Annotated in this window: 193 protein-coding genes (2 of these 193 cut by a window edge); 144 read left to right on the top strand and 49 right to left on the bottom strand. The window is 35.4% G+C overall.

What is annotated here, in order from left to right:
* A protein-coding gene (locus tag AC4BC4_RS14795) for a glucosamine-6-phosphate deaminase (RefSeq protein ID WP_490476215.1) crosses the window boundary here: on the top strand, window positions 1-8 show its 3' portion. 691 nt of this gene lie to the left of the window's left edge; only the last 8 of its 699 coding nucleotides appear in the window; its start codon lies off the left edge, out of view; the stop codon is at window positions 6-8.
* Between the two features lie 196 nt (window positions 9-204).
* Window positions 205-765: a DNA-3-methyladenine glycosylase I gene (locus tag AC4BC4_RS14790; protein ID WP_490476214.1), complete on the top strand. Its 561-nt coding sequence runs from the start codon at window positions 205-207 to the stop codon at window positions 763-765.
* Window positions 766-808: 43 nt separating this feature from the next.
* Here the strand turns inward: AC4BC4_RS14790 and AC4BC4_RS14785 are convergent, their stop codons facing one another.
* The gene (locus AC4BC4_RS14785) at window positions 809-1,366 is read right to left on the bottom strand and encodes a DUF4865 family protein (protein WP_490476213.1); all 558 of its coding nucleotides are present in this window, start codon (window positions 1,364-1,366) and stop codon (window positions 809-811) included.
* Window positions 1,367-1,481: 115 nt separating this feature from the next.
* On the opposite strand from AC4BC4_RS14785, the gene AC4BC4_RS14780 reads away from it, so the two are divergent.
* A complete protein-coding gene (locus tag AC4BC4_RS14780; protein ID WP_490476212.1) occupies window positions 1,482-2,258 on the top strand; it encodes a LysR family transcriptional regulator in 777 nt (258 codons plus the stop codon).
* A 15-nt stretch (window positions 2,259-2,273) separates the two neighbouring features.
* The gene (locus AC4BC4_RS14775) at window positions 2,274-3,053 is read left to right on the top strand and encodes a MurR/RpiR family transcriptional regulator (protein WP_490476211.1); all 780 of its coding nucleotides are present in this window, start codon (window positions 2,274-2,276) and stop codon (window positions 3,051-3,053) included.
* Window positions 3,054-3,256: 203 nt separating this feature from the next.
* Here AC4BC4_RS14775 and AC4BC4_RS14770 read toward each other — a convergent pair whose 3' ends face one another.
* The 6 genes from AC4BC4_RS14770 to AC4BC4_RS14745 all read right to left on the bottom strand — a co-directional run bounded on the left by AC4BC4_RS14770 (window position 3,257) and on the right by AC4BC4_RS14745 (window position 12,032).
* On the bottom strand, window positions 3,257-4,915 hold the full coding sequence (locus tag AC4BC4_RS14770; protein ID WP_490477345.1) for an IS1182 family transposase: 1,659 nt from the start codon (window positions 4,913-4,915) through the stop codon (window positions 3,257-3,259).
* A gap of 200 nt (window positions 4,916-5,115) precedes the next feature.
* Window positions 5,116-6,192 (bottom strand): hypothetical protein, encoded by a 1,077-nt coding sequence (locus AC4BC4_RS14765; protein WP_490476210.1) that lies wholly within the window; start codon window positions 6,190-6,192, stop codon window positions 5,116-5,118.
* A gap of 748 nt (window positions 6,193-6,940) precedes the next feature.
* Entirely contained in the window at window positions 6,941-7,378 is a 438-nt protein-coding gene (locus tag AC4BC4_RS14760) for a threonine/serine exporter family protein (protein ID WP_438757976.1), read from the bottom strand.
* Window positions 7,379-7,393: 15 nt separating this feature from the next.
* Window positions 7,394-8,182: a threonine/serine exporter family protein gene (locus tag AC4BC4_RS14755; protein WP_438757975.1), complete on the bottom strand. Its 789-nt coding sequence runs from the start codon at window positions 8,180-8,182 to the stop codon at window positions 7,394-7,396.
* Window positions 8,183-8,447: 265 nt separating this feature from the next.
* Window positions 8,448-9,461, bottom strand: a complete 1,014-nt coding sequence (locus tag AC4BC4_RS14750; RefSeq protein WP_438757974.1) for a LacI family DNA-binding transcriptional regulator — start codon at window positions 9,459-9,461, stop codon at window positions 8,448-8,450.
* Between the two features lie 231 nt (window positions 9,462-9,692).
* On the bottom strand, window positions 9,693-12,032 hold the full coding sequence (locus AC4BC4_RS14745; RefSeq protein WP_490476209.1) for a glycoside hydrolase family 65 protein: 2,340 nt from the start codon (window positions 12,030-12,032) through the stop codon (window positions 9,693-9,695).
* 181 nt (window positions 12,033-12,213) lie between these two features.
* Between AC4BC4_RS14745 and AC4BC4_RS14740 the strand changes: the two genes are divergently transcribed.
* The 3 genes from AC4BC4_RS14740 (at window position 12,214) to AC4BC4_RS14730 (ending at window position 16,057) form a co-directional block, all read left to right on the top strand.
* Window positions 12,214-14,388, top strand: a complete 2,175-nt coding sequence (locus tag AC4BC4_RS14740) for a PTS transporter subunit IIBC (RefSeq protein WP_490476208.1) — start codon at window positions 12,214-12,216, stop codon at window positions 14,386-14,388.
* A gap of 82 nt (window positions 14,389-14,470) precedes the next feature.
* Complete coding sequence (locus AC4BC4_RS14735; protein WP_490476207.1) at window positions 14,471-15,310, top strand: endonuclease/exonuclease/phosphatase family protein; 840 nt, start codon at window positions 14,471-14,473, stop codon at window positions 15,308-15,310.
* Between the two features lie 111 nt (window positions 15,311-15,421).
* The gene (locus AC4BC4_RS14730) at window positions 15,422-16,057 is read left to right on the top strand and encodes an NAD-dependent epimerase/dehydratase family protein (RefSeq protein WP_490476206.1); all 636 of its coding nucleotides are present in this window, start codon (window positions 15,422-15,424) and stop codon (window positions 16,055-16,057) included.
* Window positions 16,058-16,228: 171 nt separating this feature from the next.
* Here the strand turns inward: AC4BC4_RS14730 and AC4BC4_RS14725 are convergent, their stop codons facing one another.
* The 3 genes from AC4BC4_RS14725 to AC4BC4_RS14715 all read right to left on the bottom strand — a co-directional run bounded on the left by AC4BC4_RS14725 (window position 16,229) and on the right by AC4BC4_RS14715 (window position 19,766).
* Complete coding sequence (locus AC4BC4_RS14725) at window positions 16,229-17,068, bottom strand: sugar ABC transporter permease (protein WP_490476205.1); 840 nt, start codon at window positions 17,066-17,068, stop codon at window positions 16,229-16,231.
* Window positions 17,069-17,076: 8 nt separating this feature from the next.
* Window positions 17,077-18,432, bottom strand: coding sequence for a carbohydrate ABC transporter permease (locus tag AC4BC4_RS14720; RefSeq protein WP_490476204.1), 1,356 nt, complete (start codon window positions 18,430-18,432; stop codon window positions 17,077-17,079).
* A 98-nt stretch (window positions 18,433-18,530) separates the two neighbouring features.
* On the bottom strand, window positions 18,531-19,766 hold the full coding sequence (locus AC4BC4_RS14715; protein ID WP_490476203.1) for an extracellular solute-binding protein: 1,236 nt from the start codon (window positions 19,764-19,766) through the stop codon (window positions 18,531-18,533).
* Window positions 19,767-20,140: 374 nt separating this feature from the next.
* On the opposite strand from AC4BC4_RS14715, the gene AC4BC4_RS14710 reads away from it, so the two are divergent.
* The 17 genes from AC4BC4_RS14710 (at window position 20,141) to AC4BC4_RS14630 (ending at window position 43,930) form a co-directional block, all read left to right on the top strand.
* The gene (locus tag AC4BC4_RS14710; protein WP_490476202.1) at window positions 20,141-21,997 is read left to right on the top strand and encodes a glycoside hydrolase family 13 protein; all 1,857 of its coding nucleotides are present in this window, start codon (window positions 20,141-20,143) and stop codon (window positions 21,995-21,997) included.
* A gap of 226 nt (window positions 21,998-22,223) precedes the next feature.
* Complete coding sequence (locus AC4BC4_RS14705; RefSeq protein WP_490477385.1) at window positions 22,224-23,936, top strand: IS1182 family transposase; 1,713 nt, start codon at window positions 22,224-22,226, stop codon at window positions 23,934-23,936.
* A gap of 164 nt (window positions 23,937-24,100) precedes the next feature.
* Window positions 24,101-26,566, top strand: coding sequence for a heavy metal translocating P-type ATPase (locus tag AC4BC4_RS14700; protein WP_490476201.1), 2,466 nt, complete (start codon window positions 24,101-24,103; stop codon window positions 26,564-26,566).
* 645 nt (window positions 26,567-27,211) lie between these two features.
* A complete protein-coding gene (locus tag AC4BC4_RS14695; RefSeq protein ID WP_490476200.1) occupies window positions 27,212-28,336 on the top strand; it encodes a tyrosine-type recombinase/integrase in 1,125 nt (374 codons plus the stop codon).
* A 380-nt stretch (window positions 28,337-28,716) separates the two neighbouring features.
* Complete coding sequence (locus AC4BC4_RS14690; protein ID WP_490476199.1) at window positions 28,717-29,439, top strand: DNA-binding response regulator; 723 nt, start codon at window positions 28,717-28,719, stop codon at window positions 29,437-29,439.
* A 262-nt stretch (window positions 29,440-29,701) separates the two neighbouring features.
* Window positions 29,702-31,036, top strand: a complete 1,335-nt coding sequence (locus tag AC4BC4_RS14685) for a pectate lyase-like adhesive domain-containing protein (RefSeq protein WP_490476198.1) — start codon at window positions 29,702-29,704, stop codon at window positions 31,034-31,036.
* Window positions 31,037-31,099: 63 nt separating this feature from the next.
* Complete coding sequence (locus AC4BC4_RS14680) at window positions 31,100-34,180, top strand: hypothetical protein (protein ID WP_490476197.1); 3,081 nt, start codon at window positions 31,100-31,102, stop codon at window positions 34,178-34,180.
* 19 nt (window positions 34,181-34,199) lie between these two features.
* Window positions 34,200-34,508, top strand: coding sequence for an EF2685/EF0750 family sortase-dependent surface protein (locus AC4BC4_RS14675; RefSeq protein WP_438757983.1), 309 nt, complete (start codon window positions 34,200-34,202; stop codon window positions 34,506-34,508).
* Window positions 34,509-34,511: 3 nt separating this feature from the next.
* Entirely contained in the window at window positions 34,512-35,315 is an 804-nt protein-coding gene (locus AC4BC4_RS14670; RefSeq protein ID WP_490476196.1) for a WxL domain-containing protein, read from the top strand.
* Window positions 35,316-35,345: 30 nt separating this feature from the next.
* The gene (locus tag AC4BC4_RS14665) at window positions 35,346-36,149 is read left to right on the top strand and encodes a WxL domain-containing protein (protein ID WP_490476195.1); all 804 of its coding nucleotides are present in this window, start codon (window positions 35,346-35,348) and stop codon (window positions 36,147-36,149) included.
* Window positions 36,150-36,374: 225 nt separating this feature from the next.
* The gene (locus AC4BC4_RS14660) at window positions 36,375-37,427 is read left to right on the top strand and encodes a WxLIP family cell surface protein (RefSeq protein ID WP_438757986.1); all 1,053 of its coding nucleotides are present in this window, start codon (window positions 36,375-36,377) and stop codon (window positions 37,425-37,427) included.
* A 135-nt stretch (window positions 37,428-37,562) separates the two neighbouring features.
* Complete coding sequence (locus AC4BC4_RS14655) at window positions 37,563-38,117, top strand: hypothetical protein (protein WP_490476194.1); 555 nt, start codon at window positions 37,563-37,565, stop codon at window positions 38,115-38,117.
* Window positions 38,118-38,144: 27 nt separating this feature from the next.
* A complete protein-coding gene (gene lepB, locus AC4BC4_RS14650; protein ID WP_490476193.1) occupies window positions 38,145-38,846 on the top strand; it encodes a signal peptidase I in 702 nt (233 codons plus the stop codon).
* A gap of 21 nt (window positions 38,847-38,867) precedes the next feature.
* The gene (gene lepB, locus AC4BC4_RS14645; protein WP_490476192.1) at window positions 38,868-39,539 is read left to right on the top strand and encodes a signal peptidase I; all 672 of its coding nucleotides are present in this window, start codon (window positions 38,868-38,870) and stop codon (window positions 39,537-39,539) included.
* A 91-nt stretch (window positions 39,540-39,630) separates the two neighbouring features.
* Window positions 39,631-42,225 carry a YfhO family protein gene (locus AC4BC4_RS14640; protein ID WP_490476191.1) on the top strand — a complete coding sequence of 865 codons (2,595 nt, stop codon included), beginning with the start codon at window positions 39,631-39,633 and terminating at the stop codon, window positions 42,223-42,225.
* On the top strand, window positions 42,222-43,193 hold the full coding sequence (locus tag AC4BC4_RS14635; protein WP_490476190.1) for a DUF5067 domain-containing protein: 972 nt from the start codon (window positions 42,222-42,224) through the stop codon (window positions 43,191-43,193). The genes AC4BC4_RS14640 and AC4BC4_RS14635 overlap by 4 nt, the downstream gene beginning before the upstream one ends.
* The gene (locus tag AC4BC4_RS14630) at window positions 43,193-43,930 is read left to right on the top strand and encodes a hypothetical protein (protein ID WP_490476189.1); all 738 of its coding nucleotides are present in this window, start codon (window positions 43,193-43,195) and stop codon (window positions 43,928-43,930) included. The genes AC4BC4_RS14635 and AC4BC4_RS14630 overlap by 1 nt, the downstream gene beginning before the upstream one ends.
* 12 nt (window positions 43,931-43,942) lie before the next feature.
* Here AC4BC4_RS14630 and AC4BC4_RS14625 read toward each other — a convergent pair whose 3' ends face one another.
* Both AC4BC4_RS14625 and AC4BC4_RS14620 read right to left on the bottom strand, forming a co-directional pair.
* Window positions 43,943-45,259: a serine hydrolase domain-containing protein gene (locus AC4BC4_RS14625; RefSeq protein WP_490476188.1), complete on the bottom strand. Its 1,317-nt coding sequence runs from the start codon at window positions 45,257-45,259 to the stop codon at window positions 43,943-43,945.
* Between the two features lie 8 nt (window positions 45,260-45,267).
* Entirely contained in the window at window positions 45,268-46,275 is a 1,008-nt protein-coding gene (locus tag AC4BC4_RS14620) for a serine hydrolase domain-containing protein (RefSeq protein WP_490476187.1), read from the bottom strand.
* Between the two features lie 501 nt (window positions 46,276-46,776).
* Here AC4BC4_RS14620 and AC4BC4_RS14615 point away from each other — a divergent pair.
* Entirely contained in the window at window positions 46,777-47,973 is a 1,197-nt protein-coding gene (locus AC4BC4_RS14615; RefSeq protein ID WP_490476186.1) for a multidrug effflux MFS transporter, read from the top strand.
* A 233-nt stretch (window positions 47,974-48,206) separates the two neighbouring features.
* On the opposite strand, the gene AC4BC4_RS14610 is transcribed toward AC4BC4_RS14615, so the two are convergent.
* Together AC4BC4_RS14610 and AC4BC4_RS14605 are read right to left on the bottom strand one after the other, a co-directional pair.
* The gene (locus AC4BC4_RS14610; RefSeq protein ID WP_490477384.1) at window positions 48,207-49,913 is read right to left on the bottom strand and encodes an IS1182 family transposase; all 1,707 of its coding nucleotides are present in this window, start codon (window positions 49,911-49,913) and stop codon (window positions 48,207-48,209) included.
* 221 nt (window positions 49,914-50,134) lie between these two features.
* Window positions 50,135-50,479, bottom strand: coding sequence for a hypothetical protein (locus AC4BC4_RS14605; RefSeq protein WP_490476185.1), 345 nt, complete (start codon window positions 50,477-50,479; stop codon window positions 50,135-50,137).
* 122 nt (window positions 50,480-50,601) lie between these two features.
* Here AC4BC4_RS14605 and AC4BC4_RS14600 point away from each other — a divergent pair, with 122 nt between their 5' ends.
* From AC4BC4_RS14600 to AC4BC4_RS14590, 3 genes are all read left to right on the top strand, one after another.
* Complete coding sequence (locus AC4BC4_RS14600) at window positions 50,602-50,988, top strand: hypothetical protein (protein ID WP_490476184.1); 387 nt, start codon at window positions 50,602-50,604, stop codon at window positions 50,986-50,988.
* A gap of 197 nt (window positions 50,989-51,185) precedes the next feature.
* The gene (mazE, locus tag AC4BC4_RS14595) at window positions 51,186-51,419 is read left to right on the top strand and encodes a type II toxin-antitoxin system PemI/MazE family antitoxin (RefSeq protein ID WP_069640075.1); all 234 of its coding nucleotides are present in this window, start codon (window positions 51,186-51,188) and stop codon (window positions 51,417-51,419) included.
* On the top strand, window positions 51,412-51,759 hold the full coding sequence (locus AC4BC4_RS14590) for a type II toxin-antitoxin system PemK/MazF family toxin (RefSeq protein WP_069640074.1): 348 nt from the start codon (window positions 51,412-51,414) through the stop codon (window positions 51,757-51,759). Before mazE ends, AC4BC4_RS14590 begins: the two co-directional genes overlap by 8 nt.
* A gap of 451 nt (window positions 51,760-52,210) precedes the next feature.
* Here the strand turns inward: AC4BC4_RS14590 and AC4BC4_RS14585 are convergent, their stop codons facing one another.
* The gene (locus tag AC4BC4_RS14585) at window positions 52,211-52,471 is read right to left on the bottom strand and encodes a hypothetical protein (protein WP_490476183.1); all 261 of its coding nucleotides are present in this window, start codon (window positions 52,469-52,471) and stop codon (window positions 52,211-52,213) included.
* A gap of 454 nt (window positions 52,472-52,925) precedes the next feature.
* On the opposite strand from AC4BC4_RS14585, the gene AC4BC4_RS14580 reads away from it, so the two are divergent.
* Together AC4BC4_RS14580 and AC4BC4_RS14575 are read left to right on the top strand one after the other, a co-directional pair.
* The gene (locus AC4BC4_RS14580) at window positions 52,926-53,642 is read left to right on the top strand and encodes a hypothetical protein (protein ID WP_490476182.1); all 717 of its coding nucleotides are present in this window, start codon (window positions 52,926-52,928) and stop codon (window positions 53,640-53,642) included.
* Window positions 53,643-54,126: 484 nt separating this feature from the next.
* Entirely contained in the window at window positions 54,127-54,492 is a 366-nt protein-coding gene (locus AC4BC4_RS14575) for a hypothetical protein (RefSeq protein WP_490476181.1), read from the top strand.
* A 420-nt stretch (window positions 54,493-54,912) separates the two neighbouring features.
* Here the strand turns inward: AC4BC4_RS14575 and AC4BC4_RS14570 are convergent, their stop codons facing one another.
* Window positions 54,913-55,122, bottom strand: coding sequence for a hypothetical protein (locus AC4BC4_RS14570; RefSeq protein ID WP_490476180.1), 210 nt, complete (start codon window positions 55,120-55,122; stop codon window positions 54,913-54,915).
* Window positions 55,123-55,145: 23 nt separating this feature from the next.
* Complete coding sequence (locus AC4BC4_RS14565) at window positions 55,146-55,661, bottom strand: hypothetical protein (protein ID WP_490476179.1); 516 nt, start codon at window positions 55,659-55,661, stop codon at window positions 55,146-55,148.
* Between the two features lie 410 nt (window positions 55,662-56,071).
* Between AC4BC4_RS14565 and AC4BC4_RS14560 the strand changes: the two genes are divergently transcribed.
* Both AC4BC4_RS14560 and AC4BC4_RS14555 read left to right on the top strand, forming a co-directional pair.
* Window positions 56,072-56,281 (top strand): hypothetical protein, encoded by a 210-nt coding sequence (locus AC4BC4_RS14560; RefSeq protein ID WP_490476178.1) that lies wholly within the window; start codon window positions 56,072-56,074, stop codon window positions 56,279-56,281.
* 154 nt (window positions 56,282-56,435) lie between these two features.
* Window positions 56,436-57,344, top strand: a complete 909-nt coding sequence (locus tag AC4BC4_RS14555) for an AEC family transporter (RefSeq protein WP_490476177.1) — start codon at window positions 56,436-56,438, stop codon at window positions 57,342-57,344.
* Window positions 57,345-57,456: 112 nt separating this feature from the next.
* Here the strand turns inward: AC4BC4_RS14555 and AC4BC4_RS14550 are convergent, their stop codons facing one another.
* A complete protein-coding gene (locus AC4BC4_RS14550) occupies window positions 57,457-58,974 on the bottom strand; it encodes a UDP-N-acetylmuramoyl-L-alanyl-D-glutamate--L-lysine ligase (protein ID WP_490476176.1) in 1,518 nt (505 codons plus the stop codon).
* A 460-nt stretch (window positions 58,975-59,434) separates the two neighbouring features.
* Here AC4BC4_RS14550 and AC4BC4_RS14545 point away from each other — a divergent pair, with 460 nt between their 5' ends.
* The 8 genes from AC4BC4_RS14545 (at window position 59,435) to AC4BC4_RS14510 (ending at window position 69,240) form a co-directional block, all read left to right on the top strand.
* Window positions 59,435-61,084 carry a putative polysaccharide biosynthesis protein gene (locus AC4BC4_RS14545; protein WP_438758015.1) on the top strand — a complete coding sequence of 550 codons (1,650 nt, stop codon included), beginning with the start codon at window positions 59,435-59,437 and terminating at the stop codon, window positions 61,082-61,084.
* A gap of 293 nt (window positions 61,085-61,377) precedes the next feature.
* On the top strand, window positions 61,378-62,100 hold the full coding sequence (locus AC4BC4_RS14540; protein ID WP_490476175.1) for a pseudouridine synthase: 723 nt from the start codon (window positions 61,378-61,380) through the stop codon (window positions 62,098-62,100).
* Between the two features lie 124 nt (window positions 62,101-62,224).
* Window positions 62,225-63,112, top strand: coding sequence for an ABC transporter ATP-binding protein (locus AC4BC4_RS14535; RefSeq protein WP_490476174.1), 888 nt, complete (start codon window positions 62,225-62,227; stop codon window positions 63,110-63,112).
* Window positions 63,109-63,930, top strand: coding sequence for a DUF2705 family protein (locus AC4BC4_RS14530; RefSeq protein ID WP_490476173.1), 822 nt, complete (start codon window positions 63,109-63,111; stop codon window positions 63,928-63,930). Before AC4BC4_RS14535 ends, AC4BC4_RS14530 begins: the two co-directional genes overlap by 4 nt.
* A complete protein-coding gene (locus tag AC4BC4_RS14525) occupies window positions 63,930-64,568 on the top strand; it encodes a TetR/AcrR family transcriptional regulator (protein ID WP_490476172.1) in 639 nt (212 codons plus the stop codon). Before AC4BC4_RS14530 ends, AC4BC4_RS14525 begins: the two co-directional genes overlap by 1 nt.
* Before the next feature lie 353 nt (window positions 64,569-64,921).
* The gene (locus AC4BC4_RS14520; RefSeq protein ID WP_490476171.1) at window positions 64,922-66,355 is read left to right on the top strand and encodes a 6-phospho-beta-glucosidase; all 1,434 of its coding nucleotides are present in this window, start codon (window positions 64,922-64,924) and stop codon (window positions 66,353-66,355) included.
* Between the two features lie 34 nt (window positions 66,356-66,389).
* The gene (gene licT / locus AC4BC4_RS14515; protein WP_490476170.1) at window positions 66,390-67,226 is read left to right on the top strand and encodes a BglG family transcription antiterminator LicT; all 837 of its coding nucleotides are present in this window, start codon (window positions 66,390-66,392) and stop codon (window positions 67,224-67,226) included.
* Between the two features lie 94 nt (window positions 67,227-67,320).
* A complete protein-coding gene (locus AC4BC4_RS14510) occupies window positions 67,321-69,240 on the top strand; it encodes a beta-glucoside-specific PTS transporter subunit IIABC (RefSeq protein WP_490476169.1) in 1,920 nt (639 codons plus the stop codon).
* A 207-nt stretch (window positions 69,241-69,447) separates the two neighbouring features.
* Here AC4BC4_RS14510 and AC4BC4_RS14505 read toward each other — a convergent pair whose 3' ends face one another.
* The gene (locus AC4BC4_RS14505) at window positions 69,448-70,275 is read right to left on the bottom strand and encodes an NAD(P)H-hydrate dehydratase (protein ID WP_490476168.1); all 828 of its coding nucleotides are present in this window, start codon (window positions 70,273-70,275) and stop codon (window positions 69,448-69,450) included.
* Window positions 70,276-70,424: 149 nt separating this feature from the next.
* Between AC4BC4_RS14505 and pepV the strand changes: the two genes are divergently transcribed.
* From pepV to AC4BC4_RS14470, 7 genes are all read left to right on the top strand, one after another.
* On the top strand, window positions 70,425-71,846 hold the full coding sequence (gene pepV, locus AC4BC4_RS14500; protein ID WP_490476167.1) for a dipeptidase PepV: 1,422 nt from the start codon (window positions 70,425-70,427) through the stop codon (window positions 71,844-71,846).
* 231 nt (window positions 71,847-72,077) lie between these two features.
* Window positions 72,078-72,935, top strand: a complete 858-nt coding sequence (locus tag AC4BC4_RS14495; RefSeq protein WP_490476166.1) for a helix-turn-helix domain-containing protein — start codon at window positions 72,078-72,080, stop codon at window positions 72,933-72,935.
* Complete coding sequence (locus tag AC4BC4_RS14490) at window positions 72,925-73,407, top strand: GyrI-like domain-containing protein (RefSeq protein WP_490476165.1); 483 nt, start codon at window positions 72,925-72,927, stop codon at window positions 73,405-73,407. The genes AC4BC4_RS14495 and AC4BC4_RS14490 overlap by 11 nt, the downstream gene beginning before the upstream one ends.
* A gap of 47 nt (window positions 73,408-73,454) precedes the next feature.
* On the top strand, window positions 73,455-74,048 hold the full coding sequence (locus AC4BC4_RS14485) for a pentapeptide repeat-containing protein (protein WP_490476164.1): 594 nt from the start codon (window positions 73,455-73,457) through the stop codon (window positions 74,046-74,048).
* An 828-nt stretch (window positions 74,049-74,876) separates the two neighbouring features.
* Complete coding sequence (locus tag AC4BC4_RS14480) at window positions 74,877-76,592, top strand: ATP-dependent nuclease (RefSeq protein WP_490476163.1); 1,716 nt, start codon at window positions 74,877-74,879, stop codon at window positions 76,590-76,592.
* 203 nt (window positions 76,593-76,795) lie between these two features.
* Complete coding sequence (locus AC4BC4_RS14475) at window positions 76,796-77,746, top strand: ABC transporter ATP-binding protein (RefSeq protein ID WP_438758026.1); 951 nt, start codon at window positions 76,796-76,798, stop codon at window positions 77,744-77,746.
* A gap of 1 nt (window position 77,747) precedes the next feature.
* A complete protein-coding gene (locus AC4BC4_RS14470; protein WP_490476162.1) occupies window positions 77,748-79,265 on the top strand; it encodes an ABC transporter permease/substrate-binding protein in 1,518 nt (505 codons plus the stop codon).
* A gap of 613 nt (window positions 79,266-79,878) precedes the next feature.
* Here the strand turns inward: AC4BC4_RS14470 and AC4BC4_RS14465 are convergent.
* Window positions 79,879-80,862 (bottom strand): LacI family DNA-binding transcriptional regulator, encoded by a 984-nt coding sequence (locus AC4BC4_RS14465; protein ID WP_438758028.1) that lies wholly within the window; start codon window positions 80,860-80,862, stop codon window positions 79,879-79,881.
* A 13-nt stretch (window positions 80,863-80,875) separates the two neighbouring features.
* Entirely contained in the window at window positions 80,876-82,357 is a 1,482-nt protein-coding gene (locus AC4BC4_RS14460; protein ID WP_490476161.1) for a sucrose-6-phosphate hydrolase, read from the bottom strand.
* Window positions 82,358-82,606: 249 nt separating this feature from the next.
* Here AC4BC4_RS14460 and AC4BC4_RS14455 point away from each other — a divergent pair, with 249 nt between their 5' ends.
* Both AC4BC4_RS14455 and AC4BC4_RS14450 read left to right on the top strand, forming a co-directional pair.
* Window positions 82,607-84,568 carry a sucrose-specific PTS transporter subunit IIBC gene (locus AC4BC4_RS14455; protein WP_490476160.1) on the top strand — a complete coding sequence of 654 codons (1,962 nt, stop codon included), beginning with the start codon at window positions 82,607-82,609 and terminating at the stop codon, window positions 84,566-84,568.
* Complete coding sequence (locus tag AC4BC4_RS14450; protein ID WP_490476159.1) at window positions 84,558-86,171, top strand: glycoside hydrolase family 13 protein; 1,614 nt, start codon at window positions 84,558-84,560, stop codon at window positions 86,169-86,171. The genes AC4BC4_RS14455 and AC4BC4_RS14450 overlap by 11 nt, the downstream gene beginning before the upstream one ends.
* 123 nt (window positions 86,172-86,294) lie before the next feature.
* Here AC4BC4_RS14450 and AC4BC4_RS14445 read toward each other — a convergent pair whose 3' ends face one another.
* Window positions 86,295-88,481 (bottom strand): alpha-galactosidase, encoded by a 2,187-nt coding sequence (locus AC4BC4_RS14445; RefSeq protein ID WP_490476158.1) that lies wholly within the window; start codon window positions 88,479-88,481, stop codon window positions 86,295-86,297.
* 88 nt (window positions 88,482-88,569) lie between these two features.
* Here AC4BC4_RS14445 and AC4BC4_RS14440 point away from each other — a divergent pair, with 88 nt between their 5' ends.
* The 3 genes from AC4BC4_RS14440 (at window position 88,570) to AC4BC4_RS14430 (ending at window position 91,566) form a co-directional block, all read left to right on the top strand.
* Window positions 88,570-89,367 carry a helix-turn-helix domain-containing protein gene (locus AC4BC4_RS14440; protein WP_490476157.1) on the top strand — a complete coding sequence of 266 codons (798 nt, stop codon included), beginning with the start codon at window positions 88,570-88,572 and terminating at the stop codon, window positions 89,365-89,367.
* 185 nt (window positions 89,368-89,552) lie between these two features.
* Window positions 89,553-90,008, top strand: coding sequence for an arginine repressor (argR, locus tag AC4BC4_RS14435; protein WP_490476156.1), 456 nt, complete (start codon window positions 89,553-89,555; stop codon window positions 90,006-90,008).
* Window positions 90,009-90,045: 37 nt separating this feature from the next.
* A complete protein-coding gene (locus AC4BC4_RS14430) occupies window positions 90,046-91,566 on the top strand; it encodes a phosphohexomutase domain-containing protein (protein ID WP_490476155.1) in 1,521 nt (506 codons plus the stop codon).
* Between the two features lie 46 nt (window positions 91,567-91,612).
* On the opposite strand, the gene AC4BC4_RS14425 is transcribed toward AC4BC4_RS14430, so the two are convergent.
* Together AC4BC4_RS14425 and AC4BC4_RS14420 are read right to left on the bottom strand one after the other, a co-directional pair.
* Window positions 91,613-92,473, bottom strand: a complete 861-nt coding sequence (locus tag AC4BC4_RS14425; protein WP_490476154.1) for an RluA family pseudouridine synthase — start codon at window positions 92,471-92,473, stop codon at window positions 91,613-91,615.
* Window positions 92,474-92,891: 418 nt separating this feature from the next.
* Entirely contained in the window at window positions 92,892-93,845 is a 954-nt protein-coding gene (locus tag AC4BC4_RS14420) for an endo-beta-N-acetylglucosaminidase (RefSeq protein WP_490476153.1), read from the bottom strand.
* A 566-nt stretch (window positions 93,846-94,411) separates the two neighbouring features.
* On the opposite strand from AC4BC4_RS14420, the gene AC4BC4_RS14415 reads away from it, so the two are divergent.
* The 9 genes from AC4BC4_RS14415 to AC4BC4_RS14375 all read left to right on the top strand — a co-directional run bounded on the left by AC4BC4_RS14415 (window position 94,412) and on the right by AC4BC4_RS14375 (window position 105,329).
* Entirely contained in the window at window positions 94,412-96,574 is a 2,163-nt protein-coding gene (locus AC4BC4_RS14415; RefSeq protein ID WP_438758048.1) for a PBP1A family penicillin-binding protein, read from the top strand.
* A 68-nt stretch (window positions 96,575-96,642) separates the two neighbouring features.
* Window positions 96,643-96,984 carry a YlbF/YmcA family competence regulator gene (locus AC4BC4_RS14410; protein ID WP_438758049.1) on the top strand — a complete coding sequence of 114 codons (342 nt, stop codon included), beginning with the start codon at window positions 96,643-96,645 and terminating at the stop codon, window positions 96,982-96,984.
* 203 nt (window positions 96,985-97,187) lie between these two features.
* Complete coding sequence (locus AC4BC4_RS14405; RefSeq protein WP_490476152.1) at window positions 97,188-97,793, top strand: CDP-alcohol phosphatidyltransferase family protein; 606 nt, start codon at window positions 97,188-97,190, stop codon at window positions 97,791-97,793.
* A gap of 21 nt (window positions 97,794-97,814) precedes the next feature.
* A complete protein-coding gene (locus AC4BC4_RS14400; RefSeq protein WP_490476151.1) occupies window positions 97,815-98,684 on the top strand; it encodes a phosphatidylserine decarboxylase in 870 nt (289 codons plus the stop codon).
* Complete coding sequence (locus tag AC4BC4_RS14395; RefSeq protein ID WP_490476150.1) at window positions 98,677-99,807, top strand: metallophosphoesterase; 1,131 nt, start codon at window positions 98,677-98,679, stop codon at window positions 99,805-99,807. Before AC4BC4_RS14400 ends, AC4BC4_RS14395 begins: the two co-directional genes overlap by 8 nt.
* Before the next feature lie 169 nt (window positions 99,808-99,976).
* Entirely contained in the window at window positions 99,977-101,209 is a 1,233-nt protein-coding gene (locus AC4BC4_RS14390) for a metallophosphoesterase family protein (protein WP_490476149.1), read from the top strand.
* On the top strand, window positions 101,206-103,902 hold the full coding sequence (locus AC4BC4_RS14385) for an ATP-binding protein (RefSeq protein ID WP_490476148.1): 2,697 nt from the start codon (window positions 101,206-101,208) through the stop codon (window positions 103,900-103,902). The genes AC4BC4_RS14390 and AC4BC4_RS14385 overlap by 4 nt, the downstream gene beginning before the upstream one ends.
* Before the next feature lie 2 nt (window positions 103,903-103,904).
* Window positions 103,905-104,849, top strand: a complete 945-nt coding sequence (locus AC4BC4_RS14380) for a 3'-5' exoribonuclease YhaM family protein (protein WP_490476147.1) — start codon at window positions 103,905-103,907, stop codon at window positions 104,847-104,849.
* A gap of 18 nt (window positions 104,850-104,867) precedes the next feature.
* Window positions 104,868-105,329 (top strand): ASCH domain-containing protein, encoded by a 462-nt coding sequence (locus tag AC4BC4_RS14375; protein ID WP_490476146.1) that lies wholly within the window; start codon window positions 104,868-104,870, stop codon window positions 105,327-105,329.
* A gap of 43 nt (window positions 105,330-105,372) precedes the next feature.
* Here AC4BC4_RS14375 and AC4BC4_RS14370 read toward each other — a convergent pair whose 3' ends face one another.
* From AC4BC4_RS14370 to AC4BC4_RS14360, 3 genes are all read right to left on the bottom strand, one after another.
* A complete protein-coding gene (locus tag AC4BC4_RS14370) occupies window positions 105,373-106,404 on the bottom strand; it encodes a peptidylprolyl isomerase (RefSeq protein ID WP_490476145.1) in 1,032 nt (343 codons plus the stop codon).
* Window positions 106,405-106,869: 465 nt separating this feature from the next.
* Window positions 106,870-107,214 (bottom strand): YtxH domain-containing protein, encoded by a 345-nt coding sequence (locus AC4BC4_RS14365; RefSeq protein ID WP_490476144.1) that lies wholly within the window; start codon window positions 107,212-107,214, stop codon window positions 106,870-106,872.
* Window positions 107,214-107,642, bottom strand: coding sequence for an HIT family protein (locus AC4BC4_RS14360; RefSeq protein WP_490476143.1), 429 nt, complete (start codon window positions 107,640-107,642; stop codon window positions 107,214-107,216). The genes AC4BC4_RS14365 and AC4BC4_RS14360 overlap by 1 nt, the downstream gene beginning before the upstream one ends.
* Before the next feature lie 135 nt (window positions 107,643-107,777).
* Here AC4BC4_RS14360 and AC4BC4_RS14355 point away from each other — a divergent pair, with 135 nt between their 5' ends.
* The 5 genes from AC4BC4_RS14355 (at window position 107,778) to trmB (ending at window position 112,360) form a co-directional block, all read left to right on the top strand.
* Complete coding sequence (locus AC4BC4_RS14355; protein ID WP_438758067.1) at window positions 107,778-108,515, top strand: ABC transporter ATP-binding protein; 738 nt, start codon at window positions 107,778-107,780, stop codon at window positions 108,513-108,515.
* A gap of 1 nt (window position 108,516) precedes the next feature.
* Window positions 108,517-109,734 (top strand): ABC transporter permease, encoded by a 1,218-nt coding sequence (locus AC4BC4_RS14350; protein ID WP_490476142.1) that lies wholly within the window; start codon window positions 108,517-108,519, stop codon window positions 109,732-109,734.
* Window positions 109,735-109,736: 2 nt separating this feature from the next.
* The gene (gene dat, locus AC4BC4_RS14345; protein WP_490476141.1) at window positions 109,737-110,600 is read left to right on the top strand and encodes a D-amino-acid transaminase; all 864 of its coding nucleotides are present in this window, start codon (window positions 109,737-109,739) and stop codon (window positions 110,598-110,600) included.
* A gap of 110 nt (window positions 110,601-110,710) precedes the next feature.
* Window positions 110,711-111,490 (top strand): phosphotransferase family protein, encoded by a 780-nt coding sequence (locus tag AC4BC4_RS14340; protein WP_490476140.1) that lies wholly within the window; start codon window positions 110,711-110,713, stop codon window positions 111,488-111,490.
* A 213-nt stretch (window positions 111,491-111,703) separates the two neighbouring features.
* Entirely contained in the window at window positions 111,704-112,360 is a 657-nt protein-coding gene (trmB, locus tag AC4BC4_RS14335; RefSeq protein WP_490476139.1) for a tRNA (guanosine(46)-N7)-methyltransferase TrmB, read from the top strand.
* 139 nt (window positions 112,361-112,499) lie between these two features.
* On the opposite strand, the gene AC4BC4_RS14330 is transcribed toward trmB, so the two are convergent.
* Window positions 112,500-112,841 (bottom strand): peptidase, encoded by a 342-nt coding sequence (locus AC4BC4_RS14330; protein ID WP_490476138.1) that lies wholly within the window; start codon window positions 112,839-112,841, stop codon window positions 112,500-112,502.
* Between the two features lie 241 nt (window positions 112,842-113,082).
* Here AC4BC4_RS14330 and pepA point away from each other — a divergent pair, with 241 nt between their 5' ends.
* The 4 genes from pepA to ytpR all read left to right on the top strand — a co-directional run bounded on the left by pepA (window position 113,083) and on the right by ytpR (window position 115,794).
* Window positions 113,083-114,159 carry a glutamyl aminopeptidase gene (gene pepA, locus AC4BC4_RS14325; protein ID WP_438758073.1) on the top strand — a complete coding sequence of 359 codons (1,077 nt, stop codon included), beginning with the start codon at window positions 113,083-113,085 and terminating at the stop codon, window positions 114,157-114,159.
* Window positions 114,160-114,169: 10 nt separating this feature from the next.
* Complete coding sequence (locus AC4BC4_RS14320) at window positions 114,170-114,484, top strand: thioredoxin family protein (RefSeq protein ID WP_490476137.1); 315 nt, start codon at window positions 114,170-114,172, stop codon at window positions 114,482-114,484.
* 63 nt (window positions 114,485-114,547) lie between these two features.
* The gene (locus AC4BC4_RS14315) at window positions 114,548-115,009 is read left to right on the top strand and encodes a universal stress protein (protein ID WP_490476136.1); all 462 of its coding nucleotides are present in this window, start codon (window positions 114,548-114,550) and stop codon (window positions 115,007-115,009) included.
* Between the two features lie 167 nt (window positions 115,010-115,176).
* On the top strand, window positions 115,177-115,794 hold the full coding sequence (gene ytpR, locus AC4BC4_RS14310; RefSeq protein ID WP_438758076.1) for a YtpR family tRNA-binding protein: 618 nt from the start codon (window positions 115,177-115,179) through the stop codon (window positions 115,792-115,794).
* Between the two features lie 64 nt (window positions 115,795-115,858).
* On the opposite strand, the gene AC4BC4_RS14305 is transcribed toward ytpR, so the two are convergent.
* Window positions 115,859-116,143 carry a hypothetical protein gene (locus AC4BC4_RS14305; RefSeq protein ID WP_438758077.1) on the bottom strand — a complete coding sequence of 95 codons (285 nt, stop codon included), beginning with the start codon at window positions 116,141-116,143 and terminating at the stop codon, window positions 115,859-115,861.
* Window positions 116,144-116,293: 150 nt separating this feature from the next.
* Window positions 116,294-117,613, bottom strand: coding sequence for a S1C family serine protease (locus tag AC4BC4_RS14300; protein WP_490476135.1), 1,320 nt, complete (start codon window positions 117,611-117,613; stop codon window positions 116,294-116,296).
* A gap of 425 nt (window positions 117,614-118,038) precedes the next feature.
* Here AC4BC4_RS14300 and rlmH point away from each other — a divergent pair, with 425 nt between their 5' ends.
* A complete protein-coding gene (gene rlmH, locus AC4BC4_RS14295) occupies window positions 118,039-118,518 on the top strand; it encodes a 23S rRNA (pseudouridine(1915)-N(3))-methyltransferase RlmH (RefSeq protein ID WP_490476134.1) in 480 nt (159 codons plus the stop codon).
* Between the two features lie 183 nt (window positions 118,519-118,701).
* Here the strand turns inward: rlmH and AC4BC4_RS14290 are convergent, their stop codons facing one another.
* Together AC4BC4_RS14290 and AC4BC4_RS14285 are read right to left on the bottom strand one after the other, a co-directional pair.
* Entirely contained in the window at window positions 118,702-120,090 is a 1,389-nt protein-coding gene (locus tag AC4BC4_RS14290; RefSeq protein ID WP_490476133.1) for a PTS transporter subunit EIIC, read from the bottom strand.
* Window positions 120,091-120,102: 12 nt separating this feature from the next.
* Window positions 120,103-121,443, bottom strand: coding sequence for a glycoside hydrolase family 32 protein (locus AC4BC4_RS14285; RefSeq protein WP_490476132.1), 1,341 nt, complete (start codon window positions 121,441-121,443; stop codon window positions 120,103-120,105).
* Window positions 121,444-121,611: 168 nt separating this feature from the next.
* On the opposite strand from AC4BC4_RS14285, the gene AC4BC4_RS14280 reads away from it, so the two are divergent.
* The 11 genes from AC4BC4_RS14280 to AC4BC4_RS14230 all read left to right on the top strand — a co-directional run bounded on the left by AC4BC4_RS14280 (window position 121,612) and on the right by AC4BC4_RS14230 (window position 132,225).
* Window positions 121,612-122,451 carry an AraC family transcriptional regulator gene (locus AC4BC4_RS14280; RefSeq protein WP_490476131.1) on the top strand — a complete coding sequence of 280 codons (840 nt, stop codon included), beginning with the start codon at window positions 121,612-121,614 and terminating at the stop codon, window positions 122,449-122,451.
* Window positions 122,452-122,525: 74 nt separating this feature from the next.
* Complete coding sequence (locus AC4BC4_RS14275; protein ID WP_490476130.1) at window positions 122,526-124,637, top strand: alpha-galactosidase; 2,112 nt, start codon at window positions 122,526-122,528, stop codon at window positions 124,635-124,637.
* A gap of 763 nt (window positions 124,638-125,400) precedes the next feature.
* A complete protein-coding gene (locus AC4BC4_RS14270) occupies window positions 125,401-126,291 on the top strand; it encodes a helix-turn-helix domain-containing protein (RefSeq protein ID WP_490476129.1) in 891 nt (296 codons plus the stop codon).
* A gap of 479 nt (window positions 126,292-126,770) precedes the next feature.
* Window positions 126,771-127,277 (top strand): hypothetical protein, encoded by a 507-nt coding sequence (locus AC4BC4_RS14265; RefSeq protein WP_490476128.1) that lies wholly within the window; start codon window positions 126,771-126,773, stop codon window positions 127,275-127,277.
* Window positions 127,278-127,279: 2 nt separating this feature from the next.
* On the top strand, window positions 127,280-128,665 hold the full coding sequence (locus tag AC4BC4_RS14260; RefSeq protein ID WP_490476127.1) for a Tle-like phospholipase domain-containing protein: 1,386 nt from the start codon (window positions 127,280-127,282) through the stop codon (window positions 128,663-128,665).
* A 19-nt stretch (window positions 128,666-128,684) separates the two neighbouring features.
* Window positions 128,685-128,996 carry a hypothetical protein gene (locus AC4BC4_RS14255; RefSeq protein WP_438758141.1) on the top strand — a complete coding sequence of 104 codons (312 nt, stop codon included), beginning with the start codon at window positions 128,685-128,687 and terminating at the stop codon, window positions 128,994-128,996.
* Window positions 128,997-129,011: 15 nt separating this feature from the next.
* Window positions 129,012-129,275 (top strand): hypothetical protein, encoded by a 264-nt coding sequence (locus tag AC4BC4_RS14250; protein ID WP_490476126.1) that lies wholly within the window; start codon window positions 129,012-129,014, stop codon window positions 129,273-129,275.
* Window positions 129,276-129,641: 366 nt separating this feature from the next.
* On the top strand, window positions 129,642-129,872 hold the full coding sequence (locus AC4BC4_RS14245; protein ID WP_438758144.1) for a hypothetical protein: 231 nt from the start codon (window positions 129,642-129,644) through the stop codon (window positions 129,870-129,872).
* A gap of 305 nt (window positions 129,873-130,177) precedes the next feature.
* Window positions 130,178-130,711: a hypothetical protein gene (locus AC4BC4_RS14240; RefSeq protein ID WP_490476125.1), complete on the top strand. Its 534-nt coding sequence runs from the start codon at window positions 130,178-130,180 to the stop codon at window positions 130,709-130,711.
* 15 nt (window positions 130,712-130,726) lie between these two features.
* Complete coding sequence (locus AC4BC4_RS14235; protein ID WP_438758145.1) at window positions 130,727-130,933, top strand: helix-turn-helix domain-containing protein; 207 nt, start codon at window positions 130,727-130,729, stop codon at window positions 130,931-130,933.
* 29 nt (window positions 130,934-130,962) lie between these two features.
* Entirely contained in the window at window positions 130,963-132,225 is a 1,263-nt protein-coding gene (locus AC4BC4_RS14230) for an alpha/beta hydrolase (RefSeq protein ID WP_490476124.1), read from the top strand.
* Between the two features lie 632 nt (window positions 132,226-132,857).
* Here the strand turns inward: AC4BC4_RS14230 and AC4BC4_RS14225 are convergent.
* Complete coding sequence (locus AC4BC4_RS14225; RefSeq protein WP_490476123.1) at window positions 132,858-133,835, bottom strand: LPXTG cell wall anchor domain-containing protein; 978 nt, start codon at window positions 133,833-133,835, stop codon at window positions 132,858-132,860.
* 528 nt (window positions 133,836-134,363) lie between these two features.
* Between AC4BC4_RS14225 and AC4BC4_RS14220 the strand changes: the two genes are divergently transcribed.
* The 6 genes from AC4BC4_RS14220 to AC4BC4_RS14195 all read left to right on the top strand — a co-directional run bounded on the left by AC4BC4_RS14220 (window position 134,364) and on the right by AC4BC4_RS14195 (window position 142,025).
* On the top strand, window positions 134,364-135,506 hold the full coding sequence (locus AC4BC4_RS14220) for an LPXTG cell wall anchor domain-containing protein (RefSeq protein WP_490476122.1): 1,143 nt from the start codon (window positions 134,364-134,366) through the stop codon (window positions 135,504-135,506).
* A gap of 637 nt (window positions 135,507-136,143) precedes the next feature.
* Window positions 136,144-136,971, top strand: a complete 828-nt coding sequence (locus AC4BC4_RS14215) for a PRD domain-containing protein (RefSeq protein ID WP_438758149.1) — start codon at window positions 136,144-136,146, stop codon at window positions 136,969-136,971.
* Window positions 136,972-137,119: 148 nt separating this feature from the next.
* A complete protein-coding gene (locus AC4BC4_RS14210) occupies window positions 137,120-139,009 on the top strand; it encodes a beta-glucoside-specific PTS transporter subunit IIABC (RefSeq protein ID WP_490476121.1) in 1,890 nt (629 codons plus the stop codon).
* Window positions 139,010-139,045: 36 nt separating this feature from the next.
* Window positions 139,046-140,509: a glycoside hydrolase family 1 protein gene (locus AC4BC4_RS14205; protein ID WP_490476120.1), complete on the top strand. Its 1,464-nt coding sequence runs from the start codon at window positions 139,046-139,048 to the stop codon at window positions 140,507-140,509.
* 125 nt (window positions 140,510-140,634) lie between these two features.
* Entirely contained in the window at window positions 140,635-141,099 is a 465-nt protein-coding gene (locus AC4BC4_RS14200) for an RNA polymerase sigma factor (protein ID WP_490476119.1), read from the top strand.
* Window positions 141,100-141,101: 2 nt separating this feature from the next.
* A complete protein-coding gene (locus AC4BC4_RS14195) occupies window positions 141,102-142,025 on the top strand; it encodes an anti sigma factor C-terminal domain-containing protein (protein ID WP_490476118.1) in 924 nt (307 codons plus the stop codon).
* Between the two features lie 154 nt (window positions 142,026-142,179).
* Here the strand turns inward: AC4BC4_RS14195 and AC4BC4_RS14190 are convergent, their stop codons facing one another.
* Window positions 142,180-143,556 (bottom strand): MDR family MFS transporter, encoded by a 1,377-nt coding sequence (locus AC4BC4_RS14190; RefSeq protein ID WP_438758154.1) that lies wholly within the window; start codon window positions 143,554-143,556, stop codon window positions 142,180-142,182.
* Window positions 143,557-144,071: 515 nt separating this feature from the next.
* On the opposite strand from AC4BC4_RS14190, the gene AC4BC4_RS14185 reads away from it, so the two are divergent.
* The gene (locus AC4BC4_RS14185) at window positions 144,072-144,776 is read left to right on the top strand and encodes a UTRA domain-containing protein (RefSeq protein ID WP_490476117.1); all 705 of its coding nucleotides are present in this window, start codon (window positions 144,072-144,074) and stop codon (window positions 144,774-144,776) included.
* A gap of 184 nt (window positions 144,777-144,960) precedes the next feature.
* Here the strand turns inward: AC4BC4_RS14185 and treB are convergent, their stop codons facing one another.
* Window positions 144,961-146,382, bottom strand: coding sequence for a PTS trehalose transporter subunit IIBC (gene treB, locus AC4BC4_RS14180; RefSeq protein WP_490476116.1), 1,422 nt, complete (start codon window positions 146,380-146,382; stop codon window positions 144,961-144,963).
* Window positions 146,383-146,544: 162 nt separating this feature from the next.
* On the opposite strand from treB, the gene AC4BC4_RS14175 reads away from it, so the two are divergent.
* From AC4BC4_RS14175 to AC4BC4_RS14040, 28 genes are all read left to right on the top strand, one after another.
* Window positions 146,545-147,915 (top strand): sulfatase family protein, encoded by a 1,371-nt coding sequence (locus tag AC4BC4_RS14175; RefSeq protein WP_490476115.1) that lies wholly within the window; start codon window positions 146,545-146,547, stop codon window positions 147,913-147,915.
* Between the two features lie 23 nt (window positions 147,916-147,938).
* Window positions 147,939-149,051 carry an SPASM domain-containing protein gene (locus AC4BC4_RS14170; RefSeq protein WP_490476114.1) on the top strand — a complete coding sequence of 371 codons (1,113 nt, stop codon included), beginning with the start codon at window positions 147,939-147,941 and terminating at the stop codon, window positions 149,049-149,051.
* Between the two features lie 78 nt (window positions 149,052-149,129).
* Window positions 149,130-149,981 (top strand): formylglycine-generating enzyme family protein, encoded by an 852-nt coding sequence (locus tag AC4BC4_RS14165; protein WP_490476113.1) that lies wholly within the window; start codon window positions 149,130-149,132, stop codon window positions 149,979-149,981.
* 303 nt (window positions 149,982-150,284) lie between these two features.
* Window positions 150,285-151,742, top strand: coding sequence for a DUF4822 domain-containing protein (locus AC4BC4_RS14160; RefSeq protein WP_490476112.1), 1,458 nt, complete (start codon window positions 150,285-150,287; stop codon window positions 151,740-151,742).
* An 89-nt stretch (window positions 151,743-151,831) separates the two neighbouring features.
* A complete protein-coding gene (locus tag AC4BC4_RS14155) occupies window positions 151,832-152,821 on the top strand; it encodes a WxLIP family cell surface protein (RefSeq protein WP_490476111.1) in 990 nt (329 codons plus the stop codon).
* Entirely contained in the window at window positions 152,796-153,071 is a 276-nt protein-coding gene (locus tag AC4BC4_RS14150) for an LPXTG cell wall anchor domain-containing protein (RefSeq protein WP_438758158.1), read from the top strand. Before AC4BC4_RS14155 ends, AC4BC4_RS14150 begins: the two co-directional genes overlap by 26 nt.
* 1,423 nt (window positions 153,072-154,494) lie before the next feature.
* A complete protein-coding gene (locus tag AC4BC4_RS14145; protein ID WP_490476110.1) occupies window positions 154,495-158,724 on the top strand; it encodes a MucBP domain-containing protein in 4,230 nt (1,409 codons plus the stop codon).
* 17 nt (window positions 158,725-158,741) lie between these two features.
* Window positions 158,742-159,098 (top strand): LPXTG cell wall anchor domain-containing protein, encoded by a 357-nt coding sequence (locus AC4BC4_RS14140; RefSeq protein WP_490476109.1) that lies wholly within the window; start codon window positions 158,742-158,744, stop codon window positions 159,096-159,098.
* On the top strand, window positions 159,099-159,908 hold the full coding sequence (locus AC4BC4_RS14135; RefSeq protein ID WP_490476108.1) for a WxL domain-containing protein: 810 nt from the start codon (window positions 159,099-159,101) through the stop codon (window positions 159,906-159,908).
* A 146-nt stretch (window positions 159,909-160,054) separates the two neighbouring features.
* On the top strand, window positions 160,055-162,910 hold the full coding sequence (locus tag AC4BC4_RS14130; protein ID WP_490476107.1) for a hypothetical protein: 2,856 nt from the start codon (window positions 160,055-160,057) through the stop codon (window positions 162,908-162,910).
* Window positions 162,911-163,207: 297 nt separating this feature from the next.
* On the top strand, window positions 163,208-163,987 hold the full coding sequence (locus AC4BC4_RS14125; protein WP_438758163.1) for a WxL domain-containing protein: 780 nt from the start codon (window positions 163,208-163,210) through the stop codon (window positions 163,985-163,987).
* Window positions 163,988-164,081: 94 nt separating this feature from the next.
* Window positions 164,082-165,152: a WxLIP family cell surface protein gene (locus AC4BC4_RS14120; protein WP_490476106.1), complete on the top strand. Its 1,071-nt coding sequence runs from the start codon at window positions 164,082-164,084 to the stop codon at window positions 165,150-165,152.
* 16 nt (window positions 165,153-165,168) lie between these two features.
* Window positions 165,169-165,834, top strand: a complete 666-nt coding sequence (locus AC4BC4_RS14115) for a YccF domain-containing protein (RefSeq protein ID WP_490476105.1) — start codon at window positions 165,169-165,171, stop codon at window positions 165,832-165,834.
* A 22-nt stretch (window positions 165,835-165,856) separates the two neighbouring features.
* Entirely contained in the window at window positions 165,857-166,561 is a 705-nt protein-coding gene (lepB, locus tag AC4BC4_RS14110) for a signal peptidase I (RefSeq protein ID WP_490476104.1), read from the top strand.
* Window positions 166,562-166,585: 24 nt separating this feature from the next.
* A complete protein-coding gene (lepB, locus tag AC4BC4_RS14105; RefSeq protein WP_438758167.1) occupies window positions 166,586-167,230 on the top strand; it encodes a signal peptidase I in 645 nt (214 codons plus the stop codon).
* Window positions 167,231-167,248: 18 nt separating this feature from the next.
* Complete coding sequence (locus AC4BC4_RS14100) at window positions 167,249-169,864, top strand: YfhO family protein (protein ID WP_490476103.1); 2,616 nt, start codon at window positions 167,249-167,251, stop codon at window positions 169,862-169,864.
* Window positions 169,861-170,835, top strand: coding sequence for a DUF5067 domain-containing protein (locus AC4BC4_RS14095; protein ID WP_490476102.1), 975 nt, complete (start codon window positions 169,861-169,863; stop codon window positions 170,833-170,835). The genes AC4BC4_RS14100 and AC4BC4_RS14095 overlap by 4 nt, the downstream gene beginning before the upstream one ends.
* Entirely contained in the window at window positions 170,832-171,569 is a 738-nt protein-coding gene (locus tag AC4BC4_RS14090; RefSeq protein ID WP_490476101.1) for a hypothetical protein, read from the top strand. Before AC4BC4_RS14095 ends, AC4BC4_RS14090 begins: the two co-directional genes overlap by 4 nt.
* 1,747 nt (window positions 171,570-173,316) lie before the next feature.
* Window positions 173,317-174,852 carry an AcpB/EbpR/MafR family transcriptional regulator gene (locus AC4BC4_RS14085; protein ID WP_490476100.1) on the top strand — a complete coding sequence of 512 codons (1,536 nt, stop codon included), beginning with the start codon at window positions 173,317-173,319 and terminating at the stop codon, window positions 174,850-174,852.
* 305 nt (window positions 174,853-175,157) lie between these two features.
* Window positions 175,158-175,874: a winged helix-turn-helix domain-containing protein gene (locus AC4BC4_RS14080; protein WP_490476099.1), complete on the top strand. Its 717-nt coding sequence runs from the start codon at window positions 175,158-175,160 to the stop codon at window positions 175,872-175,874.
* A gap of 345 nt (window positions 175,875-176,219) precedes the next feature.
* Window positions 176,220-176,708 (top strand): PTS cellobiose transporter subunit IIC, encoded by a 489-nt coding sequence (locus AC4BC4_RS14075; protein ID WP_490476098.1) that lies wholly within the window; start codon window positions 176,220-176,222, stop codon window positions 176,706-176,708.
* A 14-nt stretch (window positions 176,709-176,722) separates the two neighbouring features.
* The gene (gene celB, locus AC4BC4_RS14070; RefSeq protein ID WP_438758174.1) at window positions 176,723-178,075 is read left to right on the top strand and encodes a PTS cellobiose transporter subunit IIC; all 1,353 of its coding nucleotides are present in this window, start codon (window positions 176,723-176,725) and stop codon (window positions 178,073-178,075) included.
* 117 nt (window positions 178,076-178,192) lie between these two features.
* Complete coding sequence (locus AC4BC4_RS14065; RefSeq protein ID WP_438758175.1) at window positions 178,193-178,927, top strand: GntR family transcriptional regulator; 735 nt, start codon at window positions 178,193-178,195, stop codon at window positions 178,925-178,927.
* A 319-nt stretch (window positions 178,928-179,246) separates the two neighbouring features.
* The gene (locus AC4BC4_RS14060) at window positions 179,247-180,176 is read left to right on the top strand and encodes an ROK family protein (RefSeq protein ID WP_490476097.1); all 930 of its coding nucleotides are present in this window, start codon (window positions 179,247-179,249) and stop codon (window positions 180,174-180,176) included.
* Between the two features lie 48 nt (window positions 180,177-180,224).
* Window positions 180,225-180,983, top strand: a complete 759-nt coding sequence (locus tag AC4BC4_RS14055; protein WP_438758177.1) for a MurR/RpiR family transcriptional regulator — start codon at window positions 180,225-180,227, stop codon at window positions 180,981-180,983.
* Window positions 180,984-181,207: 224 nt separating this feature from the next.
* The gene (locus tag AC4BC4_RS14050) at window positions 181,208-182,518 is read left to right on the top strand and encodes a PTS sugar transporter subunit IIC (RefSeq protein ID WP_490476096.1); all 1,311 of its coding nucleotides are present in this window, start codon (window positions 181,208-181,210) and stop codon (window positions 182,516-182,518) included.
* 31 nt (window positions 182,519-182,549) lie between these two features.
* On the top strand, window positions 182,550-183,989 hold the full coding sequence (locus AC4BC4_RS14045; RefSeq protein WP_490476095.1) for a 6-phospho-beta-glucosidase: 1,440 nt from the start codon (window positions 182,550-182,552) through the stop codon (window positions 183,987-183,989).
* A gap of 189 nt (window positions 183,990-184,178) precedes the next feature.
* Complete coding sequence (locus tag AC4BC4_RS14040) at window positions 184,179-184,688, top strand: DinB family protein (protein ID WP_490476094.1); 510 nt, start codon at window positions 184,179-184,181, stop codon at window positions 184,686-184,688.
* Between the two features lie 100 nt (window positions 184,689-184,788).
* On the opposite strand, the gene AC4BC4_RS14035 is transcribed toward AC4BC4_RS14040, so the two are convergent.
* A complete protein-coding gene (locus AC4BC4_RS14035) occupies window positions 184,789-185,799 on the bottom strand; it encodes a LacI family DNA-binding transcriptional regulator (protein WP_438758181.1) in 1,011 nt (336 codons plus the stop codon).
* Window positions 185,800-186,008: 209 nt separating this feature from the next.
* On the opposite strand from AC4BC4_RS14035, the gene rpe reads away from it, so the two are divergent.
* The 5 genes from rpe (at window position 186,009) to AC4BC4_RS14010 (ending at window position 190,468) form a co-directional block, all read left to right on the top strand.
* On the top strand, window positions 186,009-186,656 hold the full coding sequence (gene rpe / locus AC4BC4_RS14030; RefSeq protein WP_438758182.1) for a ribulose-phosphate 3-epimerase: 648 nt from the start codon (window positions 186,009-186,011) through the stop codon (window positions 186,654-186,656).
* Between the two features lie 36 nt (window positions 186,657-186,692).
* A complete protein-coding gene (rpiB, locus tag AC4BC4_RS14025) occupies window positions 186,693-187,130 on the top strand; it encodes a ribose 5-phosphate isomerase B (RefSeq protein WP_490476093.1) in 438 nt (145 codons plus the stop codon).
* Window positions 187,131-187,256: 126 nt separating this feature from the next.
* Window positions 187,257-188,183, top strand: coding sequence for a sugar phosphate isomerase/epimerase family protein (locus AC4BC4_RS14020; protein WP_490476092.1), 927 nt, complete (start codon window positions 187,257-187,259; stop codon window positions 188,181-188,183).
* A gap of 52 nt (window positions 188,184-188,235) precedes the next feature.
* Complete coding sequence (locus AC4BC4_RS14015; RefSeq protein WP_490476091.1) at window positions 188,236-189,609, top strand: PTS transporter subunit EIIC; 1,374 nt, start codon at window positions 188,236-188,238, stop codon at window positions 189,607-189,609.
* Between the two features lie 121 nt (window positions 189,610-189,730).
* Window positions 189,731-190,468, top strand: a complete 738-nt coding sequence (locus AC4BC4_RS14010; protein WP_490476090.1) for a DeoR/GlpR family DNA-binding transcription regulator — start codon at window positions 189,731-189,733, stop codon at window positions 190,466-190,468.
* 135 nt (window positions 190,469-190,603) lie between these two features.
* Here AC4BC4_RS14010 and AC4BC4_RS14005 read toward each other — a convergent pair whose 3' ends face one another.
* A complete protein-coding gene (locus AC4BC4_RS14005) occupies window positions 190,604-191,320 on the bottom strand; it encodes a GntR family transcriptional regulator (protein WP_438758188.1) in 717 nt (238 codons plus the stop codon).
* Window positions 191,321-191,538: 218 nt separating this feature from the next.
* On the opposite strand from AC4BC4_RS14005, the gene AC4BC4_RS14000 reads away from it, so the two are divergent.
* On the top strand, window positions 191,539-192,957 hold the full coding sequence (locus tag AC4BC4_RS14000; RefSeq protein WP_490476089.1) for a glycoside hydrolase family 1 protein: 1,419 nt from the start codon (window positions 191,539-191,541) through the stop codon (window positions 192,955-192,957).
* Between the two features lie 11 nt (window positions 192,958-192,968).
* Window positions 192,969-194,285, top strand: a complete 1,317-nt coding sequence (locus AC4BC4_RS13995; protein WP_490476088.1) for a PTS sugar transporter subunit IIC — start codon at window positions 192,969-192,971, stop codon at window positions 194,283-194,285.
* A 161-nt stretch (window positions 194,286-194,446) separates the two neighbouring features.
* Here AC4BC4_RS13995 and AC4BC4_RS13990 read toward each other — a convergent pair whose 3' ends face one another.
* The 3 genes from AC4BC4_RS13990 to AC4BC4_RS13980 form a co-directional block, all read right to left on the bottom strand.
* Complete coding sequence (locus AC4BC4_RS13990; protein WP_490476087.1) at window positions 194,447-195,217, bottom strand: ABC transporter permease; 771 nt, start codon at window positions 195,215-195,217, stop codon at window positions 194,447-194,449.
* An 83-nt stretch (window positions 195,218-195,300) separates the two neighbouring features.
* The gene (locus tag AC4BC4_RS13985; RefSeq protein WP_490476086.1) at window positions 195,301-196,245 is read right to left on the bottom strand and encodes an ABC transporter ATP-binding protein; all 945 of its coding nucleotides are present in this window, start codon (window positions 196,243-196,245) and stop codon (window positions 195,301-195,303) included.
* 15 nt (window positions 196,246-196,260) lie between these two features.
* Entirely contained in the window at window positions 196,261-196,587 is a 327-nt protein-coding gene (locus tag AC4BC4_RS13980) for an ArsR/SmtB family transcription factor (RefSeq protein ID WP_490476085.1), read from the bottom strand.
* A 180-nt stretch (window positions 196,588-196,767) separates the two neighbouring features.
* Here AC4BC4_RS13980 and truA point away from each other — a divergent pair, with 180 nt between their 5' ends.
* Window positions 196,768-197,529 (top strand): tRNA pseudouridine(38-40) synthase TruA, encoded by a 762-nt coding sequence (gene truA / locus AC4BC4_RS13975; RefSeq protein WP_490476084.1) that lies wholly within the window; start codon window positions 196,768-196,770, stop codon window positions 197,527-197,529.
* Window positions 197,530-197,566: 37 nt separating this feature from the next.
* On the opposite strand, the gene AC4BC4_RS13970 is transcribed toward truA, so the two are convergent.
* Both AC4BC4_RS13970 and AC4BC4_RS13965 read right to left on the bottom strand, forming a co-directional pair.
* Complete coding sequence (locus AC4BC4_RS13970; protein WP_490476083.1) at window positions 197,567-198,499, bottom strand: ROK family protein; 933 nt, start codon at window positions 198,497-198,499, stop codon at window positions 197,567-197,569.
* 44 nt (window positions 198,500-198,543) lie between these two features.
* Entirely contained in the window at window positions 198,544-199,416 is an 873-nt protein-coding gene (locus AC4BC4_RS13965) for an alpha/beta hydrolase (RefSeq protein WP_490476082.1), read from the bottom strand.
* Between the two features lie 218 nt (window positions 199,417-199,634).
* Between AC4BC4_RS13965 and AC4BC4_RS13960 the strand changes: the two genes are divergently transcribed.
* A complete protein-coding gene (locus AC4BC4_RS13960; protein ID WP_490476081.1) occupies window positions 199,635-200,288 on the top strand; it encodes a DUF998 domain-containing protein in 654 nt (217 codons plus the stop codon).
* 325 nt (window positions 200,289-200,613) lie between these two features.
* Here the strand turns inward: AC4BC4_RS13960 and AC4BC4_RS13955 are convergent, their stop codons facing one another.
* Window positions 200,614-201,483 carry a LysR family transcriptional regulator gene (locus AC4BC4_RS13955; protein ID WP_490476080.1) on the bottom strand — a complete coding sequence of 290 codons (870 nt, stop codon included), beginning with the start codon at window positions 201,481-201,483 and terminating at the stop codon, window positions 200,614-200,616.
* A gap of 123 nt (window positions 201,484-201,606) precedes the next feature.
* Between AC4BC4_RS13955 and AC4BC4_RS13950 the strand changes: the two genes are divergently transcribed.
* The 3 genes from AC4BC4_RS13950 (at window position 201,607) to AC4BC4_RS13940 (ending at window position 204,594) form a co-directional block, all read left to right on the top strand.
* Complete coding sequence (locus tag AC4BC4_RS13950; RefSeq protein WP_490476079.1) at window positions 201,607-202,191, top strand: DapH/DapD/GlmU-related protein; 585 nt, start codon at window positions 201,607-201,609, stop codon at window positions 202,189-202,191.
* 39 nt (window positions 202,192-202,230) lie between these two features.
* Window positions 202,231-202,977: an SDR family oxidoreductase gene (locus AC4BC4_RS13945; RefSeq protein WP_490476078.1), complete on the top strand. Its 747-nt coding sequence runs from the start codon at window positions 202,231-202,233 to the stop codon at window positions 202,975-202,977.
* A gap of 495 nt (window positions 202,978-203,472) precedes the next feature.
* Entirely contained in the window at window positions 203,473-204,594 is a 1,122-nt protein-coding gene (locus AC4BC4_RS13940) for an internalin N-terminal domain-containing protein (RefSeq protein WP_490476077.1), read from the top strand.
* 373 nt (window positions 204,595-204,967) lie between these two features.
* On the opposite strand, the gene AC4BC4_RS13935 is transcribed toward AC4BC4_RS13940, so the two are convergent.
* Window positions 204,968-205,234 carry a hypothetical protein gene (locus AC4BC4_RS13935; protein ID WP_490476076.1) on the bottom strand — a complete coding sequence of 89 codons (267 nt, stop codon included), beginning with the start codon at window positions 205,232-205,234 and terminating at the stop codon, window positions 204,968-204,970.
* Between the two features lie 312 nt (window positions 205,235-205,546).
* Here AC4BC4_RS13935 and AC4BC4_RS13930 point away from each other — a divergent pair, with 312 nt between their 5' ends.
* From AC4BC4_RS13930 to AC4BC4_RS13880, 11 genes are all read left to right on the top strand, one after another.
* Window positions 205,547-206,860 carry an NCS2 family permease gene (locus tag AC4BC4_RS13930; RefSeq protein WP_490476075.1) on the top strand — a complete coding sequence of 438 codons (1,314 nt, stop codon included), beginning with the start codon at window positions 205,547-205,549 and terminating at the stop codon, window positions 206,858-206,860.
* 141 nt (window positions 206,861-207,001) lie between these two features.
* Window positions 207,002-207,370: a MarR family winged helix-turn-helix transcriptional regulator gene (locus tag AC4BC4_RS13925; protein WP_490476074.1), complete on the top strand. Its 369-nt coding sequence runs from the start codon at window positions 207,002-207,004 to the stop codon at window positions 207,368-207,370.
* An 88-nt stretch (window positions 207,371-207,458) separates the two neighbouring features.
* Window positions 207,459-208,562, top strand: coding sequence for an NADH-dependent flavin oxidoreductase (locus tag AC4BC4_RS13920; protein ID WP_490476073.1), 1,104 nt, complete (start codon window positions 207,459-207,461; stop codon window positions 208,560-208,562).
* A 187-nt stretch (window positions 208,563-208,749) separates the two neighbouring features.
* Complete coding sequence (locus tag AC4BC4_RS13915) at window positions 208,750-209,244, top strand: GNAT family N-acetyltransferase (protein ID WP_490476072.1); 495 nt, start codon at window positions 208,750-208,752, stop codon at window positions 209,242-209,244.
* A 199-nt stretch (window positions 209,245-209,443) separates the two neighbouring features.
* Window positions 209,444-210,640, top strand: a complete 1,197-nt coding sequence (locus AC4BC4_RS13910) for an AbrB/MazE/SpoVT family DNA-binding domain-containing protein (protein WP_490476071.1) — start codon at window positions 209,444-209,446, stop codon at window positions 210,638-210,640.
* A gap of 249 nt (window positions 210,641-210,889) precedes the next feature.
* A complete protein-coding gene (locus AC4BC4_RS13905; protein ID WP_438758216.1) occupies window positions 210,890-211,408 on the top strand; it encodes an HdeD family acid-resistance protein in 519 nt (172 codons plus the stop codon).
* A 95-nt stretch (window positions 211,409-211,503) separates the two neighbouring features.
* The gene (locus tag AC4BC4_RS13900; protein ID WP_490476070.1) at window positions 211,504-212,940 is read left to right on the top strand and encodes an amino acid permease; all 1,437 of its coding nucleotides are present in this window, start codon (window positions 211,504-211,506) and stop codon (window positions 212,938-212,940) included.
* Between the two features lie 3 nt (window positions 212,941-212,943).
* Complete coding sequence (locus AC4BC4_RS13895) at window positions 212,944-215,367, top strand: YhgE/Pip family protein (protein WP_490476069.1); 2,424 nt, start codon at window positions 212,944-212,946, stop codon at window positions 215,365-215,367.
* A 143-nt stretch (window positions 215,368-215,510) separates the two neighbouring features.
* On the top strand, window positions 215,511-216,500 hold the full coding sequence (locus AC4BC4_RS13890) for a choloylglycine hydrolase family protein (protein WP_490476068.1): 990 nt from the start codon (window positions 215,511-215,513) through the stop codon (window positions 216,498-216,500).
* Between the two features lie 53 nt (window positions 216,501-216,553).
* Window positions 216,554-217,936 (top strand): glutamate decarboxylase, encoded by a 1,383-nt coding sequence (gene gad / locus AC4BC4_RS13885; protein ID WP_490476067.1) that lies wholly within the window; start codon window positions 216,554-216,556, stop codon window positions 217,934-217,936.
* A 216-nt stretch (window positions 217,937-218,152) separates the two neighbouring features.
* On the top strand, window positions 218,153-219,352 hold the full coding sequence (locus AC4BC4_RS13880) for a glucosaminidase domain-containing protein (RefSeq protein WP_490476066.1): 1,200 nt from the start codon (window positions 218,153-218,155) through the stop codon (window positions 219,350-219,352).
* Window positions 219,353-219,407: 55 nt separating this feature from the next.
* Here AC4BC4_RS13880 and AC4BC4_RS13875 read toward each other — a convergent pair whose 3' ends face one another.
* Together AC4BC4_RS13875 and AC4BC4_RS13870 are read right to left on the bottom strand one after the other, a co-directional pair.
* Window positions 219,408-220,280: a sce7725 family protein gene (locus tag AC4BC4_RS13875; RefSeq protein WP_490476065.1), complete on the bottom strand. Its 873-nt coding sequence runs from the start codon at window positions 220,278-220,280 to the stop codon at window positions 219,408-219,410.
* On the bottom strand, window positions 220,280-220,951 hold the full coding sequence (locus AC4BC4_RS13870; RefSeq protein WP_490476064.1) for a hypothetical protein: 672 nt from the start codon (window positions 220,949-220,951) through the stop codon (window positions 220,280-220,282). Before AC4BC4_RS13870 ends, AC4BC4_RS13875 begins: the two co-directional genes overlap by 1 nt.
* A gap of 255 nt (window positions 220,952-221,206) precedes the next feature.
* Here AC4BC4_RS13870 and AC4BC4_RS13865 point away from each other — a divergent pair, with 255 nt between their 5' ends.
* Window positions 221,207-225,208 (top strand): bacterial Ig-like domain-containing protein, encoded by a 4,002-nt coding sequence (locus tag AC4BC4_RS13865; RefSeq protein ID WP_490476063.1) that lies wholly within the window; start codon window positions 221,207-221,209, stop codon window positions 225,206-225,208.
* Window positions 225,209-225,495: 287 nt separating this feature from the next.
* On the opposite strand, the gene AC4BC4_RS13860 is transcribed toward AC4BC4_RS13865, so the two are convergent.
* Window positions 225,496-226,083: a DNA-binding protein gene (locus tag AC4BC4_RS13860; protein ID WP_490476062.1), complete on the bottom strand. Its 588-nt coding sequence runs from the start codon at window positions 226,081-226,083 to the stop codon at window positions 225,496-225,498.
* Between the two features lie 313 nt (window positions 226,084-226,396).
* Here AC4BC4_RS13860 and AC4BC4_RS13855 point away from each other — a divergent pair, with 313 nt between their 5' ends.
* Window positions 226,397-227,056 carry a hypothetical protein gene (locus tag AC4BC4_RS13855; RefSeq protein WP_490476061.1) on the top strand — a complete coding sequence of 220 codons (660 nt, stop codon included), beginning with the start codon at window positions 226,397-226,399 and terminating at the stop codon, window positions 227,054-227,056.
* A 555-nt stretch (window positions 227,057-227,611) separates the two neighbouring features.
* On the opposite strand, the gene fabI is transcribed toward AC4BC4_RS13855, so the two are convergent.
* Window positions 227,612-228,364 carry an enoyl-ACP reductase FabI gene (fabI, locus tag AC4BC4_RS13850; RefSeq protein ID WP_490476060.1) on the bottom strand — a complete coding sequence of 251 codons (753 nt, stop codon included), beginning with the start codon at window positions 228,362-228,364 and terminating at the stop codon, window positions 227,612-227,614.
* A gap of 303 nt (window positions 228,365-228,667) precedes the next feature.
* Between fabI and fabF the strand changes: the two genes are divergently transcribed.
* Window positions 228,668-229,906: a beta-ketoacyl-ACP synthase II gene (gene fabF / locus AC4BC4_RS13845; RefSeq protein WP_490476059.1), complete on the top strand. Its 1,239-nt coding sequence runs from the start codon at window positions 228,668-228,670 to the stop codon at window positions 229,904-229,906.
* Between the two features lie 2 nt (window positions 229,907-229,908).
* On the top strand, window positions 229,909-230,343 hold the full coding sequence (gene fabZ, locus AC4BC4_RS13840) for a 3-hydroxyacyl-ACP dehydratase FabZ (protein ID WP_010762460.1): 435 nt from the start codon (window positions 229,909-229,911) through the stop codon (window positions 230,341-230,343).
* Window positions 230,344-230,439: 96 nt separating this feature from the next.
* On the opposite strand, the gene AC4BC4_RS13835 is transcribed toward fabZ, so the two are convergent.
* Window positions 230,440-230,686 carry the 3' portion of a PucR family transcriptional regulator gene (locus AC4BC4_RS13835; protein WP_490476058.1) on the bottom strand. Its footprint extends 1,430 nt past the window's final position, so the window shows 247 of its 1,677 coding nt (coding positions 1,431-1,677); its start codon lies beyond the right edge, outside the window — the gene reads right to left on this strand; it ends in the stop codon at window positions 230,440-230,442.

Below are 230,686 nucleotides of genomic sequence, written 5' to 3'. Positions count from 1 at the left end.
ACAAGTAAACCGCAAATTAAAAAAAACGAGATAAAAGCATTTAGCTCCGAGAAATAAGCTGCTTTTTTCTCACTGTGTATTCGGATTTAGAGCTTGAAACAACACTGATTTTTAGTGATGTTCCGGGTTCTTTTTTTTACCTTATTTACAAACATACGTTCTCATGTTATTCTTAGATAAAAGAAGCTAAGATAGGAGTCGAATATGGAAAAAATCAGATGTGATTGGGCAAATGGAACTGAATTAGAAGAAAGATACCATGATGAAGAATGGGGAACAGCAGAACATGAAGATCAAAAACTTTTTGAAATGCTAACCTTAGAGAGTATGCAGGCAGGGTTAAGTTGGTCGACAATCCTTAAAAAAAGAGAGACACTAACTAGTGCTTATGATCAATTTGACTATGTGAAAATTGCTGAGTATAACCAAGAGAAGATTGATGCTTTACTAGTAGATCCAGGAATTATTAGAAATAAGTTGAAAATCAATGCTACAATCAATAATGCACAAGCTTTCATGAAAATCCAAGCAGAATATGGCAGCTTTGATCGATTTATTTGGGCCTATGTGGATAGAGAACCTATTAAGAATCGTTGGAATAATATCAAAGAAGTTCCCTCATCAACAGAATTATCGGATAAAATAAGTAAAGACTTAAAGAAAAAAGGTTTTAAGTTCTTAGGGACAACAACTGTCTATGCTTTTATGCAAGCAACAGGGATGGTAGATGATCATTTAGCGCATTGTTTTAAAGCACTAAAGTAAGATGATCGATCTATAGTGTCCTCGATATATAAAGATCGATCATCTAGAAGTAAGCATATCTTTCATTTACAGAAATATGAAGTATTTCATAAAGAGTTGCTTCATTGTGAATTGGTTTTTCAGCATAAAATCCAAGTATGACCGCTTGCCATTTGTCTGGATTATAGATGATAAGTTTTCCTAGACTTTTTTTGGGAAAAGTTTTTTGGATGTCCACTAGTTGCTTCGGGGTATTAGTCAACGTTTGCTGTTCCGTGATTGTAATCGTTTGTTCTAACAGGTAAGTCGCATCTTTAAAATTATCCTCTAGATTTATGGTGAAAGGAACACCAATTTGAATGGCTTGCCAACCAAAATCGCGAATAATAGCGTCGTAAAATCCTGTAAAGATAAATTGATTCATTCCTTCAGCATTTTCCCATACATATAAAGGAGCATAGGAATTAGAAATTGCCCCTTGTACTTTTTCTGAAATAAGATAAGCTTTAAAGAGTAGACCTTGGAAGTTATCTGTTTTGTGCCCATTTTCTTTTACTCGTTGTCTAATCAGTGACATGTCATAATTATCCGGTAAAATTATTTTATATTGTATAGCGTTCATCTAAATCAGCTCCTATTCTTGATGTATTCAGTATATTCTTTAAAAAAAGTATTGCATAATACAAAAAAATGATATACGGTATCAGTATTAGTGATAGCAAGAAATGGGTGGGAAGATGGAGCTGAATGATTTAAGAATCTTTCATTGTGTAACAGCTGCAGGTTCGATGTCAGAAGCTGCCCGAATAATGGGGTATGCGCAATCCAATATAACTGAACGGATTAAATTGTTAGAACAAGAATTGACAGTGAGGTTATTTGAGCGGACGAATCGCGGCATTAAGCTACTTCCGGAGGGTGAAAAATTATTAGGATATACAACTATCATTTTAGCTCAAATCGATGAAATTGAAATGCATTATAAGAAATTACCAATAAAAATTGGTTGCACACAAACAATCGCATCTAATTACTTTGAATTGACAGATGTCATCAATTATCAGCCGGCAATCGAATTGTTTATCGACACAACCGATCAATTAGAAAAACTATATCAAAAAAAAGAATTGGATGTGTTGATCACAAATAAGAGGACTGCCTTTGATAACGATGTGTTATTTAGCGAAAAGATTGGCTGGCTATCTGCAATAGCTGCGCAAGATGTATATTTGATGAGTCGTGATAAGGAATGTCCATATAGAAAGATGATGCTATCTTTAATCAATCCGCAGACGTGTAAAATTGTTGAAGTTGACTCTATTTACTCGATGATCGACCTTATAAAAAAAGGAGCAGGTCGATCGATTTTACCTAATCGTTTCTTTCTGGAGGAACAGAATCAATCGTTGCATTTCAGCAAAATAGAACAGGAAGTTCCTATTTATATCGTTGGGAATGAAAGGAACAATCACTATGTTCGTTTATTTTTAAAGGATAGCAACGGTTTGAGATGAGAGGATTTGATTTGTGTGAGTGATATTTATAAAGATATCAATTCAAACTATGAGAGATTATCGGAAGCTGAACGGGAAGTCATTGAGTTTATTCTAAGATTTGAGGACATTGAAGGGCTAAAATTAAAAGATATTAAAGATGCGCTGTATATATCTAATTCTACGGTCATCAGAGCGGGGAAAAAATTAAATTACCCAACATTTAAGGAATTGAAATTTGGATTCGTTCAAGCTAGAGAACAGAAGAAAAGAAGCTCTCCAGTAAAATCTGATTTTTTATATGAAGTAAATAGTATCAAAAAAGATACGTTGACAACCTTGGAATTAGTAGATGAAAAAAATATCGACAAAATATGTAATTGCCTAATTAATGCAAGGAGAATTTTTTGTATTGGAACCGGTTCAAGCTCTCAAGTGGCGTCTGAATTTAATTATAAGCTTAAATCAATTGATCTTTGGACAAATAATTTTTCAGATCCCTTTTTGGTTGAACGTATTCCTCAAATCAGCACGTTTCAAGACGTGATTGTTGTTTTTTCATTAAGTGGTCAAGTAGATGAAATCAATGAGATCATGATTAAAGCTAAGTGTAACAGAACGACAATTATTGTGATTACGAATATGGCAGAGACCAAACTAAGATCAATCAGTACATACTCTATAGTGACAAGCAACCCTAGTAATAAAAAAAAGCTTTGTTCAAGATTAATGCTGTATATGATGAGTAGTCTGATTTATGAAAAATTGCTGACGAAAAAAGAGCCTGAGACAAAAGCGTTCAGCTTCGAGAAATAAGAAGGAATCCACAGGACCTATAGTTCAATTTTTTGTGACTAAGTAAGTATCATGAACGGTCAGTTCCTCACGATCACTGAATGTTGTGACAATTTCAACGTATTTCAGAATCCGTTGAATCTTTGTACTTTAGCACTCGATTTATTCTCAACGCAAAGGTATTCTTATTTTGTACAAAAAATCAAGAGCTTGGGACATAAGTCTTAAGACAAATAAAACAGAAGACCGAAAATCATAAAAATGTTTTTCAGTCTTTTATTTTTTAGATTATTGGGAGAATCCTTCATGTTTTCTAGCTTACTTAGCCTATATTTCCTTAAATTTACTGCGATTAACGCGAATCCAATTTCATTGTGTGCCTGTTGTTTCCCTCGAACAGAGAACCGAGTGAACCCTAAACAAGCCTTCAAATGTCCGAAAGCTGGTTCGACGTCAATTTTTCGTTGACGATAGAGTTTACCTGTTTCTTCTTCTGAAAGCAGCTGTTGAATTCTTGCTTTAAAGTATTCCCAATTCATGTTCTTTTGAATCTCACGATTCTTGTCACTCTTCGCTTTTGTACACTGGCTTCGAAGAGGACAATTCGAGCAGTCTTCACATTCATACCGTTTTAAATAACGTTTAAAGCCATATTTATCTGTACGAATAGAATAGTTTCGAAAATTCATTTTTCGTCCGTTTGGACAAAGAAACGTATCATCTAATTCCTGATACGACCAGTTTGCTGGAAGGAACGGATTTTGTTTAAACTTTTTCTTCTGTTCTTTATGGTACATGGCATAAGTGATGAGTGGTGTTCGCTCGTGATCCTCTAAAACCGCTTGATAGTTTTCTTCTCCTCCATAGCCGGCATCTGCGACAATATAGTTTGGCAGATCAAAGAAACGCTCTTTTAAAGTGGTTAAAAAAGGGCGCAATGTTCGTGTATCTGTTGGATTTGAGAAAAGATCATAGCCTAAAATATACTGACTGTTCGTGGCGATTTGAAGATTATAACCTGCTTTCAACTGACCATTTTTCATATGATCGTCTTTCATGCGCATAAAAGTGGCATCTAGATCAGTTCTAGAGTAACTGTTTCGTTGCCCTAAAATCTGTCTATGTTTTTGATAAGCGAGTTTTCGCTCTTTAAAGTCCTTGAAAAGTGTCCTTAATTTTTTAGGAATTTTTCGTTTAGAACGGATTGATTTGCGCGTAATTCCATCCTCTGCTTGTTCGATTTTTTCTGTAAACTTTTCGACAACATGCGCGAGATTTTCTTCAATCTTACCTAATTCAGTGACAGATAATTCTTTTGAGGACTCTCGCTCAATTTCAGGAATAATTTGATTCTTTAACAATTCATCGTAGAGAAAATTTGATTTTTCAGTAAGCTTTTTATCAAAGTTATCAATGGATTTTCTCCAAACAAAGGTGTATTTATTGGCGTTGGCTTCAATCTTTGTACCATCGATAAAAATGGCTTCTTCATCGATTAATTGTTCCTTGACTAATTGGCTACGGAACTGGACGAAGCACTCCCGAAGGAGTGCATTCACTAAAGGATTCACTCGAAAACGATTGATGGTTCGATAACTAGGTTGATAACTTTGAGTAAGCCACATCATGCGAATACTGTCTTTCGTCAAGGCTTCAATCTTGCGACCAGAAAATACAGATTGTGTGTAGGCACATAAAATCATCTTCATCATCATTTTCGGATGATAAGAAGAAGGCCCCATTTGATGATGAAAAGGAAGAAAGCGTTCCTCCGGAATACTTTCAACTAATTGATCAATGACAAACGCAATATCGTTTTTTTCTAACTGAAAACTAAAATCTAGAGGAAGAACGACTTGATTTGTGGTATAATTTTTAAACATAAGAACACCTCGCTGACTTATTTGTTTAGTCACTTTTATTTTAGCAAAGGTGTTCTTATTTTTGTACAAAAAAACAATCCAGATGCCAATCAATTTGACTGGTATCTGGATTTTTCGTTAGGACTTATGTCCCAAGCTCTTTTTTTACTTTGCAGCTTATGTCTAAAATTTGTTAAATAATTTATAGCGTTCCTAAATGTTTAAAATCCGCCTAATGAAACATTACTTAGTTGAATAATATGAGAACCTTGTGTCTTCAATTGCGTTGGTTCACTTTTCACAGCAGTAGAACGTACGCCTTGCACAGTAGCTCGAGCCATAGGAGGTGTAAATTGCAGTCCTCCAGGAACCGCTACTACTTGCCCAGTTCCATTCGTACTCCAAACGTAATTTTGTACGTTGCTCATATTACGTTTTATTGAAGTGTAATCAGTAATAGCAATTGTTTGTCTAGGTCTCCATTGAATAGTATCTTGTCTGGTCAAGACATATTCTTCAATAACTTTAGCACTGCTATACGCACGAGGCATTTGTTTTTGAGCGTGTAATGCACTTAACGGACTGTTGATATTTCTAGAAACACCTTTTATAGTACTTCCATTCTCTGCCTGGATGTGTGCGATTTCTGTATAAGCACCGCTAGCGCCTCCTTCTCCATAGACATTAGCCCCTTTCCAAGCATAAATATCTCTATACGCCCAGATACCCACACCATTTTCTGAAGAAGCAACTGCTTTTAGATTCGCACTGTAATAAGGTTTTATGTCGTTATATGTCCAAATGCCATAATTTACTCCATACCCTTCCAGTGTTCCTCCTTCCATTTGGATTTCGTTGTATGCGCGGATACCTGACTCCGTTCCTTTTCCTACAACTTTTCCTACACCATTTTTAGTATATTTAAATGCTTTTAGATAACCACCAACATTTATACCAAATTGGCCATCTGTATCTGCTGTTAATTCACCACTACCTCTGAATTCCAAGTCATGTTTTGAATAAATTGAATTGATGTTTACAGGTTCTGTATTATTCAAATAAATTTTTAGGTTTTTTGAACTAAATATTTGTGTATTTTCGTCAAGATCCCAAGTACCTTTTCTTGTACTCAATACATTTTTACCATTTTCTGTTTTGATGGTCGCGTCATATCCCTTTAAATCTTCGTTAAACGTTAGCGATGCTGCGTCGACTTTTGATTGTCCTACTAAGAACGCACCTACTAATAATCCAGTAGTGATCAATAACTTTGTCATTCCCTTTTTCTTCATAATCATTTTTTTCTCTCCTTCTTATGATTTTCCAATCGTATTACCACCCCATATTATCACAGGAAAAATATAAATCAACCTGAAAATTTTATTTATATAACGATATTATACTAAAAAACATATATTTTAATTGTAATCGATAGGAAAAATAAAAAAACTTTTTCAAGCTAATTGTGCATTGAACTATCCGTACTTTTTTTGGCGAATCACTCGCTCCATTAATCAACTATATATCAGTTAGTCAAAATTTAAAGTCATTGAATACCTTATTATTGTTGATATTCCGAAAAATTTTATAAGTTCATCCAGAAATAAGTTATTAAAAACTCTCCCCATAATTCCACTCTCAAAATCAACGTACTAGACTTTTTGAAGCGAACAAGACACCATCGAAAGTTTTTTCGATCCCAATTTCTGGAGAAAACACTCTAACTTATTTTATAATCAAATAATCTAATATAAACAAAAAACAAAAAAATAAAATATATTTACACTTCTTATTTTTCTTTCGTGATTAAGCCTGCTTCAACATTTCAGATTGTTCCCTATGAATTTATATAGTACAATAAGTAAATTTACGAAACGAAAGATAAACGATCCTTCCTCCATCGAAAAAATACAAAGGCAATGACATTTTCTATTTTTAAATACGACGATAAGGTTCTATAAACAAAATATATCTTCTACGCTGAGATACTAGAAATAAAGAAGACAACTAACGTCAAAATCAAAATTTACATACTAAAAAACGCAGTTAAATTTTTTTAACTGCGTTTTTTAAATTCAATAGAACAGAAGAGAGGACTTCGTTAATTAAAAACCCAATGGCAATTGAAAAACCAACTAAAATTGCTTGTGTCCCAAAATTAATAGCTTGATTGTAATTATTTTCAGCAAGCGAATTGAATGCTTTGAACAGCAAGCTTCCAGGAACGATCGGCATAATACCAGAAATCGTAAAAACCATACTAGGAATTTTTGTCATTTGGGCAAAGAATTGACTGCAAATCGATAGGATCACACAAGAGATTAAAGAAGAAATAGCCGCATTGTTATGCGCAATAAAATAATTATAAGCAAGTGCCGCAATAACACCCGAGATTCCGCAAAGTACAAAATATTTTTTTTGAACATTATTTAAAATGGACGTACTGCCACTAACTAAAAAACTAAAAATGATTTGTGTAAGCATTGCTATGCCTCCTTATTAAAAGTTTGTCAATATGAACGCGACTGGTAGCCCCAACATCAATGCGGTATTGATTGCTTCAGAGGCTTGCGAGATACCGGATAAATAGTCACCATCAATGCTATCTCTTATTGCATTGACTAAGGTAGCCCCAGGCAATAGCGGCATCATACAACTGAGGGTCAAAGAAAAAGAATCTTGTGTGATATTATTTTTCACCAGCAACACCGCCAAAGTCGAGACAATCGTTGAGTATAAGAATATTGAGAAAATTTTAATATTGATGTACTTTTCTAAAATAATATAGCAAAAATAGCCGACCACACCGACTAGAAAGGCTAAAAAAGCAGCCATAGATAATTTATTGATCAAAATGTACATAGATCCGCAAATAATACCTGCTACAAAAATTTGAACATGTCGCGGAAACGCATAATCGTGTTTATCTATCTGCTTAAATTCTTTGTATAATTCATCTGTTGTGATTTTTTTTGTTAAAAATGCATCGACTTTTGTCTTTATATGGCTCATTTTTTCAAAATTATACGAATACTTTTGTATGCTTAACATTTTCACATCATTTGTTTGCTGATTGATCAACATTAAGTTTGTAGGTGTAATATAGAAAGAAAAAGAATTGATCCCCATAAATAACATCATTTGAATGAGATTACTTCGCACTTCAGATACACCATAATTACTTTCTAACATCAATTTCCCATATATAATAAGGACTTTTATATTTAAATCATTACTGGCTTCGTCAATGCCTTCGGTCGTCTCGATTTTTGTTGAATTCTCTACCATAATCTTCCCTCCAACGCGTACTTCTTTGCTTTTGTTAAGTATACTACAAACCATTGAAAAACATCGTTTCAGCCTTTTATTTTTTATTAAAATATAATAGATTTTTTTTGATAAAACACTTATCCATGAAAGATAAATAAAACAACCGATTCAATAGAACTAGGTAAAAATGAGCGTAAAAAGAGTGAGACAAAAGTAGAAAATACTTTTATCACACTCTTCTTTGGAAATACATCTTTATTCCTTCTTCGCATTAAATAACGAACTACTTTCTCAATTTGAGTACCGTCTCGCGCTTAATCAATTTATGCGGAATCACCATTCGAACGCCCGTTGCTTCTTTTTCTTGTAATGATTCAATCAGTTTTTGCATACCTGTTCTGCCTAGTTCTGCAATATCAATATCGATACTTGTCAGATAAGGATGGACTAATGTCGCATAAATAGAATTATTAAAGCTAATCACCGAAAAATCATCCGGTACTCGATAACCATACATTTGCGCTAATTGAATCATCCGCATCGCAAAAATATCGTCGATCACGACAGCGGCCGTTGCATTTGTCTCTTTTAAACGTTCCTCAAATGCGACATAATCTTCCGGCTTTTCCATATCAACTGAAGGCAATACCTTTAAATTCGCTAGCATCATAGCCTTTTGATACCCAAAATAGCGTTCATAATAAACATTTTCATGCGTTGTATTTGTAATAAATAAAATATTTTTGTGTCCATTTTCAATCAAATAATCAGTTGCATGTTTTCCTAATAGCTGATTATCATTATCTACATAAATAACTTTGTCTTCATTTGTATAAGGTTGACCAATCAAGGAGAAAGGAACTTGATTTTTGAATAAGTAATCGATAACTGGATCCTCTTTATCTGAATACAACAGAATAAAGCCGTCGACTTGTTTTTGTCGGTGCATTAGTTGAACGTTTTCCAGTAAAGTTTCAAAGGATTGTGCCGTTGCAATTGCCGTTGTCATGCTATGTTTACGTGCTTCATCATTGATCGACTCAATAATCTCTAAGTAAAACGGATTTCCCATTCGCTCACGAGAATCTAGCGGCGGCAAGATCACACCCACAGCTCCTGAAGAACGTTTTCCAAGATTTCTGGCTGCAATGTTTGGAACATACCCCATTTCTTCCATTACTTTATAGACTTTCTTCTTCGTAGCGTCTGAAATACTGGAGTGATCATTGATTACTCTGGACACTGTAGAAGTCGCAACGCCAGCCTTTTTAGCAACATCTTTCACTGTAATCGTCATCTTTTCCACTCCTTTCGCGGTTCATTATAAATCCATCAATAAATCATTCTATCGTAGAAAATAATACCACAGATTGATACCTTGTTGCTATCGACATTTTGATTCCTTGTTTTTTAAATGTCTTAACAAGTCTGGAGCTACCTGAATAAACATCGACTGTAGTAACTTTTTGAAGCCTCTCTAAATAATAATCATTTAATTAGCATACCATCTAAATCAGCTAAAATACCTTTAAACATGTTTATTCTTCGTTTCCATCACACTCACTAATTCATCTACTAAAACCACTTTGTTTTCATATAATGAGAGAGGCAATTCTGCTCCGGAAATAAGTTGCAAACGAACATTTTCTTTATCCACCGTTACATATAACAAGCGGTCACGATAATTCACATGAAAAGCGTAGCTCGTCCATGTACTTGGTAAAAACGGTGCAAAACTTAATTTCTCATCAGCAGTCTTCATTTGGGCAAACCCTTGCACGATGGCAAGCCAGCTGCCAGTCATAGAGGTGATGTGCAACCCGTCTTCCGTATCGTTATTGTAATTATCTAAATCTAAACGAGCGGTCCGTTGATACATTTCTACCGCTTTTTCTTCCATTCCGAGTTCAGCTGCTAAAATCGCATGAACACTTGGCGATAAAGAGGATTCATGGACGGTCATTGGCTCATAAAACAAGAAATTCCGCTCTTTCTCTGCTCGTGAAAAACGTTCACCAAAGAAATAAATTCCTTGTAGCACATCCGCTTGTTTGATAAAGCAAGAGCGTAAAATACGGTCCCAAGACCAATGCTGATTCAATGGTAAGTCGGCTTGTGTTAAAGCGGTTCTCGGCATCAAATCCTTATCTAAGAAAGTATCATGCTGCACAAAAATATCTAACTCTTCATCAAATGGATAATACATATTTTTGATAATTTCTTGCCAATGTTCTCGTTCTTCTTTTGTAATTTCAACGGGGGTTTCAGTTTTGTACTTAGCATAATTATCTAAGGTATATTGCAATACCCAGGCTGCGATTGTATTTGTGTACCAATTATTGTTGACATTATTTTCATATTCATTTGGCCCGGTGACACCATGGATCATATATTTTTGAGCCCGTTTAGAAAAATGAACACGATCTGCCCAAAAACGTGCGATTTCAGTCAAAACTTGTAACCCTTCGTTTTTTAAGTACTCGTTGTCGCCTGTATAATTCACATAATTATAGATAGCGTAGGCAATCGCACCATTTCGATGGATCTCTTCAAACGTGATTTCCCACTCATTATGACACTCGATACCGGTAAATGTAACCATCGGATACAAGGCGCCTGCTAAGCCTTGTTGACGTGCATTGTACTTAGCTTGTTCCAATTGGTTATAACGATATTTCAATAAATTTTTTGTCACTTCAGGTTTAGCCAAAGCTAAATAAAGAGGAACAGCATACGCTTCGGTATCCCAATAAGTAGCACCACCGTATTTTTCACCCGTAAAGCCTTTAGGCCCAATATTCAAGCGTTCATCATCACCATAATATGTGGTAAATAATTGGAATAAATTGAACCGAATGCCTTGTTGCGCCGCATCGTCACCCTCGATCACAACATCGGAAAGTGCCCAACGTGCCGCCCAAGCTTCATTTTGTTCATTTAACAGTTCATCAAAAGTCTTGGTATTCTCTTTCAATAATTGAATCGCTTTTTCTTGCTGCTCTGTTTCTGGAACATCACGGCTTGTCAAAACAATCACTTGTTTTTCTACTGTCATGCTCTCGTTTTTTTGCAAAGTTTCACGAAATACTTGTTGTACTTTTAATGGTTCTGTTTCAGCTAAACCTGCTTTAGCTTCGGTTACATGTTTCATTGCCGCAGTTACACTGAATTGTTCGATTCCAAATGGATTAGGGATCGTAGACGTCGTTAAAAACCCGATGGCTTCTTCAAAACCTGACTGCTGTGCTTCCCAGAACATTTCATCATAATTACTATCTTCATTGCGAACATCTCCGTCGATTTTTGATACAATCTCAATATCTGAGGTTCCTTCAAGAACTTCTACTGTTACTCGAATCATAGCCAATTCTTGTTGCACAATACTCAAGAAACGCTCAAAACGGAATTTAATACTCGTATCCTCATGTTCAAGGATAAATGTACGCGTCAACAGACCATTGCGCATATCTAATTCTAAATAAAAGTCTTTCGGGTCTTGAATGCCTAAATCAATTACTTTCCCATTCACGAAAATATCCATTGCGATAAAATCCACTGCATTGATGACTTTGCCAAAATACTCTGGATAGCCATTCTTCCACCAGCCAACTCTAGTCTTATCTGGATACCAAATACCTGCTAAATAGGTTCCTTTATGATGATCTCCTGTATACTGTTCTTCAAAATTCCCTCTCATTCCCATATAACCGTTTCCCATTGAAGTCAGCGATTCCTGTAATCGACGTTCATTCCGCTCTAACTGATGTGTAGCGATCTTCCATGGGTCTATTTCAAATAAATGATTCATTCTCTCTCCTCCTGTAAACGTTCCGCATCTTAACACCATAATAAACGCAACCGTTTGCATTGTCAAATATTTATTTTACCAAACAGCTTATTTATTAGAATAACTATGTCTATAATGATACTATTGATTTATAGACATAAAAAGGGAATTGATTTTTTTAAGGGTTTACAAAAATAAAGAAGTGATTTATACTACATTCAACGAAAACGTTTGCGCTATTATTGCAAAGGAGAGAAAAAAGATGAAAAAGTTATTTAGTTTTGAGTTTTGGCAAAAATTTGGTAAAGCACTGATGGTCGTGATCGCCGTGATGCCCGCTGCGGGATTAATGATCAGTATCGGTAAGACTATTCCTTTGATCAACCCAGATTGGGCCGCACTTGCTACAACAGGCGGCGTCATTGAAAACATTGGTTGGGGTGTCATCAGTAACTTGCATATCTTGTTCGCCCTTGCGATTGGTGGTAGTTGGGCGAAAGAACGAGCAGGTGGTGCATTCGCTGCAGGACTTTCTTTTATTTTGATCAACCGAATCACAGGTTCAATTTTCGGCGTAACAAGTGAAATGTTAGCAGATGATAAAGCGTTTACTCACACATTGTTCGGTACAAAAATCATGGTCAAAGGATTTTTCACCAGCGTTTTAGAGGCGCCAGCTTTAAATATGGGGGTTTTTGTGGGAATCATCGCAGGTTTTGTCGGCGCGATGGCCTTCAATAAATATTATAATTATCGCAAATTACCTGATGCACTTTCTTTTTTCAATGGTAAACGTTTCGTCCCATTCGTTGTGATTCTTTGGTCGACGATCGTTTCTATTCTTTTAGCCATTATTTGGCCATACATTCAAGCCGGTATCAATAATTTTGGTCTTTGGATCGCTCAATCACAAGATACAGCGCCAATTTTAGCTCCCTTTTTATACGGAACATTAGAACGTTTGCTATTGCCGTTTGGTTTACACCATATGTTGACGATTCCTATCAACTATACTCAACTAGGTGGAACATACGAAATTTTGTCTGGGGCACAGGCCGGAACGCAAGTTTTTGGACAAGATCCATTGTGGCTTGCTTGGGCTACTGATTTAGTTAATTTAAAAGGGACCGGTGACACATCCCAATACAATTATGTCTTGGCAAATTGGACTCCAGCTCGTTTTAAAGTCGGACAAATGATCGGTGCATCCGGTATTTTAATGGGAATGACTCTAGCCATGTACCGCAATGTCGATCCCGACAAACGCGCAAGTTATAAATCAATGTACCTTTCAGCTGCTTTAGCTGTATTTCTAACGGGTGTTACTGAACCTTTGGAATTCATGTTTATGTTTGCGGCCGTCCCATTATATGTTGTTTACGCCATAATCCAAGGTGCAGCATTTGCCATGGCAGATATCATTGCATTGCGTGTTCACTCTTTCGGAAATATTGAGCTTTTGACTCGAACACCTTTAGCCATAAAAGCTGGGCTAGGCGGTGATTTACTGAATTTCATTCTTTGCACTATTGCATTCGGTGTTCTCACTTATTTTATCGCTAACTTTATGATCAAAAAATTTAATTTTGCTACTCCTGGCAGAAATGGAAACTACGATAATAATGAAACGAACGATTCAACGCAAGTAAATACTCAAAATACAGACGGAATCGATCCACAAATCATTGAAATCGTTCATTTATTAGGCGGAAAAGAAAACATTACAGATGTTGATGCCTGTATGACTCGTCTACGAGTCAGTGTTACAGATAAGAATAAAGTCGGAGCGGAAGATGCTTGGAAAAAAGCTGGTGCTATGGGATTGATCATTAAAGATAACGGGGTTCAAGCAGTTTACGGACCAAAAGCAGATGTGCTAAAATCAGATATCCAAGATTTATTGGATTCTGGCATTACGATCCCAGCACCTAAACAAACAGAAATAACCGATCCATCCTTTAAGTCAATTGAGTATCTAGGTATCACCAAAATAATCGTACCTGTTGCAAATGGCGAAGTGATTGCCATCGATCAAGTTGACGATCCAGTCTTTTCACAAAAAATGATGGGAGATGGCTATGCTGTTATCCCCGTTGATACGACGATTTACGCACCGATCGATGGTGTGATCAGCAGTATTTTCCCATCAAAACATGCGCTAGGTATTACAACTTCTGAAGGAATCGAAGTGTTGATCCATATGGGGCTTGATACGATCGAAATGACAGAATCTGCTTTTACAATTCTTGTAACTGAAGGACAAAAGATTACTGCAGGTGAAAAAATCGCTACCGCTGATATAGAAAAAATAAAAGCTTCAGGCAAACAAACAACCATGATCGTCGTCTTTACAAATGGCGAAAAAATCAATGGTTTCCATTTAGATAAAACAGGTAAACAAGAACCTGGAACTCCTATTGGTCGTTTAGATATTTAATATAAGAAAACTTAAACGGGTTGGCATAAACCTCTATGGGCTTCATGCCACTCCTTTTTCTTTTACTGGAGGAGAAATAAACATGAATGTACTTACACTGAACACCCACAGCTGGCTAGAAAGTCATCCTATAGAAAAATTACAACAGTTGGCCGAGAAAATCATTCAAGAAGATTACGCACTGATCGCTCTACAAGAAGTCAATCAACGCATTGATAGCTTACCTGTTATTTCAACGCATAACTTCCATCCAACAGAAACTCAGCTACCGATCCATGAAGACAATTTCGCTTATCTTTTAGTTCAGTTTTTGAAAGAACGCGGACAAGACTATCACTGGAGCTGGACATATAACCATATTGGCTATTCGATCTACCATGAAGGTGTTGCTCTTCTTTCAAAACAACCGATCCAACCGCAAGCAGTCGTCATTTCCACAGAAAAAGAGCCCAGTGATTACCGCAGAAGAGTCTTACTGATAGGACAAACAAAATTAGACGAGAAAAACATCACTGTTTTAAGCTGCCATTACTCTTGGTGGTCTGAAGCTGACGGTTTTTCAGATGAATGGCGAAAAACCGAATTAGCCTTACAAAATCATATTTCTCCTTTACTGATCATGGGTGACTTTAACAATCCAGCATCAAAAAAACAAATGGGGTATGATCTTGTTCTAAACAGTTCATTACAATTGCAAGACAGTTTTTTGACAGCTAGTGAAAAAATCGGTGAACACACCGTGGAAAAAGCAATCGATGGTTGGGGAGAAAATCAGGAAAAACTGAGGATCGACTATATTTTCACTTCAAAAAATTTAACGATTTCTAGCTACGAAATCGTTTTTGATGGAAAAAACGCCCCTGTTATCAGCGATCATTTCGGTGTTTCAGCACTCATTCAACAAAATAAAAACATACGTTAAAGAGAAAACCTTCTCTTTTTCGTACGTTTTTTTGTTTCATTTCGAAGGATAATGATACACTAGTTATAAACTAGATTTATCCTATTAAGTTTAAAAAGGTGGGTAGAGAAAATGCAGATAACTATTTTTGGCGGCAGCGGTTTTATTGGAAAAAAACTCTCAGAAGAATTGATAATGCGTGGTCACAGCGTAACTTGTGTCTCTAGAAGTGGCAAACCAATTGACCTAACAACTGCTTGGGCACAAAAAGTTCATTGGCTTCGTTCTGATATTTTAACAGATAAAAACTGGCATCCTGCTGCAAAAGAAGCCGACTGGATCATCGATGCGATTGGAATACTTAAAGAAATCCCTTCTAAAAACATCACGTACGAACGATTTATTTTGAAACCTGTTCAAATCATATTAACCTATTTAGATACACAAGAGAATCCAGCTAAATTTCTATTTTTATCTGCTAACAGTGCTCCCTTTCCGTTAAAAAAATATATGGATGCTAAACTTCAAGCAGAACAATCAATCAAAGCACAAACCGAGCAAAACGTCATTTTTTATCCTAGTTTAGTTATGGACAAAAAACGTTATTCTTCTATTATTGGTGGTCAATTGATCCAAGGATTTAAAAAAATTCCAGGCCTCAGAAAACTCGTTAAAGGATACGACCCCCTCTCAAGAGAACAGCTGGCAATAGAAATCGCCAACGTCATTGAAGGACAATCCTCTCGTTTCACGAAAAGAAGAACATAATAAAGAAATTGGAACAGCGTTTAACTCCGAGAAATAAGAGAGAATTCACGAAAACGGCTCTTCAAATTCTTGTGAATGCAAACTTATTTCTCGGAGTTACTTCTGTTCCACCGTTTATTCGTAAATTTCTTGTTATTTCTAAGAGCTATATACTTTTGACAAAACTTCCTCTTACCCTTTCACCGAACCACTCGTAATTCCTTCTACATAATATTTCTGCATAAAGATAAACAACAATGTGATCGGAACGGCTATCAACACACAACCTGCTGTAAACGCCATAAAGTACTGATCGATTTTATCTTTCGTCTGCATTGTAAACAACCCAATCGCAACCGTATATTTGTTCACGTTATCGCCTAAAATGATTTTCGCAAAAATAAAATCCATCCACGGTGCCATAAACGCCATCAATGCGGTATAAACAATGATCGGTTTACTCAACGGCAATGTAATTTTCGTGAAAATCTCAAACTTGCTCGCTCCATCGATCATCGCAGATTCATCCAACGCCATCGGAATTATATCGAAAAATCCCTTCGCAATATAAAAACCTAGTGCTGCTCCAGATGAATAAACTAAAATCAATGCCAATAAACTTCCTGTCAAATTCATTGCTTTTAAAATATAATAAACAGCGATCATGCTCATAAAGCCTGGAAACATATTCAATACTAATGCTAATTTCAAAAACGGTTTTCTCGCTCTAAAGCGTAAGCGACTCAGTGAATAGGCCATTGCAATCGTGATCAGCGTCGATAAAATACAACTACATATTGCTACAAATAGCGTATTTAAAAACCATTGCACAAAAGGATACGTCGAACTTGTCAGCAACATTTTATAATTCTCAAAAGTAAACTGCTTAGGGATAAAGTACGTCACAAAAGCTCCGCCTTCACTTCTAAAACTAGTCAAAACAATCCAAACGATTGGGAAAATCCAGACAATCGATAAAATCGTCAATAGGATATAATAAAAAACTAAATTTTTTCTTTTTTTTGATTTCATAAGCTTATTTACGCCCCTTCCGTTTTAAATGAACTGCTTCGTGTATAGGCGAATAACGAGAAGACTGCCGAAAGAACAAAGATGATGATCCCAATCACGGATGCAAGATTATAGTCCGCAGCGGTAACTGTCAATTTATACAACCACGTGACCAAAAGATCTGTCTCACCAGCCGAGTGAAAATTACTGTTCGCTGGTTGTCCGCCAGTCAATAAGAAAATCACATTAAAGTTATTGATATTTCCAATAAACTGCTGAATCAAACTAGGAGCCATAACAAACAAAATCTGCGGAAACGTAATGTTTCTAAAAATTTGAAATTTGTTCGCTCCATCGATTTCTGCTGCTTCTATTTGATCCGTTGGTAAATTCGTAATAATTCCAGTGGCAACTAACATTGTTACTGGAATTCCAACCCACATATTCACAAAAATAACGGTGACCTTCGCTAGTAAAGCATCAGTTAAAAATGGTATTGGCTGATCGATCAATCCCCAGTTTTGCAGGATTGCATTGACTGGACCCGAACCATTAAATAAGTTTGCCATCAACAACAAGCTAACAAATTGCGGGACCGCCATCGTGATCACAAAAATCGTCCGCCAAACTTTTTTCCCTTTTACTCCTTTAGCATTGATCAATAAAGCTAGTAAAATGCCAAAGAAAAAAGTCGTCGCCGTCGCCGAAACTGCCCAAATCAATGTCCAAGTAAGCACCGGGAAAAAGGTTCCAGCAATATCACCTGTGAGTACATTCCCAAAATTAGCAAAACCTACCCAATGAAATAAATTTTTTGGTGGCAAATGATTATGATCATAGTTAGTAAAGGCAATAGAAATCATATAAAGCAACGGTAAAATGGTAAATGCCAACACACCTAATAACGGAATGCTCATCAACGTCACATAAAATTTTTCATTCAGCAAACTATTTAAATCTTCTTTTAATGTCGGCAAAGATTGCCCTGTTTGTTTCAACGTGTAAATTTTACGGGCGCTTCGTAGATTTATCATGTACAGAAAAATAAAAAGTAAAATAAGAATAATTGCAGCGATCCCAAACAATAATAGTAACATCGAATTATCACCTGGTTGTTGCACCTCGATCCCAAGTGACTCATCCATGACCCATCCTTGAGATTTCGTCCCTAACGTTTGCAACATCGACAATGCATGAAATCCATTAATGATCAACCATGCTACAAATCCAATCTGCAACGCTAAAAATGCCAGACCTTTGACGATTTGCCCATTCATGATATTCGCTGTCCCCATAAATAAATAAGAAAGCTTGATTGATTTATCGCCATTTTTGAATAACTCTCTAAAAGAAATCGACCCCTCAGTTTTTGCCTTTTGCTTCATAGCATTTCACTTCCTGTTCTTTAAATAAGAAATAAGGCTGAGACAAAGCTCATAGAGTTTCGTTCCAGCCTCAAGGTCACCTTGAAAATGGTGAAGAATTATTTTCCTGTTTTACTAGTATCTTTGACTAATTTATCTAATTTTGGTAAGTATTGATCTTCAGCAATTTTGCCATTATACGTATCATTGATTACCGCATCAGCAGGACCCCAGAATGAAACCATCTCTGGAAGTTTTGGCATCACCACTGAATGATCTGCATCACTCATTGTCATTACAGCTTCTGCTACCTTGTCAGAGGTCACTTTACCATCTGTTTGCGCCTCTTTGTTTGCAGGTACTGTCCCATTTTTCTCAAAAACGGTTAATTGATTTTCTTTATTTGTTAAAAAGTCAGCTAGTGCCATTGCCGCAACTGGACTTTTCGTTGATGCATTCACTCCAAATAATTTCACGCCCAAGAATGCTTTTTGTTGAACAGGACCATTGCCCAAATCAACAGTCGGATACGGCGCTACCGCAAAGTTGTCTCCCAATGCTTTTTCTACATCTAATTTAGACCACGGACCAGATAAGAAAGCATCGATTTTACCATTTCCTAAATTAGAAAGCGCATCAGCATTTGATTGAACGACACCAGAATTATCCTTTTGTGCGTGAATCCATTTTAAAACCTGGACACCTTTGTCATTATTAAAGTTCGTTCCGTTGATATCTTCACCATTTTCACCATATAATTCATCGCCATTTGACATGAATAATGGCGTAAAGATATAGTTTGCACCCGCTTCTCCAAAGTTTGCGCCTAATTTGCCTTTAGCTGTTAAACTGTCCCAGCTTTTCACATCTTCTTCAGTCAATTTTTCTTTGTTATAATATAAAAATTGTGATTCCACGCCATATGGATAGCCATATAATTTACCATCATACGTAGCCGCTTCAACGGCACTTTCAGTACTATTGTCTTTCACACTATCTTCATATTTTGTATTGGCATAAATAATTCCAGCATCCACCATCTGACCTAGTTGATCGTGAGGCATCATGAAAACATCTGCTGCGGCACTAGGATCTTTTTTCAGATTTTCCTGTGCTGTTGCAGATTCACTTGGCTTAATAGTCACTTTCCAATCTTTATGTTCTTTTTCAAATTCTTCTACTAATGGTTTGTACGTGTCAACAAAAGCTACATCCACCCACAACTTTATAGAAGCGTTTTCATTTCCGTCAGAAGTTTTTTTTTCCGATGCTCCACCACCACAAGCTGCAAGTAAGAACGCCGCTGCTGTCATTGTTACCCCTAATGTCAAAAGTTTTTTCATCTTTCTTTTCATCTTTTGTTCCTCCTAGGAATTTTTTACTTTTCTATTCTCTTATATTGTGCAATCGTTTGCATTAATTGTCAAGAGATATATAAATAAATTTATATTTTTTTCTTTATTCCCAATAAAAAAGGGGTTAAAGTTCTTACTTCCAAAATAGAAAAATACTGATAAAACAACGATTATCAATTAAAAAAAGCTAAAATAGAACTTTTTTACGATGATTTCCTTTATTTATCAAGTAAAATATCAAATCAAGAAAACAAAGCGCAATCGATTGCGAAAAAATATATTGAAAACGTTTTTCTTATATGTCATAATATGAGTGGTTTTTAGAAAAGTATGACTAAATAAAATACGAAGTCGATTACAGAGGGAGAAATTAGATGAATACTGCAGCGATCCATCATCAACCAGAAAGTGAATATGCTTATTTATACACATCAGACAAAATGCACATCCGGCTAAAAACAGGTAGAGGAGATATTAAACGTGCGGAACTATTAAATGGTGACCCCTATCAATTTGAACACAGCGAGTGGTTCAGATCAACGATCCCCATGGAAAAATATTTATCTACTACGACACATGATTATTGGATAATCGAGACTTCTGCACCATTTAGACGCCTAAGTTACGCTTTCAAAATAGAAGGTATGGATGGAACTGTCTTATTTTACGGCGAACACGGATTCTTTCCTTACCAAGATTCTACATTAAAATCAGCCAGCAATTATTTTAAACTACCTTACTTTCATGAAACAGACCGTTTCAAAGCACCTCAATGGGCAAAAGAAACGATTTGGTATCAAATTTTTCCTGAACGTTTTGCTAATGGTGACACAACTAATGACCCGAAAGGTACTTTACCTTGGGGCAGCAAAGAACATCCCGGACGTGAAGACTTTTTCGGTGGGGATTTGCAGGGAGTTTTAGATCATTTAGACCATTTTGTAGATCTTGGCATCAAGGGCATTTATTTCTGTCCAATTTTTCAAGCTACCAGTAATCACAAATACGACACGATCGATTATTTCGAGATCGATTCAGCTTTCGGAGATAAAAAGCTCTTTAAGAAAGTCGTAGACGAATGTCATAAACGAGGTATCCGTGTCATGTTAGACGCTGTTTTCAATCATATGGGTGATTTTTCACCTCAGTGGCAAGATATCGTCAAAAATGGTGAGAATTCACCGTATGCAAAGTGGTTCCACATCCATAAATTCCCAGTTACTTACACACCGACTGCTGATTTTGAATTCTCTGATGCTATTACGTACGATACTTTCGCCTTCACGCCACATATGCCGAAATTAAATACGGCAAACAAAGAAGTACAGGATTTTTTATTAGAAATTGCCCGCTATTGGATTATGGAGTTTGATATCGATGCTTGGCGTTTAGATGTGGCAAACGAAGTAGATCATCGTTTTTGGCGTAAATTCCACGACGTTTGTACAGAAGTAAAACCGGATATTTATATTTTAGGCGAAATTTGGCACTCTTCTCAAGCTTGGCTTCAAGGGGATGAGTTTCATGGGGTCATGAATTATGCTTTTACAGATGCCATTCTTTCTTATTTTATCTATCAAACAATTTCATTAAGCCAGCTAGTTTCTGAGCTAAATCACCAATTAATGCTTTATCGTGAACAAACCAATCAAATTATGTTTAATGTGCTGGATTCTCATGATACACCACGTTTATTGACACTCGCTCAAAATAATAAAGAACTGATGAAGCAAGTTTTGGCCTTTACCTACTTACAAAAAGGTGTGCCTTGTCTTTATTATGGAGACGAATATGCAATGGATGGTGCAGACGATCCAGATTGCCGCAAATGTATGATTTGGGAATCTGATAAACAAGATTTAGATATGTACGAGTTCTTAAAAACATTGATTGCGTTTAGAAAAAAACATCAAACACTTCTATCGGAAGGCAAACTGCGCTGGCACGAAATCGATGAGGAAACAGGAATTCTCGACTTTGCTTACGAACATGAAGGAAAAATGATCCGCAGTATTTTTAACACAGGTCAATCTCCTGTTTATATCAAAAAAGAGCGCGTTTTATTTTCAACCCAAATGCATTCACTCGACAAAGAGATCATTGAGCTTACACCCTATGGATTTGCCGTGTCCGTAGATGCAACAGAAAAAAATGGCTCAGCTAAAAACGAAAAACCTTTGGTAGTAGGAAGCCATCGTTCAGCAAGTTTACCCACGGGGTTTTCAAGATAGCAGTTGAATCGGTGCTATAGATCATATGAAAAGTCTGATCCAAAAAACGAAAAAAAAGGAGCTTAAGACATAGATCTTAACGAAAAAGAGCTTGGGACATAAGTCCTAACGAAAAATCCAGATACCAGTCAAATTGATTGGCATCTGGATTGTTTTTTTGTACAAAAATAAGAACACCTTTGCTAAAATAAAAGTGACTAAACAAATAAGTCAGCGAGGTGTTCTTATGTTTAAAAATTATACCACAAATCAAGTCGTTCTTCCTCTAGATTTTAGTTTTCAGTTAGAAAAAAACGATATTGCGTTTGTCATTGATCAATTAGTTGAAAGTATTCCGGAGGAACGCTTTCTTCCTTTTCATCATCAAATGGGGCCTTCTTCTTATCATCCGAAAATGATGATGAAGATGATTTTATGTGCCTACACACAATCTGTATTTTCTGGTCGCAAGATTGAAGCCTTGACGAAAGACAGTATTCGCATGATGTGGCTTACTCAAAGTTATCAACCTAGTTATCGAACCATCAATCGTTTTCGAGTGAATCCTTTAGTGAATGCACTCCTTCGGGAGTGCTTCGTCCAGTTCCGTAGCCAATTAGTCAAGGAACAATTAATCGATGAAGAAGCCATTTTTATCGATGGTACAAAGATTGAAGCCAACGCCAATAAATACACCTTTGTTTGGAGAAAATCCATTGATAACTTTGATAAAAAGCTTACTGAAAAATCAAATTTTCTCTACGATGAATTGTTAAAGAATCAAATTATTCCTGAAATTGAGCGAGAGTCCTCAAAAGAATTATCTGTCACTGAATTAGGTAAGATTGAAGAAAATCTCGCGCATGTTGTCGAAAAGTTTACAGAAAAAATCGAACAAGCAGAGGATGGAATTACGCGCAAATCAATCCGTTCTAAACGAAAAATTCCTAAAAAATTAAGGACACTTTTCAAGGACTTTAAAGAGCGAAAACTCGCTTATCAAAAACATAGACAGATTTTAGGGCAACGAAACAGTTACTCTAGAACTGATCTAGATGCCACTTTTATGCGCATGAAAGACGATCATATGAAAAATGGTCAGTTGAAAGCAGGTTATAATCTTCAAATCGCCACGAACAGTCAGTATATTTTAGGCTATGATCTTTTCTCAAATCCAACAGATACACGAACATTGCGCCCTTTTTTAACCACTTTAAAAGAGCGTTTCTTTGATCTGCCAAACTATATTGTCGCAGATGCCGGCTATGGAGGAGAAGAAAACTATCAAGCGGTTTTAGAGGATCACGAGCGAACACCACTCATCACTTATGCCATGTACCATAAAGAACAGAAGAAAAAGTTTAAACAAAATCCGTTCCTTCCAGCAAACTGGTCGTATCAGGAATTAGATGATACGTTTCTTTGTCCAAACGGACGAAAAATGAATTTTCGAAACTATTCTATTCGTACAGATAAATATGGCTTTAAACGTTATTTAAAACGGTATGAATGTGAAGACTGCTCGAATTGTCCTCTTCGAAGCCAGTGTACAAAAGCGAAGAGTGACAAGAATCGTGAGATTCAAAAGAACATGAATTGGGAATACTTTAAAGCAAGAATTCAACAGCTGCTTTCAGAAGAAGAAACAGGTAAACTCTATCGTCAACGAAAAATTGACGTCGAACCAGCTTTCGGACATTTGAAGGCTTGTTTAGGGTTCACTCGGTTCTCTGTTCGAGGGAAACAACAGGCACACAATGAAATTGGATTCGCGTTAATCGCAGTAAATTTAAGGAAATATAGGCTAAGTAAGCTAGAAAACATGAAGGATTCTCCCAATAATCTAAAAAATAAAAGACTGAAAATCATTTTTTACGATTTTCGGTCTTTTATTTTAAGGTTTTTGGGACTTACGTCCCAAGCTCTTTTTTTGGTTTCTCAAGTACAAGTAATAGAGTAAAGAAATATCAGTTTTCATTAGTTCTCTTTTTTTATCGACTGGATTTTTATATTGACAAATAGGATATTCTATCTTAATATAAAGAAGAGATATAACGACTACAAATATAGTCGTATCTGTTATGAGCATAAAAAAGAAACACTCAAACAAAGGAGAGGGACTAAATGGAAGCAAAAACATTTGATATAGAAGGAATGACGTGTGCTTCATGTGCGCAAACCGTAGAAAAAGCCACTACGAAACTTACTGGTGTGTCAAAAGCAACAGTCAATTTAGCAACAGAAAAGCTAAATATTGAATACGATGAAACCAAACTTTCAGAAAGCGATATTCAAAAAGCAGTTGCAGATGCTGGGTATGAAGCGCTAAGTAACAATCAACAACGAACATTTGATATAGAGGGCATGACATGTGCCTCATGTGCCCAAACAATCGAAAAAGCAACAAGTAAATTAGCAGGTGTCGAAAAAGCCTCTATAAATTTAGCAACAGAAAAAATGGTCGTTGTTTTTGATCCGTCAGTACTAAATGTCTCTGATATTACCAAGGCAGTATCAAATGCAGGCTACGAGGCTGTGGAGCAAATCGATTCAACGGATACAGTAGATCAAGACCGAGAGAAAAAACAAAAACACATCAAAGACATGTGGCAACGTTTCTGGCTATCAGCAGTCTTTACTGTTCCTTTATTATATGTAGCGATGGGGCATATGATTGGGTTGCCGTTGCCGACATTCTTAGATCCGATGATGCATGCTGAAACATTTGCTATGGTTCAATTGATTTTAACGATTCCTGTCCTGTATTTAGGTAGAAGTTTTTTTATAGTCGGTTTCAAAGCACTATTTAAAGGGCATCCAAATATGGATTCTTTAGTTGCGCTGGGAACAAGTGCTGCTGTTGCCTATAGTTTATACGGAACAGCGATGATTTTTGCTGGAGATCCACAATTTACGATGGCACTGTATTATGAATCTGCAGGTGTAATTTTAACATTGATCACATTAGGAAAATACTTTGAAGCTGTTTCAAAAGGAAAAACCTCAGAAGCAATCAAAAAATTGATGGGTTTAGCACCGAAAAATGCCCGTGTTTTCCGAAATGATCAAGAATTCGAAATTCCAATTGATAGTGTGCAAGTGGAAGATATCATTGTTGTACGTCCAGGTGAAAAAATTCCAGTAGATGGCGTTGTGATTGAAGGTTCTTCTGCAATTGATGAATCCATGCTGACAGGTGAAAGTATGCCCGTTGAGAAAAAAATTGGAGACAATGTAATCGGTGCAAGCATTAATAAAAATGGTAGCTTCCGCTTTAAAGCAACAAAAGTCGGCAAAGATACAGCGCTATCTCAAATTATCAAATTAGTAGAAGATGCCCAAGGTTCAAAAGCACCAATCGCTAAAATGGCGGATAAAATCTCTGGTGTGTTTGTCCCGATTGTAATGATTTTAGCTATTTTATCTGGTTTCGCTTGGTATTTTTTAGGACAAGAATCATGGGTCTTTGCTTTAACGATCACCATTTCAGTTTTAGTTATTGCTTGTCCCTGTGCTTTAGGTTTGGCAACACCAACAGCAATCATGGTCGGAACTGGAAAGGGTGCTGAAAACGGTGTACTAATCAAAAGCGGGGATGCACTGGAAACGACCCATAAAATCCAAACGATCGTTTTCGATAAAACAGGAACAATCACAGAAGGGAAACCGAAAGTGACCGATATTATTACAGCAAATGGGATGGATCAAGATGAGTTACTGCGAATAGCTGCATCTGCTGAGAAGGGCTCTGAACATCCGCTTGGTGAGGCAATTGTCAACGGAGCGCAGGCAAGAAACATGACCTTTGCGCCGATAAAAGACTTTGCTGCTATTCCAGGTCTTGGAATCGAAGTAGAAATTGAAGGAAGTCGTTTATTACTAGGAAATAGAAAATTGATGGATGATCGTAATATTTCTTTAGCAAATCTACTCAATACATCAGATCAATTAGCTGAACAAGGGAAAACACCAATGTATATCGCAAAAAATGGCAGTATTGCTGGAATTATCGCAGTAGCTGATACGATTAAAGCAAACAGTATTCCAGCAATTAAAAAGCTGCAACAAATGGGTATTGAAGTTGCGATGATCACAGGTGATAACAAGCGAACAGCGCAAGCTATCGCCAAACAAGTAGGGATCGATCGTGTGTTAAGTGAAGTTTTACCAGAAGACAAAGCAAATGAAGTCATGAAACTACAAAAAGAGAACAAAAAAGTTGCGATGGTCGGGGATGGAATCAATGATGCACCAGCTTTAGCACAAGCAGATATCGGAATTGCTATTGGTTCTGGAACAGACGTTGCGATGGAATCTGCAGACATTGTATTGATGCGAAGTGACTTGATGGATGTACCAACAGCTGTTGAATTGAGTAAAGCGACAATCAAAAATATCAAAGAAAACCTATTTTGGGCATTTGCTTATAACACATTAGGAATCCCTGTTGCCATGGGTATTTTATATCTATTCGGTGGTCCGCTATTGAATCCGATGATTGCAGGAGCTGCGATGAGTTTTAGCTCGGTGTCTGTATTATTGAATGCATTGAGATTAAAAAGATTTAAGCCTTCTGTATTGAAAAAGTAAAGAGATAAGCTGTCAGGACGGGTGAGCTAAATAAGAAAGAGGCTGGAACCGAAGCATTTAAGCTCGAAAGAGTTGCTTGTGTTCCATCCGTTTATAAGCATTTAGGGTGTGAAACAAAAGTGAATGTTACTTTTGTCCCACACCCTTTTTTACTGCGTTCTCTTTTTTTGTAAAAGAAAAAATCAAGTTATTTTATAAAATATCTTCAAAATACGAAATATATTGATATTTATATGCAAAAAATAAAAATATTATAACGAAAAGGTGGAATTTTAATAGTATATTGTTATAATCAGATTAAATAGATGTGCTAAGAAATTTCTTGAACGTATCAAGTATAAGAAAACAGTGAATCTACTTACTCTGAAACTGCATTATCAATCCAACTATAACTTCATTCTATCTTAAAAATAGAGAGTAGTCTATAATGAAAAGTTCGTTTTTTTATCATTTTTTTGATAATTTTGATAAAAAAATGAGAATACTTGTATATTATTTTTATTTATAGGTGAATTTAGTGGTGTAATATCTTGTTTTTATTTTATTTTGTCTAGTAAATAATCATACGGATATATTGAGAAAATAGATTCATATTTTTTAGCCGTCAAATAAGCCGTCATTTTTTTTCGGAAAGGGTGTTAGAGGTTGAGTAGAAAAGGTGAGAATATTTATAAAAGAAAGGATGGTCGATGGGAAGGACGGTATATGAAAGCAAGAAATGAAGAGGGAAAAATTATTTATGGGTACATCTATGGAAAACGCTATACTCATGTAAAAGAAAGATTAGCTGAATTGAAAGTTCGCTATTCTCTTACCCGGAGTAGTATTGATTTATACGAAGGAACTGTTCAAGATTGGCTAAACCATTGGTTGAATGTATTTATGCGCAAAAAAATCAAGTTATCAACCTATTCAAGTTATCGTTTGCGTATGGATAGATACATCATTCCTTTTTTAGGCAAAAAGCAATTGACATTACTGAAAAACCGCGATATAGAAGCGTTTGTTAATTATTTAATGAACTTAAATTTATCTCCTTCGACAATTCATTCTATTGTGACCGTTTTAAAAAGCGCGATGAATAGAGCTTTATTGGAAAACTATATTCTGTCAAATCCTTGTCAAAATCTATTGTTATCAACAGTACCAATGAATGAAATTTCAGCACTAAGTTTGAAGGAACAAGAACAGCTGGAACAAGTTGTTTTGAAAGAAAAAAACTGTTCTGCTGTAATTTTGGCTTTGTATACAGGATTAAGGATCGGTGAGATCAGTGGATTAAAATGGAGTGATATTGATTTTGAAAAAGATATTATTTATGTGAAAAGAACGCTTTATAGAATTCCTAATACTATAAATGATAAAAAAACTGAGATCATTATGGCCGAACCAAAGACGAAAAATTCTAAACGATCCATACCTTTAGCAAAAAATCTAAAAGAATATCTATTGGAAAAACAACAAATCACTGTTTCTGAATATGTGATTTCATGTAAAAATAGTTTTGCTGAACCAAGGGTCATCAGCTATCGGTTTGGAAAAAGTCTTGAACAAGCAGGAGTCAGGGCCGTTCATTTTCATATTTTGCGTCATACCTTTGCGACAAGATGTGTTGAACAGGGAATTAATATCGCTGCACTTAGCAAATTATTAGGTCATGCTTCTATAAAATTGACTTTGGATACGTACACTGACTCTCTTTGGGAAAATAGGAAAGAAGCTGTTTCGATCATTGATACTAAACTTGATATTACTACTGTTAGATCTTAGAAAAAGAGTAGTTCCATATAAAAAGAAAACACGCCCGATTTTGACAATTAATATCAAAATCGGGCGTGTTTTTGCTATCTTCATTTTTTTTTAGCCGTCATAAAATGGTCAAAGAGGAATTTAAACATAGATGAATAAACACGAAAATCATCTTTTTCTTATACTTGATACGTTCAAGAAAAAAACAGGCCAACTATCTGATTCCCAGATAGACCGTTATCGTCTATTTATTTAGTCCTTAGCTCGATAAATAGACGTATAAATATTATAGTCGGAAATCATGAATTTCTAAACTCTAACGACTTCAAAAGTGTAAAAACTTTACAAAAAACCTAAATAAAATAAAGAATCAAAAAAGCAGTGATGGGAGGGAATCACGAATGTACAGGATTGGGTACATCTCATTTGATAATGAATTAAGTGAACAATATCAAGAAGTTTTCAAAGCACTTCAATGTACAGTCCAGATTATAAAAAAAGAAAAAGTCAATCGATTGCTGGAAACAGAGAACAACACATTACAATTATTGGATGCATTGATTATTGACGATACAGAGTTGAACAATATAAATTGGGTTTGTGAGTTCATTATAAAAATACGTACGCAAACAACGTTACCTCTTTGGATCTTAGTTTCCTCCGAAAGTATAAATCGAACGAACCGAATTGTCTATTTACAATTAGGAGTAGATGGGATTATTGATCAAGGTCACGAGTTAGATGAATCCGTATTAATGATGAGAAACCAACTAAAACGAGTTAAAGAACAGGAAGTATCTTTAGAAGTCTCGAAAATATCAGAAATCAGAAAACCTACTGAATTTAAATTGATACCGCAAAATCTAAGTGTGTGTGTAGACGAAGGCTTAGAAGTTAATTTAACAAAATTAGAATTTTTAGCTATTGAATATTTACATAAAAATGTACGTCAAACAATGACTTATGAGGATATCTATAAAAATGTTTGGAATGATACTTGCCGAAACAGAAAATACCGAGTGTCTAATTTAATCTTTCATTTGAGACAAAAACTTGAAATAGATATCGATAAACCAAAATACATCAAAACGATTCGCTCTAAAGGGTATATGTTGAATATTTAGTCCTAACGGTCGTTAAAAACATCATGTAGAAAATACTGAGAATCGGCTGATGTAAAGCATACTCAGTATACATAAAAAAACATATGTTTTTTATGAAGATAGGAGGAAAAGGTATGCGTACACTTTTGATGTCAGTCAAAAAAATAATTTGCGAAACTGGTTAGAAATAACGAGTGCGGCAAGTAGTTGCTCGTTTTTCTGGAAAGGAGGAGGAGTAAGAAGCGTTTCGTTAAAACATACATTTAGTTTAGGAGGAAGAAAATTGAAAAACACACAAGTATTAAAAAGAAGCTTATTCACTCTAGCTGCAACCGTAGCATTAGGAGCAGTCGTTTTAACAGTTCCAGCACCATTTTCAGGTCAGTCAGTTGTTGCTTATGCAGCGGAAGGAACAGCAGAAGTAGCAACAATTGGAGAATTTGAAGCGGCCTTGAAAAACCCAACGATCACGGTGATCAATGTGAATCAAAGTATCCAATTTAATAAGAACATCACGAATATTCCAAACCGCGATCTGACGATTAACGGGAATGCTGATCAGGGAGTCGTGATCAATTCAGCACACAACTCAATTTATGGTAAACAAAATACAAAAGGGACTAACCTTATCACAATTACGAATGCAAACATCGTTGGTGCTGATGGCGACGGTCGCTTTTTTACAGGTGGAGCAGGTAACGGACCTTCAAGCTATGGTTGGAATGTTTTAGCACAAGACGTAACATACACAGGTGCCCGTTTTGTTCACTTGAGTGAAGGTAAATTAACTTTTGGCGGAACAAATACGATTACGACCCGTGCTGAAAATGCTTGGGTCCATGACTTAGAATTCTTGCCAGGAACAGTTTATAACGGAATTGCTGCCAACAAAGACCACGGTCAATTTAGTGCGTTTTACTTTAATGGTGCGTTGATCAAAGGAAAAGCAACTGGCGAAGTGAAAATTGGAAGCCAAGCGAATGTCAATGTCAAAATTGGCCCACAAAGTAATGTAAATCATTACTATCCAGTATTTTATGACAAAGTACAAAAAGTTGATATTGATTCAGGGGCAACTCTTGATGTAGATGCTGCAGGTGTAGCGTTTGAATTTATTCCACGTGCTGATTACGTAAATAAATTTCCTTCACTAAACTTGGCAACAGGTGCCAAAGCATACTTTAATGGCCGCGGTGGTGGAGACTATCCAGCAATGTATCTTCAATACTACGGTACGCAAGTAAACTTAAGTAGAGGTTCTGAACTTGTAGTCACTGGTAATAGTAAAAAAGGTGCTGTAAGAAGTGAATACAAAGGGGCACAAATCAATCTTGATTCCCCAAGAAACTTTGAAATTACAAATAAGAAACCCGGTGCACAACTATTCTACAGTACAAATACAACGATTAATGCTAAAAATGTAGGACGCTTGTCAACATGGGGAAGAACAGGTGGAGAGTATTTAGATCCTGCTGAGACAATTTTCACAACACGTGATTTCTCTGTAAACTTTGGCAAAATCATTAATAGTAAAACCTTATCCGTCACGGGTGTAACATCAGGTGACTTCCGTATGGAAAATTACGGAAAGATTTCATTACGTAGTGGTGGATTTTAAAAATTTTTTACTGCAAAGTGAAAGATTAAGTACGAAATATTCCAAGAAAGGAGGTGTCTTTTATTGGAAAATAAAAGAAAAAAATATTTATTAGGGTTGATAAGTGTTTTTTGTTTAAGCGTAGTACTGGGAATATATTTTATGAATCCCTCACAAGCAAAAATTTCGGCGGCAACACCATTACCTGGTTATACAATGATGAATCAGGCGCCAGGAATTAATCTGGTCTCTACTGGTCCAGCTAAAAATGAAATCTCAGGAGATTATGGATTTTCACTCAAGCTCACTGATGCAGTTTCGTATGCTCCTATTGGAGGGCCAAAAGTAGTCGACGGTTATCCTGGCAGTCCTACTAAAGTTTACAAATTTAACAAAGAAGATGCTGCAAAAGCAGACGAATACGGCGTATGGATACGAAACGCCGGATTGTATAATGGTCGTAGTGTTGACGTGAAATTTTTGGTGGATTCTATGGATGTTAAGCCAAATGCAGATAATAAAGGGGCAAATCCGGAATTTCAATTTTTTGCCGTTGATGCAAAGGACAGAGATAAAAAGACAGATGCGACTGTAAGTCCTGATGGTAGTCAAGGGACATGGTCTATGGCTTATTTTCAGACGGGATCTGGTTATATTGATCATTACGTGTACTACAGTTTTGGAGACAAAATTAATTTCCACTATGAATTTTATTACAATGACACGAATGAGAAATTACCACTTAAGGGATCGTGGAATTACAATAATTTAAATGGTCTCAAAACAACGACAACCACATTTGCTGAACCTGATTTTAAAAACTATTTTGTAATGGATAATACAAAAATTTCATATAAAGTAGAAAATGGTCTTCTTGAAATGTCAAGTTCTGATGACTATGCTCTAAATGTTCCTGAAATACAGCTGACTCAATTGTTTGAAAAAGAACAAATACCTATCTCAATGGCGTACAATCCTGCTGACTATAATGGTGCAATGGCTATACTGTATTCTACCGAATCATTAACACGAATTGCTCCAGCTACTCCAATTGTCTATGGACAAAGGAATTCTATCGATCATACTGATTCAGCATACAAAGAGTTAAAATACTCTATCTTGCAAGGTGTGGCGGATAACAGAAAAGAAAATAGAAATGACAAAGTAATTATCGACACTGAAGTACCTGACTTCTATGATATTACAGATGTAAAAATAGTAGAATATGGCACTACAATCGATAAAACTAATCTATTTACACCAAGTATAACTGGCTCAAAACTAACATTGACATCAAAAGATTCAACATCAGATGCGTTTAACGGTAGCTTGTTTGATATTCAAATTACAGCAAAACCAAATAGCAAATTTAAATTTAATCGTACTGATTATGGTTATGTAAATGATGCAGCAAATCTTGATGACAATGGGTTTATGCTTTTCGAGTTAGGTGGTTCAAAGACTAAAACAACGTATACCTATAATAATTTAGCCAAACCTACCAATGAGTTACAATCTCAGGTAGTAAAAGACCAATCTGTGTCTCAAGTTCTTTATGAAGGAATACCTTATGGAACGGCTAAAACAGATGTGACCATTCCGATGGGTGGAAATATTGCAACAGCATATCCAAATCCTAAAGATCTACTTGAGTCATATGATGTAGATACGGATAACGATATTGATCGTCCAGTTACTGTTTCGTATAAAAATGGAACACCGCCAAGTATCAATGCAGCGCAACCAGGCGATGTAATACCAGTAGAACTGATCATGACTTCTGCAAAAGGGATTGAAATGCCTATTACAGTAAATATCACAGTAACTCAAGTAATGTTTGAGTTGGATATTGAGCATTTAGATGCGGAAACAGGTGCGGTGATCGGTACGACGAATCCATTACCAAGTGGGGAAAAAGACGTAGAATACACAGCGACATCACAGCCGATTGCAGGCTATATTCCTACGGCGGTATTGGTAGATGGTGTGGATAAAACACCTTCAGTTTTAACAGATCCGTTGACGGTTACAGCGAAATTTGTAACAAACAAAAAAGTAACGTTTAAGTACACGAAATTAAGAACACCAGTGATTACAGCTGATTTCGAAGTAAGTCCTACGGCGGCGTCATTAGGTGGTCAAGTGGAATATACGGCTAAGCTTCAAAATACAGCCGAAACACCTTCGAAGTGGCGTAACGTTTCTTATAAGGTGGATACCGCTTTTCCAGAAAAAATCACACCTGATGTCACAAGTGTTACAGTGAATGGTGTAGCTGTAGCAGCAGGTAAAGCTGTATTTAACGAAACAACTAGAGAGTTTAGCATTGATCTGGGTGATTTAGACCAAACGCAAGTGACCATTAAATACAAGGTTATTATTGCACCAGATGCTGCTTTACAAGTTTTGAAACAAACGTATACGGTATCTGGCGATGAAGGGTCAAAACAATCAAATGAAACGTCTCTAAATGTTATTGCTGGTGAAAGCCAGCTGACGGTCAAGTATATGAAAAAAGATGGAAATAATAATGATGTGAAAATGGATCCGGATTATGATAATACGACAACAGAAAAAGATGGTACAGCGTTCGATATAGAACTAAAGACCTTTGATGGTTATGTGCTGGATAAAATTGTTGTAGATGGTACGCCGATAACTGGCACTTTACCAAGTTCAATTAAAGGAAAATATGGTGAGGTTTCCGTGATCGAATTCCATTATAAAGGAACATTACTAATTACCTCTTCACCAGATTTACTTGATTTTGAGATGCAAGAAGCAAGTGCTAAAAAACTACGTGTAGAAAGTGCTAAAACGGATAAAGATTTAGTGGTTACAGATACACGTTCAACTAAACAAAGATGGTATTTATATGCCAAAGTAACAGAAGATTTTAAAACAACCGATGGATCAAATAAAACTCTTTCAGGAATTCTGCGCTATAACGATGGCGGAATAAATGAGAAGAAGTTCCCAGTAAATCAAAATCAACTATTGACTTCGCCTGATAATTTTTCAGAGACACAATATAACATTAGCCAGTCGTGGACTGCAGGTGGTAAAGGATTTAAAGTTGAAGTTCCAGGCGATTATGTTAAACAGCTTGGAGAATATCGAGCAAAAATTGTGTATACATTAAGTGAAGTGCCTGATCTTCCTTAAAGCGAAGGAGAGAAAGTCAATGATGAAGAAAATGAAACATGCGTATGTTGGCCTAATTTTACTCGCATTAATAGGAGGATTCTTGGGTATATTCACTACTGCCTATGGAGAAGAAGCTGCTGTACAAACAAATGGTGAGATTGTTTTTTCTACTGAAACGACAAGTACATCAAGTAGCGAACCTGTCGAAAAACCAAGAGGGAAATTTCCTTCAACTGGTGAACTTGTTGTGAAAAGTTTTGTTATCAGCGGAATAGTCTTAGCAGCATTTGTAATACTCTTTTATCTGATTAAAAGGAAAAAAGACATGAGTGAAAAGGAGGGGTAGATAATGAAAAAAAAGACATGTATCAAAGCTGCTTTTCTTTTAGCCCTTCTTTTTGCAACTGCTCAAGCGAAGACTTCTTATGCGAAAGAATCGTCATTACCTGGGGATGCGACTATCGATTTAAAAGGATATAAGGAAGAAAATCCAATTATTCGAGATCCGGAAAATCCAGAAGTGGAAGTGGATCCAGGAGAGACGCCACAAACTGATGGCGAGCTACGGATTGATTTTGTGCCGAAGCTGAATTTTAGTACAGTAATGATCTCAAAGGAAAATACCGTTTTTCCTGTAAATGCCCAACTCTTTCATGGCAATACATCTGCTCGTGGGAATTTTGTTCAAGTATCAGATTATCGAGACGATCCCACAGGATGGACGTTGCAAGTTAGACAAGAGAATCAATTTAAGCATGCCACTAAAGCTGGTGCACAGTTGAAAGGCGCGGTCATCTCCTTTGATCAAACTTGGGCTAATTCTACAAGAGATTTGGCGAAAGCACCGACGGTATCTAAAGAAGTTATCCGCATGAGTAATGTAGGTGAAACGTATAACTTAGCTGAAGCACAGCTAGGTAAAGGTACAGGAACGTGGAGCATTGTGTTTGGAGCATCAGAGGAAAATCATAACGAACGTCCAAATACATTACAAATTAGAAAAGACGGTTCTGGTAAAGAAATGATAGATCCGATTTTCAAAAAGCCTGTGTACACCAATCGAGCGGTTACGCTCTTTGTACCAGGAGCGACTGAGAAAGAGGCAGGAGCATATTCAACGGTGCTAACTTGGGTATTAGCCGAGTTACCATAAATAGAACAAAAAACTTAGGGGGAAATACAAATGAAATTAATACACAAATTATGTGGTGCAGCATTATTAACTGTACTTGGGGTAGGCCTGGCAGCACCAGGAGCAACAAAAGCAGCAGAAGACAATTCAAAAGCTGGAGATGCAGATATCCAGTTCACTAAACCTACGTATGGTTCTTATGATTCAACAGGTGGTGTAATTCCGCCGGATACTGATAAACAATCAACTACAGATACAGATCCTACTAAATTAGTAGATGGTGAATTTGTTGTTCAAGGGATGTCAAAATTAGTATTTAACGAGCAAGCTGCGACAACGGGTGCTATTAAATCTTTTGCAAAACCAACGACTGCGAATGATCCAGCTGCAGCAGATTATGTTAGCCAACGTGCAAACTGGGTTCAGTTTAAAGATGACCGTCTTGTAGATGATCGTACGTATGAATTGACAGCTAAACTTGTAGATACAGATGGTAAAGGTGCATTTAAATTTGATGATAATGGAAAAATAAGAAATATCGCGGGAACAACAATCGATTATAAAAATACAAAAATTGTAGCCCATGAAGACAACGTTAGTCTTTTACCTAGTACTTCAGGATTAAAAACGTCAATTCATTTAGCTGAAAATGTACCTGCTAAATTATTTACAGCAACTGAAAATAATACGGGTAAAGGCCGTGGTAAATATGCGGTTTACTTTGGTGATACACTAACGAATACAGATACTGAATCAGTTGAACTAAGCATACCAGCAAATCAAGCAGATGATATTCGTGATGGGAACTATTCAGCAAAAGTTCTTTGGACATTATCAGAAACACCAATGCAATAAGAAAAAATAGAGTTAAACAACGATTAAATTGAGGCAGAGTCAAAAACACTTAGCTTTGAGAAATAAGAAGGAATTCACAAAAATTGTTCATAAAATTTTTGTGAATTTCGCCTTATTTCCGAATGAGTTGCTTTTTTCTCGTCATTTATTTAGATTTTGAGCTGGAAATAAAGCAGATTTTTTGCTTCGTTCCGGTTTTATAATGAGAGAGAGGATAACAAATACATGAAAAAAAGAATTTTATTAGGTCTCTTTTTATGTTTATACATAGTTTCAATTTTTGGTTTTTCAAACAAGGCTTATGCTGAATTGCAATTTGCATATGAAACTGTACTTCCTGAAAATCAAAAAGGAGACGGACGCTATTTTGACTTACGTATGACTCCTGGGCAGGAACAAAAGGTTCAAATAATGCTCACGAATCGTGCAGACCAGGAACAAACGATAGAAGTTTCTTTAAATGGAACAAAAACAAATTCTAATGGTGTCTTAGAATATGGTCCTAGTGCCTTAAAAAATGATGCATCTTTAAAATATGATTTTAAGGATATCGTTAAAGGTCCATCGGAAGTAACCTTGGGACCCAATGAGACAAAGCCTTTAGAACTGACCATTAAGATGCCGGCGACAAGCTATGATGGCAAGATTGTTGGTGGTATTTATTTGAAATCAAAACCGACAAAAGAAGAAGAAGAAGCAAATGAGAAAGCCAAAGGTGTAATCAATGAGTATGCTTTTTTGGTTGGAATGATGTTGCAGGAAACAGATGAGCCTGTAACCGTTGATTTAAAATTAAATAAGGTCTATGCAGGACTGTCAAATTATCGAAATAGTGTATTTGCTAATTTTTCAAATATAAAAGCTGAATATTTAAATAATATGACGGTAGAAATGGAAGTAATGGCTAAAGGATCAGATGCTGTTTTATACGATACAAAAAAAGCAGATATGAAAATGGCGCCTAATTCAATGATTGAATTCCCTTTAGAACTAAACGGGGACGAGATGGTAGCTGGTGATTATAAAGCGCACATTTTAGTTACAAGTGGCAAACAGAAATGGGAATGGACGAAAGACTTCAAGATCACCAATGAAGAGGCAGATAAATATAATGCGCAAGATGTTTCTTTGATCCAAGAAGCTGGAATTAATTGGAAGCTCGTTGCTTTGATTGCTGTAGGGATTTTTGTAGCATTTTTACTTGTTTTCTTTATCGTTCGGACCGTCAACAAGAATAAGAAGAAAAAGAAGGGAAATAGGAAAAAAAAGAAAAAATAAGTTGAAGGAGGTTACCGTAATATGGGTCTATTAGACTGGCTTTTCATTGGATTACTTTCCTTGGCGACCCTTTGCTTTTTATTTGTCTTCTTTTTCTTTTTCTATTCGTTCTCTACTCGAAAAGAACTAAAAAAAATGAAGTGGCGAAAACGACCTAAAAATAAAATGAAACGAAAACGTTGGATGAAAGTGCGAAAACAATTGGAAATGCGCCGGAAACGTTCTGACAGAACAATCATCATTTTAGTTTTGCTCGCTGTTGTAGCATCAGGAAGTGCGTTTTATTCTCGTTATTATCAGATGACCCATTTAACAGCTGAAGATGCTAAAGGAGTCGTTCAAGGTTATTTTATGACAGAAGAAATCGAAAATAAATTAATCACAATGAGAGACGGCGGTAGTATCGAAAAAGAATATCCCACCTATCAGGAAATTAGTTCTTTGATCGTAACTTACAGTAATAGATCTATCTCTGATGGACTATCTGAAGAAGGTAAGAGAGTATTGACCCGTTATAATGTCGGCATGAAAAACTTAGGATCAAATCTGCATAGTTTAACAGAACAACAGTTAGAAGATAAAGAAAAGATTGAGAGTTATTTGAAAGATATTCAAAAAATGAAGAACCAACAGAAAGAAGTCTTCAAGTATTTTAGGGTCAATGAATCAGCATTGAAACAAAAAAGTTAAAGCCAACTGATTTTTGAGGGAAACCACATGAAGCAAAAAGAGAAAATAACTAAAAAAAAACGCGCACAAAAAGAGTTATCAAATAAAAAAATGGAACAATCAAAGAAACGAAAAAAAACGATCAATAAAACCAAAAAACGATCGAAAAACAAAAAGCTAGCTAAAAAGAAACGCAATCGAAAAAAAGAAAAACGTCAGCAGTTTATAAAAGAAATTAGTATTAGTTTGTCAGTATTGCTGGGATTGTTATTTTTAATTCAAGTCTTCTTTTTTTCTTTTCCAAGCGTTGAAGGATACGGCATGACCCCCTTTTTGAATGATGGAGAACGAGTGATCGTTGTAAAAAAAAGAACAGTTAAACGATTTGATTTAGTTTATATTCGACAACCCGGGACACAAAGAATGTTGATACGGCGCGTGATAGGCTTGCCTGAAGAAGAAATTGACTACCGAGAGGATCAATTGTTCATAAATCAGCAACCTGTCGTAGAACGCTTTTTAAAAAATGAACAAAGTGAAGCAAAAGCTGAAAATCGATTATTGACCGATAATTTTAGTCTAGGAACGGTGACAAATGAACATCGATTGCCTAAAAATGGCTATTTTGTGTTAGGCGATAACCGTCATTATGCGGCGGATAGTCGAAATTTTGGCTGGGTTGAAAAAAAAGATGTTCTAGGTGTTGTAAAAGTAAGAGTCTTTCCTCTTCACCAAATGACACAATTTTAAGGAATCAGTAGGAGGGCAGATATGGCAAAAGCACCTCATTTTTCTATGCGAAAAAAGCAGACAAAAACGTCTTTAAGTCCAAATAAAGTTAGAGCGCAAAGGCTGAGTGACCCAAAAAAGAAAATGAAAAAGGAAATAAAGCGTAGGAAAAATTGGCTATCGGAAAGCCTGTTTTTCTTGTTGATTGCTGTAATTATTCTCTTTTTCTGGGGATTTAAAACGCATCGAGTTTCTGGAGAATCAATGAAACCAACATTTGAAACAAATGATCGAATTATCGTGAAAAAGAATACACTCCCTAAACGATATGAAATCGTAACATTCGATCCAGAAATTCCAAGTGACCCAAGTTATGTGAAACGAGTAATTGGCGTTCCAGGTGATCAAATTTGGACGGACTCACATGCAATTTATATCCGTCCATCAAACGCTACGACGTGGAAACAAGAGGAAGTATCAGAAATGGTTACGAGCATGTTACCAGATAGTACGCTCAAAATAATGACCAGCGATGAAGTAGCATTGAATCTAAAAGGTATTGCAACAATTCCAAAGGGCAATTACTTTGTACTAGGAGATAATCGAGCTGCGTCAAAAGACAGTAGAAAATTAGGACTAATCAAAGAAAATCAGGTTGAAGGTATTGTCGTATTTCGTTATTTTCCGTTCAATAAGATGGGTTTTGTTCATTGAGAGTATTAATTGAAGATGTAGTATTTAATAAGTATCGGTACACAACGATCGATCAAAAGATTAGAAGGTTGCAAGTAGGAGGAAGTAGGGCATGAAGATAAAAAACTGGCTTGAAAGAAAAGGTTGGGCATTTCTTTTAAGTGTACTTATACCCATTGGAATAATGGTAGCTGTTTATTTAACGATGGGCATTTATCCTACAAGCGAGAGAACTGTTTTGGCTAGTGATGCGTTGTCTCAAACATCTAATTTTTTTGCTAGTTTCAACAACGTTTTGCATGGTGAACAGAGCCTTTTTTATACATGGTATGGCTCTTTGGGATTAAATTACTGGTCGTTTATGGCTTATTACATAAATGGAATTTTTAGTTTCTTAGTTGTTTTTTTTGATAATCAACATATTCCAGATGCCCTTTATTTTATTTTATTACTTAAATTTGGGGCGATCGGTGGTACGTTTTGGATCATGAGTGATCGTTTATTTAAATTACCGCAAATAGCAAAAATCATGTTGAGTATTAGTTTTGCTTTATGTGGTTTCAGCATTGCGTATTCTCCGCAACAAATGTGGTTGGATGGGCTAATTTATTTACCGTTAGTTATATTAGGGATACACCTTTTAATGGATGAACGCAAACCAAAGCTTTTGTTTATTAGTTACCTGCTATTATTTTTATCTAATTTTTATATGGCGTTTATGGTTGGTGTGTTTTCATTTTTATATGTATTTTGTCGATTTTTGACAGAGCCTAAACGTTATAAAACGACGTTGATTCCTTATTTGCTTACTTCTTTGTTGGCCGGTGGCGCTTCAATGGTCACGATTTTACCGACTTTGCTAGATTTGAAAAATAATGGAGAAGGGCTGACACCAATCTATAGCTTTCTAACAAAAGATACTGATATTTGGGACATACCTGCTAAAACGATGGTCGGTTCATATGATACTAGTAAATATGGGAGTGCTCCTTTTATTTATTTTGGTTTAATAGGATTGGTCTTTTGTCTCTTTTATTTTGTGAGCCGTAAAATCCGGTTACGAAATAAATTGATTTATGGTGGTTTGTTTTTGTTGTTGATCGCTAGTGTGTATATTGAACCAATAAATCTTTTCTGGCACGGCATGCATTCACCGTATATGTTTTTATTTCGTTTTAGTTTTCTACTTTCTTTTTTAGGACTTTTATTAGCTGGATTTGGATTAGAAAAAGTGACAAGAGAAGACGTTAATCAATTAATAAATTGTATGTTGGGTTTAGTTTTACTTTATGTCTTGATCAGCTTTGTTGCTAATCGAAAAAGATATGAGTATTTAGATCAGAAAACAGTACTGTTTACATTGTCTTTAGCACTGATATATCTCCTATTGGGTGTATTTATTCAAAAGTGGCCTAGACGTATGATGCTTATCAGTGGTTTATTTTGTGTGATTTTTATAGGAGAACAATTTATAAATGCACAACGAATTGTGAGCGGAATTGCAGCAGAATGGAACTATCCAGATCGTAAGGCTTATGATGATCATTTTTCAGATATTCAAACATTGATTGATGTCACAAAAGAAGAAAATACAAGCTTGTATCGAGTGGGAAATGTTGACCCCACTTCTCGAAATGAAAGTTTTATTCATGGTTATAGTGGTGTTACGATGTTTTCTTCTATCCGAAATCGTCATTCATCCCAGTATCTAGATCAGTTAGGGTTCCGCTCGACTGGAACCAATTTGACGATCCAATATGAAAACAACACATTGATCATGGATTCATTATTAGGAATTAAATACAATCTTGCGAAAGAAGACTTGATGAAATATGGTTTTACAGCGAAGAAAAAAGCAGGGGCGTACACACTTTATGAAAATCAATTTGCACTGCCTTTGGGTATTCTAACAGATAAAGGGATTTACAAGAAAAATGCCGTGCAAAACCAAACAGAACTACTTCAATATCTTTCAGGCGATAAGTCAAGTATATTCACTTTTGCTGAAGTCGAAACGATCAAGGAGAATAATGTCAACGTAGAAGAACAAGAAGGGGGCGTCTACTATTCAAGAACTTCTATATCGAATAGAGAATTGACCTATTCGGTAGATGTTCCCGCCGACTCACAAGCGTATCTCAGTTTATATGGAAAAGGATCAGGTGTAGATGTAATAACCAAAGTTAATGGGATCCAACATTTAGGAAGCTTGGATTCTAGTGGTCAATACTACAATTTGGGCTATTATAAAGAAGCGACAACGATTGATGTTCAAGTCGTATTTGCGGGTGAAAAAGTTGTTCAGCTCGTTCAGCCAAAAGCCATGTTTCTTAACAGCAATCGTTTTGAAAAAATGATGAAAACAATACAAAAGCAAGGAGTTCCTTTTGAAACAACGGGCCGAACTGCGGAAGCAAAAGTGAATTTGTCTAAAGAACAAGTAGTTTTAACAACAATTCCTTATGACAAAGGGTGGAGAGCATACATCGACGGTAAATGTGTAGAAATCCCTACCTTTAAGGATGCCTTTTTAGCCCTACCAGTTCCTAAAGGGAAGCATACAGTGAAACTTGTGTTTTTACCGGAAGGATTTAGAGTAGGACTGTCACTATTTATTAGCTGTATCCTTCTTTTTATAATTTACAATTGGTGGGAAGTAAAAAGATTGAAACGACAGACACTTTTAAAGAAGGAGAAAGAACGATGAGAAAAGCAACATGGTATTTTCCGATTTTAATGTCCATTTTTATTATAATAAGTGGCTGTTCTGCTAAACTATCCGATAAAAAAGAACCCTTTGAAGCAGACGGCGTTGCTTATCAATTTCAGCTCCCAAGTACTTGGGAACCAACTAAAGACTACAAAACCACGTACAATAAATCAGCGGTACTTGGAGCAAAAGATAAAAAGAGTAACTCTTCTTTGTTTATTTTAGCCTCTCGCAAAGAAGAGGTTGACTTAAATGATTTTGGTAAACGAACACGTAAAGAATTAGCCAAATTATATAACTATAAACCAGAAGACATTTATCTGAAAGAATCTAAGGTTGGGGGCTATAAGGCCTATAAATATACACTTTATACTACCTTTGAGGACCGTTCTTATTGGCTTCATCTCTATTATATAGAAACTGAACATGGATTTATTCAACTGGATTTTTATTCTGCAGATGACGGGAATTATAAAAAACGTACGGCTGTCATCGATTCTTCCGCATACTCGATCAAAGAAGTAAAAGATAACGGACCAGAAAAAGAAGCAGACGAAATTGCCTTTGATTCACCTATGTACAATTTAAAAGTAACGGGTGTAATGGATTTAGCTGGTGACAAAGAAACTTCTGTTTATGCAATACGTTATGCGTTTACGAACAAAGGGGATAATGGAGATGTTACACCAGAAAAATGGAACGAGCTGATTCAAGTGACACAAAACGATCAAGTATTAGTAGAAGGAAAAGTAAAAGAGGACGAGCAAGTAGTTGATATTTCAAAGCTATTGAAACAAAGAGCCGAAAAAATTCCGACTGGAACAACACTCGAGGCAGTCATGGTATACACATTGAAAGATAAGAAAAGCAACATCGAGCTAACCCCATCGAAAGAGATATTTAAAGATGCTGAATCTGTACAGCTAACACTTTCAACTACTGGTGGAAAGGAAGACGAAAAGTGATGAGAATAAAGAAAGATACGTTATTTTGTCTAGCAACTATTGTTTTACTTGGATTAAGTGCCTGCTCTGACAACCAGAAGGATATTTCGATAGAGCAGGAACAATTTATTTGGCATGAAACAAGAGAAAAACCATTCGGACAATTCGATTATCCAAAAATTTCAAAAAATGAGGGCCTTTCGTTATTAAAAGACAAATTTAAGTTAAAGGTACCTACTCTAATCGCTCAATCAGAGGCATTAATGGAAAAAGAGTTGGTCACAGATGAAGTGAAAGCTGATACGCCTGAATATACACTTTATGCAGAAGGGGATGAACTAAGGATAAAGGGATACTATCCTTTGGTAAAAGGAGATCAGTTAGAAGCGATTGTAGCAATAGAATTCAGCTATCAGTTTAATCAAAAAGAAAAAGAAGTTCGATTAAAAAATCAGAGCTTCACCGTTGTTAATGCAGGAGCAAGTGCTGAATTTCCTCAAGAAAAGTTTATTGAACTACTAAAGCGTACAGTAGATTTGATTGACGTACCTAAAACAACTTCAGAGCGTTCTATTAAAAATTTTGAAAAGGAATACGAGCAGCCAGACAATCGTCCAGAGGGACAACGTGTAAAAGTCTACAGTAATAATGAAGAGATGGAAGAGAAAAAAGGAATTTCCCAGACTATCATCGTAGAATTTAATGGAAAAAAAGGAATGAGAGGAATTCAGGCATTGATTGTGGATAATACAGAATAAGTGAGTAATCTGCTAAATACCGAAATCATTGACGCTATTTTTTTTTAAAACTCTCGTTACACCATAATAATCTGTATAAATAATCTCTTTAAAACCATCTTTACCTTTATAAATAAAGACAAGTGTTTCATTGATTTTTTCTGTTTTAAACACAATACTGTTAGAATCAGCGTAAACTTGTTTCAGTCTTAGTTTGTAGTGAACGTCATATAACTTAGGGACAATCAGAAATAGATCTTTTTGTGCAACGATTTCAAAAGAAGTAGAATCTGCTGCTTCATATAGCCCGATAAATTGTTCAAAAGAAATAGCTGATGTTGTTTTTATGGGATAGGATGTTAGTTTGAATGTGTTATCAAATTTCAAGTGTGCAATTTCTTTTGTGATCGCACTTACTGGGATGATATCAAGGTTGCTCAGAAAAATGATGGTTAATTCGTCTGTTTTAAATTGCTTTATAGAACTAACAAACCCACTGATATCTCCAAAATGCTGTTGGCATACTTGACCGTTGATCTTAGCAATATCCCAGCCACAAGCATAACTTCCTTGATTAGGTGTAAACATCAATTTAGTCAGATTTTCTGGAATCAGTTGGTGCGTTCTAAGAGCTCTATCCCAAAGATACAAATCGTTTGTCGTCGAATAAAGGCCATACGCACCTAATGGGAATGAGTTGTTTGTCTGCGGTGTATAGACTTCTTTTTCCCAGTAACTATAATTCGCAGCTAAATTTAGAATAATATCTATTTCATTCATACAGCCAGTATCTGACATGTTTAGCGGTGTAAAAATATGCTCTTTTAAATACTGAGCGTAAGTCTGTCCGGAGATCACTTCAATAATTTTTGTTAAAACTAGATAGCCAGAGCTAGAGTAGGCATACGCAGTACCAGGGTCGAATTCTAAGGGCAAATCTTTGAATAGCGCCAACAGATCATCTAATGTCCAACTAAGCCGCATCGTAGTTTCCCAAAAATGGTTGAATGAAGCGAAATCAGGAATGCCAGAGGTGCACGTCATACAGTGATAAATAGTTATATTATCTCCATTAGGAAAATCAGTTAGATAGGTATTGATAGAGTCATTAACAGATAAAGAACCATGATGTTGTAATAGTAATAACGCCATAGAGGTAAAAGCTTTTGTTAATGACCCTATTTGATATTTCGTATCATCCCTGTTAGCAATTTCGAATTCAACGGAGGCTAATCCGAAACTTTGCTTCAAAAGAATCCCCGTTTTATCCGCAACAAGTAAATTTCCATGAAGGTAGCCTTGTTGTTCATAGGTATTTACATAGTCTGTTAATTTCGTGTTAAAATCCATCTTCCCCCTCATTTCTCTACAAATTCATCATTTTCAAAAAACTGAGCAGAAAATGCTTGATGCATCGTCCAAACATCTTGCCCTAGATTGCTCATGATCGTAATAGCTAAAGTTGAAACTGGATCATAAGAGGCGATAAACGAAACACCAGGATTGTGCCCTTGCATATAAGGGAAAGAGTGCTCATTTTTCTTAGCGATCCAAAAACCGTAACCATAATAATCAGAAGCTTGTGTGGTTTGCATCAGATGGACTGCTTGTTTAGAGATAATCTTTCCCTGAGATAATTCCTGCCAAAAACGCTCCAGATCTTTTAACGTTGTAAAACAGCCACCAGCCCTAGTACCTTTGGCGTCTATACTATAAATATTACTGTAATATTCCTCTGGTTCCTCATCGTAGACATACGCATTCGTAACATTAGCCGGCAGTCGATCTAAAGAAAAGTAACCAGTTGAAGACATACTAGCGTGTTCAAAAATAAGTTTCTTTAAATAACTGTCAAACGGTTGTTGAGTCAGTTCTTCAATGATCGCAGCTAAAAGGACATAGCCCGTATTATTATACTGAAATTTTTCCCCAGGAGCAGCTGTCATCTTTTTATCAATAAAAAGAGGGAGCAAATCACTATTTTTGCGTATTTTATAATTAGGGAAATCCTCCCATAATTCAGCATAATCCGTTAGTTCGTCTTCATCGTAATAATCTCCAATACCTGAGGTGTGATTCAGCAACTGATGAATAGTGACGCCAGGATCGATATTAGGCAAGGGATATGAGATGATTTGATTGATCGGCTGATCGATCCCAATTTTCTTTTCTTCAATCAGTTTCATGATGGCAACCGCAACAAATGTTTTGCTGCCAGAAGCTGTACCGAAAATCGTATCAGCAGTATTTTTTATTTGATTAGGAAGATCGCGATAGCCGAAAGCCTCGAATAATACCGGCTCATTATTTGAAGTGATTTGAATAAAACCACTGAAGTCTGGTGGGATAGATTGTTTCAAGTTCATGAGTACAGCTCCTTTAGTTAGAATGTTTATTTTTTTATGTATTATGATAAGTTTATCATTAATTGGTGGGGAAAGGGTCTATTTTTTTTTCTTTCTAGAAATAGTTTGAATTGACAAGGAATTTAAATGATTGGAGTCCTGTTTTTTTACAATTGAAATCAGATTAGGTTTTATGCTACCATGAGAAAGATGTGAAATGACCGTATAAATGAAAAGGAAGTGATTAGCAGATGGATACCTATAAATTAATATTGATCATGCTCCCGCCGCTTCCCGGAGATAGATGTTTTTTTTCGACCCTTTAATTTAATGAACTGGTGAAGTGGGCTAGCTTCGACTGAACGAGCCCGCTTCGCTTTTAATTTTATCTAGCTACGTGGGCTAGTCTCTCAGGAAAAAGATAAAAATCGAATGAGTCAAAAAAGCGACTCAGTCAATTTTTCCTATTTTCCAGACGAGACGGAACAAGCCCGCTTCGCTTTTAATTTAGGAGGAACTTTCTTGAAAAAAAGCATCAAAACTCGTGTGCCATCGTTACTGTTACTGATTGTTTTAGTTGGATTTCCACAAATCAGTGAAACGATTTTTACTCCGTCGCTGCCAAATATTGCCCATGATTTTCAAACGTCAATGGCAAAGGTTCAATTAACGTTGAGTATTTATTTTCTAGCTTTTGCGCTAGGTGTGTTCTTTTGGGGCTGGTTGTCTGATTTTGTTGGACGACGTAAGGCGATGCTTTATGGCTTGTTGTTTTATGGAATGGGTAGTTTTCTTTGTTTTCGTTCAGAGACGATTGAACTATTGTTAGTAGCTCGATTTGTTCAAGCATTTGGTGCTAGTACGGGCTCTGTCATCACTCAAACGATATTGCGAGAAAGTTATTCTGGCAATCAGCGTCATGCCTTATTTGCGCAAATTTCTGCAGCGCTTGCTTTTACCCCAGCGATAGGACCGCTGATTGGTGGTATCGTTGATCAATATTGGGGATTTAGAGCAGTTTTCCTTGTATTAGTATTAATGAGTGTGTTGATTTTTTGTTACGCTTTTTTACGTTTACCGGAAACGTTTGAAATAGATAAACGAGTACCAGTGAAATTAGTGCCTGTTATTAAACGGCTCTTAATGAATCCAAAAGTTTTGACTTATGGATTTTTGATAGGTGCAATCAATGGCGTATTATTTAGTTACTATGCAGAAGCACCATTTATCTTTATTGAACAATTTCATTTATCAACAGCAATGTATGGATTTTTAGGCATTGGTGTGGCAGTGGCTTCGATTCTAGGATCTTTATTGTCTAAACGATTATTGCCGATTTATCAGCCTGAAAAAATCATTCTGATCGGAATCAGATGTATGCTACTGGGAGCTATTTTCTTATTTTTTGTGAGTGCAACAACTATTTTGCCGGAAATGGTTCAGTTTTGGTTGATGTTGATGGGTATTTTTATTTTGTTGACTGGGACAGGAACGGCGTTACCTAATTGCCTTAGTTTGGCATTATCCGATTTTCAAGATGTGATTGGAACGGCTGGCGCTTTCTTTAGCTTAGGTTACTATCTATTGGTTAGTCTATTTACATTTGGCATGAGTAAACTCCATAACGGAACGCTACTTGTGATGCCATTGTATTTTTTGGCTATCGGCAGTCTAATGTTGCTTTTAGCAAAAAAATATCTATTGCCTAGAAATAAATAGTGAGACTAAGACTATTTTAAGCTTATGAAAATAAAAAACATCTGCGTAAGAAAAGTTTACGTGGATGTTTTTTGACTCTTTATTATTAATGATCTATATTTACTGTCCACTTTATTCAATACTATAACGAATTGTTTTGCTCTACTGAAGAAAAACCAATGTTAAGGACAAAAGGCTAAAGTATTAAGACAATTCAACATGGAAAGGATAGGCTGATTTTTTTATTTTATCCCTTATTTGTAAATTTTAAGTATAGTAAAAAGAGCTTGGGACGTAAGTCCCAAAAACCTTAAAATAAAAGACCGAAAATCGTAAAAAATGATTTTCAGTCTTTTATTTTTTAGATTATTGGGAGAATCCTTCATGTTTTCTAGCTTACTTAGCCTATATTTCCTTAAATTTACTGCCATTAACGCGAATCCAATTTCATTGTGTGCCTGTTGTTTCCCTCGAACAGAGAACCGAGTGAACCCTAAACAAGCCTTCAAATGTCCGAAAGCTGATTCGACGTCAATTTTTCGTTGACGATAGAGTTTACCTGTTTCTTCTTCTGAAAGCAGCTGTTGAATTCTTGCTTTAAAGTATTCCCAATTCATGTTCTTTTGAATCTCACGATTCTTGTCACTCTTCGCTTTTGTACACTGGCTTCGAAGAGGACAATTCGAGCAGTCTTCACATTCATACCGTTTTAAATAACGTTTAAAGCCATATTTATCTGTACGAATAGAATAGTTTCGAAAATTCATTTTTCGTCCGTTTGGACAAAGAAACGTATCCTCTAATTCTTGGTACGGCCAGTTTGCTGGAAGGAACGGATTTTGTTTAAACTTTTTCTTCTGTTCTTTATGGTACATGGCATAAGTGATGAGTGGTGTTCGCTCGTGATCCTCTAAAACCGCTTGATAGTTTTCTTCTCCTCCATAGCCGGCATCTGCGACAATATAGTTTGGCAGATCAAAGAAACACTCTTTTAAAGTGGTTAAAAAAGGGCGCAATGTTCGTGTATCTGTTGGATTTGAGAAAAGATCATAGCCTAAAATATACTGACTGTTCGTGGCGATTTGAAGATTATAACCTGCTTTCAACTGACCATTTTTCATATGATCATCTTTCATGCGCATAAAAGTGGCATCTGGATCTGTTCTAGAATAGCTGTTTCGTTGTCCTAAAATCTGTCTATGTTTTTGATAAGCGAGTTTTCGCTCTTTAAAGTCCTTGAAAAGTTTCCTTAATTTTTTTGGAACTTTTCGTTTAGAACGAATTGATTTGCGCGTAATTCCATCCTCTGCTTGTTCGATTTTTTCTGTAAACTGTTCGACAACATGCGCGAGATTTTCTTCAATCTTGCCTAATTCAGTGACAGATAATTCTTTTGCGGACTCGCGCTCAATTTCAGGAATAATTGTATTTTTCAATAGTTCATCATAAAGAAAGGTTGATTTTTCGGTGAGTTTTTTGTCAAAGTTATCAATGGATTTTCTCCAAACAAAGGTATATTTATTGGCATTGGCTTCAATCTTTGTGCCATCGATAAAAATAGCTTCTTCATCGATTAATTGTTCCTTGACTAATTGACTACGGAATTGGACGAAGCACTCCCGAAGGAGTGTGTTCACTAAGGGATTCACACGGAAACGATTGATTGTTCGATAGCTAGGTTGATAGCTTTGAGTGAGCCACATCATGCGAATACTGTCTTTCGTCAACGCTTCAATCTTGCGACCAGAAAATACAGATTGTGTGTAGGCGCATAAAATCATCTTCATCATCATTTTGGGATGATAAGAAGAAGGACCCATCTGATGGTGAAAAGGAAGAAAACGTGCCTCGGGAATACTTTCCACTAATTGATCAATAACAAATGCGATATCATTTTTTTCTAACTGAAAACTAAAATCTAGAGGAAGAATGACTTGATTTGTGGTATAATTTTTAAACATAAGAACACCTCGCTTGTTTATTTGTGTAGTTACTTTTATTCTAGCAAAGGTGTTCTTATTTTTATAGAAAAAAATAATCCAGATGCCAATCAAGTTGACTGGTATCTGGATTTTTCGTTAGTACTTATGTCCCAAGCTCTTTTTTGTTGTAAATTATACGTGCAAATAATCATAGGTAGATTATTTTAGATTTTTTCTTTTGTATGATTGAGCTGACTAAACTATTTGAGCCCAGATTGTAGAAGCATATGATCAAAAAACACTTCATAATCAGATTTGTAAAATCCATAACGATAAAGTTTATTATTTTGTGATTTAGTACGTAAATCTGGTAATTTCAGATGATCTAAGGGAGTAAATGGCTTTATAGAGTCAATCATTTTTTCTGGCAATGTTATTTTAGTGTAACCCTCATTGATCAATTCAGGGCTAGGAACATAACTATATTCAACATTGTTAATTATAACGCTACGGTTCATGGATAATTCAAGATCTTCTGCTCCTGCATTAACAGAAACTAAGGAAAATGATAGTACGAGTAGTATTCCGAATAATATTTTTTTCATGTGAACCCCTCCTAGTTATTATTTATAGTTTTACTATAACATAAAACAACTGAAAACTCACTTGAATTATATCATTCATTGTGATAGCATAAAATTATAAAAAGAAAGGAGATGGAATTTTAGTGAAAAAAATGGTTTGCTCTGTTGTTATGATGTTGGGATTTGTATTTTTAGGTACTATGAGTGTTCAAGCTCATGAAGATGAAGGTAGTTATACAATATCTTCTGGAGAAAAAGTAGAAATTAATGGGCAGGAGGTTCTGTTCCAGGCTGCTGACGAATCAGTAACAACTAATGTTACAGTTAGTCCAGATTTGATTGATCAAATCAGCAAGAGACCTCAGTTAAGATATGCCGGCGAACAAATAATTAATCGTCATCGCCACCCATTTTCTGGTCCATATTTAGAAAGGTATCATGGTATGATTATCGCAGGAGGAAACGCTGCACGTGTTTATGTTTGTGGTCAAAGTTCTCCGTGTGGATTCTTATCATATGTAAGAGTATAATTTTTGAAAGTATTATTTAAGAGTAGCCTTGTGTTACTCTTTTTTTATTATATATTTTTAAAGTATGTAAATCAAAACATAGTTAAGTGATTAATTAGAATATGACACAAGCACGTTGAGTCAGATTTATAGCATGAAAATCGTTGTAAATACATGTAATTACGTGGTATAATAAAGGGGACAAGGGGGGCGATAGCATGGAAACAGTAAAAGCAAGAAAACAAGGCAATGCAATCATGGTTACTTTAGCAAGCAAGTTAGCAGTGAAAGAAGGTCAAGAATTTTACTACTATAAAGATGAAGAAGGAATCATTTCATTAATTCCCAAAGCTGAAGACTTTTTTCAAAATGCGATTAAAGGCGAGTTCGTAGATAGTGAAGATAAATTAGCAATGAATTTTTCGCCAGAAGGTACTGAACTAGATGATTAGACAAGGCGATATTGTAACTATAAACTTTGATCCTTCTAGAGGTAGTGAAATAAAAAAAAGACGACCAGCAATAGTTATGAGTCGCAATGAATACAATCTTTCTTCTAATCTAATCATTGTCTGTCCAATAACTTCTACGACAAAGAAACGCCCTTACTTTCTACCAATAAGTAGTGAAGCTTTACAAAAGGACAGTAAGGTAAACACTAAACAAGTATATTCGTTAGATTGTACGTCTGAAGGAAATCGAAATGTTAAAGTTATTGGAAAAGTTGATATGAAGGAATTTTTGAATATTGCGCAGCATTTCATGTTAAATTTCAATTTTCCATTTTTCTAGATGAAAAAGATTTTTCTCTGTAAATCAGACACAAACGGATTGTGTCTGATATTTTTAAATGTACCTATACCAAAAACATTCATTTTTGACGTAATTTCAATGAGTAAATATTTTTTACTCATTTTTTCTTAAAAGAAGGCTATCAAAACTTAAAAGTATCGATCGAATAAAATCAAGCAATAGGAATCAGGATACTAAGCTATCAAAAGATACGATCATAATTTAAATAATAATAGGGCTGGCACAAAAAAAAGTATGTCAGTTTCTCTAAAATGTGCGCTTCCCAAAAACATTGGTTTTTCTTCAGTAGAGCAAAACAATTCGTTATAGTATTGAATAAAGTGGACAGTAAATATAGATCATTAATAATAAAGAGTCAAAAAACATCCACGTAAATTTTTCTTACGCAGATGTTTTTTATATTCATAAGCCTAAAATAGTCTTAGTCTCACTATTTATTTCTAGGCAATAGATATTTTTTTGCTAAAAGCAACATTAGACTGCCGATAACCAAAAAATACAATGGCATCACAAGTAGCGTTCCGTTATGGAGTTTACTCATGCCAAATGTAAATAGACTAACCAATAGATAGTAGCCTAAGCTAAGGAAAGCGCCAGCCGTTCCAACCACATCTTGAAAATCGGATAATGCCAAACTAAGGCAATTAGGTAACGCCGTTCCTGTCCCAGTCAACAAAATAAAAATACCCATCAACATCAACCAAAATTGAATGTTAAGGACAAAAGGCTAAAGTATTAAGACAATTCAACATGGAAAGGATAGGCTGATTTTTTTATTTTATCCCTTATTTGTAAATTTTAAGTATAGTCAAATTTTAATCGACCTGGAGCTTATACTAGTGTTTTTTTAGCGTTAATTTTGAATGTAAAAAAATTGTAGAGCACTAGACAAAGGACTGTTGTTCGATTTTAAAAGTATGAGAGGATACTGTAATAAAAATTAGAGTGCCTTTTTATATATCAAAAAAATTTGAATAACTAAATAATAGAGAACTACATTATGCAAATTAACATAATGTACATATTTATGTTTACAATTTATAATTCAAATGTTATTTTAATATTAATAAAACTCTTTATCAACAATAAGTAAAAAATTAAGTGCCAAAAAGGCTTTATTAAATACTTTTATGAGGGGTTATATTATGAAAAAATTTTTTTTGGGCTCTTTAATACTTTTGGTGTCAACAAGTGTTCTAATGCCACTTACTACTTTGGCAGAATCTAATACAATTGATGAATCAGTTGTGCAGACAGCAACAAATGATGTAGAAAAGAATGCTGAAATACAAAGATTTACTGATATGCAGAATGAAATTACTTCGGTTTTAACGATTAAAAATGGGAGATATATCTATGACGAGAAGGAAATCAAATCTATTGTAGATTCATTTGACTTTAATAAATTGGCTACAAAAACTGGAATAGAATTCACAAATGAATCATTCTTTCAAGATGCAATAACAAATATCAAAAATACAAAATTTGAATCTCAAATCCAAGGTAGGAATGCGAATAGATACAATAGAAATTACTATGAGGAAGGCTGGAATTATCAAAGAGTTTGGTGGGATGAATCTAATACTAATCGTAAAATCATCGAATTTGAAGATGTAGGTCAATATGCTGGATTAGCAGGAGGAATTGGAGGTCTGGCAGGATCAGCAATAGCTGGTATGATCACAGGCCCTATAGGGGTAGCAATCTCTGCTTCTATAGGTTTTGGTGTTTTTTATGATGGGTGGTATTTTAGTAATGTAGCTTTAAATCTAAATAGGATAAAAAATGGAACAGGTACCGTCTATGAAAGAAACACATGGACAACCGTTTATTCTCTATGGACGCAAGATAAATATAAATAAGATAACGCGGTCAGTATCATTTGGGAGATGATCAATATCAAATTTAAAAATAAAATATCTATCGTTTTGGGTATTGTGTTAATTATATTAACACAATACCTTTGTACTACAAATATTTATAATACGTCATTATCTAATGTTGAGATATTGACTCACATATTATTAATGAATATATGTATCTTGTTGATAGTATACAGTTTTATGTTACAAATTAAGTTAATAAAATTTGTATACATTTTTGTTTTATCACCACTCACTTTCTACTTACAATATCTGAATGAAAAAATGAGCTTTCAAACATTAGTACTATTGTTTTGTGTTATTTTGGTGTGTCTCATAAATTCATTACTTACAAGAAATATGCTTGACTAATTATATATTTTAGTAATTTTAAAAATTTTAGTTGTCAAAAATTAATTTGGAGGAAGCTTATGAAAAGAAAAAAATTAGTAATATCTTTATTCTTGATTGTAAGTTCATTTTTTTGAATATTAATATCCAACATGTAAATGCAGAATTTGTTCCACCAGAAGTCGAAATGGCTATAATCAGTGAGTATAGTAATTCGCCTAATAAAATATTTACTATGCAGCCAACACCTGTTTCAGTCATTAATGTATTGAATTTTGTAGAAAAATCAAAAAATAGACAACCCAAAGAATTGCTAAAATATGTTTATCCAACCTATAGTGATTCACGATTAAATTCTGTCACTGCAAATCTAGAGCAATCGAATAGCTTTCTACTTAACCAAGGGTATAAAACAAAAATTGTGAACGGCGTATTAGACAATAACTTAATTAAAGAAGAGCTATTAAATAATCGACCCGTCATTGCTTACTTGAAATAGAAGCAATTGAAATAAAACTTGTCAAAAAATAGAATTGACTAACTAAAAGTATGAAGGTGTAGGAATATTCTTGCACCTTTTTTGTTAGTTGGGAAGCTTCTTTTAATCTGTTCAATAGGGTATAGTCATAATTTACACTTGTTACTTTGTATAATATGCCCTTGTCATTTTTTGATTTAAGTGGCACAATTTCTTTCGACTTATTTGACACAATAGACGAGAGCACTTTATTAAATAGCTGTTCTTCTCAATATAATGTAAATTTGTGCCATTTATTGACATAAAATCTACGCTATTTAAAAAGAAAAATCATACCATAACTAAATCACTTTAGATTCTTTTTGAACAACTCCTTTAAACAATTTCATAAAAATATGCATGGACAATACAAAAATTTTTCTGTATAATCCATGCATATTTTTACTGTATTTTTTTATTCTTACTTTGCTTTTTTTTAGTTAGTATGAATTGACCTACAACAAGAATTAAAGTTACTCCAAAACCACCACCAATGAAATCTCGATTAATAATATACTCAATAGCTATTCCAATTACACTGGCGATTATAGCTACCAACAAAATACTTAGATAGGGACGTTTTTCAGTAAAATTTGTCCATTTTTTGTACAAAGTAGATCAACCTCACTCTCTTGCTATTCAGTTTTGTATTGTGTGGCTACAGCTCTTCCTGCACCATCATATCCTGTTCGTTTGTAAAACCCAATCCAACCATTTTTATTTTTATCCCATTTCTTTGCAACTGCATTCCCTGGAGAAGCCCCCATACTAGTCCAACTTGCACCAATTAGCAAACCGCCAATAACCCATCCTGGTATTCCAAACATCGATACTGAAGCGCCTAGCCCTGCATAAAAAGCTGCATTTATAGCATTAGCAGCAATTCCTGTTGAAACTGCTATATTTGTATAAGACCAACCACCCCACCTAGAAACATTTGCACGTACTCTAGATTCAGATTTGGTTACGGTCAGTGTTCCATCTACATCTTGTACTACAGAAACTCCCGGCTCTAAATTTTCTTTTGCTGCATTTGCTTCACTTATTTGTTTGACTGGTTCAGTTTCAGCAGCAAAAGCACTGACAGTTGGAATAACTCCTGATCCAAATAAAATACCCACACATACAAAACCCACAAAAACTTTTTTCATCTAATGCACCTCGTTTTCTGATTTTTTAATCAAATTATAATTTAATGGAATATTTATGTCAATGTTTTTTTACAATAAATCAAGTAAATGTATGTACTAGTAGTTTACATTCAAAATTAATAATGAAAAACTACTAATATCAGTAACTGTAACTTTTCTTTTTTAATGGCGTAGATTTTACATTAATAATTGGCATAAACTTACATTATATTGAGAAGAATAGCTATTTAATGAAATGCTTTCTTCTATATGTGGCAAATAAGTCGAAAGAAGTTGTGCCACTCAAATCAAAAAATGACACAGCTGCATAAGATCACTTTTAACTATACCTATAGTTTACAAATTAGAGGGTTAATTTAACGCTTTTTTCAATTAAAAGAATATATACCAAAAACATTCAATTTTGGTTGATGTTGATTGGTATTTTTATTTTGTTGACAGAGAAAGGAACGGCTGGCGCTTTCTTTAGCTTAGGGTACTATCTATTGGTTAGTCTATTTACATTTGGCATGAGTAAACTCCATAACGGAACTCTACTAGTGATGCCAATGTATTTTTTAGCTATCGGTAGTCTAATGTTGCTTTTAGCAAAAAAATATCTATTGCCTAGAAATAAATAGTGAAACTAAGACTATTTTAAGCTTATGAATATAAAAAACATCTGCGTAAGAAAAATTTACGTGGATGTTTTTTTATTGAAATCGGTGAGTAATAGAATTTATTTTGCTATACTTTATGTTACTGTTAGAACTAGATAAGTGAGGGGCGAGTTAGGTGAAAGAAATTTTAGTCCAAGCGATTGGATTTTGTTTTATGATATTTTTGGGGTATTTAATGAAACGGATTGGTTTATTAAGTAAAGCGGATGGTGGAATGTTATCTGTCATTATTGTAAATCTAACGTTGCCTGCAACAGTCATCGTTAGTTTAGCCAGCGTGGTTGTTTCGGGAACGTTGTTTTTCTTGTTGATAATGGGGATTATCTTGAATGTTTTGGTGATTTTGATTGGCGGGCGAGTGAGTAAAAAGCGTCCCGTTTTAGATCAAAAATTTCAAATGTATTCGATGTCTGGGTATAATATCGGCAATTTTAGTTTGCCGTTTATTCAAGGTTTTTATCCTTTAGCTGTCCCATTTCTGTTGATGTTTGATATTGGAAATAGCGTGATGTTGACAGGAGGAACTACCTTACTCATCGATAAAGTAGTGGGATCAAAAGAGGAGACAACGTTTAAAAAAATTCTATTGTCTTTGTTAAAATCTGCTCCGTTCACCGTTTATATGGTCATGTTGTTACTTAGGATTGTTCAAGTCGAATTGCCTATAGAATTGTTGGGTATCCTAGAAATGATTGCAAAAGCAAATGGTTTTTTATCGATGTTTATGATTGGTTTATATTTTGAATTGAGGTTACCCAAAAAAGCTCTTCATTTAGTGAAAGAAGTGCTGGCTTGGCGCTATTTATGCGGTGTAGTATTTGCGTTATTGTTTGCTTTTGTAATCCCCTTAGACCCACTATTACGAATCGTTCTAGTCGTGCTGAGTGTAGCACCGATGCCAACATTTTCGGTGATTAATAGCGTTAAGGCAGGCATGTCAGAAGAAACCGTTGGGTTTACCTCTTCAGCAAGTATTTTGATCAGTTTGGTACTGATGACGCTTATAATGATGTTGATGGGCTAAACTAAAAGGGGCTACAGCGGCTTATTTCCGAAAGAAGTGCTTCTGTTCTCATCGTTTAACCACATTTAGGGTGTGAAACAAAAGTGAATTGTACTTTTATTTCACACCCTTTTTAGTTTAGGATCAACTGTTCGGCAATCTGGAAATCACCTTCATAGAGGATATCTTTTCCACCGACTTTTTGATATAAGTCAGCCCCCTTACCGGCTAAAACAACTGCATCTTCGGGTAGGCTCAACGATAAGGCTTTTTTGATTGCTTCACCGCGATCAAGTACTGTTTCGATTTGAATATCTGTCGTGATATGGGCTGCAATCTCAGCACAGATATCAGCGGGATTTTCATCAGCGGGATCATCTGTAGTTAAAATTGCAATATCTGCTAATTCAGATAAAACAGCACCAAAATCTTTTCGTCTAGAAATCGCTTTGTTTCCTGTGCTACCAAGTAAAACAAGTAAACGGCCCTCAGGATGTTCTTCTTTGACAAATGTGAGAAGGTTCTTTAAACTATCATAATTGTGAGCATAATCCACATAGACTTTTGCACCATTTTTATTTGTTAATAACTCCATTCGACCAGGAACGGTTGTGTCATTGATTCCTTGTCGACAATCACTACCTGTGGCGCCGACTAGAGCACTTGCAATAGCTGCACTTAATGCATTACCTTTATTGAAATCACCGCCTAAACGGACGTGATATTCACCAGAAATGGCCAGTGCATCGTTTTTTGCTGTGACAGAAAACGCCAATGAATCATTTGGATTGCTTTGATAGCTATAATCTGTATCTGCTGAGGCTTGATTGCCATAAACGATATAAGGTACTTCATGAAGCTCGGCAGTTTCTTTCAATAATGGAAAATAATCAGAGTCATGGTTTAAAATCATCGTTTTTGAATGTTTGATCAACTGGCGTTTGCAATAAAAGTAATCATCGAATGTTGGATGTTCAATTGGGCTGATATGGTCAGGTGTGATATTTAGGAAAATTCCTACATCAAAAAATAATCCATACACTCGATTCGTTTTATAAGCTTGAGAGGATACCTCCATAATGAAATGAGTCATGTTATTAGTAACAGCTTCTGCCATCATTTGATAAAGATCAAGAGATTCAGGTGTTGTTAAATGTGATTTGAAAAACGTATGCCCATCCAAAGTAGAATTCATAGTAGACAGCATCGCTGTTTTTTTATTTGTGGCGTGATCTAAGATAAATTTAGAAAAGTAAGCAGCAGTTGTTTTTCCTTTCGTACCAGTAAAGCCGATCAGTTTTAATTTAGTTTGTGGATAATCAAAAAAAGCCATACTTAAGACAGCCATTGCTTTTTTGATATCGGTCACAATGATACCTAATGCTGCAGGTACCTCATAAGGTTGTTCTGCTACATAAACGTCAAGTCCAAAATGGACTGCTTTTCCTAAATACTCAGATTTGAAGTTCATTCCTTTACAGAAAAATAGTGTGTCAGCTGTTACTTTACGGGAATCATAGGAAAGAGTAGTAAACGTTTTAGTATTCAACGAGCTAGGCAAGTCCAAAGACCAGCCTTCTGCTGAAATAAATTCTTTTAATAGCTGTTCTTTTAGTAAACATTCACGGATTATTTCTAGAGAAATAGTCATCATTACGCCTCCAAGCAGTATCTAAATCAGAATGTAAGCTTTTTTCGAAAGAAAACTTTAGAAGTTCATCATACAATTTAAACGGCAAAAATTCAAGATGCTTGCAAGTAGCGAAAGAAAATATCAATAGAGTATTAAAATAAGATAGATCTGATTTTATATGTAATAACTTGATTAAAATAACAAATTAATAATAAACATATTATAGTGAATTGTTAAAAAATATGTAAATACAAACGGATATCTGGTATTTTTTATCCGAAATATAAATAAAAAAGAAATAGTTATAAATGAGGGTACTATTTGCTTTTTGGATATTTTGGAAAGGAATACGACCGTTTTTTTAAAAAATCTGTGAGGAAAATATAAATAAGTTAATTTATTCAAGAAAGTCGTTGCATATACTTGATTTAACAATTAAAATAAAGGAAGCATGTTCAAAGAAAGATGGAGGAGTTAAATGATAAATCAACCAAATCCTGCTGATCAACCGATCTTGACCAATCAAGAGAAAATGGTTAAAGGATCGGCTTGGATGACAGCTAGTAATATAATTTCTCGTTTGTTGGGTGCGGTATATATTATCCCATGGTATGCATGGATGGGAGAACACGCCAATGAAGCAAATAGCTTATCTTCAATGGGGTATACCGTATACGCTCTCTTTTTATTAATATCTACAGCAGGAATTCCTGCCGCTATCGCTAAACAGACCTCTTATTATAATTCATTGAATGAATATAAGCTCAGCCGACAGCTTTTTTACAAAGCTCTTCAATTGATGGCAGTCTTAGGAGCAATTTTTGCTATCGTGATGTATTTAGCTTCGCCGCTTTTGGCAAAATGGTCTGGCGGAGGAGAAGAACTGATTCCAACGATGAGGTCGCTGAGTTTAGCTGTTCTAATTTTCCCATGTATGAGTGTAGTTAGAGGGTATTTCCAAGGGAATCAAGATATGATGCCATATGCTTTGTCACAAATTGTTGAACAAGTTGCTCGTGTGTTCTATATGCTGTTGACAGCTTTTATCATCATGAAGGTGATTGATGGTAATTACGTCGATGCAGTAACACAATCAACATTGGCAGCATTTGTAGGAATGTTGGCGAGTCTTGTTGTTTTATTTTACTATTTCCATAAACAAAAACCAATGTTTGATTATCTTGCATCACATAGCGCTAATGAACATCAAGCATCAACGCGGGATTTATTGACCGAGACATTAAAAGAAGCCTTGCCATTCATCATTGTAGGTTCTGGTGTGACTGTCTTTAAATTAGTCGATCAATTTACATTTTCTAATTTTATGGGTACATTTACTACGTATTCAGGTAGTCAATTACGAACACTTTTTGCGATTTTTAATGCAAATCCAGATAAGCTAACAATGGTCGTGATTGCTTTAGCAACATCTATATCCGCTACGGGTTTACCGTTGATCACGGAAGCAATCACTTTGAAAAAATACCGAGATTTATCAAAATTAATCAGTAATAACTTGCAGTTATTTATGTTTGTGATGTTACCAGCAACATTTGGTATGATCGTTTTAGCAAAACCACTTTATACAATGTTTTACGCACCAGATGCTTTAGGTGTATCGCTCTTGATCCAAGCATGTTTGGCAGGCTTATTTATGGGACTCTATATGTTATCGTCAACCATGTTGATGGGAATGTATGAGAACAAAGCTGCAATTAAGTATTTTGGATTAGGATTGGTCTTGAAACTGGTCGTTCAGTATCCAAGCATACGACTTTTCGAAGTATATGGTCCAATGATTGCCACAATGATTGGATTTACCTTATCCTGTGTGCTGATCATGAGAAAAATCAAGAAAGTCAGTCATTTTAACTTTGGATTGACTTTCAGACGTGGCTTATTGATTTTCTTGATCACCTTAGTTATGGTGGTTGCAGCGATTGTTATGAGGCAATTCTTGTACCTATTCTTAGATCCAACCCGTAAATTCCAATCATTTATGATTATCATAATCGTAGCAGCATTTGGTGGAGCTGTTTACGGATATATCACATTAAAATTACGCTTAGTAGATAAGCTATTAGGAGCACGAGTAGGGAATATTCGTCGTAAGTTGAAAATAAAATAGAACAAATCAAGTAGCGGGACAGAATGTTCCGCTTTTACTATATCTAGCTTCACAGGCTTGTTCTTCGGAAAAAAGATGAATGAGGAAAGAGGTAAAAAACACCTCAGTCCTAATTCCCTATTTTTCATATAGAACAGGACGAGCCTGTTCCGCTTTTACTATATCTAGCTTCACAGGCTTGTTCTTCGGAAAAAGGTGAATGAGGAAAGAGGTAAAAAACACCTCAGTCCTAATTCCCTATTTTTCATACAGAACAGGACGAGCCTGTTCCGCTTTTAAATTGGGAGGATCATATGCGTTTAGATAAATTTCTTGCAGAAACAGGGGTCGGTAGTCGTAAAGAAGCAAAGCAATTGCTGAAAAAGGGCTTGGTAACGGTAAATGATCAAATCATCAAAGATGGTAAAACACAGATCGATGAAAAACAAGCGATCATTAAGTTTGCTGGAGAACAATTGATCTATCAAAAATATTATTATTATATGTTGCATAAACCGAATGGCGTGATTTCAGCAACAGAAGATAAATGGGATCAAACGGTCATCGACTTACTGAAAGATGAAGATTATCGTGAAGATTTATTTCCAGTTGGTCGATTAGATAAAGATACAGAAGGGTTACTGTTATTGACAAATGATGGTCAGCTTGCACATCAATTATTATCACCCAAAAAGCATGTTGATAAAGAATATTTTGCAAAAGTTCAAGGAATCGTGACGGAAGAAGACGTTCGTCATTTTGCAGCAGGATTTGCTCTAACAAATAAGGAACAAGTCAAACCAAGTCAGTTAATGATTGAATCTGCGGATGAAACAAATGAAATCTCAGAAATTCGCCTGATTATTCAAGAAGGAAAATTTCATCAAGTCAAACGCATGTTTGAAGCAGTCGGTAAAAAAGTTGTTTACCTGAAACGGTTGCGGATGGGAAATTTATGGTTAGATGAAGAACTAGCTTTAGGAGAATATCGAATTTTGACTGAAGAAGAGCTTGAAAAGTTGAAGAAAAATCAATAAGAAAATGGAATGGAAGCTATTGTTTTGTTTTAAACCAAGGTTTCCGTTACATTTTCTTTGACTCTTCAGTCAAGATAGATATATACTTTTATTGACTAACTAGTCAATGAGGAGGAAGCGTACAATGAATGCCATTGAACTTAAAGGATTGACCAAATTATATAAAAAACAGCCAGCCATCGATCAAGTAGATCTATCAGTAGAAAAAGGCGAAATCTACGGTTTTATCGGTCCAAATGGTGCTGGAAAATCAACAACGATCAAAGCGATGTTGAATTTCATTTATCCAGATCAAGGAACCGCTTCTTTACTTGGTTTGGATAGTATTAAAGACGCTAAAGAAATTCGCAAACGAACGGGTTATGTCTCAAGTGATGTCCGCTTTTATCCAAATATGACAACGGTTGAGGTGCTTAAATATGTGGCAGAATTTCATCAGTTAAAAGACAGTAAAAAACAAATCGATTATTTTATCGAATTATTCGATATCGATGCTCAGAAAAAAATGTCTGATTTGTCTTTAGGGAACAAAAAGAAAATCGCCATCACTGCAGGAATTTTACCAAATCCGGAGTTGTTGATCTTAGATGAACCGACGAATGGTTTGGACCCCCTAATGCAACATCGTTTATTTGAAGAGTTGGAAAAGTACAATAAAAAAGGCATGACGATCTTTTTGTCCAGTCATGATTTAAATGAGGTCCAACAACACGCACACCGAGCAGCGTTTATTCGTCAAGGAAAAATTATTACGGTTCAAGATATTACAAAAGAAAAATCATTAGGCAAAGTCATTACATTGATTGGCGATCATATCCCGCTTTCGATAGTTGAAAAAATGGGTGCGGCTATTTTAAAACATCAAGGAAACGAAACACGTTTATTGTATGAAGGAAACCTACGGGAGATATTACCGTTATTAGGAGATTCCTCAATTCAAGATTTTACAATCACAAATCCTGAATTGGAAGATCAGTTTATGGCATTGTATGAAGGGGGAGATGGAAAATGATTACAGCTAAAATTGAAAGTAAGTCTTTGGTAAAAGGATTGATCATTTGGACTATTTTATTTGCTGTTATTATTTTTGGCTTTAGTGCAGTATATCCTCAGATGCACAGTTCAGCGATGGAAGATCTTTTAGGTGCGAAACTAGATGGATTATCTCCGTCCTTATTAAAAACATTCAATATTAGCGTAAATGGACAAACAAGCTTTTTAGTCGCAACTGGTTTTTTCGGCTATTATTTTCAATATATGTTTTTGGCAGCATCGATTTATGCTATGATGCTCGGTAGTCAAGCGCTGATCAAAGAAGAGACAGATGGGACGATTGAGTTTTTATATGCGCAACCAGTAACACGTAGAGAAATCATTACGAGCAAATTTGCAGGAAATTTATTTATTTTAGCGATATTCTGGTTGATCTCATTGGGTGTTTCGGTGGGCTCCACATTACTTTATCGTCAGTCGACGGATTCAGCGGAGACGATCACTAGAGAAATTAGTAAGATCTTTATGCAAGAAAGTTTGATTTTACTATTTTTCCTAACGCTGGGCTTTTTTGTTTCAACCTTTTTAAAATCTAGTAAACAAAGTACCAGTATTTCTTTAGGTATTGTTTTTGGTTTTTATTTGATTGGGATTTTTTCCGATTTGAATGACTCGTTTAGCTGGGCCAAAAATATTTCTCCCACACATATGGGCATTCCAAGTAACTTGTTGGATAAGGGATTATCTGCTGGCAATGTTGTTTTATTAAGCATCCTGATTGTTTTATTCCTAGGCGGAACGTATATGGTTTATCAACGGAAGGATTTGAAGGTTTAGTGAAAGAAATCAACAGCGATCGACAAAAATACGAACGAATTTTACAGGCGGCACTAAAGCAATTCGCAACGTATGGTTACCAAAAGACAAATACAGACGATATAGCACGTGATGCAGAAGTTTCTAAAGGATTGATCTTCCATTATTTTGGTAAAAAACAAGTATTGTATGAGCGTACGATCAGTAGTGTGATTGATTTTCTAAATGAACGATCAAGCAATTTATTTACAAAGAAATATACGGACTTGGTAGAAGTCGTGGTCGTATCGACTCGTTATAAAATGAAATTAGAACAGCAATATCCTGATCATGTTCATTTACTAATTGCAGCGTATGCGCAAAAACATAGCTTACCTAAGGAAATTCAAGCAAAGTTAGCAAAATACATGGATGAGAATATGAAAATCGCACATCAGTTTTTGACTGATATTGTAATGAAGCTACCGATCAAAAAAGAGATTGCACACCAAGATGTTGTTCAGCTAGTGTTGGGTGTTTTTAATCAAATTTCTGTGGAGAGCGTACAGTTTTTGAAAGCTCATCCAGAAGTGACAGAGGTCAAACAGATGCAGTTTCTAGCAGAACGGGCAGAGATTTATATGAAGATTTTACAAACAGGATTTCTAAAAAATGAATGAGTAAGATAAGTCGACATCATCAAATAGAAAAAATAAACGTGTTTAACTTAAAAAGGAACCTAAAAGGATTATTATTTGTGGAGGTTTGCTATTTTACCGTGCACGGCTTATCGCCCAGCTTTTTTCCGATAGTGAATGAAAAACGATGCAATAAAACCAATGCCAAACTGCAATTGCCAGAAAGTTTATTTTATGATAAGATGTAAGTGCTTTAATAAGGGAATAAAATGGCATAGTGATTGTTTATATAAATAAAACAAGCTAGACCCATTTGTCAACGAACAACGTGAGAGAGACACGTTTGTTTAGTTGTACAAGTGAGTCTTTTTTCTATGCACTAAGGAGGCCGAATAATGGGATTATCAAAGGATTTTTTATGGGGCGGTGCTACAGCTGCAAATCAGGTGGAAGGAGGCTATAATGAAGGCAATCGTGGGTTAGCTAATGTAGATTTACTACCTTTTGGATCTGATCGCGATGCAGTAATGAGTGGGGAACACAAAAGTTTGTCCTTTGAAGATGGATATTATTATCCAGCGCAAAAAGGCATTGATATGTATCATCGTTTCAAAGAGGATATTGCGTTATTTGCTGAAATGGGCTTTAAAGTCTATCGTTTTTCGATTGCTTGGACACGGATTTTTCCAAAAGGAGATGAAGCTGTTCCAAATGAGGAAGGCTTGGCGTTTTATGAAGCGATGATTGATGAGTGCTTGAAGTATGGCATTCAGCCATTGGTGACAATCTGTCATTTTGACTGTCCTATTCATTTAGTAGAAAAATTTGGCGGATGGAAAAATCGAAAGATGATCGATTCTTATGTTCGCTATGCTGAGACGTTATTTACTCGTTTTAAAGGCAAGGTTCGTTATTGGATCACATTTAATGAAATAAATATGCTCTTGCATGCGCCTTTTATGGCAGCTGGATTAGTTTTTGAACCAAGAGAAGATCGCGAGCAAGTGAAATATACGGCAGCGCATTATGAGCTTGTGGCAAGTGCAAAAGCAACAGCTATAGCGAAACAAATAGATCCTGAGAACAAGATTGGCTGTATGTTAGCAGCAGGAGATAATTATCCTAATACGCCTAATCCAATTGACGTCTTAGCAGCCAAAATGGTTGATCGTGAAAGTTTCTTTTTCACAGATGTTCAAGTACGCGGTTATTATCCAGCTTATGCTTTAAAAACCTTGGCACAGCAGAATATCCAATTGGATCTGACAGAAGAAGATACGAAATGCTTAGCTGCACATACAGTGGACTACTTGGCATTTTCTTATTACTCTTCCTCTTTAGCCAGCGGTGATCCAAAAGTTAATGAATTACGGGAAGGAAACTTGTTTCCTACGTTAAAAAATCCTTATTTGGAAGCAAGCGAATGGGGATGGCAAATCGATCCAGTAGGACTCAGAGTTACGATGAATACTTTATACGACCGCTATCAATGTCCGCTGTTTATTGTAGAAAATGGGTTAGGTGCCATCGATGAGCCTAATGAACAAGGAATCGTGGCAGATAAGTATCGAATTGATTATCTATCGCAACATATTAAAGAGATGATGAAAGCAGTCGAATTAGATGGTGTTGAATTGTTAGGTTATACAACATGGGGATGCATTGATCTGATCAGCGCAAGCACGGGTGAAATGAAAAAACGATACGGTTTTATTTACGTGGATGCTAATAATCAAGGTCAAGGCTCGTTTGATCGTATTAAAAAGCAGTCTTTTGAGTGGTATCGTCAGGTCATTACTACCAATGGTGAGTGTCTAAAAAATAGCTAGTTAAAGGATAACAACTAAACGAGAGGAGAAAGCGGTGAAAATCAAACGATTATTTAATAATAATGCTGCATTGACTGTGGATCGATCAGGTTCAGAAATCATTGTTCTAGGCAAAGGGATTGCATTTCAAAAGAAACAAGGGGATGTGATCGAAGAGGAAAAAATCGAGAAAATTTTTCATTTATCCAATACGGACGCATTTCTAAAATTTCAGGAACTATTAACAGAAATCCCGCTTCCTTATATGGAATTAAGCGATGAGATTATCACGATGGCAAAATCCCAATTAGGAAAAAAATTAAATGATAGTATTTATGTTTCCCTAAGTGATCATTTGTATAATTCAATGAAACGTTTTAAAGAAGGTATCAGTATTAAAAACGCATTATTGTGGGATATTCGCCGTTTTTATCCAATCGAGTATAAAGTAGCTATTGAAGCATTGGGATTGATTCACGAACAATTTGATTTGCAACTGCCTGAAGATGAAGCTGGATTTATCGCGTTGCACTTTGTAAATGCAGAAGACTTGGAAGAAAATCAGGACTCCTATCAGGTAACAAAAATAATGCAGGAAATCAGTAATATTGTCCGTTATTATTTCCAGATAGAGTTTGATGAGGAATCAGTTTACTACTATCGATTCGTCTCACATCTCAAATTTTTTGCGCAACGTTTGACTAGCAATAAACTGCACAGTGACAAGTATGAAGAAGGATTACTGGACGTAGTGAAGATTCGTTTTCAAAGTGCTTTTCGATGTGTTGAAAAAATTAGTGAACACATCGAACGTAATTATCAGTATACGTTGACCGATGAAGAAAAATTGTATTTAACGATCCACATTCATCGTGTTGTTTATAAAGATTAATTTAACGAGAAGGAGGAGCAAGAAACACAGTTCTTTTGGATAGTGACATTCAGTTGGCTAGACCTTCATTTTATATAATAATGGAGGAAAAAACATGGGAAAATATCAACAATTAGCAGAAACAATCGTCACCGAAGTAGGTGGGAAAGAAAATATTATTAGTTTAACACATTGTGTGACACGTCTGCGTTTTAAATTGAATGACGAAAGCAAAGCAAACGATGAAACAATCAAACAATTGGAGGGTGTCGTCACAGTAATGAAAAGCGGCGGCCAATATCAAGTAGTGATAGGTAATCATGTATCGGACGTGTATGCAGATGTTATACCATTAATTGGAGAAGTGAACACTACGGCACAATCGGACACAGGAAAAAGAGAATCATTATTTGATCGTTTCATCAATGTTATTTCAGGAATCTTCCAACCTGTACTAGGACTGATGTCTGCGGCAGGTATGCTAAAGGGACTAAATATTTTGTTTAGCATTTTAGGTCTATATTCTGAAACGAGTGGGGTTTACATTTTTTTAGCAGGTATCTCAGACGCATTATTTATGTATTTACCAGTGATTTTAGGGTATACTGCTGCAAAAAAATTCAATTTGAAACCACTCATGGGTGTATTATTGGGCTTAGCATTATGCTATCCAGCTTTGCAATTATCGACATTATCTGAGGTCGGAAAACCGTTGTATACGTTATTTGAGGGGTCAATGTTTAGTTCGCCTGTGTATTTGGATATTTTTGGTATTCCATTGATTAGTGTCGACTATACATCAACAGTGATTCCTGTTATTTTGATCGTCTATTTTGCCTCTTTCTGCCAACGTCTATTTGATCGGGTGATCCCGGATGTTGTCAAATTCTTTATTGCACCTATGTTGACGATGGTCGTGGCTTTGACGATTGGTTTCTTGGTAATTGGCCCAATCGCTACATTTGGATCAAACTTGATTGCTGAAGGTGTACTAGCTGTACGTAATTTTAGTCCGATGCTCTCTGGCGCTTTGGTCGGTTTTTTCTGGCAAATACTTGTTATATTCGGGTTACACTGGGGGATCATCCCAATTTATGTGAACAATATTGCAACTTTAGGCTACGATAATGTAATGATGCCCTTTTTTGCAGCTACTTTTGCTCAGACGGCAGTCGTATTCGCTATGATGTTGAAGACCAAAGATAAACAATTAAAAAGAATGGCTTTTCCATCTGTAATTTCAGGGATTTTTGGTATTACTGAACCAGCAATTTATGGAATCACATTACCGCGAAAAACGCCTTTTATTATAAGCTGTATCGCATCAGGAGTTGCTGGAGCGTACTATGGTTTTGCTAACTTACGTGAATATATTTTTGGTGGAATGGGGATTTTTGAGTTTCCAGCAATGATCAATCCTGAAACACACGGTATGGGAGATATTGTGGTTGGGGTGATTGGCTTGGCCATTGCGATTCCAATTGCTTTGATTTTAACGTTTATTTTTTATAAAGATCCAGAAGAAGTACACGAAGTAACAGCGGTACAAGATAACGCTGGGGCTGTTGAAACAACAATCAAACAGACAACGGTCTTTAGTCCGTTGACTGGAAGCATTATTCCACAAGAAGAAATCAAAGATACTGCTTTCTCACAAGGATTACTTGGAAGTGGTATAGGTATTTATCCGACGATAGGAGAAGTGGTAGCGCCTTTTGATGGAACCATTGTAACACTATTTCCGACCAAACATGCGTTAGGGATTGTTTCAGAAGAAGGGCTAGAATTATTGATCCATGTGGGGTTGGATACCGTCCAATTAGAGGGGAAATATTTTACTAGTCATATAGAACAAGGTCAGACTGTTAAAAAAGGACAAAAATTAGTGTCCTTTGATATTGCTGAAATCGAAGCAGCGGGCTTTAGTGTGGAAGTTCCGATCATTGTTACTAATACAGCGGACTATGAAGATATTGTTCTAACCACAGAAAAAGACCTTCAGCAGCAAGACTTTCTCTTATCTGCTTTGACCTAGTAAGGATAAGTTGAAAAGATAAATTTTTAATCAGTCGCTAAAGTGATTGGGTTGACCATGGATGATTACACTAATAATAGTTTAATATGTTCGAGGTTGAGGCAAACAGTTCATTTCTAAAAAGAGAACAGATCCGGTTTTGATACGTCAGGTCAAAATCGGGTCCGTTTTTTCTATGAAACACCAGAAAAGCATTGTCCAAGCCTCTCATTGTTCAAATTTTTTCATGTAATAAGGCAAATTCTTGCTAATTTCAGTTGGTAATACGACATACTGTTCTTTACCCAATTCTTCTCCAATTAAACTATGAAGATAAACCGCTGCACAAAGAGCCGCTTCTTTATCTTGAAATTGAGCTAGAAAACCAGTAATCATTCCAGCTAATGTATCACCCATTCCTCCAGTTGCCATAGCTGGAGTTCCTAGTGGATTTCTATATTGAAAAGAAGGAGTATAAATTTCTGTTCGATGGCTTTTTAAAACAATCGTTGCACCTAACAGCTTTTGTGCATTTTGATTGTTTACAACCGTTTGGGCAGTGATTTTGAGTCCGCTTAGACGTTCCCACTCCATTTGATGCGGCGTGAATACAACTTGTTGTGGATACTTCAAAGAATAATGATTTTGAGCAAATAATGTGATGGCAGACCCATCGATCACGAGCCACTGTGATGATTTTTGCTTTTGTAAGACGTTGTCTAAAATTTGCTGACTATGCGTAGCTAACCCTAAACCTGGTCCAATCAAAATCACATCCGCTGTATCGAGCAAATCATTGCATTCTTTGGTGAGCGTCCAATCAAGTACCATCGCCTCAGGTAAACGAGCATGAAGCGCCGTATGATTTTTTTCCGCAGTCACGACCGAAACCAAACCACTGCCTGCTTTGACACAAGCTTCAGCACTCATGATGATTGCTCCGCCATACAGGTTATTTCCGCCAATCAAAACAGAACGCCCAAAAGTTCCTTTGTGAGAATTTTGTGGACGAGTCTTGATCACAGCGGTCAACTCTTCTTGTGATAGTTCTTTCATCTGAGTCCCCTCCTTTAATGATTTAACTTTAGTATAAATCTATTTTGAATGAAGAGCAAAATACTACGGAAGATAGTTTTCACCTTTTTCTTTTAAGCCAGTTAGTGGTATGATGGAAAGGTAGAATAATGAATAGGAGTGACTAAAAAATGACAATTGATTGGCAAAAAGAAGTAGACGCGCGGAAAGATGCGCTATTAGAAGATTTACAAAATTTATTACGCATCAACAGTGAGCGTGATGATTCAAAAGTAACCCCTGACGCACCATTTGGACCTGGTCCGGTAGCAGGCTTAAAACATATGTTAGCGTATGGCGAACGTGATGGTTTTGTTGTGAAAAACGTGGATAACTATGCTGGACATATCGAATATGGGCAAGGCGATGAAACATTAGGCATTTTTGGACACATGGACGTTGTTCCTGCTGGTGACGGTTGGGATACGGATCCTTACGAGCCTGTCATCAAAGACGGTAAAATCTTTGCGCGTGGTTCAAGTGATGATAAAGGCCCAAGTATGGCGGCTTATTATGCATTAAGAATTATCAAAGATTTAGGGTTGCCATTATCTAAAAAAGTTCGTTTTGTTGTTGGTAGTGACGAAGAAAGCGGCTGGGGCGATATGGATTACTACTTCAAACATGAAGAAAAACCAGATTTTGGTTTCTCTCCAGATGCCGAATTCCCAATCATCAATGGTGAAAAAGGGAACGTCTCTTTATACGCTCGTTTTGGCGGATCAAGCGCAGGCGAGTATGATTTAGAAAGCTTTAATGCTGGTTTACGTGAAAACATGGTTCCAGGTACAGCAACTGCTGTGATCTCAGTTCCGACTGCCGAAGCGGCAGAAAAAATGCAAGGTGCATTTAGTGTTTTTGTGGATGAAGAACCAATTTCTGGGACCTTAGAAGCGAATGGTACATCCGTTACGATTCAAGTTATTGGGAAAGGCGCACATGGCGCTAGTCCGCAATCTGGGATCAATGCGGCAACATTCTTAGCAGTCTTCTTAAACAGCTATGCATTTGCTGGTGCAGCGAAAGAATTTATCCAAGTTGCAGCAACACTTGTTCATGAAGATTTCTATGGTGAAAAATTAGGTGTAGCCTTTGAAGATCCTAAAATGGGTAAATTAACAATGAACGCTGGTTTATTCGTCTTCAAGAAAGATGCTGAAGAAGGCAACTTTATGAGTTTGAATTTCCGTTACCCTAAAGGAACAACGGCCGCTGATCTAGAAGCGGGTGTGAATGCTACAGCAGGTGCGATCGGTGCAGAAATCGTCCAAGGAGGACGCAATCAAGAACCGCATTACGTGCCAGCAGATGATCCATTGGTTGAAACATTATTACAAGTTTACGAAGATCACACTGGTCAAAAAGGCCATGAACAAATCATCGGCGGTGGAACTTACGGACGTTTACTAAAACGTGGTGTGGCGTATGGCGCAATGTTCCCAGGTTACACAGATACAATGCACCAAGCCAATGAATTTATGGCATTGGATGATTTATTCCGTGCGACAGCTATTTATGCAGATGCGATTTACCGTTTGGCAGGTAAAGCATAAATCGTATTACAAAAATGATCCCAAAATTATTTTAAGATTAAAAAATGCAACTACTTTATTCAGTGATTTTACTGATTCAGTAGTTGTATTTTTTTGTAAACATTTGTAAATTTGGACGAGAATTTACAACGAATGTATTGACTTTTTTTAGGTTAGTTAAGCGACTTTTTTCTATTTAAAAAGTTGCGTGTGGTTTTTGGAAATCTGTTATACTTTGCAAAGAGGTGAAATATGTTTGAAGAGAAAATGATGTGTTTTTTTGAGTATGTTGAACAAAATCTTACAGAAAATATAAACTTTGAGAAGTTTGAAAAAGATTTTTTGATTTCTATTGAAGATATTAAGACAATATTCCCACTTCTTTTTAATATTACTTTGTCTCAATATATAAGAAATCGTAGATTATCTGAAGCGGGAAAAGACTTCTTGTTGACGAACCAAAGAGTAATTGATGTTGCATTTAAATATTGTTATTCTTCTTCAACCAGTTTCGCAAGGTCTTTTGCAAGATATCATGGAATACTTCCGTCTAAAGTGAGTTCTGAAGGGATTCAATTGAAATACTTTCCCAAACTATCCTTTAGTTTCTCAGAGAAAAAATATGCAACAAAATATGAAATTATTGAACGTCAAACGATCAAAATTGTTGGAGTATTTGGAACTATTCAAAAGGAACAAGTGACGAAACAGATTGCAACACTAAAAAAACATCTATTTGAAAAATTAAAAAAAACTATTGAACCAGCTGACTTAGCAAACTACAAATTTTATCAGTGTTGCGAAAATTTTGCTAAAGATTCGTTTGATCTATATATTGGGATCGAGGCAGATACTATTTCAACTTTTAGTGATTTAACAAATTTATTAAGCTCATATACAATTAGAAAAGGAAGATATTTCAAGTTTTCATATTTGATTTCAGATATTTCAGTAATTCCAAATATTTGGGAATCTTTACTAAAAGAAAAGTTGCAAATTAGTGGTACAGAATATGAAACAATTCAACGCCAAACGGATGATTCTACAGAAAAGTTCATTTATAAGTTGTATATTCCTATAGATAGAGGAGGAAACATAGATGCAGATTAAAACAATTGAACCATTTGAAATAATTGGTTTTTCAACTAAAAGTACTTTTAGTGATGACGGCAGAAAAACTAGTTTGCTATGGCAAAAATTTCTTCCCTTAAAAATGACAAATAATTTATTAGCAAAAGAGAATGTGTATTCTGTTTCAAAACCATTGGATGCTAATTTTTCATTTGAAAATAAAAATAGTAAAGTTGAAAACATAATTGGCATCAATGCTTCTTCTGAAAAACTAACTATTTTCGATTCTTTTATGATTGATGGTGGTCAATATGGGATATTTTGTCATAGGGGTAGAGCAGATAGATTTTCAGAAACATTAAAAGCAATTATTACTAATGTACTGCCATCAGAAGGATATACTTATGATAGAATGAGAAATAGATTTGAAATTTTGACAGTTGATTACTGCCCGACAGATGAAAATGCAACGGAAACAATTTGGATACCTATTAAAAAGTTTAAATTCTAAGTTCAGTGACAGGTTATTAGTAAAAAATCAACAAGAAGAGGTTTGAAATGATTGAAAATAAAAAAATGTCTTTAGACGATATAGAAACTGGCGAGTATTATAGAAATTGTTATTTTAATTATTCATCTGATCGTATCCGTTTTTCAGAAGTTATTTTTGACAGTTGTGAGTTTCAACAAAATGATTTTAGAAACAGTGAATGGTTAGATTGTAAATTCATCCATCTGAATCTATCAAATTATTTATTTGCTAACAGTATTTTTTACAGATGTGAATTTGAGAAATGTCAGCTTACTGGAGCAGGCTTTAGTAAAAACAAGTGGAAAGCTAATCTTATCTCAGATTCAAAAGCGAATTATCTTAGTTTAGATAGTACTTCAATTGATAACTGTAAATTTCAAGACACAAAACTAAAAGATTCTTTTTTTCAGGCAGTTAAAATAAATAATGGGCTCGTATTTAAAAATTGCGAATTAGAAGATGCAGATTTTCTAGATACTAATTTAAATAGTGTGGATTTTTCGACAAGTTATTTTGATACATTAAATATCTCACCGAATTTAATCAAAGGGTGTATCATCAATTCATTGCAAGCTCCGTTATTGATTTCGTTATTAGGAATGAAAATAAAAGATAATTAATAGATAAATTTACAATCGAAGTTAGTCGAAAAAAATAGAAAAAGAAAATAAGATGGTTCTGTTTTTTTTAGATCGACTATTTAAATGATCCATGAAAAAAGAATAATAACTTAGTTTTTGATGATGAAAGCATAACATAAAAAATTCGCCCGAGCTTTAAAAGGTGGTGGGATTTTGACGGGATGTTTTGAAAATATCCATTTAAAACATTGACATAACAACGTTTGTAAAGTGATAAAATTTACCGTTTGGCGAAATAATAAAAAATCATATTTATTTGGACTCAATCATGGTTTTTTTACATCGCTTTGAGTAAACGGGAAAAAATGAATAAAATGATGTTAAGTAGGGAACTTGACGGGACATTTCCATTAAAAATAGGAAATATCTCGTCAATTTTTTTATTTGATTACTCGGTTCCTTGATATTAAATATGTTGGAGGTTATTTTGTGTGTAATTCTTTGTAATAATGATGCTTTTTTATTTGGAATGGGATTTCCAGAATCATTGTTTTAGTTGTAAAGTTGTGTGAAGTATCACCTACATAGTTGTTTCTTTTAAAAATTAAAAAATTCATGATTTGTTTGAAATATATTAAACAGATATTGAAGGGACGCTTATTGTGAAAATTAACTTGGTAACTAGTGAAATGGAATTGAAGAATATAATTTTAAAATTGATACATAAAGGTTAACAAATTTTTCGAGCTAATATAGTTAGTATAATCTTATTGGGTATTTATTTATAATTGATATTGTGTTGAAATTTAATTTCAATATGTATTTTTTAGTTTATTAATTATAATTAGGTAGAAGGAGAGTAATACAATGCGATTAAGAGAACTGAAGATTAAAAATTTTGGATGTATTGGCGAGAATGAACTTATTATTAAGATCGATACAATTGTTGTTTTAATAGGCTCTAACAATGTTGGTAAGACAACTGTACTTGAGGCTTATAAAGCTTTTGAAACAGGAGGGTCTTTAGCAATAGATTCATTTCATCAATATGATAAAAATAATAGTATAGAAATTACTGGGAAATTCTCTGACATTACTGAGGATGATAAAATATTGATTGGAGAAAAATGGATACATGATGACACTGAGTATGGGGATTGCATAAAATACAGGTATATTTGGTCGATTCCTAATGTCAAAGGACAGAAACAGTCTTATAATAAGGAAAATAATGAATGGACGGATGGTGGTATGGGAGGATGGGACTCTAAAATACAAAGCTGTATACCAACATCATTGATAATTAATCCTTTGGACAATCCTGAGACTTTAGAAAAAACTATTATAGAGATTTTATCTTCAGCAGTTAAAGAGAGCTCAAAAATCTCTGGTTCGAAAATTAACGCATTAACAGATAGTCTTAATAACATTGCTGAAGAAATTCAAACGGAGATAAAAGGCGAGCTAGATGAGGCTACAAGTGGGATTGAATTAAATATAAGGAGCATTTTTCCACATACTACTGTATCATTAAAACCACAAGCAGGAAATTTTGCTCCAGAAAAAATAATAGCTTCAGGAAGCCATTTAAGAATAGGTAATGAAGGTAGCTCAAAAGATTATCCGTTATCAACACAAGGGGCGGGTCTTCAAAGAGCTTTTTTATGGTCAGCTATACAAGCTTTAGCAGAAAAAGGCAGGTTGAAGAAAGGTAAGGGAATTGTCAACAATGAAAAACCAAAAATATTGTTAATTGAAGAACCCGAATCTTTTTTACATCCGCCAGCTATTAGGGAGGCAAGAGAGGCTTTGTATGATATAGCTAAGGCGGATGGTTGGCAAGTCATGATTACTACACATTCTCCAATATTTATTGATGTTTCTAAAGAACATACAACAATTATTAGAGTAGATAAAACAGAAACTGGTGAAACTAAAAAATTCTCTACAGAAATAGCTGAATTTAATGTAGAAGAACGTGAAAGACTAAAAATGATTAGAAATTGCAATCCAGAAGTTAATGAATTCTTTTTTGCTGATAAAATATTATTAGTTGAGGGTGAAACGGAACATTCTATTTTTAACGAATTAAAAAAAGATAATAGTGTCCACATAGTAAATTGCTTTGGTAAAGGTAATATTCCAACATTTCAAAAAATACTAAATCATTTTGGTGTAACTTATACAGCTCTACACGATACTGATTGTCCTAAAGCTAAAAGAGTAGTAGACAAAAAAACTAAATGGTATAAAAATAGCGTTTGGACAATAAATGAGAAGATACTAGAAGAATCTTTAAAAAATGAGGGGAATATTATTTTAGCTAGTGTTCCAGATTTAGAAATTAATTATTTTGGAAAACTACAAAAAGGAGATAAACCCTATCAAGCGATAAAAAAAATAAAAGATAAAGAATTTCAAAAAACGGATGCCTATTCTAAGTTAGTTCAAATCGCTAATGTAGAAGTGGAGTATTTCAAAAAAAACAAATTGAATATAGAGTCTAAAGAGCAGTACAAAGAACAAGTAGAGGAATATGTTGAAAAACATGGACTAACTGATGAAAAGTGGATATTTGATTAAAAAAATGTAATTCATATAAGTAGCTTTTAGCAAAATAAAACTAAACCTTGACAGACAGTTGTCAGGTTTTTTTCTGTACAATAGAAACAAGTCGTTAGAAACATCGGACATTTTCAAGTATACTTATAAACATACTTAAAGATAATGAAAGATTACCTAAAAATAAATAGCATATGCATATAAGAAAAAAATGAGGTGAGTAGATGATTAATTTTCAAAACGTATCAAAAAAATACAATGACCAATTAGTCTTAGAAGATTTCGACGTCTCGATTGAAGACGGTGAATTTTTTGTATTAGTCGGTCCAAGCGGCAGCGGGAAAACGACCACCTTAAAAATGATCAATCGTTTGATCGAACCAACAGATGGTGATATCTATTTTAACGAGCAAAGACTAATTGACTATAATCTAAAAGAGCTACGCTTAACGATCGGTTATGTCCTTCAACAAATTGCTCTTTTCCCAAATCTAACGGTTGCTGAAAACATTGAATTAATTCCAGAAATGAAACATTGGAGTAAAGCTAAAAGACGGGAAAGAACAGAAGAACTATTAAGAAAAGTCAGTTTATCACCCGAAGAATATCTACACCGAAAACCAGCTGAATTATCTGGGGGAGAGCAACAACGTATCGGAATTTTAAGAGCGATCGCAGCCAAACCAGATATCATTTTAATGGACGAACCATTCAGTGCATTAGATCCTATTTCTAAAGGTCAGCTGCAACAATTGATCAAAGAATTGCATAGAGAATTAGCTAGTACCGTCGTTTTCGTAACACATGACATGAATGAAGCGCTATTTTTGGGCGACAGAATTTGTGTTATGAAGGAGGGAAAAATTGTTCAAACGGACACACCCGAACAAATCAGAAGCAATCCAGTCAATGATTTTGTGGCACAATTTTTCCAACAAGATCATTCCAGTTTGGAAAATTATTGTGCAAAAGATTTGATAGAATCTGGTTTTGTTGAAGACGGTCAAGTAGACAGCGAAATAAAGATCACCCTAGAAACGCCATTGCCGGCAATCATTCGTCTCCTTGTAGCTGGGGAAAAGGTCGTATTAACAGACGGAACCGGTCCAATCGGTGAAATTACGGATCGAACGATTTTACGTTTCTTAGAGACAAAGATAGAAGGTGATCAATAATATGGGAAAACTGATAGAAACATTCGTTGCCCGCAAAGAAGACTTTATTCAAGCGGTCGTAGAGCATATTCAATTATCGTTGCTGTCTCTATTGATTGCGATTCTTATAGCGATTCCATTAGCGATTTTATTGACGAATTATAAGAAAGCCGCTGAATTTGTATTGCAAATCACAGGTATTTTCCAAACAATACCGTCGTTAGCGCTACTTGGTTTATTGATTCCAGTGATCGGTATCGGCAGTCCCCCAGCAATCGTTGCCTTGGTGATTTATGCACTATTTCCGATTTTGCAAAATACCTACACAGGGTTGACTGAAATCGATCCTTCCTTAGAAGAAGCAGCCGAAGCATTTGGGATGAATAAACGAGAAAAACTAATCAAATTTGAACTACAATTAGCTTTACCTTATATCATTTCAGGGATTCGTACGGCGACAGTTATGATCATCGGAACAGCTACGCTTGCAGCTTTGATCGGTGCAGGAGGCCTCGGAACGTTCATCTTACTGGGAATCGACCGAAACAATGTCTACCTGATCTTGATCGGTGCCATATCTTCTGCTGTCTTGGCGGTCTTGTTTAACTTTGGGATTCATTTACTCGAAAAAGCTACAGTGAAACGCATCGTAGCGGCATTTATGGTCTTACTTGCGTTATTAGTGGGATCGTTTGTCTACACCCACCAAGAAGCAGAACAAAAAGAAATCACTGTTGCAGGGAAACTAGGTGCGGAACCGGATATCTTGATCAACATGTATAAACATTTGATTGAAGCAAATAGTGATATCCATGTAAACTTAAAATCAAATTTTGGGAAAACCAGTTTTCTATTTAATGCACTAAAATCTGGTGAAGTCGATGTCTATCCTGAATTTACTGGAACGGTTCTTGAAACATTTTTAAAGGACAATAAGAACACGTCGAAAGACCCAAGAGAAGTGTACGAATATGCACGAGATCAAATCAAAAAGCAAGAAAATATGGATTATCTAGAACCAATGCGTTATCAAAATACCTATGCTGTTGCGGTTAAACGATCATTTGCAAAAGAAAATGATTTGAAAACAATCGAAGATTTGAAAAAAGTTGAAAGCCAGTTGAAAGCTGGTTTTACGCTAGAATTTATTGACCGTGAAGATGGCTATAAAGGGTTACAAAAATTATATAATCTGAATTTAGATGTGAAGTCGATGGAGCCTTCTTTACGTTACCAAGCAATCAACAATGATGATGTCAATGTGGTGGATGCTTATTCGACAGATAGTGAATTGAAGCAGTATGATTTGGTGATTTTAGAAGATAATAAACAACTATTTCCACCTTATCAAGGAGCGCCATTGCTGAAAGCTGAAACGCTTGAGAAATATCCAGAATTAAAAGAATTATTACAGCCTTTAGTTGGTAAGATCACGGAAGAAGAAATGAGTGAGATGAATTACCAAGTCAACGTTGAGCAAAAAGATCCAGCGACCGTTGCACATGATTATTTGGTGGAGCATAAGATGGTGGAAAAATAGTAGTTGATAAATGAACAGGTAAAACGAGGAAGATGAATCGCTATCTTCCTTGTTTTACCTGTTCGGACTATCATAAGTTGTTTTTTGTATGCTTTATAAGGTATAATAAAAAAGAAGGTAATCATTATCATTATGATTACAAAAAAAGCCAGTGCGGATACACTGACTCTTTAGTTGAGTTTTGACTAAAGCTCAATAGTTTGTTGCAACGCCACTATCTTACTTTAGCGGGTCAGATAGAGGTCTTTTTTTTACCTAAAAATCAAAGTGATAAAAAGTTTAATCCCTTCGACAATATAGTAAGCCAACAGTGTGACGACTATTTTCGAAGCGATATCTTTTAACAAATCTTTCAAGGACCGCTTTTCCTATAAAATAAAGCAGGACAAAAGCGATAAAGACATATCTTTATGGCATCAACTCCTTTTTCAGAGCCTCAGCCGTTATTCAACTAGTTATAGTATATCAAAGATTGTAGCGATAATGTATTAAATATTTCACAAAAACGCATAAAGAGCATCAAGTCTATTGAAAGAAAAATAGACTTGATGCTCTTTAATTTTTCAACCAGCCTTACCACAGCAGATAAACGAAACCCCTTCAATCCAAACGATTACGTTGTTTGCCCCTGAATTAATTTTACAGGCAACAGATAATTCTTCTCCAATTTTTTTTCAGGATTTTGTATCCTCTGCAATAACAGATCAACTAAAATATCCGCATAATCAGCCATCGGTTGAGCAATCGTCGATAATTGAGGAAAATAATTTTGAACGAATTTTGTCCCGTCATAGCCAATGATCTTGAGCTGTTCAGGTACGTTTATCTGTAATTGCTGGCATTGATTATAGGCAAGAATAGCGGTTAGATCATCTGTACAAAATAAACTGTCAATGTCTTCTGTCTCTAAAATATGCTTGATCTCTAAGTTTTTTAGCGTCGTTGATCGAGCCGTCGTTTGAATATGAAAAATTTTAGGTTCCAATTCATGTTCTTCTAAAAATTTTAAATACCCGTTTAAACGAAAATTTGTTGGGGAGTTCGATTCATGTGAACCTGTCAGGATCGCAATTTTTCTTGCTCCTCTAACGTATAAGGTCTCGGTCGCTAAATACCCACCTTGGAAATTGTCACTGCCGATAATGGGAATAGTATTCCCTAAAAATCGGTCAAAAGAAACAATCGGAAGTTCAACATCCTCATATTCAGTGATTCCTAAGTTGTGGGCACCAGCAATAATGCCATCAACTTTGTTTGCTGCAAGCATATTTATATAATGACGTTCTTTTTCCTTATTATTGGCACTATCACACAAAATGACCCGATACCCCAAATCAAAGAGTTTTTGCTCGATTCTTTCCACCAACTCACCAAAAAACGGGTTCGCAACAGTTGGGAAAATAAGCCCGATTAATTGTGTGTTTTTTCCTTGTAGTGAACGAGCTAAAGAGTTTGGTTGGTAATTAAGCTCTTTCATCGCACGATTTACCTTATCAATTGTCTTTTTGCTTAATGAGCCGTAATTATTAATAACACGGGAAACAGTCGTAGGAGAAACACCAGCTTTTTTTGCTACATCTGTTAATTTGACGACCATACAATTCCATCCTTTATCGGTTAGTTTTCCGCAGTTGCCAAAATTGTCCTTGATAGTCTCCGTCACACGTTAAATGAAATCCTGTGTGTCCTTTTTCTGGGAATACTCGCATGGTTGCCACTTTTTCACCATCGTTGATGAAAAGTTCAACAACGGAAGAATCGACAAAAATTTGTAAATTCAATGGTTTTTGCTCGATAGAAAATGATCGTATAACGCCATATTCTTCTCCAAAAGGAACACCAGCATGACTGCGGTCTATTGTCATTTTACCACGTTGGGAATCAAAATGAATCGTTAATCCTTGATTCTGTTCTTTATCTGCATATAAGGTAAGTGTTCCAGTGGATAGGGAATGAAAGGATAGTGCTAATTCATATTGATTTGTTGTCGTCTCATGAAAAGAATCCTTGCTGTTATCAAAATAAACCGCTTCGTCGATGCGTAGTTGCTTCATCTCTTCAACAGGACGTTGATATAATTTTTTATCCGTTACAATCAATTCCTTCACGATGCTTAAACAATGTGCCCATTCTTCTTGATCAGTGGGATAATCGATTTCAGGTAAACCAATCCAGCTGATCGATAATAAACGCTCGTCGGGTGCTTTAAATGCTTGTGTAGCGTAAACGTCAAAGCCTTCATCTAAGTTTTTCAAGCTAGAAGGATTTGTTAAACTGTTTGATTCAGACTGATAAGAGTCGCCAATGATATACATATTTGGATAGATATTTTGGTAAGGGCAAATATCAGGATCTAACCCTTGTGGACAAAAAATAAGTAGAGCAAATTCTTCCGTTAAAAGTAAATTGGGGCATTCGATCATAAACCCCATGTTCTGATCAGTAAACCCTAATTCACCTATACATTGCCAAGAAAGTAAGTCAGAACTTTGGTAGGTTAGAATTTTTCCTTTTTCTGATTCATTTTGCGCTCCGATGGTCATTAGATAGCCAGACTTATAACGAAAGACCTGAGGATCTCTGAACTCAGACGTATAGCCGACTGGCGGTGCAGTAATAAGCGGTTGTTCGATTTTTTTAATGCTACCTGATTTATCCATCCAGGCGCCTAATTGATAAGAATGACGAGTCCAATCATCATCACGAACGTTACCTGTATAAGCAAGAAATAACTGATCAGAAATCGGCAGAGCAGTTCCTGAATAAACGCCATGGCTATCGTATAGGCTATCTGGGAATACTTTTGTTCCCTCTTCCTTCCAATCAATCAAATTATCAGAGGTCATGTGGTACCAAGATTTTATCCCATGAACTGGGCCCATTGGATAAGATTGATAAAAAACGTGCCACTGATCATTGAAAAATGAAAAACCGTTTGGATCGTTTAGCAACCCTGTAGCAGGTTGAATATGATAGCCTAAACGCCAAGTTGAGATGTCGATCTTCTGTTTTAGTGAGGCAAGGTGTTCAGGTCCCCATTCTTGATAAGGCTGATAACGTTCTTCTTTAGACCAAACTTTTTTTACGGACATATATATTCTCCTCGTAAGCGTATTCTCAGATATAGTGTAACTATTTTTTATTTAAATGTCAAACGTATGACAATTCAGGTGTTTTAGTTTTATTTTCATTTGTTTGGTTATGATTAAAATTGATATACGTTTGACAATCGGTTGAAATCATGGCATACTTTGTAGGTGAAAAAGCGATTACATTTTTTGAAACACAGAATAGTTTCTTCTATTTCAGTAGCGCTTAAATGACAATTAGGGGGAAAGAAGATGGATTACAAAAAAGTAGCAAAGGAAATCAACGAAGCACTTGGTGAAGACAATATTCAAGCGGCCGCGCATTGTGCAACTCGTCTAAGGCTCGTTCTAAAGGATTCAAGTAAAGTGGATCAGAAAGCTTTAGATAATAATGAGGCTGTGAAAGGAACGTTTGAAGCCAATGACCAATTCCAAATTATCATCGGTGCTGGAGATGTAAATAATGTATACGATGAACTTATAAAAATCACCAATGTTAAAGAAGCATCTACAGCTGACCTAAAAGCAGTCGCATCGAATGGTAAAAAAAATAATCCCATTATGGCCTTTATTAAGGTATTATCTGATATTTTTGTTCCGATTGTCCCAGCATTAGTTGCGGGTGGATTATTAATGGCTTTAAACAATGTATTGACTGCTCAGGATTTATTTGGTCCTCAATCAGTCGTGGAACTATTTCCGAATGTAAAAGACTTTGCGAGTATCATCAATCTATTAGCGTCTGCTCCATTTGCTTTCCTACCGATCTTGGTCGGTTTTTCTGCTACTAAGCGCTTTGGTGGAAATCCTTATTTAGGGGCTGCAATGGCAATGGCGATGGTTATGCCTGATTTAGTTAATGGCTATGGTGTGGCAAATGCAATCGCAGATGGAAGTATGCCGTATTGGCATATTTTTGGAATGGATGTTGCACAAGCCGGCTATCAAGGTTCCGTATTGCCTGTATTAGCGGTTTCGTGGCTTTTAGCGTCTTTAGAAAAATTTTTCCACAAACGGATTCCCAATGCATTTGATTTTACATTTACACCTATGCTGGCGATCATTATTACTGGATTTTTAACATTTATTGTTGTGGGTCCAATGATGAGAATTGTATCAGATGGTCTGACGAATGGGCTTGTTTGGTTGTATGATACAACAGGAGCAGTCGGCTTAGGAGTGTTCGGTCTATTTTATTCACCCATTGTAATCACTGGATTGCATCAAAGCTTCCCAGCTATTGAAACGACTCTGTTAGCAGATGTCGCACGAACTGGCGGATCATTTATTTTCCCAGTCGCTTCTATGGCCAATGTGGGTCAAGGAGGAGCGACGCTTGCGATCATGTTATTAACAAAAAATAAAAAGCAAAAAAGCTTAGCAACATCAGCAAGTATTTCTGCTATGCTAGGCATTACTGAACCAGCGATTTTCGGGGTCAATTTAAAGCTTAAATTTCCATTTATTTGTGGAATGATTGCGTCAGCTGTAGCCTGTTTATTTATCGGTGCTTTCCATGTACTTTCAGTAGCGATGGGACCAGCAAGTGTCATCGGATTTATTTCGATTGCACCAAAATCGATTTCATATTTCATGATCGGTATTGTTATCAGTATCTGTGTAGGCTTCGTGACAACTTATGTATACGGAAAACGTCATATGGCCATTTTTGTAGACGAAGATGAAACAGCTGGAGAAGTTGCCGTTGAAATCAACGAAGATCCTGAAGTAGGTGTGACAGCTGTCCAAGATGAAGTATTGGTTTCGCCTGTAAGTGGTACACCTATTTCCTTGAAAAAAGTAAATGATCCTGTATTTGCACAAGAAATGATGGGAAAAGGGATTGCAGTGATTCCTGAAAAAGGTATTATTTATGCACCTGCTGATGGAGAATTGACTGTTGTTTATGATTCAAAGCATGCCTATGGACTTAGAACAACAAATGGCGCAGAGGTATTGATCCATATCGGAATCGATACAGTTCAATTAAAAGGCGAAGGTTTTGAAACAAATAGAAAATACGGTGAATTAGTAAAAAAAGGTGATATTTTAGGTACAGTTGATTTAGAGAAAATCAAAGAGGCTGGTTTAGATAGCACCGTAATGATGATTATTACAAATACGGATGACTACGCTGCTGTAGAAGCGATTGATCTACCAAAAGTGGATGGAGGCCAAGCTCTATTGGCAGTAAGTGCACATTATGAAAACTAATTGGTGGAAAAAAGCAACGATTTACCAAATCTATCCACGTAGCTTTCAAGATACAAATGCTGATGGTATCGGGGACTTAAAAGGGATCATTCAGCGTTTGGACTATCTGTCCCTTTTAGGGATAGAGGCCATTTGGCTGAGTCCTGTTTACCAATCGCCCAATGAAGATAATGGCTATGATATTAGTGATTATGAAGCAATTGGCTCAGAATATGGCACCATGGAAGATATGGATAATCTAATCGCTGAAGCACAGAAAAGAAAAATCAAGATTATTATGGATCTGGTCGTAAATCATACGTCATCAGAACATCCGTGGTTTCAGTCAGCACTTCAAAATCCTACGAGTGAGTATCATGATTTTTATATCTGGAGAAAAGGAAATGAAAGTGAAAAACCGAATGAACTTCAATCAAATTTTGGTGGTTCTGCGTGGACCTTTGTTCCAGCACTAGGGGAATATTATTTTCATTTACATGCAAAAGAACAGCCAGATTTAAATTGGGAAAACCCTGTGATGCGTCAAGAAATTTATCGTATGATGAATTATTGGATTGAAAAAGGGGTTGGCGGCTTTCGCTTAGATGTCATTGATTTGATTGGAAAAGAACCTGATCAGTTGATTACTAAAAACGGACCAAAGCTACATGAACTACTACAAGAAATGAATCGAAATACGTTTGGAGAATATGATTTAGTTACAGTCGGTGAAACCTGGGGGGCAACACCAGAAATCGCTCAGCTTTATTCCGATGAGAGCAGAGAAGAGCTATCAATGGTTTTTCAGTTTGAACATATCAATTTAGACAAGCAGGCAGGCAAAAGAAAATGGGATATCAAAAAATTAGATCCTAAAGAGTTGCATCAAGTGTTTTCTAAGTGGCAAACGGAATTAGCGGGGAAAGGGTGGAACTCACTGTTCTGGAATAATCATGATTTACCTCGAATCATCTCTCGTTGGGGAGAGGATCAGAAGTATCGAGTGATTAGTGGAAAAATGCTGGCTATCTATCTGTACTTCCTTCAAGGAACACCTTATATTTATCAGGGAGAAGAGATTGGCATGATCAACTACCCGATTAAAACAATTGATGAGGTTGATGATATCGAGAGTCGCAGAATGTATGATGAACGTATCAATTCGGGCTACACAGAAGAAGAAATTATAACATCGATCAATGCAAAAGGGCGGGATAACGCACGTCATCCGATGCAGTGGGATGATTCTGAACAAGCAGGTTTCACAAAGGGGATTCCATGGCTTCCAGTAGGGAACTCGAATGAAATCAATGTAGAAACGGCCTTAAATGATCCGAACTCTTTATTTTATACGTATCAAAAACTTATTCAGCTGCGTAAAGAAATGCCGATTATTATAGAAGGAACATTTGAAAGCATTCCAACTAATGATGCAACAGTTTTAGCCTATATTCGCGAGTATCAAGGTGAAAGAGTGTTCGTTGTCGTCAATTTCTCTGATCAACCAGCACATTTTGCTTTAGGAAAAATAGGAGTAATAAAAGAAATGATCATCCATAATGATGAAAAAGAGATCACAGATGAGCTACTTGCTTATGAAGCATATGCAGTCTATTTAAAGTAAGCAAAAGAGAAAAGCATATAGCCCAGAAAAATAGACGACCTCTACAAAGGGTAGAAAAACGATTTTTGTAGAGAATATCTTATTTTTCTGGGCTGTTTTGATTCTGAAAAATTAGTATAGAAACTAGTTAGCTAATGAATCAAGAACGGTCCAATGTTTATAAAAGCATTGGAAATCTCCTTTTATTCTTGGAACTAGTATTCCGGCATGATTTAATTCACTACCACTGAATATGTTTCCCGTTTCCGTGTCTTTATAATGTGCAGATTCGTCTAAATAGTTTGTTTTTAAGTATTGAATAGGTTGAGCGGGCTTGGCAAGACCATTGGAATAAACAAGCAAAGCGTCTGTTTCATTTTTAAATAACCATGCAGTAGCATACGTTGAATCAATTTCTTTGATACGGTAGAATTGCCCAAATTGCAATAATCTCCGATGTTTTTTATAAAATGTAATTTGGTCTTTTATTTCAGCTAATGCTTGTGGAGACTGTTTTTCTATTGCTAGTTCGTAGCCGAAATTTCCACTCATAGCAATTAGAAAGCGACTTTCTAAGGGTGTATTTCGGCCTAGTTGATGGTTTGGGGTATCTGAAACATGCGCGCCCATCATGATAGGTGGATAAAGATAGCTGTATCCGTATTGGATTTTCGTCCGACATAACGCATCGGTGTTGTCACTTGCCCATGTTTGAGGCATATAAGCGACCATCCCCGGATCGAATCGTCCTCCGCCGCTCGAACAATTTTCAAATAATACGTGTGGAAATTGTTTTGTGATCTCAGATAAAATATGATACAACCCTAAAACATACCGATGACTCACTTCTTTTTGTTGATCATCCGGTAAAATAAAGCTGCCAACTTCAGTTAAGTGTCGGTTCATGTCCCATTTTATATAATCGATTTTATTTGAAGAAAGATAATTGCTTAATACCTGAATAAGATACTCTTGGACTTCAGGTAAGCTTAAATTTAAGACAAGCTGTTGTCTTCCTTGAGTTTGAGGATAGTCAGGGACTTGTAAACTCCATTCAGGATGTGCTTCAAATAAACGACTTTTCACAGAAATCATTTCTGGTTCAAACCACAACCCAAATTTCATATTCTGTTGATGTAGAATATCTGCAAACTGTTCAATGCCATTAGGTAGTTTGGTTTTATTGACAACCCAATCCCCCAAAGAGGTGGTATCATCTTCTCGTTGCCCAAACCAGCCATCATCTAAAACAAACAACTCTATTCCTAAATCTCGTGCCTGTTTTGCTTGGCTAATTAAGTCCTCTTCTGTAAAATCAAAATAATTTCCTTCCCATGAATTAAGCAAAATTGGCCGTTCCTGTTCTTGCCAATATTCTGGTATTAAATATGATTGGTACAGTTTATGAAATGTTTGAGAAAGGGCGTTGAATCCCTGATTGCTAAAATTCAACACGACTTCAGGTGTTTGGAAACTAGACTCAGGCATCAATTTCCACTCAAAAGTTTCTGGGTTGATCCCTATCTGAATTCGTGTACTGCCGTATTGTTCTACTTCGGCTTGGGCAACGAAATTTCCACTGTAAATGAAATGAAATCCGTAAACCTGTCCTTGGTCTTCATTTGTATAGCGATCGGCAAGTCCTAAAAACGGATGATGTTGTGGACTGCTCGTCCCTCTGGTCGAACTTATTTTTTGGCTACCTGGATGAAGTGGCTGCCGATGAATCGTTGCTTCATTTGTGTGTGAACCATTAAGTGTTATTAGATCAAAATCAGACCGCGGCAAGTCTAATAACATGGAGCCAGCATTTTCTAAATAAATAGGCTGTAAGCCATTATTTCGATACTCAACACTGCGTGTTATGACTGGAAGATCATCATAAATGGTATAGCGAAGAACCATCTCAAGAGATTGGATCGGATCGATAAGGTAGATTTCTAACGTTTGCTGCGTTTCCCCACGTAATGAAGGTAATTCTTTCAACGGACATTTACTTTGCAAAATTTCAAAGCGATCATACACAAAATCTGTGATTCGAAAACCATCTAAATTTCGAAACTGATAATTACTTACCCGATAATCTAAACTTCCTTGTGTACTCGTTTCAAGAGGCAAAGCGTTTAAAGAAAATGTTCGTTCTTCACTGATCGGATTCGTGGCAAAACCACGATCGATATACTGCAATTGATTGACTTGATGGTAATTGTTTAAATAGGGGCCAAAATATCTATGGGTAAGATATTTTTCTTTTTCAATGCCGATGATATAGCTTATTTTATTATTGCTTAGGTGGAAAATGTTTTGTGAATCATCGAAATAAATCGTCATATCAATCATTCCTTTTCGTTTATTATGTACATAGTATCGAGTATAATAGGAAGAGACAAGACAAAATAATTTTAAGGAGGGTAATAAATTGCGGAATTTTGTTCGGCAATTCCATTATACAGATGATCAACATTTGCCGATCATTCGTGGAGTTGGGATAAGTGAGGGCAGTAGTACATATAATTGGGATGCTCGTGTTCGAAAAGAACAGCTGATTGTTTTACAGGTGACATTAGCCGGGGAAGGTTTCTTAGAAATAGGCGGAAGAAGAATTTCTCTAACGAAAAACAAAGCCTTTTTTGCAAAAATACCTGGGAATTATCGCTATTTTGGTGAGGAGTGGCGTTTTTTATTTATCGAATTTTCAGCGATAATGACGCAATGGCTAGATACCTCACTTTCTATTATCGAATTATCAACGGATTTGATTGAAAGACTTAGAAGTATAGTCATTGATTTAAAAGAGCGTGAGTTGAGTGCAATTCAAAATGCTAAAATGGCATTTGCTCTTTTTTTAGATATTAAAGAAGCAATCCAAAACGAAATTCAACAAAAAACGGAGGGGATCCAGGCAGTAAAAAAATACATTGATACTTATTATTTTGAAGACATAAGTTTAGATTTCCTATCTGAAAGATACATGATGTCAAAGTATACATTGATTCGTCAGTTTGAAGAAGCCTACAAATCATCACCCATAAACTATTTAAAACAAGTACGAATTATTCAATCTCTTTCTTTATTATGGGAAGAAGAGGAGATTGGCCAAGTGGCAAAAAAAGTTGGCTTTTCAACGGGAAATTATTTTAGTAAAGTCTTTAAAAAAGAGATGGGGATGTCTCCAAGTGAGTACAGAAATCAAAAAGAAATTTATTTTCCACGATAACCTACAAATCGAAAAGTGAATTCTGTAAAAGTAGAATATTGAGAAATATTTTTAGGTGAAAGTGGGGAATGATTGTCTGATAATCGCTGATTTTTTATGAATAAAGTAATTTTTACCAAAAAGAAATGCAAATTTCCTAAACTTTCGCTATAATAAAGAAAATAACCAAAACAGGAAGTGGAAACATGAAAAAAACAGACCGACAACGGTTGATCAAACAATTGATCACAGAAAATGAAATAGAAACCCAAGACGACCTGATTGCACTTCTTGAAGAATCTGGCGTCAAAGCAACCCAAGCAACTGTTTCAAGAGACGTTCGTGAGATGAGTATCGTTAAAACGCACGGCTCAGATGGTCGAGTGAAATATGCGTTATTCTCTCAACAACAAGCATCCAGCAGTGAAGAAAAACTAAAAGAATCCGTGAAAGATTCAGTGATTCGCATGGAACGCGTGCAATTTATGGTGATCGTCCGCACAGACATGGGTGCAGCAGATGTAGTAACGAATTTTTTAGATGAAGTCAGTTATGAAGAAATTGCGGGAACAGTCGCGGGAGTTGATACAATCATTATCATTGCTCGTTCAGAAGATGACGCAATAACGGTAGTTGAACGTTTTGAAGCGATGATGGATTAAGCATAACCAATCAAAAAATGAAGGGAGATTTGGTTACATGGATTTGAAAGCGTTACAAAATGGGTCAGACATAAGAGGAATAGCGGTAGAGCATGAAGAGAAAACAGCGAATTTAACACCAGCGCAAGTCGGGAAAATTGCAGTAGGAATGGTTCATTGGCTTCGGGATGAAAAGAATTTAGTGGAAAAACATCAATCGGGAAAATTAAAAATCGGTATCGGTCATGATAGCCGTATTTCAGCTGATAGCTTGAAACAAGCATTGATCGACAGTTTCGTGGAACAAAACGTTGAAGTTTTAGATTTTGGTTTAGCTACGACGCCCGCAATGTTTATGGCTACTCAATTTCCTCAATACGATTGTGATGCAACGATTATGATCACAGCGAGTCATTTGCCGTATTATTTTAATGGACTAAAATTATTCACTAAATCTGGTGGTGCAGAAAAAGCGGACATTGCGTATATCTTAGAACACTCTGAACGACCAGCAATTAAAGCAAAAGGATCAGTAACCAAAACCTCGATTTTAGAGGATTATTCCGCTGACTTAACGGATAAAATTCGTAAAGGTATGAAAACAACAGAAGAAAAGCCTCTAAAAGGGTTTCATATTATAGTAGATGCTGGTAATGGCGCAGGTGGTTTCTTTGCTGAAAAAGTCCTGGAAAAACTTGGAGTAGACATCACTGGTTCGCAATTTTTAGAACCTGACGGCATGTTCCCCAATCATATTCCAAATCCAGATAATAAAGAAGCCATGGCAAGTATTCAACAAGCTGTCTTAAAAAATAAAGCCGATCTCGGAGTGATTTTTGATACGGATGTGGATCGCTCGGCTGTAGTGGATGCATCTGGTGAAGTGATCAATCGAAATAATTTGATCGCTGTCCTGGCAACGATCGTTTTGGCGGAATATCCAGGTAGTAGCATCGTGACGAACTCACCAACGTCAAGCCACTTGAAAGAATTCATTGAGTCAAAAGGTGGCAAACAAGTGCGCTATATTTCTGGTTATCGTAATGTGATCAATAAAATGATCGAGCTCAATGAAGAAGATATCGACACCCAATTAGCAATTGAAACAAGCGGACATGCAGCCTTTAAAGAAAACTACTATTTAGATGACGGTGCCTATGTAATTGCCAAAATCCTAATGTTATTGCCTAAATTAAAAAAAGAAAACTCTACTCTAGGTGACTTGATAAGTTCATTAAAACAACCAACAGAAACTCAAGAGCTGCGCTTTGAAATTATAGCTGAAAAAGTCCGCGATTATGGTGAGCAAGTAATTCGAGATTTAAGTGGTTTTGTTTTGAGTCAAAGAGGGATGAAAGTTGATTCTGAAAATCATGAAGGAATTCGGGTGAATGTATACGAAGATTATGGAAGAGGTTGGTTTTTACTGCGGATGAGTTTACATGAGCCATTGTTAGTTTTACAAGTAGAAAATGATCGATCTGGCATGAATCAGAATGTTTTAGAAGTCTTATCTGATTTCTTTGAGGAGTATAAACAATTAGATTTAGCTAAATTAAATGAAGTAGTAAATAAATAATAAAAGCTAGGAAAGAACAGAAAAGTTCTCTCCTAGCTTTTTTAGCTTACCATAGACTTGGAGAAGCAATTGCCACAATCGTTTCTCCAGTAAATGGATGAGTCAGATGCAGTTCATAGGCATGAAGCATCAAACGCCCTACAGGCTTTGAATGGTACAACGGATCACCAACGATTGGATGGCCAATACTTGCTAAATGAACACGGATCTGATGGGTTCGCCCAGTTTCTAAAACGCAGTATATAGTTGTTTTATTGGTTTTTTTCAAATAATTCGCAACATCAACATGAGTAACAGCCACATCTCCGCGCTGTTCATCAATTACTCGTTTTCTGCGATCATGGCGATCACGTCCAATTTTTTTACGAATGGACAAAGACTCTTTTAAATGACCTGAAACCACCGCTTGATAGCGTCGATAGATTTCTTTACGCTCCAATAATCGACCTAAAATCGGCAATACAAAAGGATTTTTAGCAAATAAAATCGCACCACTTGTCTCTTTATCTAATCGATGAACCACATACGGAATTTGATCTTTAGCTGCTAGGTAAGCAGCTAAATGGTTAAGTAACGTATCATTTTCATCGGGTTGATTAGGGTGAGTTTTCATTCCAATTGGTTTATTCAAAATAATCAAGTGTTCGTCTTCAAATAATACATCAATAGTAGAAGCATCCCCTAAAAGAATCGCTGGTGTGGGATAATCTTCTGATTCAAACTGTAACGTAACAATATCGCCACTCTTCACAGGAAAATGAAATAAATTAGGCTCTCCATTGATCAAAACATTTTTTCGAGTTCTTAAAAAGTGACGTACTTTACGAGGAACTAACCATTCTTGTTCGAGTAATTCTCGGACGGTTTGTTCTTCAAAATTCTTAGGTAACTGGATGGATACTTCCATTTGTTTTCCACCTTTTCAATAGCATTCTATCTTAGTTTAACAAATGAAAGGATAAGTTCAAGTCGTTAGCTACAATTAAAGTGATAGAGGAGGAAGTTCGCTTGCTTTTTGAGATGTATGGTCACTTTGTACTGTAGCTTTCAGTTATTTGTGAAAAGGAAACGTCGCTCGCTATGTTGGCTAAATATTGTTCATCATTTGTTCTAACGGAGCTGCTACGGGTAGTGACAGGACACAAAGAACCCGTCCTTTGGGGAAGGACGGGAAAGGAGTTGAAAATGAAAAAGTGTTTTGTTAGGGTTGTTTGTTGGTATACATATATAATACAAATCAAATATGAATTTTTTGTGTACTAATTTATTCGAAACTGTAAAGCTTTTCTAAAGAAGTGTTTAAGTTTTACACGAAATTTCACTAACTAGTTGTTTTTCATTGAATTGATTAAACGGTTGGTCCAGCTAAAATCAGTTTTTGTGATCGTATCATCCCCGAATTGTTTGCCATCTCGATCGATCGCATAAACGAACATGCCGCCTTTTGGGCCATCTTTTGGATTCCATTTCGCATAAGAATATGCCCGACTTGTTTCATAAGGTTCTACAGTATCATTCCAACGATTACGATCTTGTTCTTCTGGGAAAGAGACTCCAGGAAGAATTTGTTGCGGTGTAATCGAAGTTTTATAAGTGTTCCATGTATTATCTAAAGAACTAGCTGACCGGCCGTATGCTTGGATAAATAGATAGTCAACATAAGAAGCAACTTTTTTAAATAAAGAATGATTATCTTTATTCGTATCATAAATCAACAACTTCCCAGTATTGGAATTTGGACCTAATTTTTTAGATAATGCTTTGAATGTACCAGCAGCGATTTCCTCTTGTTTAGCAGTTAAACTAGATTCCATATCAATATCCAGTCCGTCTAAGTTCCATGGAGTCAGATAAGTATCGATCAAGTGTTGTGCATATTTATCATATTCTGCAGCTGTTGGTGTTTGGCCGGTATGAGGGACAGCCCAAACTTCTCTAATATCAATCGTCCGAATGACACGAGTTCCTCTAGCATGTAATGTCGGAACATAAGTATCTTTTAATGTATCCCAAAATTTTTGTTGATTTGTCCCAGGATTGACATAATGGAAAACTGAGACAATATCTACGCCTTCAGGAATATCTGTCATCGCAGTAACATTTTGATCAGGTAATGTAGAATTTGCATTGTGAGGCATCGTAACGTCTCGCCATGTGCGATAATAAGCCATCATGATCGGATCTGGCGTTGTTTGCGCTGCATTTGACTGATCAGGTAGTAAACTAAAACTTAGTAAAAAGAAAACTGGAATAAGTAAAAGTGGAAGCTTTTTTAACATAAGAATTCTCCTTCTCTATTTTTTTGTAAAGCGGTTACATACCAAGAGAAGTGTACCATAAAAAAATCTATAATAGCAACTTGAAATGTTCTGACAGATGAGTTGAAAAGAAGTTTTATAACTAATTATAGCTGGAAATTTTCGCAGAACAAAAAGATGAGGCTAAACGGTGGGAGCAGAAGCAACTCCCTCTTATTTCTCGGAGTTAAGCACTTCTGTCCCAACCTCGAAAAGGAGTTAGAAAATGAAAAAGTGTTTTGTTAGGGTTGTTTGTTGGTATACTTGTATAATAAAGGGAAAATATGATTTTTTTTATGATCAAAGGATTGCTAAATCAGCATTTTTTTCAAGAAAAATAAGAATTTATCGTTCAAAACACGATTTTACTCTATACTACCATTGATTTCTTGAGGGATTCTTAAACTTTTCTACATAAAAATAAAAGAAAAGCATGGTAAAATAAGCAAAACAAAATTTATGTGCATTATTCATGCTAAAGCCGTATGAATAATAGTTACGATATATGTTAAAATGGCTTAGAAACTTTTATATAAAGAGGGAGCACTATGGACTTTAAAACAATTATGGGAAAAATAAAATCCGGTTTTCAGAGCTTTTGGGCTTGGATCAAACCGTATCTTGTTCGTTTTCATCACTGGAGAAAACGAATTTGGAAGAAATATCAAGTCAATAAAATCATTTTACTGCTAGGTATGGTCGTTATTTTAGTGACGAGTATCTATTTATTTACATTAGCTAAGTCAGCCAATGTGGGGTCATTGAAAAAAGGACTGGAAGAATCAACTGTTATCTATGATAAAAATGGAGAGGTAGCAGGCAAGCTGTTTGGGCAAAAAGGAACCTTTGTGACTATAGACCAAATTTCTCCATATGTTAAAGATGCATTGATTTCAACCGAGGATCGAAATTTTGAGACGCATCATGGATATGATATCAAAGGGCTTTTACGGGCAGTCGTTGGAAAAGTAAGTCTTGGTATGATTGGCGGAGGCGGTGGTGGTAGTACGATTACTCAACAACTAGCTAAAAATGCCTATCTTACACAAGAACAAACGATGACGCGTAAAGCAAGAGAGCTATTTCTAGCAATTGAAATCGAGAAAAAATATGACAAACAACAAATTCTTGAAATGTATTTGAATAATTCATACTTTGGAAATGGTGTTTGGGGGATTGAAGATGCATCTCATAAATACTTTGGAGTCAGTGCAAGTGAGTTATCGGTTGGTGAAGCAGCGACTTTAGTTGGTATGTTAAAAGGACCAGGTATCTACAATCCGCTCGATTATATCGAAAATTCGGTCAATCGCCGCAATACGGTCTTACAATTAATGGTAGATAATGGCAAATTATCTCAAGGAGAAGCAGATGCTCAAGCAGGTGTCGATATGGCAAGCATCTTGGCGGACAATTATTCGGATCAAAATTCAGATTACAGATATCCTTACTATTTTGATGCGGTCATTGATGAAGCCGTAAATAAATATGGACTAAAAGAAGAAGATCTACTAAACAAAGGGTATAAAATATACACAGCATTAGATCAAAACTATCAAAAAGCGATGGAAGAAACGTATGCTAATGACGCATTATTTCCACCAAATGCAGAAGATGGCGCAATGGTTCAAAGTGGTTCTGTTGCACTTGATCCAAAAACTGGTGGTGTACAAGGTGTAGTTGGCGGTCGTGGCGAACATGTGTATCGTGGTTTTAACTTTGCGACCCAAACCAAACGTTCACCAGGATCATCTTTAAAACCAATTTCAGTCTATACACCTGCCTTAGAATCAGGAATGAAACCAAATAGTATCTTAGAAGACAAACCGCAAGATTATTACCCTGCTGAAAACTACAGCCGTACGAATAGTGGGGAAGTGCCGATGTACCAAGCGTTAGGTGAAAGTTTGAATTTACCAGCTGTTTGGACGCTGCATAAAATTGGTCTAGATAAAGGGTTTGAAAAAACAGAAAAATTTGGTATTCCTTTAGACAAAGAAGATAAATATTATGGATTAGCTTTAGGTGGTTTGAAAACAGGCGTATCTCCTTTAACGATGGCGAATGCATACAGCCCATTTGCGACTGGCGGTTCTCAGTCAGAAGCTCATTTGATTACGAAAATCGTTGACTCTACAGGAGCGGTAATCGAAGATAATACCAAGGCTAAAACAAAGCAAATTATTACAAACGATACTGCAGAACAAATGACAAGTATGCTTTTAGGTGTATTTAGTTCAGGAACAGGGATCAACGCTGATCCAGCAGGATATGTGATGGCAGGTAAAACAGGAACCACAGAAACCAATTTTGATACAGATAAAACAAATGATCAATGGGTCGTTGGTTACACACCAGATGTTGTTGTCGCAACTTGGTTAGGATTTGAACAAACGAGCGAAAATCATTATTTGCAAGGTAGTAGTGCGACACATGCGTCTACCGTTTTCAGCAGCCAAACCCAAGGGATTTTACCGTATACTGCACAAACACCATTTACGGTAGCTGATGCGTATGCAACAGGGGGCGTAGTACAACCGGCTGGAGAGGTTCCATCTACTGAAACGAACGAAGCTTGGAAAGATAGTGTCAAAGATATCGGTGGTCAAGTCACAGAGGGAGCCAAAGATATCGGCGGTAAAATAAAAGAAGGTTGGGATAATACCAAAAATGGACTGAAAAACTTCTTTGGTGGTTTAACAGGCGAATAATCGGTTTGAAAACCAATCAAAGAATGGTACAATCAAAGAGAAGAATTTATAGAAACGAGGGAGATTGCATGAGTAATATTTATGATACAGCCAATCAAGTAGAGCGTGAAATTCGTGATTTAGAGGAATTTAAAGCATTAGAACAAGCTTACGATGAAGTAAAAGCAGACGAAGAAGCGTATAAATTATTCAAAGAATTTCAAACGTTCCAACAAGGATTACAAGAAAAACAAATGCGTGGAGAAGAATTCTCAGAAGAAGATGCTGAAAAAGCTCAAGCTTTAGCAACAGAAGTTCAAAAAGCAGAAGTGATCAATCAATTGATGCAAAAAGAACAAGCTTTTAGCATGATTGTGAATGATTTGAATCGTATTATTATGACACCGATTCGTGATTTGTATAACGATTAATAGGCCAATATATAAGCTTTTAGAGACAATTGATAGGAATATCATCAATTGTGTTTAAAGGCTTTTTTTATATACTTTAATCGTTAGAAAAAGGGATCTTCTATGACTGCAATCAAAAAAACAAAATCTAAAAAAATTTCCCAAATTATGTTACTTTAATGCTATAGTAATATTAAAAGAAAAAGGATTGGGGAACAAAAGGTATGATTGGTATTTATGATTACACAGTTATTTTAACTTATGGGAATGCAATGTTTTCTATTGTTGGTATGTATTTAGCCCTTACGCAGCATGTTGTCGAAGCTATTTTTTGTTTAATACTCTCGGGTATTTGTGATATGTTTGACGGATTTGTGGCTAACCTTAAAGAGCGTACAAAAAATGAAATGTGCTATGGTATTCAAATCGATTCATTAGCGGATTTGATTAGTTTTGGGGTTTTTCCAACTGTTATCGGTTACGCATCTGGACTCACACAAGGAATTTATTTGCCCTTATTTGTATTTTATATATTAGCCGCATTGATCCGTTTAGCTTACTATAACGTGACTGAGATGGAAAGAAAAGAATGCACGGAAGGGTGCCGTGAATATTATGAAGGACTGCCAGTAACTAGTAGTGCCGTGTTGATTCCACTGTTATTTTTTATTGCAGGTCGTTTCAACATCGCTATTACATTAGTCTATCCAGCAGTATTATTAATGATTGGACTTTTATTTATTTCAAAGGTAAAAATCAAAAAAGTTGACCCTAGAAAATTAGCTATTGGGGCATTTTTAGGAGCGGTTGTTGCTTTTTTTGTTCGCTAAATTTTTCAAAGGGGTAAATGCATGGAGAAGTATTTTAAAACAAAGCCTATCAGTGAAAAGGATAGTTGGTCGTTACATTTTTTATATAAAAATCCAATTGGCCGCATTATTTTAAAAGGAATCATTCAACCGCCACTCACAAAAGCTGCGGGTGTTTATTTAAATAGCTCGTTGTCAAAAGGCATGATCAAGCGTTTCATCAAGAAAAACAATCTTCAAATGGGCGAATATGAACCTGTGACATATACGTCATTCAATCATTTTTTTATGCGTGAAATCAAACCAGAAGCGCGTTTATTAACTCAAAATAAAGCATTTTTGAGTGCGCCTTGTGATGGAAAGGTCACAGCATATCCAATCGATGAAAATCAACTGTTTAAAGTAAAACATTCTGAATATAATCTTGCAGAATTACTTGGTAGTACAAGACTTGCGGAAGAGTGGCAAGCAGGTTGTGCGGTCATTTTTCGTTTAACGCCTGATGATTATCATCATTATTATTTTATCGACAAAGGAACGATTATTGAGCATCAGAAAATAGCTGGTATTTTTCATACAGTTCAACCGATCGCAATCCACAATGAGCCAGTCTTTTCCAGAAATGCAAGAGAAGTTACAGTGATTGAGACAGAGAATTTCGGAAAAATTGCGCAAATCGAAGTGGGTGCGTTAATGGTAGGAAAAATCAAAAATCTAAAAAATTTAGGTAGTTGTCAGCGATTTGAGAAAAAAGGCTGGTTTGAATTTGGTGGCTCTACCGTGATTTTATTATTTCAAAAAAACCAAGTAAAGATTGATTTAGAAATAGGGCGAAATACTGAAAATAATCTTGAAACGATTGTGAAATTTGGACAAATTATCGGTGAAAAACTGGAGGAAACTCATGAATAAGTTGGCATTTTTGATTATTGGAGTATTGTTTCTTTTAGGTAACTTTTACATTGGTAGAAAGCTTATATTTATAGTAGAACAGTTTTCCTTTTTTAAGAATCCATTGATTTTATGGGTGTTGATCAGTCTATTAGCGATCGCATCGATGTTGACAATGCTATTGTTTGATGCCAATGTGGGTAGTTTGGTTGGCAAAATTGGTAGTTACTGGTTATCATTCTGGTTTATATCTTTAGCCATTTTTGGGCTGACAGATTTGATCATGAAAATTGCAGGAAAAATCACAACGATCCACTCAAAAACAGAATTTGTGATGTGGTTGGGCGCAACCGTTTTAATTGTTGTTTTATTCTGTTATGGCACATGGCAAGCGCAACAAATTAGAACTGTTAATTATCAAGTAGTAATGGGGAATTTAGTAAATAATAAACAAAAAAAATTAAATGCTGTATTGATCAGTGATTTGCATTTAGGCTATGTGAATGACGTAAATAAGTTGAAAAAAATTGTAAGTAAAATCAATCAACTGAACCCAGATATTGTATGTATCTCAGGAGATTTGTTTGATGGGAATTATAATGCATTGCAGGATGTAGAAGGGATGAAAAAACAATTCAAACGACTTTCTTCTACTTATGGAACATATATGTGCTGGGGAAATCATGACGCTGGAGAAACATTTGAAAAGATGAAGGCACTAGTTGAAGCATCGGATATTACATTACTGGAAGATGAAATGACGATTGTTGGTGAAGAGATTTTAGTTGTTGGCAGAAAAGACAGTCGTCCAATTGGTTCACAAGATGGTACTAGAAAAAGTATGCAAGACCCATTCAAAAAGGTCGGGAATCAATTGCCGAAAATCATCTTAGATCATCAGCCATCAACAATTGATGAATATAAGCAAGCAAATGAACTGATTCTTTCGGGGCATACGCATCAAGGGCAAATTTTTCCGTTTAACTTAGTAACAAAAGCTTATTTTACTGTTGATTATGGCTATTATCGCAAAAATAAACATAGTCCTCAAGTAATTGTTTCTTCAGGTGTTGGAACGTGGGGACCACCGATGAGGATTGGTACTCAAAGTGAGATCGTTCAAATCGAGATCATAACTGAATAGATACAATGATTAGAAGCTAGAATGAAACTCACAGAGTCGAATAGTAGCTTCTTTTATTTTAGCACAATAAAAAAATGAAAAACGAACAAATTTTCGTATGTTTTTACTGACCGCTTCTGAATAAAATGATATGATTAAAGAAAACAATTAGGACGAATAGGAGGATCTAATGAAAGTATTGCATACAGCAGATTTACATCTGGATCGGTCTTTTGAAGGCTTAAAAAAGAGCCCAAAACAAATTATTGAAAAATTACAAGATGCAAACCATGAAGTAGTGACTTCGATTGTTGATATAGCGCTGGAAAATCAAGTGGATGCGGTTATTTTTGCTGGAGATACCTTTCACCAAAGTCGGACATCAATCAGAACACAAGCGTACTTTATCGAGGAAATGAAACGTTTAGATCAAGCGGGAATTCCTGTAATCATGACATTTGGGAATCATGATTATTATGTAGCTGAGCGTTACTGGTTCGATTTTCCCAAAAATATGTTTCTTTTTCAGCAAGAACAGGTTGAGACACATTATTTTATGACCAAGAATCAAGAAAAGGTAGCAGTCTCAGCCTTTAGTTATGAGCATTCTTGGATCAATGATAACAAACTATCTGCTTTTCCTACAAAAGATCCGGCGGCGGATATACATATCGGAATTTATCATGGAGATACGGTAAATAATGGTCAGCAAAATTATGCACCATTCTCCTTTAGTGAGATGAAAACTAAAGGCTATGATTATTGGGCTTTAGGCCATATTCATCAACCTCAGGTAGTAAGTGCAGAGCCTTTGATTGTATATCCAGGAACACCGCAAGGGCACACTAAAAAAGAACGAACAGTTCAAGGCGTGGCAATCGTTTCGATAGAATCAGGACACGCAACTGTTCGATTTGAGCCAGTAGCCAAAGTCACTTGGCAGGTGGAGAAGTATTCATTGAGCAATGCAAGAAGTTTGCAAGAGTCATTGAGTATACTTACTGAACTTCTTTTAAAAGAGAAAGCAAACAATAAACAAGTAGTCTTAAAGGAAATCCAATTGACAGATATAGAACAACTTGGCGAAGAATTCCAACTAGCATACGAAAATGGTGAATTACTTCAGTATTTACAAACAACCTTACTGCAACAAACAAATCAATCATTGTTTTTATTCAACGTACATATGATGACGGATGATCTTGATAAAAAGATGATGATCACAGCAGCACCGGAATTATTAACTCAATTAGAGAAAAACTTTTTACAGCCAGAAATATTTTCAAATACTTTACAAGAGCTCGTGCAAAACCCGCTATTTTCTTCAATCGTACAAATAAATGAAGAATGGCGCAAACGCAGTATTGACCATGCGGATCAAAAAATCAAAGAAGATTTTGTCATTCAGGAGGATCGATCATGAAACTCATTGCAATAGAACTTGTAGGATTTGGCAAATGGCAACAGCACAAAATTGAGTTTCTATCAAAAAATCAATTATTATTCGGTGTAAACGAAGCCGGTAAATCAACGATTTATCAGTTTATTCAAGCCATGTTTTTTGGATTTCCTGCTAAGGGCAAACGAAAAAAAGATTACCAGCCGAAAAATGGAGCAGCCTATGGCGGACGATTATGGTTTTCCCATCCTGTTTATGGAGAAGTGCAAGTTGAACGATTCAAAGGGCAAAATAAAGGCCGAGCGAAAGTTTATTTTAATGATCAAATAGGCGATGAAGCAACGTTAGAAAAGATGATTCATCCGCTGACGAAAGAACTATTTCAGTCAGTTTTTACCTTTCAGCAAGAGCAACTCAGCCAATTAGAAAAATTAAATGAAGAAGAACTGCAAACATCGTTACTTTCTTTGGGATTGTCTGGAAGCCAACAATTATTAGTGAGTAGAGAAGACTATTTTAAGAGCGCTCAGACAATTTATAAGGGAAAAGGTAGTCAGCCACTATTGAATCAAAAGTTGAGTGCATACCAAAGCATACAACAGCGTATCAACGAAAAAGAACAACAGGAACGCCCCTTCCAACAATTGGTTGTTGAACTTTCAAATACTGAGCAATTGATCGCTGAAAATCGTCAAAAAATGCAAGAAGTCAAGAAAAAATTAATGCTTGTAGAAAAGCAAGTGATGAATTTGCCTCTATACGAAGAGTTGCAATCTATCGAGCAATCGAAGACAACTATTGTACTAAAACCAGAAGAGCAAGAGCATTTACTTTCGATTTATCAGCAGTATCGTTTTTTGAGTGAAGAATTGACTCGTTTGAATCAAAGTATTGCTGAACAAAGTGAGACGGAAGAAGAGACGGATGACTATCAATTTTACTTAAAAGAAGAAGAACATATCCATCAGTTACTCAATCAACGGTATGATATTGATAAATTGCTATCTGAAATTAGTTGGATGAATCAATCATTACAGCAGAATCAACAAGAAATGTTGGTCTTAGAAAAGAAATGGGAATGGAACTCAGAGACACCACCACAATTATCCTTTGAAGAGCAAGAGATCAATGCAATGAGGGATGAAATCGTTTCTCGCTCGGTCAAATTGCAATCTACTCAGACCGACTTACAGCTGTTAGAAGAAGAAATTTTGACACGTGAAGAAAATTTAAGTACCTTTGAAGCGATCAATAAAGAAATGTTTCGAAAAAACGATAGACAAGACAGTAAAACGATTAATCTATTGTTTTGCGGATTTGCAGGAATTATTTTGTTATTGAGTTTCTTTTTACCCGTACCGCTTCGATATGGAATCTTAGTATTAAGTGTAGGTTTTCTGATTGCAGGTATATTGCCCCTTTTTTATAAACCAAAAGACACCTATGAAAATGAAAAACGGCAATGGCAGGAAAAGTTATCACAATTAGATTATTTAAATGATCAGCTACTCAAAATAAAAGCTGAAATCAAAAAAATCCGTGAGGAAGAAAAAGAAATGGCTCGATATATCGCTCAAAAGGTAAAAGAAAATCATTTGGGGCGTATGGATCAAGTCGAGATTTGGCTGACGCATCGGGCAGATATTACCCGTTATTTGATTTTATTAAATACGAATCAAGAACTTGAACACCAATTGAAAGCCGATCAAAACCGCGTGACTATTTTAATAGAACAGACAGAGCGCTATACTGCAAGATTACCAATTGCTGGAACTTCATTAGCCCAACGAATAGGCGCAATCAGTAGTTTTGCTGATAAAATGGAGAAAGTTCGTTTTGCAAAAGAATATCAGGCGGATGCCTATTCACGTCAAACGATTCGGGAAGTCAAAGAAAAACAGCAACATGTGATCGATCAAGCCAGTCCACTATTGCAGAGATTCCAGATGAATTCAATAAATGAAATTCCAGAAAAAATTCAGAGCTATCAAGAAGCTACGGCAAATCACAAACGAAAGCAAGAATTACAAACGATGTTGGTTGGACTATTTTCAGACTCGAGTGAGACAAAACAACTACCGTCCAAACAAGCTGAATTGGCACAACAACTTAATGAAATAGAACATACTATCCAACAATTGCAAGAAAAAGAACAAAAAGTCCTTTATCAGCGGCAGCAAATGATTTCAGACGGTACATTAGACGAACTGTATCAAGAACAAATGGAACTGAAGACGGAAATCGAAGAACTTGCTTTAGATTGGTCAGCGTACCAATTAGCTGGTCAGTTGTTAATGGATCTTTTAACCGAATTATCAGAAAAACAACTACCTAATTTATTGAAAAAAGCGACAGACTATTTTAAACTCTTGACCCAAAATGCATATCGCGGTATTCAATTAAATGGAGAGCAATTGATCGTTATTCGTGAAGATCAGCAACATTTTATGCTTCATGAGTTATCCACCGGTACAAGAGATCAAGTCATCATGGCAGTTCGTTTTGCATTTCTTTATTTACAAGAACAGCGTAGTTTATGTCCAGTTATAATCGATGATGGCTGGCTGCATTATGACAGTCAAAGAAAAGAGCAATTAGCACAATTATTTGCCGTTTTTTCTGAGCATCAGCAGGTCATTTGTTTTTCTTCTGACCAAGAAATGGTAAGCTATTATAAAGAGTTGAAACAACCGATCATTGAATTAGAAGGAGTGTAAGTATGAAAAAAATCCGTGAATTAGCTGTAGATGAAACATTTGAATTGTTTCTTTTGATCAAAAATGCTGATGTACGTATGGCAAAAAATGGCAAAAAATTTATCGCGTTTACTTTCCAAGATACATCGGGCACGATCGACGGGAAATATTGGGATGCTTCAGAAGAAGAAATCAGTCGCTTTACAGCAGGAAATGTTATTCTTTTAAACGGCAAAAGAGAAGTGTATCAAGGCAATCCTCAAGTGAAAATCATTCATATGCGTGTTGCTCGTCCAGATGAGCCTAGTCAGCCTACATTGTATATGGAGCGGGCGCCATTGAAACGAGAAGATATGGTAGAAGAAATCAACCAAACGGTCTTTGAAATCACAAATGCCCATTGGCAACGAATCGTTCGCTATTTATTGACACAATACCAAAAAGAATTTTTCGATTATCCAGCAGCAAAACGGAATCATCATGCATTTGCTAACGGTTTGGCGTATCATACGGTGTCTATGCTTCGTTTAGGAAAAGCTATCTGTAAAGAATATAGTGAATTGAATGCGGCTTTACTTTTTTCAGGGATCATTTTACATGATTTAGGGAAGGTAAAAGAACTCTCGGGCGCAATGACGACTGAATACACACTTTCAGGAAATTTGATTGGTCACTTAGTTCTTGTTGATGAAGAAATCACGAAAGCGTGCATTGCGCTAAAAATCGATGAAAATGATGAAGATGTGATTGTGTTGCGTCATATGGTTCTAGCGCATCATGGATTATTAGAATATGGTTCCCCTGTTCGACCACGAATCATGGAAGCTGAAGTACTACATCAAATCGACAACATAGATGCCTCGATCCAAATGATGTTAGGCTCTGTTCGCCAAACAGAACCAGGACAGTACACAGACCGAATTTTTGGGTTAGATAATCGTAGCTTTTATGTGCCGAAAGATATTTAAATGAATGAGGAGATAACAATGAATCAATCAGCAATAGAATTGTGGGAGAAATTCAAGGATTTACATGCAATCACACATGATGAGTACGAAACTTGGGCCTTTGGAAACTCGCCAAAAATGGCAGATGAGCTATTAGCTCATGTTCTTAAAGGAGAAAAGACAGGTACATCCTCATTGCATCTTTTGTATGAACAAGAGTTTGAAGATGAAAAATTGCCAAAAGTTGGCAATTATAGTGTACTTTTGAATGGCAATGATCAAGCACAAGCGATTATTTGTACAAAAGTCGTTGAGATTCTCCCATATACTCAACTATCAGAAGTACATGGCTATCTAGAAGGAGAAGGAGATCGCACATTACGCTATTGGCGTAGTGTCCACCAACCGTTTTTTGAGCAAGCATTAGAAAAGTATAACTTAACTTTTTCTGAAGATATGTTGATTGTTTATGAAGTATTTGAATTAGTTTTTCAAAAATAGTACACAAAAAAAGAGATGAATTTCATCTCTTTTTTTTGTGTACTTATTTAGAAGAGTCTTCCGTTTTGCTTGATGATGCTTCTGTCTTGCTTGAAGAATCTTTAGATTTTTCAGAATCGCTTGATTTAGACTCTTTTTCTCCTTTCTTAGAAGAATCACTTGAAGCAGCTGAATCTTTAGATTCAACTAAGCCAGCTAATACTTGATCAAATGCTTTGTCTTTGATTTTAACATTTGCTGCTGTTAAAACTTCAGAAGTTACTTTTTGAGTGAATTCTTGGTCCGTTAATTTTGCTTCTTCAGCAATTTTTGTTAACTCTTTTTTGTAAGGAGCCATATCATTGCCTTTGTCTTTGTTTTTAACCATTTTTACGATAGTGAATGTTGATTGGTAACCAGTAGCATCAGTTGCTTGGATTGGTTCAGAAACTTCACCGTCTTTTAATTTGAATGCTGCTTCTTTTACAGCTGGTGCAATTGTTTCTGTTTGAGAATCAAATTTCACTTTACCGCCATCATTTTTTGTTGCTGCATCAGTTGATTTTTCTTTAGCGATTTTTGCAAAGTCGCCACCATCATTTAATTGTTTTTTGATTTCTTTTGCTTCATCTTCAGTAGCAACTTGAATGACTTGTGCTTCTACTTCTGGGTGGAATGTTTCCCAAGCAGTTTTTAAGTCTTCATCTGTAATTTTGATGTGTGCTTTAAGTCCTGCTTGATAAGCTAAACTTTGTTTGATTTGTTCTTTGTAGCTTTTTTCTGTAAGACCAGCTTGTTTTAATTGATCTACAAAGTTTCCGCCTTGGTCTTCAATGCTTTTCTTCGATTCATCAAACTTAGCTTGAACGTCTTTTTCAGAAACGTCTTTGCCGTATTGTTGATCAAATACTTTAAAGATGATCATTTGTTGAACAAGTTGTTGACTTTGTTGACTTGTTTTTGTTTGATTGTAAAAATCGTCAACAGTGATTGTTCCACCTTTCATTGTTGCGATGTCTTGTGAACCGCCTGAACAAGCAGCTAATGCAAAAATACTGAATATGCCTGCTGCAGCTAAAATTAGTTTTTTCTTCATTTTCGTAAGCACTCCTAGGGTTATTTTATTTTTATTATGTAGAAATTAATTCTCACGGTTATAACTATACCACACTCTGTTTCATAAAAGAAACACGTAATTCATTCTTTCAAAGAATTTTCGAATTTAGGACACAATTTCCTCTATAAATTTAGTGAATTTAGCGTAAATGATGCAACTCATTGATGAATTAAATGAGTTGCATCCACTAAAAAATGTAATTAATTGAATTAAAAGAAAAAATACCTATCTATCAAATAGTAAAAGTTACGGTTACGTTACAGCAAAAATGCAAATGAATGATAGACGAAGCAACTTTTTTTGAAATAGGCTGGAGTTCACAATAATTTGCAGAATGCAGTTACTCATTCAACAGTGAAATTGAAAACTCCGTATTTCTTGCCAATTGTGCAAATTGCTTCTTATTTTTTCGAGATCAATTATTTTTACCACAGGTTCTAATAATCATTCGTTTTCTGAGGGCATCTCGGGTAGTTCAGTTTGTATCTTTTCAACTTGTTCTTGAATTTGTTCTATTCTTGGCTCTGCTTGAAACATAAAGTTTTCAACATCATGATTAACGCCATCAATAAAAGGCTCAATATACATGTCAGCCGCCGCTTGTAATGCGTGTGCGGATTCCTTGAACTGGTCTAATTTCTCAGTGAAATCTTCTTTTAAATCGGACCACTCTTCCAATTCATCTACAAATTTTTGACGAGTAGCTTTACCACTTCTTGGTGCAAAAAGTAAACCACCGGCAGCCCCTACGACAGCACCAAACAAAATTCCTTTAGAAAATTTTCCCATTATTGTTCCACCTGCTTCATGATTTTTTCAGCGATTTCTTGCATTTCCTCTGGCGAATAGACACCTTGATTATTACCAAAGTGAATGGAAAAGTCATCTGTTTTACCGTAACGAGGGATTAAATGGATATGAGAATGAAAAACAGATTGATATGCTAATTCTTTATTATTATTGATAATATTCAATCCCTGCATATCAGGAAATGCTTTTTCAAGAGCACGTGCTACTTTAGGTACACATGCAAAAACCTCTCCTGCAAGTGTTGGATCGTACTCAAAAATGTCGGTGACATGTTCTTTAGGCACAAGGAGTGTATGACCTTTCGTTACTTGAGTAATATCTAAAAAGGCATAAACCTTGTCATCCTCATAAACTTTATAACTTGGAATTTCTTGATCGATGATTTTACAAAAAATACAATCTGTCATGGTTTCCCCTCTTTCATTATGCTGTTTCTTCTACTTTACCATATCTTGAAATTTATTTGGTAAGAAAAGTTCATGAAACCTTCAAAAAGTTCGTGGTATAATAGATTTACGATAAAAATAGTTGGAGGTACATTAATGAGTTTAATAATTGAACATTTAACAGGAGGATATGGCCATATTCCTGTATTAAAAGATATTAATTTTGACGTAAAATCGGGTGAAATGGTTGGTTTGATCGGTTTAAATGGGGCTGGTAAGAGTACAACCATAAAAAATGTGATTGGCTTGCTAACGCCACAAAAAGGGAAAGTCTCTATTGATGGTGAGACATTAAAGCAACAGCCGGAAAGTTACCGCAAGAAAATCGGCTATATCCCTGAAACACCTTCTTTATATGAAGAATTAACTTTAAGAGAGCATATCGAAATTACAGCAATGGCATATGATATTCCGATTGAAGAAGCTTTTAAGCGCGCAGATGCATTGTTGAAGACATTCCGTTTAGAAAATAAATTGGATTGGTTTCCAGCTAATTTTTCAAAAGGAATGAAACAAAAAGTGATGGTTTTATGTGCCTTTTTAATTGAACCAAGTTTATATATTATCGATGAACCGTTTTTAGGATTAGATCCCTTGGCCATCCACGCGTTATTAGAATTGATGGATGATATGCGCAATCAAGGTGCGGCAATTTTAATGTCGACGCATATTTTAGCTACGGCTGAACGTTACTGTGATCGTTTTGTTGTTTTACATGATGGGGAAGTTCGAGCTGTAGGTTCGATGGAGGAGCTAAGGGAAGAATTTAGTTTACCAGGTTCTTCTCTAGATGATATTTATATCGCATTAACAAAAGAAGAAAAGGTGGGTTAGTATGTCTGGATTTTTTGGCATTCGTTTAGCACGCCATTTAAAAAAAATGATGAAGTATATGCGATATGTTTTTAACGATCATTTTATTTTGGTTTGTGTGTTTTTATTGGGTGGCTTAGGTTTTTACTATTCTCAGATATTAAAAACACTGCCTGCAAATTTTGTTTGGGGCAGACCAATCGTCATAGTTCTTTGGTTGGTGTTACTTCAAATCGGTCGTATTGCTACTTTGGCTGAAGAAGCAGATAAAGTTTTTATCTTACCCAAAGAACCTGAAATGAATAGTTACTTAAATCGTGCCATTCGTTATTCTATGTGGTTGCCACTAGTAGCATTGTTTTTAATGGGCGGTATGTCGATGCCGTTAGTAGTCGTTTCCACAGGTTGGGCTTTTTCAACATTTTTCTACTTTATTGTGATGTTGGGAATTTTAAAGGCGAGTCATTTGCGTTTACAAAAATATGAGTTATATCAAATTTCTTCAAAAGAGCATTATTTGTGGTTTACATTGTGGTTCGTGACAAGTTTTGCCGCAATCGCTCTTAGTTTATATGTTGCGCCTTTGGTAGGCCCTCTTGTTGCAGCAGTCCAAGCTGTCGTTTTCTATGTTAGTTTGAATAAAAAAGAACAACTAGTATCGTTAGACTGGGAAGGGATGGTTCAAAAAGAAAAAAATCGGATGCATCGGATTTATCAATTCATCCATTTATTTACAGATGTTCCAGAAATTTCTAGTAGTGTGAAACGTCGGAAATATCTTGATCCATTCCTGAGTAAAATCAAGAAAAAAAGCCAAAATACGTATTTATATTTGTACGCTCGTAGTTTTTTAAGAGGTTCTGAGTATAGCGGATTGTTTATTCGTTTAGTATTAGTTGGCGGAGTGATTTTGTTTTTCCTAAAAGAGTTTTGGATCTCAATGGGTGTGTCTGTATTATTTGTTTATCTGATCGGATTTCAGTTGATCCCAATCTATACACAGTTTGATTATATGGTGATGACGCATTTGTATCCTGTGTCAGATGGACAAAAGAAACAGGCTGTGAGTAAGCTTGTGACGGTTCTATTGTTTATTGCAGCGGTTTTGTTTAGTATATTTGTTTTGATCGCTCTACCTGATCTTAAAGAAGGATTGATGATCGTAGGGGCGTTGATTATTGAAGTATTATTGTTTGCTAAGTTTTATGTTCCGCATCGTTTGAAGAAAATGGAGGGGTAAGGATGCATATTTTATGGAATGATCAAATCGTTAAACGTGAAGAAGTAAAAATAGATATCGAAGATCGCGGCTATCAGTATGGTGACGGTCTGTATGAAGTGGTTCGGGTGTACAATGGCCATTTGTACATGGTGGAAGAACATTTGACTCGTTTGTGGAGTGGTGCTGAAAAAATCAGAATGCATTTACCGTTCACAAAAGAAGAATTGACAGCTAATTTAAAAAAATTAGTGAAACTAGAAGGAATCAATGAAGGTAAACTTTATTTTCAAATAACAAGAGGAATCGATTCACCAAGAAACCATGCACTGCCAGATCCAGATAAAGTAAAAGGTATTTTAACAGCCAATATCAGCTCCTATGAGCGACCTTTGAAAAAAATGGAAGAAGGGATTACAGTAGCTGTAGTACCTGATACACGTTGGTTGCATTGCGATATCAAGTCGTTGAGTTTAATGGGCAATATATTGTCATTGGATGAAGCTCGTCGTCAAGGGTTTGATGATGCAGTGCTTGTCAGAGACGGCAACGTGACAGAAGCATCCGCAGCGAATTTCTGGGTCGTTAAAGACGGTACTGTCTATACGCATCCAGATGGTAATTTGATTTTACCAGGAATCACTAAAATGAATATTATCGAATTAGCAAAAGAATTGAACATTCCAGTGAGAGAAGAAGCCGTTTGTGAAGAAGAATTATTTACAGCAGATGAATGTTTTGTATCGGGCTCTTTAACAGAAATCGTACCTGTCGTAAAAATAAATGAGCACATCGTTGGAACCGGAAAACCCGGCGAAATTACGAAACAGTTGCTAAATGCTTATATTAAAGGTGTTGATGCAGTATGCGGAACATCCAAACATTAGTTTAAATGTTAAAAGAATAAGAGAGATGCTTGACGTTGAACGCTATGGAAGCTAAAATGATACTTACTGTAATTAATTATTAGAAGTTGTTAGGATAGGAGATAATTTCCATGGCATTTCAGTTGGATAAGGAATGGCGCTTGCAGCCAATAAAAGGTGCAACTGGCCAAACTTTCATGGGTATACGTGCGACTGAAAGAGTATTTATTAAACGAAATACTTCTCCTCTTTTAGCTGCACTGTCTAAAGAAGGAATTGCCCCTAAGCTTGTTTGGACGAAACGAACGGTGACAGGCGATATTTTAACAGCACAAGAATGGCTAGATGGCCAAGTACTCAAGGCCCAAGAAATTGGTCAAAGAAATGACGTTGTGGATGTTCTTTATCATTTGCATCATTCACATATGCTGAAAAGTATGCTGGGAAAAATCGGCGGTCAGATCTATTCGCCTGCGATGATGCTTCAAGCATATGGCGAGCGATTGCCTAAGGAGCTTCAAAATAATTCATATCTTGCTAGAGTCTATCGCTATCTACAAAAAAATATACCAAATTATTCTGTCCATAATTATATGGTCGTTCATGGTGATGTGAATCATCGTAATTGGATCGTATCGAATAATTATCTCTATTTAGTTGACTGGGACTCAGTTATGATAGCCGATCCAGCATTAGATCTGGGCATGTTGCTCGGACATTATGTTCCACGTGCAAGCTGGAATAAGTGGCTGTTATCTTACGGGATGCGTCCTAGTGAAGAAGCACTGACGCGAATCAAGTGGTATGCATTATTCAATTTTCTGCAAGAAATTCTACGCCATCATCAATCAGGAGAAAAAAGAGACATGAATGCAGAAATTTTAAAATTAAAACAAGCATTTGGGTATTAGAAGATGTAGAACGATTGTTTACTAAAATAATAGAGGGCAGCGAGGTTGGGACAGAAGCGTTTAACTCCGAGAAATAAGAGGACATTCACGAAAATTGCACTTCAAATTTTTGTGAATGTCAACTTACTTTAAGAAGGATTCCTTAAGAGCTTGGGACGAGTCCTAAGAATCCTACCCTCTGAAACGTTGTTATAAAGAGAGGAAACATAAAACATGCGAATGAGAAAAAGACCTGGAGCAGCCGAGCTTTTGGCGAGTCATCCTGAATTAGTTGTTGATGAGCCAGCTAAATGGCAAGGACGTTGGGCGGAACGTTTTGGGAATGATCATCCTATTCATATCGAAATTGGCTCTGGTAAAGGACAATTTGTAGTAGGGATGGCAAAAGCCAATCCAGAAATAAATTATATTGGGATCGATATGCAATTAAGTGTTCTTTCGATCGCTTTAGAAAAAGCGTTGGAAGAAGGGTTGCCTAACTTACAGTTGCTTCATGTCAATGGGGAAGAATTGACACAATATTTTGCAGAAAATGAAGTAGATCAAATCTACTTGAACTTTTCTGATCCATGGCCGAAAACACGTCATGAAAAGCGTCGTTTAACCTTTAAAACATTTTTAGAGACGGATGAAAAAATTCTAAAACCAAATGGCGAAATTCATTTTAAAACCGATAATCGCGGTTTATTTGAATACTCATTAAGTAGTTTTTCAAAATATGGAATGGTTTTGGAACAAGTCTGGTTAGATTTGCATGCTAGTAATTATGAAGGCAATGTCATGACAGAGTATGAAGAAAAATTTTCTGCTAAAGGACAGCCAATTTATCGCGTTGAGGCGAGATTTCAGGCTGAGAAAATGGATAAGTAAGACTTGTTTCATTGAGAAGAATTTAGCAGTTCATGTATCCTTTAACGCGTGAGTTTTAATAAAGTATAGAAAAATAGATAGTTACAAAAAACAGTTGAAACCACTCTGTTACGATGTGGTTTCAACTGTTTTTTTTATCTTACTCTTTAATTCGCTTCACATCAATTACAGTTCCTGTAAAAGCATCGGCAATAAATGCATACTGAACCATAGTTCCATCTTCTAAACGTGAAATCCCACCATTATAAGTTTTAGAATGTACTGCGAATTTTCGTAATGGTTTTTTCTCAAACTCGATCCAAGACCCTTCGATCGGACCTTCTTTCAAAAAGGCTTCTTTCACACTTTCTAAAACCCAATCAGCATCTAACGTACGTTTTTTCTGATACCACAATGTTGAAGCGATACCGCTTAATATACCAAGACTGACACCAAGCGCTAAGCCGCCTTTAAAATAGCTTAATTCATTTTCTTCATTCATGGGGAATAACCTCCGCGTATTTTCAAATGTTTGCCAAAATTACTCAGCTTTAAGTATATTCTAACACAATGTGTGAAAATATCGAAAAACAAAAAACGTGGGCAATTAAAATAATTTGCGTTATAATGAATGTGAAATCATATGAAAGGAGTATCTGCTGTTTTTGCTTTAAAAGAGTGTTATTTTTTTAGCCAAAATGAACGGCTTGTTCTGATTAGAAGAGCTGGCAGATAATACAACGATGGAAGAAAAAACATTTCAACGCATCAAAGAACTAACTGAATTACAAGGAACAAGTGGATTTGAAGATGATATTCGTGCGTATATGAAAAAAAATATGGCCCCATTAGTAGACGAGATTCAATATGATGGTTTAGGTGGGATTTTTGGACTTAAAAGAGCTAAAGAGCAAGATGCACCGCGTGTTATGGTCGCAGCTCATATGGATGAAGTCGGGTTTATGCTAACACAAATCAAAGACAATGGATTATTCCAAGTTGTTCCTTTAGGTGGTTGGAACCCTTATGTTGTCTCTGCCCAACGTTTCACACTCAAAACAAGTAAAGGTAATTATCCATGTATCTCTTCTTCAGTTCCTCCACATTTATTACGTGGAACGGGCGGCCAAAAGCAATTAGAAGTGGCAGATGTACTATTCGATGCTGGTTTTGAATCAAAAGAAGAAGCGGAAAGCTTTGGCGTACGCCCAGGGGATTCAATCGTACCGCAAACTGAAACGATCAAAACGGCTAATGGTAAAAATATCATCAGTAAATCATGGGACAATCGTTATGGTTGTACGTTGGTGTTAGAAGCATTAGAGGCCTTTCAAAATGAACAATTAGGTCATACATTGATTGCTGGTGCTAATGTTCAAGAAGAAGTAGGATTACGTGGTTCTAAGCCTTCAGTGCATAAATTCAATCCGGATTTATTCTTTGCGGTAGATTGTTCAGCAGCAGATGATATCCAAACGAAAAAAGGAACGTATGGACATTTAGGTGAAGGAACATTATTACGCATTTACGATCCAGGTATGATCACATTACCTCGTGTACGCGAATACTTATTAGATATAGCTGCAACACATAACATTCCCTACCAATACTTTGTATCTAAAGGTGGGACTGATGCAGGTGCTGCACATACAACCAACAATGGTGTACCAAGTACCGTGATCGGTGTTTGCGGACGTTATATCCATACACATCAAACGATGTTCAATATCAAAGACTTTGAAGCAGCCCGTGAAATGTTGATCCAGGTGTTAAAAGGATTAGATAAAACAACAGTGAATACCATTATTTACGGAAAGTAGGGGGCAAATTATGATTATTCCAACATCTTATGAAGAGCTGGCTAGTTTCGTGTCTGAAGGGAAAAGTGTTTTCTTTTTCACTGCAGATTGGTGCGGGGATTGTCGTTTTATCAAACCCGTAATGCCTGAAATCGAAGCTGAATTTCCAGAATTTCGTTTTATAGAAGTTGACCGAGATAAGTTTATGGAACTGGCTTCTGAATGGAATATTTTCGGAATTCCAAGTTTTATTGTAACAAACCAAGGCAAAGAGTTAGGTCGTTTGGTCAATAAAGATCGCAAAACGAAAGAAGAAATTACTACATTTTTGAAAAGCATCAGTTGATGCATTAATTAAAAAAGTGAGTCTATTCAAGAAATAAAATAGATCAATCGGGAGATGAGTCTTATGTTGGCACAAACCTATAAAAATATTTTAGTTGGCGTAGATGGTAGTGATCAAGGGAATTTAGCGTATCACCAAGCAATTGAGGTAGCTAAAAGAAATAATGGCCGTGTAATTGTTACTCATGTAATCGAAAATGAAGTCTATACGATGATGGGCTATTCCTCGTTGAATGATAGTTTACTAGATCAAGAAACTGAAAGCGGGAAAGAAATACTAGCTGATTGTAAAGAATATGCCAAAAGTGTTTCATTTGATCAAGTAGAAACGGTTTTAACATATGGTTTGGCAAAAGAAGTGATGTGCCAAGATTTACCGAAGAAATATGATATTGATTTGATTATGGTAGGACAGTCTGGTTTAAACGCAGTGGAACGTTTGATGATCGGAAGCGTGAGTAGTTACATTATTCGTCATGCCCCTTGTGATGTCTTGACTGTTCATCCTGAGAAAACTAAAAAATAAATAGATCGTGTAAAATAGGTGAAGCAAGGCGTAACCGTTTTGTTTCACTTTTTTTTCTGAGATAATCAATCGATAAAAAAATAACATGCAGTTTATCTATTTATTTGTTAAGATAAGACAATGAATATAGTATCTTTTAAAATGATAAAAATGGAGTGAGAGAAATAATGATTTTTGCTTATAATAAAGAGCATGTGGGTGATGTCTTAATGGTCATCGCAGCAGATGATAAAGGACTAGAAAACCGTGTAGAACGTAAAGGAAATGTGGCACGCGTGACTGTAGCAGAAGATGGACAAGTCGTTGCGTGGAATATCTTTGATGCATCAACGATTTTAGGCGAAATAGCAGGAACGGGTCAAGTGGACTTGACTGAAGAACAATTAGCTAAAGTAAATGAGGCTTTGACTAAATCAGGATTCTCAGAAACACTCGTTAAAGTGAGTGCACCAAAAATCGTGGTGGGCTTTGTCAAATCATGTAAGAAACATCCTGATTCGGATCACTTATCGATCACTCAAACAGAAGTGGACAATGGTGAAGTCTTGCAAATCGTTTGTGGTGCACCAAATATCAAAGCCGGACAAAAAGTCGTTGTAGCAAAACCAGGTGCGATGATGCCGGACGGATTGATGATTTGGCCTGGTGTTTTACGCGGTGTAGAAAGTTTCGGCATGATTTGTTCAGCTGGAGAATTACGTTTGCCAAATGCACCAGCGAAAAAAGGGATTTTAGAATTACCTTTCGATGCTGTTATTGGTGAAGCATTTCCCGTTGGAAAATAAAAAGTTAAATTTAAAGCCCTAAACAAAACCATTTTTCAGTTTTGTTTAGGGCTTATTTTTGTGATTAGTCACCGTTATATTCAGCAAAACTTGGACCGTCAGATCGAACTTGATTTTGCTCTTCTTCTTCTAAGGCAGTAAATAGAGTACTATCATTTAAATAAGTATTCCAGTCAGCATACATCATTGCATTTAAAGAATCTACAGAACTATGCCCCAAAACATCAGTATTTACACCTTCATCTGTGACGAAATGTCCATTTTCATCGTGTTTCGCTTTTTTTAGTTCGTTCAAATCATGTGTCTTACCAAATAATTTATCCCATTCTTCACGTAATTTATGAGCCATAGTACATCCCTCTTTCTAAAGTTTTGTCTCTCTTTATTCTACAATAATACGTGATTTATAGCTCGTAAAAAGGTGTATAGATAAAGAAAAAAAACTAGGTCAACAGCTTCCTTGTAAGGAAGCGTAACCTAGCTTTTCGAGTGTATCTATTTAAGGATTTTGAGAATTTTCTGAGTTAGATGAATTTTGTTTAAGTGCAGATTGATCGATCGTCAAATCAATATCAACACTTTGTTCTTTTCCATCACGATAGAAAGTAACCTTCATTTTATCACCGACTTTTTTCTTGTATAGAGCGCTTTGTAAATCAGTAACAGAGCTGATATCTTCGCCATCGATTTTAGTGATGACGTCATATCTTTCAAGTCCTGCTTTATCAGCTGGAGTAGCTGTTTGAACACTACGAACAAGTACACCCATTTGGACTGATTCAGGAAGTTTTAAAATTTCTTTTCGTTGTTGTGTGGATACATTCGTTAATTCTTCCATCGTAATTCCTAAGGCTGGACGAGTGACTTTACCATCTTTTTCTAGTTGGTTAATGATATTTACAACGTCATTACTTGGAATCGCAAAGCCCATTCCTTCAACACTTACTTGGCTTTCAGATTGAACGATTTTAACAGAGTTGATCCCGATCACTTGTCCTTCGATATTTACTAATGGACCACCAGAGTTACCAGGATTGATTGCAGCGTCTGTTTGGATCGCATTGATATTGATTGCTTGTCCATTATTTTCATTTTGGATATTTCTATTTAATGAAGAAATGATCCCTTGTGTTACAGAGTTAGCATATGCTGATCCTAATGGAGAGCCAATTGCTAATGCTGGTTCGCCAATTTTTAATTTATCAGAGTTACCAAATTCGGCGATCGAATCTACTTTATCAGATGAAATTTTGATCACAGCAAGGTCAGTATAAGAATCTGTACCAACTAATTCACCTTGAACTTTCGTGCCATCATGTAAAACAACTTCTAATCCTTTTGCTTTGTCAACTACGTGATTATTCGTCACAACATAAGCCGTTTTACCATCTTTTTTATAAATCACGCCACTACCTTCACTTGCAGCTTTTAGCTCACTATCATTCGATTCGGCTCCGCTAGCGTCATTTTCATCATTGCCGCCGAAGATGCTGCCAAAGCTTCCAGTTTCAGTATTTTGACTAGGGCTTTGTAAATTGATAACTGAAACGACAGAATCTTTTACTTTATCCACGGCTTTAGTAACGTCACTACTTACATCTAAATTAACATTTGTTACTTTCGTATCCCCTTTGTTATCTTTTACAGAGTTTGTTGTTGTAGGCGAATTAGATGAAGACGGGTTTTGCCCCATGATAGCATAAGCCCCACCAAAAGCGAGTGCACCTCCCAGTAATCCTCCAACTAAACCAATTCCAAATTTTTTGAATACGCCATTTTGTTTTTTATCTGAATTAGGTGTAACATCTTTTTTTTGCATATAAGCAACCTCCTATTTAATTTTCATTATTTATTATATTTAGTATAGTCTTTCAACGTACCTTTAGTCTACCCAAGAGCTTTGAATTTTTTATGAACAAGTTAGGGAGAAAAACAGATACAAATAATGAAAAAATGTGAGTATCGAAATACTTATACACAATAAAGTGTGAAAAACTTTTGAAAAATAGAGGAAAACTCCTGCAAAAAAGTTATCCACAGAATGTGGATAATGTGGATAAATGAACGGGAATATGTGTTTGTATCTTAAAATACTGTAAAATAAAGGATGATAAGACATTTATCTGTGGATAAGTCTGTGCATATGTGTATAACTTTGTGGGGAAGTATGTGGAAGAGTCAAAACATTCATGATAAAATTGTGAACAAGTAGAAGATTACAAAATAGGAAGAGACGTGAAATGAATGAAAATAAAGATCATTACTGTGGGTAAGTTGAAAGAGAAATATTTGGTCCAAGGAATCAATGAGTATTTAAAACGCCTGCAAAGCTATGCAAAAGTCGAAATTATTGAGGTAGCGGATGAAAAAGCACCAGAGAATTTAAGCAATGCAGAGATGTTACAGGTTAAAGGGAAAGAAGGAGAACGAATTTTAGCTAAAATTGGGGATCAAGATCATGTTTTTGTGTTGGCGATCAATGGAAAGCAGTTCAGCAGTGAAGAGTTTTCAAAAGAGATCGAGCAGTTAGGAATCAATGGGAAGAGTCAGCTGGCTTTTGTGATTGGTGGTTCGTTGGGATTGAGTGATGAAGTATTGAAAAGAAGCCAACAGCAGATGTCATTTGGAAAGTTGACTTATCCACATCAGTTGATGCGGTTAATTTTGGTGGAGCAGATTTATCGAGGGTTTCGGATAATGCGAGGGGAACCGTATCATAAATAGGGATATTTTTTTAGTTGTTCTCTTTAATCTGTATGAAGATCAATTATTCTAAATAATAGTTGGTCTTTTTTTATATTTAAAAGTACCTAGTGTGATAAAAAATACCTTCAAAACTAAAGATGAAGTTTTGAAGGTATTTTAGCTATAGTTACTTTTTATACTTAGCAAGAAACTTAATTATTATTATCCTAGTTCTTGATTCTTTTGATAACCAATCGTCCAAGTTAATCCAAAAGATACTACAAATGCTACAAGATTAACTAAAATGTAAAGCGGTAATTGCTCATTAAGATACAACAATGTCCCTGGAATTCCTGTAAGAGCCATACCGCTAGCTCTCAATTTAAAAATAGAAGCTAGAAATCCACCAACGCCTCCACCGATCATCGACATGATAAATGGCTTAACTAAACGCAATGTAACGCCAAAAACTGCTGGTTCAGTAATTCCTAGAGTTGCTGATAGGGCGGATGGATAGGCAATTTGCTTCACCTTAGGCGAAGTAGATTTCATAGCAACTGCTAATACTGCCCCTGCTTGTGCGATGTTTCCACAAGTACCAATTGGATTTAAATAATTCCAACCATCTTGTCCCAACATACTAATCTCTAAAAAGTTAAGAACATGATGAATACCAAAAATTCCCAACAATTGTCCAAAACTACCGTAGATTAAGCCGCCAATTCCAAGAGGAAGTTTTAATAGAAACTCTACTCCGTGTAAAACACCTATTTCCACTTCATGAAAAATAGGTCCAATAATAAACAGGGCAAGCGTAAGGCCAGTTAATAGTGTTAAGAATGGTGTCAAAATTAAATCTAATGAATCAGGAATTCGTTTTCTCAAGAATAGTTCAATTTTAGAGCCTAAAATTCCAGTTACAAAGGCAGGTAATACCGAACCTTGATAACCAACAACTTTGATGAATCCAAAAAATACTAGTGGTTTGGCTGTTTGCTGTCCTACTTCATACGCATTTGGCAGTACTGAACTTACCAGCATTAATCCTAAAACAATCCCTAGAATGGGTGTTCCACCAAATATTCTAAAAGTAGACCAAGCTACTAAGGCAGGTAAAAAAGCAAACGCCGTATCCGTTAAAATCTGAGTGAACATCAGAAATTGTTGTGGGATGTCATCTGGCGTGAGTCCGATGACACCTAAAACTGCTTCTTGTGTGAACAATCCTCGCAGTCCCATAAATAAACCAGTAGCTACCAAAACTGGAATAATTGGAACAAAAACGTCCCCAAATATTCTGATTGCTCGCTGGAAAGTTATCTTTTGTTTCACTGTAGAATCCTCAGAAATGTTTCTCCTAGAACCGTCGATCAGCGGAATGAACTCGTCGTATACCTTGTTCACTAACCCTGTACCTAAAATGACTTGATATTGACCTGAATTGAAGAAACTACCCTTTACTTTATCAATATTTTCTACGCCCTTAATATCAATTTTATCTTTATCATTAACGATAATTCTAAGTCTCGTCGCACAGTGTGTCACCGATTGAACATTTTCATTTCCGCCAACTAGTTCTAAAATTTGTATTGCGATATCTTTGTTATTCATTCGTTATCCTCCTCAATAATTATAAAACATAACTGATCCGTTGTGACCTAAATTCTGATAATATGCATCTCTGTTGAAATGATTGCTAAATGTTCTCATTGAAAAAACGTATTCTCCATCATTGATAAATATTTCCATCGTTGAATTATCATTAAAAATCTGAAGTTTAAAAAGTGAGCTTATCTCAATTTCCTTCGATTCGCATTCTCCTGAAACCCAATTAATTCGGCTAATTTCTAATCGTCCATTAGTATAGTTAATCGAATTCATATCTGAATTTAAGGTGATTGAAAAGTGATTGATCCATTCAGTAAAGTCAATCATTATCTCATATGTGTTGTTTTGATTTTTGATCAAATGACAACAGTTTTTATATTCTCTTTTTTCTTTTCGTAGTGTTTGATACTCTTCTAAAGGTAATTGGTAAAGGCGATCGTTTTTCCACTTCAACTCTCTTGGCATTGTTAAGCAATGTATATACCCATCTGTAACAGTTGGACAACAAGCTTCTTCTTCCTCTTCCATTCGAGACATCCAAGCGGTTAGAATACGCCGTCCTTTGTCATCTTCAAACGTTTGTGCAGCGTAGAAATCAAACCCATAGTCTAATTTTTGAATCTCTTCTTTTACGACAAATTTCTTTTGTTTGTAGTCCACTTTCCCAACTAAATATCCCGCATAACTAGACAATGATAAGTCAGTATCTTCAATAGGGGTTCTTTTTTGAGGACATAAGGTTAATATATCCACATCATGACTTAAAGAAAATACATCCGGACACTCACACATCTGATCCAATGATTGATCTGAATAAAACTCACCTTGAAATTGCCAATTGCTCAAATTACTCGATTCAAATAATGTGATAGCGCCTATATTTTCTTCCGACTGTGCTCCTACAATCATCCACCATTTACCGTTCTTTTCCCAAACCTTAGGATCACGATGATGCTCAGTAAAACCAACTGGGGTTTCGATAGCTTGTTCCTTTTTAATAAAGGTTTTTCCATCTTCAGAATAAGCAATTTTTTGATAGCTTTTTCTTTTCCCATACTTTTTACTATTTCCAGTATAGAAAAGATACATTACTCCATCTTTTTCAACAGCACTTCCCGAATACACGCCATCTTTATCACTCGCTAAATCTGGTAAAATAGCAGATCCTGGGTTTTCCCATGTTACTAAATCCTTTGAAATAAATAATCCCCACTCTTTATAAGAGTGATTAGTTTCAAATCGATTCCATTGATGAAAAAAATAATATTTCCCTTTAAACTGGATCAATCCGTTAGGATCATTTAATAATCCTTTTGCCGGCTCTATATGGAAAGAATTCCTATATTTATTCTCCAAATTCTATAAACCCTCCTTAAGATAGTCTAAATTAATGCGTTTTCATAACCTTGGTTGATGAAATCTTAACATCCTTTATTACATTTCGAATATGGAAAAAGTTAATGGATATATGGGAATTTCTAAGATAGACATCTTTTGTTAAGCGTTCCCATGTATAATAAGTACATGAATAATAATTTGAGAGAATATACAGATAAATTTACTGACTTTTCGAAAAAGAGTATATCAGACTTCATTTTGTACAACTGCGGAATTGAATATTGTGAACCTAATTATAGTTATGGTCCCAAAAGAAGAGACTATCATTTTATTCACTTTGTTAAGGAGGGCAAGGGGCTGTTAGAAATAGAAAATCAGCAAATTGAAGTTCATGAGAATCAACTCTTCATCGTTCCTGCAAACGTCGTTTCAACATACACAGCAAATAAACAAGACCCTTGGAAGTACTCATGGATTGGATTTACCGGGATAGAATCAGTAAATTTTGTTCAAACGTTGATTAAATCGAGCACATCTGGTTTTGTCATGGATTGTTCAGATGCACCTTTTTATGAAAAAAGAATCGAAGAAATTATTGAACTAAATCAAAACACACTTGCTTCATACTTTAGAATTAATGGTATTATGTATGACATTGTCGGTACCCTTTTAGGAGAATGCGGGATAGAAGCTGTGAATAATCATGAAACCTCACCTTCATTTCAAGCAATGAGATATATGGAGCTACATTATCATGATGATATTCAAATTTCTGATATAGCCTATTCCGTAGGTATCCATCCTAATTACTTATCCGCAATGTTTAAAGAAGAAATTGGCATTTCACCCAAGAAATATTTAACTAGCTTAAAGATCAATAAGGCGAAAAAATTACTGACGGAAAGTGATGACCCAATTAACTTAATTGCAGGCTCTGTTGGCTTTACTGACGCACTTTCCTTCTCCAAATTTTTTAGAAAAGAACTGGGACTCTCTCCTACAAAATACAGAAAGGATCACAACTAATCATGCAGGAATTCATTCGCTTCAACTCAGAAAATAATATGTTTACTTTATCGAATAATCATATTACTTATATTATGGAAATTGTTGAACACTCATACTTAGTTCATCGTTATTGGGGTAAAAAATTAGCAGGCTATCATTTTAGCAATCGACCACTTTTGAATAAAAGAACCTTTGCAGCGACACCTAACAATGAGAAGCCTGAAATATCTCCGGAATTTCTACCATTCGAGCTACCTTTTTCTCACCAAGGAGATTACAGAAGTTCTGCTATACAGATACAGCAAGAAAATGCCGATGAGATTACTAGATTTTGCTACAAGAGCTATGAAATCCAAAATGGGGCAATTGAATTAACAGATTTACCTCATGCTAGAAACACTGACGAACAAGCTCAAACCCTGATTATTTATTTATATGATCAGATTGCTGAAATCGAGTTGGCTTTGTATTATACAATTTTTGAAGATTCACCTGTGATCGTCCGTTCATCCAGAGTAAAAAATGTTGGTACTCAGTCTCTAAAAGTAACTAAATTATTGAGCGCTTCAATTGATACTAGATATGATCAACAGCTTGCTACGACTTTCTACGGTACTCATCAGAAAGAATTTCAGTTGAATCGTAGCAAGATTCAACATGGCTTATTTAAAATTGGAAGTTCCAGAGGGGCGAGTGGCCCACAATATCCGCCGTTTATTGCTTTATCAAAAGATGCAAACGAATTTCAAGGGGAAGTCCATGCAATCACATTGATTTATAGTGGTAATCACGAAATTGCTTTAGAAAGAGACCAATACAATCATTTGCGAATACAAATTGGTTTAAATAGTGAGACTTTTTCATGGAGATTAGAGTCTGGAGAAACTTTCTATAGCCCTCAAGCACTTCTATCATACAGCGATCAAGGATTTAACGGCAGTTCTCAAAGTTTCCATCAATTCTTCACTAATCATTTAATTCATCCTGCTTGGAAAAGTAAAGATCGCCCCATTCTTATTAATAGTTGGGAAATGACTTATTATGATGTGAATGACAAATTGATAAGAAAATTGATTGATGCTGCTAGTGATTTAGGTTTTGAAACGGTAGTATTAGACGACGGTTGGTATGGACAGAGAAATAGCAGTAAAACATCTTTAGGTGATTGGAATGTAGACACAGAAAAATTTCCCGAGGGGATCAAACCATTGGTTGATTACGCAAAACAAAAGAATGTTGGATTTGGCATTTGGTTTGAACCTGAAATGATTTCTCCAAATACGGAATTAATTCAAAAACATCCCGACTGGATCATGAGAAGTAAAAACTACGAGCCATTGCTTGGTAGAAGTCAGTATGTATTGGATCTTACAAACGTTGACGTCCAAGAATTTATTATCATAACATTATCAAAGGCAATCGCTGAATGGGGTGTAAATTATATTAAATGGGATATGAATAGGCATATGACGGACCCTTTTTCGCAGAGCCAAACTTTTGAATCTTCCGAATACAGTCATCGTTACATGATAGGTTTTTACCGCATTGTCAACGAGCTAACGAATGCTTACCCTGAGGTTCTTTTTGAGAATTGTTCTAGTGGTGGAGGTAGGTTAGATCCAGGAATGCTCTTTTATTTTCCACAAACATGGATCAGTGATAATACCGACGGTTTAGATAGGCAGCAAATTCAATATGGTGCTAGTTACTTATTTCCGATTTCATCTATAACAGGTCATGTTTCTGATGTACCTAATCATCAAACAAATCGTGTCGTCTCCTTTAAAACCAGAGCAGCTCTGGCTTCCTCCACAAATATGGGCTATGAAATGGATATTATTCAGATGTCAAACGAGGAAAAAAAATCCATTCGTAAACATTTGAAAGACTACAAACAGGAAAGAGCGCTTATTATGAAAGGAACTTTTTATAGGGTGCACTCTCCTTTTGAGAGCAATACTTGTGTTTGGATGTTCGCGAATAAAAAACAAGCCATTATTTATGTATTCCGCAATGTGTATCAAGTATATGATTTGAGTTTATTAATCAAAATCCCTGCTCTTGATAGTCAAAGTCTTTACCAAGAGCAAAGGACCAAGCAAGTGTACTCAGGTTCAGAGTTAGCAAACTGCGGTCTAGCTTTGGAAAATACCAAAGGTGATATTATTGTTCAGAAGATAAATTTGAAAAAATTAGAAGAGTAACGTTTTAGGATCTGGAATCAAAGTTAAGCTGATATATAAGATAAAAAAGTATTTTTATTTATGTTTTGAAATAAATACGTAATTGTAGCCACTAAAAAATACTATATAGTTTTGGTGGCTTTTTTACTTCTGCAAGTAAAGGTACTCAAAGATGTTCAAAGTATCTGTCTTATGTTATTAAAAATAACTATACATTATACCTGTGAAGAACAATCATCGCTACTCGGAGATTGATCTATTTTTGTGCATCAAGGGGGAATTAGAATAATTGATAATAGGGGAGGGCTCTGTATCATGAAGGAAGTGAATGAGTAAATTATAAGGAGAAGATGGTAGGTTATCAATAAAAAAGTAAGTTGGCAGAAATGAAACTGAGCTACTTACAAATCAATGGATTTAATCAAGGAAATCAATGCTAAACAATTATGTATAGTCATCAATATGAAAAATCATTTTTATTATTGTGATTGTCCAATCTAAAAGAATAGACTTGGATCTCAAATTAGAATTTAATATTAGACATTACTTAATTAAAATAACCCTTGTATCAAGAAAAGATACAAGAGTCCACTTATGAAATAGCTAAACAGCTATCTCAGATAATTGCGGTTTAATCAAATTAAACATTAACCCAAATAAAAACTGAAATAGCAACCGCAGTAGCAACTGTAATCATGGCAATCCCTCCTTTCAATAATAGAATATTTCAAACATTTTATATGTAATAATGTGCTATACTTAGACAAAAGGAAGTGAAACTAGAATGAATGTAGAAGAAGCACTTTATTTTTTTAGAAAAAATAGAAATTTAAAGCAAAAAGATATTCTTACCTATACGGATACTTCCGTCTATTCAAAAATTGAGACAGGAAAAAAAGTGTTACGATTTTCTGAACTAAGAGATATTTTAGAACGCTTCTCTGTTCCACTAGAAGAATTTTCAGAATATTTAGAAGACAGTATGGAACAAAAAAAGTTTCGTAAATTATTTAGACAATGTGCGAATAGTCCAATAGATGAATCCAATAAAAAGAAGTTACTTAAATACTACAACCAATTAACCTTTTCTAAAGAAATGCATCTTAGGGAAATGGCAAATTTTATCGGGATAAAAACATTGTTCTCTAATTTTTGGAAAGAAATTTCTCCAGTAAGCCAAGAAGAGTTAAATCAAATCTATGAACTTCTCATGGAAAAAGAGTATTTTTTTCAGTATGATTACGCTGTATTATCCAATACAATTTTTCTATTTAACAATAAGCAAATCAAGCGCCTAGCTAAAAAAGCGTTACCTGTTAAAGATATTGAAGTCAGAAATGTGGAGACAACAGAATTTATTAAAAACATGATCAACAATTTAAGCACAACGTTACTACGTAAAAAAGAATATGAAGAAAGTCGTTATTACTTAAGATTAGCCGCTACAAAAGAAGGCAATCTTACGTTTGATTATAAGTTAGTCATTCAGTACTTGGATAATTTAACAAGCTATTTAATTACGGGCGACGATTGTTATAAAGAAAATATTTACGACTATATCCACTTATTAACGAAGCTTGGAGAGCAGAATTTTGCGAAAAGTATTGAGCGAGAAGTTCACTCGATCCTTTCAGAAAGCAAAGATATTCCAATCTTTATTCAAGCGGATCTGTAACCTACATTCGGATAGAAAAACCATCAACCATTGTTAGCATACCACATTATTTATAGTCTTTTCACTCAAATTGTAAATAATGTTAGTTTTATAGTCATACGCTGTTTTATTTTTCATTAGATGTTACTTTTTACTAAATGGTCTGTATTCTTACTTTTTATTTTGTTAAACTATGCTTATTGGAAAGCAATAAGTGAGTAAACTAAACGAAGGAGTTCTTCAGCATCAGAAACAAAAAAACGATTCACAACTTGTCAAGGAACTTTACTGAGCGTCTGACAGACGCTTTTCAGCTAAATTTATCAAGTAAAAGCTTGTATTTAACAGGTGGACTACAGACATTGCTGTGGTTAATCGGGATTATGTCTACATAGATGTTTAATAACATTACTTTTAAATTTTAGATACAGTTATTACATGGTTTTATGAATTAAATGACTATGTTATAGTTAGCTTACTCTTACTTTAAGGAGAAAAAGATGAAAAGAAAAACTCTCATAGCGTTAAGTATAATCATTTTAGTAGTCATTGGAGGAGCATGGTACATGAAAAAAGAAAAAGATTTAGCAGAATTACATGATATTCAAACAGATTTAGCTAATTATTTGTATAACAACTACCGACTTTACACGTTTAACAAAGAAGAATTAGATCAATTAGATAAAGATTATGACAATGGAAAAATGACGTTTCCTGAATATTCTAAACGTGTAGATGACATAGCTAAATACTCAGATATCGAAAAAGTGGAATTTACTAAATTTTCTGTTGGACCAATGAAAGATTTAGTCGTTAATTTTAAAATCAATGATGTGTACTCAGATGATACGTCATTAAGTACCATTTCTGCAGAAACAGGGAAATGGTTGTACAGCTTCAATTCTATGAATAACCGAAATGGGTATGTTTTAGAACGAAAAGAAAAAAGCACTGACAAAAAAATGGCTGAAGAAAACATTATCTACAACAATAAAGGGGTGGAATAATTATGGCTAATATAGGAAAACCACCACAAAAAGAGTTAGACGATTATAACAAATTATCGAAAAAGTCTTATCAAGTGGAAAGTAATAACGTTCAAACTGGTGACCGATTAGTAGAGGATAAGTATTTAGTTTTAGATACTGTAGACACAAATAAAGATATCCTAAATGGGGAAAATAACCCAAGAAAAAATAGTATGCAAGCTATGGCTGTGGCTGAAATTAAAGATGAGTATAAAACAGAAAAAAGATTAGAAAAGGTACCAGGCTATCCGAAATCAGTCGTAAAACAAGACGTAACCATTGTCTATGCTGGCACAAGTGGTTTGAAGGATTGGACATCAGATTTCATAGAAATTGGACTAGACGCTAAGTATGAGAATGGGGCGTTCTCTTCAGCGCTAGATTATGCCAAAGAAATTGAACGGAAATATCCAAAAGAAAAGGGCTTTACAATTGAAACTATAGGTCATTCATTAGGTGGGGCAGAAGCGATTTATGTTGCGGTATTATTAGGCTACAATGCCTTCACTTATGGTGCTGCTGGTTCAGGCTTAACAGCCGAACAGATTAAACAGTACAAAGGAACGATTGTGAATCTGTTCGATACAAGGGATGCCGTGACGAGTGGTGTGTTGACTGGTGGTCGGAAAAAAATACCTTTTTTGAGTATGGGTATCGACAATCCATGGTGGAGAACCGCTGGTCATTCATTAGATCAGTTTCAAGTAGATAAAAAAGGGAACTATATCAACAAATATGGCGATATCGTGGTTTATTCTGATTTGAATGGTGGTATTTCGATTGAACAAACCCTTTTAGCGCAAAGTATCGTTGAAAATAAGATGCAAATGCGCAGATTAGAACAATATGGTGTACATAAAAGTAGCAGTAAAAAAGAGTACCAACAATTAAAAAAGGAAAATGAGTGGCTTCAAACCCAAATTGATAGTTTTACCAAATTGAACGTCTTACGTAAAAAATTTACTGCTAGTGGTGGCGGTTTATCTGGAAATGAACAAATCTATTTAGACGATAGCCAAGCGCTAACCATTGTAAAACTTGCATCTTCAAAATTTGACATGGCAATGGAGAACGTCGTAAAGCTCTATAAAGATGCCGTTAGGGAATTAGAAGAAATGTGGCAAGAAGGACGTTCGACGATTCAAAGTAATTGTCCTGACTTATCTTATGGCGAAGTTTTAGATGCTATGCAGGCAATGGGTTGTACGGAACAAACAATGGTGACGATTCCTTCACAAGAATTTCAAGAAAAACTAAGTTTAGCACATCAAATGAGTAGTAAATTTAGTACCCTAACCAAAGACATTACCGCAAAAATAGGTGAATTAGTTCAACGAGACCAAGAATTAGCGAAACAACTCGCCTAAAAAAGGGAGAGATACGAGTATGGATCAAGAAGAGCAAGCATTAGCGGATTATCAACAAACGAGACGACAACTTGAAGAAGAATCTGACGCATTGACAAGAATTAGGCGACAAGCGGAACAGGCAACGAATGATACCTATTCTGAAATGCAACGGCAAGTACAACGATTTGGTGAAACAAATGAGCCTATGGAATGGGCAAGACGTGAGCTATCACGTCTTGAAGAAGATTTTTTCTCAGAATTAGACAGAGAGAAACGGACCCTTTCGTTAAAAGAAGACGAAGCAGAACAAGCCTATCGAAAAAATCTTCAAGAACAAACTAAACCGTAAAAGGAGTATGATTACGTGTTAGAAGCAATCGAAAAACTATTAAAAGAATATAAAAAGAATTTACAAAAAATGAGCGCTCAAGCCACTGCAATGGCACTTGTTCAAAAAAAAGATAGTCTTATGAAAAAAACAAAAAAATCTGGAGAAACGGAATCAGAAAGTGCAAAAAGTTCGATTACTTCTGCAACAAGTGGTCTAGGGGAGACAGTAAAAGGGCAGTTTGGAAAGAAAGTAACACAAGTTTTAGATGAACAAGGAAAAATGCTAGATAAATTTTAATTAGAATAAATAAAGGGTGACGAAAAAAGCGTGGAGATGAGTGTGTTATATCCGAGAAGAGTGAATTAGTATTATGAAGTTAAACTGATGTATCTAGCTCAAAAACAACTATATATTATATCTATGAAGATCAATCATCTTAATCGATGATTGGTCTATTTTTGTATTTCAAGGAGGGAATAAAATGTTTAATAATAAAGAAAATCGTTACATCACGAAGGGAGTGAACGAACAAGTACCAAAAGAAATCCAATTATATTGCTGACAATTGATCGACAAAAAAAGAAGTAAAGCTGGAACAGAACTAGACTACATACAAATCCTTGAGTTCAATCCAGATAACCAACACTAAGCAAAGGAGAAATCATGAAAACAAACCAACCAAGAAAACGTGCAGCTATTGTCAGTCTTGAACTGGTGAAAGAAGCCTCAACTTTTTACGCAGCTAGAACCTGTACCAGCCCTCAATATGTTTACGAGTTATTCGCTCTGTTTATTGAAACAAAAGACCGAGAACATTTGGTGGTCGCCGGTTTAAACGTAAAAAATGAACCAACGGCTATTCAAGTTGTTCATATAAGAACCATCATTTCCTAGCGATGTCTTAAAGATGGTGTTGTTATCCAATGGTATATCTAGTTATGTCAGGCATAATCACTCTTTTCACTAGCGGGTATTGAACTTGCGGCTAAGCTAAAAAAAGACTGTCGGTTCCTTCAAATCAACTAAAAAATCATTGAGACTATTTTACCAGCGTTCAAAATATGTTTCAGCTTAAATTCTAAAGCTTCTCTGAATTTAATTAATTATCGTATTACGACAATTAATTTCCTTTAAATGATAATAAAATATTGTTTGATTGTGATTCTTGTGATATGATAATCGTAAAAGGAGGACTATCTATGAATATAAAAAGATTTTTAAGGAGTTCTAAATTAATTTATATGTGTTTGAGAATACTTAGTATTATGTGTATTATCCTGTTTTTTGTATCAATTATTTTCTTTGTACTTAGGAAAAATAATTTAATTGTATTTCAAGATTCAACGTATTTACTAAATTTTTCTACCCAAAGTCACATAGTTTATAAAGAAATAGACGATAGTGTACGTTCTTTTTTGAGTATACCGTTATTGTTAGTAAACGGATACGTATTTTACCTAGGAAGTAATTTTTTTGGTCAAATAAGTGATGGATGTACTCCATTTTCCGTAAATAACTATCTTTTATTAAAAAAAGTTGGAGCGATATTAATAATAACTAACTTATTGATTCCAATTATTCATTCAATTTTACTCTCAATAAATAGTCCGCAAGGCTATTATATTTCCATAGGGATAAGTATTGAAGTGCTTGTTGGATTTATTATTTATTGTTTAGGGGAAGTATTTGAATACGGAGTCAGCTTACAAAATTTGTCAGATGAAACTGTCTAATAGGGGGGAGAATAATTGGCGATCATTGTGAGATTAGATAGAGTAATGGCAGATAGAAAAATTTCCCTCAAAGATTTAGCAAATGAGGTTGGAATTACCAATGCTAATCTATCAAAGTTAAAAAATGGAAATGTAACAGCCGTTCGTTTTAATACATTGAATGCCATATGTAGAGCATTAGATTGTCAACCAGGTGATTTATTTGAATACAAAGATGAATAGAATAGAAAAAAATAATAGGAGACAATAGTTTGAAAAAAAACAATCCAATAAAAAAAATAAGGAATTGGAAACGGAAAAAACTAATTCTAAGTATTTTATTTTTACTCTCAATTATAATCATATTTATAATTATAAAGAACAATAATAACTTTTCTGTCCAGAAAGAATTTCCAAAACCTGTTGGAAAATACACTGTTGGACGAACTCAAATGGACTATAAGTATATAGCTTCGGATAATATTGAAAGAGAAATAACCACTGTAATTTATTATCCCTCGGATACTGATGAAGGAAAGAAAACTGCTGAATATGGATTTTCAGAATTTCAAGAACAAAGAAGTAGATTTCTAAAAGATGCAGAGAATGCTAAAGAAGATAAACTGTTTAATCCAGATTTCAAAACATGGTCGTATGAAAATTTGAACGTTTCAGCCAAGAAAAAACAATACCCTGTAGTTTTCTTTAGTCCTGGAGCAGGAGCATATGCGGAACAAGGAACAGTTTTTGCTCAGGATTTAGCAAGTTCAGGTTATATCGTAGTTGCCATGGGACATGCTGAATCAGGAGTAAACAAATTTCTTGATGGTCGAGTTGAAGGAGTGTCTTCACGATTTATTGATAGCTTATCAAATTATACTTCAGAATTTTTAGATAAAATCAAATTTCGTTTATATATAGCAAAGTGGAAACTTCCAGAAAAAAGTGCTATGAAAACATCAAGAATGTTGACAGCAGCGCCAAAAGGGATAGACTTTTCAAAGTATGCTGAATTACAAAGTGAGGATATTAGTTTCGTAGCAGATAATTTGTATAAGATGAATTCTGGGGAAATTGATTCTATTTTTAAAGGACGTTTACAGTTAGATAAAGGATTAGGTATCTTTGGACATTCTTTTGGAGGTACAACAGCTGCAATGGTCAGTCGTGATGATGATCGGTTTGTTGGGAGTATAAATTTAGACGGAAATATGCTAGGGCTTTTAGATAGTGACTTAAAGAAACCATTTTTACAATTGGGAACAGTCCTTGCCTATAATACAAATACGTTTCTTCTTCAAACGAATAGTAATGATACCTATTTTGCTATTATAGATGGTGTTAAACATGGAGACTTCTCTGATTCTCTATTTACTGCAACTGAAAAAAGTCAACGTGGTTCTAGAGATGCTTTAAGTCAGCGAACCATACTTTCGACATATATGAAAGGATTTTTTGATAAGTATTTACTGAAAGAAGATTCTAACCTTGATCGATTGAATTATGATGGCGTTCGGTTTTTTAAATCTCAATAGAAGTGGATAGATGTTTATAAAATAAATATAAAAAAGTGTAGGGACCCAAAGATACCTAAAATATGCTTCCTCCATTCTTTGAAAGAAGCGGGTGTTAAAATTCCAGTAAACACAGAAAAAATAATCAAGTTATGAATAACAAATTGTATTTTATCTTCCAAAAAACAACTATATACTATAACTGTGAAGATCAATCATCTTAAGTGGTGATTGATCTATTTATATGTTCAAAGGAATAAATGTTTGATAACAGAAGGAACATTGTTCAAAATAAACTTGGGGAAATGATGAGAAATGTGGGATTTTAGAAATATCATTCACACATCGAAAAAGTTGATTTTTAGTATGAAGCGTAAAAAGATTGTAACAACTAGAAAAGGTACAGGACAAAAGGAAGCATAACTTTTGTCCTGTACCTTAAATGAAAAATAAACGTTGGAAACAGAAGCCATTCCTTCAAAAACAAGCTGAAATTGGTGTGTTTCACAGTACTTACTTGGTCATGAAAATTTGAGGAAATATCAATTAGATACCAGTTCTCAACAGTTCGTAAGCTTACTGTACTACGTGGCAATTTTAATGAACTTCTTCCAGAGTTAAGCACGTCTGTCCCATCTGCTTATAGGTTACTTTTATTTGTTCACTTTTCGTTTCTTAACTAGAAACATACTGAAGACGCCAAAGGTTGTCAATAAGCCGCTGGTTTTTAAAGTATAATTATTTTTTTCGCCAGTTGACGGCAACTCTTTGCTTCCTGATAATTTAGGCTTAGTAGAATCTGTCGTACTTTCTGATGGCTGAGTGCTAGAACTATTAGTTGGTTCTGTAGTAGAGTTTGTAGTATCTGCCAACGGGATTTTGAATTGTGTGCTTTCACTAAATTCTACTCCATCGGGTGAAGAAACTATTGCTGCCATCAAGCGGCCACGCTCGAAGTTGTCTGCTGAAATAGAAAAGTTCCCGTATTCATCTGCTACAGTAAAAATCTGTTTGAACTCTTCACCAGTAGCTAAACCAACCTTGTAGAAATTAATTTTGTGATTCGGCAATGTTTTTCCGTTCAGTATAAGAGTTTTTGCATCATAAGAAAGCTCTGGCGCCGGGATAGTATTGATGTTGTTTTGCACTGAGTAAGAACAAGTGATTAAATAGGTTGTTTTTTCATCAAGATCAGCTAATATCTTAGTTACATGAATCCCTACTGTGTCAGTAATGAACTCTTCACCATTTTCAAAGCGATAATTTGTAAGTTTTTTGTTTAATGATTTCTCTATGCCGACTTGAAAATCAAAAGCACTGATTCTATCTCCTTTTTCATGAAAGGCAGTGATCTCTGAAGAAAGGTCTATTTCAACAATGGAACTGGTAATAGGATCTTCTCTTTTGTCGGTCTTGCTTGGATTAAATGGTGTTGAGGTGTCAGGTAGTATATTCTCGTTTGTGGAACTATCTGAGCTTTTTTCTGATTGATTGTCAGATAGTGATGTTTCTGTGGTTTGAGTAGAGCTGTTCTCCAACTCAGTAGGAACTGTTTCTGCAAATGCTTTTGAATTAATACAAAGAGATAATGTTAAAATACTAACCAATCCAACAAACTTAATTTTTTTCATTTTTACGTCCTCCTAAATGTGGTTGAAATGCTTGTAACAATATTGTAACTTAAATGACTTTAAAATGCAATGAATTTTGAACTTATAAATATAAGTCTTAAAATGAATGAGAAAGTGTCATAATGTTTGTTGAGGGAATTTGTTTTAGATGATATAAAATTGAGTACGATTATTAATTGATTTCATATTAGGTGTCTGATCTTTATAGATATTTTTTTAGATTTGGTCTACAAAAGAAGTATCTCTTAAGGACTAAGTAATTGAATGATCATCAGTGTATTTATACGATAGAATCAGTGATGTAAATTATTTGAAGTTCCTTTTTTACTCAATTTAGCTTATATGGATATAGAAATATCTAAAAAATTTAAGGAAAGATATATTTTTTGAGAGATACATCAAATACAAATTACTGCAGTTTCTTAAGATTTTTTTAAGAAAAACAGCATAAAAATATCTTTATTTCATTTGTGTTACAATAATTACGAAAAAGACAAAAATGTTACTTTGGAGAGGAGCTTAAAAATGATGAGAACGTTTAAATTGTTAGGGGTAGGCTTTTTATTGGTAAGTGCGGTTGCTTTTACAACTTCTGCTGTGTATGCAGATTCTGAGGAAGTCAGTAAAGGGACTGTTCAAAAAGCTGAAAGTAGTACTGAAGAGGATATAAAAGTAGAGGAAACTACAGAAAGTACGGATGTTCCAAAAACTAAAATTGCTGAGGAAAAATTAAAACTATGGGATGTTTTCTATGACAGCAAAAATATGGAAATTGTCGGGAAGACGACTCCTTATGCACTGATTGTAGCGGAATCATTAGATAATCCTGAGCTAGCTAACGGATTATTCAAGGCTGATGCGAATGGTTCATTTATTGTTGTTAATCCGCCATCAGGAATTAACAGAATAACTGCTAGTTTGGACGATAAAAAGAGTGACCCAGTTGATATTGAGGTAACGAAGCCAAAAGCAGAACCTTCTCTCGCTATTTCAGAAACTATTTTTAATCAAAAAACAAATACATTTACGGGGAAAACAGCACCAAATGCAACTGTAAGTATGTATGTTCCCAGCACGATGGGGCAAGGATCTGTTAAAGCTGATGCGAACGGCATATTCATCATAGTAGATCAATTCAGTCCTGGCTTGGTGATGATATTAACAGCAACTGACTCACAAGGAAGAACTGGAGAGCCTTATAGTTTTAGAGCACCAGAAGTGCAAGCGTTAGATTCCTTAAAAATTCTACAAGTTGACTATGATCATAAGACTAAAACACTTTCTGGAAAAACAGCACCAAATGTCAGAGTATCTATTGATTATTTAGAAGGAACTGGACGTTCAAGTATTAATTCAGATGAAAATGGTTATTTTTCTTTAGTTGTTGAACTTAGTCCTGATAAACAGATTGTTTTAAGAGCAAATGATACAAATGGAAATTGGGGTGAAAAGTATCCTTTTACTGTTCCTAAAGTTTCAGCTTCAGAAACTAAAGAATCTAAAAATAATGCTACTAGTCAAACAGAAAAAGCTAAATCAAAAGAGAAAACTAAAGGTAGTTTACCAAGCACAGGAACAATTCAAAATACTATTTTATTTGTTTTAGGTATTCTTTTACTTATCGGTGTAATTATTGGTTTCAAGAAGAAAGTGACTGTGTTAAAAAAGTAAGAGCCAATTAATAGAAGTAACCTAAACTTTTAGTTAATGGATGGATAAAATTCAATAAAGTAGCTACAAAAAGAGAAAGTACTCAAGTATTCCTAACAGGTGATTTATCCATTCTTAATAGAAGCGCCTGTTAGAGTGCTAGTAAACAAAGAATAAATACTATATACTGATCAATCAACTTAAGTGGTGATTGGTCTATTTTTATGTTTAAAGGAGTAAATAAATGTTTAATATGGGGACAAATATTTAATAGGATTATTCTAATTTAACATAGAAAGTTTAGGCCATAAGTCCAAATAACAGTCAATTTGACTAGCATCTAGATTTTTTTAAAAGGTAAATTACGATTTTTGTCGTATTATCCGACAAAAATGAATAAAATTGTATTGAATTTCAATGTTAAGTAACGTTTTGTAAAGAAAAAAGTAAATTTATTTTATTGACGAGAGGATTTTTTTGAACATCTATCATTTCGGTTTGACATCGCTTTCATCTTATGTTAAATTGAAAACAGATATAAGAGGAGTGTAACTGACTCGATCAGGCACCACCAAATCTACTGTAGGATCAATCTACTTTAGTTTGGTGTTTTTTTGTTTTTCTGACCTAAGAGTAAGAGGTGATCAGAATTTATACAATGATAAAATCACTAAATAATAATCTTGTCCTGGCGGTGAACGATGGCGCAGAAGAATTTGTATTATTTGGCAAAGGAATTGGTTTTAAAAAGAAAAAGGGGGATGTCATCGATCATACATTAGTGACAAAAATTTTTGAGTCAAAGAACCAAACGCAAAATTTCAGTGCGATTTTAGATAATATCTCATCTGAGGTGCTATCTGCTACGGAAAAAATTATTGAAAATGGTGAAAACGAACTAGGTAAAAAAGTAAATGCTAGTATGATCGTTTCATTATCCGATCATATACAAGCTGCGATTGAACGACTTAGAAACGAGCAAGTAACGGAAAGTGCTTTACAGTGGGAGATTCCATTTTTATATGTTAAGGAATACGAGATTGGGAAGAACGCGTTATTACTAATTGAAGAAGAATTAGGTGTATCATTACCGGAGAGTGAAGCATCGTTTATTGCATTGCATTTTGTCAATGCACAAGATGGATTAGAATCAATGGACGAAACGATGCTAATTACAACAATCACTAAAAGTATCGTGAAGATAATTCAGTCGCTATTTAATATCGTGTTAAATAAGTCTAGCATTCATTATTCCAGATTTGTAACACACATTCGTTATTTTATGAATCGCCAACTACGTAACCAAGCGTTCATAGCTGAAAATGATAATGGTCTTTATCGAATTATTCAGGAACAGTATCCTAAAAGTTTCGCATGCGGTTTGATCATTCGCGACATGTTAAAAAATGAGTATCAAATGGTTATTCGCGACGATGAACTCTTATATCTTGTTATTCATATCCAAAGAATCACCAAAGAAAATTGAATCTTTTTTGAAAAGGCGTGTCATTGCATTTATAAGCAAGCATTAACCTGAACAAAAGTTTGAATGATTATACGTTATACGTAAATTCATATAAATTTTTGTTTGGGTTTTTTTGTTAAAAAATGGACAAAAAGAAAAGAGGGAGAAAATGAATAAAAAAGAATTAGCCAAACAGATTGTGGCTGACTTGGGTGGTATAGAGAATATCAATCAAAGTTGGCATTGTATCACTCGATTGCGTTTTAATGTTAAAGATAAAAACCAAGTGGAACTAGAGAAGTTAAAAGAATTAGATGGAGCAATTGGTGCGCAATTTCAAAGTGGACAATACCAAGTGATCATTGGTAGTGAAGTAGAAGCAGTATTCGCTGAAGTTTCTTTACTTTTAGGTGAAACGGACGTTTCTGATAATGAGCAAAGTGAAACAGCTAAAAAATCTATTTTAGATAGTATTTTTGATACTGTATCTGGTATTTTCAATCCTATTTTACCTGCTATTGTTGGCAGCGGGTTATTAAAAGGAATTATGGCGCTATTAGTCAGTTTTGATTTGTTATCTGAAACCAGTTCAAATTATGAAGTTTTAGGGTCTATTTCGGATGCTGCTTTTTATTTCTTGCCTTTTCTAATTGCTTTTTCAGCAGCTAAAAAATTCAAAACAGATGCTTCATTGGCAGTAAATTTAGCCGGAGTATTGATGTATCCAACGATTATCCAATATGCGATTGGTGGCGAGGTAAGTAGTTTAAAATTTTTAGGGCTAAGTATTCCAATGAACAATTATTCTTCTTCAGTCCTACCGATTATTTTAGGTGTTTGGCTGTTAAGTTATATCAATAAATACATTAAACAGGTAATTCCAAAATCACTAAGTATTGTATTTGTACCATTATTAACGCTGATCATAACAGCTCCTGTAGTATTACTTTTTATTGCTCCTTTGGGAAATTATATGGGTATATATCTCCAACAATTTTTCACGTCATTATTCAATATAGCTGGTCCTATAGCAGGATTACTGATGGGAGGCTTGATGCCGCTGATTGTGATCACAGGAATGCACTATGCCTTCTTTCCTAGTACGTTTGCTAGCTTTGAAAAACTTGGCTACGATTTAGTCCTATTACCAATGAACTTAGTCGCAAACTTTGCTCAGGCTGGAGCCGTTTTGGGCGTATTGTTAAAAACAAAAGATGAAAAAATGAAACAACTATCCGTTTCTACTCTATTGCCAGCATTTTTTGGTATTACGGAACCCGCGATTTATGGTGTAACGCTCAAATTAAAACGTCCATTTTATGCAAGTTTGATTGGTGGCGCAACGGGTGGAACTATTTTTGGTCTTCTATCAGTAAAAGTTTTCTCTTTTTCTCAGCCAGGTATTACAGCGTTGCCTTCTTATATTGAAAAAGGTACGAATAATTTTATCTATGCCTTAATAGGTATTACAGCGAGCTTTGTAGTTGCTTTAGTATGTACGCTACTCTTCTTGAAAAATAGTGAATGTAATGAAGAGGAAGTCAAAGAAGTAGAAACAAGCCATCAAAAGAGTACTTCGAAATTGAGTGTTAAAAATGCGCCCATTCATATTGTTTCACCACTAACAGGGGAAGTTCATTCTTTAGTTGAATGTTCAGATGACACGTTTGCTTCAGAATTAATGGGCAGAGGAGTAGGAGTGATTCCCTCCATAGGAGAGGTTCGTGCACCATTCAATGGAACTGTAACGACAACGACCAAAACCAATCATGCGATCGGACTGACGTCAGTTGAAGGAGTCGAATTATTAATCCATGTTGGCATAGACACAGTAACACTAAATGGAGAAGGGTTTGAATGCTTTGTTAGAGAGGGAGACTCTATCTCTAAAGGAGACTTATTAATACAATTTGAGATTGAACGAATCAAAAAGACAGCATTGAGTCTATTTTCACCGATTATTGTCATTAATACCGCTGATTTTTTAGATGTTATAACAACAACTAAAGAAGGAATAGTGAATGCAAATCAAGATGAGTTGTTCATTGCGGTTAATTAATAGTATAAAAACGAGTATAGTAGGAGGAATTTTACAATGAAAGAATTACAAGCAGGTTTTCCAAAAGATTTTCTATGGGGCGGGGCAACAGCTGCAAATCAAATTGAAGGAGCTTATTTAGAAGATGGCAAAGGATTATCTACATCAGATTTTGCAGCCTATAAAGATCCTTATATAACAGGTAAAGTTGATAATTTTACATTTAATGTAAGTTCAAAAGAATTAGAAGCGTATAAATCCCATCCAGAAAAATATCTGTTTCCTAAAAGATGGGGCATTGATTTTTATCATCGCTATAAAGAAGACATTGCATTATTTGCTGAAATGGGGTTTAAAACATTTAGAATTTCGATTTCTTGGGCGAGAATTTTCCCCACGGGATTAGAGGAAAAACCAAATGAAGCAGGGCTGGATTTTTATGATAAAGTATTTGATGAATGTATAAAATATGGAATTGAACCGTTAGTAACGATGTCTCATTATGAAATGCCGATCACATTGACTGAAAAATATAATGGCTGGGTAAGTCGAGAATTAATTCCACTATTTGAAAAATATGCCCGTACTATCTTAAAACGCTACAAAAACAAAGTGAACTATTGGATTACATTTAACGAGATGAATATGAATATGAATAGTTTATATACAGGTGCAGGAACACTTGAAGACCTGGTTGAAGATACATTGACAGCGACGTATCAATCTTCACATCATCAGTTTTTAGCCAGTGCTAGAGCTGTAAAAGCCTGCCATGAAATTATTCCAGAAGCTAAAATCGGCTGTATGATCAATCAAATCGAATCATATGCAATGACGACAAAACCAGAAGATCAGTTACAAGCGTTAAAATCTAATCAATTAAATATGTTTTATCCAGATGTTCAAGCACGTGGTGAATACCCTAGCTATATGGCTCGCTATTTTGAGGATAATGCTATTCATGTAGTGATGGAAAAAGGGGACGAGGCGTTATTAAAAGAAGGAATTGTAGATTACGTTGCAATCAGTTATTATATGTCACATGTGACTGAAGCTAGAGAAGATGCTTCAAAATTAGCAGGCTCATTTGATAGTCCAATAAAAAATTCGTATCTTGAATTAACACAGTGGGATTGGCCAATCGATCCTATTGGGTTACGTATTTCTTTAATAAAATTATATGATCGCTATGAAAAACCATTGTTTGTTTGTGAAAATGGTTTGGGTGCAAAAGATGAATTGACTAACAACCAAAAAATTCATGATGACTATCGCATCGATTATTTGAAAAAACATGTGCTTCAAATGAGAGAAGCAATTAGAGATGGCGTTGATTTAATGGGGTACACCACTTGGGGATGTATTGATTTGATTAGTTGTGGAACTTCTCAAATGAGTAAACGGTATGGATTTATCTATGTAGATCAAGATGATAAAGGACAGGGAAGTTTGGCACGCTACAAAAAAGATTCGTTCTACTGGTATAAAGAATGCATTGCATCCAATGGAGAAACTCTATAAAGTATAAAATAAAAGCTAAAGTGATTCGTCTTTCACTTTAGCTTTTATTTGTTTTAACATTAAGAAATCTTTTTGTCCACTTTTCGGATAGTTCATACGTTGTATATATGAAAGGAGAAAATAGAATGAAAAAGGATGTGACATTTGAAGAATCATTGCTTTTGTTGGGGCAAGAAGTAATAGGTTCATTAATAAAAAAAGGGAGTACGATGGAAGATGCTGAGGATGCTGTATCTCAAACATATAATAGTTTATTTTCTTCACTGATGTATATTACACAAGAAAATTTGCGTCCATGGTTTTTTAGAGTATCGTTCAATAATTATATTGATTTATTTAGAAAGAAAAAACGAGAAAAAGCCTATGTTTCCGATTACCTTGGGATTCAGCCAGAGCTGATCAGTGAATCTCAAAATTTTTGGATGATCATTGATCCACTAAAAAAAGAAGAACAAGAACTGCTTATTCTTAAGTATTATTATGAGTTATCATATGAATCTATTGCTGTCATGCTAGATCTAAACATAGAAACTGTAAAGAAAAAATTGTACAGAACTAGAAAAAAATTGAAGGATAGTTGGGAGGATTAGGGATGGATTTGAATAAAAGTATTAAAAAAGCTAAAAGAAAGCAGTTATTGATTATAGGTTGTATCTCAATTTTTAGTTTTTTTGTTCTATCAGGAATAATGGTTATTGTATTAGATAGAGCGGCTGCAAATAATTACTTTGAATTAAATAAATCGTTGTTTGACTATCAAGCGATTGCTTCGCCTAATACACAAATAGATTCGCAAGTAATTTCTAATAGTTCTATATTAGGAGGCGAAGTAGTAACGAATCAATCAAAAAATATAAATGGCTATATCGTGCCTTGGAGTAATTTAAAAAGTCGGTATAGTATTTTCAGAGGTTCAGTCGATTATAATGAATTAATGCCATCTTGGTATCAGTCCTCTAAAAACTCATATGAATACAATCGTCAAACTAAACAAAAAATCGCTACATTTTACAACCCAAATATTGACAATTATTATGATGATGTGGAAAATGAACTGGATGAATTCAATCATATGGAACATTCTGTCGCAGAAGTTGCACTCTCTTTTGATAAGCCTTATTCTTACAGTGAAGTAAAGCAAATGATTCCAGAAAATCTTAATGTAGTATGGTTGTATTTGTTTTCTGAAGAAAGAGATGAACACATAGGACCATCTGGAACACCAATTTATGGGTTTCAATTAAATGTGAATGAGGAGGGTGATATTGACCCGCAAGCAGATAAAGAGAACTTTTTCAGTTCCTTTAAAGCATATTCTGCACCTATGAATAATAAAAAGATAAACACCTTTATTCGGGATAACGAAGACAAGAAAGTTGAGGAGTTAAAGATTTTAGGCGTAATGGTTACCGGACAAGGGGAAAATTTAGTGCGTTTGAAAGACAAATCATTCGTTAGAGGCAGTTCCATAGGAGTAACAGCACCGATTGTGCCATACATTACTCCGGAAAAATAAAAAGTCAGCTCAGTGTAAAAAATGCACAAAAAGAGATCAATCATCTTAATCGATAGTTGATCTCTTTTTCTTATTAAGCAATTACAGGAACCTTCTCGTTTAAAACAAATGAGCAAATCCATTAGGATACGTATTTAATATAGAATAAATGAATCTAATCGCATTTTTTTGGTACTTTCAATGTTAGAAGTAATGCAATGACACAAAATATTGTTGCGACTAAAAAAGAGCCGCGGTATCCATCTAAACGTTTTAATTCTCCAGAGGTATTAGCAGAGTAGCTCGTAACATAGGTCATAACACTGATCATAATTGCAGTACCAAAAGAGCTAGCTACTTGTTTGGTCGTTTTATTGATGACGGAACCATCACTCAACTCAGAATCAGGAAGAGCATTCATACCGAATGTCGTTACAGGCATCATTACCATAGAGATGCCTAATAAGCGAAATGTATAGAGAATGATGATGAAAACCATTGGTGTAGTTGCTTGAATGAATACAAACGGAAAAGTGAAAATTGTTAGTAACAACATTCCTCCAATGCATAAGTTTCTTGCGCCATATTTATCGAATAACTTTCCGGAAATAGGACTCATTATACCAAAGATCAACGCACCCGGAAGTAAGGATAGCCCTGAAACTAATGGAGAATAGTGACGAACGTTTTGTATATACATTGGAATAACTAATTCAAAGCTAATCATAGCCATATTCGATAGCGCGACGAGATAACATGAAAGTTGATAATTTTTTTGTTTTAAAGGTTGCAAACTTAAAAACGGAGAGGTAATCTTTTTTTGGCGATAGAGAAATAATCCTAAAAAGATAGAACCGACTAATAAACAGAGTAAAACGAGCCAGATATTTACGTGACTTGTAGAGACTATGGATAGACCGTAAAGTAATAACCCTAGGCCAAAACTTGATTCAATAATTGACAAAATATCAAGCTTTGTTTTTTTGATGGGCAATACAGGTTCCATAAAAAATAAAGCCATAATGATTACTAGAATAATGATAGGAATAAGCATTAGAAAAAGCGCATGCCATGTATATTTCATAAGAATAAATCCAGATAAAGAAGGACCGATCGCTGGTGCTAATCCAATTACAATACCAGCTAGACCCATTATAGATCCGCGTTCATTTTTTGGAAAAAGAGAAAGCAAAACAGTTTGAAAAAGAGGCATGGAAATCCCTACACCCACAGCTTGGATGAGTCGACCGGCAAGCAAAATTAAAAATGTTTGCGCAAAAAAGCTAAGAGTCGTTCCTGTCAAAAAGATAATTAATGAAGCTAAATATAGCTTTTTTGTATTCACTTGATGAAGTAGCCATCCTGATAAGGGAATAACAACCCCAGTTACAAGAAGAAACCCCGTCGTTAGCCATTGTACGTAATCAGCTGATATAGAGAAATCTTTCATTAATGAAGGGTAAGCAGTTGTTAAAAGAGTCTGGTTTAAAAACATGCAAAATGTTCCTAATAATAACGTGGAAATAAGTAAATACTTTTGTTTGTTAGCCATATAAATTCACCTCTACTGTTTTTCTGATACTAGTATACAAACAAATGATTCTAGTGTTTCATAAAATAATGACGTATACTACGACAAAATTGAGAAATAAAAAGATGTATTTTAGAGGCTCCTAAGAGATAACAATTTCTGTTCATCGGTTTTCTCGTATCATGCTTAGATGATACGAAGAAAACTTAATTTTAGTACGTTTTGTTCTTAAATAGGACAAATGAACTAAATAGTTCGATTGAAAGGGCGTAGGAATAAATACGTTTATCCCAGCTTTTTTTTACTTTTTTGCCATCCATCGCTTTGTTTATTTAGTCTCAATTCAAGAAGATTAGTGGTGTAACAGTTTTTTTAATTCAAAACTAAAGAGTATTAATCGGTATAGAACGATCATTTACTTTTGGTTGAAGCAATCGTTTCCTGAGATTTAGGAAGAATTTCTTATTTACCTAGATTAATTTTAAGTTTGACTGTAAAATAGTACTAAGACATGTTGTAGGAAAAGGTGAGTGAGGATGAAAAAGTTTGAGTTTATTTATTCGGATATAAAAAGTAAAATCGAAATGGGACACTATTCTGTCGGCACATTTTTACCTAAGGAGAATGATTTGGCGGAGTATTATAGTGTTTCGAGAGAGACCTTGCGTAAATCCCAAAATAAACTTGAATATGAAGGGTATATAAAAAAAATTCATGGGCAAGGTGCAAAAGTATTAGACTTTTCTAAATTGGCGATTAACACAAGTACGATCACCAGCTTTTCGCAATTATCCAGTAGATATAACGGTGAATTGCAAACTAAGATTTTAAAACACCGTATTGATTATCTTAATCCTGACGAATTTGGTTATGATGATGTGAAGGAGGTTCCTGGAATATCATTAGAACGTGTTAGGACTTGGAAAAATGAAGCGGTTCTTTTTGACAAAGATTTCTTTTTGTTGTCAGAAATTGTGGATGATATCCCGGAAGAATACTTATTGACCTCAGTATATGACTATTTTGAAAAAATAAAAGGATTGAAAATAAGTTTTGCACAAAAAGATATTACCATTGAGAAACCGACAAAAGAGATCAAACTTTTACTAGATCTTGGAGAAGATACCCATGTTGCGGTTACAAGAAGTAAAGTTTTTTTGGAAAATGCGAATCTTTTTCAAATTCATGAAGCCTATCAAAAAGTGGACACCTTCCATATTTTTGATATTGCGCATAGATAGTAAAAAGAGGTTGGGACAGAAGTGTTTAGCTCCGAGAAATAAGAGGAAACTCACGAAAATTGCTCTTCAAATTTTTGTGAATTTCAACTTATTTCCGAAGGAGTTGCTTCTGCTCCCACCGTTTATTCGGATTTATTAAGGCTAGGGTATAACTGGTAGAGTTATGTCCTAGCCTCTTTTTATTTTATTTTATCTTCTTACTAGCGTCCCTAATATATTTTTTTGAAAGTAAAAATGTAACAAACATTGGAATGATAATAGCTGTTGCCATAGCAATAAAATAGATGAACCAGTATTCTGGAATGATCGAAAGTGGAGCGGGTAAACCTGAAATTCCAATAGAAGTTGCTTTTACGTCTGCTGTAGCAGTAATTGCGCCTGCAACTCCAGCGCCAATCATTGCTGCAATAAAAGGATACTTATAGCGCAAATTCACTCCAAAAATTGCTGGTTCAGTAATTCCTAACCAAGCAGAAATTGCTGCTGTGAGAGCCACTCCTTTTTCTTTTTTCTTTGTAAGAATAAAAAACATCATTAAGGCTGCTGCTCCTTGTGCAAGTGAAGCCATTACTTGTATGGGCCACAATGTTGCAAAACCTAAGGAACCGATCATTTGAAGATTCACTCCTAAAAATAGATGATGCATACCGGTAACAACTAATGGAGAAACTAAAGCACCAAAAACAGCTCCAGCAAGTGTTGGTGAGACTTTAAATAAGCCTAAAATACCATCTGTGATCAAATTAGATAGGCTCATCGTAATAGGACCAATGATTGTAAAGGTTATAAAGCCAGTAAACAAAAGTGAAAGTGGCGATACGAAAATCATTTGAATCATTTCGGGAATTTTTTTAGTTAAAAATTTTTCTGTTGTTGCTAACACATAAGAAGAAACCAAAATCGGTATGACTTGTCCCTGATAACCGATCTGTGCAACGTTCCAACCAAAAATATTCCAATATTGAACTTCTTCTGGAGTACGAGCAAATTGGGCACCAGATATCAATTGAGGATTTATTAACGTTAATCCTAAAACGATCCCTAATACCGGATTACCACCAAATTTTTTGACCGCAGACCAACCAACAAGTGCAGGTAAAAAAGTAAATGCTGTATTGGCGATCATATTGATCATATCGGCCATTCCAGCCCAGCTTGTGTGTATCTCTAAAAATGATTTCTCATAAAAGATACCAGGATTTGCCAAAATATTATTTAATCCCATCAATAAACCAGCAGCTACGATCGCAGGAAGTATTGGAATGAAAATGTCACCAAGCGTTTTGATTAAACGTTGAAATAAATTTAGCTTCTGATTACTATGCTCTTTGATTTCTTGAGATGTACTTTCGGTAATATTCGTTTGTTTTATAAATTCATCATAAACTTTATTGACCGTTCCTGGTCCAATAATTATTTGAAATTGGCCATTTGCTGAGAAACTTCCTTTTACAATCGAAATTTCTTCTAGTTTTTCAATATCTACTTTATTCTCATCTTTTAAAATCAAGCGCAATCTTGTAACGCAATGCGTTGCTGCGATAACATTTTCAGACCCTCCAATGGTTTCGATGATAGCACTAACTTTTTCGTTCATATCAGGCATGATTATTCCTTCTCCTTTCGTTGTATATACAACTAAAATTATATTATCATTGAGAGAGTGTAATGTCAACGTTTACATTGAGTTATTTATAAAGATTTGAAAAATAATCAGATATAGATTATAATTCTATTTAAATAAGAAGTATATACAACGGAGGTTATTATGAAACCAAATATTATTATGATGATTTCACATGATAGTGGAAAAATGTTTCCAAGTTATGGCTATAAAGTTGATGCGCCTAATTTCGAGCGCTTAGCTAATTCGAGTATTCAGTTTGATAATTATTTTTGCCCATCCCCACAATGTAGCCCTAGTAGAGGAAGCATATTGACTGGGCTTTATCCTCATAACAATGGACTAATGGGGCTAGCACATTTAGGTTTTTCAATATCTGAAAAAATAAGCACTTTACCTATGTTGCTTAAAAATGGAGGTTATGAGACTGTATTGATTGGTTTAAGTCACGAGACGATCAATGAACCACCTAAAATTGAAGACCGTATTTTTTCATCGACAACGGAATTAGGTTATGAGAGCTACATTCCTGTTCAAGGAGACCGTGCCCCATTTGTCGCTAACCAAGCGATCGATTTCTTAAAACAGCGATCGCAAGATAAGCCAGTTTATCTGAACTTAGGTTTTTTTGAAACACATCGAGATTTCGATGAATATGTCCCTTATGCTGATTCAATAGAAGATGTGGAAGTCTTTAATTTTTTATATGATACAACGGAGACAAGAGAAGATGTTGCTTTATTCAATGGATCATTGAAAGTATTAGACAGTGCAGTTGGAGAAATAATGGATTTTGTCGAAAATAGTAGCTATAAAAATAATACGATAATGATTTTTACCACAGATCATGGCGTGGCATTCCCGGGAGCAAAGGGAACATTAAAAGAGACTGGTCTAGGCACTGTCTTATTGATCAAGCTACCAGGAACGGAGCAACCAAAACTCAAAAAAGCGTTATTATGCAATATTGATCTTATGCCCACAATATTAGAATTAGCTGGGATAAAAAGACCAACTAACATTGATGGTAAAAGTTTTGCTGAGATACTGACGACTTCTAAAGACGAAGGACGAGAGGAATTTTTTACAGAAATGACATGGCATGATCAATATCGTCCTATGCGTGGAATTCGAACTAAAGAATATAGTTATGTCAGAAACTTTGAAGATGGGCCCAAAGTGTATGTGACGGTAGATGCACACCTTAGTCCTTCAGGGAAAATTATGCGAGAAAAATTTTATGTCCCGAATGAGTCAGAAGAGCTATACGATCTTTCAAAGGACCCAGAAGAACAAATGAATATAATAAACGAACCGAAGTATTTTGAAGTTGCTGAAGTCCTTCGTGCTAAAGTAGAAAATTGGATGCAAACGACAAATGATCCGTTACTAAAAGGACCTATCAAAGGTCATGGTTCTTCACGGTGGGAAAAAGAAATAGCTGCTGGAAGAGCGTATCCTGGAAAAGCAGAATATGAAAAAAGAATGAAAAATAAAGAGAGAGATCTTACATGAACCTTGTATGATTGAGGGAGAAGATGAAGCACATATCAGTATTGATCAAACCGATATCATCATTATGTAATCTTCGATGTTCGTACTGTTTTTATGCAAATATAAGTTCCTTACGTGAAGTGAGGTCTTTTGGAAAAATGACAAAAGAAGTTACGGGAAAAATGATCAGTAACATATATTTAGATTTGGATAAAGACGATGAAGTAACTTTTGCTTTTCAGGGTGGAGAACCTACGATGGCTGGACTTACCTATTTTCGAGACTTTATAGACACAGTGAAAGCCCAAGCGAAAAAAGTGAAGGTTCATTACTCGATTCAAACGAATGGCACAATCGTTAATGAGAAATGGTGTGCTTTTTTTAAACAGAATGAATTTTTAGTTGGATTGTCGATTGACGGACAAGCACATCAACATGATTTAAATCGTGTGGATCCAAAAGGAAAAGGAACCTTTCAACGTGTCTTACAAACGAAGGAGTTATTCGATGAGTATGAGATTGAGTACAATATTCTCTGTGTGTTGACCAATTCCTTGGCGAAAGATGCAAAGAACGTTTTTAGATTTATTCAAGAACAAAAAATCGCATATATTCAATTTATTCCTTGTTTAGCTGATTTAGATGCTGAAGAAAACAGCATCTATGCTTTGACACCTGAAGGTTTTGCCAGTTTTTATCATCAATTGTTCTGTTGTTGGTTGGATGAATTGGAAAATGGAAATTATATCAGCATCAAATTATTTGATGACCTCATCAATTTGTTGGTAAAAAGACAAGTAACGGCTTGCGGTATTTTAGGCAATTGTCGGGTGCAGTATGTCATTGAAGCGGATGGAAGTGTGTATCCATGCGATTTTTATGTCTTAGATGAGTATCGTATGGGGTATATTCAGAAACAAACGTTAAAAGAATTATTTGAACAAGAGGTGTCTAAAGAATTTCTATGTAACCGTCTATCATTACCAGATAAATGTTACGACTGCACCTTCAAGCCAATCTGTGGTGGTGGCTGTAAACGAATGAAAGACGTGATGTATGTTGACGAAGGGTATTGTGGCTACGCAGAGCTGTTAAAGGAATTTATACCGAAAATAGACAGGATTTTAACCTTAGTCCAGAAAAGTCAGATCGGATAAAAAATAGCTGTGTTACTCTTATTGAAGTAGCCAATACGATTTTTTTCAATTAGTTATTTTAGAAAGAGGGAATGATTTATGATTCAAATTCCACAAGGGACATATCGTATTGGGACAGATAGCTTGGATGGCTTTGAGGCGGATCGTGAGGGACCCAAACTTACTATTGACCATCCAACCTTTTTGATTGATGAGACGACCGTTACCAATCAAGAATTCAAAACTTTTGTGAACGCTACGAGCTATCTTACAGAAGCTGAACGCTTCGGTTGGTCTTTCGTTTTTCATTATTTTCTAAGTGAAGAAACAAAAAAATGTAGCCAATTAATTCCTAATATGAGCTGGTGGTATGCTGTAAAAGGAGCAGATTGGGCTCACCCAGAAGGGCCAGATTCCGATATTGTAGGACGCTTAGATCATCCAGTAGTACAGGTTTCGAGAAATGATGCTATTGCGTATTGTCTTTGGGCAAATAAACGTCTGCCGACTGAATGTGAGTGGGAAATTGCAGCAAAGGGAGGAACTTCCTATGAGAAGTATCCTTGGGGAGAAGATTTTTTAGCTGATGGAAAATATCACTGCAATATTTGGCAAGGAGTATTTCCAAATGATAATACCACGGCAGATGGCTTTGCGAGTACAGCACCTGCGAAATGGTACGAACCGAATGCTTTTGGGCTGTATCAACCAATCGGGAATGTGTGGGAATGGTGTAGTAATCCAGCGCGGATTGAGTTGATGACGTTTCAAAAAGAAAGTAGCCAATACTTTTGGGAAAACTTTCAAACCATTGATGATGAGGTCTATGCAACTCGAGGTGGTTCGTTTCTATGCCATCAATCTTATTGTAAAAGATATCGTATCGCTGCTAGAAATGGAAACACAGGAATGTCCGCAGCAAATAACATAGGGTTTCGTTGTGTCAAATAATAAAATGAGTTACTAACTAAGAAGCATTATAACTGTATCAATTACCAAAAAATCAGAAATGTTAGTTTAGAAAGATCAATCATCCTAATCGATGGTTGGTCTATTTTTGTAGTTCAAACAGCGAATACAAGCACAATAAATCGCTAAATTTATAAAAAGTTTATTTTTAGTTAATAGTCTATTTATTTCTCTTAAGTAACATAGAATATATAGTTACCAATAGACTTTAGGCCAGTAAACAAAAAAGTATACAACGGTCATTTGGATTGTTTTGTATAAAAATTAGAAATGGAGAGTGTAGAGATGAAAACGGAAATAAAGAAAAAACAGGTTTATGGTTTTTCACTTGCAGCAATGTTACTAGCATTTGTTTTTCTATTCAGTGGAAATAGTGTATTTGCGGCAGAATATGAACCAAATCAAGTTTTAGGATCAACAAATTGGGAAGGTACGTTTGTATATGATGCCAAAGGAAATGATGTAACGACTGAAAATAGTGGCTTTATTGGCAGAGCAAGATATGATTCAACCACGAATCGCTATGAATTTTTTGATAAACAAACTAATGTCAGCCGTGGAGATAAAGGTGTTTTCTTTGTCACTCAGGATGGTAAGAAAAGAGTGTTGTTATCAGAATTGGGTTACCGTGTCGTTGTAGATATGGTGAGATTAGATGAAAATATGTTTACTTATCGTAGAACTGGTGTACAAAAAGATGGTTCTCAAGGAAATGTTTTCGTGGAGCATGTACCATATAATGGTGAATTGATATTTACCTCACAAGCACCTGTATTAAATAAAGAGACAGGAACAATCGTGAAAGATCAACCAGGAAGAACAATTTTAAGTACAACAAAATGGCAAGGAACAAAAGCCTTTGATGAAAACGGAAATGACGTATCTGACTACAACAGAGGATATCTAGGTTTAGCTCGTTATGATAGCAAATCTGGAAGATATGAATTCTTTGATGTACAAGGAAACGCAAGAAATGATTATGGCTATTATGATGTTATTAACGGAAACAAAGAAAGAACAATAATTTCACTTGGTTCAAACTATGCAGCGACTTTGGAGTTAACAGAATTAAACAATAACCGTTTTACTTACGCTAGAAATGGGAAAGATGCACAAGGAAATGATATTGCAATCACTGTCGAGCATGAACCCTATACAGGAGAATATCCATTAGACTTTACCTTTACACCAGCGGACGAATTGATTGTACAACCAGCAGCTAAAGTTCCTAATCAAGATGATTTAACAAATAGTAATGCTGTCGTAGAAGTTGAAAGTATTATGAACTCTGGGACGGTTAAATTTAGTGAAGATGCAAATACTGAAGCAAGTATTGTTTTTTCTAAAATAAATACAAAAGACAAACAAACACTTGTAAATGAAAAAGAAGCTGGAAAAGCAGCAATTAGTATTATTGATACACGTACAGGAACAGAGGAAAAAAATGACTGGAATGTACGTACAAAATTATCTGATGGACCATTTGGGAATAAAGGGTTTCTTTTAAACCAATTAGGTGTTGTACTGACACCGTCAACGCAAGAAGGCTCAATTGAACCCGCTGCAAACGTAACGATGAATGATACTGAAGAACATCAAGCGTTTACCGTTGGGTATGAGCAAGGAAGTAATGAAAGAAAAGCAGTTACATTGAATCCTCAATTAACAGTAGCAGATACTAATTTACTTCAATCAGGTGTGTATGGTGCAAATATTACTTGGACATTAACGCCGAAAGTGTAATCATAAAGAAAAGAAAAAGCACTTATCCAATTTAAGAAAGTTGCTTTTTCTTTTTTCTACATATTAATAAATGAAAAGGAGTGGTGAAGATGAAAAAAAATAGGTGTAGTAAATGGTTGATCAGTTTGATTTTATGTTTCCCTTTTTTCTTTTTTCTTCCTATAAAGGGGTTAGCAAATAACTCTGGTTTTTATGTGACCCCTGTTATACCAGAAAATCAGTTGGAAAATACGGTTGATTATTTTAATATTGGTGTTCCAGCAGCGATGGATCAAACACTGGAAGTCGTTATCGTGAATGAATCTTCAGAACCAAAAAAATTACAATTAGTTTTACTTGATGGTATGACGACCAAAGATGGAACAATCAGTTATGATAAAGACCATACATATGATGAGAGTCAGCGATATAGAATGTCAAAAATAGCAAAATTGGAACAAAATGAAGTAACGGTGGAACCAAATAGCTCTGCTACAGCAAAGATACAACTAAAATACGATATAAGTGATTTTTTTGGTACCATTTTAGGTGCCATCAATGTGAGTGAAAAAGAAGAAGATAGTGCGCAAGTCGGTGTGAACAATTCTTTTGCGTATAATATTCCAATAAAAGTAAGAGTAGCGGAAGAAAGTAACGAGAATGAATTGAATTATAAAGGGGTCAAATTGAATGTAGAAAAAACAAAACAAACCTTAGATGTAACATTTCAAAACCCTGATCCCACTATTCTTAGAAATTTAAATTTATCTTTTAACGTTTATAAAAAAGAGAAGCCTTCAGATAGTCTTTGGTCGAGTGAAATGAAAGAAGTTGAATTAGCACCGAACAGCTTATTTTCTCCAGAGCTATCACTGACAGATTCTAAGCTAAAAGCAGGAAAGTACGTCTTGAAGATCGTCGCTAAATCGGATGTGATCGATCGTTCATGGGAAAGTGATTTTACTATTTCTGCTGCAGAGGAACAATCGATGAATGAAGGAGTAGAGATTCTTTCTGAAAGTAATCAATGGTGGCTAATAATAGGAGCTATCTTAGTTTTAGGAGGGGCGGGATATGTATTGTATAAAAAGAAATCTTAAGTATATAGTGATTACGATTTTTATGTGTGGCTTTGTATTTAATCTGTTCTTGAAGACGGTTCATGGAGAATCCATTGTAAGTGATGCAACCGTTGAAGTAGTTCAGGAAGATCCTGCTGTAATACCAGAAGATCATGCACAAGACCAACTCCCAAAAACGAATGAGCAAATGAATCATTTTTTTGTATGGCTAGGAATATTGATGATCATTTTCTGGGCAAAAAGCCTGTACGACAAATTTAGACTATAAGATATCACTTTGTAGATAGTTGGAAATAAAATAGCCATTCAATGAAATTCTTAAAAAGGCATTGCTTCTGCTCCCGCCGTTTAGTCGGATTCTTTAAGGTTAGGATATAACTCGTAGAGTTATGATCTAGCCTTTTTTTGTTTTGATAATATCTGACCTAATGAAAGGAGTCGGTTTTTTAGTTTATTCATCCGAAACTTAAAATAATGATGGGATCGTCGAAGTTTTTTCTTCAACACAGTCATAACAGTTAGTTAAAGAAACAGGAATCAACAGTTAAAATGTCTAATTTAGATATAAAATGAATTTGAATTTTATAATCATAATGTTGATTAAAAATGAAAATAGGTCAAAAGAGAGATCGTTTGTTTTACGTTCTTAAACTTAAACGATTGATACAACAATGTTAGTCATCGTGCATGCATAGGCTTGTAGTGAACGATATGCAAGTAATAATTTAGTTACTTCTGTTATATATTAAGAGAAAATAAAGAAGGATTTAAAAAGGAGTATTTGAACTCTTTTTTTTTTGGTCAAAAATAGCAACTTTTTTTCAAAATTTTGTTTAAATTAACAGGATTTTGATCAAATAAAAAAATTATTGATAAAAAAGTGAGTAAAATAAGGGTTAAATTTGTTTTTGATTAAAGTAAACTAATCTTTTTATTATCTAAAAAAGCTCCCTAATAATGGAAATAGAACTAGAAACATTTTTTATGGATAATTTATTTGTAGAATATTTTCTTTTAAAACGCTAGTTTAGCGATGTTTTATTTATGAACGAGAATAATAAGCGAAGTGATCCACCTAATAAAATAGAACCTAGAGTTGGATGTTTTTTCACGTAAACTAATATTTTTTATTCTTTGGAAAAATGCGTTTTGCTTTGGAGATTTAAAAAGGAAATGAACCTTTTTTATATAGATTTTATTTATTTTTTATACTATGATTAGAAAACGGTGATGCCTCTATTGAGTAAGAAAGCTTATGAATGCTAGTTATTCTCTTATTTTTAAGATGAAACAATCTTGTAAATATTTTTTTAAATATCCGAATAAAATGATATAAAAAAGAAATGCTTTTCATTTGACGGATGTTAATAAAAAAGTATTTGGTTGAGTATTATACATATAGAAAAAACGTTAATCATTTGTTCATAGCTTATTTATTTTAAAGAGTCATGCCGAAAAGAATTTCTTGTTTCTACTATATATAGTAAAAACAAAATCTATTTAAATAGAAAACTGGAAAGTAGGCGATAAAGTTATGTCTATTATCCGCTAGCTCTTGCCAAACAATCCAGTAAAAGTACCAATGCCTATTCTTGACTTCAGTGATGAGCTAACACACATGAGTCGAAGGAGGTGATGTTAAATGTAGTCTGAGATTCCTTGTGCTAAAAATAAAAAGAAAGGAGAAATAAATGAAAAAGCAACAAATGAAAAAGCTGTACCTTTTTGCGGGACTTGTTTTTATAGTAACTCTTGCTTTAGGTGTAACGTTAAGTCGTACAGCACCAATACAAGCTTCGCCTGGTACACCTGATGCCCTTGAAAGAGGATTAGAGCCGGTAGAAAACGAGCAAGGATTGAAGTTTACACCGAAAGTTTTGGTCTTAGCGCAAAATGCTGCTTTTCCTAGTTTGACAACAGTTGCCGGACGTAATCTACTATTTTCAGAACAAGTGATTCCACAATCACAGTACGGAGCAACCTATAAGTATGTCGATGAAAATGGTAATGCGAAAGTGCCTAGTAGTGCTCAACCAGGATTTCAAATCATTTATGTAGAAGTTACTGAGAATTACGAATTAACTAGTATTCGCGTGCCGATTCCAGTAACCGTGACAGATGCAGGAACAACGATGACTGCAAATAACAAAGCTGCTATTCAAACAGAGCATACTTCTGGGAAAATTGTTTTATATCCAGATGAAGTCAAAGGAAAAGATGCAACACAGCTTCAAGAATTAGTAAAAAGTAAGACAACTCCTCGTGCTTGGAATGCGGAGACAGGTGAGGAGGTTCCAACGAAAATAGCAAGTACAACAATTTCTGCAACAACTGTGGGTTCTTATAAAGCAACCTTTGAAGCCGATTTAGGATCAGAAAAAGCAACAGCCGAGAAAGATGTAGTAGTATTTGGTGCTGATCCACTAGCTTTTGTGACAGTTGTCCGAAACGGAACACTAACATTAAGTACGACACCCACGAACCTATTCTCCAAAACGCAAACTTTGAATAGTACAGTTGATACGAATGCGACCTATCAATTTGTTGATGAGAATAACACGGTATTAACTAAATTTGATACAAGCCAAACTGGTTTCAAATGGGCCAATGTAAAAATGACCGACAAAACCAACACAGCAATTTCAACAGTAATCAAAGTACCAGTCAGTATTACCAGCACAGGTACAACGATTACGACAGCTTTGCTAACAAATAAGGTAATGGTCAAAGCTGATCCAGTAACCATTTATCCTAATGAAACAAAAGGAAAAAGCAAAAGTGAGTTACTTGAATTAATTGAATCAAAATCTAATGTAAGTGCTTGGGATATGAGTACGGGAGAAGCAGTTCCAGTGTCTTATACAAACACAACGGCAGTTAATAATTCTGTGGGCTCTTATACGGGTACGATCACTGTAGATTTCAATGGAACAGAAGCGTCAACTAGTCGAGCAGTTACTGCATTTGGCGCCGATCTAAAAAATCCTAAATATTTCAACGTTCAAAAAGGCGTACCCTTTTCAATGGGGACCAACGGCGCAACTGTCTTTTCAAAATATCAAACGGCTACAACTACTGTAGCAACAAATGCAACCTATCAGTGGGTAACTGATGAAACTGGAACGAAGACAATGTCCAATTTTGTTTCCGACTCAGTAGGTCATCAATCTGGTTATATTAAAATGACTGACAAAAACAATACGGCTATTTCAACAGTTATTGAAATTCCAATGAATATTTTTGCTGACAATCGTACGTTAGATCTAGGTTCTGGGACGGGATTAGATTACCAATCATTTATTCCTAGAAGCGATATAGCTGGTAAAACAGTGCCGCAAATAAATAGTATCTTAAATGAAAAAATTATTTTAGGTGCTTGGGATTTTGCTGAAGGAGAGGCCTTAGATGCAACAGTCACTTCTTCCAACATTGTTCAAGGCTCTCGTGGAAATAAGACTGTTGAAGTAACGGTAAGGACGAAAGCAGGACAGACAATAAAGAAAAATCTTACAATTACGATTGTTCCTGATGAGATATTCGGCGACGACACTATTAGTGATTGGGTTCCTATATTAAAGGGGACTACTCAAGGATATATCGAAAATCCGATTAACAAATCTAGAGCAGGGTTTGTTAATCGCGGGATGCCAGCGGATTCTATGATCTCTGATTTAGGCTTTGCGGTGAGAGACTCTGCTGGTAGGGGCTATGTTTATAGTGCAGGACGAGGTCGCGTATCTGATATTCCAGGAGTTGACGGTAATTCTTTATACCCATACAACACTACACCTTCTTATGTATGGAATCGATCTAATGGTCTTGGCTGGTCCTATGTAGGAGGTTCAGAACCAACAACGAATATATATACGATGAGCTCTACCCATTTCTTACGCAATGGAGATAAGCTAAAACAAATCATTGTAGACTCAGAAAGAGAAGTTATTTATGTTTATGATATTTCGCTAAGTCAAAATTTGAATTTCTCTATTCGCTTAGACATGTATAATTCTTCGACTAATAATAGAAGCTTTTCGATGCTTGAAAGTGTTGATACAGATTATTATAGTGACACCGTTCCGCTTTATGCGCTGGGAAATAATGCTGGTTTTTATATGCTTAATGGATCAAACAGATTCACGATCAAGCTGAAAGGAGCTCAAGGGAATTGGTTATCTGATTATACTAAATATAATGCAGGCGCTCTGGGAATGCTTAGTAGCAACTCCTTTGGTGACGATTACAAGACAGCACAAACAGAAAGCCGAAATTTATCACAAGGAGTAGTGATTGCATCAGGTATTGACACTGCCTATCAGCTTGGTGCCCCTTGGAAAGATGTTGCACCTGATAAAGCATTGAACACAGGCTATGAAGTGTTTGCTGGGGCTGAATTGCCATATATGGTAATTGACACAACTCCGAAAGCTTTGAATATTTATCAGGATCATACCGAAGAGTTGCAGGCAGTTTATAACTTAAGTAGTATTCCTGCTGCAGGTAATACTGGGAAAATCAATGTCACATATCCAAATGCGAGTAAAACGACAATCCCATTTACTGCAGACAGCCAAAAGAAAGCTACTGGGAACCTGACAATTCCGAGAAATACGTTACCAGAACAGCTGAATGATCAGTCTGGAACAATCAAATCCTATGAAACAGGGCTGCTGGCAATCAATGAGACTGAAGGTGCAATGAAAGGTTTACCATCTAATGAGTACTCATTTAAAGTTAATGTTTATAATTTAGGTGCGACACCAATTGCCCAAACGGTTAAAAAAGATAGTAGCTTTACAAAAGCTGCTAGTGCCGTCGTTAAAGATGGCGTCGTTTTACCAGGGCATACAGCAAAATATGAGTATGTCACTCCAGTAGATACGTCAAAAGTTGGCTTACAATATGCAGAAGTAAAAATGACTGACACTAATGAACCAACTCGGACTACTATCATTCAAGTACCGGTAATGGTACTTGACGGCACTGTACCATCAACTGGGGTAGTTATTACTGCAAAAGATTTCGAACTAAACAAAGCAGATGTTTCTGGTTTATCAAAAGCAAAATTAGATGCGTTGATTATAGAGAAATCTGAAGCATTCGCCTGGGATGTTACAACAGGTTTAAGTGATGGCATTGAATACTCTATTAAAGCAACAACTTTGACGAACAATCCTGAGTTTGATTCAACTTACACTGCCACCATTCAAGCGAAAAAAGGTGCAGCAACTGCAGAGACAAAAATTAATATTGAGGTTCTGCCAGAGTCTACAACAGCAGATTACACAGTAAAATTCGTTGACGAAAAAGGAAATAATTTACGAGAACCATATGTTGGAACAGAAGAAACTGGAACGACCATTAAATTAAATGAATTGACTGCAGTACAAGATATTATCAAAGAACTGCAAGCTGATAATTATGATTTAACAGAAAGTCCCTTGAGTGATGTTCTACTAATTAGCAATGGAAAAAATGAAGTTGTTTATAAGTTTAGTGGGGCATTAAAACTAATTTCAGCTCCGACGGTTTTAGACTTTGATATTAATAAGGTCAATATAGCTGCGGCAAGATTTACAGATCCTAAGGTTGTTGGAGAGCCATTGGTTATCTCTGACACTCGAGCTGATAAGGTGAAATGGCATCTAAAAGCTAAGCTAGATCAACCATTAACAAGTTTAGAAAATAACACAGTGGTTATTCCAGAGTCAATCAAATACAACAATGATGATGATGAAATTACGTTAACAGATGAAGATGTGGTGATCTTTAGCCATACAAACACCGTTTCTGGAAGCTATGATATTACTGAAGAACATTGGTCTAAAGGTGATGGATTTTTAATAGATCTAGCACCAGGAGCAGTTCGGGCACTTGGGAAATATCAAGCGAAAATGACGATCACTTTGGAAAATGCGAAGTAGGTGAATGGAGGAAAATGATGAAAAAAAGAGTTAGTTTAATAAAAATCGCGCTTTCTTCTATCTTAGCACTCGCTTTTCTAGGGCTATACGCAGGAAATGTCGTTGCTGAAGAAAATCCAGAAGTTTCTGTGAAAGGTCAAATTACACTATTTGAAGAAAGGGCTGTAGATAGTAGTGAGCCGCCAATTTCTAAACCATCAGGGACTACGCCGGACGAAACGGTAAAGCCTAAAAGCAAGCTTCCCTCTACTGGTGAGTTGGTCAAATATGGTTCTATGATGAGCGGTGGTTTATTACTAATCGTAGTTACACTTTTCTATTTCATAAAAAGAAAAAAAGAACGGATTGAAGCAAAAGAAGGGAGCGATGAATAAGTGAAAACAATTCATTGGATTTCTTCATTATTACTGCTTACTACTGGAATGCTAAGTATTGCTATCCCAGCTGAAGCACAAGAACCAACCCAAGCAAACGGAGAGATGGGCATTACTTTTGACGGACTGGTCGATCCAAACTTTGGCATTCGAGATCCAGAAGCGCCTAAAAATGAGTTGACGACGGATGAGACGTATGGCAAGACAACAGGTCCTTTAAGAATCGATTTTGTTCCAAATCTCAACTTTAATAGTAATAAAATCGTTGCAGGAGATATTGACTACGCGGCTGATGCCTTATTATTCAAAGACGTTATTTCACCGAGAGGCTATTTTATCCAAGTTTCAGATTATAGAGAAGATAGAACAGGGTGGAGTTTACAAGTACGACAAGAAACACAGTTTATAAATCAAAGTAAGGCAAACAGTCAATTAAATGGTGCAGTTCTTTCATTTGATAAATCGTGGACCAACACACCAAATGGCGGCAGTCGCCATCCAGATGTTTCTAAAGAAGTAATTCGTCTAAACAATATAGGTGAAACTTATACATTAGCGAAAGCTGACAAGGGAACAGGTGGGGGAACGTGGAGTATTACATTTGGCGCATCGCATGATAATAAGAATAATGAGACGCCGACATTTAGCCCACGATTAGATGAAGCAGGTCAGCCAGTTATTGATTCCGCTAAGGGAAATCAAGCGGTTTATATGAATGATGCCGTTCATTTGTCCGTGCCTAAAGGTACAGATAAAGAGCCAGGAACGTATTCAACAGTATTAACATGGATCATTTCCGAATTACCATAAACACACGCATTAACAAAGAGGAAACACAAATGAGATTCACACACAGTAGTTGAACAATTCAGAAAATTTATCTTTAAAAGATAGTCCAAGAAATCGAATGTATTTTTCTTTCTGGAATAATACATTCGATAAGAGGAATCATAGCTATGACAAAAAAAATGAAAAAATTGATAGGGATCGTCCTGTTCGTTGCTCTTAGTTGGCTTTTTGTATTCACGAAAGCTGAAGTCGCTGAAGCGTACTCTTGGAGTAAAACGCTTGGCAACTCTCCTAAAGTCGTTCAAATAGATCCTGAAAATCCAAACATAGGTGATGTAGACCCGAACGCAATTAATCTAGGGCTAGTTGGGGTAGATAACACAATATCTATCTACAATACAAGTGGGGTATTAACTAAAACTATACCTCTGTACCCAACTTCAACTGTTTATCACAATAATTTCATGCCGAATGAAACGGCTAGAGTGTCAAAAGCCGGGATTTACAAAGGTCGATATGTAGATCTAATGTTTAAAAATACCGGAGTGTATAGCGGCAATATAGACATAAGTCCAAACGGTACAGTAACATTTTATCGTGCGAATACCTATGAGGCATATGCAAAATACTTGACGATGAAGATAGTTGATCATGAAACGAGTGAAGAATTTAAGGATAACACTTTTTACATGCCAACATATATGGGAAGTATTGGCTATTCGCTTGGAAATTACGTTAAAGGCTATGATAAAAGCTTGACTAAGGCTTATTATATCCCATCAGCAGATGCGTTTTTAAAGAGCAGTGCATACCTTGATACTACATCTAATGCAGCGTTTGATTTCATGTCAGCTCAAGGAAGCAATAAAACTGGTGAAGGCTATTTTACAATTTATGGACAAACTAGCGCAGCTGGTTATTCATTTGGAAGTATTACCAGTAATAGTGGCTCTGCAACGGCAATACCTTTTTTCTCACCAGGGCTGAAATCTCCATTACCAGTGGACTATCTTCCATTAGCGATTCCAAAGACGGCTAGCCCATCTGCGGATCAAAAGAAAATGGAACTGACGATGAAACAAGAGTTAAGCAAACAAACTATTGATAAGTATGTTCCCGATAATGATAGTTTTAAATTAACTATTACCGAAGAAAATACCGATTTTCTAGATATCCAAAAAAATGATTTCTCACTCTTTATGAATAATCAAGAGGTTGTAAATGATGGCACAGCCTATGTTTTAGATCTAGCTAAGTCGGGAGATAAGACAACAATCACGGTTAATTTAAAAACGAGTTATCTTAAAGAACAAAATGGCATTGCACAAGCGAAAGCAATAGAAATCCGACAAAGTTCAGCAATAAAACAGAATGAATCTGACATGAAAGCGGCTATGAATGAACAAAAATTTACAGTACCAATAGCTGCGAAACTTTCATATGATCTGAAATTTGATGAAGCAAGTACTCTTAAAAAAGAGATAAATACGCCAAATCAAGATGTTGCATTAGCGCTGACACCACCATTGACTGCGGATATCACAGCAAACTATATGGTTACCTCGGGAACAAAAGTAAGTGATATTCCAATAGATAACTTAGTTAAAAATCTTAGAAATACGATGTACGATTGGGATCAAGTCACAGCTTCATACGCTAGTCCGACAACGAATTTAAATGGTACGGGAAATCAAATTATTGTGGTCAATCTAATTAGTGACACATTTGGAAACAAAGTACCAGTGAATGTGACAGTCAGAGCTCAGAGTAACTATATTTTGAGCTACAATGCCAACGGCGGACAAGGAACACTACCGGCACAAGCGACATTTACTTCATCAACGACTGCCACAGTAGCGAGTGGGGCAACCTTATCTAAAGAAGGCGCCACCTTTATGGGCTGGAGCTTAGAATCCGATCCAAAGAATCAGACTAAAATTTATAAGCCGGGAGATAAATATGGTACCCTAGCCGCTGAAAAGAAAAGTGCAACGCTCTACGCGGTCTGGAAATTAGATGCAGTTTTGTATACCTCTTGGGATGATAAAACGCCAACTAAAGAGTTAAGTAAAACCATTTATAGAGATACTACTGAAACTGTGCTTCCATTTTATTGGAAAACCACAGACAAAGTAAAATATAAAGTCAATGTAAGCTTGAAAGATGAAGTTATCTTGACTAAAACGATTGAAAATACAGTGGATGATCAGCAGTTAACCAAAGCTGAGCTCGCTATTTTATTAGCAAAAGTACCAGACAATGGCAGTAATGCTTTAACGGTGGACTTTTACGAGCTAGATACTACAGGTGATATTCTCAATCCATTGAAGCCAAGTGATACATTGAATCTGGCACTTACTATAGAGGTACCGCCTATTTCAGAATATACGGTGAATTTTATTGATGAAAAGGGCAATGCTTTGCACGATCCTTACGTTGGGTCAGGCTTAACAGGTTCCGTGGTGAAACTTAGTGACGTAGAAGAAATCAAAGCTATTGTTGATGGCTTGAAGGCTGATAATTATAATCTAATCGAAAGTCCAGCCGATGAATTTTCTATCAAATCAGGTGGCAGTAGTATGGATTATAAATTTTCCGGACTATTAACGCTACTTTCAGCACCAAGCTCATTAGATTTTGATATCAAAAAAGTCGACATTAGAGCTGAAAAGTTCACGAATCCAGAAGTTAAAGGTGATCCATTAGTCATTTCTGATACAAGAGCTGACAAGCTGAAATGGAACCTAAAAGCAAAATTAGATCAACCATTAACTAGTTTAGACAACAAAGATGTGATTATTCCTAACTCGATCAAGTATAACAACCAAGATGAGGAAATCGCATTAACAGATGAAGATGTTGTGATTTTAAGTCATACGAATACAGCATCTGGGCAATACAATGTTACACAAGAGCAGTGGTCTAGAGGAGATGGGTTTATGCTAGATTTAGCGCCTGGTGCAGTTAAGGCACTTGGCAAATATCAAGCAAAAATGACGATTACGTTGGAAAATGCCAAGTAATCAGAAAAAAATAAAACATGGGTCAATTCAGCCTATGGAGCTGTGTGCTTAGCATGTGATTTTCAATGTAGCATAAAATGCAAAGAAAATAGCATCATGCCTAAGCTTTTAGATAGTCTGGATGCTCTGGTGAGTTGACCCGCCCGACGATATTGTTTTTTCATATTAAAGAAACAGTTCGTCAATCCCTACCTGGAGGGATTAAAAAAATCAGGAACATATATAACGGTGCTAACTTGGATTAACTCTAAGCTAACATAAATAAAAAAAAAACACACATCATAGGAGGAAACACAAATGAAATTAACACACAAATTAACTGGAGCAGTATTATTGGCAACTTTAGGCGTAGCGGTAGCAGTACCAGGGATCACAAAGGCAGAAGACGCGTCTCACTTCAAAAAAGGTGATATGGATATCCAATTCACTCGTAATACAGACGAAGATACAAACACAACTCGTCCTGTTTTCACTGATACAGATGGTTCAGAAGACTCAGGCATTATCTCTGGAACGATCACTCGTCCTTTAGAATCAGTTATCTTCGGTGTTCAAGATGTAACACCATTATCTTTTGGCGGACACGCAGTAGTGAATGACGGAAGCGCACGTACATTCTTTGCTAAAAATTATGTTGAAGAAAAAGGTGCAGCAGCAAACCATGTGATCATTAAAGATACACGTAGCACATTAGATCACAAGTACAAATTAGAAGCAAAAATTACAAAACCAATGACTACAACAATTGAGGGTGAAGGTGATCACGCACTTTCAGGTGCAACATTAACGTATACAAATATTGGGATCAAATCAACTCAAGCAGCAGATTTAGCATTGAGCGCTGATACAATCGCGGCTCCTTCAATTGATGTAACAGAAGAGGGTGTAATATTCATCAACAACGAATCAGAAGGTAAAGGAATTGGACAATCACTAATTCACTTTGGTGTATTATCCGATGTAGAAACTGAACAAACTTCTGATAAATCAGTGAAATTAACTGTTCCAAGTGATAAAGAAATCATTGAAGGTAAATATAAAGGTGAAGTTACTTGGACAATGTCTAACACTCTATAATTAAAATTTTTAATACCTATCAGTATTAATCGCGAGTACCGATCTAAGAGGATCGGTACCGCACTTTAAAAAAATGACTTGAAAGGAATCGACGATGAAACAATACTTTAAACAAGCAATATTTTTATTACTATACATAGGCTGTCTATTACTAATAATCCCACAAACTACATATGCACAAGATGGAGACGGGGAGATCGGCTATAGCTACAAAATCATAAAGCCGGAAAATCAAATTGGGAGTGCTGGTTATTTTGATTTACGAATGTCACCAGAGCAAAAACAAACCGTCGAAATCGAGCTATACAATATGACAGATGGTGAATTGGGTGTTGATTTATCTGTTCATAGCGCAAAAACAAACAGTAATGGTGTGATTGAATACGGTCCGGCAAAAATTGAAAAGGATCCATCTTTGAAACATGACATAGGAGATATTGTAAAAGTCCCTGAAACTGTTACTCTTGCACCGAAAGAAACCAAAAAAGTCCCTGTTGATATTTCTATGCCAAAAGAGAGCTTTGATGGCCAATTGTCTGGTGGGATCTATCTGCAAAAATCTGAAACAGAAGCAGAGAAAAAAGCAAGTGAATCAGCTAATGGTGTAGTAAACAAATATGCCTTTATCATAGGGATGTTGCTAAGTGAAACAGATACAAAAATCCAACCAGAACTAGCTTTAAACAAAGTATATGCAGGTTCATCAAACTATCGTAATGCCTTTTTGATCAACTTTTCAAATTTGGAACCGACCTATGTAGAAGGGATGACTGTAGATGCTAGAATTTTCAAAAAAGGATCAGATGAAATCTTATACGATTCTAAAAAAGAAAATTATCGAATGGCACCAAACACACAGATGACCTTCCCGGTTAATTTAAACGGTGAACAATTCGCTCCTGGTGATTATGATAGTCATATCGTCGTTACTGCAGGAGATAAAAAATGGGAATGGAAAGAAAGTTTCTCAATTACACAAAAAGATGCAGATAAATACAATGCACAAGACGTCTCACTTATCCAAGACCGAGGCATAAACTGGGTCATGATTGCGATGATCGCTGGCGGAGTTTTAGTTCTCTTGTTCGTTATCTTTATTGTAGTTCGCACCACGTCGAAGAAGAAAAAGAAGAAAAAAGCAGTTAAGAGAAAAAAAACTAACTAAAGAAAGGAGGTAGAATATGACTATACTAGATTGGCTGTTTATCGGTTGCTGTTCTGCCTTCCTTATAGCCTTTGTTATTGCGTTGTTTTCATTTGCACTTTCATTTGCAACAGCCAAAGATTTTAACGAGCTGAAGAAAAGGCGCCCTAAAAATAAACAAAAGCGAAAACGATGGCAGCGTAATAGGCAACAACTGAAAAAGAAGAAAAATGCACAAGTAAAACGAGGAATCATTTTCATCGTTTTAAGTATCCTCTTTCTTAGTGGTGGCCTGTATGCCCGTTACTATCAATTAACAAACTTATCTAAAACAGACGGGAATATCATTGTGCAAAGCTATTTTGTTATGGATGAAGTCAACAAGACCTTAACGAGTCTTCAAAATGGCTCTGATGTTGGAGAATCGAAACAAAAATTGATGGAATTAACTTCTCTTTTAGCATCTTACGGTAGTTCTACCCCTTCAAATGGTCTTTCAAAAGAAGGACAAACATTACTGAATCGTTACTATGTTCAACTACGTGAATATGGATCAAATACCTATTCGCTTTCAGAAGAACAATTGAACAACCAAGAGACAGTTTCAACTTATATTAATGATTTGAAACGAATTGAGCAAACACAAAAAAAAGTTTTTAAAGAATTTAATGTAAATGAAACAGCATTAAAGCAAAAAAAATAAAGTGAATCAAAGGGGTTTTATCATGAGTGCCAAAAAGAAAAAACCTTCTCACTCACGCCCTAAAAACACGTTGGATAAACAAGCTGGGACTTCTGTTAAAAAAAGGAAATCCCAAAAAAGCGATCCGACATACATAAGAAAGAAGAAAAAAAGATCAAAACAAACGATTAAAAAGAAACAAAGGCAAACTTGGCAGATATCTATTAAACGGTTGATACTTGAACTGGGACTGAGTTTGATTTTGTTGGGGACTGTATTGTATCTGTTATCCTTCTTTACATTTACTTTTGCTAAGGTAGAAGGCTATTCAATGGTACCTACATTGAATAATGACGAATGGGTTTTTGTCAGTAAGTTAGCTAAGCCGAAGCGATTTAAGTTAGTTTTACATAAAGATCCAAACACTAAAGAAACTTCAGTGAGAAGAGTGATCGGTTTACCAGGTGAATCGATCAGCTATAAAGATGACCAATTATACGTCAACGATCGTGATGTATTTGAGCGCTTCTTGGAAGATGAAACGAAGCGGGCAAAAAACAGCGGCAGTGTTTACACAACCGATTGGTCTACAAAAGCAGAATACGTTCCTAAAGGGAAATATCTGGTTTTAGGTGACAATCGTCCGTATGCCTCAGATAGTCGAGACTATGGTTATGTGGATGAAAAAGATATTGTCGGTATTGTAGAAATGAGAGTCTTACCATTCCACCAGATGCAGCAATTTTAGCAAAGTTAGTGACCCGAAGAAAGGATGGTTCCTATAAAAAATAAGAATCAAAAAAAAATAAATAAGCGCATTGCGAATGAAAAAGTAGACGAAAGAAATCCAAATCGCAAAAGAACAGCATTAAAATATTTTAAAAATGCTTGCTTTTTACTTGTATTATTTTTAGGCATTCTATTTTTGATAAAGATCAAACCTCATCAAGTTAGTGGTGAATCGATGATGCCTACATTAGAGAACGGAGATCGTCTATTTATTTTAAAAAATGAAGACCCACAGCGTTATTCGTTGATCACTTTCGAACCGAAGGGAAATAAAGACGAATCATACATAAAAAGAGTGATCGGAATGCCAGGTGACCGCATTTGGTTAGATCAAAATACCGTTTATTTAAATAGTCAAATGGCTGAAACAAATCCCACTCCACCAAATGAAGAAAACCTTTCAGGTGTTGAGTTGCCCGATGGGACTTTAAAAGTTCGCGTAGACTGGGAAATCGCCGCAGAATTAGAGGGATTATCAACGATTCCAGCTGATCACTATTTTGTGTTAGGCGATAATCGAAGACATTCAACAGATAGCCGGGAAATGGGTTTGATCGATCAAGATCAGATTGAAGGCGTCGTAAAATTTAGATACTTTCCGTTTAACCGACTTGGTACGATTGATTAAAGAAAAGCGAGGATATACATGAAACAACAAAATAGAAAAATATTTTTCAAAAAAAATAGCGTAGCAATCATTCTTAGTTTTCTTTTACCGGTTGCAATTATGGCAATCAGTTACTATCGACTAGGAATCTATCCAACGAGTGACCGTACGATTTTAGCTAGTGATGCATTTGGTCAGTTAGTCAATTTTTATTCAGGATTTAATAATATGCTTCATGGTGACCAGTCCTTCTTTTATACTTGGTCAGGTTCATTAGGACTGAATTTTGTGTCTTTAATGAGTTATTATACCAACAGTTTATTCAGTTTTTTGGTATTTTTCTTTGACAATCTACATATGCCGGATGCGATGTACATCATATTATTGACTAAAATTGGTGCTATGGGAGTAACTTTTTGGGTATTTGCTCATAATACATTTAGAATACCCCAGTGGACGAAAGTATTTTTAAGTGTGTCGTATGCTTTGATGAGTTTTACGATGGCGTATTCCATTATGCTCATGTGGATGGATGCAATGGTTTATCTACCTTTAATTTTATTAGGGATCCATCGCGTTATGGATCGGCAAAGGCCTGTGCTATTGTTTATCAGCTACTTTTTATTATTTATTACAAATTATTATATGGCTTTTATGGTCGGTTTGTTTAGTTTTTTATATTTTTTCATTCGTGTATTGACAGAATGGAAGATCTACAAGCGTTCGATCGTACCTTACTTGATCACATCACTATTGGCAGGTCTGGCTTCTATGATCATTATCTTACCGTCGGTGCTTGATTTAAGAACCAACGGAGAAAAGCTTGACTCGATCAATAGCTTTATTACAAATGATGTTGGTCCTTGGGATTTTGTTGTAAAAAATATGACTGGTGTTTACGATACCTCTAAGTATGGGAGTAGTCCGTTTATCTATGTTGGCCTGTTACCGCTACTATTTTTCATTTTTTACTTTGTGACGAAAAAAATCCCGCTAAAAAATAAATTATTATTCGGTGGTTTACTATTAGTCATGGTTGCCAGTGTCTACATTCAGCCATTGAATCTATTTTGGCAGGGAATGCATTCGCCAAATATGTTCTTATTCCGTTATAGTTTCCTTTATTCCGCTCTAGTCTTGATATTAGCTGGTTTTGGTTTGGAAAAATTTGAGAAAAAAGATCTCAATATACTCGGCAATATTATGCTGTCACTTGTCGGTATTTTTATCGCAGCTGCAATTCTTTCCAACAAAAAAAGATATGGCTATATTACACAGGAGACTTTGATTATCACGGTTATTTTATTAGTAGTCTATGTACTGCTCTTTATTCTTAAAGATAAATTGCCAAAATATAGATGGTTGATGCCAGTTTTACTGATTAGTGTAATGTGTGGGGAAATGTCGTTCAATACACATCAAATCATGTCAGGGATCGATAAAGAATGGGGCTACACAAGCAAAGAACGCTATACACAGGGGTATAAAGATATTGAACCGTTAGTGGAAAAAGCCCAATCAATAAATGATACCTTCTATCGACTTGAAAACTTAAACCCAATCAGTAGGACAGACAGTTTTAATTACAATTATTCTGGTGTAACAATGTTTTCATCGATACGTAATCGTAATTCTTCACAATATCTGGATCGTTTAGGCTATCGTTCAGAAGGAACGAATTTAACCATTCAGTATGAAAACAATACGATTTTAATGGATGATCTATTGGGAGTGAAATATAATTTAGCCAAAAATGACCCTCAAAAATACGGCTTTAAAGAAATTGAGACACATGGTAATTATACTCTTTATGAAAATGAACATGCCTTACCATTAGGAGTCCTAACAGATCAAGGTATTTATGAAACGAAAAATAATAACAATCAAACAGCATTGGTCCAATACTTATCAGAAATGAAAGAGCCGCTTTTCCAATTTACTGGCTTAACAGAAGTTTCTCGAACCAATATGATCGTGCAAGAATCTGGTGATTTTACCTTATATTCTGAAGAAAGCAATACTGGGGAAGAAAAAAGTATTACATGGGAAGTCAACGTCCCAGCCCAGACACAAGCTTATCTATCATTAGATACTAGAGCATTGAATAGTGTTGATAATGGCTCAGTAGAAATCAGTGTTGATGGGCATAAAAATGTCAGCGGACTGTCTTCAACAGGTACTTATTTTAATCTAGGACATTATGAGCAAGCAACGAAAGTCAACGTTACAGCTAAGTTTATGGGCAGCTCAGTGGTACAAGCCGTTCGTCCGTCTGTTTTAGTTTTAAAAACGGATGTACTGGATCAAGCAATCACTGATATCAGAGAAAAAGAAGTTCCTTTTAATGTTAAAGGCAATCATGTTGAAGCCAAAGTTACGACAGAAAAAGAACAAGTTATTTTCACAACGATCCCTTACGATCCAGGCTGGAAAGCAACTATTGATGGAAAACCGACAGAAATCAAGGCAGTTCAAGATGCTTTGATCACCGTTAAAGTTCCTAAAGGAGAACATACTGTTGAATTAACGTATTATCCTGAAGGAATGAAACTTGGCGGCTTATTATTTATTAGCAGTGTCCTGTTATTTAGCGGCTACGTCTATTGGTATCAGAAAAAACAACAAAAAATAAATCAAAAGGAGTCAATCCATTGAAAATAAAAGGAACCATTATGTTATCTTTGATCGCTGTATTACTTTTTTTTACAGGGTGTTCAAAACAATTGGAAGACACCGAACAAAAATTCAGTGATAGAGGTGTCTCTTATGAAATGCAACTGCCAGGTGGCTGGAAAGCAGATAAAGAAGTCAGAAGTGATTACGGACTTCAAACAGCTTTTAGCGCAGAGGATACAAAAAGTAATTCCTATCTATTTATTACAACGACACCAGTAACAGAAGTAGAACAAGATTCATTTGGAGAAAAAACAAGAGAAAAATTAAAAGAGCGCTACAATTATAAAAATCTTGAAGGTATTTATATGAAAAAAATGAAAGTAGGGGAGTACCCGGCTTATAAATATACCTTGAATACTGTCTATAAAGAAAAAAGTGTCTGGGCACATTTCTACTATATTTGGACGGAAAACGGTTTTGTTCAGATGACATTTTACTCGGCTGATGACAATTCCTACGAGAAGCGTTCAGAGAAAATCGATGCATCTGTAGCGACTCTTAGAGAAGTCAGTTTCGATGAGAAAGAGGCTGAAAAGACGGAAGAATCAAAACAAAAAGCCGAAGGTGATATCATCACAATTGAAAATGATGAGCTGAAAATGGAAACTACAGGTGTAAGACAAGTGTCAGGGAAAGAACAACAAAAACTAGTGGCGATCCGTTATAACTTTACGAATTTAAATGAAGAGCCTGTTCAACCGTCCATTTGGCAAGAACTTGTTACAGCTTCACAAAACGGAAAAACGCTCTCGGTAGCGACGTTACCAGAAGACTCAGCTTTTTTGGATGTAAAAGAACTTGCTGACGCTCAGACTAAAATGGTTGCTAAAGGACAAACGGTTGAATGTGTCGTTCTTTATGAACTTTTAGATCAAAGTACCATCGAATTGAGTTTTTCACAAGACGCATTTCCAGGTCTTCAAGCAGAACGGGTGGTGCTTCCAGAATGAGTAAACGAACATCAATGATAGGAATCATCATGTTAATGCTTCTGTTTGTTTTTTCGGGATGCAGTAAAGCAGGTAAGTACGATGACTTCTCCAAAGAAGATCAGGCGTTAAGCTGGCAAGCGGAGCGCAAGCAAACATTTGGTAATTCTGATTATTCAAAAATAGCAACGGAAAAAGAGGCTTTTCAGCTTGTTGAAGAAAAATATAAGCTGCATATTCCTGCTTATTATGAAGAAACGAAAAAGCTTATTGCCGATGAAATCCCTTCTGATACAGTAAAACCGGGGGAAACAGTATATGCTGTTTTCGCTAGAAATAAAGAGCTGAATTTTCAAACCAGGTATACTTTTTACAAAGAAGAAGAGTTACAGATCGTTTCGGAAGTGACCTTAAATTATGAATATTCAGAAACAAACAGCTTAGCCTATTTACGTTCACAGACCATTTCGATTAAAATTGCTCCAGTCAACGGTGTATTACCTAATGATAATCTTCCTGGTCTTGTCGAAAAAATGGGTGAGAATATGAATATCCCTGCTGAAAAAATCAAGTCTGGTTTGGCCGGCTACGAGAAGCAAGTAAGGGAATCAACTAGTCCAATTACAGAAGAGTTCCTCCCAATCGTAACAAATCAGGAGAGTATCGATAAAAAAAATGCATTCAACAAACTAATCGCAGTTAGCTATGATACAAACGGAACAGTAAGAGAGCTCTACGCAGAAATATCGGAATAAGTAGCTCAACTGATCTCGCTGTTTCTTCACATGTTAGTATATAGAAGGGAAAAAATCACCTTTAAAACAAAAAGTAAGTTGTAACAACTATCTGGACTGTTGCTTAGAGAAGTGCTAGACGTGTATAGAAAAATCAAGAGATCAAGTATAACTTACAAAGTTATACTTATTCTCTTGGGCTTTTTTACTTGCGTTTGCTTTTGTGTGACTTAAAAAGAAGTATGAGCGTTCGTTTATCTTCGACAAGGTTTAGGTGAGTGTGGTACAAATCAAGGGGAATAAACATTTAGTCTTAGTTTTAAGCCTAACGTTTCTGATCAGTTGTTTATCAGTTATTGTCAGAAATCAATTATCTAATTGCAATATTCTTAATAAAAGAAAGTTAATTGAAACGAGAGCTTAGCTAAAGAAGCAAAGCGTGCATGATACAGCATGCGAAATTGTCGTAAGACGCGACAGCATCGCACAGAAAAATAGCCCTCCTGTAAGTATAATAAGGAGTATGAAGAAGAGTAACAAAAATCAAGAGACAAAGGTTGTGTTAGAGAGCGTATTTATAAAGTGTAGAAGAAAAATCTTTGAGTAAAGATTATCGGAAATCATTAAAAAGATACAGTACGTGAAATACAGTTTTAAAAATTGTCGAAAGAACCGACAGGATCGCGAATTAAAAGAATTGAAATGTATGTAAAATAGGAAGTATAAAGAAGAACATCAACACTAAAACTAAAAAAGGAAAGGACGTGGCTCAATATGTTTACAAAAAGAACTGACGTGAAATCTCTTCTATCAAAAACAAAGCAGTTCTCATCCTTGTATCATGGTAAAACAGATAAAGAGGGATTGGATCCCGTATAATAATTTGCCACAACTAGTATCTACAATTAAAATTTACAAGAATCAATACATATAATCACCAAATAGTTTCAATATTTTTCTCGATTTTCTATAAAAACTCCCCAGTATTTTCTAAATATACAACTTTGAATTGTAGATAGTCACTATCAGTTGAACATTCCTCTATTTATTGTTCAGCTAAAAATAATGATTTTTTCTTCCCGACACACCATTTATTCTTTTTTTTATCAATGAGAATACCGCTGAAAAAGCCCCTGCAATGTAACGTAACTTGCCGTTGAATGAATTCAAACAATAACAATAAACCTTTAGTATTATCATCGTTTAAATCAGTAATATCACTATCTAAAATAAGTCACTTGCTTAAAAAAATGAATGAATGATAAAAGTTAAACGAGTCTAAAATTAGAATGACTTTTAAAAGAAGCGTAATATTTTAATTAAAATTCGAATAAATAAATACGATTAAGAAGTAAAAAATAAAAAAACGAAAAAACATTATTTATTTGACTTTTTTATTTCATTGAGATTTTTTTACAGAATATTGTTGCAAATTACAAAAAAAGTGGAGAGAGTGGTTAAAAAGATGGAGATGATCCTTATTTTGAAAAAAATAAAACTATTGATGAGTAATTTTTATATTTTAATAAAATATAAAAAAAACAAATGTGCGATTTAAAACAAAACTATTTTCGTTAAATGTCTATTATGTTGGGAATTTTAAAACTATGAGCTGTTGAAAAAAATATTTTTTGAATTAAAATTTATAATTAGTAGTATATAAAATTTATAGATAAAATAAATGAAATTAAAAAAATATTTGTAAAATGTCAGTAAGATGAGATATTGTCAATTGAAATAGCAAAAATAACGGAAAAGAGGGTGGGTCATGATTAAGATATTAGATAAAATGTCGACTAGAAAATTAGAGTTAGTGAGGATATTAAGTTCGGAGACAAGGTACTTTAGTGTGAAGGAATTGTCAGAACAATTAAATATCAGCAATAAAACATTGGTTCGAACTGTTGAGTTATTAAAAGAAGACATGGAATCTTGGACAAGCCATGTAGAAATTTTAGAAAAAAATATCTTGGGCTATTCATTAAAGCAATTGAATGGTTTCTCAATTCAAGAGATCGAAGTTTATTACTACAAAGGATCTATTATTTATCAGGTGATTGATGAACTATTTCATAATAAGTTCGTAGACATCAAGACATTTGCAAGTAAACGCTATCTCAGTTATACCGTTGTATACACAAATATCGTTGAAATCAAAGAATTGGTCAGTGATTTTTCATTGGAGCTTGAATTGAATAAAAATATTCACCTGAAGGGTACGGAAATGCAGATCAGATATTTTTACTTTAGTTTTTACTGGACTATTTTTGGTGGTATTGAATGGCCCTTTAGATTTTATGATAAGCAAAAAGCGTTTGAATACATAGAGGTGATCGAATCTTTTTATTCACGAGAATTAAGTGTTTCGGAAACGGAATTTTTTCTTTATTGGATCGGCACGATCTTCAATCGAGTTCATTTGATGAAAAAAAATGTTGATTGTAGTGAATTTCATTCATACAAAGGATCGTATAACGAAATAGAAAAAATACTGAAACCTAAATTGTTAAGCAAAAATTTTCCTGCAGATAATATAGATGAAGAAGTCCTATTCGTTTATCTTGTTCTTTTCGGTTTTCAACCAAGAAGGATATATGGGGAACAAGATCAAACGCAAGTAAGGACAGAGCTGAACAAAAATGTCGAAAGCATAATTTCCAGCTATTGGATGCGAGAATTTTATGAACATTTTTCAGTAAATTTAACGATTTCTGAACAAATTACTTTATATACTAATTTAGTTATCCAACATTTTCAACTGATAGCATTTAAAGGAGGAAACATACGGTTTGACAATAGCGAGGTCTATTCATTAGATTGTGATTCTACTGTGGAAAAAATGGTGAAAAAAGCTGTCACTAAAATTACAGATGAATTGTGCCAAATAGAAGAGGTCGAAAGCTTAAAGTTAAATAGGGAATATTTAGAGACAAATTATCAACAAGAACTCTATGAACTGTTATCTTCTGATCATCGTATGGGAAATATCAAAGTAGCCATTATTTCTCAATTTGGTGAGAAGACAAATCAACATTTAAAGAACATCGTTGTTTCTAAGACAAATGTAAACATTGAATTTTGTTCTTTTACAGATAAAGATGTTGATTTAATAATATCTAATCGCCTATATTCAGAAATTATTCGGAAAAAAAATAACGATGCTGAATTAATTATCTGGAATGACACGCCAACAGAATTAGACAAGAAAAAAGTTTCCGAGGTCTTGAAAAAAATTGTGAACCATAGACAGTGTACTGTTTTTTCAGAAGTGTTAAATACGGGGATTGAAGAAAGAGTTAATTAAGTATACGTGACTGAAAAGAGCGTTGAACAATAAGAGCCAATCTTTTACTGACTATTCGAGTGTATAAATAAGCAGCTCAATACTTCTAAAAGTCATGTAGATAGTGGTCTGTCAGATTATAAAATAGACTGCGAATGATTGGTTTCTATATTTTAAGTTGAAGGGAATTCGCTTAGAAGGCAAACCATAAATAATAATATAGTTAGCAATGAACGTACCGATCGTTAAATAGTTAGTTGTAGTGTCTGGTTGCTTTTTAAGTAGTATTTATAAGAATGCAAAATATGAAGGAGGAAATTTAAAAAATGTACAAAGTAGCGATTATTTCATCTGAAGACTATTCCTTAGATGGTTACGCACAAGCGTTTGCACAAGAACAATGTAAGATTGTATTTTTGAATATAGAAGCTGTAGAGGTGGAAGAGATCCAAGGGATGGATGCCATAATTATAGAAGAAATGAGTTCGGAAAATATCGGGCGGACATGTGAACTCATTATCAAAATGAAAAATTATACTACAGGTATGATTTGGATTGTATCAAAAAATTCTAAAAAAAATAATCGAATCATTTATTTACAATTGGGTGCGAGCGCTACTGTGGATGCCCGAATAGAACCAGATGAATTTTCATTGCTGATCAGAAAGTCGTTTGACCGTGTTTATACCAAAAGTGAAGCTACTTTTATAGATAGACATATGAATAAACCAATCGAGGATTCTAAAACGGAAAAACCAGAAGTTGAATTACTATCAAATGTTATGGGTGTTAAGATCGCTGGTCAAAAGGAAATTTTATTAACACGCTTGGAGTATAAAGTGTTAGTAGTGTTAAATGAACAACTGAATCAGGTTGTTCCTTATGCTGAATTGTTTCAACGTGTTTGGGGAGGAGAATCAGATTTAGATACGTTCCGTTTAGCGAATTTGATTTCTCATTTAAGAAGAAAAATCGAGGGAGATCCTGAAAAACCAAAATATATCAAAACGATTCGTTCAAAGGGATATATGTTGTCGGTTTAGTCTGCTTGATTTAAACTTGCTATAAAGGTTGAAACGAAGTTGAACATCAATCTGAGGTAGCGATACCATTAGTATTAGCTAACGAATAAAAAATAATGCTGATTAAAGAAAGCTAAGATAGAAGAAGATATCACCAAGAATTTACTATTGTAAGTTCTTGGCGGTATTTTTTTCTTTTCGATTAGAATGCGTTTACAATTTTAAAAGGATATGTTAATCTTAACTTGTTCGAACAAGTTGGAAATCTAGATGAGCTGCCCTAAAAGAAAGTAGTGATAGATAAAAAAATGTAAGCGTTATAGAAACGTAGATTTCAAGTAAGATGTGAAGGATAAGTGAGTGAGAATGGAAAATTCACCAACAAAAGCAGAACTAAATAAGAAGACTAAATTAACAAGTATGTATTTTAACCGTTATTTGATATTTCGCTATGTTACAGCGCTTTTTTTCTTTATCAATTTATATTGGAGCGTATTGAGTTTTGCCAATGTGAGCAGTTGGATGATCGTTCCACTAGGATTACTTATAATTGATATCGCTATCATAATTGAACAAACTGCCAAATATTGGAAACCGACAAGTCGATTACCTGTAACGAAAATTGGGTATGCCATACAAATGATCAGTAATGTTCTGGGGATGGTCATGATTCTACTTGGTCATCAAAAGCTTCTTTTTCCTTTTATTAATAATGAAGGGAAAAGTTTATTAGTGGCATGTCTTGTTTTAGGTTTTATTATAGGGGTGTTCGTTGAATGGCGTATTTGGCAAATTGAGCATAATAAAGATGCTTACTTGAAATACATGAAACAATTTGAAAATAGTATGAACTAAGAAAGGTGATAAAAATGGAATCAGAGGGTAAAGTATTTAAATTTTTAAATAACTATTTAATGGGACCAATGGGAAAAATTTCTCAATTTAGAATTGTTCGAGGGGTAATGGCTGCTGGTATGGCTTCCATTCCTTTTACAATTGTAGGCTCAATGTTCTTGATTATTGCTGTTTTACCGCAGAGTTTTCCAGCGTTAGAAGGCATATGGGATATTTCGTTTAATCGAGTTCAGAATTTATATATGTTAGGAAACATGGCAACAATGGGGATTTTGGCGCTGTATTTTTGTATAGTATTTGGTTACGAGTATACAAAAATTCAAGCACAAGAAGAAAAAATCAATCTTAATCCTTTAAATGGGGCATTATTATCTATGATGGCGTATTTTATGTGTTTACCTGAATTGATTTTTGATGGTGGAATCGCTACACTGGTGAATGTTGTTACGGATGACCAAAAAATCATTGATGGTTGGGAAATGTCTGGTGGGGTTACTCGTTTAGGAACAACAGGTATTTTTACAGCAATCATCATGTCAATTATCGCTGTGAAGATCTATGCGTTGTGTGTGAAACGTAAATGGGTCATAAAAATGCCGGAAACAGTTCCGACAGGCGTTTCTAATTCTTTTACAGCCCTTATTCCAACAGTTCTAATTGCATTAGCAGTTATTGTTATTAATGGATTATTAGTCGCTTTAGGAACAGATATCTTTAAAATGATTGCTATTCCATTTGGATTCGTAACGAATTTGACGAATACGTGGGTAGGGTTATTAGTAATTTACTTTTTAATGCATGCATTGTGGATCGTTGGGATTCATGGTGCTACAATTGTTACTTCATTTTTGACGCCGATTGTTTTATCAAATATGGTTCAAAATCAAAATGGTGCAAACCTTCCGTTTGCCGGTGAATTTAACAACAGCTTTGTTACTATTGGTGGGTCTGGAGCAACACTTGGAATGGTTATTTTTATCACTTTTTTTGCCAAATCTGCCCAACTGAGCGCCTTAGGAAAAGCAGCTGTTGTGCCGTCACTTTTTAATATCAATGAGCCGATTTTGTTTGGGATGCCAGTTGTATATAATCCATATACTGCTATTCCTTTCTTTTTAGCACCAATGAGTTCGATGTCAGTCGCTTATTTTGCTATCAAGTTTGGCATGGTTAATCCACCGATTGCACAAGTTGCTTGGCCAACTCCACTTGGGTTGTCTGGATTTATTGGTTCAGGCGGTGATTGGCGAGCGTTTGTGTTAGCGTTTGTCTGTGCGGGCATAGCCTTTCTGATTTGGTTCCCATTCATCAAGTTTTACGATGGGAAATTGTATCAAGAGGAGCAGGACAATACGGTTACAAACTAGTTACAGTTAAACTATTTCTAGAAAAATTGCTATGAGTAGTAAAAAGATTTAAACTGTTTGGTGTAGGGCGGTCAAGAGGGGTTGTCCATTTTATTTAATGAAAAAGGAGCTTGGATGATGCTACCAAAGAAGCCGATTGATATTAAAATGTTAGTAAAAAAGATGATAGATGAAATCCAAGACGGAAACCTTGCGGATGAAAATGGAAAACTACCAAGTGAACAACAGTTGATGGCTCATTACACGGTTTCCCGTTATGCACTGCGAAGAGCATTGTTGCAACTTGGTGATATGGGCTATATCTATCAGGCACAAGGAATTGGTTCATTTATACGTCCAAAATATCATGAGAATCTGCTGAATTTACAAAATAATGTAGGGTTGACAGAAGAAATTGCGCGACCAGGCCGCACCATTCGGACTGTAGAAGCCACTCAACGTATCGTAAGCGCTAAAGAAGCGGAGTTTTTACCAGAGAATAGTGGTTTAACTTCTGAGGTGCAGCTGATAGAGATCGAGCGTTTAAGGACACTTGATGATGAACCTTATCTAATTGAACGATCCTATTATTTACAGTCGATTGCTAAAGAGATTCCAGCAAAATCGCTATACGATTCTGTTTTTAACTACTTTGAACAAGATAAAAAAATTAAGATTGGATTTATTGATAAAGTGATCAGTAGTGAGCCGCTATGCAAGCAAGGAGCGAATTTCTTCAATTTAGCAGAAGGTGCTCCCACATTAGTTGTCAGAGATGATACGTTTTTAAGCTCTGGGAAATTATTAGCTTTTTCGAAAATTTGCTATGATTATCGCAAAGCTGAATTATTCATGTTTAAAAAAACATATTGAGATCTGTATCTAGTTTTAAATAGGTCGAGACAAAAGTGTTCGGCAGATTCTAGGTAAGGTTGGAATAGAAGCGTTTATTTCCCAAGAAATTGCGTTTGCTCCCAGCGTGTATTCGAGTATAGGGTGTGAAACAAAGGTGAATGTTGCTTTTGTCTCACACCCACTTGTCGTGTGATGGAGAAGTCTAGACACTTTTTCTAAAGACAGAGATAAAGCGGGGATAAAAAGGAAAAAAATCCTTAGTAGGATATGATACAATACGTTGAAATGAAGGCGTTATCTTGACTCCTTCAAATAAGTGATAAAGGAAGTTGAATTTATGTACGTTGGGTTTGATATCGGAGGAACAACCGTTAAATATGGTGTCTTAGATGAGAGCGGGCGTGTTCTGGAAAAAGAAACGATGGAGACAGAATATGAACCTACTATTTTTTATAGGAATCTTTTAAAACGTATTGAAGAGGCTCAAACACGTTATCAAATAAAGGGAATCGGAATCAGTGCTCCGGGAATTGTGCAAAAGGATGGATTCATGTTGACTGCAGGTGCGATCAGCTCTTTATATGGAGAAAACTTTAAGCAAAAATTAGAGGGACTAACGGGTCTGCCTGTTACGGTTGAAAATGATGCAAATGCAGTTGCTATAGCAGAAAAATGGATCGGTAATGCGATCAATATGGAGAATTATTTATGCCTGGTCTTAGGGACAGGAGTTGGCGGAGGAATCGTCATCAATGGGAAGGTTTATCGTGGCTCACACGGCATGGCAGGAGAATTCGGCTGGATGATGATTGATAAATTACCTGAAACAGGAAATCTTGAGACGGTATCGATTAATAGACGGGCTTCGATTGTGGATGGTTTGATACGATTATATAATGAAGCCCAACAAAAAAATATAGAAAATTTTGTGCCTGTTAGCGATGCCAGAGATATTTTTGATTTAGCTGAAAGAGGCGACAGACTTGCAAACACGATCACGAAACAATTTTATGTCGATTTATCTGTAGGACTGGTAAATTTAATTAGTTGTTTTGATCCAGAAGTTATTTTAATTGGCGGTGGTGTGAGTGCAAATGAATTTTTCCACCAAGAACTTCAGAAAACCTTGACTGAAGTAGAGAAGAATCATGCAGCAGTCAACTATCTAAGAGGGAAGACGATTGCACCTGTTATTCCAACTAAATTAAAAAATGATGCAGGACTTATCGGTGCTGTCTATCAAGTTCATCAAGTCGTCAGTAAATAAAATTTTTATGGTATAATTTTCTTAGCGAATCAAAGGAGATTAACGTAAATGGCGATATTTGATTATCTGAAATTAAATGACCTGTCCTCTGTAGAACAAGAAATTTATCGATTTATTGCAAATAACTTGGAGAAAATCCCCTATATGCGTGTTCGAGATATTGCAGATGGTGCACATGTATCATCAACATCAGTCTTTCGTTTTGTTCAGAAAATAGGATTTCATTCTTTTCCGGAGTTTCGATTTTATATAAAAGCCCATTTAGATAAGGTTCGCCAAGAAGAAAATAAAAAGCATATTGGCATTGAAGAACGAGTAAATTCTCTTAACATAGGCATTTTTCATCCCGATGTTGAATATCAGATAAAGAATATGGCACAAGCTTTAGGTGACAGTGATTTTATATTGTTTATGGGGATGGGCGCTTCTGGTGCAATTGCCCAATATATAGCTAGGAAACTAGCGAGTTTAGGTTATGTGTCGATCAGCTTGGATGATTTGACTTATCCAATTCGTAGCTTTCTACGTAAAGACCAAAAAAATGTTATTATTTTTTTAAGTGTTTCTGGTGAAACCAAAGAATTAATAGAAGTAATCGCAAGCTTAGAAGATAAGAATATAGTTCAAAAGTATTGTATTACGTTAAATAAAAAAAGTACGCTTGCACAACTTTGTGACTACTCTATTGAGTATGAAATCAAAGAAGAGCGTAAAGATATTTTTCTAGATCTAACGAGTCAGTTGCCATCGATCGCAATTTTGGAAACGCTTATTAGCTATCTTAAAGATTTTCATAATGACAAATGATTGAATTAAACAATTACCATCGTTTATTCGGATATAAGGTGTGAAACAAAAGTGAATGTTACTTTTGTTTTTACACCTATTTTCTTTGTTAAAAATCAGGAACAGGTCGTTCCGTTCAAGGAATATATTTTATTTGCTTAGAATATATTTTTTAAAAGTAGGCGCTTACTTTTTTGCAGCAAACTTTAGGTATAATACGATTATAAATGAAAGGAGTTTTATCTATGCAAAAATTTAATGATATTATTGATCGTGCATTGGTTCCTGTTGCAACTAAGTTAAATAATCAACGACATATTGCAGCGGTTAGAGATGCCTTTATGTTGATTTTTCCATTAACGATTTCGGCTTCACTTGTTATTTTGTTAAATAATATTTTGTTTTCAAATGACAGTTTTGTTGTGCAATTATTACGCTTATCCAGTATTTTTCCTAATTTAGAAGACGCACAGCAAGTGTTATCTTCTGTAGCAAATGGAACCATCAATATCATGAGTATTTTTATAACCTATCTTGTTGCGCAAATACTTGCAAAACATTTTGAAGCAGATTCAACGTTAGTTGGGCTAACAAGTATCGCAAGCTTTATGATCTTGTATCCTAAACCATTTAATGCGGATGATTTAAATGTTATCAGTACACAATACTTAGGAGCACAAGGTTTATTTGTTGCGATGATTGTGGGCTGTTTAGTGGGAGAATTTTTGCCTAAACTGTTTAAAGTCAAACGTTTAAAAATCAATATGCCAGAAATGGTTCCCCCAGCTGTCTCACGTTCTTTTTCAAGTATGATTCCGATCGTTATTGTCGTTGGACTTGCAGCGATTATAAACTTTTTAGTCTTAATGATCGCGCCAGAGGGAATTAATGAACTTATCTATAAAGGAATTCAAAGTCCATTACGTGATTTGGGTGGAAATGTTGTAGGAGTAATGTTATTAGCGTTTATTCAAACCTTGCTATTTTCAATTGGTATTCATGGTCCAAATACGCTAAATGCGGTTCGTTCTGCTATATTTACAGAACAAGATTTAGCCAATCTTGATTTTATTAATCAAGGAGGATCACTTTGGGATGTTCCTTATAAAGAAACATGGGGAATTTTGAATGATATGTTTGCAAATATGGGAGGAACAGGTATGACAATGGGGCTGATCATTGCAATATTTATTGCCTCAAGACGTCCTGAGCAACGAGAAATTGCAAAAATGTCATTAGTTCCAGGGATCTTTCAAATTAATGAACCCATCATTTTTGGCTTGCCGATCGTTTTAAATCCCTTATTAATCGTTCCATTTATTTTAGTCCCAATGGTCAATATTATGATCGGTTATTTCGTTACGGTGGTTTGGCCAATTATGCCTTCTCCGGCAATTGGTGTCCCATGGACTACGCCTGGAATCATTAATTTATTTTTAGGGACAGGTGGGAATATTGTTGCGATATTAGTCGGTATAATATGTTTGGCAGTTTCTGTTTGTATCTATTTGCCATTTGTTGTTGCTTCTAACCGTGCACAAAAAATTGACTTATAAGTAAATTAAATTTAAAAAAAGGGGTATTAGTATGGCGAATAAACTAGCAGAAGATTTTTTATGGGGTGGCGCAATTGCAGCGCACCAAGCGGAAGGAGCTTGGAATCTAGATGGTAGAGGACCGAGTACAGCAGATGTAATGACAGCTGGTGGAAATGGCATTCCTCGAAAAATAACGGAAGGTGTTCTTGAGGGAGAATATTATCCAAATCATGAAGCGATTGATTTTTATCATCATTACAAAGAGGATATTAAGCTTTTTAAAGAATTAGGCTTAAAATGTTTGCGAACGTCTATATCTTGGAGCCGTATTTTTCCTAAAGGTACTGAGGCAGAGCCAAACGAAGCAGGTCTGTTATATTACGATCGCCTGTTTGATGAATTAATAAAAAATGATATTCAACCCGTTATTACCTTGTCTCATTTTGAAATGCCGTATTACATTTATGAGAAATTTGGTGGTTTTGGCAACAAAGAAGTGATTCCACTATTTGTAAAATTTGCAAAATGCGTTTTTGAGCGTTACAAAGATAAAGTGACGTACTGGATGACATTTAATGAAATCAATAACCAAGCAGATGGACAAGAACCTTTACATGTTTGGACTAATTCGGCGATGATCATTGAGGATGAAGCGAAAAAAGAAGCGCTAGTCTTTCAGGCTGGGATCAATGAATTGATTGCTAGTGCAGCCGCTGTGATTGAAGGAAAAAAGATAAATCCTAACTTCCAAATTGGGTGCATGATGGCTTATGTTCCAGTCTATCCATACTCGTGCAATCCAGAAGATATGATGGCCTCTGTAAAAGCGAATGAACGAAGATTTTTCTATAATGATATTCATGCTCGAGGAAAAATTCCAACATACGCTACAAAATACTGGGAACGTAAAAACTATCAAATACAGATCAGTGAACGTGAATTAGCTATTTTGAAAGAAGGAACAGTTGACTATATTGGTTTTAGTTATTATATGTCTGGCGCAATTTCTACACTTACAGATGTCAAAGGGTGGCAAACAGAAGATATTCCAAACGCAAAAATAGTAAAAAATCCATATATAAGTGTATCTGATTGGGGTTGGCCGATCGATGAAGTGGGATTACGCTATGTATTGAATACCGTCTATCAGCGTTACGATTTACCTCTATTTATTGTAGAAAATGGCTTTGGGGCGTATGATAAATTGACAAAAGAAAATACCGTTCATGACCAATATCGTATTGATTATTTGAGCAAACATATTGAACAAATGGAAAAAGCCATCATCGAAGATGGGGTTCCGGTCATTGGCTATACCCCTTGGGGAATTATCGATATTGTAAGTTTTGGCAGTGGTGAGATGGAAAAAAGATACGGTATGATTTATGTAGATAAGGATAATGAAGGCAAAGGAACACTGCAACGCTTGAAAAAAGAGTCATTTTATTGGTATCAGAACGTAATTAAGACCAACGGAGAATATATTTAGATCACTAGCTATGCGTTAATAAACGTAATAACAAAACCTTTTAGTCAAGAACCTGATCAATTGACTAGAAGGTTTTTTGTAATCTAAAATTTATAAGATAATAGTTTAGGAATTTGATGTTAAAGAAGCACTGTAGTAAAGTGAGTGGTAGATACTGTTTTAGGTTACTTATGAAAGGAGAAATCTACAATGAAAATCACACAATTATCTATGGATACCTTAAAACGAGCACAAGAACGTTTTGAAGAGACACTCGGCCAAATGGAAGTGGATGAGGCAAATACGATGCCAGCGCCGTTGATCAAATCAGTTACTTGGCTGATTTGGCATACTGCACGAGAGTTGGATTACCAATTCGCAGAACTGAACAACACGAAACCATTATGGGTAGAATCTGGCTGGAGTACTAAATTTGCGTTGGATTTACCAGATGATACAGAAGATTGGCAGCATACTCCAGAACAAGCAGCAAAAGTTGTAGTGACGGATAAAAAATTATTACTTGATTATCTTGCCGCGAGTATTGAATTTACCAATACCTATCTATCAACAATTCGTGAAGAGAGTCTTCATGATGTCGTGGATACAAATTGGACACCTGTCGTTACGCGCCAGGCTCGAATTGTTTCTGCTATTGACGATGCTGTGATGCACTCAGGTCAAGCTGTTTATACAAGAAGATTGGTTATTGGGAAATAAGATAGGATAAAAAAGAGGAGTGTGGGACAAAAGGAACAATCACTTTTGTTTCACACTCTAAATACGGATAAATGATTGAAGCACTTTTCTCTTTTACCTATCAGGTTGATTGACTAGACTCTCTCAAAACTAACGAAACTGGAACGACAATTTGTCTCCCAAGTTCGCCTTTATTGTTGATTAATTCTAGCAGTGTTTCAACCGCGTGATTTGCAATCAAAGTAGTATTTTGTTTTACAGATGAAAGAGTCGGTGTTGTGTATTGACCAGAAGCCGTATCATCAAATCCGATCAACTTTATTTTTTGCGGCACATCGATATGATTTTTCTTTAGGTGTAGCATTAATTCTAAGGCGATTAAATCATTTATAGAAAAAATACCGTCTGTACTTGGATTTTTCTTCAAAAACGAAAGCAGTTTTGTTTCAAACTCTGAACATCGAACATCAACAGAAAGTAAATGTTGTTTTGCATCAAAGGAAATACTATTTTTTTTCAACGCGTCTTTAAATCCTTTAAGACGTTCTTTTGCACTAGTTGATTTTTGATTATGCATCGCAATGATCGGAGACTGACATCCTTCATGAATCAACGCTTCAGCACTTTCAAAAGCCCCTTGATAATGATTGGATGAGATAAAAATAGTATCATCTTTCTTTTTTGGTTCTCGATCAATACAGATATAAGGAATCTTTTTTTCAGCCCCGGAAGAGTCAAATTCAAATTCCTCAGCCCCGGATATCACGATCAAGCCATCCACACCTTTTCCTTCTAAAATACGTAGGTAAGCAAGCTCTTTTTCCGAGCTTCTAGAAGTATTGCAAATAATAGTGGAGTAGCCTTTAGCAAATAAAATCTCTTCTAATTTTTGAACTACATCAGAAAAGAAAAAGTTACTTATGTCAGGTACTAAAATTCCGATCGTAAATGATTTATTCATTCGTAAATTTTTAGCGCTGTAATTCATTTTGTAGCCTGTCTCTTCAATGACTTTTAGAACTTTTTTTCTTGTTTCCTCAGAAAAACGTCCATTATCGTTGATTACTCTAGAAACAGTTGCAACTGAAACGCCCGCTATTTCAGCGATATCTTTAATTGAATAGTTTTTCATAAATGTGTCCTCGTGGGTAATCGTTCTCTTTGTTTTGTTACTATTTACCTGTATTTTCCCATAAAATGAAGCTGAATACAACTATTCAACACAAATTTTTATTGACAGGTGGAAATATTGGTGATATATTATGCCTAAATATAGGTAAACGATTACTCAAATATTTTTTTTGGACACTGGGTAATCGTTATCTCAAAGGAGGAGAAGAAATGCCCAAGTTATTATGCCCGTCAATGATGTGTGCGAATTTTTCTAATTTAAAAAAAGACATCCAAGAACTTGATCAAGCTGGTGTGGATATTTTCCATATGGATTTTATGGATGGTCGTTTTGTGCCAAATTTTGGAATGGGGTTACAAGATTTTGAATTGGTGCGTTCTGTGACAGATAAACCAGTAGATGTTCATCTAATGATTCAAGAACCAAGTAAGTATGTTGAGAAATTTGCTGATCTTGGTGCGGATATTATTTATATTCATCCTGAAGCGGACCAACAGGCTGCCAGAACATTAGATATGATTCATCAAAAGGGAAAAAAAGCAGGTATTGCCATTAATCCGGGAACATCAGTTGAAATGATTCAAGGATTACTGCCTTTAGCAGACTATGTAATGGTGATGACAGTCAATCCAGGATTTGCAGGTCAAAAATATTTAGAGTATACAGATCCTAAAATAGAGAAATTAGTGATCTTAGCAAAAGAATATAACTTTGAAGTGATGGTAGATGGTGCAATTTCGCCTGAAAAAATTGAACAACTAAGCAAAATCGGAGTATCTGGATTTGTATTAGGAACATCCGCATTATTTGGAAAAACTGGAACCTATCATGAAATTCTTGCAAAATTAAGAGCATGATACGTTTAACTTTATACTAACAGGAGGAATGATTGTATGAAATTAGCAATTGGAAATGATCATGTGGGATTTGAACTAAAACCAATCATTATAGATTATCTAAAAGAACTAGGACATGAGGTCGAAGATTTTGGCGCGTACTCAGCAGAAAGAACTGATTATCCACGTTACGGAAAAAAAGTTGCTGAAGAAGTTGCTTTAGGAAATTTTGATGGTGGAATTTTGATTTGTGGGACAGGAGTAGGTATATCGATTTCAGCGAATAAAGTAAAAGGGATTCGTGCCGTTGTATGTAGTGAGCCCTATTCAGCGAAACTTTCGAAAGAGCATAATAACACAAATATCCTAGCCTTTGGTTCCCGTGTAATTGGAAGTGAACTGGCAAAAATGATCGTAAAAGAATGGTTAGAGGCAACATTTGAAGGCGGAAGGCATGAAAAACGAGTAAAAATGATTCAACAGATAGAAAATTAATGTAAAATAAATTTACTTGAAAATGGATATTTTTGATAATAAATGAAATAAAATGGAATAAAGTGATTGAAAATGAAAAAAAAGCATGCTATTATGAGGAGGAAAAGAGAATAGGGGGAATAAAGAATGAAGTTAGCGACAAGAATCAATTCGTTTTTACCAAAATTCAATAATAATGTAGCAGAAGTTTTAGAAGAATTTAATCGTTTAGGATTGACCCATGTTGATTTCAATTATCCAGAACATGTGGCAGATATTCCAGCAGAAAAAATGAAAGAGATCTTACAAAAAAATCAGTTACAAGCGAATGGCGTTGCCCTACGTTTTAGAAGTGAGTTTATCAATGGCGAATTAGGGAATTCAGATCAGAGTATTTCCCAAAACGCAGTAGCACTATGCAAAGAAGCATGTGATTATTGTCGTGAAGTAGGCGGCGAAGTCGTAACGATTTGGCTAGGATTTGATGGATTTGACTACTCTTTTCAGATCGACTACGAGAAGGTTTGGAATCAAATCAAAGCCTGTATGATCGAAATCACAGATTATGCGCCGGATCTTAAAATCAGTATAGAATATAAACCTTTCCAACCAAGAGCGTATGCCTTTTTAGATAGTTTTGGCGTTGCGCTGTCGATGGTACAGGAAGTAGGTCGTGAGAATCTAGGGATTACGTTAGATTATTGCCATATGTTAATGAAACATGAAAATCCTGCTTATGGAGCAAGTATTTTAGGGAGTCGGAAAAAATTATTTGGGGTTCATTTAAATGATGGCTACGGTTTAAACGATGATGGGTTGATGATTGGTACAAGTAGCTTGATCAAGACAATCGAATTTATCTACTATACAAAGTTGCACAATTACGATCATGCTTTTTATTTTGATACATTTCCGATTATTGAAGATCCTGTAGAAGAGTGTGAGAGAAATATCAAGATGATCAAAAAAATCGATTCAATCATTGAGCGATTAGGGATGGATTATATTGCTGAGATCATCAAACAAAACAGTGCAGTTAAAGTAAGTGATTTAGTATTAGAAATCTTGACTTAAGATTTCTAATACGCTCGTCCAATAATAAAAAAGATTAGAGGAGTGAATGAAGATGGATTTCAAATTAGCAGCAAAAGAAATTTTAGAACAGGTGGGCGGCGCAGATAATTTGGCGAATATGACTCATTGTGCAACACGATTAAGATTGACGCTGAAAGACCCATCTAAGGCAAATGATGAAGCAGTCAAAGAAATCGATGGAGTTGTCAATGTTGTCAATAAAGCAGGGCAATATCAAATTTTGATTGGAACAGAAGTACCAAAGTTGTATGATGAATTTGAAGCATTAGTTACAGGTGATGATGGCAATGTTCAAGTAAATAATAGTGGGGAAGGTTCTGGCAATATTATAAGCAATATTTTTTCAGCTATTTCAGCTATTTTTGCTCCGCTATTACCTGCGTTGGCTGGTTCAGGAATTTTACGTGGATTATTGATTTTAGCTGTACAAACGGGCATTTTATCAGAAAATAGCGGAACATACAGTATTTTAACTGTTGCTTCAATGAGCGTCTTTTATTTTTTACCAGTATTGTTAGCGTTTACTTCTGGTAGAAGATTTGGAGCTAGTCCTTATTTATCTGCATTGATCGGTGCAGCATTATTGAATCCAGAATTTATTGCATTGATGGGAGATACTGGTAACGGCACAATGACTAGCTTTTTAAAAATTCCTGTCGTTTTGATGAATTATAATTCTACAGTTGTTCCAATTATTCTTTCGATTTGGGCATTTTCTTATTTATACAAATTTTTAGATAAAAACGTTCCTGAAACCCTAAAATTAGTTGTCGTTCCTTTGATTTCTTTAGCAGTAATGATCCCTCTGACGATTATCGTAATTGGTCCGATTGGAGTTTATAGTGGAGAAGCAGTTGCCCAAGTTGTGAATTGGTTGATTGAACGTAGTAGTATCTTGACTGGTGTATTGATCGGTGGTGGTTGGAGTGTTCTTGTAAGTTTAGGTATTCACTGGGCAGTTAATCCAATCATGATCAATAATGTATCGACTTACGGATTTGATTATATTGTACCATTTACGTTTGCTTGTAACTTTGCGGTGATTGGTACTACGATTGGCGTCTATTTTAAAGCAAGAAACAAAAAATTACGTAGTTTTGCAGTAACCGGTTTAGTAACGATCGCTCTTTCAGCAATTATAGAACCGACTTTATTTGGATTATTAGTAAAAAATAAAAAATTATTTTTAGCGCAAATTATCGGTGGAGCTGTAGGTGGGGCTTATTTAGGACTAATGAAAGTCGTGACGAATGCATTTGTATTCGGTAGTGTCACCACATTTCCAGCTTTTGTAACTGATAAATCGTCAAACTTTATTCAAGCAATGATCGGACTAGCCATTTCACTAGGAGTATCAGCTATATTAGCCTATATGTTTACCGAAAAAGAAGAAACATTATCTTAAAATCCAACGATAACTTCTTTCAAGTTTGTTGATTTCATTACTATTTATCTGGATTTGTGGTATTTTAATAAGGGATATCTTTCTTGAAAATAGTAGGAATGAAAAACGAAAGGAGTTTCTTATGATTCCATATGTTCGACAAGAGAAAATTATAGAAATACTGGAAAATAGAGAGTTGATACGAATCGAAGAATTACAAAAGCTGATACCAGAAGTTTCGATCTCAACGCTTCGACGTGATCTAAAAGAACTTGAAGGGTTAAATAAAGTACAAACTTTATCTGGAGGAGCTGTCAAGCTCAGCTCAAGTGTTTCTGAGCTTCCTATTTCAACGAAAGCTAGTTTACAAACCAAAGAAAAACTCCATATAGCTGAACTTGCGGCGCGTGAAGTTTTGGCTGGAGATACGATCTATCTAGATTCAGGTTCTACATGTACGACCTTATTAAGAGAAGTGCTGAAAAAGAAGATTCGGATCATTACTACAAATACGGATGTTCTTCGATTGACTGGAGATTTTGAAGCAGAAATCACTATTTTAGGTGGAACCTATGATCCTAAAATTTCATCATTAAGTGGTCCTTTGGCAGAAGCGAATATCAAAAAATATGTTTTTGATAAAGCCTTTTTAGGTGCAAATGGCATAGACTTAAAATTTGGTGTAACGACTCCTAACTTGGTTGAGGCGATTAAAAAGAAGACTGTGATAGAGCATGCGAAAAAGTCATTTTTATTGTGCGATAGTTCTAAATTCCATAAGACATCCGCAGTGAAATCTTTTGATTTAAATGAAGTCATTTTGATTACGGATAAAGTTGATGCTGAACTGGGCAAAGCAATGAAAATCATTTCTAAATAAAAGATATACAAAAAGCACGTCTCTATTTTTTTTATAGACGTGCTTCATTATATTTCAATATAATTCAAAAATACTCAGAAAAACGATACAATAACTCAATCTACTTATACATATAAAATGATCTGTATTTGATTTTTAATGGTTCTGAACAAAAATTGCTTCAAAGGTAAAATCACTATATAGATGTCTTGTGACGGAATATTCGAAGGGTTTACCTGATTCAAGAGAAACGATTTTTTCAACTTCCATCATAAAAAAGCCATCTTCAACTGAAAGAAATCGCTTGTCCATTTCAGTGGCTAAATCTCCTTTTATCCATAGATGTGAGGTTAGAATCGTTAAATTTAATTCTTCCGTAATATAATTATAAACAGATTTTTCTAAATGCTTTGGCTGCAATCCAGGGATGATAGATAGCGGCATAAATGTTTGCTCAATAGAATAAGGTTTATGATCGATATAGCGACTTCTAACAATGTTATAAACGTAGTCTTTATTTGAAACTTTTAGTAGTTTGGCTATTTTTTTACTAGGAATTTCTATTGAAAAACTATGTATTTTTGATGTAACATGTTCTTCTCCTATGATATTTAACAATCCTGCATTCGGTCCAAACACATGTGTCGTATCCATGGGTTTTCTTAATACTTCCGTCCCATAACCACTTCGACTTCTAAGGATTCCTTCCTTTACTAAAAGATCCAGTCCTTTTTTTACAGTAAGTTTACTACATTGATAGAGCAGTGCCAAATCTTTACCAGAAGGGAGCTTGTCTCCAACTAAATAATGGTCATTGGTAATCTTATGTTTTGTGTCAATGTAGACTTTCATATATTTTGAATTTAGGTTCATCATCATTTCCTCATTTCAGAAAGATATACGTTTGTGTATATCTTTTTTTACTTTCTTAATAGAATTATGCATGGTTCAGCTTTTTAAGTCAATCCATTATGATCAAAGATATATATCTTTAAAACAAAATATATTTTTTTCGTTATAGCTATTCATATTGTTTGTAAGCGGTGTTATTCTTTATCTATTAAATGGAAATTAAGAAGAGGAGAATGGCAATGAATAAACAAAAGTTGAATTTCCCGGAAGAATTTTGGTGGGGGTCTGCTTGGTCTGCTGAACAAGCGGAAGGACGAGGAGAGACAGGGAAAGCCGAAACAGTTTGGGAAAGATGGTACAGTGAACAACCAACTCGTTTTTATAACCGTGTAAGCTCAGAAATAACTACAGATCACATCCATCGTTACGAAGACGATATTCAATTAATGAAACAAACAGGACATAATTCTTTTAGAGTCTCTATTTCTTGGGCAAGGATGTTTCCTAATGGTGGTGAAAGAGCGGTAAATCCTGCGGCCATTGCTTTTTATCGAGATTTGTTTTCTAAAATGAATCAAGAAGGAATCAAAGTTTTTGCCAATTTATATCACTTTGACATGCCTGCTGCAATGCAAGACAAAGGTGGCTGGGAATCTAGAGACGTTGTAGAAGCATATGTTCATTTTGCGACGACGTGCTTCGATCATTTTGGCGATTTAGTTTATCATTGGTTCACATCAAATGAGCCGTTAGGACCTATCTTAGGTAGTTACTTGGAAGATTTTCATTACCCTAATATTGTCGACTTCAAACGCGGTGCTCAAGCAGCCTTCTTTACGGTTTTAGCCCATGCAAAAATTATTGAACGTTTCAAAGAAAAAAAGCTATCTGGAAAAATCGGGGTCATTTTAAATCTAAGTCCTACGTTTCCTAGAAGTCAAAACCCTGCCGATGTCAAGGCTGCTGAAATAGCTGATTTATTTTATACAAGAAGCTTTTTAGATCCCATGGTCAAAGGGAAATTTCCTCAAAAATTAGTTGATCTATTACGTAAATATGAGCAACTGCCTAACGATTATACAAGTGAGGATTTAGCCTGTATCAAAGAAAATACTGCTCAAATTCTTGGGTTAAATTATTATGAGCCAAGACGTGTGAAAGCAAGAATGTCGGCTGTAAATGAAATGGGTCCGTTTTTACCTGAATGGTTCTTTGAAAATCATATCATGCCAGGGCGAAAAATGAATGAATATCGTGGCTGGGAAATTTATGAAAAAGGAATTTACGATTTGTGTATGGATATAAAAAATAATTATGGCAATATTGAAGCATTTATATCAGAAAATGGTATGGGCGTTGCCAATGAAGAACGTTTTATGGATGAGGCTGGACAAGTTATAGATGAATATCGTATCGATTTTATCAAAGACCATTTGGCGTATCTTTGGAAAGCTATTCAAGAAGGGGCCAATATTAAGGGATATCATCTTTGGACATTTATTGATTGTTGGTCTTGGATCAATGCTTATAAGAATCGATATGGATTAGTTTCTTTGGATCTTGATACCCAAAAAAGAACAATTAAAAAGAGTGGCGAGTTTTATAAACACTTAAGTGATGAAAATGGTTTTGAGTATGACGTAGATTATCTTGTTTAGGAGGAATTGAAATGGGAGAAAGTAAAAAAGATAAAATTTTTGAAAAATTTGGAATTGTGGCAACCAAGTTGGGTAATCAAATTCATTTACGTACTCTAAGAGACGCCTTTGCAACGTTTATGCCGTTCATGATGTTGGCTGGGTTTGTTACATTAATTAATTATGTTATTTTAGAACCTACGGGATTTATGGGGAAAATCATTTCCCCTGATACGTTGACAACCATTCAAGAAATCGGTATCTCTATAGGAAATGGAACATTAAATATAGCAACGGTATTAGTCGTTGCAGCTGTCTCTTATCATATGTGTATCAGTCGTAATTATATTAACCAAATTGCCGCAGTCTTAGTTGCACTCTCCACTTTTGTTGTTTTAACGCCGATGAAAATGATGTTTTTCCCCGAATCAGCAACAAAGTCGATTGAAGTTACGGGTATTATACCGTTAAGCCACACAGGTGCATCAGGCATGTTTGTTGGGATTTTTGTTGGATTATTCGCAACGGAATTATTTATTAAACTATCAAGAGTTAAGAAATTACAAATTAATTTATCAGGGAATATACCACCAGCAGTTACAAAATCGTTCAATGTGTTGATTCCGATAATGTTGACAGTGACCAGTTTTGCTATTGTATCATTTGCAGTAAATCAATTGTTCAATCAAGATGTTAATACATTGATCACAACAGTCATTACAGGTCCGCTTAGTCGAGTAACGACTGGATTACCAGGATTCTTATTGATCACATCTGTTGCAAATTTATTCTTTGGCTTTGGCATACATCAAGCCGTTATATCAGGTTCTCTGCTTGATCCTTTTCTTTTGCAAAATATGCAAGAAAATATGACTGCTTATGCCAATAAAGAAGAAATCCCCCATATTATTAATATGGCGTTTAAAGATACATTTGCAGTAATGGGAGGCTCAGGGAATACAATTGCATTGTTAATTGCTATATTTATCTTCAGCCGTAGACAAGACTATAAAGATTTTGCCAAGCTTTCTGTGGCACCGGCTGTCTTTAATATCAGTGAACCAATTATCTTTGGATTGCCGATCGTGTTTAATTTAAGTTTGATTATTCCATTTATTCTAGCTCCGATTTTTTCATTGACAGTGGCTTACTATGCAACGTCTTTCGGATTGATCAATCATGTCGTTGTTCAAATTCCATGGACGACCCCTCCTGTTATATCTGGTTTTCTAGCAACTGCAGGTGATTGGCGTGCGGCAGTTCTTCAAGTAATTATTATTGCAGCAAGTGTATTTATTTATCTACCATTTTTAAGAATCGATGAAAAAGTCACGTCTACAATGAAGTGAAAATTAGAAATTAAGTGAAATAAAATAGAGGCTAGGATATAACTCGTAGAGTTATATCCTAGCCTTGATGAATCTGAATAAACGGTGAGAGTAGAAGAAACTCCCTCTTATTTCTCGGAGTTAAACGCCTCTGTCTCAATCTCTTTTTTTTTACGTTAGAGCTAACTTCTCAAACCGCGTCCTCTATCAATCAAATACCAGCAAACTGCATAAAGTACTGAAATAAAAAGAATTAAAATTAGTAAGGAAAAGACAATTGGAACATCGATTGTTCCAAGAAAACCATATCTAAATCCTGAAATCATATACACGATTGGATTGATTTTTGAAATTGTTTGCCAGATTGGTGGCAGCATTGATATGGCGTAAAATACACCACCAAGATAAGTCAAAGGTTGTAAAACAAATGTGGGTACAATTGAAACATCATCAAACGATTGAGCAAAAATTCCATTTAATAGGCCGGCTAATGAAAATAAAATAGCGGTCATCAAAAGTGTGATGATAACAATCGACCATGAATAGACGTGAAGAGGGACGAAAAACAGAGAAATCATCGTCACAAGTGCACCAACTAGGACGCTTCTGCCAAGTCCGCCGATCACAAATCCCCAAATAATAATATGCGTTGGAACAGGCGCAACGAGTAATTCTTCAATATTTTTCTGGAATTTTTGTGAGAAAAACGAAGAAGAAACATTGGCATAAGAACTTGTGATAACTGACATCATAATAAGCCCAGGAACGATAAATTCCATATAGGAGAATCCATCCATCTGTCCAATACGTCCACCAATTAGGTTTCCGAATATAACAAAGTATAATGATGTAGTAATAACTGGTGGGACCAACGTTTGTACCCAAATCCTTAGATAGCGGTTGGTTTCTTTTACGGCTAGGCTTCTTAGGGCCGTGAAATATAACTTAAACATTTTTATTCTCCTTATTTTAAAAGTGTAGCGGGTTCGCTCTGTTTTGATAAAAAATAGTCATAGTGTATTCCATGTTGTTCGCTTTATCCTTTGGAAGTTGAACTGGCATCCACGTGACGTTTTTCTTCTGTGATTTTTAAAAATAGCTCTTCTAATCGATTGGATTTGTTTCGAAGGGAAAGTACTTTTACTCCTTGTTTTGAAAGCTGATTAAATAGTTCGTTGATTCCTTGATCACGTTCAACTTCCACAACAAGCGTCCGTTCGTCTTCAAAACTACTGTTATACCCGATAATTTCTGGTTGTTCATCAAAATCTTCTAGATCAAATATAAAGGTTTCAAACTGAAGTTTCGCTAGCAGAGTTTTCATGCTGGTATTTTCAATCAGTTCACCTGACTGAATGATCCCAATATTGCGACAAAGCATTTCAGCTTCTTCTAGATAATGAGTGGTTAGGATGATCGTAGTCCCATTCGCATTTAATTCTCTTAAAAAATCCCACATTTCCCGTCTCAGTTCAATATCTACTCCAGCAGTTGGTTCATCTAAGATAAGTAATTTTGGTTCATGCATCAAGGCGCGTGCAATCATTAATCTTCGCTTCATTCCGCCTGAAAGCATTCGCGCACGGACATTGCGCTTTTCCCACAAATCGGATTGTTTTAGATATTTTTCACTGCGTTTTAGTGCTTCTTTTCGTGAAACACCATAATAACCAGCTTGATTGATAACGATTTGTTCAACCGTCTCAAAAGGGTTGAAGTTGAATTCTTGTGGGACAAGTCCAATTTGTTGTTTTGCAAGGACTAAATCTTTATCAAGATTATAACCAAATACATTTACTTGACCAGATGTCTTGTTGACAAGAGAGGTGATAATGCCGATCGTTGTTGATTTTCCAGCACCATTAGGGCCTAAGAGAGCATAGAAATCGCCTTCTTCTACCACTAAATTGATTCCCTTTAACGCTTCAACACCTGTTGCATATACCTTTTTTAAGTCTTTTATTTCAAGTGCGTAAGTCATTTACTAACAATCTCCTTATTTTGTTAAATTTTCTTGTGTCTCTTTGCTTTGGCAGAGACAATCTGTGCCACTATCGGAAAGTAAGTGTGCCATGGAACGCATGAATTTATGAACAAACTCTTCATTTAAAGAATAGTAATGCCATTGCTTTTGTTTGTTTACTGAAACGATCTCCGCTTTTTCTAGAACTTTCATATGATGAGAAAGAGTAGGTTGAGTAAAATCGAAATGTCTCAATACATCACAAGCGCACATGCTACTGTATGAGAGAAGATCGATTATTTTCATTCTATTCGGATCCGCCATCGCTTTAAGCACAAATGACAAGTTTTCATAACCCATATCTATTCCTCCTGTGTATAGATGAACGTCTATGTTTAGTGTAAATCAGTATGAATAGTATGTCAATAGAACGATAAGTTGGAATAGGAAGACAAAAGAATTTTTCATAGTACGCATCATAGAGTATACTAAAGGAGCTGGAGATTTTTAGATTAAATAGAGCGATGCAAGGAGATACAAATGAGAAATATTAAACTAACAATTGAGTATGATGGAACTAGATATTTAGGCTGGCAAAGGTTGGGTGACTCTGATAAAACGATTCAAGGAAAAATCGAGAATATCTTAACACAAATGACCAGCTCAAAAATAGAAATTATTGGCTCGGGCAGGACGGATGCCGGAACACATGCAAGAGGGCAGATTGCTAATTTCAAAACGAATACCACACTAAGTTTGGCAGAAATGCTCGCGTTTTTGAATCGTTATTTGCCACGAGATATTGTTGTAAAAAAAGTAGAAGAAGTACCTGAAAGATTTCATGCGCGCTATAATGCAACAGGGAAAAAATATAGCTATCATGTCTGGAATGATGTGATCCCATCAGCTTTTGAACGGCACTTTAGTTTTCAATATTCTGAAAAACTTAATCATGAGCTGATGAATGAGGCTTGTCAAAAACTGATAGGAACCCATGATTTTATCGGGTTTTCATCGCTTAAAAAGACGAAAAAATCAACGACCAGAACGATCAATGAGCTTTCTATTCAACAAGAGGGAAGTATGCTTCATTTTACTTTTGTCGGGGATGGCTTCTTATATAAAATGGTACGAATAATTATGGGGACTATTTTAGAGATTGGGTCTGGAACGATGAAACTTGAAACGATCGACGAGATATTTGAACATAAAATCAGAAGTGATGCTGGGATGACGGTCCCTTCTCAAGGTCTTTTTCTTGATGAAGTTTATTATCGTAATGAAACAAAGTCAATCGATTAGTTGGATGTAGGATGTGAAAAAAGCGCAATTTTTGCGCTTATCTCACATCCTTTATTTTGTTTTTAGTCAATGTTGAACTCTCTATCTCAACAAATAAGTGATATAATGCCCCTAATAAATTCGACGAATTTCTAAATGCACACGCTTCAATAATGAGAGGCTCAAATGTTTGCCCCAGCATAGTTTCTTTTTGTCTGATGTTGATATACTGTAGCTGGATCATTCCAATCAAGCTATCTTGGGCGCTGATTCCGCCACCAATCACGATTTTTTTCAAATCTAACATAACTTGCATGTCTGTCAGAAGAATGGCGATATCTCGACAGTAATTTTCAAATAAAACCGTCAAATCGGCGGATGATTGTGTTGAAATCGCGTTAAAAACAGAGGCATGATCCTCTTTTGACACATTTAAGATATTGGTCGCTTCTGCCATGAATTTTACGGCTGAACCATAATAATCAAAGAGTTGTGGTTGCATAGGATTCTGCGATTGCCGTATTAGAAAGCTTAATTCACCTGCTTGAAAATTGGGTCCTTGATGCAAATGATTATCTAAAATCAAGCCACCGCCAATACCAGTTCCCAAAACAACAGCTGCTCCATTTTCGATCCCCTTTAGGTTGCCGATCCACCATTCAGCTAAAGCCGCAGCTTTTCCATCGTTGAGCACCGAAAATGGTAGATCCGTAATACTAGCAATCCATTTTTTCATTGGAAAATCATACAGAAATAGTAATGAACCTCCAGTGTGAATGTACCCTTTAGTTGAATCAACTCTACCGGGACAACTCATCGCAAGGCCTTTGATTTTGCCTTTTTGCGCGTCTAGTTCGCAACGGATTGTTTCTTTAAACAGCTCTAGCGTTTTTGGTGTTGAGTGTTGCCAGGTTTGGATAAAGTTACCAGCTCTATCAATCAACCCGAATTTTATATACGTCCCACCAACATCAATACTTAAATAATGCATTATTCGACCCTCCGCCTTTACTTAAAATCCCTTTTACCTGTCTCTTAAAAAAACCTTTTGAAAAAAGCAATTTCATCATTATTACATTCTTTAGCAATATCGCTTTTTTGATTTAGGTGAAAGACATGTCCTAGATCAGAGTTGTCTTGATTTGCATAAAGTTTGTAAAAGGTTTCGATCCCTTTTGATTTCAGTAAATCTGCTAAAGGTTCAGCCACATCTTTTAGAAAATCATGTGTAGCCGTTGCCACAAATGATGGTGGGAAATTTTCTGTAATATAGCTCTCTACAGGGAATTGGCTCTCAAGTGTTGGTGTGATTGTTTCACCAAAGTAAAATGGAAAGTCTTGATTGAGTGCAACGTTTTGTCCAAGGAAATAAGCGCCACAATTCATGGCAACAGCTTTAAAGTTGACCGTTGCGATTTTAAACGGAAACTTTTGTCCATAATTAGGATTACTGATCATCGCTGCATATTGTTCGACTAGTTGTCCACCAGCACTGTCACCGATTAAAAACAGGTGATTCAACTCAACGTAATAACTTTCTCCATGTTCAACTAACCAATTCATCAAATTATTCGTATCTTCTAAAGGAGCAGGATACTGATGATCGGGCGCTAAACGATAATTGAAATTTACCACAGTAAATCCTTGTGTTGCTAAATACATGGTGTAAAAACGATAAAGCTCTTTATCCCCATAAAAAAATCCGCCGCCGTGAATATTGATGATCGTTGGTAGACATTTATCGGTACCTTTTGGATAGTAAATATCAAAAGTATTTTCATCACCATAGGGACCATAAGACAAATTTTTGACTATTTCTAAGGTATCAGGTTCGGTTAAACCAGCATCCCGTTTTGCATCATTTTCACGCAAATTTGACCTCATTGTTGGAATATCGATGTTTAGCATAGTTATTGCCTCCGAATTTGATTTTTTTAAAATAAGTTAGTTGCGATTGCTTCTCTTATTTGTATTATAAATGAAACCGTTTGCTAATTAAAGTGGAAAAGCAAGCATGCAAAAGGAGTTTTTTTCCTGTCTAAAGAATTATGATTACAAAATTATGTCATAATTGCGTATAATGAAATGGAAAAACGATAAGAGAAATTTGACGTAGGAGGAACGACATGAATTTTCTTAAAAAATATGGCTTTTATTTTCTTTTATTAGGTGCAATTAGCGATTTTTTAACACCGTATATTTTAGGTATTTTTTATCCTAAAGTAAATCAAATGACTATGGTGATCAGTGTATTTGGTGATGTAGAAAGTCCGGTGCGACAAGCATTTTTAGTTTGGTCTGTGGTATCAGGGATCCTATTTGTTTTAGCAATTCCTGCAATGTATCAAACATTCACCAACACGTCAACGACCTTGGCTAAATGGCTAGTTCTTGCAATTGGGTTATACGGAGTAGGCGATTGCATTTTTACTGGATTATTTAGTATCAACACAGAGCAAACAAATTGGAATTTTTCGACCTGGGTTCATAATATTGGTTCTGGGTTAGGATATGCAGGTTTTTTATTGTTTCCGCTCTTTTTATTTTTACTTTATAAAAAAGAAGGGAAAGCAAAGCATAGCAGACTGTATTTTATTTTATTACTAATTAGTTTCATTTTTGCGGGCATTTATGGATTAGCTAGAATACCAGCGATTAGTCATCTACCGGTATTAAATAAGATTGGTTTTTGCCAGAGAATTAGTTTTATTTTTAATTATTTACCAATAGTGATTTTTGCGTTAGATCAACTCAAAAATAGGAAGAAAGCGTTGAGTTAAAATCATATATAGAAAAAGTTATTAGAATCAGGAAGCATCAATCCTATCTGAAATGGCCACTCATATGAGCTATAATGCTGTAAGTTGGTTCGTTTTAAAAATTAACCTTCTACTAAAGTAGGATATGTCTGATTGGTCATAAAAAATGATTTAGTCTTATTTCAGAATTGAAAATTATACAGTTATTCGGATAATTGATGAAAATGGGCGTGAGATAAAAGTAAAATTCACTTTTGTCTCACGCCCTAAATGTGAATAAACTGTGGAAACAAAAACAACTCCTTCGGAAATAAGCTGAAATGCTTTCTTTCCAGCCACTTTTATTTTAATCAATAGGGTTAAGGAGTTCTAATAAGGCACTTGAAGCATTAGAAAAAATTTGGTTTTTCTTCCATACAAGACTAATAGTCGCTCTTAATGGTGGTGAAAAAGGAATGAATGTTAGGTTCGTTTCAGCAGTATTGATAATGCCATTGATACAAAGAGCACTTGCAACCTCTTGTTTTACAAATAAAGAAGCATTATACAATAAATTATAGGTTCCTATCACATTGAAGTGATCGATATTTTTACCAAGCCACTCTGCCAGTTGATTGTCTACGAGTGACTGATTTGAAATCAATAATGGTATATGCTGGATATCGTTTGGTGTCACACTTTTTAATGAACGTAATGGGCTCGTATTATGCACTAGAATTCCCCAATGATCTATCAAAGGTAGACGCAGATAGTCATATTTTTGTTTTTCTACAGGGTCAATAACTAACCCAAAATCTAATAACCCTTTATCGATTTTCTCCAGCACATCATCCGCATTTCCACTATATAAATGAACATGAATGTCAGGATGTTCTTCCCTTAATTTCTGTATACGCTCAGCAATAAAGTTAAAAGCCTGAGTTTCCCCTCCACCAATTGTAATTTCTCCGCTAATAACGTCGTTCTTTATTAAGTTTGTTGTTGTTGAGTCAACTAAAGATAAAATTTCTTTCCCTTTGCTTTCTAAGTAAACACCTGCTTCAGTCAATGTTATAAATCGATTTCCACGTTCAAATAGACACACCCCGAGTTCTTCTTCTAATTCTTTCAATTGTTTTGAAAGCGTTGGCTGAGAAAGATGCAGTACCTCAGCCGCCTTACTGATTGTTTTCTCTCTTGCTACGGTTAAAAAATAATTTATGACACGAAGCTCCATAAAAATCGCCCTTTCTATAGATAAAAGTTATGTATGAGTATTCTATATAGGTATTAGTTAAGTATAACGTATTCAGGTAAAATAAAGACAGTAAATTAGATTATTTTTTTTAGGAGGGGTTATATGGCAAACCGTGAGTTGCAAAAAAAATTAGTTGGCAAAGAGATAATACAAAATTCTGATCTATTTAATGAAATTCATGTAATAAAACAAGCCAATGAACGACTATTGACGGAGCTGAATACGCAGTACCACACGCAAGAAGAAAGGTTAGAATACATGAAAGAGATCACTGGGGAAAAAATTGCTGATTCTGTCACGATTTCACAACCATTTTATAGTGATTTCGGCCGCCATATTACGTTTGGAAAAAATATTTTTGTTAATCAGAACGTGACGTTTGTAGATTTGGGTGGAATAACAATTGAAGATGATGTATTGATTGGACCGGGTTCAACATTTATTACAGTTAATCATTTGATTGAGCCAAAAAAAAGAAGAGGATTGAAAGTAGACCCCATCCTTATTAAAAGAAATGCTTGGATTGGCGCCAATGTTACGATCTTACCTGGGGTAATAATTGGTGAAAATTCAATCGTTGCGGCGGATTCGACGGTCATCAAAAGTGTCCCGAAGAATGTTATTGTAGCCGGTAGTCCAGCTAAGAAAATCCGTGAAATAACGGATGGACTCAAAGTAGCACCTTGACAGAGTTCGATTTTAATAAAAGTAAGGGAGAAAAATACTATGACGATTAGAGATAAAGTAGTTATTATTACAGGTGCTTCATCAGGTATTGGCGAAGCGACAGCGAAGTTATTAGCTGAAAAGGGAGCAAAAGTAGTTTTAGGGGCACGACGTGAAAAGCCGCTTGCGAAAATTGTAGAACAGATTAATGCAGCGTCTGGCGATGCTATTTATCAAGTGACAGACGTTACAAAACAAGAAGATAATCGAAAGCTTGTAGCACTTGCCAAAGAACACTATGGAAAAGTTGATGTACTATTTTTAAACGCAGGAATCATGCCGAATTCACCATTATCCGCACTTAAAATAGATGAATGGCATCAAATGGTCGATGTCAATATTAAGGGTGTTCTAAACGGAATCGGTGCAGTATTGCCTTCATTCATTGAACAAAAATCAGGGCATATTATTGCTACGTCTTCTGTTGCAGGACTCAAAGCTTATCCAGGCGGTGCAGTTTATGGTGCAACAAAGTGGGCTGTGCGAGATTTAATGGAAGTGTTGCGTATGGAATCGGCACAAGAAGGGACACATATTCGTACAGCAACACTTTATCCTGCTGCAATCAATACAGCATTATTAGACACGATCACTGATCAAAAAACAGCTGAAGGAATGACAGGATTGTACAAACAATATGGCATTAGCCCTGATCGCGTAGCAAGTATCGTTGCTTATGCAATCGATCAGCCAGAAGATGTGAATGTCAATGAGTTTACAGTAGGACCTACGGATCAGCCGTGGTAAGTTTTTAGAATGTCTTGTAAATGATCAGTAAAAAAAATTGAGTACATTATCCGCTATATTTCCATCCTCTGGCACTAAATGAATTTGAAGGATGTCCTCCATTAATTTGAAATATTAAACAAGTATTATGAGTTTACTTAGAAAAACATAGCTTAGTAATCGTATTTTGTTGGCGTATTTTTTATTAATATAATCTAAAAAATGGTGTAGGATAGTATAATTCTACGCCGTTTTTTGTGTAGAATGAGTTAAACTTTTCTCGCTCGTAATGCTCAATTCGGTAACTGTTTTTATATAGCAAAAAATCCAGAGATAATTTGTATGAAAATAGTCCATCTTAGATGATTTTTATAATAATTTTTTATATACTGTATAGTATAAGTTTTTTTAGTTATAAAAAACAAATATTTAGGATGAATTAAATTTTAAAAAAAGATTGATAAATATTAATTAATGTGATATATTTATTTTTGTAAAAAAAAGGAGTGTTTTGGTATGAAAAAGAAAATCTATTTGGGTTTGATGAGTGTAATTTTCACAACTTTTTTGTTCGTTGGATTCGGAGATTCTGCGGAAGCTTTTGTCAATTTGAAGGAAGCGACAAAAATCTGTGAGATTTTTCCTGATCCTGCATTTGCGAAGTATATAGCAGATCAATTAAAAAAATCTCCCAATGAGGTAGTGACACAGGCAGAATTAGATAAAATCACTTATGTAAATATTAATAGTAAAGGTGTTAAGAGTATCGAAGGAATAAAATATATGCATAACAATCAAGCATTTCATTTCTCAAGTAACGAGGTAACAGATCTTAGTCCTCTTAGAGGTTGGGAAAATCATAAACTAAATAATTTACAACTCTATAACAATCATAATATTACTGATATTTCACCTTTATTGGAAACAAAATTACCGAACCTATGGATATTGTTCTTGCATAATTTGAATCTAGATAATTCCGCATTTGATGTATTGGCTAAATTTAATACAGCACCTAAGATGGGAACATTACAATTAGCTGGAAATCACTTAGATGACTTCAACAAACTGACAAAAATGCCTCATAAAAATGCCTTGTGGCTTGGAATATACTATGATAGACAAACGGTTGAGCTTCCAGCAGTAACTGTAGGAAAAAGCCCGTTAGTAATAGAAAATACAAGTACAGATCTTATGGATAAGGTACAAAAAATGCCAATTATTAACGTTAGTGATAATGGATTAACAGATGGCGACAATAGTGTTACGTGGAATGAAGAAGAGATCGACGAAGATACTGACTATTTGACTATGAATGTAGAATCAGCAGCAAATCCTGATTACACTAACTATGGAAAACCTAATGTTGAATATAAATTACCTCTAAAGTGGCAACCTGTAATTTACTGTAGTGATCCACTTCCACCAACAAAAGTGGGGAATATATTTGATCCATATGCTGGAGTTAGTGCAGAGGATAAAGAAGATGGGGATCTTAAGGTTACGGTAAAAGAAAGCACTGTACCTGTAGATGGAGGTGTAATTACCAAAAAAGGAAAATTCACAGTTACTTATTCTGTGACAGACTCAGATGGAAATGAAGTAGAAAAAACTGTTCAAGTCAAAGTACGTGCTTAAGCAAGAAGATGCTCTCAAAAGTTGTATGCGAAAGCAACAATTTTTGAGGGCTATTTTTTTATGAGATACTCTGTAATTGGATTTTGTATAAAATAGCATGTCAGTTGCTCTGTAAGAAAAGTTTCCTAAAATAGTGGTTATGGGTGTATAGTTTTAGATATAAGTTTAGGTGTTATCCCTTTACTATAAAAAACCTCTACATAGAGAGATTTTTAGCTTTACTATCACAAACATGTATATAACTGCAATACCCAATCATTTAGTTTATTGGTATATAATTGAATTGCACAAGTAATTGCCATATTATAGTCTTCATTGAGTATATACAATTTTCCTGTTATTTATGGATTTTTTTCTTTAAAATACTGAATCATTAGATATTTTCTATTGCTAAATCTTTGTCTAGTATCCAACCTGTAAGCCCATATGAAGAGAATAATACGTAATAATTTACTCCTTCTTCTGTAATTTTAATTTTTAATTCCTCTATTGTTTTATATATAATAAGCCAACCACTATTTTTTTTAGAGTTTAATAATTCTTTATTATTTTCAAAAAAATGTTGGATATCAATTATGTCTATATCTAAAATTGTGCTATACGGTATATCATCACAAAATTTGTATGCTAAAATTATCATCTAAATTCGCATCAATAGTTAATATTTTCGTCCTAAAATTCATTTTGTATTCTATTTTAACAAGAAGTTCCTCAACTCAAAAGAAAGTAATTTTAAATTTATAGTTAATATGGTAAAAAAATCTCAAAAGTGACGATATGACAAGAAATTGGATTAAATGTCGTGTCTCATAAATGAGCATTTTTAGATAAGCCATAAGTTTCACCTTAGTATTTACTTATCCTTTTGTTTATTATATGATTGAACACGTTGTTTAAGTAATTATTGGCATTTTAAGAACAAGTTATTATTCATATTTTAGGAGGATATCAGGTGAAAGAAAAAATTATTGCCTATTTTGAGATCAACGAATTAAATACTACAGTGAAACGTGAATTTTTAGCTGGATTTACGACATTTATTTCAATGGCGTATATTTTGTTTGTAAACCCTACGGTCTTGGGGGCTTCCGGAATGGACGAAGGCGCAGTCTTCACTGCGACAGCACTAGCTAGTGCATTAGGCTGTATTTTGATGGGGATTTTTGCTAAGTATCCGATCGCAACAGCACCAGCGCTAGGAATCAATGCCTTTTTTGCTTATTCTGTTTGTGTCGGAATGGGAGTTCCTTGGGAAACGGCGTTAGCTGGCGTTTTTGTGGCGTCTTTAATCTTCATTTTGATCACGGTCTTTAAACTACGTGAATTGATCATTGACGCTATACCTGCAGATTTGAAATACGCTATTTCTGGCGGAATTGGTCTGTTCATCGCTTTTCTAGGATTAAGCGAAGGTGGGATCATTGTTTCAAATGAGTCAACGTTGGTGGCTTTAGGACCATTGAATGTAGGCTCAACTTGGCTGACTATTTTTGGCTTAGTGATTACAGCGATTATGATGGTGCGTCGTGTTCCTGGCGGGATTTTTATCGGGATGACCGCAACAACTATTTTGGGATTGGTAACGGGTTTGATTGAAGTGCCGGCTAAAATCATTTCAGCAGCTCCAAGTCTGAAACCAACATTTTTAGTTGCGTTAAAACATGTTGGAGACATTAATTCTCTACAATTATGGGTCGTAGTGTTGACGTTCTTATTAGTAACTTTCTTTGATACAGCTGGAACTCTTGTCGGTTTAGCGAATCAGGCTGGTTTTATGAAAGAGAATAAAATGCCCCGAGTTGGAAAAGCATTAGCTGCGGATTCAACAGCGATGTTAGCAGGTTCTCTTTTAGGAACTTCTCCAGTTGGTGCATATGTAGAATCTTCTGCAGGAATCGCAGTTGGCGGACGTTCCGGTTTAACAGCTGTAACAACAGGTCTTTTCTTCATTGTTGGATTATTTTTCTCTCCATTACTTTCAGTAGTAACCTCGCAAGTAACAGCACCAGCGTTAATTGTTGTGGGTGTTTTAATGGCTCAATCTCTTAGCCAAATCAAATGGAAAGAAATGGAAATTGCAATTCCTTCATTTTTGATTCTTTTAGGAATGCCTTTGACTTACAGTATTTCTGATGGAATTGCGCTTGGTTTTATTTTCTATCCAATTACAATGATTGCTGCAAAACGTGGAAAAGAAGTCTCACCGATCATGTATGCGTTGTTCTTTGTTTTTGTAGGGTTTATGTGGATTTTGAATGCGAGTTAAATAAAAAAGTAACCAAATAAAGTCATGTGGCTAAGGTCCATGGCTTTTATTTTGTTTGAACCTTTCTTAAAATTTTGACTTTTACACTAAAAACAAGCAAACTATAATTAGTTGAAAGAATACTCAAGGAGGGATGATTAAATGGAAACACCTCTTATATCTCAATGGCTGGACTATACAAAAAAGCAGTCCATGGTTGAAAAAAAATTAGAAGAAATGCTGAAGAAAAATAGTCAACTCACAACAAGTGAGTATTATGCGTTATATCAACTCAAGCAAAATGGGTGCCACATGAGGCTGAATGATTTAGGAAATCATCTGTGTTTGAGCCAAAGTGCATTGTCTCGTATGATCAATAGGCTAGAAGATAGAAATCATCCGATGATTGAAAGAAGAATTTGTACAGATGATAAACGTGGCGTGTATGTAGATTTGACCGTTGAAGGGGCAAATTTAGTATCATCTGTGGAGCAGGAAGTAAATGCTATTTTAAAAAAGTATTTTATATAGAAGACTAAGGAGTTGCTTTTTAGTCTTTTATTCTTTACTATGTAAATAGTTGCATGTGCATGCATGTAAAATCAAGGGAGGAAATTCAATGAATAATGTAGATACGGGACTAACCTTTAAAAGAGGCTTACACGTGAAAAATAGACTGGTTGTTGCACCGATGACGACACAGATGTCATTTTTTGATGGTACTGTCACAAATGATGAAATTGAGTATTATGCACTACGAACTGGGGAAGTTGGTGCATTTATCACAGCTGCCGCCAATGTTCATGAAGGTGGTAAAGGATGGGATGGAGAATTGGGCGTGTATGATGACCGCTTTATTCCAGGACTAGCTAAATTAGCCGCAGCGATCAAGAAGAATCATACAAAAGCGATTCTTCAAATTTTTCATGCTGGGCGGATGACGGATTCTAAAATCTTACATGGTGTTCAACCTGTTGCACCAAGTGCTGTTGCCGCTGAACGACCTAATGCACAAACACCAAGGGAATTAACAGAAGAAGAGATTTTTGACATTTTAGAAAGTTTTAAAAAAGCGACAAAAAGAGCAATTAGAGCAGGTTTTGATGGCGTAGAGATTCACGGAGCAAATACTTACTTGATCCAACAATTCTTTTCTCCACATTCTAATCGGCGGACAGATGAATGGGGTGGATCTCTAGAAAAAAGAGTCAAATTTATTAATGATTTAGTTGATGGTGTAACAGAAGTTGTCGATCAATCCGGTGTGAAAGATTTTATTGTGGGGTATCGTTTTTCCCCAGAAGAATATGAAGAACCTGGGATTCGTTTGAGTGATACATTATTCTTGGTCGATTTATTAGCGAACAAACCGTTGGATTATCTCCATCTATCCGTCGGTAATTATAGGAATCATTCAGTGAGTGATGATTTTAAAGAAAAACCAATTATCGAGTATATAAAAGAAACAATTCAGGATCGTCTTCCGCTGATCGGTGTAGGGGATATCAGAAATGGTAAAGATGCAAAAGAAGTTTTGGCAACGGCAGACCTAGCTGCTGTTGGACGAGCAATTTTGATTGATCCTCATTGGGCACAAAAAGTACTAGATGGTCAAGATCAGTTAATCAGAACAGAACTTTCTCACTATGATCGAGATGAATTAAGAATCAGCAACGGTGTTTGGGGCTTTTTAGAAAGTATGATGCCTGAGAGACTTAAATAGAAGAAATATCAATATAAACTTTAGGAGGAATTGGGACAGAAGCGTTTGTTTCTGAAGAAGTTGCTTCTGCTCCCACCTTTTATTAAGGCTAGGGGATAACTCGTAGAGTTATCCCCTAGCCTCTTTTTTTTGTTAAAATAGATAAATAAAACGAAACGAATGAATACAATCAAAACAGGAAGTAAAAATGAATCAAAAATTGAAAAGTAGAGGGGATACGATGATCCAAATAAAGCGAGTGACAACAGATCATTCAGATTTACTAAATTTAATCACAGAACTAAATGATTTTTTCAACGAAGAATGGGGCCAAGAGATTGCACAAAGTTATCAAAACCAGCATGATCTAACGAAGATGGCTTGTGCAGTTGTCGCATATGATGAGGGAAAAGCAGTTGGATGCGGTTGTTGGAAGCTTTTAGATAAGCAAACGCCAGAAATAAAACGAATGTATGTCAAACAAACAAGTCGAGGTAGTGGCGCTGCTGGAGAGATTATCCAAGCATTAGAAACAGACATGGTAAAAAAAGGCTATCAAAAAGCTGTTTTGGAGACAGGAAAAGATATGTCAGGTGCTATTCGATTTTATGAAAAACAAGGATATCAGATTATTCCAAATTACGGTGAATTTATTGGAGATGAATTATGCGTTTGTATGAAAAAGGAATTTAAAAACAAGTGAAATTATTTAATATAGGAAGAAAATAGTATGTAGGGAAGGATTTTCTTTCTTATCGATAAATGCTCATCATTTTTTTTATCTATTATGTCAATCTGGTTTATCAATAATTCATTTAAAAAAATGAACGAATGTATTGCTTTTACAATTAATAAATCTATAATGTTTATGAGACGTAAAGTGAAGCACAGGGGGAATGAGCATGGAAAAAAAGCAGTTTAGTATTACATTGCCGGAAAAAGTAGTTGAAGAATTTGATTTAGAAAATGAAGATGACGTGATAGTAAGCATTAAAGATCAAAAGATAGTGATTGAACCTAAAAAGAAAAGGGCGGGAAATCAGACACTTTCTTTAAGATGGTTTTTAATTCCGACAAGCGTGATCAGTATTCTATTTTTAGGATACTTATTCTACACTGGCAAAAATCAGATTGCTTTAGTTGGGCCAGGGTCAATTGCAAATTATGCTCTTTCCATTGGCGTATTGAGTGGTGTTCTTAGCTTTATATTTTTCTTTGTTAAAGGAAAGAGAGATCAAATCACGACGCAATCAAAGGATATTTATTGGCGTAACTTCCCAACGATTTTGTTATCTTTTATCGTTATTTTGGTTTTTTCTTTGTTAGTTTTATTCAAAGTGATCGGTTTGGTATTTATCGGTGCAACATTTGATCATTTTACATCTGCGATGATTTTTTTCTTGTTTGCTGGAGTGATCAATTATTTTATGATTTATTCGGCACTTTCTATTACACCTGCTAAATTAACTAGTTTGTTGATTTTTGTGATTATTGGTGGGGTATTACTTGCGATGATCACCAATAGAGATCATCAGTGGTGGCAGTTTAACTTTAGTTTTTTGGGAACGATCGAAGCGAAAAATCGTTGGCAGTTTAATGTAACGTTGATGTTTTCTTCATTGTTGATGGTGGCTTTGATAGATGGGCTATTCGTAGAGTTGCAAAAAGCGATCCCAAACAGCAGGCGTCTGACGACCTTGCGGATTTTATTAACATTGACTGCATTGGATCTTGGAGCAGTTGGGTTATTTCCATATACTGAGACAGGGCGATTTCAAGGTGTGCATAATCATGTAGCTGAATATCTAGTTTATTTGATCGTAATCTTGATCGTCGGCATTAAATGGTTATTGCCAAGAGTTACAAAAGAATTTTTAACGATTTCTTATTTGATCGCTGCAGCTTTAGTTGCAGTAGTTATCCTATTTCAAGGAGTACATTATTTATCGCTGACCGCATTTGAATTATTGTCATTCATGTTGGCGTTTAGCTGGATCGTGTTGTTATTACAGAATCTACAAAAAATGGTCCAAAACATAAATAACACATTCCAAGTACCGTTAAAAAGCAGTACAATAGATCAATCAGATCCAGAGTAAATGGTATTGAGACTAAATAAAGAGAAAGATTCCTATAGAAGTTTTGTCGTAAAATGGCGGCTTTTATAGGATTTTTCTCTCTTTTTTTTTTGCTTTTTTTAAAGTAACGAGTGTTATTTTTCGATTTTTTCGTGTCATGCGACAATATGTGGAATTTTGAGAGTCCTCTTTTCTTCTATACTACATATATAAAGTTGACACACGATAATAACAGTCAGCTGGGACAATAAGAATGGAGGAATTAGAATTATGGTAAAAGAGAAAAAATTTAAGATTGGTTATTTTATTATAGGAGCATTGTTTATATGGGTTTCTATATTAGCTTTTCAAAATCCAACACAGGATTTAGCAGCATTAGTTATATTCTTTTCAATTATAGCAATCGTTAAAGGGGTAGTTGAATTAGTTGCACGAGATAAGATGAAAGAAATCGAAGGGATTCATTCTAATTGGATTCTTGTTATAGGAATCATTGATTTATTAGTTGGAATATTCTTCTTATTACATTTAGCGTTAGGCATGGTTGTCTCACCATTTATTTTTGCAATCTGGTTCATTTGCGATTCAGTTGAAAGAGTTCTACACAAAGATGTGGCAAAACAAATTAGTAATGGCTATTACTATTTTTCACTTATCGTGAATATTTTAGGAATTATCATTGGGATTTTATTATTTTTAAATCCTGTAGTATCAGCTTTGACAATCGCATTTTTAGTAGGTTTTTATCTACTGTTAGCAGGAATTAATTATCTGATCGCTGCATTTTAAATAAGTCAAAAAATAACGATAGTTGAAACGGGAACACCAAATGATAAACATTGTTGTTTTGTCTTATAAAATCAAAAAACGAAGGGAATAAGAAAATGTCTGAAACAAAAAAGAAATTATCAAGGTTTAGCTTCTTCGCTATGACCGCTTCATTATTTATCACAGTTTATGAATATCCGACATTCGCAATGTCTGGTTTAACTTTAGTCTTCTTCTTATTAGTCTGCGGGCTATTCTGGTTCTTACCTGTAGCATTATGTTCGGCTGAAATGGCCACCATTAAAGGCTACCAAGAAGGAGGGATCTTCGGTTGGGTCGGTAAGACACTAGGAGAGAAATTCGGGTTTGCAGCAATCTTCTTCCAGTGGTTCCAAATCACCGTAGGATTTGTAACAATGATTTACTTTATCATCGGATCATTATCGTATGCAGTAGGTGTGCCGGCCTTAAACACAAATCCACTATTGAAATTTATCAGTGTGGTATTGATCTTTTGGATCGCAACACTTTTACAATTTAAAGGAACAGAAACAACGGCAAAAGTAGCCAAAGCAGGATTTGTCTTTGGGATCATCGTTCCTGTTGGTTTGATGTTGATTTTGACTATTAAATATACTCTGATTGGTGGACATCCAGTTGCCCATTCTTTCACGGACAAAGGCTTTTTGCCAAAAGGCAAAGATTTCGCCGCATTGGCATCCTTCATGTTAGCGTACATGGGTGTTGAAGCATCAGCGCCTCATATTACGGAATTAGAAAATCCCAAGAAAAATTATCCACTTGTGATGTTTATCTTGGTCATCGTCGGAATTGTTTTAAGTACAATCGGTGGAAGTGCTGTATCAATGGTTATTCCAGCTGACAAATTATCGTTGAACTCAGGTGTAGTTCAAACGTTCCAAACCCTTATTTTAGCTGAAAATGGTCAACTAACATGGGTTGTAAAATTAGTTGCAATCTTAGTAGCATTTGGAGTCTTGGCTCAAGTTTGTTCATGGATCGTCGGCCCAACAGAGGGGTTGCGTACAGTAGCGAAAAAAGGATTGATCCCTGCACGATTTAAAAAAGTAAATGATAATAAAGTTCCAGTACCACTATTAATTTTACAAGGAATTGTAGTTACAGTTTGGGCAGCAGTCCTTACTTTAGGCGGTGGCGGAAGTAATGTTTCTTTCCTAACAGCGATTTCCTTAACCGTAATTATTTACTTAAGTGCTTATGTTTTATTCTTTGTAGCATACTTTGTCTTGATTTTTAAACGGTCAAACCAAGATTTAGAACGGACATATCAAGTACCAGGTGGGAAAATCGGCAAAGCCTTGATCGGTGGTTCAGGATTACTTGTCTCACTTCTTGCGATTGGGTCTTCTATGATAGCACCAGGGGAGTTAAAAGGAGCTGAAATCCATACGTATTTAATTACTCTTGGTATTAGTTACATTGTTACATTGGCGATTCCATTTGTGTTCTATCACTTCTATAGTCGTCATCAATCAGAAAAGAAAGACACATCACAAAAAAGGAGTACTTAAAATATGAAAATGATCAAACAAGAATTCATTAATATTTTCAAAAATAAAATGTTGTTAGTATCGGTGATCGCCATTACGTTTATCCCCATTCTCTATGCCGGATTTTTCTCAAAATCAGTATGGGATCCTTATGGACGAGCGAAAGATTTACCAGTCGCCGTTGTCAATGAAGACAAACCAGTCGAGATGATGGGGCAAAAAGTCAATGTCGGAGATCAAGTGGTAAAACAGCTGAAAGGCAACCATGATTTAAAATGGGAGTTTGTTTCAGCAGAAGATGCGAAAAAAGGAATGGAAGATTTACATTATTACATGATCGTGACCATTCCAAAAGATTTTTCAAAAGATGCTACGACTCTTTTAGATAAAAATCCGAAAAAAATGGATATCACGTATACAACTAATGGTTCTCTTAACTATATTGGCGAAGAAATTTCTCAAATAGGTGCGACTACTTTAGAGTCTCAGGTAAGAGATAGTGTGACAGAATCTTATGTAACTGCCTTAAATGAGGTAGGAAAAGAAGCGGCCAAAGGTATGGATCAAGCCTCAGATGGCGCCAGTCAGTTAGCGAGTGGTACGACACAATTACAAGATGGTTTGGCTCAATATACTGGTGGTGTATCACAAGTATTAGATGGTTCGACTCAATTAGCGGATGGAACAAATGAGTTAGCGGGCAATATCGCACCATTGACATCAGGCGTTTCAGAGTTAGATGCAGGTGCTTCACAATTAAGCTCGGCACTTGGAACAGTCAACGGAAAAGTCCAACCTTTAACAGGTAAAATCGCAGCACTAAATGCTGGGTTAAACGAATTATCTAGAGGAAGCAAAGAATTAGAACAAGCTTTACAAAGTGTTGAAAACACGCTAGATCCAACGTCAAAAGAAACGATTCAAAATAACTTGAATCAAGCTAAAGCTGATTTAGACAAAGTATTATCAGATGCCCAATTAATGGCAAACACTTCAGTTGAATCTGCTCAAGTCTCAACTGAACTACAACAAATTGGCGCACAATTAAACGAGTTAAATAATAAAATATCTATTGATTCAACTGCGTTACAAAATCAAATTTCAGACAGTATTCGTCGTCAAGAAGGAATTGAAGAAGCAACAAAAATGCAATTGATCGCAGACATTAGTGGACAAATCGCTGCTTTTGAAACGGAACAAAATGCAAAAATCCACTCTGAAACAGCTGCGCTTACTCAAAATATTGACCATGCTACAGCGTCAGCAGAGAATTTAGCTGTTCAGGCCAAAGCCTTAAGCGAATTAGCAGCAGGTATTTCAGCCAATACAAACAATCTAAAAAATGGCTTAAATGAAATTGAATCTGGTACAAACGGACTTTTAGGATTAGCCGATTTACCACCACTTTCAGGTCATGCCTCTACACTAGTACGAGACTTAGATCAAGCTTCACAAGATTTAACCATGCTAAATGGAGAAATCCCAGTAGCATTATCTGGTGTGAATCAATTAGCAACAGGAAGCAATCAATTGTCAGCTGGCTTAGACCAAATGTATGGTCAGATGCCGACTCTAGCATCTGGTGTTTCGCAATTAAATAGTGGTGCGGGTCAATTAAATTCAGGATTAGTTGAATTAAATGCCAACTCTCCACAATTACTAAGTGGTGTAGATCAATTAGAAGATGGATCTGGTCAGTTAGCTAGTGCCCTTGGAGAAGCGGCAGCGATGGCAGGCAAAGCTAACTTAGGTGAAAAGAATATTGAAATGTTCGCAGCGCCAACAGATTTAAAACTAAAAGAATACAGCCATGTCTCAAACTATGGTGAAGCATTGACACCGTATATTATGTCGCTTGCATTATTTGTCGGCTGTCTGGTCTTTAACTTCGTATTCCCGATTCGAAAAGTAGCGATGGCAGGTCAATCTGCTCGCGATTGGTGGTTGAGTAAAGTAGCAATTGGGTTTATCGTTTCTTCAGGAATGGCAGTCATCGAAGCGACACTAATGTTAGCTATTGGCTTACACGTTGATAATATCGGTCAGTTCTATCTCTTAGCCTTGATCAGTGCGTGGTCCTACATGTTCATTGTTATGTTCTTCGCAATGGCTTTTGATAATCCAGGTCGATTTGTTGCAATGGTCTTACTCGTATTACAACTAGGCGGGGCAGGTGGAACCTTCCCAATGCCATTAACTAATGGATTCTTTAATGCGATCCATCCGTACCTTCCAATGTCGTATTCTATTTATGGTTTCCGTGAAGCTATTTCAGGCGGAATAGGGGCACCAATGTTTAATAAGAGCGTTACGATTTTAAGTATTTTATTCGTTGTCTTTGTTTTATTACTAGGAATCGCGATGAACAAGCTTCAAAAGAAACACTTGGCTGGACACTCTCAATTAGATAATAATCAAGAATTACTAGCAGTAGAGAATCAATCATAATAGATCAAGCTGATCGTCTATCGACAAAAATGAAGTGAACAATTTTGTCGATAGAACGGACAGAATGAAAAAAAAACAAAGCTAAAAATGCAGTAGAATAAGAATTGTAAAGAAAACCAATTATAAGAAAAGGACGTGACATTATGTGCACAAGTATTTTTACAGAAACGAAAGATGGCAAACACTTATTATCAAGAACGATGGATTTCTCCTTTCCGCTAGACCCAAGTCCTATCTATATGCCAAGAAACTATACATGGACAGCTGAGGCCGAGGACGTAACACATAAAAATAGTTATGGATTTGTAGGAGCAGGACGTTTACTAGGCTCAGCCTACTTCGTTGCAGATGGGGTCAATGAGACTGGCTTATCTATCGCAGAATTATATCTACCAGGAGAAGTACATTATCAGACTGAAGCAAAAGAAAATAAAATGAATTTAGCTCCACATGAATTGATTTTATGGATATTAGGAAATTGTGCATCAATCAAAGAAGTAGAAGAGCAACTAAAAGAAATCAACTTAGTGGCGCTTAAAGCCCCTATGTTAAATATTGTCACACCGCTTCATTGGATCATTACTGATGAATCTGGTCGTTGTGTGATTATTGAACCGACAGAAGAAGAATTACACATCAAAGAAAATCCAGTAGGTGTAATGACGAATACTCCTTGTTTTGAATGGCATGTAGAAAATTTAAGAAACTATTTACACGTTCAACCAAAACAATTTGCACCAGCAACTTTTGGAACCTACACAGCCCTTCCTTTCTCACAAGGAACAGGTACGTTAGGATTACCAGGAGGTTATACACCACCTGAACGTTTTGTTCGTGCAGCCTTTTTCAAAGAACATATCGCACAAGCAGAAGATGAAACGAGCGGTGTTACAAATGCTTACCATATTCTTGCAACTGTTCGAATTCCAAAAGGAATCGTTGTGACAGCAGAAGATACAGAAGATTACTCTCAATATGTTGGCACAATGTGTAACGAAACACGTACGTACTATTTCAATAGTTATGATAACAGCCAAATCAGTAAAGTTACTATAACAGACGATTTACTACAAGTAGATAAACCAGTTACCTTTTTAGCGGATAAAAAAGAAACAATCAAATCACTTAATTAATCAGACAAATAGAAGACAAAATAAAATAAGAATTCAAATGGAGGAACTCAATAATGACAAATCAAACAGATTTTACAACCCCAATTTTTGGAACAGAAGCATCAAGTGAAGACGTTGTAATGAGTCGACTAAGAAAAGAATCTGTAGAACCAGAAGTAGCTTACCGTTTAATCAAAGATCAATTAATTGATGAAGGAAACGCTCGTCAAAACTTAGCAACATTCTGTCAAACGTATATGGATCCAGAAGTAACCCAATTAATGTCAGAAACAATGGAAAAAAATGCCATCGATAAATCAGAATACCCACAAACAGCGGAACTAGAAACAGGCTGTGTCAACATTTTAGCAGACTTGTGGAATGCGCCAAACAGCGAGCGAATCATGGGAACCTCCACAGTAGGATCAAGTGAAGCGTGTATGTTAGGCGGTATGGCGATGAAATTTAGATGGCGTAACCAAGCAATCAAACGTGGTCTAGATTTAAATGCCCAAAAGCCAAATCTAATCATTTCTTCAGGATATCAAGTATGTTGGGAAAAATTCTGCGTGTATTGGGATATCGAAATGCGTGAAGTCCCAATGGATAACGGCAAACTAAGCATGAATATCGATAAAGTAATGGACTATGTGGATGATTATACGATTGGTGTGGTAGGGATTTTAGGGATCACTTACACTGGTAAATTTGATGATATCAAAGCATTAGATGAACTAGCAGAAGCATACAATCAAACACATGAACACGAATTAGTTATCCATATTGATGGTGCTAGTGGTGCAATGTTTGTACCGTTTGTAGACCCAGAATTAGTTTGGGACTTCCGTTTAAAAAATGTGGTTTCAATCAATACATCTGGTCATAAATATGGATTAGTATACCCAGGAGTAGGGTGGATCATCTGGAGAGACAAAGAATACTTACCAGAAGAATTGATCTTTGACGTAAGCTATTTAGGTGGACACATGCCAACAATGGCGATCAATTTCTCTAGAAGCGCGAGCCAAATCATCGGCCAATATTACAACTTCTATCGTTATGGTTTTGATGGCTACAAAGAAATTCAAGAACGCACGAAAGCCGGTGCTGTATGTATCGCAAAAGCTGTAGAAGAAACAGGGCTGTTTGATATCTATAATGATGGGGCGAATCTGCCGATCGTCTGTTATGCACTGAAAGAAGACGCTGATGTAGAATGGACACTTTATGATCTAGCCGATCGTTTGCTTATGAGAGGATGGCAAGTACCTGCTTATCCATTACCGGACGATTTAGACAATCAAGTAATTCAACGTTTTGTCTGTCGTGCAGATTTAGGACAAAATATGGCAACAGCATTGATCAGAGATTTCCAACAATGTATTGATGAATTGAATAATGCACGTATTTTATGTCATGAAAAACAAGAAGCACATGTGCACGGATTTACTCATTAATAGAAAATAATACGATAAAAAGTTTCAGTAAATAGCAAGTCAAAAATGAGAGTATCAGAGACAAACTAAAATTGTCGTGGAACATAATAAATCGGTTCCTTAAAGTAGTGACGAATCGATTGTAAGTTATGTATTCACGGCAATTTTAGCGCACACTCTCACCGTTTATAAAAAATGAATGTGTTCGTTAATTAAAAAAATTGGAGTGAAAAATCATTGAAAAAAATATCTAAATTAATTGTAGCTACTCTTTTAGCTACCCAGTTAGTATTGGCTTTACCAGTAAATGCATTTGCAAATGAATCAATTGAGGAAACAGAGCAAGGCGATGGAGCAAAAAAAGAGCGCATCGAGACGAAACAAGAACTAGCTAACGCAACAGATGTTGAAAACAGTAATGAGGATCAAGAAATAGTTTCAGAACCATCTATTGATCAAGAGAGCAATAATTTAGAACAAGAATACATAATCGAAGAATTTTTAGAGGCACCAATAGTCCATGAACAAGCAATTATTCTTATAGATAAAAATGAAGCAACACAAGAGTTTATTTCAAAAAATGGAGAACAGGCTAGAAAGGTAGCCGAAGAAAATGACTTGTATGCTTCTGTTATGCTGGCACAAGCGATTTTAGAATCTGATTCAGGGGAAAGCGAACTCAGTAGCGCTCCGTTCTTTAATTTGTTTGGAATCAAAGGAAGTTACGATGGACAAAGCGTTTCTTTTTACACGAATGAAGATAATGGTTCAGGAGAGCTTTATCAAACACAAGAAGCATTCAGACAATACCCGAGCTACAAAGAATCATTTGAAGATTATGCGGCTTTGTTAAAAGGGAAAGAAATGGCATTTAACGAATTTTATAGTGGGACATGGAAAAGTAACACAATAAGTTATCAAGAAGCGACTCAAGCTCTTACAGGGACATATGCAACTGATACTCTATATGATCAAAAACTAAATGCGCTGATTGCCGCATATGATCTTACTCAGTATGATCAAGAAGGGAAACCGACTTTTTATGCAGGTGGGGAGTTTGAACCCTATAATAATATCAATTATGATATTGGAAATAGTTATGCTTCAGGAAATTGCACTCAATATGTGTACAATCGAATTACTCAATTAGGCGGTACTATTGGTCTAACGATGGGAAATGGTATGGATTGGGCAAGTACAGGTATTGCACAAGGATATGAAGTAGCCAGTGTACCAAAAGCTGGAACGGCGGTTTCTTTCCAACCAGGTGTTGCAGGAGCTGATGGTACCTATGGACATGTTGCGTTTGTAGAACAGGTAAAAGAAGATGGCTCAATTGAAATTTCAGAAATGAACGTACTAGGAGCAGGAATTGTATCTTTAAGAACAATAGACAGTGTGACAGCTAGTCAGTTGAATTACATCACACCTAAATAAGAAAATCTGTTTAAAAACCAAGAAAAAAGAGCGTCAGAAAGCCATCATACAGCTTTTAGACCTCTTTTTTTTGCTCGCTTAAATAACGAGACATTAATTCCATATGATGCATGACAGCAGCTTTTCTCATGACCCCCATGCCAGGAAATTTATCTGTTGAAACGGCTGTAAGCAGCAAATCGATTCCTATTGTTACTTTACTGCCGCATAATTTATTTTTCCACATACGCACCTCATCCATGAGTTCAAAAAATTTCTCTTTTTGAGAAGGAGCCTCTTCACTTGAAAGAAAATGATGGATTCGTAATTCTTTATTCTCAAAATAAACAAGATGCAACGCTAAAATTTTTGAAGGATAACTATGTTCGTAGTAGATACGGCTATCAATAGAAAAATCACTGAATCCGACAAACCCACTCTTTTGAAACGTCAAATGAGTATCAGAAAAAAATTCATCTGAACATTCTTGATAAAAACTCGTCTTAGGTAATCGGGTAAAAACATCTTGAGAAAGAATCTTATCGCCCTTGATTTTTTGCAGCAAACGAAATTCTTTTGGGATTAAAACCTTCGTATGATTCTCTTGCCAATCGCTTTGTAAGGCAGGAGTTGCGTTACTTATAACAAATAGTTGAGGTTGTTCACTCAACGTTTCGATGGGCTGTTCTACGATCATTGCTTTTTCTAAGGATAACGAATTTAGGTGAAGTAATCCATCTTTAGTCAAAAAATCACCTGTTTGAGGATTTTGAATAAGGTAAAAAGGCTGATTTGTTCTTTGAAACAGGTCTATAAATTTTTTCAACGTATTCGAATTTTTGACTGGTTCAATGATCGGCAGAATATCCGTAGATAAGCAGTTTCTTTCTACTAAAGCTGTTAGTGCAAGTAAGTCAAATTGTTTGCCACGAAAATAAGGATAATACATTATTTCTCCTCCAAGAGACGCTGTTCCAATTCAAAATAAGCCAAACGTGTTGCGTCCAATTCATTTTTTAAAGCCTCGACTGCTTGGTTACAAATGTCTTCAGCGAAGCGATCATAAAAATTCACACCACCACCAAACAAGTCATAATCAGGCTGTCTTTTTTTTAATTCTTTGTAGAGCTGATCCGTTGAAAAGACTCTTAAACCACGAGCTGTTTGCTTAGCTTTACCAACTTCACGAGCTTGAGCGGTAATCAAACGAAAAAGAAGTTCCTGCTCCTTAACTAAAAGCTCTTGTCTTTGCGGTTTTTTTTCTATACTAAAGTAGCCCGGCAGCCTTTGATCTTCTGTAGAAAGATATTGATGATAAACCATGACCCCAACATGACTTGGGATTTCTTCTTTTACTTTTTCAAAAAGAGCAACTGGCAAGACAAAGTAATTATAGTTTCCGATAAAGGAAAGTTTGGCTTTTGACCGAAAATCTGCCCTACTGACCTTCAATTCATAGCATCGCCATTCAAATTGTTTCTCTAAAGTCAAACGACAACTCAACGTATCAACAATTCCTTGTTCATCTGGCATAGTTACTTCTTCTACTACAACATCTCCATTTTCCCGACAATAATAATAAAGAACATCTTCCATTTGGGTCGTTAATGAGGTTTTCATGTCTATCTCCTTTCTTCTTTTAGTACATTATAGAACTTACGTTCGATTAAATAAAGCTTTTTTACTGTAATTATTGAATAATAAGCCTAAAAGTTATTTGCTAATAGGTTCGATTAATTGAGGGATAGATCTAATTATTTATAATAAATACAGTGAATAATTTTATATTTTTCTAAAAATATAAAAAAAGTGATAATAAAATTTAAAAAATAGTATATTATATAGTTATATATAAAAAATAAAAGGAGTTTATTCATGAAAAAAAAGAAATTACATATACTTATGCTGGCGGTATTACTGACACAAAGTTTTGGCTCACCTCTAAGTGCATTTGCATTGACTACCGATAATATAAAAGAAGATAGTGAATCAGCAGACGTAAATCCTGAACCTGATCGAAGAGATGATACAGTAGAAAGTCAAAATACACTGACAAGTGAAGCGACCAATACAACAGAAAATAGTCCATTAACAGAAGCAAAAGAGAATACGACTATTGAAAGTACAGAACAATCTACTACGGAAAATACGCCAATTCCCGCAGCAAGAAACATAGATACAAATGTAAACATTGAAGATGAACTTTTAGAAAGTATGACGCTTACCAATATGGATGGTGGTGAATTCAGTCAGAGTACGCCAACTCGGCTATTGAATACAACACCGGTTATTGCAAAATTAAACTTTGTGGTAGCAGACAAAAATTATGCACCAGATTCAGTCTATATAATGAAGTTACCTGATCATTTAGGCTATTCAGATGTCAGCGGTGAAGTAGCAAATGTTGGTGCACATTGGGCAGTCGATGCCAAAAATAAAACACTGACAATCACCTTTAGTCAACGAATCACCGAAACGCAATTTAAGTTAGATTTAGTAAGTTATGTATTCACAAATTCAGACCCACTAATAACGATTGAAACACCTGGTCAAAAAACGAATCGATATGATTTTGACTTGTATGAAGAAGTCGCGCCTATCAAATATGAAGAAACGACGAATAAATATGGGCTAAAAGGGGCTATTTATTATAACTTGGATAGAACATTATCTGGCAGTCAGACTGTAGAAGTAATTATGTCAGATTCACCTGGATCAAAATTTTATAATACGTCTCAAGAACCAATCGATGTGTTTTCATATGATGTAGATATCAATGGTAATGTGGTTGAAGAGTCAAAGCAATTATTGGAAAAAGAGAAAGACTACACGCTGGATGAAGATAACGCATATCGTGGGGCAGTAACGATTACGAATATGAATCAACAAAAAGCCTACGCTTTATCAGTTGATCGTGCTTTAGCCTTAGAGAATGTTTCAACTTATTCTTACAGTTTTTACAATCAATATCCTACGACTAAGTTAGGATCAGTTACTTTAAATCGTACTACAGCACCATATAGTGGGCTTGAATTCACTGCAAAAACAAGCAAAGATCAAAAATCATTAAAAGAAGTTTCTTTAGGAACGATCCAAAATGCAAGTTTTCAAGAAAAAGGGAACTATTATGTCTATATTTATAACCTCCCTACACAAACAAAAGTAGGAGAACAAATCATTTTAGAAAGTAAAAATGGACAAAAAATCGGGAACTATCAACTTTCAGCTTCAGATATTGACTATAACTCAGTTCCAATCACTGATTTTTTTGATGTGAAAAAAGAAGACAACAAGTTGATCTTAACAGCAACTAAAGATAGTGTTTTAAGAATTAAAGCCGAAAAGCTGACTATTCCCTTTGATCAAAAAGATATCAATGTTGTCGTTAGTACGCCAATTATTGATAAAGGAAAAGAAATAATGCTAATATCGGATCAATTCCTTCAGCCAATATCTATCATTAACCCTAATAATGTGGAGACAGCTTGGGGAAACTATGATCGAAACGGTGCCTATTCCGGCGATACGACGATAGCGATAGAAGGAAACGACAAAAATCCAGTAAAGAACGCGACAATTAAAATTGAACACCCAAACTACTTACAATTAAGAACACCAAAAGGAGAATATGACTATTACAAACTAGACAAAGATTACACGATAAAGGCAGTTGAAGGAGGATCTCTTATTGAGTTTACAACACCGGTCACTCGTTCATTCAATCTAGATTTAGGGTTTAATTATATACCAGATAGTTTAGAAAAAAGTAAGAGCGTCCCGATTGATACATTACCAGTAACGTTGAGTGCAGATGATTATGAAGCAGTGGAAACAACTGTTAGAACAGGTAGAAAGATGTATTCAGAACGAACGTTACAAGGGAGTAAAAATCAATTTTTAGTTAATGCAAGAAATGATTCTTTTGATTCCTTGAGTGTTACAACTAAAATTCCAGCTGGTGCAGATGTAGTGTTCGATATTTATGATGTGTCCAATGACCAAGTAGAGTCAATTTATCCACAATATTGGGATCGTGGTTACTACTTTGATAAGCCATTAGATTCATCTGATCCAGCCTATCCTACTGTTACTTTTAACGAAACAGAAAATAGTTATACATTCGATTTTGGTAAAACGTCAAAACGATATATTATTGAATACAAATACGCTAATGGTTGGATTGACACTAAGACGATCAATGTGACCGGAAGTACTGCAGAACCATTATCTGGCAATCAATCGATAGCAACATCAGTCTCTGTGAAAAATGAAAGTACTGAGATACTGTCTGCAAGTCAAACAAGTCATGAATCCTTAAAAAACGTAACAAAAAATGAAGTGAAGACAAAAAATATCAACAATGGGACACGCAAAGTCAAAAACCCAAAATTTGATATTTCAGCCAAAGGAACAACGAATGCAGGAATCGATTTAAATTCAATCGTGGTGACCGATGTTCCACAAAACGCTTATACAATCAAACAGACAGCAACAGGTGCTCAGATTATTTTTGACGATTATACGTTGACTCAAAATATCACGATCACCTACAATACAATTTCTAAGAATGCCGGACAAATTTCTACAGAAACAGTGATCAGTGGGGATAATTTAGAACAAATGACAGAAACCCGCAGAACGGCTGCAACAGAACAACTTGTTTTAAGATTTTCTGAGGGCGATGCTGAAGGTATTGTTTATTTATCAAAAGCGCAATTTCATACGTATAATGAAAATGATCAAGCGGTAAATATCCCAAATGTCTCATTTCAACTAATCGATAATGTGACCAATAATCAGACGACGTTTACAACAGATGAGAAGGGAAATTATAATTATGAAGCCATCATGTCTGGAGAATACACGCTAAAAGCGGTGGAAATCCCAGAAAATTACACGATTGCCGAGGAATATACCGAAGGGAAAATCATCAACCTAACCAAAGAGGCCAATCAAATTGAGATTCCTCTTGTAGAAACGAAAGTTGATAGAACAGATATTAGCGCAAAAGATTCAACTATTTATGTTGGCACGCCTTGGAATCCAGAAGATAACTTTACTGGAGCGACGGATTCCGAAGGAAACCAAGTCTCATTTGATAAAATAACTTTTGAAGGAAAGGTGGACACAACAACAGTTGGAGAATACGAAATTATCTATCATAATCAAGAGAAAGAAGCGAAAGCCACAATTTCGGTCGTTGACGATCAAGAAACATTGGCAGTCAAAGATTCTACATTGTACGTGGGAGACACGTGGCAAAAAGAAGACAACTTTGTCTCAGCAACAGACGACAAAGGTAAAAATCTGCTAATACAAACTATCCGTGTACAAGGAACTGTTGATACAACAAAACCTGGTGTTTACGATGTTATTTATGACTCGGGAAAACTAGAAAAAACAGCTAAAATCACTGTAAAAGCGGATCAATCAACCTTAGTCGTTAAAGATTCCACTATTTATGTGGGGGATGATTGGAAGAGCGCAGATAATTTTGTCTCAGCAACAGATCGCGACGGCAAAACAATCTCTTTTGAAGAAGTAAAAATAAACGGTACGGTAAAAACCAAAGAAAAAGGCAAAAATGAAGTAACATATACGATTCAGACAACAGATAAAACGCAATCAAGCAAAATAAAAAAAGCGGTACAAGCTGAAAAACAACTGACCGCTGTAGCAAACATTACAGTACTTGAAAAAAATGTATCTAAACCAAATGAAACAACTAAGAATCAAACGCACACGACAAAACCAACAAAACCCAAAAATTACCCTAAGACCGGTGAAAAAGCCAATCATTATATTCCTTTGATAGGACTTTTAGCCGTATCGATTACAATAATTGGTGTGATTCGATTAAAAAGAAGAGCAGATTAACTAAATAATACGAAAATTGGCCTAGAACAGAAGTGAAAATAGCTTTTGTTCAGGCCTTTATTCAATTATATGATCAGATACGGATTTGATCCTCTCTGATTACCTGTCTAAAATAATCTCCTTAGCACGAGCGTTGAGCTGGTTAGAGCCACCTAGCGCAAACGACAGGCATAATTTTGGTCATGAGATCATAATGATCAATAAAAATTGGATAGAATATCGAATGTTCAATAAATGAAAGAGTTTGGAGGAATTTTCTCTCAGCCTTTTTTTGTACGCATAGATTCTTACTGAATAATAAACGAAGTGCTTTCAGAAATGAGAGCGTCCTTTTGATTGCTTTTAAATCGTATAAAAGCTGAAAAATAGCAGGTATTCCCAGTTTTAGTTGTAATTGTCCCATGCGTTGCTCCTTCTTTTCCATGGGTTAAAATAGAATGGATTTCAAGACGGTCGATGGCTATTTTTTTTTCGAGAATCAGAGTGATAAATGAATGTTTACCAATTATATTTTTTTTGTTTGGAATGAAGAAACGAAAGGAGTCAGCCAACATCGAGTCCAGTAAAGGCTGATTGCCAGAAATGGCTGCGATTAGATAGTCTCGAATCAGTCTTCGCTTTGGCGCATTATCACAGTCAAGAGAACAAAGGACTGTGAAGTCGCATTTTGGGACGGAAGCCTCATTCGATGAAGGCTGAAAGAATAAATTTTGCTCAGCTAAATGTTGTTCTAAAATAGCTATTGCTTTTGGTCCCATACCATGTAAGTTTAATAGAGTAACTTTATCGAACAAGCTGACTTGTTCAAGACTTGTAATGCCAATGGAATGAAGTGCATTAGTAGCAGGCTTGCCGATGTTAGGTAAGTTGGTCATAATTATCTCCTTCTAGTGTTTATCCTTTGTCCACATTATAATCTAGTCGCACATAACTGAAAATAAAAAACGTCCCAAATGTTTTTAAAAGAAGTTCATTATCTCAAAAAATGATCCAGGACTATTTACGTCGGATGAACAGACAAAATCTGAGAAAAACTCAAAGAAAAAACGCGTAAAATATAACTTATCAAAGAGAAGAAAGTAAACAAAAGATTTTTATTTTCTTCTTTCAAAAATAGTTTAATCCAAACAAGTCAAACAGGAAAATTGTTTAGAGTAAACTTATAAAAAATTAGAAGAGGTGTAGTTTATGAAAAAGAGTAAAGTAGCAGGATTAGTAGTAGCTTCAGCGGCCGTTTTATTGAGTCTTGGCGCATGTTCTGAACAAAAAGGAGAAATTATAGATGAACAATTAGTCAGTTCATCAGAAACAGCAGATGGTTCGATCCAAGAGGATACCTATTCATTGAGTGAAGACGGTGATTTTAAGGACATCGAGATTGGAAATAAAAATGCATTAGTTATCGATAAAGCTAAATATGATACAGATTGGTCAGATACTAGTTGGCCAGGTGTTACATTATCAATAGATGAAGCAAAAGTTGTTCAAGTTGAAAAATATAAAGATGATCAAGAGCACGAATACAAAGGCTTATTAGCATTAGAGTTTAAACTTAAAAATGATAAAGATAATAAAGACCTTCATATTCATCCAGGACAAGCAACCTTAGTTTTAGAAAATGGTGAAGAAATAAAAGGAGAACATTTCGACGATTATTGGGATGATTTTTTTGCCAAAGATGAGCAAAAGGACGGACATGTTTTCTTCAAGTTTAAAGAGATTGATAAAATAAATGAAATCAAAGAAATAAACTTAACTTTCGATGGAACTTATGGTGAAAAAGATAAGGATCTTGGAACAGTAGATCATCACTATGATGTGAAATTACCACTAGAGCTAAAAAAATAAAAAGCATATTATCCTTGTTAAAGGTGATTGAATGAATCGATCGTCTTTAACAAGGTTTTTTTGAAGAGATTACCTGAATTAAAGAGCGAACCATAGAAATGAAGGAAAATGATGAAATTGTTTCGATCAATCAAATTGGAAAGTCTAAACTCGCTGTAAATAGTCCTATAGAACGACCAATAGCTACGCTTCCTCTACATGAGATCATAGAGATAAACCTACAATTTGGCATCATAAAAAGTTCAGTACAATACAAATCAACGTAGATGGAGCATTTCGAAAAGTGTTAGATCTAGAAAATGAGGAAGAGTCAGTTGAGACTATTCGTAATCAAGCCGAAAATATTCCTTTATTTTTTATGGGAAAATAAGATAGTAAAAGTAGAGCGAGATTGATTGTTCACACTCTTTTTTTCTAAAAATAACTCTTGATTTATAAAACTATGTAATGCATCAGGAAGTGTAATATGGATTCACCTTTAATAAACTGTGGAAGCAGAAGCAATCCTTCTTTATTTTTTTTGATTGCTTCTGTTCCAGCCGGTTCATTGTTTAATTACGTTAAATGAACGCCTTTATCCACATAGATAATATCGCCCACAATCCCAGCAGCTAATTCACTAACTAAAAATGCACAAGTATTGCCGACTTCTTCGATCGTAACACCCGCTTTATCAGGAGTGCGGTCTTCTGAAATTTTGATCAACTGATCGTAATCCTTTACGCCTGTGACAGCTAATGTTTTGATCGCACCAGCTGAAATTCCATTTACACGAATTTTATCTACTGCAAATTCATACGCTAGATATTTTACGGCTGTCTCCAAAGATGCTTTGGCGATGCCCATCATATTGTAGTTTGGAATTGCTCTTTCAGAACCTAAATAGGTCATCGTAACAATTCCTGAACCTGGATTCAACATTGGTTTAGCCTGTTGTGCAACAGCTAAAAGTGAGTAACTGCTAATATCTTGAGCTAATAAGAACCCAGAGCGGCTGATATCACTGACATTCCCGTCTAGTTCTTCTTTTTTAGCAAAGGCGATAGCATGTACTAATCCATCGATTTTATTGAATTTTTCTTGGATCGTTTGGAAAGCTTGAGCGATTGATTCATCAGAAGCAACATCACATTCCACCAATAAATCTGTTGGTTCAGCTAATTTTAATAATTGTTTTTTCATTCGTTCATTTTGATAGGTGTAAATAATATCAGCACCTTGTTCTTTTAAAGCTTTGGCACATCCCCAAGCAATACTTCTTTTGTTGGCTACGCCCATCACGACGACTTTCTTATTTTTTAGAAACATATGATTTTTTTCCCCTTTTATAATTATTTTTAGTGTGTGAAAAAGGTCTCGCATCTTAATAAAATCTAACGAGTTGATTTTATTTGAGTTGACGGATAAAATTGCAACTGGTATTATCTGTTTGAGAATAATAAAAAATTCTTGAATTGATAAACGACACATTTACAGACATTTTATCGGATGTCTGAATTATTAACCAAAATACTTTGAAAGTCAAACTATTTTACTTAAATTTAAACAAAAAAGTGTTGGTTAAGCATGTTTTTTTTGATTTGATAGTCAAAATAATAGCGGAGGTGCAAGATGAGACGAGTTGTAATAACAGGAATGGGAGCGGTGACTCCTTTAGGAAATACGGTAAAAGAGTATTGGCAAAATCTAGTCAATGGAAAATTAGGAATTGCAAAAATCACTAAGTTTGATTCCGAAGATACAGGAGTTGCACTTGCAGGGGAAGTAAAAGACTTTGACCCAAGTGAAGTTCTTGATCGCAAAGAGCAAAAACGGATGGATCTCTTTTCTCAATATGGTGTCGTTGCGGCAATGGAAGCCTGGAAGATGAGTGGTTTAGTGCCAGAAACGATTGATCCAAAGCGCTTTGGTGTAATCGTTGGTAGCGGTATTGGCGGTATGACAACCTTACAAGATCAAGTCAGAGTCATGGATAAAAAAGGTGCCAAACGCGTAACACCATTCTTTGTACCAATGGTGATCGCTAATATGGCATCGGGAAATATCTCCATCAAATTAGGGGCAAAAGGACCTTCTCAAACGATCGTTACAGCTTGCGCGTCAGCAACGAATGCAATCGGTGAAGCATTCCGTGCGATCAAATATGACTTGGCTGATATGATGATTACAGGTGGAACAGAAGCGACGATTTGTGAAATCGGAATTGCTGGATTTGCTGCGTTGAGTGCATTGAATACAACAGAAGATCCAACAAGAGCATCGATTCCTTTCGATAAAGAAAGACATGGTTTTGTGATGGGCGAAGGTGCGGGCATGCTGATGCTAGAAGAGCTTGAACATGCACAAAAACGTGGTGCGACGATTCTAGGTGAGATCGTAGGTTATGGTAGTAATTGTGATGCTAGTCATATGACAGCGCCGTTAAAAGATGGCAGCGGTGCGGCAGATGCCATTGAATTAGCTTTAGCAGAAGCTAAAATCAAGGCGACTGATATCGGTTATGTCAATGCTCACGGCACTTCAACACCAGCAAATGATGCAGCTGAAACGGCTGCCTTGAAACGAGTATTTGGTGAACGTGCGTATGATATTCCAATTTCAAGTACGAAAAGCATGACAGGGCACCTTTTAGGAGCAGCTGGCGGAATCGAAGCAATTGCTTGTGTGAAGACCTTGCAAGAAGGTGTTGCCCATCCAACAGTAGGCTATGAAGTAGCAGATCCAGAATGTGATTTAGATTATGTAACAGATGGTTCACGCCCCGTAAAAGCAGAATATGCAATCAGCAATTCGTTTGGCTTTGGCGGTCATAATGGCGTTATTTGTATGAAAAAATGGGAGGAAAATTAACAATGACAAGACTAATGAATGCAACAGAAATTATGGAAATGATTCCAAACCGTTACCCAATTTGCTTTATCGACTACGTGGATGAAATCATCACGGATAAAAAAATCATTGCAACAAAAAATGTAACGATCAATGAAGAGTTTTTCCAAGGTCACTTTCCTGGAAATCCAACGATGCCAGGTGTATTGATCATTGAAGCATTGGCGCAAGTTGGCTCGATTTTGATTTTAAAAATGGATCAATTCAAAGGTGAAACAGCCTATATCGGTGGAATCAACAAAGCAAAATTCCGTCAAAAAGTTGTTCCTGGTGATGTGCTAAAATTACATTTTGAAATCGTCAAAATCAGAGATTATGTTGGAATCGGAAAAGCAACTGCTTTTGTTGAAGATAAAAAAGTTTGCGAATGTGAATTAACTTTTATTGTAGGTAGATAATCAAATAAACAAAAATAGGCTGATACAGAAGTGTTTATCAGCATTTAAAGGGTGAAACAAAAGCGAATGTTACTTTTGTTCCACCCTTGTTTTGTTTTAATGATGCAATTCGTATAATTTCAACGCTAATTGTAATGCAAATGTATTTTTTTCCTGTTCTAAATCAACTGGTATAAGCCCTTTGATTTTTCCAATTCGATAAAGTAAGGTATTTCGATGAATAAATAGGGCTCTGGAAGTTGTCGCAATATTTAAATGATGAGCCAAGTATGCCTTTAATGTTGGTGTAAAACTTGTTTTATTTTCATGATCATAGGTTAATAACGTGTTCAAATAATGAGTG

The organism is Enterococcus sp. AMC1086 (assembly GCF_058216575.1).
Note: the sequence above shows the minus strand (reverse complement) of the source record. Positions and strands in the feature narration are given on the sequence as shown.

Excerpts from the sequence above, each read along its gene's own strand:
- AC4BC4_RS14790 (WP_490476214.1), top strand. The coding sequence starts at position 205 with ATGGAAAAAATCAGATGTGATTGGGCAAATGGAACTGAATTAGAAGAA.
- AC4BC4_RS14785 (WP_490476213.1), bottom strand. The coding sequence starts at position 1,366 with ATGAACGCTATACAATATAAAATAATTTTACCGGATAATTATGACATG.
- AC4BC4_RS14780 (WP_490476212.1), top strand. The coding sequence starts at position 1,482 with ATGGAGCTGAATGATTTAAGAATCTTTCATTGTGTAACAGCTGCAGGT.
- AC4BC4_RS14770 (WP_490477345.1), bottom strand. The coding sequence starts at position 4,915 with ATGTTTAAAAATTATACCACAAATCAAGTCGTTCTTCCTCTAGATTTT.
- AC4BC4_RS14765 (WP_490476210.1), bottom strand. The coding sequence starts at position 6,192 with ATGATTATGAAGAAAAAGGGAATGACAAAGTTATTGATCACTACTGGA.
- AC4BC4_RS14760 (WP_438757976.1), bottom strand. The coding sequence starts at position 7,378 with ATGCTTACACAAATCATTTTTAGTTTTTTAGTTAGTGGCAGTACGTCC.
- AC4BC4_RS14755 (WP_438757975.1), bottom strand. The coding sequence starts at position 8,182 with ATGGTAGAGAATTCAACAAAAATCGAGACGACCGAAGGCATTGACGAA.
- AC4BC4_RS14750 (WP_438757974.1), bottom strand. The coding sequence starts at position 9,461 with ATGACGATTACAGTGAAAGATGTTGCTAAAAAGGCTGGCGTTGCGACT.
- AC4BC4_RS14745 (WP_490476209.1), bottom strand. The coding sequence starts at position 12,032 with ATGCAAACGGTTGCGTTTATTATGGTGTTAAGATGCGGAACGTTTACA.
- AC4BC4_RS14740 (WP_490476208.1), top strand. The coding sequence starts at position 12,214 with ATGAAAAAGTTATTTAGTTTTGAGTTTTGGCAAAAATTTGGTAAAGCA.
- AC4BC4_RS14735 (WP_490476207.1), top strand. The coding sequence starts at position 14,471 with ATGAATGTACTTACACTGAACACCCACAGCTGGCTAGAAAGTCATCCT.
- AC4BC4_RS14730 (WP_490476206.1), top strand. The coding sequence starts at position 15,422 with ATGCAGATAACTATTTTTGGCGGCAGCGGTTTTATTGGAAAAAAACTC.
- AC4BC4_RS14725 (WP_490476205.1), bottom strand. The coding sequence starts at position 17,068 with ATGAAATCAAAAAAAAGAAAAAATTTAGTTTTTTATTATATCCTATTG.
- AC4BC4_RS14720 (WP_490476204.1), bottom strand. The coding sequence starts at position 18,432 with ATGAAGCAAAAGGCAAAAACTGAGGGGTCGATTTCTTTTAGAGAGTTA.
- AC4BC4_RS14715 (WP_490476203.1), bottom strand. The coding sequence starts at position 19,766 with ATGAAAAGAAAGATGAAAAAACTTTTGACATTAGGGGTAACAATGACA.
- AC4BC4_RS14710 (WP_490476202.1), top strand. The coding sequence starts at position 20,141 with ATGAATACTGCAGCGATCCATCATCAACCAGAAAGTGAATATGCTTAT.
- AC4BC4_RS14705 (WP_490477385.1), top strand. The coding sequence starts at position 22,224 with ATGTTTAAAAATTATACCACAAATCAAGTCGTTCTTCCTCTAGATTTT.
- AC4BC4_RS14700 (WP_490476201.1), top strand. The coding sequence starts at position 24,101 with ATGGAAGCAAAAACATTTGATATAGAAGGAATGACGTGTGCTTCATGT.
- AC4BC4_RS14690 (WP_490476199.1), top strand. The coding sequence starts at position 28,717 with ATGTACAGGATTGGGTACATCTCATTTGATAATGAATTAAGTGAACAA.
- AC4BC4_RS14675 (WP_438757983.1), top strand. The coding sequence starts at position 34,200 with ATGATGAAGAAAATGAAACATGCGTATGTTGGCCTAATTTTACTCGCA.
- AC4BC4_RS14670 (WP_490476196.1), top strand. The coding sequence starts at position 34,512 with ATGAAAAAAAAGACATGTATCAAAGCTGCTTTTCTTTTAGCCCTTCTT.
- AC4BC4_RS14665 (WP_490476195.1), top strand. The coding sequence starts at position 35,346 with ATGAAATTAATACACAAATTATGTGGTGCAGCATTATTAACTGTACTT.
- AC4BC4_RS14660 (WP_438757986.1), top strand. The coding sequence starts at position 36,375 with ATGAAAAAAAGAATTTTATTAGGTCTCTTTTTATGTTTATACATAGTT.
- AC4BC4_RS14655 (WP_490476194.1), top strand. The coding sequence starts at position 37,563 with ATGAAGTGGCGAAAACGACCTAAAAATAAAATGAAACGAAAACGTTGG.
- lepB (WP_490476193.1), top strand. The coding sequence starts at position 38,145 with ATGAAGCAAAAAGAGAAAATAACTAAAAAAAAACGCGCACAAAAAGAG.
- lepB (WP_490476192.1), top strand. The coding sequence starts at position 38,868 with ATGGCAAAAGCACCTCATTTTTCTATGCGAAAAAAGCAGACAAAAACG.
- AC4BC4_RS14640 (WP_490476191.1), top strand. The coding sequence starts at position 39,631 with ATGAAGATAAAAAACTGGCTTGAAAGAAAAGGTTGGGCATTTCTTTTA.
- AC4BC4_RS14635 (WP_490476190.1), top strand. The coding sequence starts at position 42,222 with ATGAGAAAAGCAACATGGTATTTTCCGATTTTAATGTCCATTTTTATT.
- AC4BC4_RS14630 (WP_490476189.1), top strand. The coding sequence starts at position 43,193 with ATGAGAATAAAGAAAGATACGTTATTTTGTCTAGCAACTATTGTTTTA.
- AC4BC4_RS14625 (WP_490476188.1), bottom strand. The coding sequence starts at position 45,259 with ATGGATTTTAACACGAAATTAACAGACTATGTAAATACCTATGAACAA.
- AC4BC4_RS14620 (WP_490476187.1), bottom strand. The coding sequence starts at position 46,275 with ATGAACTTGAAACAATCTATCCCACCAGACTTCAGTGGTTTTATTCAA.
- AC4BC4_RS14610 (WP_490477384.1), bottom strand. The coding sequence starts at position 49,913 with ATGTTTAAAAATTATACCACAAATCAAGTCATTCTTCCTCTAGATTTT.
- AC4BC4_RS14605 (WP_490476185.1), bottom strand. The coding sequence starts at position 50,479 with ATGAAAAAAATATTATTCGGAATACTACTCGTACTATCATTTTCCTTA.
- mazE (WP_069640075.1), top strand. The coding sequence starts at position 51,186 with ATGGAAACAGTAAAAGCAAGAAAACAAGGCAATGCAATCATGGTTACT.
- AC4BC4_RS14590 (WP_069640074.1), top strand. The coding sequence starts at position 51,412 with ATGATTAGACAAGGCGATATTGTAACTATAAACTTTGATCCTTCTAGA.
- AC4BC4_RS14585 (WP_490476183.1), bottom strand. The coding sequence starts at position 52,471 with ATGGGTATTTTTATTTTGTTGACTGGGACAGGAACGGCGTTACCTAAT.
- AC4BC4_RS14580 (WP_490476182.1), top strand. The coding sequence starts at position 52,926 with ATGAAAAAATTTTTTTTGGGCTCTTTAATACTTTTGGTGTCAACAAGT.
- AC4BC4_RS14565 (WP_490476179.1), bottom strand. The coding sequence starts at position 55,661 with ATGAAAAAAGTTTTTGTGGGTTTTGTATGTGTGGGTATTTTATTTGGA.
- AC4BC4_RS14560 (WP_490476178.1), top strand. The coding sequence starts at position 56,072 with ATGTTGATTGGTATTTTTATTTTGTTGACAGAGAAAGGAACGGCTGGC.
- AC4BC4_RS14550 (WP_490476176.1), bottom strand. The coding sequence starts at position 58,974 with ATGACTATTTCTCTAGAAATAATCCGTGAATGTTTACTAAAAGAACAG.
- AC4BC4_RS14545 (WP_438758015.1), top strand. The coding sequence starts at position 59,435 with ATGATAAATCAACCAAATCCTGCTGATCAACCGATCTTGACCAATCAA.
- AC4BC4_RS14540 (WP_490476175.1), top strand. The coding sequence starts at position 61,378 with ATGCGTTTAGATAAATTTCTTGCAGAAACAGGGGTCGGTAGTCGTAAA.
- AC4BC4_RS14535 (WP_490476174.1), top strand. The coding sequence starts at position 62,225 with ATGAATGCCATTGAACTTAAAGGATTGACCAAATTATATAAAAAACAG.
- AC4BC4_RS14530 (WP_490476173.1), top strand. The coding sequence starts at position 63,109 with ATGATTACAGCTAAAATTGAAAGTAAGTCTTTGGTAAAAGGATTGATC.
- AC4BC4_RS14520 (WP_490476171.1), top strand. The coding sequence starts at position 64,922 with ATGGGATTATCAAAGGATTTTTTATGGGGCGGTGCTACAGCTGCAAAT.
- AC4BC4_RS14510 (WP_490476169.1), top strand. The coding sequence starts at position 67,321 with ATGGGAAAATATCAACAATTAGCAGAAACAATCGTCACCGAAGTAGGT.
- AC4BC4_RS14505 (WP_490476168.1), bottom strand. The coding sequence starts at position 70,275 with ATGAAAGAACTATCACAAGAAGAGTTGACCGCTGTGATCAAGACTCGT.
- pepV (WP_490476167.1), top strand. The coding sequence starts at position 70,425 with ATGACAATTGATTGGCAAAAAGAAGTAGACGCGCGGAAAGATGCGCTA.
- AC4BC4_RS14495 (WP_490476166.1), top strand. The coding sequence starts at position 72,078 with ATGTTTGAAGAGAAAATGATGTGTTTTTTTGAGTATGTTGAACAAAAT.
- AC4BC4_RS14490 (WP_490476165.1), top strand. The coding sequence starts at position 72,925 with ATGCAGATTAAAACAATTGAACCATTTGAAATAATTGGTTTTTCAACT.
- AC4BC4_RS14485 (WP_490476164.1), top strand. The coding sequence starts at position 73,455 with ATGATTGAAAATAAAAAAATGTCTTTAGACGATATAGAAACTGGCGAG.
- AC4BC4_RS14480 (WP_490476163.1), top strand. The coding sequence starts at position 74,877 with ATGCGATTAAGAGAACTGAAGATTAAAAATTTTGGATGTATTGGCGAG.
- AC4BC4_RS14475 (WP_438758026.1), top strand. The coding sequence starts at position 76,796 with ATGATTAATTTTCAAAACGTATCAAAAAAATACAATGACCAATTAGTC.
- AC4BC4_RS14470 (WP_490476162.1), top strand. The coding sequence starts at position 77,748 with ATGGGAAAACTGATAGAAACATTCGTTGCCCGCAAAGAAGACTTTATT.
- AC4BC4_RS14465 (WP_438758028.1), bottom strand. The coding sequence starts at position 80,862 with ATGGTCGTCAAATTAACAGATGTAGCAAAAAAAGCTGGTGTTTCTCCT.
- AC4BC4_RS14460 (WP_490476161.1), bottom strand. The coding sequence starts at position 82,357 with ATGTCCGTAAAAAAAGTTTGGTCTAAAGAAGAACGTTATCAGCCTTAT.
- AC4BC4_RS14455 (WP_490476160.1), top strand. The coding sequence starts at position 82,607 with ATGGATTACAAAAAAGTAGCAAAGGAAATCAACGAAGCACTTGGTGAA.
- AC4BC4_RS14450 (WP_490476159.1), top strand. The coding sequence starts at position 84,558 with ATGAAAACTAATTGGTGGAAAAAAGCAACGATTTACCAAATCTATCCA.
- AC4BC4_RS14445 (WP_490476158.1), bottom strand. The coding sequence starts at position 88,481 with ATGACGATTTATTTCGATGATTCACAAAACATTTTCCACCTAAGCAAT.
- argR (WP_490476156.1), top strand. The coding sequence starts at position 89,553 with ATGAAAAAAACAGACCGACAACGGTTGATCAAACAATTGATCACAGAA.
- AC4BC4_RS14430 (WP_490476155.1), top strand. The coding sequence starts at position 90,046 with ATGGATTTGAAAGCGTTACAAAATGGGTCAGACATAAGAGGAATAGCG.
- AC4BC4_RS14425 (WP_490476154.1), bottom strand. The coding sequence starts at position 92,473 with ATGGAAGTATCCATCCAGTTACCTAAGAATTTTGAAGAACAAACCGTC.
- AC4BC4_RS14420 (WP_490476153.1), bottom strand. The coding sequence starts at position 93,845 with ATGTTAAAAAAGCTTCCACTTTTACTTATTCCAGTTTTCTTTTTACTA.
- AC4BC4_RS14415 (WP_438758048.1), top strand. The coding sequence starts at position 94,412 with ATGGACTTTAAAACAATTATGGGAAAAATAAAATCCGGTTTTCAGAGC.
- AC4BC4_RS14410 (WP_438758049.1), top strand. The coding sequence starts at position 96,643 with ATGAGTAATATTTATGATACAGCCAATCAAGTAGAGCGTGAAATTCGT.
- AC4BC4_RS14405 (WP_490476152.1), top strand. The coding sequence starts at position 97,188 with ATGATTGGTATTTATGATTACACAGTTATTTTAACTTATGGGAATGCA.
- AC4BC4_RS14400 (WP_490476151.1), top strand. The coding sequence starts at position 97,815 with ATGGAGAAGTATTTTAAAACAAAGCCTATCAGTGAAAAGGATAGTTGG.
- AC4BC4_RS14395 (WP_490476150.1), top strand. The coding sequence starts at position 98,677 with ATGAATAAGTTGGCATTTTTGATTATTGGAGTATTGTTTCTTTTAGGT.
- AC4BC4_RS14390 (WP_490476149.1), top strand. The coding sequence starts at position 99,977 with ATGAAAGTATTGCATACAGCAGATTTACATCTGGATCGGTCTTTTGAA.
- AC4BC4_RS14385 (WP_490476148.1), top strand. The coding sequence starts at position 101,206 with ATGAAACTCATTGCAATAGAACTTGTAGGATTTGGCAAATGGCAACAG.
- AC4BC4_RS14380 (WP_490476147.1), top strand. The coding sequence starts at position 103,905 with ATGAAAAAAATCCGTGAATTAGCTGTAGATGAAACATTTGAATTGTTT.
- AC4BC4_RS14375 (WP_490476146.1), top strand. The coding sequence starts at position 104,868 with ATGAATCAATCAGCAATAGAATTGTGGGAGAAATTCAAGGATTTACAT.
- AC4BC4_RS14370 (WP_490476145.1), bottom strand. The coding sequence starts at position 106,404 with ATGAAGAAAAAACTAATTTTAGCTGCAGCAGGCATATTCAGTATTTTT.
- AC4BC4_RS14365 (WP_490476144.1), bottom strand. The coding sequence starts at position 107,214 with ATGGGAAAATTTTCTAAAGGAATTTTGTTTGGTGCTGTCGTAGGGGCT.
- AC4BC4_RS14360 (WP_490476143.1), bottom strand. The coding sequence starts at position 107,642 with ATGACAGATTGTATTTTTTGTAAAATCATCGATCAAGAAATTCCAAGT.
- AC4BC4_RS14355 (WP_438758067.1), top strand. The coding sequence starts at position 107,778 with ATGAGTTTAATAATTGAACATTTAACAGGAGGATATGGCCATATTCCT.
- AC4BC4_RS14350 (WP_490476142.1), top strand. The coding sequence starts at position 108,517 with ATGTCTGGATTTTTTGGCATTCGTTTAGCACGCCATTTAAAAAAAATG.
- dat (WP_490476141.1), top strand. The coding sequence starts at position 109,737 with ATGCATATTTTATGGAATGATCAAATCGTTAAACGTGAAGAAGTAAAA.
- AC4BC4_RS14340 (WP_490476140.1), top strand. The coding sequence starts at position 110,711 with ATGGCATTTCAGTTGGATAAGGAATGGCGCTTGCAGCCAATAAAAGGT.
- trmB (WP_490476139.1), top strand. The coding sequence starts at position 111,704 with ATGCGAATGAGAAAAAGACCTGGAGCAGCCGAGCTTTTGGCGAGTCAT.
- AC4BC4_RS14330 (WP_490476138.1), bottom strand. The coding sequence starts at position 112,841 with ATGAATGAAGAAAATGAATTAAGCTATTTTAAAGGCGGCTTAGCGCTT.
- pepA (WP_438758073.1), top strand. The coding sequence starts at position 113,083 with ATGGAAGAAAAAACATTTCAACGCATCAAAGAACTAACTGAATTACAA.
- AC4BC4_RS14320 (WP_490476137.1), top strand. The coding sequence starts at position 114,170 with ATGATTATTCCAACATCTTATGAAGAGCTGGCTAGTTTCGTGTCTGAA.
- AC4BC4_RS14315 (WP_490476136.1), top strand. The coding sequence starts at position 114,548 with ATGTTGGCACAAACCTATAAAAATATTTTAGTTGGCGTAGATGGTAGT.
- ytpR (WP_438758076.1), top strand. The coding sequence starts at position 115,177 with ATGATTTTTGCTTATAATAAAGAGCATGTGGGTGATGTCTTAATGGTC.
- AC4BC4_RS14305 (WP_438758077.1), bottom strand. The coding sequence starts at position 116,143 with ATGGCTCATAAATTACGTGAAGAATGGGATAAATTATTTGGTAAGACA.
- AC4BC4_RS14300 (WP_490476135.1), bottom strand. The coding sequence starts at position 117,613 with ATGCAAAAAAAAGATGTTACACCTAATTCAGATAAAAAACAAAATGGC.
- rlmH (WP_490476134.1), top strand. The coding sequence starts at position 118,039 with ATGAAAATAAAGATCATTACTGTGGGTAAGTTGAAAGAGAAATATTTG.
- AC4BC4_RS14290 (WP_490476133.1), bottom strand. The coding sequence starts at position 120,090 with ATGAATAACAAAGATATCGCAATACAAATTTTAGAACTAGTTGGCGGA.
- AC4BC4_RS14280 (WP_490476131.1), top strand. The coding sequence starts at position 121,612 with ATGAATAATAATTTGAGAGAATATACAGATAAATTTACTGACTTTTCG.
- AC4BC4_RS14275 (WP_490476130.1), top strand. The coding sequence starts at position 122,526 with ATGGAAATTGTTGAACACTCATACTTAGTTCATCGTTATTGGGGTAAA.
- AC4BC4_RS14270 (WP_490476129.1), top strand. The coding sequence starts at position 125,401 with ATGAATGTAGAAGAAGCACTTTATTTTTTTAGAAAAAATAGAAATTTA.
- AC4BC4_RS14265 (WP_490476128.1), top strand. The coding sequence starts at position 126,771 with ATGAAAAGAAAAACTCTCATAGCGTTAAGTATAATCATTTTAGTAGTC.
- AC4BC4_RS14260 (WP_490476127.1), top strand. The coding sequence starts at position 127,280 with ATGGCTAATATAGGAAAACCACCACAAAAAGAGTTAGACGATTATAAC.
- AC4BC4_RS14255 (WP_438758141.1), top strand. The coding sequence starts at position 128,685 with ATGGATCAAGAAGAGCAAGCATTAGCGGATTATCAACAAACGAGACGA.
- AC4BC4_RS14245 (WP_438758144.1), top strand. The coding sequence starts at position 129,642 with ATGAAAACAAACCAACCAAGAAAACGTGCAGCTATTGTCAGTCTTGAA.
- AC4BC4_RS14240 (WP_490476125.1), top strand. The coding sequence starts at position 130,178 with ATGAATATAAAAAGATTTTTAAGGAGTTCTAAATTAATTTATATGTGT.
- AC4BC4_RS14225 (WP_490476123.1), bottom strand. The coding sequence starts at position 133,835 with ATGAAAAAAATTAAGTTTGTTGGATTGGTTAGTATTTTAACATTATCT.
- AC4BC4_RS14220 (WP_490476122.1), top strand. The coding sequence starts at position 134,364 with ATGAGAACGTTTAAATTGTTAGGGGTAGGCTTTTTATTGGTAAGTGCG.
- AC4BC4_RS14215 (WP_438758149.1), top strand. The coding sequence starts at position 136,144 with ATGATAAAATCACTAAATAATAATCTTGTCCTGGCGGTGAACGATGGC.
- AC4BC4_RS14210 (WP_490476121.1), top strand. The coding sequence starts at position 137,120 with ATGAATAAAAAAGAATTAGCCAAACAGATTGTGGCTGACTTGGGTGGT.
- AC4BC4_RS14205 (WP_490476120.1), top strand. The coding sequence starts at position 139,046 with ATGAAAGAATTACAAGCAGGTTTTCCAAAAGATTTTCTATGGGGCGGG.
- AC4BC4_RS14200 (WP_490476119.1), top strand. The coding sequence starts at position 140,635 with ATGAAAAAGGATGTGACATTTGAAGAATCATTGCTTTTGTTGGGGCAA.
- AC4BC4_RS14195 (WP_490476118.1), top strand. The coding sequence starts at position 141,102 with ATGGATTTGAATAAAAGTATTAAAAAAGCTAAAAGAAAGCAGTTATTG.
- AC4BC4_RS14190 (WP_438758154.1), bottom strand. The coding sequence starts at position 143,556 with ATGGCTAACAAACAAAAGTATTTACTTATTTCCACGTTATTATTAGGA.
- AC4BC4_RS14185 (WP_490476117.1), top strand. The coding sequence starts at position 144,072 with ATGAAAAAGTTTGAGTTTATTTATTCGGATATAAAAAGTAAAATCGAA.
- treB (WP_490476116.1), bottom strand. The coding sequence starts at position 146,382 with ATGCCTGATATGAACGAAAAAGTTAGTGCTATCATCGAAACCATTGGA.
- AC4BC4_RS14175 (WP_490476115.1), top strand. The coding sequence starts at position 146,545 with ATGAAACCAAATATTATTATGATGATTTCACATGATAGTGGAAAAATG.
- AC4BC4_RS14170 (WP_490476114.1), top strand. The coding sequence starts at position 147,939 with ATGAAGCACATATCAGTATTGATCAAACCGATATCATCATTATGTAAT.
- AC4BC4_RS14165 (WP_490476113.1), top strand. The coding sequence starts at position 149,130 with ATGATTCAAATTCCACAAGGGACATATCGTATTGGGACAGATAGCTTG.
- AC4BC4_RS14160 (WP_490476112.1), top strand. The coding sequence starts at position 150,285 with ATGAAAACGGAAATAAAGAAAAAACAGGTTTATGGTTTTTCACTTGCA.
- AC4BC4_RS14155 (WP_490476111.1), top strand. The coding sequence starts at position 151,832 with ATGAAAAAAAATAGGTGTAGTAAATGGTTGATCAGTTTGATTTTATGT.
- AC4BC4_RS14150 (WP_438758158.1), top strand. The coding sequence starts at position 152,796 with ATGTATTGTATAAAAAGAAATCTTAAGTATATAGTGATTACGATTTTT.
- AC4BC4_RS14145 (WP_490476110.1), top strand. The coding sequence starts at position 154,495 with ATGAAAAAGCAACAAATGAAAAAGCTGTACCTTTTTGCGGGACTTGTT.
- AC4BC4_RS14140 (WP_490476109.1), top strand. The coding sequence starts at position 158,742 with ATGAAAAAAAGAGTTAGTTTAATAAAAATCGCGCTTTCTTCTATCTTA.
- AC4BC4_RS14130 (WP_490476107.1), top strand. The coding sequence starts at position 160,055 with ATGACAAAAAAAATGAAAAAATTGATAGGGATCGTCCTGTTCGTTGCT.
- AC4BC4_RS14125 (WP_438758163.1), top strand. The coding sequence starts at position 163,208 with ATGAAATTAACACACAAATTAACTGGAGCAGTATTATTGGCAACTTTA.
- AC4BC4_RS14120 (WP_490476106.1), top strand. The coding sequence starts at position 164,082 with ATGAAACAATACTTTAAACAAGCAATATTTTTATTACTATACATAGGC.
- AC4BC4_RS14115 (WP_490476105.1), top strand. The coding sequence starts at position 165,169 with ATGACTATACTAGATTGGCTGTTTATCGGTTGCTGTTCTGCCTTCCTT.
- lepB (WP_490476104.1), top strand. The coding sequence starts at position 165,857 with ATGAGTGCCAAAAAGAAAAAACCTTCTCACTCACGCCCTAAAAACACG.
- lepB (WP_438758167.1), top strand. The coding sequence starts at position 166,586 with ATGGTTCCTATAAAAAATAAGAATCAAAAAAAAATAAATAAGCGCATT.
- AC4BC4_RS14100 (WP_490476103.1), top strand. The coding sequence starts at position 167,249 with ATGAAACAACAAAATAGAAAAATATTTTTCAAAAAAAATAGCGTAGCA.
- AC4BC4_RS14090 (WP_490476101.1), top strand. The coding sequence starts at position 170,832 with ATGAGTAAACGAACATCAATGATAGGAATCATCATGTTAATGCTTCTG.
- AC4BC4_RS14085 (WP_490476100.1), top strand. The coding sequence starts at position 173,317 with ATGATTAAGATATTAGATAAAATGTCGACTAGAAAATTAGAGTTAGTG.
- AC4BC4_RS14080 (WP_490476099.1), top strand. The coding sequence starts at position 175,158 with ATGTACAAAGTAGCGATTATTTCATCTGAAGACTATTCCTTAGATGGT.
- AC4BC4_RS14075 (WP_490476098.1), top strand. The coding sequence starts at position 176,220 with ATGGAAAATTCACCAACAAAAGCAGAACTAAATAAGAAGACTAAATTA.
- celB (WP_438758174.1), top strand. The coding sequence starts at position 176,723 with ATGGAATCAGAGGGTAAAGTATTTAAATTTTTAAATAACTATTTAATG.
- AC4BC4_RS14065 (WP_438758175.1), top strand. The coding sequence starts at position 178,193 with ATGCTACCAAAGAAGCCGATTGATATTAAAATGTTAGTAAAAAAGATG.
- AC4BC4_RS14060 (WP_490476097.1), top strand. The coding sequence starts at position 179,247 with ATGTACGTTGGGTTTGATATCGGAGGAACAACCGTTAAATATGGTGTC.
- AC4BC4_RS14055 (WP_438758177.1), top strand. The coding sequence starts at position 180,225 with ATGGCGATATTTGATTATCTGAAATTAAATGACCTGTCCTCTGTAGAA.
- AC4BC4_RS14050 (WP_490476096.1), top strand. The coding sequence starts at position 181,208 with ATGCAAAAATTTAATGATATTATTGATCGTGCATTGGTTCCTGTTGCA.
- AC4BC4_RS14045 (WP_490476095.1), top strand. The coding sequence starts at position 182,550 with ATGGCGAATAAACTAGCAGAAGATTTTTTATGGGGTGGCGCAATTGCA.
- AC4BC4_RS14040 (WP_490476094.1), top strand. The coding sequence starts at position 184,179 with ATGAAAATCACACAATTATCTATGGATACCTTAAAACGAGCACAAGAA.
- AC4BC4_RS14035 (WP_438758181.1), bottom strand. The coding sequence starts at position 185,799 with ATGAAAAACTATTCAATTAAAGATATCGCTGAAATAGCGGGCGTTTCA.
- rpe (WP_438758182.1), top strand. The coding sequence starts at position 186,009 with ATGCCCAAGTTATTATGCCCGTCAATGATGTGTGCGAATTTTTCTAAT.
- rpiB (WP_490476093.1), top strand. The coding sequence starts at position 186,693 with ATGAAATTAGCAATTGGAAATGATCATGTGGGATTTGAACTAAAACCA.
- AC4BC4_RS14020 (WP_490476092.1), top strand. The coding sequence starts at position 187,257 with ATGAAGTTAGCGACAAGAATCAATTCGTTTTTACCAAAATTCAATAAT.
- AC4BC4_RS14015 (WP_490476091.1), top strand. The coding sequence starts at position 188,236 with ATGGATTTCAAATTAGCAGCAAAAGAAATTTTAGAACAGGTGGGCGGC.
- AC4BC4_RS14010 (WP_490476090.1), top strand. The coding sequence starts at position 189,731 with ATGATTCCATATGTTCGACAAGAGAAAATTATAGAAATACTGGAAAAT.
- AC4BC4_RS14005 (WP_438758188.1), bottom strand. The coding sequence starts at position 191,320 with ATGAACCTAAATTCAAAATATATGAAAGTCTACATTGACACAAAACAT.
- AC4BC4_RS14000 (WP_490476089.1), top strand. The coding sequence starts at position 191,539 with ATGAATAAACAAAAGTTGAATTTCCCGGAAGAATTTTGGTGGGGGTCT.
- AC4BC4_RS13995 (WP_490476088.1), top strand. The coding sequence starts at position 192,969 with ATGGGAGAAAGTAAAAAAGATAAAATTTTTGAAAAATTTGGAATTGTG.
- AC4BC4_RS13990 (WP_490476087.1), bottom strand. The coding sequence starts at position 195,217 with ATGTTTAAGTTATATTTCACGGCCCTAAGAAGCCTAGCCGTAAAAGAA.
- AC4BC4_RS13985 (WP_490476086.1), bottom strand. The coding sequence starts at position 196,245 with ATGACTTACGCACTTGAAATAAAAGACTTAAAAAAGGTATATGCAACA.
- AC4BC4_RS13980 (WP_490476085.1), bottom strand. The coding sequence starts at position 196,587 with ATGGGTTATGAAAACTTGTCATTTGTGCTTAAAGCGATGGCGGATCCG.
- truA (WP_490476084.1), top strand. The coding sequence starts at position 196,768 with ATGAGAAATATTAAACTAACAATTGAGTATGATGGAACTAGATATTTA.
- AC4BC4_RS13970 (WP_490476083.1), bottom strand. The coding sequence starts at position 198,499 with ATGCATTATTTAAGTATTGATGTTGGTGGGACGTATATAAAATTCGGG.
- AC4BC4_RS13965 (WP_490476082.1), bottom strand. The coding sequence starts at position 199,416 with ATGCTAAACATCGATATTCCAACAATGAGGTCAAATTTGCGTGAAAAT.
- AC4BC4_RS13960 (WP_490476081.1), top strand. The coding sequence starts at position 199,635 with ATGAATTTTCTTAAAAAATATGGCTTTTATTTTCTTTTATTAGGTGCA.
- AC4BC4_RS13955 (WP_490476080.1), bottom strand. The coding sequence starts at position 201,483 with ATGGAGCTTCGTGTCATAAATTATTTTTTAACCGTAGCAAGAGAGAAA.
- AC4BC4_RS13950 (WP_490476079.1), top strand. The coding sequence starts at position 201,607 with ATGGCAAACCGTGAGTTGCAAAAAAAATTAGTTGGCAAAGAGATAATA.
- AC4BC4_RS13945 (WP_490476078.1), top strand. The coding sequence starts at position 202,231 with ATGACGATTAGAGATAAAGTAGTTATTATTACAGGTGCTTCATCAGGT.
- AC4BC4_RS13940 (WP_490476077.1), top strand. The coding sequence starts at position 203,473 with ATGAAAAAGAAAATCTATTTGGGTTTGATGAGTGTAATTTTCACAACT.
- AC4BC4_RS13935 (WP_490476076.1), bottom strand. The coding sequence starts at position 205,234 with ATGATAATTTTAGCATACAAATTTTGTGATGATATACCGTATAGCACA.
- AC4BC4_RS13925 (WP_490476074.1), top strand. The coding sequence starts at position 207,002 with ATGGAAACACCTCTTATATCTCAATGGCTGGACTATACAAAAAAGCAG.
- AC4BC4_RS13920 (WP_490476073.1), top strand. The coding sequence starts at position 207,459 with ATGAATAATGTAGATACGGGACTAACCTTTAAAAGAGGCTTACACGTG.
- AC4BC4_RS13915 (WP_490476072.1), top strand. The coding sequence starts at position 208,750 with ATGAATCAAAAATTGAAAAGTAGAGGGGATACGATGATCCAAATAAAG.
- AC4BC4_RS13910 (WP_490476071.1), top strand. The coding sequence starts at position 209,444 with ATGGAAAAAAAGCAGTTTAGTATTACATTGCCGGAAAAAGTAGTTGAA.
- AC4BC4_RS13905 (WP_438758216.1), top strand. The coding sequence starts at position 210,890 with ATGGTAAAAGAGAAAAAATTTAAGATTGGTTATTTTATTATAGGAGCA.
- AC4BC4_RS13900 (WP_490476070.1), top strand. The coding sequence starts at position 211,504 with ATGTCTGAAACAAAAAAGAAATTATCAAGGTTTAGCTTCTTCGCTATG.
- AC4BC4_RS13895 (WP_490476069.1), top strand. The coding sequence starts at position 212,944 with ATGAAAATGATCAAACAAGAATTCATTAATATTTTCAAAAATAAAATG.
- AC4BC4_RS13890 (WP_490476068.1), top strand. The coding sequence starts at position 215,511 with ATGTGCACAAGTATTTTTACAGAAACGAAAGATGGCAAACACTTATTA.
- gad (WP_490476067.1), top strand. The coding sequence starts at position 216,554 with ATGACAAATCAAACAGATTTTACAACCCCAATTTTTGGAACAGAAGCA.
- AC4BC4_RS13875 (WP_490476065.1), bottom strand. The coding sequence starts at position 220,280 with ATGTATTATCCTTATTTTCGTGGCAAACAATTTGACTTACTTGCACTA.
- AC4BC4_RS13870 (WP_490476064.1), bottom strand. The coding sequence starts at position 220,951 with ATGAAAACCTCATTAACGACCCAAATGGAAGATGTTCTTTATTATTAT.
- AC4BC4_RS13865 (WP_490476063.1), top strand. The coding sequence starts at position 221,207 with ATGAAAAAAAAGAAATTACATATACTTATGCTGGCGGTATTACTGACA.
- AC4BC4_RS13860 (WP_490476062.1), bottom strand. The coding sequence starts at position 226,083 with ATGACCAACTTACCTAACATCGGCAAGCCTGCTACTAATGCACTTCAT.
- AC4BC4_RS13855 (WP_490476061.1), top strand. The coding sequence starts at position 226,397 with ATGAAAAAGAGTAAAGTAGCAGGATTAGTAGTAGCTTCAGCGGCCGTT.
- fabI (WP_490476060.1), bottom strand. The coding sequence starts at position 228,364 with ATGTTTCTAAAAAATAAGAAAGTCGTCGTGATGGGCGTAGCCAACAAA.
- fabF (WP_490476059.1), top strand. The coding sequence starts at position 228,668 with ATGAGACGAGTTGTAATAACAGGAATGGGAGCGGTGACTCCTTTAGGA.
- fabZ (WP_010762460.1), top strand. The coding sequence starts at position 229,909 with ATGACAAGACTAATGAATGCAACAGAAATTATGGAAATGATTCCAAAC.